The sequence below is a fragment of the Herbaspirillum sp. 1130 genome (assembly GCF_017833835.1).
GTDB lineage: Bacteria > Pseudomonadota > Gammaproteobacteria > Burkholderiales > Burkholderiaceae_D > Herbaspirillum > Herbaspirillum huttiense.
In genome coordinates, this window is record NZ_JAFICQ010000003.1 from 342,637 (window position 1) to 573,322 (window position 230,686).

The 230,686-nt window shown below is 62.6% G+C and carries 201 protein-coding genes, 3 tRNA genes and 1 pseudogene (2 of these 205 running past the window's edge); 119 read left to right on the top strand and 86 right to left on the bottom strand.

Features of this window, described 5'->3' with window-relative positions:
* The 17 genes and pseudogenes from JOD78_RS15135 to folD all read right to left on the bottom strand — a co-directional run.
* Window positions 1–943, bottom strand: the 5' portion of a protein-coding gene (locus tag JOD78_RS15135) for an asparaginase (RefSeq protein ID WP_034337408.1). The gene continues 128 nt to the left of window position 1, outside the view; the window shows 943 of its 1,071 coding nt (coding positions 1–943); the start codon lies at window positions 941–943; the stop codon falls past the left edge of the window.
* 285 nt (window positions 944–1,228) lie between these two features.
* On the bottom strand, window positions 1,229–2,296 hold the full coding sequence (locus JOD78_RS15140) for a GGDEF domain-containing protein (RefSeq protein WP_199725005.1): 1,068 nt from the start codon (window positions 2,294–2,296) through the stop codon (window positions 1,229–1,231).
* Between the two features lie 558 nt (window positions 2,297–2,854).
* Window positions 2,855–3,754 carry a lipid A hydroxylase LpxO gene (gene lpxO / locus JOD78_RS15145; protein WP_034337405.1) on the bottom strand — a complete coding sequence of 300 codons (900 nt, stop codon included), beginning with the start codon at window positions 3,752–3,754 and terminating at the stop codon, window positions 2,855–2,857.
* 398 nt (window positions 3,755–4,152) lie between these two features.
* Complete coding sequence (locus JOD78_RS15150; RefSeq protein ID WP_121038368.1) at window positions 4,153–5,463, bottom strand: D-amino acid dehydrogenase; 1,311 nt, start codon at window positions 5,461–5,463, stop codon at window positions 4,153–4,155.
* A gap of 192 nt (window positions 5,464–5,655) precedes the next feature.
* On the bottom strand, window positions 5,656–6,084 hold the full coding sequence (locus JOD78_RS15155; RefSeq protein ID WP_121038371.1) for a hypothetical protein: 429 nt from the start codon (window positions 6,082–6,084) through the stop codon (window positions 5,656–5,658).
* A 22-nt stretch (window positions 6,085–6,106) separates the two neighbouring features.
* Window positions 6,107–6,526, bottom strand: a complete 420-nt coding sequence (locus JOD78_RS15160) for a DNA polymerase III subunit chi (protein ID WP_121038374.1) — start codon at window positions 6,524–6,526, stop codon at window positions 6,107–6,109.
* Window positions 6,527–6,598: 72 nt separating this feature from the next.
* Window positions 6,599–6,954: pseudogene (locus JOD78_RS15165) on the bottom strand (transposase); the annotation flags it as partial.
* A gap of 109 nt (window positions 6,955–7,063) precedes the next feature.
* Window positions 7,064–7,741 (bottom strand): DUF1028 domain-containing protein, encoded by a 678-nt coding sequence (locus JOD78_RS15170; RefSeq protein WP_121038378.1) that lies wholly within the window; start codon window positions 7,739–7,741, stop codon window positions 7,064–7,066.
* Window positions 7,742–7,754: 13 nt separating this feature from the next.
* Window positions 7,755–8,171: a RidA family protein gene (locus JOD78_RS15175; RefSeq protein WP_121038381.1), complete on the bottom strand. Its 417-nt coding sequence runs from the start codon at window positions 8,169–8,171 to the stop codon at window positions 7,755–7,757.
* A gap of 44 nt (window positions 8,172–8,215) precedes the next feature.
* Complete coding sequence (locus JOD78_RS15180) at window positions 8,216–9,535, bottom strand: NAD(P)/FAD-dependent oxidoreductase (protein ID WP_121038383.1); 1,320 nt, start codon at window positions 9,533–9,535, stop codon at window positions 8,216–8,218.
* Between the two features lie 119 nt (window positions 9,536–9,654).
* Window positions 9,655–10,386, bottom strand: coding sequence for a class II aldolase and adducin N-terminal domain-containing protein (locus JOD78_RS15185; RefSeq protein ID WP_121038386.1), 732 nt, complete (start codon window positions 10,384–10,386; stop codon window positions 9,655–9,657).
* 24 nt (window positions 10,387–10,410) lie between these two features.
* Window positions 10,411–11,241, bottom strand: a complete 831-nt coding sequence (locus JOD78_RS15190) for an ABC transporter substrate-binding protein (RefSeq protein WP_209568565.1) — start codon at window positions 11,239–11,241, stop codon at window positions 10,411–10,413.
* A gap of 42 nt (window positions 11,242–11,283) precedes the next feature.
* Complete coding sequence (locus JOD78_RS15195; protein ID WP_121038392.1) at window positions 11,284–12,156, bottom strand: phytanoyl-CoA dioxygenase family protein; 873 nt, start codon at window positions 12,154–12,156, stop codon at window positions 11,284–11,286.
* A gap of 27 nt (window positions 12,157–12,183) precedes the next feature.
* A complete protein-coding gene (locus JOD78_RS15200) occupies window positions 12,184–13,704 on the bottom strand; it encodes an amino acid ABC transporter permease/ATP-binding protein (protein ID WP_121038395.1) in 1,521 nt (506 codons plus the stop codon).
* A 430-nt stretch (window positions 13,705–14,134) separates the two neighbouring features.
* Complete coding sequence (locus JOD78_RS15205) at window positions 14,135–15,127, bottom strand: LysR family transcriptional regulator (RefSeq protein ID WP_121038398.1); 993 nt, start codon at window positions 15,125–15,127, stop codon at window positions 14,135–14,137.
* 421 nt (window positions 15,128–15,548) lie between these two features.
* The gene (locus JOD78_RS15210; RefSeq protein WP_121038401.1) at window positions 15,549–17,624 is read right to left on the bottom strand and encodes a M3 family metallopeptidase; all 2,076 of its coding nucleotides are present in this window, start codon (window positions 17,622–17,624) and stop codon (window positions 15,549–15,551) included.
* A 69-nt stretch (window positions 17,625–17,693) separates the two neighbouring features.
* Window positions 17,694–18,539: a bifunctional methylenetetrahydrofolate dehydrogenase/methenyltetrahydrofolate cyclohydrolase FolD gene (folD, locus tag JOD78_RS15215; protein ID WP_034336775.1), complete on the bottom strand. Its 846-nt coding sequence runs from the start codon at window positions 18,537–18,539 to the stop codon at window positions 17,694–17,696.
* Between the two features lie 569 nt (window positions 18,540–19,108).
* On the opposite strand from folD, the gene gshA reads away from it, so the two are divergent.
* The 4 genes from gshA (at window position 19,109) to lpdA (ending at window position 27,588) form a co-directional block, all read left to right on the top strand.
* Window positions 19,109–20,704 (top strand): glutamate--cysteine ligase, encoded by a 1,596-nt coding sequence (gshA, locus tag JOD78_RS15220; RefSeq protein ID WP_134134782.1) that lies wholly within the window; start codon window positions 19,109–19,111, stop codon window positions 20,702–20,704.
* Between the two features lie 546 nt (window positions 20,705–21,250).
* Window positions 21,251–23,947 (top strand): pyruvate dehydrogenase (acetyl-transferring), homodimeric type, encoded by a 2,697-nt coding sequence (gene aceE / locus JOD78_RS15225; RefSeq protein ID WP_121038407.1) that lies wholly within the window; start codon window positions 21,251–21,253, stop codon window positions 23,945–23,947.
* Window positions 23,948–24,150: 203 nt separating this feature from the next.
* Complete coding sequence (aceF, locus tag JOD78_RS15230; protein ID WP_209568731.1) at window positions 24,151–25,782, top strand: dihydrolipoyllysine-residue acetyltransferase; 1,632 nt, start codon at window positions 24,151–24,153, stop codon at window positions 25,780–25,782.
* A gap of 30 nt (window positions 25,783–25,812) precedes the next feature.
* Entirely contained in the window at window positions 25,813–27,588 is a 1,776-nt protein-coding gene (gene lpdA, locus JOD78_RS15235; protein WP_134134784.1) for a dihydrolipoyl dehydrogenase, read from the top strand.
* An 89-nt stretch (window positions 27,589–27,677) separates the two neighbouring features.
* Here lpdA and JOD78_RS15240 read toward each other — a convergent pair whose 3' ends face one another.
* Window positions 27,678–29,093, bottom strand: coding sequence for an FAD-binding oxidoreductase (locus tag JOD78_RS15240; protein WP_134134785.1), 1,416 nt, complete (start codon window positions 29,091–29,093; stop codon window positions 27,678–27,680).
* 8 nt (window positions 29,094–29,101) lie between these two features.
* Complete coding sequence (locus JOD78_RS15245; RefSeq protein ID WP_121038416.1) at window positions 29,102–29,788, bottom strand: aspartate/glutamate racemase family protein; 687 nt, start codon at window positions 29,786–29,788, stop codon at window positions 29,102–29,104.
* A gap of 118 nt (window positions 29,789–29,906) precedes the next feature.
* Between JOD78_RS15245 and JOD78_RS15250 the strand changes: the two genes are divergently transcribed.
* From JOD78_RS15250 to JOD78_RS15290, 9 genes are all read left to right on the top strand, one after another.
* A complete protein-coding gene (locus tag JOD78_RS15250; RefSeq protein ID WP_121038419.1) occupies window positions 29,907–30,851 on the top strand; it encodes a LysR substrate-binding domain-containing protein in 945 nt (314 codons plus the stop codon).
* 131 nt (window positions 30,852–30,982) lie between these two features.
* Entirely contained in the window at window positions 30,983–31,924 is a 942-nt protein-coding gene (locus tag JOD78_RS15255; protein ID WP_121038422.1) for a dihydrodipicolinate synthase family protein, read from the top strand.
* Between the two features lie 10 nt (window positions 31,925–31,934).
* Window positions 31,935–32,714: an SDR family oxidoreductase gene (locus tag JOD78_RS15260; protein ID WP_121038425.1), complete on the top strand. Its 780-nt coding sequence runs from the start codon at window positions 31,935–31,937 to the stop codon at window positions 32,712–32,714.
* Between the two features lie 15 nt (window positions 32,715–32,729).
* Window positions 32,730–34,202, top strand: a complete 1,473-nt coding sequence (hydA, locus tag JOD78_RS15265) for a dihydropyrimidinase (RefSeq protein WP_134134787.1) — start codon at window positions 32,730–32,732, stop codon at window positions 34,200–34,202.
* Window positions 34,199–35,158, top strand: a complete 960-nt coding sequence (locus JOD78_RS15270; protein WP_209568563.1) for an N-carbamoyl-D-amino-acid hydrolase — start codon at window positions 34,199–34,201, stop codon at window positions 35,156–35,158. The genes hydA and JOD78_RS15270 overlap by 4 nt, the downstream gene beginning before the upstream one ends.
* Before the next feature lie 38 nt (window positions 35,159–35,196).
* Entirely contained in the window at window positions 35,197–36,069 is an 873-nt protein-coding gene (locus tag JOD78_RS15275) for a transporter substrate-binding domain-containing protein (RefSeq protein ID WP_134134791.1), read from the top strand.
* A 62-nt stretch (window positions 36,070–36,131) separates the two neighbouring features.
* Window positions 36,132–36,881 carry an amino acid ABC transporter ATP-binding protein gene (locus JOD78_RS15280; RefSeq protein ID WP_121038437.1) on the top strand — a complete coding sequence of 250 codons (750 nt, stop codon included), beginning with the start codon at window positions 36,132–36,134 and terminating at the stop codon, window positions 36,879–36,881.
* A gap of 3 nt (window positions 36,882–36,884) precedes the next feature.
* Entirely contained in the window at window positions 36,885–37,556 is a 672-nt protein-coding gene (locus tag JOD78_RS15285) for an amino acid ABC transporter permease (protein ID WP_134134793.1), read from the top strand.
* 12 nt (window positions 37,557–37,568) lie between these two features.
* Window positions 37,569–38,243, top strand: a complete 675-nt coding sequence (locus tag JOD78_RS15290) for an amino acid ABC transporter permease (protein ID WP_121038443.1) — start codon at window positions 37,569–37,571, stop codon at window positions 38,241–38,243.
* 20 nt (window positions 38,244–38,263) lie between these two features.
* On the opposite strand, the gene JOD78_RS15295 is transcribed toward JOD78_RS15290, so the two are convergent.
* Window positions 38,264–39,892, bottom strand: coding sequence for a methyl-accepting chemotaxis protein (locus tag JOD78_RS15295; RefSeq protein WP_121038446.1), 1,629 nt, complete (start codon window positions 39,890–39,892; stop codon window positions 38,264–38,266).
* 703 nt (window positions 39,893–40,595) lie between these two features.
* On the opposite strand from JOD78_RS15295, the gene JOD78_RS15300 reads away from it, so the two are divergent.
* From JOD78_RS15300 to JOD78_RS15395, 20 genes are all read left to right on the top strand, one after another.
* Window positions 40,596–41,381, top strand: coding sequence for an ABC transporter ATP-binding protein (locus JOD78_RS15300; protein WP_121038449.1), 786 nt, complete (start codon window positions 40,596–40,598; stop codon window positions 41,379–41,381).
* Between the two features lie 65 nt (window positions 41,382–41,446).
* Complete coding sequence (locus JOD78_RS15305; RefSeq protein ID WP_209568560.1) at window positions 41,447–42,442, top strand: ABC transporter substrate-binding protein; 996 nt, start codon at window positions 41,447–41,449, stop codon at window positions 42,440–42,442.
* Between the two features lie 2 nt (window positions 42,443–42,444).
* The gene (locus JOD78_RS15310; RefSeq protein ID WP_209568558.1) at window positions 42,445–43,305 is read left to right on the top strand and encodes an ABC transporter permease; all 861 of its coding nucleotides are present in this window, start codon (window positions 42,445–42,447) and stop codon (window positions 43,303–43,305) included.
* 40 nt (window positions 43,306–43,345) lie between these two features.
* Window positions 43,346–44,116: an SDR family oxidoreductase gene (locus JOD78_RS15315; RefSeq protein ID WP_209568556.1), complete on the top strand. Its 771-nt coding sequence runs from the start codon at window positions 43,346–43,348 to the stop codon at window positions 44,114–44,116.
* A gap of 67 nt (window positions 44,117–44,183) precedes the next feature.
* The gene (locus JOD78_RS15320) at window positions 44,184–44,720 is read left to right on the top strand and encodes a cupin domain-containing protein (RefSeq protein ID WP_034340408.1); all 537 of its coding nucleotides are present in this window, start codon (window positions 44,184–44,186) and stop codon (window positions 44,718–44,720) included.
* 17 nt (window positions 44,721–44,737) lie between these two features.
* Window positions 44,738–45,634 carry an alpha/beta hydrolase gene (locus JOD78_RS15325; RefSeq protein WP_209568554.1) on the top strand — a complete coding sequence of 299 codons (897 nt, stop codon included), beginning with the start codon at window positions 44,738–44,740 and terminating at the stop codon, window positions 45,632–45,634.
* Window positions 45,635–45,639: 5 nt separating this feature from the next.
* A complete protein-coding gene (locus JOD78_RS15330; RefSeq protein ID WP_166675535.1) occupies window positions 45,640–46,473 on the top strand; it encodes an IclR family transcriptional regulator in 834 nt (277 codons plus the stop codon).
* Window position 46,474: 1 nt separating this feature from the next.
* Window positions 46,475–47,299 (top strand): SDR family oxidoreductase, encoded by an 825-nt coding sequence (locus JOD78_RS15335; protein WP_039787815.1) that lies wholly within the window; start codon window positions 46,475–46,477, stop codon window positions 47,297–47,299.
* Window positions 47,292–49,013, top strand: coding sequence for a thiamine pyrophosphate-binding protein (locus JOD78_RS15340; RefSeq protein ID WP_134134797.1), 1,722 nt, complete (start codon window positions 47,292–47,294; stop codon window positions 49,011–49,013). The genes JOD78_RS15335 and JOD78_RS15340 overlap by 8 nt, the downstream gene beginning before the upstream one ends.
* Before the next feature lie 10 nt (window positions 49,014–49,023).
* Window positions 49,024–49,824 (top strand): aspartate dehydrogenase, encoded by an 801-nt coding sequence (locus tag JOD78_RS15345; RefSeq protein WP_134134798.1) that lies wholly within the window; start codon window positions 49,024–49,026, stop codon window positions 49,822–49,824.
* Window positions 49,825–49,846: 22 nt separating this feature from the next.
* A complete protein-coding gene (locus tag JOD78_RS15350) occupies window positions 49,847–51,325 on the top strand; it encodes an aldehyde dehydrogenase (RefSeq protein ID WP_039787808.1) in 1,479 nt (492 codons plus the stop codon).
* 19 nt (window positions 51,326–51,344) lie between these two features.
* Window positions 51,345–52,316: a VOC family protein gene (locus JOD78_RS15355; protein ID WP_121038470.1), complete on the top strand. Its 972-nt coding sequence runs from the start codon at window positions 51,345–51,347 to the stop codon at window positions 52,314–52,316.
* A 23-nt stretch (window positions 52,317–52,339) separates the two neighbouring features.
* Window positions 52,340–53,494 carry an FAD-dependent monooxygenase gene (locus JOD78_RS15360; protein WP_209568552.1) on the top strand — a complete coding sequence of 385 codons (1,155 nt, stop codon included), beginning with the start codon at window positions 52,340–52,342 and terminating at the stop codon, window positions 53,492–53,494.
* On the top strand, window positions 53,491–53,841 hold the full coding sequence (locus tag JOD78_RS15365) for a hypothetical protein (protein WP_121038476.1): 351 nt from the start codon (window positions 53,491–53,493) through the stop codon (window positions 53,839–53,841). The genes JOD78_RS15360 and JOD78_RS15365 overlap by 4 nt, the downstream gene beginning before the upstream one ends.
* Window positions 53,841–54,074, top strand: a complete 234-nt coding sequence (locus JOD78_RS15370; protein ID WP_034338512.1) for a recombinase-like helix-turn-helix domain-containing protein — start codon at window positions 53,841–53,843, stop codon at window positions 54,072–54,074. The genes JOD78_RS15365 and JOD78_RS15370 overlap by 1 nt, the downstream gene beginning before the upstream one ends.
* Window positions 54,075–54,108: 34 nt before the next feature.
* Window positions 54,109–55,158, top strand: coding sequence for an aromatic ring-hydroxylating dioxygenase subunit alpha (locus tag JOD78_RS15375; RefSeq protein ID WP_034338505.1), 1,050 nt, complete (start codon window positions 54,109–54,111; stop codon window positions 55,156–55,158).
* Window positions 55,155–55,598: a RidA family protein gene (locus JOD78_RS15380; RefSeq protein ID WP_209568550.1), complete on the top strand. Its 444-nt coding sequence runs from the start codon at window positions 55,155–55,157 to the stop codon at window positions 55,596–55,598. Before JOD78_RS15375 ends, JOD78_RS15380 begins: the two co-directional genes overlap by 4 nt.
* A 38-nt stretch (window positions 55,599–55,636) precedes the next feature.
* Window positions 55,637–56,584: a PDR/VanB family oxidoreductase gene (locus tag JOD78_RS15385; RefSeq protein ID WP_121038482.1), complete on the top strand. Its 948-nt coding sequence runs from the start codon at window positions 55,637–55,639 to the stop codon at window positions 56,582–56,584.
* Between the two features lie 268 nt (window positions 56,585–56,852).
* The gene (locus tag JOD78_RS15390) at window positions 56,853–57,926 is read left to right on the top strand and encodes a porin (RefSeq protein ID WP_121038485.1); all 1,074 of its coding nucleotides are present in this window, start codon (window positions 56,853–56,855) and stop codon (window positions 57,924–57,926) included.
* Window positions 57,927–58,134: 208 nt separating this feature from the next.
* A complete protein-coding gene (locus JOD78_RS15395; RefSeq protein WP_209568547.1) occupies window positions 58,135–59,793 on the top strand; it encodes a methyl-accepting chemotaxis protein in 1,659 nt (552 codons plus the stop codon).
* Here JOD78_RS15395 and JOD78_RS15400 read toward each other — a convergent pair.
* Both JOD78_RS15400 and JOD78_RS15405 read right to left on the bottom strand, forming a co-directional pair.
* Entirely contained in the window at window positions 59,697–61,004 is a 1,308-nt protein-coding gene (locus JOD78_RS15400; protein WP_209568545.1) for an MFS transporter, read from the bottom strand. The genes JOD78_RS15395 and JOD78_RS15400 overlap by 97 nt on opposite strands.
* A gap of 57 nt (window positions 61,005–61,061) precedes the next feature.
* Entirely contained in the window at window positions 61,062–61,868 is an 807-nt protein-coding gene (locus tag JOD78_RS15405; protein ID WP_121038494.1) for a substrate-binding domain-containing protein, read from the bottom strand.
* A gap of 109 nt (window positions 61,869–61,977) precedes the next feature.
* Here JOD78_RS15405 and JOD78_RS15410 point away from each other — a divergent pair, with 109 nt between their 5' ends.
* Window positions 61,978–62,886, top strand: a complete 909-nt coding sequence (locus JOD78_RS15410) for a LysR family transcriptional regulator (RefSeq protein WP_121038496.1) — start codon at window positions 61,978–61,980, stop codon at window positions 62,884–62,886.
* A 742-nt stretch (window positions 62,887–63,628) separates the two neighbouring features.
* Here the strand turns inward: JOD78_RS15410 and JOD78_RS15415 are convergent.
* From JOD78_RS15415 to JOD78_RS15435, 4 genes are all read right to left on the bottom strand, one after another.
* A tRNA-Leu gene (locus tag JOD78_RS15415) sits at window positions 63,629–63,713 on the bottom strand.
* A 78-nt stretch (window positions 63,714–63,791) separates the two neighbouring features.
* On the bottom strand, window positions 63,792–64,232 hold the full coding sequence (locus tag JOD78_RS15420; protein WP_121038499.1) for a surface-adhesin E family protein: 441 nt from the start codon (window positions 64,230–64,232) through the stop codon (window positions 63,792–63,794).
* A gap of 287 nt (window positions 64,233–64,519) precedes the next feature.
* Entirely contained in the window at window positions 64,520–65,599 is a 1,080-nt protein-coding gene (locus tag JOD78_RS15430) for a tartrate dehydrogenase (RefSeq protein WP_134134805.1), read from the bottom strand.
* A 210-nt stretch (window positions 65,600–65,809) separates the two neighbouring features.
* On the bottom strand, window positions 65,810–66,748 hold the full coding sequence (locus tag JOD78_RS15435) for a D-hexose-6-phosphate mutarotase (RefSeq protein WP_209568543.1): 939 nt from the start codon (window positions 66,746–66,748) through the stop codon (window positions 65,810–65,812).
* A 168-nt stretch (window positions 66,749–66,916) separates the two neighbouring features.
* Here JOD78_RS15435 and JOD78_RS15440 point away from each other — a divergent pair, with 168 nt between their 5' ends.
* Window positions 66,917–67,831 carry a LysR family transcriptional regulator gene (locus JOD78_RS15440; protein WP_034332993.1) on the top strand — a complete coding sequence of 305 codons (915 nt, stop codon included), beginning with the start codon at window positions 66,917–66,919 and terminating at the stop codon, window positions 67,829–67,831.
* Between the two features lie 10 nt (window positions 67,832–67,841).
* Here JOD78_RS15440 and JOD78_RS15445 read toward each other — a convergent pair whose 3' ends face one another.
* Window positions 67,842–68,816 carry a LysR family transcriptional regulator gene (locus JOD78_RS15445; protein WP_121038507.1) on the bottom strand — a complete coding sequence of 325 codons (975 nt, stop codon included), beginning with the start codon at window positions 68,814–68,816 and terminating at the stop codon, window positions 67,842–67,844.
* 135 nt (window positions 68,817–68,951) lie between these two features.
* Entirely contained in the window at window positions 68,952–70,019 is a 1,068-nt protein-coding gene (locus JOD78_RS15450; RefSeq protein ID WP_034332988.1) for a substrate-binding domain-containing protein, read from the bottom strand.
* 229 nt (window positions 70,020–70,248) lie between these two features.
* On the opposite strand from JOD78_RS15450, the gene JOD78_RS15455 reads away from it, so the two are divergent.
* The 11 genes from JOD78_RS15455 to JOD78_RS28020 all read left to right on the top strand — a co-directional run bounded on the left by JOD78_RS15455 (window position 70,249) and on the right by JOD78_RS28020 (window position 84,004).
* Window positions 70,249–71,895: an OFA family MFS transporter gene (locus JOD78_RS15455; protein WP_121038509.1), complete on the top strand. Its 1,647-nt coding sequence runs from the start codon at window positions 70,249–70,251 to the stop codon at window positions 71,893–71,895.
* A gap of 486 nt (window positions 71,896–72,381) precedes the next feature.
* Window positions 72,382–72,858 (top strand): formate dehydrogenase subunit gamma, encoded by a 477-nt coding sequence (locus JOD78_RS15460; RefSeq protein WP_008327136.1) that lies wholly within the window; start codon window positions 72,382–72,384, stop codon window positions 72,856–72,858.
* Complete coding sequence (locus tag JOD78_RS15465) at window positions 72,858–74,420, top strand: NADH-quinone oxidoreductase subunit NuoF (protein ID WP_209568729.1); 1,563 nt, start codon at window positions 72,858–72,860, stop codon at window positions 74,418–74,420. Before JOD78_RS15460 ends, JOD78_RS15465 begins: the two co-directional genes overlap by 1 nt.
* Before the next feature lie 53 nt (window positions 74,421–74,473).
* The gene (fdhF, locus tag JOD78_RS15470; protein WP_209568541.1) at window positions 74,474–77,347 is read left to right on the top strand and encodes a formate dehydrogenase subunit alpha; all 2,874 of its coding nucleotides are present in this window, start codon (window positions 74,474–74,476) and stop codon (window positions 77,345–77,347) included.
* A gap of 79 nt (window positions 77,348–77,426) precedes the next feature.
* Window positions 77,427–78,269 carry a formate dehydrogenase accessory sulfurtransferase FdhD gene (gene fdhD, locus JOD78_RS15475; RefSeq protein ID WP_121038518.1) on the top strand — a complete coding sequence of 281 codons (843 nt, stop codon included), beginning with the start codon at window positions 77,427–77,429 and terminating at the stop codon, window positions 78,267–78,269.
* 61 nt (window positions 78,270–78,330) lie between these two features.
* The gene (locus tag JOD78_RS15480) at window positions 78,331–78,558 is read left to right on the top strand and encodes a formate dehydrogenase subunit delta (RefSeq protein WP_034331331.1); all 228 of its coding nucleotides are present in this window, start codon (window positions 78,331–78,333) and stop codon (window positions 78,556–78,558) included.
* Window positions 78,559–78,829: 271 nt separating this feature from the next.
* Complete coding sequence (locus JOD78_RS15485; RefSeq protein WP_209568540.1) at window positions 78,830–79,675, top strand: lysozyme inhibitor LprI family protein; 846 nt, start codon at window positions 78,830–78,832, stop codon at window positions 79,673–79,675.
* 885 nt (window positions 79,676–80,560) lie between these two features.
* Window positions 80,561–81,145, top strand: coding sequence for a hypothetical protein (locus tag JOD78_RS15490; protein WP_209568538.1), 585 nt, complete (start codon window positions 80,561–80,563; stop codon window positions 81,143–81,145).
* Window positions 81,146–81,240: 95 nt separating this feature from the next.
* Window positions 81,241–81,552 carry a hypothetical protein gene (locus JOD78_RS15495; protein ID WP_204725174.1) on the top strand — a complete coding sequence of 104 codons (312 nt, stop codon included), beginning with the start codon at window positions 81,241–81,243 and terminating at the stop codon, window positions 81,550–81,552.
* Between the two features lie 146 nt (window positions 81,553–81,698).
* Window positions 81,699–82,244 carry a hypothetical protein gene (locus tag JOD78_RS15500; protein ID WP_134040131.1) on the top strand — a complete coding sequence of 182 codons (546 nt, stop codon included), beginning with the start codon at window positions 81,699–81,701 and terminating at the stop codon, window positions 82,242–82,244.
* A 200-nt stretch (window positions 82,245–82,444) separates the two neighbouring features.
* Window positions 82,445–84,004 (top strand): methyl-accepting chemotaxis protein, encoded by a 1,560-nt coding sequence (locus tag JOD78_RS28020; RefSeq protein WP_245202151.1) that lies wholly within the window; start codon window positions 82,445–82,447, stop codon window positions 84,002–84,004.
* A gap of 596 nt (window positions 84,005–84,600) precedes the next feature.
* On the opposite strand, the gene JOD78_RS15510 is transcribed toward JOD78_RS28020, so the two are convergent.
* Window positions 84,601–85,101, bottom strand: coding sequence for a flavin reductase (locus JOD78_RS15510; protein WP_121038533.1), 501 nt, complete (start codon window positions 85,099–85,101; stop codon window positions 84,601–84,603).
* A 204-nt stretch (window positions 85,102–85,305) separates the two neighbouring features.
* Here JOD78_RS15510 and JOD78_RS15515 point away from each other — a divergent pair, with 204 nt between their 5' ends.
* Window positions 85,306–86,232, top strand: coding sequence for a LysR family transcriptional regulator (locus JOD78_RS15515; protein ID WP_039788013.1), 927 nt, complete (start codon window positions 85,306–85,308; stop codon window positions 86,230–86,232).
* A 25-nt stretch (window positions 86,233–86,257) separates the two neighbouring features.
* On the top strand, window positions 86,258–86,581 hold the full coding sequence (locus JOD78_RS15520; protein ID WP_134134819.1) for an antibiotic biosynthesis monooxygenase: 324 nt from the start codon (window positions 86,258–86,260) through the stop codon (window positions 86,579–86,581).
* Between the two features lie 3 nt (window positions 86,582–86,584).
* Here JOD78_RS15520 and JOD78_RS15525 read toward each other — a convergent pair whose 3' ends face one another.
* The 7 genes from JOD78_RS15525 to JOD78_RS15555 form a co-directional block, all read right to left on the bottom strand.
* Window positions 86,585–87,397 carry an alpha/beta hydrolase gene (locus tag JOD78_RS15525; RefSeq protein WP_209568536.1) on the bottom strand — a complete coding sequence of 271 codons (813 nt, stop codon included), beginning with the start codon at window positions 87,395–87,397 and terminating at the stop codon, window positions 86,585–86,587.
* Between the two features lie 127 nt (window positions 87,398–87,524).
* The gene (locus JOD78_RS15530) at window positions 87,525–88,085 is read right to left on the bottom strand and encodes a nuclear transport factor 2 family protein (RefSeq protein WP_134134823.1); all 561 of its coding nucleotides are present in this window, start codon (window positions 88,083–88,085) and stop codon (window positions 87,525–87,527) included.
* 114 nt (window positions 88,086–88,199) lie between these two features.
* Window positions 88,200–89,018: an ABC transporter permease gene (locus JOD78_RS15535; RefSeq protein WP_034331325.1), complete on the bottom strand. Its 819-nt coding sequence runs from the start codon at window positions 89,016–89,018 to the stop codon at window positions 88,200–88,202.
* Window positions 89,015–89,812, bottom strand: coding sequence for an ABC transporter ATP-binding protein (locus tag JOD78_RS15540; protein WP_088756766.1), 798 nt, complete (start codon window positions 89,810–89,812; stop codon window positions 89,015–89,017). The genes JOD78_RS15535 and JOD78_RS15540 overlap by 4 nt, the downstream gene beginning before the upstream one ends.
* Window positions 89,813–89,815: 3 nt before the next feature.
* Window positions 89,816–90,775: an ABC transporter substrate-binding protein gene (locus tag JOD78_RS15545; protein ID WP_121038542.1), complete on the bottom strand. Its 960-nt coding sequence runs from the start codon at window positions 90,773–90,775 to the stop codon at window positions 89,816–89,818.
* Window positions 90,776–90,913: 138 nt separating this feature from the next.
* Window positions 90,914–92,101 (bottom strand): acyl-CoA dehydrogenase family protein, encoded by a 1,188-nt coding sequence (locus JOD78_RS15550; protein WP_034332634.1) that lies wholly within the window; start codon window positions 92,099–92,101, stop codon window positions 90,914–90,916.
* A 714-nt stretch (window positions 92,102–92,815) separates the two neighbouring features.
* Complete coding sequence (locus JOD78_RS15555; protein ID WP_209568534.1) at window positions 92,816–94,927, bottom strand: TonB-dependent siderophore receptor; 2,112 nt, start codon at window positions 94,925–94,927, stop codon at window positions 92,816–92,818.
* Between the two features lie 394 nt (window positions 94,928–95,321).
* Between JOD78_RS15555 and JOD78_RS15560 the strand changes: the two genes are divergently transcribed.
* From JOD78_RS15560 to JOD78_RS15610, 11 genes are all read left to right on the top strand, one after another.
* Window positions 95,322–96,449 (top strand): LacI family DNA-binding transcriptional regulator, encoded by a 1,128-nt coding sequence (locus JOD78_RS15560; RefSeq protein ID WP_209568532.1) that lies wholly within the window; start codon window positions 95,322–95,324, stop codon window positions 96,447–96,449.
* A gap of 303 nt (window positions 96,450–96,752) precedes the next feature.
* The gene (locus tag JOD78_RS15565) at window positions 96,753–97,556 is read left to right on the top strand and encodes a transporter substrate-binding domain-containing protein (protein WP_121038551.1); all 804 of its coding nucleotides are present in this window, start codon (window positions 96,753–96,755) and stop codon (window positions 97,554–97,556) included.
* A 126-nt stretch (window positions 97,557–97,682) separates the two neighbouring features.
* Window positions 97,683–98,378: an amino acid ABC transporter permease gene (locus JOD78_RS15570; protein ID WP_121038554.1), complete on the top strand. Its 696-nt coding sequence runs from the start codon at window positions 97,683–97,685 to the stop codon at window positions 98,376–98,378.
* The gene (locus JOD78_RS15575) at window positions 98,378–99,028 is read left to right on the top strand and encodes an amino acid ABC transporter permease (RefSeq protein ID WP_121038556.1); all 651 of its coding nucleotides are present in this window, start codon (window positions 98,378–98,380) and stop codon (window positions 99,026–99,028) included. The genes JOD78_RS15570 and JOD78_RS15575 overlap by 1 nt, the downstream gene beginning before the upstream one ends.
* Complete coding sequence (locus JOD78_RS15580) at window positions 99,015–99,749, top strand: amino acid ABC transporter ATP-binding protein (protein WP_088756750.1); 735 nt, start codon at window positions 99,015–99,017, stop codon at window positions 99,747–99,749. Before JOD78_RS15575 ends, JOD78_RS15580 begins: the two co-directional genes overlap by 14 nt.
* Complete coding sequence (locus JOD78_RS15585; RefSeq protein WP_134134831.1) at window positions 99,746–100,489, top strand: TIM barrel protein; 744 nt, start codon at window positions 99,746–99,748, stop codon at window positions 100,487–100,489. Before JOD78_RS15580 ends, JOD78_RS15585 begins: the two co-directional genes overlap by 4 nt.
* 11 nt (window positions 100,490–100,500) lie before the next feature.
* Window positions 100,501–101,445: a sugar kinase gene (locus JOD78_RS15590; RefSeq protein ID WP_280920996.1), complete on the top strand. Its 945-nt coding sequence runs from the start codon at window positions 100,501–100,503 to the stop codon at window positions 101,443–101,445.
* Window positions 101,446–101,467: 22 nt separating this feature from the next.
* The gene (locus tag JOD78_RS15595) at window positions 101,468–102,427 is read left to right on the top strand and encodes a D-glycerate dehydrogenase (RefSeq protein WP_209568530.1); all 960 of its coding nucleotides are present in this window, start codon (window positions 101,468–101,470) and stop codon (window positions 102,425–102,427) included.
* 219 nt (window positions 102,428–102,646) lie between these two features.
* Window positions 102,647–103,402 (top strand): electron transfer flavoprotein subunit beta/FixA family protein, encoded by a 756-nt coding sequence (locus JOD78_RS15600; RefSeq protein WP_034332360.1) that lies wholly within the window; start codon window positions 102,647–102,649, stop codon window positions 103,400–103,402.
* A gap of 2 nt (window positions 103,403–103,404) precedes the next feature.
* On the top strand, window positions 103,405–104,334 hold the full coding sequence (locus JOD78_RS15605) for an FAD-binding protein (protein WP_121038569.1): 930 nt from the start codon (window positions 103,405–103,407) through the stop codon (window positions 104,332–104,334).
* Window positions 104,335–104,429: 95 nt separating this feature from the next.
* Complete coding sequence (locus JOD78_RS15610) at window positions 104,430–106,214, top strand: acyl-CoA dehydrogenase (RefSeq protein WP_134134837.1); 1,785 nt, start codon at window positions 104,430–104,432, stop codon at window positions 106,212–106,214.
* An 82-nt stretch (window positions 106,215–106,296) separates the two neighbouring features.
* Here the strand turns inward: JOD78_RS15610 and JOD78_RS15615 are convergent, their stop codons facing one another.
* Window positions 106,297–106,725 (bottom strand): NINE protein, encoded by a 429-nt coding sequence (locus JOD78_RS15615; protein WP_134134839.1) that lies wholly within the window; start codon window positions 106,723–106,725, stop codon window positions 106,297–106,299.
* Window positions 106,726–107,039: 314 nt separating this feature from the next.
* Between JOD78_RS15615 and rpsP the strand changes: the two genes are divergently transcribed.
* The 8 genes from rpsP (at window position 107,040) to fumC (ending at window position 113,525) form a co-directional block, all read left to right on the top strand.
* Window positions 107,040–107,294 carry a 30S ribosomal protein S16 gene (gene rpsP / locus JOD78_RS15620; protein WP_008327198.1) on the top strand — a complete coding sequence of 85 codons (255 nt, stop codon included), beginning with the start codon at window positions 107,040–107,042 and terminating at the stop codon, window positions 107,292–107,294.
* Between the two features lie 70 nt (window positions 107,295–107,364).
* Window positions 107,365–107,985, top strand: a complete 621-nt coding sequence (rimM, locus tag JOD78_RS15625; protein ID WP_134134842.1) for a ribosome maturation factor RimM — start codon at window positions 107,365–107,367, stop codon at window positions 107,983–107,985.
* Between the two features lie 84 nt (window positions 107,986–108,069).
* A complete protein-coding gene (gene trmD / locus JOD78_RS15630; protein WP_121038584.1) occupies window positions 108,070–108,825 on the top strand; it encodes a tRNA (guanosine(37)-N1)-methyltransferase TrmD in 756 nt (251 codons plus the stop codon).
* Between the two features lie 181 nt (window positions 108,826–109,006).
* The gene (gene rplS / locus JOD78_RS15635; protein WP_008327243.1) at window positions 109,007–109,390 is read left to right on the top strand and encodes a 50S ribosomal protein L19; all 384 of its coding nucleotides are present in this window, start codon (window positions 109,007–109,009) and stop codon (window positions 109,388–109,390) included.
* Between the two features lie 107 nt (window positions 109,391–109,497).
* A complete protein-coding gene (locus JOD78_RS15640) occupies window positions 109,498–110,169 on the top strand; it encodes a CoA pyrophosphatase (protein WP_121038587.1) in 672 nt (223 codons plus the stop codon).
* Between the two features lie 163 nt (window positions 110,170–110,332).
* Complete coding sequence (locus tag JOD78_RS15645; RefSeq protein WP_121038589.1) at window positions 110,333–111,292, top strand: CobD/CbiB family protein; 960 nt, start codon at window positions 110,333–110,335, stop codon at window positions 111,290–111,292.
* Window positions 111,293–111,600: 308 nt separating this feature from the next.
* Complete coding sequence (locus tag JOD78_RS15650) at window positions 111,601–111,951, top strand: DUF3579 domain-containing protein (RefSeq protein WP_008327247.1); 351 nt, start codon at window positions 111,601–111,603, stop codon at window positions 111,949–111,951.
* Window positions 111,952–112,136: 185 nt separating this feature from the next.
* Window positions 112,137–113,525, top strand: coding sequence for a class II fumarate hydratase (gene fumC, locus JOD78_RS15655; protein ID WP_134134844.1), 1,389 nt, complete (start codon window positions 112,137–112,139; stop codon window positions 113,523–113,525).
* 127 nt (window positions 113,526–113,652) lie between these two features.
* On the opposite strand, the gene JOD78_RS15660 is transcribed toward fumC, so the two are convergent.
* Window positions 113,653–114,237 carry a hypothetical protein gene (locus JOD78_RS15660; protein WP_209568528.1) on the bottom strand — a complete coding sequence of 195 codons (585 nt, stop codon included), beginning with the start codon at window positions 114,235–114,237 and terminating at the stop codon, window positions 113,653–113,655.
* 16 nt (window positions 114,238–114,253) lie between these two features.
* Window positions 114,254–116,347 carry a hypothetical protein gene (locus JOD78_RS15665; protein WP_209568526.1) on the bottom strand — a complete coding sequence of 698 codons (2,094 nt, stop codon included), beginning with the start codon at window positions 116,345–116,347 and terminating at the stop codon, window positions 114,254–114,256.
* A gap of 520 nt (window positions 116,348–116,867) precedes the next feature.
* Here JOD78_RS15665 and JOD78_RS15670 point away from each other — a divergent pair.
* From JOD78_RS15670 to trpS, 3 genes are all read left to right on the top strand, one after another.
* Window positions 116,868–117,212 (top strand): hypothetical protein, encoded by a 345-nt coding sequence (locus JOD78_RS15670; protein WP_034332345.1) that lies wholly within the window; start codon window positions 116,868–116,870, stop codon window positions 117,210–117,212.
* A 48-nt stretch (window positions 117,213–117,260) separates the two neighbouring features.
* Complete coding sequence (locus JOD78_RS15675; RefSeq protein WP_034332343.1) at window positions 117,261–117,818, top strand: glycine zipper family protein; 558 nt, start codon at window positions 117,261–117,263, stop codon at window positions 117,816–117,818.
* 275 nt (window positions 117,819–118,093) lie between these two features.
* Entirely contained in the window at window positions 118,094–119,134 is a 1,041-nt protein-coding gene (gene trpS / locus JOD78_RS15680; RefSeq protein ID WP_121038601.1) for a tryptophan--tRNA ligase, read from the top strand.
* Between the two features lie 89 nt (window positions 119,135–119,223).
* Here trpS and JOD78_RS15685 read toward each other — a convergent pair whose 3' ends face one another.
* The gene (locus JOD78_RS15685; protein WP_034338891.1) at window positions 119,224–120,606 is read right to left on the bottom strand and encodes an ATP-binding protein; all 1,383 of its coding nucleotides are present in this window, start codon (window positions 120,604–120,606) and stop codon (window positions 119,224–119,226) included.
* A complete protein-coding gene (locus JOD78_RS15690; RefSeq protein ID WP_199725008.1) occupies window positions 120,603–121,340 on the bottom strand; it encodes a response regulator in 738 nt (245 codons plus the stop codon). Before JOD78_RS15690 ends, JOD78_RS15685 begins: the two co-directional genes overlap by 4 nt.
* Before the next feature lie 235 nt (window positions 121,341–121,575).
* Here JOD78_RS15690 and JOD78_RS15695 point away from each other — a divergent pair, with 235 nt between their 5' ends.
* The 5 genes from JOD78_RS15695 (at window position 121,576) to JOD78_RS15715 (ending at window position 132,185) form a co-directional block, all read left to right on the top strand.
* Entirely contained in the window at window positions 121,576–122,124 is a 549-nt protein-coding gene (locus JOD78_RS15695; protein WP_039786102.1) for a Spy/CpxP family protein refolding chaperone, read from the top strand.
* A gap of 490 nt (window positions 122,125–122,614) precedes the next feature.
* The gene (locus JOD78_RS15700) at window positions 122,615–124,207 is read left to right on the top strand and encodes an MdtA/MuxA family multidrug efflux RND transporter periplasmic adaptor subunit (protein WP_209568524.1); all 1,593 of its coding nucleotides are present in this window, start codon (window positions 122,615–122,617) and stop codon (window positions 124,205–124,207) included.
* A 15-nt stretch (window positions 124,208–124,222) separates the two neighbouring features.
* Window positions 124,223–127,372: an MdtB/MuxB family multidrug efflux RND transporter permease subunit gene (locus tag JOD78_RS15705; RefSeq protein ID WP_121038613.1), complete on the top strand. Its 3,150-nt coding sequence runs from the start codon at window positions 124,223–124,225 to the stop codon at window positions 127,370–127,372.
* A 12-nt stretch (window positions 127,373–127,384) separates the two neighbouring features.
* Window positions 127,385–130,621 carry an efflux RND transporter permease subunit gene (locus JOD78_RS15710; RefSeq protein ID WP_209568522.1) on the top strand — a complete coding sequence of 1,079 codons (3,237 nt, stop codon included), beginning with the start codon at window positions 127,385–127,387 and terminating at the stop codon, window positions 130,619–130,621.
* Between the two features lie 22 nt (window positions 130,622–130,643).
* Window positions 130,644–132,185: an efflux transporter outer membrane subunit gene (locus tag JOD78_RS15715; protein WP_134134856.1), complete on the top strand. Its 1,542-nt coding sequence runs from the start codon at window positions 130,644–130,646 to the stop codon at window positions 132,183–132,185.
* Window positions 132,186–132,208: 23 nt separating this feature from the next.
* Here the strand turns inward: JOD78_RS15715 and pabB are convergent, their stop codons facing one another.
* Window positions 132,209–134,038 carry an aminodeoxychorismate synthase component I gene (gene pabB / locus JOD78_RS15720; RefSeq protein ID WP_209568519.1) on the bottom strand — a complete coding sequence of 610 codons (1,830 nt, stop codon included), beginning with the start codon at window positions 134,036–134,038 and terminating at the stop codon, window positions 132,209–132,211.
* Window positions 134,039–134,190: 152 nt separating this feature from the next.
* On the opposite strand from pabB, the gene JOD78_RS15725 reads away from it, so the two are divergent.
* From JOD78_RS15725 to JOD78_RS15760, 8 genes are all read left to right on the top strand, one after another.
* Complete coding sequence (locus JOD78_RS15725; protein WP_310841213.1) at window positions 134,191–135,651, top strand: DHA2 family efflux MFS transporter permease subunit; 1,461 nt, start codon at window positions 134,191–134,193, stop codon at window positions 135,649–135,651.
* A 46-nt stretch (window positions 135,652–135,697) separates the two neighbouring features.
* A complete protein-coding gene (locus tag JOD78_RS15730) occupies window positions 135,698–136,588 on the top strand; it encodes a DMT family transporter (protein WP_088756778.1) in 891 nt (296 codons plus the stop codon).
* A 30-nt stretch (window positions 136,589–136,618) separates the two neighbouring features.
* Window positions 136,619–137,605 (top strand): magnesium and cobalt transport protein CorA, encoded by a 987-nt coding sequence (locus JOD78_RS15735; protein WP_121038628.1) that lies wholly within the window; start codon window positions 136,619–136,621, stop codon window positions 137,603–137,605.
* Window positions 137,606–137,880: 275 nt separating this feature from the next.
* Window positions 137,881–139,998, top strand: a complete 2,118-nt coding sequence (locus tag JOD78_RS15740; protein WP_209568517.1) for a TonB-dependent siderophore receptor — start codon at window positions 137,881–137,883, stop codon at window positions 139,996–139,998.
* 11 nt (window positions 139,999–140,009) lie between these two features.
* Window positions 140,010–141,587 (top strand): ABC transporter substrate-binding protein, encoded by a 1,578-nt coding sequence (locus JOD78_RS15745; RefSeq protein WP_245202152.1) that lies wholly within the window; start codon window positions 140,010–140,012, stop codon window positions 141,585–141,587.
* Window positions 141,578–142,558 (top strand): ABC transporter permease, encoded by a 981-nt coding sequence (locus JOD78_RS15750; RefSeq protein WP_134134864.1) that lies wholly within the window; start codon window positions 141,578–141,580, stop codon window positions 142,556–142,558. The genes JOD78_RS15745 and JOD78_RS15750 overlap by 10 nt, the downstream gene beginning before the upstream one ends.
* Window positions 142,555–143,382 (top strand): ABC transporter permease, encoded by an 828-nt coding sequence (locus tag JOD78_RS15755; RefSeq protein WP_121038639.1) that lies wholly within the window; start codon window positions 142,555–142,557, stop codon window positions 143,380–143,382. Before JOD78_RS15750 ends, JOD78_RS15755 begins: the two co-directional genes overlap by 4 nt.
* The gene (locus JOD78_RS15760; protein ID WP_209568515.1) at window positions 143,379–144,851 is read left to right on the top strand and encodes an ATP-binding cassette domain-containing protein; all 1,473 of its coding nucleotides are present in this window, start codon (window positions 143,379–143,381) and stop codon (window positions 144,849–144,851) included. Before JOD78_RS15755 ends, JOD78_RS15760 begins: the two co-directional genes overlap by 4 nt.
* A gap of 57 nt (window positions 144,852–144,908) precedes the next feature.
* Here JOD78_RS15760 and JOD78_RS15765 read toward each other — a convergent pair whose 3' ends face one another.
* The 4 genes from JOD78_RS15765 to JOD78_RS15780 form a co-directional block, all read right to left on the bottom strand.
* The gene (locus tag JOD78_RS15765) at window positions 144,909–145,271 is read right to left on the bottom strand and encodes a hypothetical protein (protein ID WP_209568513.1); all 363 of its coding nucleotides are present in this window, start codon (window positions 145,269–145,271) and stop codon (window positions 144,909–144,911) included.
* Between the two features lie 3 nt (window positions 145,272–145,274).
* On the bottom strand, window positions 145,275–146,834 hold the full coding sequence (locus JOD78_RS15770) for a sensor domain-containing diguanylate cyclase (protein WP_209568511.1): 1,560 nt from the start codon (window positions 146,832–146,834) through the stop codon (window positions 145,275–145,277).
* A gap of 208 nt (window positions 146,835–147,042) precedes the next feature.
* Window positions 147,043–151,068 carry a translocation/assembly module TamB domain-containing protein gene (locus tag JOD78_RS15775; protein ID WP_209568509.1) on the bottom strand — a complete coding sequence of 1,342 codons (4,026 nt, stop codon included), beginning with the start codon at window positions 151,066–151,068 and terminating at the stop codon, window positions 147,043–147,045.
* A gap of 57 nt (window positions 151,069–151,125) precedes the next feature.
* Window positions 151,126–152,901, bottom strand: a complete 1,776-nt coding sequence (locus JOD78_RS15780) for an autotransporter assembly complex family protein (protein WP_209568507.1) — start codon at window positions 152,899–152,901, stop codon at window positions 151,126–151,128.
* Window positions 152,902–153,224: 323 nt separating this feature from the next.
* Here JOD78_RS15780 and JOD78_RS15785 point away from each other — a divergent pair, with 323 nt between their 5' ends.
* The 4 genes from JOD78_RS15785 (at window position 153,225) to JOD78_RS15800 (ending at window position 155,818) form a co-directional block, all read left to right on the top strand.
* Entirely contained in the window at window positions 153,225–154,034 is an 810-nt protein-coding gene (locus JOD78_RS15785; protein ID WP_209568505.1) for a ferredoxin--NADP reductase, read from the top strand.
* A gap of 410 nt (window positions 154,035–154,444) precedes the next feature.
* On the top strand, window positions 154,445–155,110 hold the full coding sequence (locus JOD78_RS15790; RefSeq protein ID WP_039786075.1) for a response regulator transcription factor: 666 nt from the start codon (window positions 154,445–154,447) through the stop codon (window positions 155,108–155,110).
* 109 nt (window positions 155,111–155,219) lie between these two features.
* The gene (locus JOD78_RS15795) at window positions 155,220–155,540 is read left to right on the top strand and encodes a type II toxin-antitoxin system RelE/ParE family toxin (RefSeq protein ID WP_121038656.1); all 321 of its coding nucleotides are present in this window, start codon (window positions 155,220–155,222) and stop codon (window positions 155,538–155,540) included.
* Window positions 155,537–155,818, top strand: coding sequence for a helix-turn-helix transcriptional regulator (locus JOD78_RS15800; protein ID WP_039786071.1), 282 nt, complete (start codon window positions 155,537–155,539; stop codon window positions 155,816–155,818). The genes JOD78_RS15795 and JOD78_RS15800 overlap by 4 nt, the downstream gene beginning before the upstream one ends.
* 62 nt (window positions 155,819–155,880) lie before the next feature.
* Here JOD78_RS15800 and JOD78_RS15805 read toward each other — a convergent pair.
* The 4 genes from JOD78_RS15805 to JOD78_RS15820 form a co-directional block, all read right to left on the bottom strand.
* Window positions 155,881–155,956 (bottom strand) — tRNA-His (locus tag JOD78_RS15805).
* Between the two features lie 137 nt (window positions 155,957–156,093).
* Window positions 156,094–156,987: a glutamate racemase gene (murI, locus tag JOD78_RS15810; RefSeq protein WP_121038662.1), complete on the bottom strand. Its 894-nt coding sequence runs from the start codon at window positions 156,985–156,987 to the stop codon at window positions 156,094–156,096.
* A gap of 43 nt (window positions 156,988–157,030) precedes the next feature.
* Window positions 157,031–158,572, bottom strand: coding sequence for a fumarate hydratase (locus JOD78_RS15815; protein WP_075257626.1), 1,542 nt, complete (start codon window positions 158,570–158,572; stop codon window positions 157,031–157,033).
* A 31-nt stretch (window positions 158,573–158,603) separates the two neighbouring features.
* Window positions 158,604–159,215: a YqhA family protein gene (locus tag JOD78_RS15820; protein ID WP_039786063.1), complete on the bottom strand. Its 612-nt coding sequence runs from the start codon at window positions 159,213–159,215 to the stop codon at window positions 158,604–158,606.
* A gap of 419 nt (window positions 159,216–159,634) precedes the next feature.
* On the opposite strand from JOD78_RS15820, the gene acs reads away from it, so the two are divergent.
* Window positions 159,635–161,617, top strand: coding sequence for an acetate--CoA ligase (gene acs / locus JOD78_RS15825; protein WP_121038665.1), 1,983 nt, complete (start codon window positions 159,635–159,637; stop codon window positions 161,615–161,617).
* Window positions 161,618–161,795: 178 nt separating this feature from the next.
* Window positions 161,796–161,886: transfer RNA gene (locus JOD78_RS15830), tRNA-Ser, on the top strand.
* Between the two features lie 79 nt (window positions 161,887–161,965).
* On the opposite strand, the gene JOD78_RS15835 is transcribed toward JOD78_RS15830, so the two are convergent.
* Window positions 161,966–162,316 (bottom strand): hypothetical protein, encoded by a 351-nt coding sequence (locus tag JOD78_RS15835; protein ID WP_245202154.1) that lies wholly within the window; start codon window positions 162,314–162,316, stop codon window positions 161,966–161,968.
* A 176-nt stretch (window positions 162,317–162,492) separates the two neighbouring features.
* Here JOD78_RS15835 and JOD78_RS15840 point away from each other — a divergent pair, with 176 nt between their 5' ends.
* A complete protein-coding gene (locus JOD78_RS15840) occupies window positions 162,493–164,052 on the top strand; it encodes a sensor domain-containing diguanylate cyclase (RefSeq protein ID WP_209568503.1) in 1,560 nt (519 codons plus the stop codon).
* Window positions 164,053–164,068: 16 nt separating this feature from the next.
* Here JOD78_RS15840 and JOD78_RS15845 read toward each other — a convergent pair whose 3' ends face one another.
* Complete coding sequence (locus JOD78_RS15845) at window positions 164,069–164,314, bottom strand: hypothetical protein (RefSeq protein WP_121038674.1); 246 nt, start codon at window positions 164,312–164,314, stop codon at window positions 164,069–164,071.
* 93 nt (window positions 164,315–164,407) lie between these two features.
* The gene (locus JOD78_RS15850) at window positions 164,408–164,851 is read right to left on the bottom strand and encodes a MarR family transcriptional regulator (RefSeq protein ID WP_121038677.1); all 444 of its coding nucleotides are present in this window, start codon (window positions 164,849–164,851) and stop codon (window positions 164,408–164,410) included.
* Window positions 164,852–165,032: 181 nt separating this feature from the next.
* On the opposite strand from JOD78_RS15850, the gene JOD78_RS15855 reads away from it, so the two are divergent.
* Together JOD78_RS15855 and JOD78_RS15860 are read left to right on the top strand one after the other, a co-directional pair.
* Window positions 165,033–165,578, top strand: coding sequence for a VOC family protein (locus JOD78_RS15855; RefSeq protein WP_209568501.1), 546 nt, complete (start codon window positions 165,033–165,035; stop codon window positions 165,576–165,578).
* Between the two features lie 52 nt (window positions 165,579–165,630).
* Complete coding sequence (locus JOD78_RS15860) at window positions 165,631–167,280, top strand: FAD-dependent oxidoreductase (protein ID WP_209568499.1); 1,650 nt, start codon at window positions 165,631–165,633, stop codon at window positions 167,278–167,280.
* On the opposite strand, the gene JOD78_RS15865 is transcribed toward JOD78_RS15860, so the two are convergent.
* The 5 genes from JOD78_RS15865 to JOD78_RS15885 form a co-directional block, all read right to left on the bottom strand.
* On the bottom strand, window positions 167,250–167,945 hold the full coding sequence (locus JOD78_RS15865; RefSeq protein WP_245202155.1) for a GGDEF domain-containing protein: 696 nt from the start codon (window positions 167,943–167,945) through the stop codon (window positions 167,250–167,252). The genes JOD78_RS15860 and JOD78_RS15865 overlap by 31 nt on opposite strands.
* Window positions 167,929–168,429 (bottom strand): winged helix-turn-helix domain-containing protein, encoded by a 501-nt coding sequence (locus tag JOD78_RS15870; protein WP_034339558.1) that lies wholly within the window; start codon window positions 168,427–168,429, stop codon window positions 167,929–167,931. Before JOD78_RS15870 ends, JOD78_RS15865 begins: the two co-directional genes overlap by 17 nt.
* A 512-nt stretch (window positions 168,430–168,941) precedes the next feature.
* The gene (locus JOD78_RS15875) at window positions 168,942–169,172 is read right to left on the bottom strand and encodes a hypothetical protein (RefSeq protein WP_134134888.1); all 231 of its coding nucleotides are present in this window, start codon (window positions 169,170–169,172) and stop codon (window positions 168,942–168,944) included.
* A 10-nt stretch (window positions 169,173–169,182) separates the two neighbouring features.
* Complete coding sequence (locus tag JOD78_RS15880) at window positions 169,183–169,584, bottom strand: response regulator (protein WP_034339540.1); 402 nt, start codon at window positions 169,582–169,584, stop codon at window positions 169,183–169,185.
* A 171-nt stretch (window positions 169,585–169,755) separates the two neighbouring features.
* A complete protein-coding gene (locus JOD78_RS15885; RefSeq protein WP_121038692.1) occupies window positions 169,756–170,145 on the bottom strand; it encodes a hypothetical protein in 390 nt (129 codons plus the stop codon).
* Window positions 170,146–170,428: 283 nt separating this feature from the next.
* On the opposite strand from JOD78_RS15885, the gene JOD78_RS15890 reads away from it, so the two are divergent.
* Both JOD78_RS15890 and JOD78_RS15895 read left to right on the top strand, forming a co-directional pair.
* Complete coding sequence (locus JOD78_RS15890; protein ID WP_245202156.1) at window positions 170,429–171,673, top strand: alpha/beta hydrolase; 1,245 nt, start codon at window positions 170,429–170,431, stop codon at window positions 171,671–171,673.
* Between the two features lie 164 nt (window positions 171,674–171,837).
* On the top strand, window positions 171,838–173,403 hold the full coding sequence (locus JOD78_RS15895) for a methyl-accepting chemotaxis protein (RefSeq protein ID WP_209568497.1): 1,566 nt from the start codon (window positions 171,838–171,840) through the stop codon (window positions 173,401–173,403).
* Between the two features lie 171 nt (window positions 173,404–173,574).
* Here JOD78_RS15895 and JOD78_RS15900 read toward each other — a convergent pair whose 3' ends face one another.
* Complete coding sequence (locus JOD78_RS15900; RefSeq protein WP_034339550.1) at window positions 173,575–173,802, bottom strand: hypothetical protein; 228 nt, start codon at window positions 173,800–173,802, stop codon at window positions 173,575–173,577.
* Between the two features lie 627 nt (window positions 173,803–174,429).
* Between JOD78_RS15900 and JOD78_RS15905 the strand changes: the two genes are divergently transcribed.
* Window positions 174,430–175,221 carry a transporter substrate-binding domain-containing protein gene (locus JOD78_RS15905; protein ID WP_134134890.1) on the top strand — a complete coding sequence of 264 codons (792 nt, stop codon included), beginning with the start codon at window positions 174,430–174,432 and terminating at the stop codon, window positions 175,219–175,221.
* A gap of 49 nt (window positions 175,222–175,270) precedes the next feature.
* Here the strand turns inward: JOD78_RS15905 and JOD78_RS15910 are convergent, their stop codons facing one another.
* The 5 genes from JOD78_RS15910 to JOD78_RS15930 form a co-directional block, all read right to left on the bottom strand.
* Window positions 175,271–176,068: a transporter substrate-binding domain-containing protein gene (locus JOD78_RS15910; protein WP_034339564.1), complete on the bottom strand. Its 798-nt coding sequence runs from the start codon at window positions 176,066–176,068 to the stop codon at window positions 175,271–175,273.
* Between the two features lie 391 nt (window positions 176,069–176,459).
* Window positions 176,460–177,251: a MetQ/NlpA family ABC transporter substrate-binding protein gene (locus JOD78_RS15915; RefSeq protein ID WP_134134892.1), complete on the bottom strand. Its 792-nt coding sequence runs from the start codon at window positions 177,249–177,251 to the stop codon at window positions 176,460–176,462.
* A gap of 114 nt (window positions 177,252–177,365) precedes the next feature.
* A complete protein-coding gene (locus JOD78_RS15920) occupies window positions 177,366–178,064 on the bottom strand; it encodes a methionine ABC transporter permease (RefSeq protein WP_121038704.1) in 699 nt (232 codons plus the stop codon).
* On the bottom strand, window positions 178,061–179,071 hold the full coding sequence (locus JOD78_RS15925; RefSeq protein WP_209568495.1) for an ATP-binding cassette domain-containing protein: 1,011 nt from the start codon (window positions 179,069–179,071) through the stop codon (window positions 178,061–178,063). Before JOD78_RS15925 ends, JOD78_RS15920 begins: the two co-directional genes overlap by 4 nt.
* A 170-nt stretch (window positions 179,072–179,241) precedes the next feature.
* Window positions 179,242–180,447: an aminotransferase class V-fold PLP-dependent enzyme gene (locus JOD78_RS15930; protein ID WP_209568493.1), complete on the bottom strand. Its 1,206-nt coding sequence runs from the start codon at window positions 180,445–180,447 to the stop codon at window positions 179,242–179,244.
* 302 nt (window positions 180,448–180,749) lie between these two features.
* Between JOD78_RS15930 and JOD78_RS15935 the strand changes: the two genes are divergently transcribed.
* The 11 genes from JOD78_RS15935 to gcvH all read left to right on the top strand — a co-directional run bounded on the left by JOD78_RS15935 (window position 180,750) and on the right by gcvH (window position 191,778).
* Window positions 180,750–181,688, top strand: a complete 939-nt coding sequence (locus JOD78_RS15935) for a LysR family transcriptional regulator (protein WP_134134896.1) — start codon at window positions 180,750–180,752, stop codon at window positions 181,686–181,688.
* A 139-nt stretch (window positions 181,689–181,827) separates the two neighbouring features.
* On the top strand, window positions 181,828–183,300 hold the full coding sequence (locus tag JOD78_RS15940) for an NAD(P)/FAD-dependent oxidoreductase (protein ID WP_209568491.1): 1,473 nt from the start codon (window positions 181,828–181,830) through the stop codon (window positions 183,298–183,300).
* Window positions 183,297–184,271 carry an ABC transporter permease gene (locus tag JOD78_RS15945; RefSeq protein WP_209568489.1) on the top strand — a complete coding sequence of 325 codons (975 nt, stop codon included), beginning with the start codon at window positions 183,297–183,299 and terminating at the stop codon, window positions 184,269–184,271. Before JOD78_RS15940 ends, JOD78_RS15945 begins: the two co-directional genes overlap by 4 nt.
* Entirely contained in the window at window positions 184,268–185,230 is a 963-nt protein-coding gene (locus tag JOD78_RS15950) for an ABC transporter permease (protein ID WP_209568488.1), read from the top strand. Before JOD78_RS15945 ends, JOD78_RS15950 begins: the two co-directional genes overlap by 4 nt.
* On the top strand, window positions 185,227–186,219 hold the full coding sequence (locus tag JOD78_RS15955; RefSeq protein WP_209533412.1) for an ABC transporter ATP-binding protein: 993 nt from the start codon (window positions 185,227–185,229) through the stop codon (window positions 186,217–186,219). The genes JOD78_RS15950 and JOD78_RS15955 overlap by 4 nt, the downstream gene beginning before the upstream one ends.
* Window positions 186,212–187,219 carry an oligopeptide/dipeptide ABC transporter ATP-binding protein gene (locus tag JOD78_RS15960; protein ID WP_121038725.1) on the top strand — a complete coding sequence of 336 codons (1,008 nt, stop codon included), beginning with the start codon at window positions 186,212–186,214 and terminating at the stop codon, window positions 187,217–187,219. The genes JOD78_RS15955 and JOD78_RS15960 overlap by 8 nt, the downstream gene beginning before the upstream one ends.
* A 100-nt stretch (window positions 187,220–187,319) precedes the next feature.
* Window positions 187,320–188,906 carry an ABC transporter substrate-binding protein gene (locus tag JOD78_RS15965; RefSeq protein ID WP_121038728.1) on the top strand — a complete coding sequence of 529 codons (1,587 nt, stop codon included), beginning with the start codon at window positions 187,320–187,322 and terminating at the stop codon, window positions 188,904–188,906.
* Window positions 188,907–188,910: 4 nt separating this feature from the next.
* Window positions 188,911–190,242, top strand: coding sequence for an acyl-CoA thioesterase/bile acid-CoA:amino acid N-acyltransferase family protein (locus tag JOD78_RS15970; protein ID WP_121038731.1), 1,332 nt, complete (start codon window positions 188,911–188,913; stop codon window positions 190,240–190,242).
* Window positions 190,239–190,775 carry a CMD domain protein gene (locus JOD78_RS15975; RefSeq protein WP_121038734.1) on the top strand — a complete coding sequence of 179 codons (537 nt, stop codon included), beginning with the start codon at window positions 190,239–190,241 and terminating at the stop codon, window positions 190,773–190,775. The genes JOD78_RS15970 and JOD78_RS15975 overlap by 4 nt, the downstream gene beginning before the upstream one ends.
* Window positions 190,772–191,377 carry a peroxidase-related enzyme gene (locus JOD78_RS15980; protein WP_121038737.1) on the top strand — a complete coding sequence of 202 codons (606 nt, stop codon included), beginning with the start codon at window positions 190,772–190,774 and terminating at the stop codon, window positions 191,375–191,377. Before JOD78_RS15975 ends, JOD78_RS15980 begins: the two co-directional genes overlap by 4 nt.
* A 23-nt stretch (window positions 191,378–191,400) precedes the next feature.
* Window positions 191,401–191,778 carry a glycine cleavage system protein GcvH gene (gcvH, locus tag JOD78_RS15985; RefSeq protein WP_121038740.1) on the top strand — a complete coding sequence of 126 codons (378 nt, stop codon included), beginning with the start codon at window positions 191,401–191,403 and terminating at the stop codon, window positions 191,776–191,778.
* 14 nt (window positions 191,779–191,792) lie between these two features.
* Here the strand turns inward: gcvH and ssuD are convergent, their stop codons facing one another.
* Both ssuD and gcvA read right to left on the bottom strand, forming a co-directional pair.
* The gene (ssuD, locus tag JOD78_RS15990; protein WP_039787651.1) at window positions 191,793–192,920 is read right to left on the bottom strand and encodes an FMNH2-dependent alkanesulfonate monooxygenase; all 1,128 of its coding nucleotides are present in this window, start codon (window positions 192,918–192,920) and stop codon (window positions 191,793–191,795) included.
* A 1,066-nt stretch (window positions 192,921–193,986) separates the two neighbouring features.
* The gene (gcvA, locus tag JOD78_RS15995; RefSeq protein WP_209568486.1) at window positions 193,987–194,868 is read right to left on the bottom strand and encodes a transcriptional regulator GcvA; all 882 of its coding nucleotides are present in this window, start codon (window positions 194,866–194,868) and stop codon (window positions 193,987–193,989) included.
* 76 nt (window positions 194,869–194,944) lie between these two features.
* Here gcvA and JOD78_RS16000 point away from each other — a divergent pair, with 76 nt between their 5' ends.
* Both JOD78_RS16000 and JOD78_RS16005 read left to right on the top strand, forming a co-directional pair.
* Window positions 194,945–196,096: an MFS transporter gene (locus JOD78_RS16000; RefSeq protein WP_134134911.1), complete on the top strand. Its 1,152-nt coding sequence runs from the start codon at window positions 194,945–194,947 to the stop codon at window positions 196,094–196,096.
* Between the two features lie 121 nt (window positions 196,097–196,217).
* Complete coding sequence (locus JOD78_RS16005) at window positions 196,218–196,373, top strand: hypothetical protein (RefSeq protein ID WP_166675536.1); 156 nt, start codon at window positions 196,218–196,220, stop codon at window positions 196,371–196,373.
* A 12-nt stretch (window positions 196,374–196,385) separates the two neighbouring features.
* Here the strand turns inward: JOD78_RS16005 and epsC are convergent, their stop codons facing one another.
* Complete coding sequence (epsC, locus tag JOD78_RS16010) at window positions 196,386–197,330, bottom strand: serine O-acetyltransferase EpsC (RefSeq protein WP_121038749.1); 945 nt, start codon at window positions 197,328–197,330, stop codon at window positions 196,386–196,388.
* A gap of 450 nt (window positions 197,331–197,780) precedes the next feature.
* Between epsC and JOD78_RS16015 the strand changes: the two genes are divergently transcribed.
* The gene (locus JOD78_RS16015) at window positions 197,781–198,281 is read left to right on the top strand and encodes a spore coat U domain-containing protein (protein WP_204725213.1); all 501 of its coding nucleotides are present in this window, start codon (window positions 197,781–197,783) and stop codon (window positions 198,279–198,281) included.
* Window positions 198,282–198,733: 452 nt separating this feature from the next.
* Window positions 198,734–199,111, top strand: a complete 378-nt coding sequence (locus JOD78_RS16020) for a hypothetical protein (RefSeq protein WP_209568484.1) — start codon at window positions 198,734–198,736, stop codon at window positions 199,109–199,111.
* Window positions 199,112–199,130: 19 nt separating this feature from the next.
* On the opposite strand, the gene JOD78_RS16025 is transcribed toward JOD78_RS16020, so the two are convergent.
* A complete protein-coding gene (locus tag JOD78_RS16025) occupies window positions 199,131–200,846 on the bottom strand; it encodes a chloride channel protein (protein WP_209568482.1) in 1,716 nt (571 codons plus the stop codon).
* A 256-nt stretch (window positions 200,847–201,102) separates the two neighbouring features.
* Between JOD78_RS16025 and JOD78_RS16030 the strand changes: the two genes are divergently transcribed.
* Window positions 201,103–202,107 carry a sulfonate ABC transporter substrate-binding protein gene (locus tag JOD78_RS16030; protein WP_121038761.1) on the top strand — a complete coding sequence of 335 codons (1,005 nt, stop codon included), beginning with the start codon at window positions 201,103–201,105 and terminating at the stop codon, window positions 202,105–202,107.
* 87 nt (window positions 202,108–202,194) lie between these two features.
* Here JOD78_RS16030 and JOD78_RS16035 read toward each other — a convergent pair whose 3' ends face one another.
* From JOD78_RS16035 to JOD78_RS16045, 3 genes are all read right to left on the bottom strand, one after another.
* Complete coding sequence (locus JOD78_RS16035; protein WP_121038764.1) at window positions 202,195–203,907, bottom strand: acid phosphatase; 1,713 nt, start codon at window positions 203,905–203,907, stop codon at window positions 202,195–202,197.
* A gap of 473 nt (window positions 203,908–204,380) precedes the next feature.
* Window positions 204,381–205,097 carry a Pr6Pr family membrane protein gene (locus JOD78_RS16040; protein ID WP_121038768.1) on the bottom strand — a complete coding sequence of 239 codons (717 nt, stop codon included), beginning with the start codon at window positions 205,095–205,097 and terminating at the stop codon, window positions 204,381–204,383.
* A 385-nt stretch (window positions 205,098–205,482) separates the two neighbouring features.
* Window positions 205,483–205,758, bottom strand: a complete 276-nt coding sequence (locus JOD78_RS16045) for a hypothetical protein (RefSeq protein WP_134040135.1) — start codon at window positions 205,756–205,758, stop codon at window positions 205,483–205,485.
* 214 nt (window positions 205,759–205,972) lie between these two features.
* On the opposite strand from JOD78_RS16045, the gene JOD78_RS16050 reads away from it, so the two are divergent.
* Both JOD78_RS16050 and purU read left to right on the top strand, forming a co-directional pair.
* Entirely contained in the window at window positions 205,973–206,494 is a 522-nt protein-coding gene (locus JOD78_RS16050) for a polymer-forming cytoskeletal protein (RefSeq protein WP_039787631.1), read from the top strand.
* Between the two features lie 350 nt (window positions 206,495–206,844).
* Window positions 206,845–207,714, top strand: a complete 870-nt coding sequence (gene purU, locus JOD78_RS16055) for a formyltetrahydrofolate deformylase (RefSeq protein ID WP_121038771.1) — start codon at window positions 206,845–206,847, stop codon at window positions 207,712–207,714.
* Between the two features lie 1,020 nt (window positions 207,715–208,734).
* On the opposite strand, the gene JOD78_RS16060 is transcribed toward purU, so the two are convergent.
* The 6 genes from JOD78_RS16060 to JOD78_RS16085 all read right to left on the bottom strand — a co-directional run bounded on the left by JOD78_RS16060 (window position 208,735) and on the right by JOD78_RS16085 (window position 216,597).
* The gene (locus JOD78_RS16060; protein WP_134134919.1) at window positions 208,735–210,375 is read right to left on the bottom strand and encodes a fatty acid--CoA ligase; all 1,641 of its coding nucleotides are present in this window, start codon (window positions 210,373–210,375) and stop codon (window positions 208,735–208,737) included.
* A gap of 145 nt (window positions 210,376–210,520) precedes the next feature.
* Window positions 210,521–210,811, bottom strand: a complete 291-nt coding sequence (locus tag JOD78_RS16065; RefSeq protein ID WP_134134921.1) for a copper-binding protein — start codon at window positions 210,809–210,811, stop codon at window positions 210,521–210,523.
* 98 nt (window positions 210,812–210,909) lie between these two features.
* Window positions 210,910–212,292: a copper oxidase gene (locus JOD78_RS16070; protein ID WP_134134923.1), complete on the bottom strand. Its 1,383-nt coding sequence runs from the start codon at window positions 212,290–212,292 to the stop codon at window positions 210,910–210,912.
* On the bottom strand, window positions 212,289–213,674 hold the full coding sequence (locus JOD78_RS16075; protein ID WP_204725218.1) for a TolC family protein: 1,386 nt from the start codon (window positions 213,672–213,674) through the stop codon (window positions 212,289–212,291). The genes JOD78_RS16070 and JOD78_RS16075 overlap by 4 nt, the downstream gene beginning before the upstream one ends.
* A gap of 93 nt (window positions 213,675–213,767) precedes the next feature.
* On the bottom strand, window positions 213,768–214,208 hold the full coding sequence (locus JOD78_RS16080; RefSeq protein WP_121038786.1) for a hypothetical protein: 441 nt from the start codon (window positions 214,206–214,208) through the stop codon (window positions 213,768–213,770).
* Window positions 214,209–214,260: 52 nt separating this feature from the next.
* Entirely contained in the window at window positions 214,261–216,597 is a 2,337-nt protein-coding gene (locus JOD78_RS16085; RefSeq protein ID WP_209568480.1) for a heavy metal translocating P-type ATPase, read from the bottom strand.
* Between the two features lie 80 nt (window positions 216,598–216,677).
* Here JOD78_RS16085 and cadR point away from each other — a divergent pair, with 80 nt between their 5' ends.
* Complete coding sequence (gene cadR, locus JOD78_RS16090; RefSeq protein WP_121038792.1) at window positions 216,678–217,130, top strand: Cd(II)/Pb(II)-responsive transcriptional regulator; 453 nt, start codon at window positions 216,678–216,680, stop codon at window positions 217,128–217,130.
* Between the two features lie 9 nt (window positions 217,131–217,139).
* Here cadR and JOD78_RS16095 read toward each other — a convergent pair whose 3' ends face one another.
* The 4 genes from JOD78_RS16095 to JOD78_RS16110 all read right to left on the bottom strand — a co-directional run bounded on the left by JOD78_RS16095 (window position 217,140) and on the right by JOD78_RS16110 (window position 221,827).
* A complete protein-coding gene (locus JOD78_RS16095) occupies window positions 217,140–218,042 on the bottom strand; it encodes an alpha/beta hydrolase (protein WP_121038795.1) in 903 nt (300 codons plus the stop codon).
* Window positions 218,043–218,181: 139 nt separating this feature from the next.
* Complete coding sequence (locus JOD78_RS16100; protein ID WP_209568478.1) at window positions 218,182–219,153, bottom strand: Gfo/Idh/MocA family oxidoreductase; 972 nt, start codon at window positions 219,151–219,153, stop codon at window positions 218,182–218,184.
* A complete protein-coding gene (gene cueR / locus JOD78_RS16105) occupies window positions 219,150–219,572 on the bottom strand; it encodes a Cu(I)-responsive transcriptional regulator (protein ID WP_121038801.1) in 423 nt (140 codons plus the stop codon). The genes JOD78_RS16100 and cueR overlap by 4 nt, the downstream gene beginning before the upstream one ends.
* 2 nt (window positions 219,573–219,574) lie before the next feature.
* On the bottom strand, window positions 219,575–221,827 hold the full coding sequence (locus JOD78_RS16110; RefSeq protein WP_209568476.1) for a heavy metal translocating P-type ATPase: 2,253 nt from the start codon (window positions 221,825–221,827) through the stop codon (window positions 219,575–219,577).
* A gap of 164 nt (window positions 221,828–221,991) precedes the next feature.
* Here JOD78_RS16110 and JOD78_RS16115 point away from each other — a divergent pair, with 164 nt between their 5' ends.
* A complete protein-coding gene (locus JOD78_RS16115) occupies window positions 221,992–222,192 on the top strand; it encodes a heavy-metal-associated domain-containing protein (protein ID WP_034335405.1) in 201 nt (66 codons plus the stop codon).
* Window positions 222,193–222,196: 4 nt separating this feature from the next.
* Here JOD78_RS16115 and JOD78_RS16120 read toward each other — a convergent pair whose 3' ends face one another.
* Genes JOD78_RS16120 through JOD78_RS16130 form a run of 3 tightly spaced genes read right to left on the bottom strand, consistent with a single transcriptional unit; the run spans window position 222,197 to window position 224,878 of the window.
* Window positions 222,197–223,366, bottom strand: coding sequence for a VWA domain-containing protein (locus JOD78_RS16120; RefSeq protein WP_204725224.1), 1,170 nt, complete (start codon window positions 223,364–223,366; stop codon window positions 222,197–222,199).
* Between the two features lie 21 nt (window positions 223,367–223,387).
* On the bottom strand, window positions 223,388–223,975 hold the full coding sequence (locus JOD78_RS16125) for a GNAT family protein (protein ID WP_034335411.1): 588 nt from the start codon (window positions 223,973–223,975) through the stop codon (window positions 223,388–223,390).
* 27 nt (window positions 223,976–224,002) lie between these two features.
* Window positions 224,003–224,878: a MoxR family ATPase gene (locus JOD78_RS16130; protein WP_034335413.1), complete on the bottom strand. Its 876-nt coding sequence runs from the start codon at window positions 224,876–224,878 to the stop codon at window positions 224,003–224,005.
* A gap of 202 nt (window positions 224,879–225,080) precedes the next feature.
* Here JOD78_RS16130 and JOD78_RS16135 point away from each other — a divergent pair, with 202 nt between their 5' ends.
* The 3 genes from JOD78_RS16135 (at window position 225,081) to JOD78_RS16145 (ending at window position 228,382) form a co-directional block, all read left to right on the top strand.
* Window positions 225,081–227,330, top strand: a complete 2,250-nt coding sequence (locus tag JOD78_RS16135) for a site-specific recombinase (RefSeq protein WP_209568474.1) — start codon at window positions 225,081–225,083, stop codon at window positions 227,328–227,330.
* A 364-nt stretch (window positions 227,331–227,694) separates the two neighbouring features.
* Entirely contained in the window at window positions 227,695–228,015 is a 321-nt protein-coding gene (locus JOD78_RS16140; RefSeq protein ID WP_039787601.1) for a cytochrome c, read from the top strand.
* A 13-nt stretch (window positions 228,016–228,028) separates the two neighbouring features.
* A complete protein-coding gene (locus JOD78_RS16145; RefSeq protein ID WP_039787599.1) occupies window positions 228,029–228,382 on the top strand; it encodes a cytochrome c in 354 nt (117 codons plus the stop codon).
* 81 nt (window positions 228,383–228,463) lie between these two features.
* Here the strand turns inward: JOD78_RS16145 and JOD78_RS16150 are convergent, their stop codons facing one another.
* Window positions 228,464–228,895: a DUF1841 family protein gene (locus JOD78_RS16150; protein WP_088754068.1), complete on the bottom strand. Its 432-nt coding sequence runs from the start codon at window positions 228,893–228,895 to the stop codon at window positions 228,464–228,466.
* 214 nt (window positions 228,896–229,109) lie between these two features.
* On the opposite strand from JOD78_RS16150, the gene JOD78_RS16155 reads away from it, so the two are divergent.
* Window positions 229,110–230,351, top strand: coding sequence for a branched-chain amino acid ABC transporter substrate-binding protein (locus JOD78_RS16155; protein ID WP_209568473.1), 1,242 nt, complete (start codon window positions 229,110–229,112; stop codon window positions 230,349–230,351).
* 7 nt (window positions 230,352–230,358) lie between these two features.
* Here the strand turns inward: JOD78_RS16155 and nth are convergent, their stop codons facing one another.
* A protein-coding gene (gene nth, locus JOD78_RS16160; RefSeq protein ID WP_039787592.1) for an endonuclease III crosses the window boundary here: on the bottom strand, window positions 230,359–230,686 show its 3' portion. The gene runs 323 nt beyond the window's last position; only the last 328 of its 651 coding nucleotides appear in the window; the start codon falls outside the window, past its right edge; its stop codon occupies window positions 230,359–230,361.

The following is a 230,686-nucleotide window of genomic DNA, read 5'->3' on the forward strand; positions in this document are numbered from 1 at the left end:
GCTGCTCGCCGTTGCGGATCACCACGCCGCTGCCGGTGCGCGAGGCGCGGATCACCTGCACACCCTTGCTGCGCACTTCCTGCAGCACCGGCACGATCTGTTCGGCCACGCTGCCGTTGCCGGTGCCGTCATGGATGATGGCCTTGGCACCTGCCGCCACGAAGGCGTCATACGCCGTGCGGCTGACGTTGCCGTAGTTGTAGACGATGTCCACGCGCGGCAGGCTGCTGATCTTGTCGATGTCGAACTCGGTCTGCGTGGTGTGCGGACGCGCAGGCAGGCGATAGAAGCTCAGCTTGTTTTCCACCACATAGCCCAGCGGGCCATAGGGCGAGCGGAAGGTCTCGACCTTGAAGGTATTGCTCTTGGTGACGTCGCGGCCGGAATGGATCTCGTCGTTCATCACCACCAGCGTGCCCTTGCCAGCGGCTTCCTTGCTGCCGGCCACCAGCACCGCGTCATACAGGTTCAGCGCACCATCCGCGCCCAGCGCGGTACCGGGCCGCATGGAGCCGACCACCACCACCGGCTTCTCGCTCTTCAATACCAGGTTCAGGAAATAGGCCGTCTCTTCGATGGTGTCGGTGCCGTGGGTGATGACGATGCCGTCCACATCACTCTGCTTCAGCAGTTCCGAAACGCGCTTGCCCAGCTTGATCAGACGCTCGTCATTGAAACTCTCGCTGCCGATCTGGAAGATCTGTTCGCCGCGCACGTTGGCGATCTTGGAAATTTCGGGGACGGCGGCGATGATCTTGTCGACCGGGACCACGGCCGATTGATAGGCGGCGGTATTGACGCTGGAGGCGCCCGCGCCGGCGATGGTGCCGCCGGTGCCGATGACGACCACGTTGGGCTTCTTGTCCTGGGCGTGCGCCGCAAAGGCGCAGGCCAGCGAGAGGATCATGACCGAACCGATTTTCTTGAAGTGTGCCTGCTGCATTGTTATAAGTCTCCTGGTTGACACGATGAGGCCGCGGGCGATCGCCCAATTTTTCTAAGTCTCGGTGCGGCGGATCGCGCGGATGAATTCGCGCACGGGGCGTCGAACGTTGGCGATCATACGAAAGCGCCGCGCTGCTGTCTCATGCTTTTAAAACATGAACGAATGCACGGCATGCATGAGCCCGCCCAATACCCATGCGACTTGCAGGACAGTACATGGAAAATGCGAACGAAAAAAAAAGACCGCTCGCGCGGCCCTGGTACAGGAACGCCCGGCGGTCCGTCAGAAGAATTCCACCGTATCGTTGGTCGTGATGCCCGAACGCAGCACGCCCGAATTCACCAGTTCCTGGTAGTAGCAGATGCGGTTGCGGCCGCTCTTCTTGGCGTGATACAGCGCCTGGTCGGCATGGCCCAGGATCACCACCGGCGTTTCGCGCGCGATGTTGACGAAGCCCAGGCTCACCGTGACCTTGCCGACCTGCGGGAAATCATATTCCTGCACGTTCTGGCGGAAGCGGTCGAAGATCTTGCGCGCATCGGTGAGCGTGGTCGAGCGCAGCAGGATCACGAATTCCTCGCCGCCAAAACGGAAGATGCGGTCATGCGCCCGGAACGAAGCGCGCAGGATGTTGGCCACCAGGATCAGCACTTCATCGCCATACAGGTGGCCGTAGCGGTCATTGACCTGCTTGAAGTGATCGATGTCGACCACCCCCAGCCAGTGGCCCTTGGGTTCGTCATTGCTGTCGTGCCGGCGTTCGTCGCGGTCCACGGAATGGGCTTCGTGCGGCGCGATGGCGAAGGCGTAGCGGGTGAATTGCTCGTCGAAGGTCTTGCGGTTGAACAGGCCGGTGAGCGCGTCGCGTTCGCTGTAATCCAGCAGGCTCTGGTAATTGCAATAGACGTGGAAGATGCCGCGGATCACATCCAGCATGGTCGCTGCAAAGGGCTGCTGGCTGCGGATCTCCAGGCAGGAATTCATCTTCCCATGCAGCCAGACCGGCAGCCACAGTACGTGTTCGCCCTCGGGCGTGGTTTCGTCGAACTCGTTGAGATGATTGCGGATACAGGCCAGCATGGCCGGATAGGCCGACAGCGGTTCCTTGGGATCGTCGCTGGTCAGTTCGGCGATGGTGTGGACCGTGCCATCGCGGATGACCATCTTTTCCTGTACGAAGTATTCATCGCGCAGCGTGAAGATGTCGAGCATGCGGATGGTCTCGACCTCAGTGAGCTGATACAGCGCGGAGATGACGGAGATGGCCAGGCGGGAGTGCTCCCGGTGGGCCGTGATTTCTACCAGATGCTTGAGCAGCGGTTTTTTCATCTCGTCGTCGATGTCCTGCATGAGCCCATTGTTCTATGTATGGTCGGTACTCGGCTGTGCTTGCCCGGCGTCTTCGACAGCGGGCTGGCTGACATGCCATGAAGCCAGTCCGGCCATCGGCAGGAGCGTAGTCAGGAGCAAGGCATGTCGCAGCGGAATGAAGACGATCCCGGTGCAAGATTCACGCCATCAAGCTAGCACGGAAGCACAAGGATTTTACAGGCGGCAAGCATGGGAATGAAGCAGTTTCTGCATGTCACTGCAGAAAATTTGTGCTTTGATTGCCGCGTGGAAACTTTAGATCTCGCGTGACTTTCACTTACGTGGGGCTTGGTGAGTATTGCGTGCGTTCTTGCCAGCCAATCCCGCAGTATCAGGCTGAAGCCCACGCGCATGGCGGAATTGCGGCGATGCGTCATTTTCAGGCAGGCACGTCGTCAGCTTCTCAGCTGCCGAAAATCGATGAGCGGTTTTTGGGGTTTACTTACAAAAAATCGCCGGTCAAGAGCCGGCGATATTTGTTTATATCATTCGTAATAGTGTTCCGGATTTCCGATTGCAGGAGCCCGGTTTGCTGCTTCAGGCATAAATGATCAGCAGCGCCACGGCGATGATCAGAGCGAATTTGGTGATCTTGTAGACGGTCTTGTTCCAGTTCTTGAAGCGGCGGCGATACTGCCCGGCCAGCCAGACGAAGCGGAACAGCTTGTTGACGCGCCCGGTCTGGTCGCCGGTCTCATTGGGCGAGGCAGCGGCGGTCATCATGGTGCGGCCGAGGAAGCCATTGATGGCTTCTGCCCAACGATAGCGCAGCGGACGCTCGACATCGCAGAAGAGGATGATACGGTTCGTCTCGGAGCCGTTCTGTGCCCAGTGGATGAAGGTCTCATCGAACACCACGCTCTGGCCATCGCGCCAGCTGTAACGCTGGCCGTCGACTTCGATGAAGCAGCGGTCGTCGTTGGGCGTGACCAGGCCCAGGTGGTAGCGCAGCGAACCGGCGAAGGGATCGCGGTGCGGATTGAGCGTGCCGCCCGGAGCCAGTTCGGCAAACATGGCGGCCTTCACCGACGGGATGCGCTTGAGGATTTCCACGGTCTTGGGGCAGAACTTCTCGGCCGAGGGATGGCTGGCGTTGTACCACTTCAAATAGAAACGCTTCCAGCCAGCCTTGAAGAAGGAGTTGAAGCCGGCATCGTCATTCTTTTCCGCCGCCTTGATCTTGGCCATCTCGCGCAGGGCCACGGCTTCGTCGCGGATCACTTCCCAGTTCTGGTCGATGAGGGCGAGGTCATCGAACTGCTTCACGGCCGGGTAGGGCACCGCCGGTACGCGCGAAAAGGCGTACATGAACAGGTTGATCGGCGACATGATCGAGGAGTGATCGAAGAACTGCCGCAGGAAGGGCAGGCGCACGCGTCCACGGAAATGGATGAACAGGATGGAAAACAGATAGATGAAGACAATTGCCCACTTCATTGCAGGGTCCTTTGATGTTGCCGGCCTTTTCATATCAAATGAAGGAAAAGGCTGAGACGGATATCCGTCCATATGGGGTCAGGGCCGGGAAGATCAACGACAGCGCTCCGCCAATGGCGGAACGGCTGACAGCAAACCAGGCTGGAAGACGCCGTGATGCTGCAAGATGCGCGATGATGAGCTGAAATCCCGGTGGCTGCGCACGCCCGGCAGGATGCCGGCAACGCAGAGCAAGCGAGGATTCTACACCAAGGGCTCGTCAGAGTTTGTAAGGGCGCTGATTGCCCTATGTGAAGTTTCCTGCAACAAACGCATGCGCTGACCCAGATCAAGCGGGCAAAAAAAAGGACCGGGCAATCCGGTCCTTGCGGGGGCGTGAACTAGAGGCCCTAAAACGCTCAAGCGGCCTGGGTCACCACCTGGCGTGCGCGGTTCCAGCGCGGCAGGCCGGTGAAGGCGAAATCGATTTCCGGCACGTGGCCGGAGACGATCTCGGCGATCGCCCGGCCGGAGCCGCAGCCCATGGTCCAGCCCAGGGTGCCGTGGCCGGTATTGAGGTACAGGTTGGCGAACTTGGTCTTGCCCACGTAGGGGACGTTGGATGGGGTCAGCGGGCGCAGGCCGGTCCAGTAGGTCGGGTTCTCGTAGTCGCAGCCATCCGGGAACAGTTCACGGGTGCGGCGGGTGATGGCTTCGCAGCGGGTGGTGTTGAGTTCGCGGGTGTAGCCGTTCAGTTCGCAGGTGCCGGCCACGCGCAGGCGGTCGCCGAGGCGCGAAACCACCAGCTTGTAGCCGTCGTCGGTGAGCGAGACGGTGGGGGCGGCGTCCGGGTTGGTGATCTGGTAGGTGGCCGAATAGCCCTTGCCTGGGTAGAGCAGCAGGTCGATGCCCAGTGGCTTGACCAGTTGCTGCGAGAAGCTGCCCATGGCGACCACGAAGGTATCGGCCTTCAGGACTTCATGGCGGCCGTCCGGGTTGATGACTTCCACGCCGGTCACGCGGGCGGCAGCGCCTGCGCCTTCGGTGATCAGGCGGGTGATGCTGGTGGAATAGCGGAATTCGACGCCGGCTTCTTCACTCTTCTTGGCCAGGCCGGTGGTGAGCTTGAAGACGTCGCCCGATTCATCGGTGGCGGTGAAGTCGCCGCCGACGATCTTGTTGCGGATCGAAGCCAGGGCCGGTTCGATGCGCACGACTTCATCAGCACCGATGGATTCGCGCGGGCAGCCCAGGTCGCGCATGAGCTTGGCGGCGGGCAGCGAGTCCTGGAATTCCTTTTCTTCGGTGTAGAAGTGCAGGATGCCGCGGGTCAGGTGGTCGTACTGGATGCCGGTTTCGGCGCGCACGGCTTGCAGGGTCTGGCGGCTGTATTCGCACAGGGCGACGATGTTGCGGATGTTCTCGTCGGTGCGGGCGGCGGTGCATTCACGCAGGAAGGCCACGGCCCACTTCCACTGCAGCCATTCGGGACGGAAGCGATAGAGCAGCGGGGCGTCTTCCTTGCCCAGCCATTTGAGCACCTTCATCGGGGCGGCCGGATTGGCCCAGGGTTCAGCATGCGAGACCGAGATCTGGCAGCCGTTGGCGAAGCTGGTTTCCTGCGCCGCGCCGGGCTGGCGGTCGATGACGGTGACGTCGTAGCCCTGCTTCTTCAGGAACCAGGCGGAAGCGGTTCCGATAATGCCTGCGCCCAATACGATCACTTTCATCTCACTCTCCCGGTTTTGCATGAACTTGCTGTGGTTGTTCGGACGTTCGCATTTGCGAATTCAAATGCGAACAATGCAAGCATTGTAAGAAAAGCGTGATTGCCGATGTGATCAATACTGGCTGGAATTTTTATGAATAAAAAGACTGTTGCGATATTTTTATTCAAAAGTAAAAGAATATTCCAGCGAGATTTACATTTTTGAAGATGTGAAGCGCGCCATCTCTTCCGCCACGGCGCGCTCGACCGTTTCGGTGAGCGCATCGCGCAGGCCTTCCCTGACGCGCTGCATCACGATATCGGAAAGATGGTCCAGCGCCAGCGCCATCTGGTCCTGCAGGTGTTGGTGCAGCACAGTATCGACGCGTTCCAGCAGGCTTTGCAGGACGTTTTCGCGGATTTCCTGTTCCCACTGGCGGTATTGTTCGGCGGCCGGGGTCACCGGGGGCAGGGGTGCCATCACCGGGGCCGCCGCTGCGGGCGCCTGGTAATGGGTATTCGCGGGCTGGGTGTGGAAGGCGCCCGGCTGCATGGGGGCGGCGTAATCCGGAGCGGGGGACGCGGCCGGTGCGAGCGGGATGATCTCGGTGAGCAGGGGGATGCTGTTGTCGTCGTGGTTCATGGCGTGAGCGGGCGGGGCGGGCTCAGGCGGCCACGTGGTGCGAGAGGGGATAGCCGCGTTCCTTGTAGAAACGGTAGCGGTCGCGGCCGGCGGCCTTGTCGGCGTCGTCGGCGGAAATGATTTCCAGGAGGCGTTCGAAGCGCGCGAAATGCGCGGGGGTGTCGCTGCCCAGGTTGATGAGGATCTGGTGGTGCGGCAGGTCGGCGCTGTCGTCGGCGGTCAGGATGATGGGCGTCTGCGCGGCCAGCGGGTCGCCGGCCATCACGTGCGGCAGGAAATCCTGCTCGGAAAAGCTCCAGAGCGCCTGGTCCAGCTGCTGCAATTCGGCGCGGTTGGGGGTACGCAGTACCAGGGTGGCACCGGAAGCGCGCGCCTTGCGCACCAGACGGCACACGTAGGCGATCTTTTGCGGGACGTTGCTGTGAAAGTCGATTCGGGTCATCCCGCCAGTATAGTGGGTCGCGGTGCAGCAGGCTATCGGAGTGCCGAAGAAGGCCCCTGTCTGCCGGATTTAGGTACGTCCGAGCGCTTGCGGCCCCCTTTTTTTGACGCGCCGGCCGGATGTTGGTGTGCTCGGGCAATGGTTGAATCGATCAGGACGTGTTCGATTTCCGTTTCATCAGCCATTGCAAGTGCGATTCGCTGCCAGACACCGTTGCGCCTCCAGCGCGAGAAACGCATGTACACGGTATGCCACCGACCGGACTCGACTGGCAGAGCGCGCCAAGGGCCACCTGTGCGAGCGATCCACAGCACCGCTTCGAGAAACCATCGGTTGTCGAGCGCTGTTCGTCCTCGGTCGCCTTCCTCGACCGGCGGGATTGCATCGACCTTCTTCCCTACATTGTCATTTAGCAGTCTTCTAACCATCCCGTTTCGCTCGCACAAAAACACGATGTAAACACATTTCAGCAAATGCAAGCAGACCCTGGTCGCCGCATTTGTTTTGACCGTACGGTAGCCAACGCGGCCAGTGCGTTTATCGATTGTCTCCAGGCACTCCATAGCCAGGCGCATTGGCCGGATCCAGGGCACGGTCGATGTAGTCATTCATCTGCGGGTGATAGGCCTGCCAAAGTGTTGTCAGCTTTCCGATTGGATCGTCGTCTGCCCAGTCCACGCGCAAGTTGACGATGGGCCAGACCAGATCGTCTGCCACGATCAAGGCCGATGAGTGCAGCGGACCTGCCTCTCCGCCGGCATCAAGGCCCGCCTGCATTGCTGCAATCAGGCGATCCGCAAGGTGACCGGGAGCTGACTCGAAAGCCGCTATCATTGCCTCGATCACCGACGGACTCGCCAGCATGTTGCCTGCCGCTACACACTGCTCGCCGGCGACGGCCGCATGCACACCGAGCGTGCGGTTACCGCTGAAGTGGGCCGTGCGGCCCTGATGATCGATGGCGATCAGTTGCCGGAACGGGCTGTAGGCATCGGTAGCGAGCACGTGCTTCAACGCCTCATCCGGGAGGCAGCCCTGCTCCAGCTGATCGAGCGTCAGCGGTCCCAACGCGGGCAACGTGATGTTTTGTGACGAGACCGCGCCGACACCGCTGCGTATCCATGGACAGCGCGCACCCACAGCAATACTGGATGAACTGATGGCGATACCCAGCTGTCCGGTATCGGCGCAGCGGCCGGCAATAGAAAGCGTCATGAAGATGCTCCGTCTAGTTGGGAATGACCGCGATGACATCGATCTCCATCAGCCATTGCGGCTGGCCGAGGGCGACCACCACCAGGCCCGTCGAGATCGGGAATACACCCTTGAGCCACTTGCCAACTTCTTGATAGACGGGTTCACGGTAGCGGGGATCGGTCAGGTAGGTCGTCGTCTTTACGATATGCGACAGATCGCTCCCAGCCTCTTCAAGCAGTTGCTTGACGTTTTTCATGGCTTGCTCTGCTTGCGCACGGGGGTCGCCAAGTCCCACCAGATTGCCCTCAAAGTCGGTCCCGACCTGGCCTCTGACATAAACGGTGTTGCCGGCACGAACTGCCTGGCAAAGATCGTTATCCAGGTTCTGGTTGGGATAGGTTTCGCGCGTATTGAACATGCGAATGCGGGTATGCGTAGGAGTGGTCATGTTGGCTAGGTACTGTCTATCAATGGGCTGATGAAAATCTCGGATCAGGCGACTGCTTGATGGCTTGCAGCGCTGAATTCTTGCGCAGTGCCGTCTTCTTGCGGCGAAGATTTGAGGGCGTGATGCTGCTCATACTGACGCTGTATGGCAATGTGGTCTGCCACATGCTTGGCGTCATGCCACACGCCCCAGATAAAGGCCGAGCCACGGCGGGACAGCCACGGCAGACCGATAAAATAAATGCCGGGCTCTGCACCCACACCTCGCTGGTGCCGGGGCTTGCCATTGGGATGCAGGGTGTCGACCTCCAGCCAACGGTAATCCGTCGCATAGCCGGTAGCCCAGATGATTGACGTCACCCCGGTCTTCTGCAAATCGAGTTCAAGCAAGGGTTCGGTGATGCATGCCGCATCGGCCACACGCTGCCGAGCCTGAGGATCGGGGGGCAAGTCCAGGCCATTGCGGTTGACATAGGCATCGGCCGCATCCAACAGGGAGAAATAGCTGTCGTCACCGCGGTTCAGGTTATCCACCAAATCAGGATTGAAGTTCACTTTGCCGTGTTCAAAGGATGCCGTGTGTCCCACCAGGGTGATGCCACTCTGCGCGAGTTGCCTGAAATCGATAGTGTGACCTCCACGTGCACCACTCACGGTGATGGTGACATGCTCCCGACCGGCTTGCATGGCTTCGGAATCCCACATGCCGAGCACCCCTAGCCACCAGCAGAAATCGCGGTTGCGATAGGAGCGAGGAGGGCGCTCATGCGGTCCGACTGAGAGATACACGTCGCGGCCGGCAGCGTGCAGCTCTTCGGCAATCTGCACTCCGGAGGAACCGGCACCCACCACCAGCACATTGCCTTCGGGTAATTGAGCCGGATTGAAATAGTGCGCGGAATGAATCTGGTACAGCGCCGGATCTGCAGGGGCGATTGACGGCACCACCGGCTTTTGGAAAGGGCCGGTCGCAATGACCACGCGCTTGGCCAGGTAAGTACCTTCCGACGTCTCGACCGTGAAACCGGGACCGCCGGCATTGCGGATGACGCGCTGTACTTCGACGCCGGTATGAATGGGCGCCGATATCTTGTCGGCATACTTTTCAAAGTAATTTACGACCTGATCCTTACTGGCGAAAGCGTCCGGCGGAAGATCAAATTCAAGGCCCGGGAAACGGTCATGCCATGCGGGGCCATTGGCCACCAGAGAGTCCCATCTGCCGGTGCGCCACGCTTCGGCGATACGGTTCTTTTCAAGCACCACATGGGCCACGCCAAGCCGGCCCAGATGCTCACTCATGGCCACACCGGCCTGGCCAGCCCCGACAACGAGCGTGTCAATTTCATGCATTATCTTGGTCATTGCTAATCTTTCGGACAGAATTTTTCACTCCATCGCGGCATCATTGAGCCCAACTTCAATCCAGTTGCCATGTGCAGCGCCGGTCAGAAAACAAGCTTTCACATCGCCGGACGACCAGCTCAATCAGCTAGCGAGGGATCGTCTTTCATCATCAAATATTTCATTTCTTCAAAATGCTGCTGAGAAAAATCCGGTATTTTTTCCCAGCTCCGTGCTGTTTTTTCTGCGACCGCCTCGGACAGAATCTTCAGCGGCTGCCCCGTTGACCATGCCGTTACCAGGATCTGGCAGGCGCGTTCGAGCGTCCATATATCGTCGAACGCTTCACCAATGGTCTTGCCAATCACCATCACGCCATGGTTACCCATCAACAGACGGGTCTTGTCCTGGAGCAGCCCGGCCAATCGGGCTCCTTCTTCGACCGTATCGGCCATCCCTCCGTACATATCATCAACGGCGACGCGGTTGAAATAGCGAGCCGTATTCTGATCAACAGGAGGGATGTGCGGATTTTTCAGCGTGGCCACACTGGTCGTATAGACCGGATGAAGATGCAGCACTGCCCGCGCCTGAGGCAGCTTCTGGTGAATTTGCCCATGAATTGCCCAGGCAGTTGCATCGACATCCGTGCGCTCTCCGCAAGATGGGTCGTCTGTATCCAGCAACAGCAGATCGCTCGCACGGATACGTGAAAAATGCATCCATTTGGGATTCAGCAGGAATTGCTTTCCATCCGCCGACAGTGCCGCACTGAAGTGGTTGGCGACCGCCTCATGCATCCCGAGATGCGCGATGATGCGAAAGGTGGCAGCCAGATCGATGCGCACCTGCTCTTCATGGTTTAACGACATGGTGGTTCGCCTCGCTCAATTCACTCAAGGTTTGGGCATCAGTTCTTGCAGGTCTTTTTCAGCAGGTGCTTCGAACTTGTATTTCTTCAGCAAGGCGGCGTATTCAGGCGATGTCTTGACCTTGTTCAAGGCGTCAACCAGGGCCTTCTTCACTTCGTCGTTGCCTTTTTTCACGCCGAAGCCGTTGAGCACCGGATAAATCAATGTGTCCGAGGAAATGACGATGCGGTCACCCAACTTCTCCACTGCGCCACGTGCCACGGCAGCGTCGGTAATCTGCGCTTCGACGGCGTGCGATAGCAGCGCCTGGGTGGTTTGGGGATCGGTTTGGAATTCGCTGATCTCAATGGGCTTCTTCCCGTTCTTGACGCAATAGTCAGCGGACAGCTTGCGCAATTGCTGCAGCCATGATGTTGCCCCCATGGAGCCTACCTTGCGGCCACAGAAATCCTCTGGCTTCTTGGGCTGATAATCGCTGCCCTTGAGCGCCAGGATCGATTCGCCGCTTTTCAGGTAGGGGATCATGTCGATCACCTTGACACGTTCAGCGGTGATGTACATGGAGGAATTGATGATGTCAAAGCGGTTGCCTTGCAAGCCTGTGATCAGATTCGGGAAGCGGGTATCAATCGTTTCAACTTTGCGTCCCATCACTTTTGCAAGCCCATCGACGAGTTCGATGTCGAATCCGACGGGCTTGTTGTTTTCCATGTATTCATAAGGAAAAAAGGTGACGTCGGATCCCACCGTGATTTTTCCGGGTTGTTGAAAAGCGGCGGCATTCAACGAAGTCAGTGCAATCGCTGCTACGCCCACTGTACGGAAGATAGCCTTGAAAACGGAACGCTGAGTCATGATGGTTATATCCTTGTTGAGATGAGTTGATGCGCTTGATGGTCAGGCCATGGCGTGCTTGGCGGCTTGTTGTTGCACAAAGAACGATGCACCACGAGGTTTCTCGGGCAGACGCAACTGGTTTTCGGTGCAGCGCACGATTCCACTTTCGTTGCCCGATACCAGCAGGCCTGCATGTTCGCTAGGGAGCGGGTTTTCACAAAATGGCAGTGCATCTTCAGCAGCGTAGACGCTGATGAACAGGGTGCGTGGCTGTTCGGTGTTGTTCGGCTTGGAGGCATGCAGCAGGCGGGTATGCATGAAGCACACCGATCCCGATGGGGCATAACAGGCAACAGGCGTCTGGCAATGCGCTTGCACGACGGTATCGTCGACAAAGCCGGTGAACTGGTTGTTTTTCCAGTGGGACCAGAGCGGTCCCTTGTGACTGCCGGGCACCACCAGCAGGGGGCCGTTATCCGGCGTGACGTCACTCACCATCAACAACGCCGTGACCAGGTCATCGTTGCTGTGCGGCGTGAATGGGAAATCCTGATGCCAGTCCACCACCGTCTTGGTATGCGGTAGTTTGGAATTGACTTTGCTGTGGTGGAAGCGGGTACCCGAGCCACCGATCAACTGTGCTGCGATGGCCGCCATGCGCGACTCGAAAGCGATCTTTCGATAGGCAGAAGAAATCTCCGTGGGTGAACTGACACGCCGCAGAGAAGGATGATCAGCCCGGTGATCGTCTTCGATATCGAAGCGGGAACGCCCATCCTGCGTCTTTCCCCATGGCTGTTTTTTCGTCCGGCTTTCCTCCACCCATCGCTCGAAATCGTTGCTCAGCGATGCAACTTCGGTGTCGGACAACACGCCCTCGATCACCAGAAAACCTTGCTGATGATATTGATCGATCTGGTACTGCTCAAGCATTTCAGACTCCCTGATAAATGACAGACGCTAAGCTAAAGAAACATCTTTGAGGAAAGCCTCCACCCGCGCATTGCTTCCTTTTCTGAAGACCTCCGGCGTGTCATCGCACACCACACGGCCTTTTTCCATGAAGACGATGCGATCAGAGACCTTGAACGCAAAATTCATTTCATGCGTCACGATCACCATCGTGATGCCTTCTTTGGAAAGGGCCTCGATGACTTGCAGGACCTCGTTCACTTTTTCCGGGTCCAGTGCCGAGGTCGGTTCATCGAACAACATGATCTGCGGGCGCATCATCAATGCCCGGGCAATGGCCACACGTTGTTGCTGGCCTCCCGATAACTGATGCGGATACTTGAATGCGTGTTCCAACATGCCGACCTTCAGGAGCAGCGCGTAGGCCTGTTCCTTTAGTTCCTCGGTCGGCGCAATTGCGTGATAGCGGGGTGCCAGCAAGAGATTGTTCAGTACCGTCAGATGGGGGAACAGATTGAAGCTCTGAAAGACCATGCCAATATGCCGGCGATGCGCAGTGTTCTCCACCAGCCTTGGCTTGTGAATCCCTTGCCGGAGGAGATGGATGAATGGCTGGCCGTTGATCTTGATATCGCCGTTATCCAGTTTTTCCAATCCGATCAACAGGCGGATGAGCGTTGTCTTCCCCGAGCCAGAAGGCCCGATCACGGAGACCACCTGTCCTGGCGCAATCGACAGGTCAACCGCGCCCAGCACCTCAACATTGTTGTAAGCCTTATGCAATCGGGAAGCTTCCAGGGCGGGGCCTTGCAAATCGCTTTGCTGTCTGAGCCCTTGCACGACCTTGTTCCTGGCCAGCTCAAAGAATGCCGCATCGGGTGTGCGAGCGATCTTGCGTTTGGTGACGTCAAGCAGATGCTCGACTTGTTTCAGGAGGAAATCGAATACCGTGACGATCATCACGTAGTAAATGGCCACCGCAGTCATGGTTTCCATGACCAGGAAATTCTGCGAATACAGTCGTTGACCCACCATCAGAATTTCAGTCAAAGAAATCACTGAAACGAGCGAACTCAGCTTGACGATGGCAATGAATTCATTGGTCAGGGAGGGCAGGGCAACACGGATTGCCTGCGGCACGACAATGCGGCACTGGATGCCAAAGAACCGCAGGCCGAGTGCGACTGCCGCCTCATATTGCCCCTTCGGAATCGATAGCAGACCACCACGGTGAATTTCGGCGATATAGGCAGTCTCGCTCAACACCAGGCCAATCAGGCCGGCCCAAAAGGGATCGTTGAGAACGGCACCACTCGATGGTATCGCCTGGGGCAGGTTATAGATGAAGATCAGCAGCACGAGCAGCGGCAGGCTGCGAAATAACCAGATATAAAAGCGCGCCGGTACGCTGAGAAAACGATTTGAAGATTGCTTGGCCAATGCCAGCACAAAGCCGATGACGACGCTGATGAGCCAGGCACCCATACTCAGCTTGATCACTGTCACTGTCGCGAACCAGAAGTCCTGCTGGCGCAACAGGCTGAACATGTAATTCCAGTCAAATTTCATATTGTTTTTTCAGGACCAGTGGCCACGACAATCAAAGAAAAAAATGACCGAGACGCTAGTGGATCTCGATTGGTGGCCAGTATCTTTCCATGCTTTGAGGTGCGTCAATTAACAAATAGTTATGCGCTGCTTAGGCTCACCCTATACAGATGAACGTGCACAGCGATGTGGAATTTTCGCGCATGAAGGTGCGTCATTTTGGTTGGCAGGGACGCCAATTTAGTGCGCCATTCCCGCTATTGGTGCCACGGATGAACGGCGAAAAGACGCGTTGGAGAGGACGTTGATGAGGACGGAATCCGGCGCTGAAACTATCGCCGTGAGTTGCTGGAGATCCGCCGCCAGTGGGTGCTCACTGGTCGATGGTCGTCATTCAATCAGGGAAAATCTGTGGAAGACGGGAGGAGGGAAGTGAAGGCAGGATGGGTGATCAGGCTACGAAGAAATTCGCCTCTCGTCGATCTTGCTGAGCCGGAGGGGCATTTGCCTCCTCAGGTGGGGCGGCAGGGGGCGTCAGATCCACGCTGTGACAATAGTCCATGAAGAGCCGGGTCGTTGGTGAGGGCTGGCTATTCTTGAGATAGGCCATCACCAGCGTCGATGTGGGCATGTCATCTTCGATGTCGAGCTGCACCAGGCGCTGGCCATCGTAGGTGTTTTCCGTATAGGGCCGTGTCACCAGCAGGGAAAAGCCGAGGCCCTGGCCCACCATACAGCGCACCATCTCGATGGATGGCGAGCTATATGCCACGGTCGGATAGAAACCACGATTCTTGAAAATATCAACGAAGTAGTTGCGACTCGGCACCACATCCAAAAGAATCATTGGCTCATGACTCAATTCTTCCAGGGTAACTGTCGCCTGCTTTGCCAGGCGATGCCCGGCAGGAAGTAATGCGTAAGGCTTGTGTGGCGCATTCAGCGCTTCCTTGTTGATCGAATTGCCCAATTCCAGATCGTAGAGGAACACCAGATCAAATCTTCCGCGGTGCAGCCCTTGCATCAGTTCATGTTGCTCGCCATCCTGAAGCTGTATGGTGATTTGCGGATAGATTTTCTTGAATCCCGAAATCAGTTTCGGCAAGTAGAGGGGCGCGGCCGATTCAAAGCAACCCAGCGCGATAGTTCCCGAGACCAGATTCCATTCAGTCGTTGAATTCTGTTCCAGATCATTGGAAAGCTGCAGCAGTTGCTTCGCCTTTTCATAAACCCTGCGGCCGTTTGGAGTAAGGGACACGCCCTGCGCATGGTGTCGTATGAACAGGGGCTGGTCCAGTATCTCTTCCAGAGACTTGATGGCGACTGAAATGGAGGGCTGAGAAATATGCAGCTTCCTGGCCGCTTCTACGATACTGTCCTCCTCCACCACGGCGACAAAATATTTAATTTGTTTCAGCGTGAAGCGCGAGTTTAGTTGACTCATAGGAGCAGCCCTTTCAGAAAACGGCATTGCATAGTTTTTTCCAAAGCAAGGACTGTACCCGGTGGGTGGCCGGGCTCTGCGTCCAGTTGTGGTGCTCACCAGGGTGGTGCGGCAGGGGAGCGATGCTCAATGCCAAATCGGACTGTGGGTACACCACGCTGGTGCGATTGGGTATCCCGGGTAGCGTATTGAGCTTGTTCGGAGATTGCGCTATGTAATGGGGGGGGCGGGAAGCCTTGGCGCGACGCTTTCTTTCGTCGCTGGAAAAAATGTAAACAGACCCTGGAAAGCTGCCTCGCGCATTTTCGATAATCGTCGTCACTCATCTCTGGGCCGATACAGGTGAGAGAGTCCCACAAACAACAAAGCCCCGGTTTCCACCGAGGCTTTATTTACTTTTACTATATGAAGAACTGGTAACTCAGGCGGCCATGCCGCTATGCCGCAGCAAGGCATCAATGCTCGGCTCCCGCCCCCGGAACGCCTTGAAGGACTCAATGGCCGGACGTGAACCACCCACAGCCAGGATTTCCTGCTGGAAGCGGCGACCGGTTTCCAGCGAGATCACGTTGCCGCTGCCGGCAGCGGCTTCCTCAAACGCACTGTACGCATCCGCCGACAGCACTTCAGCCCACTTGTAGCTGTAGTATCCCGCCGCATATCCGCCTGCGAAGATGTGCGAGAAGGAATGCTGGAAGCGGTTGAACTCCGGCGGGCGGATGACGGCGATACGGTCGCGCACGCTGTCGAGCAACTGCTGCACGGTCTGCTGGCCACCGACCTCATATTCATGGTGGATCAGCATGTCGAACAGCGAGAACTCCACTTGGCGCAGCATCTGCAGGCCGGACTGGAAGTTCTTGGCGGCGATCATCTTGTCATACAGCGCGCGCGGCAGCGGCTCGCCGGTCTCGGCATGCGCAGTCAGCTGCTGCAGCACATCCCATTCCCAGCAGAAGTTTTCCATGAACTGCGAGGGCAGTTCCACCGCATCCCATTCCACGCCGGAAATGCCGGACACGCCCACTTCATCGACCTGCGTCAGCATGTGATGCAGGCCATGGCCGAATTCGTGGAAGAGGGTGATCACTTCATCGTGCGTGAACAGGGCCGGCTTGGTCACGCCATCGACTACCGCGGGTTCGGTGAAATTGCAGACCAGGTAGGCGATCGGGGTTTGCACACCCTGCGCAGTCAGGCGGCGGGCGCGGGCGTCATCCATCCAGGCGCCGCCGCGCTTGCCGGAGCGGGCATACAGGTCCAGGTAGAACTGGCCCACCAGCTGGCCATCACGCTCGATGCGGTAAAACTTCACATCCTTGTGCCACACCGGCGCGGTATCGGGCTTGATCTGCACGCCGAAGAGCTGCTGCGCCACCTGGAAAAGGCCGCCGACCACCTTGGGCTCGGGGAAATATTGCTTCACTTCCTGTTCCGAGAAGGCGTAGCGCTGCTCGCGCAGTTTTTCGGAGGCATAGGTGCTGTCCCAGGCCTTCAGTTCGTCCAGGCCCAGCTTTTCACGGGCGAAGGTCTTCAGTTCTTCGTAGTCCTTCTGGCCGAAGGGGCGGGCGCGCTGGCCCAGGTCTTCCAGAAAGGCGATCACTTCGCCGGGCGACTTGGCCATCTTGGCCACCAGCGACACTTCGGCAAAGTTGGCGTAGCCCAGCAATTGCGCTTCTTCCTTGCGCAGTTGCAGGATCTGGTCGATGTTGCCGCTGTTGTCCCATTCCGGCTTGACGCCCAGTTCGGATGCCTTGGTGGCGTTGGCACGGTAGATCTTCTCGCGCAGCGCGCGATTATCTGCATATTGCAGCACCGGGAAATACGAGGGGAAGTGCAGCGTGAACTTGTAGCCGGGCTTGCCGTCCTTCTCGGCGGCGGCCCGTGCAGCTTGCTTCACATCGGCCGGAAGCCCCGACAATTCGGCCTCGTCCTCGACGAAGAGGGCGAAGTCATTGGTGGCATCCAGCACGTTTTCGGAGAAACGGGTGGTCAGCATGGCCTGCTTTTCCTGGATCTCGGCGAAGCGTTCCTTCTTGTCGTCGGCCAGTTCGGCACCCGACAGGCGGAAGTCGCGCACGGCATTGTCCACCACCTTGCGGCGCGCTGCCGACAGCGAGGCGAAGGCCGGGCTGGCCTGCAGGGCCTTGTACTTCTCGAACAGCGCCAGGTTCTGGCCCAGCGCAGTCCAGAATTCCACCAGGCGCGGCTGGTTCTCGTTGTAGGTGGCGCGCAGGGCCGGGGTGTCCATCACCGAATTGAGGTGGCCGACCACGCTCCAGGCGCGGCCCAGCTTTTCGGTGGCGGACTCCAGCGGCTCGACGAAATTGTCCCAGGTGACTTCGGCCATCGGTGCTTCCAGTTCGGTGACCAGGCGGCTGGCGTCGGCCAGCAGCTTGTCCAGCGCCGGGGTGACGTGCTCCGGCTGGATGGCATCGAACTGGGCATAGCCCGAGAAATCGAGCAGGGGATTGGCGGCGATGTCAGTGGTGGTCATGGGCTCTCGTTTCTCTGAAAACATCCGGCAGCCAGGCTGCCGGAGGGTAATGCGCTAAGGGCGTGCCGATCAGCTGCGTTCGGCGGCTTCAATGGTGTTGACCAGCAACATGGTGATGGTCATCGGACCCACGCCACCCGGCACCGGGGTGATCCAGCCGGCGACTTCCTTCGTATTGGCGAAATCGACGTCGCCGCACAGCTTGCCGTTGTCATCGCGGTTCATGCCGACGTCGATGACGACTGCGCCAGGCTTGACCATGTCGGCGGTGACGATGTTGCGCTTGCCGGTGGCGACCACCAGGATGTCGGCCTGGCGGGTGTGGTGGCCGAGGTCACGGGTCTTGGAGTTACAGATAGTGACGGTGGCACCGGCTTGCAAGAGCAACATCGCCTGCGGCTTGCCGACGATGTTCGATGCACCGACCACCACCGCATTGGCGCCACGCACCGGATAGTCGATCGATTCCAGCATCTTCATGACGCCGTAGGGAGTGCAGGGGCGGAACAGCGGCTGGCCGGTCATGAGCAGGCCGGCGTTGCTGACGTGGAAACCGTCCACGTCCTTTTCCGGGGCGATGGCTTCGATCACCTTGTGGGCGTCGATATGGGCCGGCAGCGGCAGCTGCACCAGGATGCCGTTGATCTTGGGATCGGCGTTGAGGGCGTCGATGCGGGCCAGGAGCTCGGCTTCCGTCATCGAGGCTTCATATTTTTCCAGCACGGAGTGCAGGCCGTTGTCCTGGCAGGCCTTGACCTTGTTGCGCACGTAGACCTGGGAAGCGGGGCTGTCGCCCACCAGGATCACGGCCAGGCCGGGTTGCTTGCCTTGGGCGGTGAGGGCGGCGGCGCGCTGGGCCACTTCGGCGCGCAGTTGTTGGGAGAGCAGGTTTCCGTCGATCAGTTGGGCAGACATGGCAGATAAGGCTTTAGAAAGTGAAGGGCAGGGCTGGGAAGAAGGCGCCCGGTCAGGCCGGGACCACTCGAACTCAAGGCGCAAAGCACCGGAACCCGTGATTATAAAGCCAGGCGGCAGGCCGGACGAAATGCCGGCGCGAGATGGCATATTGCTTGATTGCAAATATTTTTTGCATCAATTTCCTTCATATTGGCATTTGGGGTGGCGCACGACGGGGATTTGCAATTTCGGTTATGCTCCCGCATCCTGAAGCCCCAACTGCTACTAGAACCCATTTCATAAATAGGCGTGAGATGCGTTCTGTCCAGAAAGGGCGCTGGCAAGGCGCGCGACGCGTCGTGTGGCGGTTGCCACACGCAAGGAGCGCAACGCGGCCAGCGCCCTTTCTGGACAGAACCCGCAGGGAGCGGCCCGTTTGGGCGAATTGCTGCGTTACGAATTTGGGTCAAGACGTCCAGTCTTGACCCAAATTCGCGCCTTGCACTTCATCCCAAACGGGACTCGCTCGCACTCACGCCTATTTATGAAATGGGTTCTACATAGCGACAAGAACCAAGGACTACCGCATGACCGATCTCCTCGCCCGCCGCCTGCAACAGCTTTCCCAGCCGCACCATCTTGCGCTGCTGGGCCAGGGCCTGCGCGGCGTGGAACGGGAGACGCTGCGCGTGGACGGCCAGGGTCATCTGGCCCGCACGCCCCATCCGCCGGCGCTGGGTTCGGCCCTGACCAATGACCTGATCACCACCGATTATTCCGAAGCGCTGCTGGAATTCATCACCCCGGCCATGCCCGACATCGCCGATGCCCTGCAGCGCCTGGACGAGATCCACCGCTTTGCCTACACCAAGCTGGACGGCGAATTCCTGTGGAATGCCTCGATGCCCTGCGTGCTGCCGCCGGAAGACGAGATTCCGCTGGCCTGGTACGGCAGCTCGCACATCGGCATGTTGAAGCACGTCTACCGCCGTGGCCTGGCGCTGCGCTATGGCCGCACCATGCAGTGCATCGCCGGTATTCACTACAACTTCTCTTTAAGTGAAGACTTGTGGGAAGTCCTGCGGGACGGCGATGACACCGTCGATCCTTCCCTGTCACGCCGCGATTATCAGTCGGAGCGCTACATTGCCCTGATCCGCAACTTCCGCCGCTACAGCTGGCTGCTGATGTACCTGTTCGGTGCTTCACCGGCGGTGGCGACCAATTTCCTGCGCGGCCGGCCGCATCAGCTGGAGACGTTGTCCGAAGACACGCTCTTCCTGCCCTACGGCACCAGCCTGCGCATGAGCGACCTGGGCTACCAGAACCACGCCCAGGCCAACATCACCCCGCACTACAACAACCTGCCGGCCTACATCCGCAGCCTGGCGCATGCGGTCAGCGAGCCGTATCCGCCGTATGAAGCCATCGGCACCAAGCGCGATGGTGAATGGGTGCAGATCAATACCAACATCCTGCAGATCGAAAACGAGTTCTACTCGTCGATCCGCCCCAAGCGCGTCATCAACAGCGGCGAGCGCCCGGTGCAGGCGCTGTCGGCGCGCGGCGTGCAGTATGTGGAAGTGCGCTGCATGGACATCGATCCCTTCAACCCGCTGGGCATCGGCCTGGAAGCGGCGCGTTTCCTGGATGTGTTCCTGCACTTCCTGGCGCTGGAATCGAGCTGCCTGACCTCGGACGAGGAGGGCGTGGAAAACCGTGCCAACTTCCTGGCCACCGTCAAGGAAGGCCGCCGTCCCGGCTTGAAGCTGCAGTTCAAGGGTGAAAGCCTGCTGCTGACCGACTGGGGCCAGCAACTGCTGGACCGCATGGAACCGGTCGCCGAGCTGCTGGACCGTCATCTCGGCGGCACCCAGCACCGCGACAGTCTGGCCGTGCAGCGCGCCAAGCTGGCCGATCCCGACAGCACCCCCTCGGCGCGCGTACTGCGCGAGATCCGCGAAGCCGGCAATTCCTTCCCGGCTTATACCTTGGCCCACAGCCAGCGCCAGGCCGCCGAACTGATCGCCCGTCCGCTCTCGTCCTCCAGGACGGCTGACTTCGTGGCCATCGCCCAGGCTTCGCTGGATGCCCAGCGCGACATCGAGCGCACCCAGGTCGGCGACTTCGATACCTTCGTGGCCGCCTACCGGGCCAGTACCCTGGGCAATATCGCCATCTGATACCGGACCTTCCGCTTCATTTATGGTGGGCAATCCCTGAACGATATGCAAAATGGCAACGCCTCGTCCCTCGACGAGGCGTTTTTGCTTGTCGGCCGGAAAGGCAGGTCATTGCTGCCTTGGCAATTCTTTCCGTTCACTTTTATGGTGCGAAAAATGCCGTTTGAGGCTCTCCTGGCAGCCTTTGCGGCATTGCAAACAGGGCAAGAAACCCTCGCTCACAGGGGTATATAGTAAAAATACGAGGCCCTGGAAGCCCCTATTCATGCCGCTTTGCAGCATATTTTCGCATTATGAAATTGATTATCGTAATTTGAAAATCAAAAATTCCCTGATAAAATTCGTCGTCCACACGGCTGGAAGACCGTACATTTAAGCCTGTTTCGCCTCCAACGCCTTGCCCCACGGGCCGGGAAGGATTGCAGCACAGGCAACACATGGCGCTTTTCCTGCAACACCTGCCGGCGGCATTGCGTACCGAATGAACCGACCGACCCGCCTGGTCCACCCGACCGGACGGATCTCTCAACAACCAGGAGACATGACATGTCAGCCCAAATCGATCAAGTTCTGGCGCAGGCCGCCAACGATCCAGATGTGATGGAAACCCAGGAGTGGCTTGACGCCCTCGAAGCCGTGATCGAAAAGGAAGGCCCGGACCGCGCCCACTACCTGATGGAACGCATGGTCGATCTGGCGCGCCGCCGTGGTGCCCACATCCCCTTCTCCAGCAACACGGCCTACGTCAACACCATTCCGGCCGACCAGGGCGAGCACTGCCCGGGCAACCTGGAATATGAAGAGCGCCTGCGCTCCTGGATGCGCTGGAACGCCATGGCCATGGTGGTCAAGGCCAACCGCGTGGATGGCGACCTGGGTGGCCACCTGTCTTCCTTCGCGTCGCTGGCCAACATGCTGGGCATCGGCTTCAACCACTTCTGGCACGCCCCGACCGAAGAGCACGGCGGCGACCTGCTGTACATCCAGGGCCACTCCTCGCCCGGCATCTACGCGCGCGCCTTCCTGGAAGGCCGCCTGACCGAAGACCAGCTGATCCACTTCCGCCGCGAAGCCGACGGCCATGGCCTGTCGTCTTACCCGCACCCCAAGCTGATGCCGGAATTCTGGCAGTTCCCGACCGTCTCGATGGGCCTGGGCCCCTTGATGGCGATCTACCAGGCACGCTTCCTGAAGTACCTGCACGCCCGTGGCATCGCCAAGACCGACAACCGCAAGGTCTGGGCCTTCTGTGGCGACGGCGAAATGGACGAACCGGAATCGATGGGTGCCATCGGCATGGCCGGCCGTGAAAAGCTGAACAATCTGGTCATCGTGGTCAACTGCAACCTGCAGCGCCTGGACGGTCCGGTGCGCGGCAATGGCAAGATCATCCAGGAACTGGAGTCCGACTTCCGCGGCGCCGGCTGGAACGTGGTCAAGGTCATCTGGGGCAGCGGCTGGGACGAGCTGCTGGCCAAGGACAAGGACGGCATCCTGCAGAAGGTCATGATGGAAACCGTCGACGGCGAGTACCAGAACTACAAGGCCAAGGACGGCGCCTTCGTGCGCAAGCACTTCTTCGGCAAGCATCCCAAGCTGCTGGAAATGGTCTCCAAGATGTCGGATGACGACATCTGGCGCCTGACCCGTGGCGGCCACGATCCGCACAAGATCTACGCGGCCTTCAAGGTCGCCCAGGAATCCAAGGACCAGCCGACCGTGATCCTGGCCAAGTCCATCAAGGGCTATGGTTTCGGCAAGGCCGGCGAAGCGCGCAACACCGCGCACAACACCAAGAAACTGGACGACGAAGCAATCCGCGCCATGCGCGACCGCTTCCAGCTGCCGATCTCGGACGCCGAACTGCCCAACATCCCGTTCTTCAAGCCGGCTGACGACGCGCCGGAAATGCAGTACCTGCACGAGCGCCGCAAGGCCCTGGGCGGCTACCTGCCGCAGCGCCGTGTCCACGCCGACGAAAAGCTGCCGGTGCCGGAACTGTCGGCCTTCCAGGCCATGCTGGAACCCACGGCCGAAGGCCGTGAGATCTCCACCACCGCCGCCTATTCGCGCGTGCTGACCGCACTGCTGCGCGACCCCAACCTGGGCCCGCGCGTGGTGCCCATCATGGTCGACGAGTCCCGTACCTTCGGTATGGAAGGCCTGTTCCGCCAGATCGGCATCTTCAGCCAGGTCGGCCAGCTGTACGAACCGGTCGACAAGGACCAGGTGATGTACTACCGCGAAGACAAGGCCGGCCAGATCCTGCAGGAAGGCATCAACGAAGCCGGTGGCATGAGCTCGTGGATCGCTGCGGCGACCTCGTACTCGACCAACAACCGCGTGATGATTCCGTTCTACACCTACTACTCCATGTTCGGTCTGCAGCGTATCGGCGACCTGGCATGGGCAGCCGGTGACATGCGTGCGCGCGGCTTCCTGATCGGCGGCACCGCCGGCCGTACCACCCTGAACGGTGAAGGCCTGCAGCACGAAGACGGCCACAGCCACGTGTTCGCTTCGGCGATCCCGAACTGCATCCCCTACGACCCGACCTTCGCCCACGAAGTCGCCGTGATCATCCATGACGGCCTGCGCCGCATGGTGGCCAACCAGGAAGACGTGTTCTACTACATCACCGTGATGAACGAGAACTACGGCCACCCTGGCATCAAGCCGGGCCAGGAAGAGGGCATCATCAAGGGCCTGTACCTGTTGAACGAAGGCGGCAAGGAAAACAAGCTGCGCGTGCAACTGCTGGGTTCGGGCACCATCCTGCGCGAAGTCATCGCTGCGGCCGACCTGCTGCGCGATGACTGGAAGGTCGACGCCGACGTCTGGTCCGCACCGTCCTTCACCCTGCTGGCCCGCGATGGCCAGGATGTGGAGCGCTGGAACATGCTGCACCCGGCCGAGGCCCCGAAGAAGAGCTACTTCGAGCAATCGCTGGAAGGCAGCGAAGGCCCGATCGTGGTCTCCACCGACTACATGCGCACCTACGCCGAGCAGGTCCGTGCCTTCGTGCCGAAGGGCCGTTCCTACAAGGTGCTGGGCACCGACGGCTACGGCCGTTCGGACACCCGCGCCAAGCTGCGTGAGTTCTTCGAAGTGAACCGCTACTTCGTGACCGTGGCCGCCCTGAAGTCGCTGGCCGATGAAGGCAAGATCAAGCCGGAAGTGGTGGCGCAAGCCATCGCCAAATACGGCATCGATCCGAACAAGCCGAACCCGGTGACCCTGTAAGGACTGCCTGACCGACCATCCCCGCCTCAGCCTGCTGATCGCGGGGATGTGTCGTGTCTGGAACTGCCACCCAAGGGGAAGGTCTGCCGCCCGATGATGTGATGGCGCAAGAAGCCAGCGTCGTGCGGCACAGCCAGTACCTTCCCACCTGCGAATACTTCTCCTGGTTCAAGGCCAGGGAACAGAACAACGGAGCGCATCAGATGAGTCAAGTCGAAGTAAAAGTCCCGGACATCGGCGATTTCAAGGAAGTCGAAGTCATTGAGGTGATGGTCAAGGTCGGTGACACGATCAAGGTCGACCAGTCGCTGATCACGGTTGAATCCGACAAGGCCAGCATGGAAATCCCGTCCAGCCAGGCCGGCGTGGTCAAGGAAATCAAGGTCAAGGTCGGTGACAAGGTCGCCGAAGGTTCGCTGCTGGTGATCGTCGAAGGCGAGGGCGCTGCAGCGGCCCCTGCGGCCGCACCGCAAGCCGCCGCCGCTGCGCCGGCCGCCGCGCAGGCTTCCGCACCTGCACCGGCTCCGGCCGCGGCGCCTGCCGCCGCCGGCGGTGGCACTGTCGAGATCGAAGTCCCCGACATCGGCGACTTCAAGGAAGTGGAAGTCATCGAAGTCATGGTCAAGGTCGGCGACACCGTCAAGGCCGAGCAATCCCTGCTGACCGTGGAATCCGACAAGGCCAGCATGGAGATTCCCTCCAGCCACGCCGGCGTCATCAAGGAACTGAAGATCAAGCTGGGTGACAAGGTCGCCAAGGGCAGCATCATCGCCACCATCGAAGCTGCAGGTGGCGCGCCGGCTGCTGCCGCTGCTCCTGCCGCCGCCGCTGCACCTGCAGCCGCGCCAGCCGCTGCCGCCGTGCCCGCCATCGCTACCGCTTCGGCCACCAGCACCGGCGGCAAGGCCCACGCTTCGCCTTCCGTGCGCAAGTTTGCCCGCGAACTGGGCGTGGATCTGTCGCGCGTGCCGGCTACCGGTCCCAAGGGCCGCATCCTGCAATTGGACGTGCAGAACTTCGTCAAGGGCGTCATGGCCGGTTCCACCTCGGTGGCCGCTGCCGCACCGGCGACCAATGGCAGCGGCTCGGGCATGAACCTGTTGCCGTGGCCGTCGCTGGACTTCAGCAAGTTCGGTGAAACCGAACTGCAACCGCTGTCGCGCATCAAGAAGATCAGCGGCCCCAACCTGCATCGCAACTGGGTCATGATTCCCCACGTGACGCAGTTCGACGAAGCCGACGTGACCGAGCTGGAAGAATTCCGCAAGACCTCCAACGACGCCTTCGCCAAGGCCAAGTCGCCGGTCAAGCTGACCATGCTGGCCTTCGTCATCAAGGCCAGCGTCTCGGCCCTGAAGAAATTCCCGGCCTTCAATGCGTCCCTGGACGAGAAGGGCGAGAACCTGATCCTGAAGAAGTACTACAACATCGGCTTCGCCGCCGATACCCCGAATGGCCTGGTGGTTCCGGTCATCAAGAACGCCGACCAGAAGAGCATCGGCCAGATCGCTACCGAAATGGGCGAACTGTCCGCACAAGCCCGCGACGGCAAGTTGAAGCCCGCCGACATGCAAGGCGCGACCTTCACCATCTCCTCGCTGGGTGGCATTGGCGGTACCGCCTTCACGCCCATCATCAATGCGCCGGAAGTGGCCATCCTGGGCTTGTCCAAGTCGATCACCAAGCCGGTGTGGGATGGCAAGCAGTTCGTGCCGCGCCTGATGCTGCCGACCTCGCTGTCCTATGACCACCGCGTCATCGACGGCGCCATGGGCGCGCGCTTCTCGGCTTATCTGGCCGACGTGCTGGGCGATCTGCGCAAGTCGCTCCTCTAAGCCACCACCGAACATTACGGAGTCAGGACAATGAGTCTCTCTGAAGTCAAGGTCCCCGATATCGGGGATTTCAAGGAAGTCGAAGTCATCGAGGTGATGGTCAAGGTCGGCGACACCATCAAGGTGGATCAGTCGCTGATCACCGTCGAATCCGACAAGGCCAGCATGGAAATCCCGTCCAGCCAGGCCGGCGTGGTCAAGGAAGTGAAGGTCAAGGTCGGTGACAAGGTCGCCGAAGGCTCGCTGCTGTTGCTGGTGGAAGCCGCTGGTGAAGCGGCTGCCGCACCGGCACCGGCCGCTGCACCCGCTCCGGCTGCCGCGCCTGCTGCTGCACCCGCCGCACCGGTGGCGGCACCGGCCGCTGCCAGCTTCGGCGGCAGCGCCGACGTGCAGTGCGACGTGATGGTGCTCGGTGGTGGTCCTGGCGGTTACTCGGCTGCCTTCCGCGCGGCCGACCTGGGTCTCAATACCGTCATCGTCGAGCGCGATGCCACCTTGGGTGGCGTCTGCCTCAATGTCGGCTGCATCCCCTCCAAGGCCCTGCTGCACGTGGCGGCCGTGATCGACGAGACCGCCGCCATGGCCTCGCACGGCGTGAGCTTCGGCAAGCCCGAGATCGACATCGACAAGCTGCGCGCCTACAAGGACAAGGTCATCGGCACCATGACCGGTGGCCTGGCCGGCATGGCCAAGGCGCGCAAGGTGCAGGTGGTCCGTGGTGACGGCCAGTTCGCCGGCCCCAACCACATCGAAGTCACCGCCGGGGACGGCAGCAAGAAGGTGGTGCAGTTCAAGCACGCCATCATCGCCGCCGGTTCGTCCGTGGTGAACCTGCCGTTCGTACCGCAGGATCCGCGCATCGTCGATTCGACCGGCGCGCTGGAACTGCGCCAGGTGCCCAAGCGCATGCTGGTCATCGGCGGCGGCATCATCGGCCTGGAAATGGCCACCGTCTATTCCACCCTGGGCGCACGCATCGACGTGGTCGAGATGATGGATGGCCTGATGCAAGGCGCGGACCGCGACATGGTCAAGGTCTGGCAGAAGTTCAACGAGAAGCGCTTCGACAACGTCATGGTCAAGACCAAGACCGTGGCCGTGGAAGCCCTGCCGGAAGGCATCAAGGTCACGTTCGAAGCCGCTGAAGCCGGTGCGACTGCACCCGAGCCGCAACTGTACGACCTGGTGCTGGTGGCCGTGGGCCGCAGCCCGAACGGCAAGAAGCTGTCGGCCGACAAGGCGGGCGTGATCGTCTCCGATCGCGGCTTCATCGCCGTGGACAAGCAGATGCGCACCAACGTGCCGCACATCTTCGCCATCGGCGACCTGGTGGGCCAGCCCATGCTGGCGCACAAGGCGGTGCACGAAGGCCACGTGGCTGCTGAAGCGATTGCCGGCGAGAAGAGCTTCTTCGATGCCAGCGTGATCCCCTCGGTGGCTTATACCGATCCGGAAGTGGCATGGGTCGGCGTGACCGAAGACGAAGCCAAGGCCAAGGGTATCAAGATAGAGAAGGGCCACTTCCCGTGGGCCGCTTCCGGCCGCGCCGTGGCCAATGGCCGTTCGGAAGGTTTCACCAAGCTGCTCTTTGATGCCGAGACCCATCGCATCATCGGTGGCGGCATCGTCGGTACGCACGCAGGCGACATGATCGGCGAAGTGGCGCTGGCCATCGAGATGGGCGCGGATGCCGTCGATATCGGCAAGACCATCCACCCGCACCCGACCCTGGGTGAATCGCTGGGCATGGCCGCTGAAGTCGCAGAAGGGCATTGCACGGACTTGCCGCCGCAGCGCAAGAAGTAAGCGCAGCGTCTTGCATGAACAAAATGGCGGACCCTCGGGTCCGCCATTTTTTTCGTGCATTCACGGTTCAAGCCTGCTTCATTCTCCGGCTAGAGCAACTTGCCCGGATTCATGATCAGGTTGGGATCAAACGCCTGCTTGATGCGCAGCATCAGTTCCATCTCCAGCGGCGACTTGTAGTGCCGCAGTTCGTCGCGCCGCAATTGGCCCACGCCATGTTCGGCGCTGATGCTGCCTTGTTTCTCCGTCACCAGGTCGTGCACCAGCCGGTTGAGCTGCAACGTGGCCTGCCTGACCTCTTCATAAGAAGAGGTCAGCGGGATCATCACATTGAAGTGCAGGTTGCCATCGCCCAGGTGGCCGAAGTTGATGATCTCGGCCTGCAGCCCGCAAGCGGCGATCGCGCGCTCGGCCTGGTCCACGAACCCGGCGATGGCCGAGATCGGCAGGGCGATGTCGTGCTTGATGACCTTGCCCGCCCGTACCTGCGCCTGCGAAATGCCCTCGCGGATTTTCCACAGGGCGGCGGCCTGGGTACCGTTGGAGCAGAGCATGGCGTCAGTGACCAGCGCATCTTCCATGGCTTGCCCGAGCAGCTCCTCCAGCATGGATTGCAAGCCCAGGTCTTCGGTATCGGCCAGTTCGATCAGGGCGTTGTAGCGAGCCGGCTGCGCCAGCGGCGCGCGGGTGTCGGTGACGTGCTGCAGCACCAGCGCCAGCGAGGCGGCCGACATCATCTCGAAAGCCACCAGCCGGTCGCCGCAGCGCGCCCGCGTGCGCGCCAGCAGCTCGGCCAGCTGCGCCAGGCTGTCGCAGCCGACCCAGGCGGTAGCGCGCGCGTGCGGTTGCGAAAACAGTTTCAGTACCGCGCCGGTGATCACGCCCAGCGTACCTTCGGAGCCAATGAACAGGTCGCGCAGGTCGTAGCCGGTGTTGTCCTTGCGCAGGCCGCGCAAGCCATTCCAGATGCGGCCATCGGGCAGGACCACCTCCAGTCCCAGCGCCAGCTCGCGCATGTTGCCAAAGCGCAGTACCGCAATTCCGCCGGCATTGGTGGCCAGGTTGCCGCCGACCGTGCAGCTGCCTTCGGCCCCCAGGCTGAGCGGGAAGTAGCGTCCTGCGGCGCGCGCCGCTTCCTGTGCATGGGCCAGGATCACCCCGGCGTCCACCGTCATGGTGTTGTTGATGGGGTCCACTGCGCGGATGCGGTTCATGCGCGTGGTCGAGAGAATCACCTGGGCGCCGCTGTCGTCGGGTGTAGCGCCGCCACTCATGCCGGTGTTGCCGCCCTGGGTGACGATGGGGGTATGGGTCTGGTGGCACAGGCGCACCACCTCGGCGGTTTGCGCGGTGTCGGCCGGGCGCACCACGACGGCGACGCGGCCTTGCCATTTGTTGAGCCAATCCTTCACGTACGGCGCCTGCTCGTCGGCTGCGGTGACCAGTCCGGCATCCCCCACGATGCTGCGCAGTTGCTCGATCAGTTGCTGGGTATTTTCATTCATATCGGTCCTCAGGCACCATGCCAGTTCATCTTGATGCGGCCGATGGCCATGGCCGCTGCTGCCTGGCTGGGTTCCACCACCGGTATGCCCAGCGCTTCCTGCAAGGCGTCCCGATAGACCGCCATGCCGGCGCAACCCATGACGATCACGTCGGCACCCTGCGTATCGCGCAGGCGCAGGCCCACTTCGCACATGCGGGCCAGCGTGCGGTCGTAGTCGGCCAGATCGGTCACGTTCAGGCCGATGGCCAGTTCGCCCGCCAGCCGTGATTGCACGCCCATCGCGCCATAGGCGCGCAGATGGCGCGGGATCGAGCCCGGCAGGATGGCGATGACGCCGAAGCGCTGGCCCAGTGTCAGGGCCGTCAGCACGCCACTTTCCATGATGCCCAGCACCGGCACGTCCACCGCCTCGCGTACCGCGTGCAGGCCGGGATCGGAATAGCAGGCAATCACGAAAGCCCCCGCATGGGCACGCAAGGAGCGCGCCAGCGCCACCAGCTGCGGGGCCACGTTGTCCACGTCCTGCTGGGTCTGGATGCCGGGCGGCCCCGACGGCAGCGACAGGCATTCGATGGCCGGTCCGCCGGCCATGCGCAGCGGCGTCATGGCCGCATCGATGCCGCGCGTGACGGCGGCCGTACTATTGGGATTGATGACGAACAGGGCAGGGCCGTCGGCCGGGACAAGGGACATGATGGTTTCTCGCAAAACAGGAGTCAGCACAGGCAACGACTCTACCCCAGGCCGACGGGCATGCTCCTTGCTCATTTGTGTGTTCCCCTTAACATGCTGTTATGCGCGATGAGGATCCATGGCACTGAACCTGCGCCAGATCGAGGTGTTCCGCGCGGTCATGACGACCGGCTCCATCAGCGGTGCCTCGCAATTGCTGTTTGTCTCGCAGCCGGCGGTGAGCCGCCTGCTCTCCCACACCGAGCAACGGGTCGGCTTCGCCCTGTTCGAACGCATCAAGGGCCGGCTCTACGCCACGCCCGAGGCCAAGAAGCTGTTCCATGAAGTGGAACATGTGTATCAGGCGGTGCAGCGCGTCAACGAGCTGGCCACCGACCTGTCGGAAAACCGCAGCGGCATTCTCAACATCGTCTCCAGCCCGAGCATCGGGCAGATGCTGATCCCGCAGGCCATCGCGCTGTTCCGCAACCGCCATCCGGAGGTCAAGCTGACCTTCCACTGTCTCAACTATGGCTACCTCAAGGACCGCCTGCTGTCGCGCCAGGCCGACCTGGGCATCATCATCCTGCCGATGGAACACCCCAGCCTGCAGGTCACGCCCCTGTGCAGCAACCGCCTGGTCTGCGTGCTGCCCTACAACCACGAACTGACCCGGCGCGGCACGCTGAGCCTGGCCGATCTGCGGCCATTCCCGCTGATCTCCTACAACCGCGATTCGCCCTTCGGCGGCATCGTCGGACGCTTCTACCAGACCGAGGAAGAGCCCCTGCGCCCCATCATGGAAGTGGGCTCGCCCCAGAACGCCTGTTCGCTGGTGCAGATGGGGGCGGGGGTGGCGCTGGTCGATGAGTTTTCGGTGCGCAGCTGGGCCGGCACCAGCCAGATGGTGGTGCGGCCGGTGGCGCGCGCCCCCATCTTGCGGGCCAACCTGGTGCATGTGCGAACCGAGCCGCTCTCGCAATTGACCCAAGCCTTCATTGCTGAACTGCAGCAGCTGGTGCGGGCGCAGGGATATGGCCTGCCTGATGAAGAAACGAACATATCGGCTGGAACCGGCGATTAACACGACGTTAAGGCAAGCACACAAAAAGGCAAGCGACAAGCGCAGATGACTCCACGACAATCATTTCCAACTTCTCCGGTCCGCCCTCAGGCGGGCCACCGTGTCCACACTCTCTTCATGGAACGTCGCGCATGTCTTCAACTCTTGCCCCTGCTTCCGCGCTGGCCACTGCGCGCGGTGTCTATACCATCTGCCCCACGCCTTTCACTGCCGATGGCGCACTGGACCTGGGCAGCATCGCTACCCTGGTCGAGTTCCAGATCGAAGCCGGCGTCTCGGGCCTGGCCATCCTCGGTTTCTTGGGGGAAGCGCACAAGCTCTCCAATGCAGAGCGCCGCGCGGTGACGTCAACGTTCGTCAAGTGTGCAGCAGGACGGGTGCCGGTCTGGGTCGGCGTGCGCGCCCTGGGCCTGGCCGGTGCCATCGAGCAAGCCACGGAAGCGGCCGAGGCGGGTGCGGCGGCCGTCTTCGCAGCACCCCTGGACATGGCTTCGGATGCGGTGCAGTTCGACTATTACAAGTCGCTGGCTGCAGCCCTGTCCATTCCTGTCGTGATCCATGACTTCCCCGATTCCTTCGGGACCGAGATCAAGGCCGAGGTGATTGCCCGCCTGGGACGTGAGGGCGGCGTCAACTTCATCAAGATGGAAGAACCGCCGGTGGGCCAGAAGATCAGCCGCATCCGCGACCTGGCCGGTGAATCGATGCGCATCTTCGGCGGCCTGGGCGGCGTGTATTTCCTGGAAGAGCTGCAGCGTGGCGCGGTCGGGACCATGACCGGCTTTGCCTTCCCCGAGATCCTGGTGCGCATCTACAACCAGTTCGCCGCCGGTGACCTGGCGGGTGCGGCAGCGACCTTCGACAAGTATTGCCCGCTGATCCGTTACGAGTTCCAGCCCAAGATCGGCCTGTCGCTGCGCAAGTATGTCTATCGCAAGCGCGGCGTCATCAGCAGCGATGCGATCCGTTCGCCGGGCATGCGCATCGATCCCGAGACCGAGCGCGAACTGGAAGCCGTGATCGCCCGCGTGGGCCTGGACCTGGATCAGCGCGGCGCGCTGGCCATCCGCTGAGGAGCCGCCGATGGATCTGGGAATCAGCGGGCGACGCGCCCTGGTATGTGCCTCCAGCAAAGGCCTGGGCCTGGCCTGTGCCATCTCGCTGGCACGCGAGGGCGTGGCCGTGACCATGACCGCACGCGGGGCCGAAGTCCTTGAAGCCGCAGCGCAGCAGGTACGCGCGGCCACCGGGGCCACCGTCACGACGGTGGCCGGCGACATCACCACGCCCGAGGGCCGCGCACTGGCGCTGGCCGCCTGTCCCGCGCCGGACATCCTGGTCACCAACGCCGGCGGTCCCAAGCCGGGCGATTTCCGCGAATGGTCGCGCGAGGACTGGATCGCGGCCATCGATGCCAACATGCTCACCCCCATCGAACTGATCAAGGCCACCGTGGATGGCATGATGCAGCGTGGCTTCGGCCGCATCGTCAACATCACCTCCGGTGCGGTGAAGGCGCCCATCGACATCCTCGGTTTGTCCAACGGCGCGCGCTCCGGCCTGACCGGATTCGTCGCCGGCCTGGCAAGAACGACCGTGGCCCACAACGTGACCATCAACAACCTGCTGCCCGGTCCTTTCGAGACCGAGCGACTGCTGACGACGGCCGCGGCCAGCGCACGCGGCAGCGGCAAGTCGGCCGAAGAGGTGCTGACGGCCCGCCGCGCCGCCAACCCGGCCCGCCGCTTCGGCCAGCCTGCCGAATTCGGCGACGCCTGCGCCTGGCTGTGCAGCGCCCAGGCAGGTTTTGTCACAGGACAAAACCTGCTCATGGATGGCGGTGCCTATCCCGGAACCTTCTGACCTCAAGACTCCCGCATGGACTTCGACCTCACCATCCGCAACGGCCGCATCTCTACCGACCGCGAGACCTTCTTTGCCGATATTGGCGTCAAGGACGGCGTGATCGCGCGCATTGCGCCGCACCTGCCGCCAGGACGCGAGGACATCGATGCCGCCGGACGCTGGGTCCTGCCTGGCGGCATCGACAGCCATTGCCACATCGAGCAGCTCTCCGGCATGGGCATGATGTGTGCCGATGATTTCTATTCGGGCTCGGTCTCGGCGGCTTTTGGCGGTACCACCACCATCATCCCGTTCGCGGCCCAGCATCGCGGCAACCGCATCCCCGACGTGATCGCCGACTATGCGCAGCGTGCCCGCGAAAAGGCGGTGATCGACTATGGCTTCCACCTGATCCTGGCCGACCCCGACGAGCAGGCCCTGCAACACGACCTGCCGCAAGCCATCCGCGATGGCATCACCTCGCTGAAGGTCTACATGACCTACAACGCCCTCAAGCTTGATGACTACCAGTTGCTGGACGTGATGGCGCTGGCCGGCCGCGAAGGGGCGCTGGTGATGATCCATGCCGAGAACCACGACATGATCCGCTGGCTCGCCTCGCGCCTGTTGGACCAGGGCCATACCGCGCCCAAGTTCCACGCAGTGGCCCACGACCCGCTCGCTGAGGCAGAAGCCAGCCAGCGTGCCATTGCGCTGTCGCGCCTGATCGGTGTTCCGGTGTTGATCGTGCACGTGGCCGGGGCCGAAACGGTGCAGACCATCCGCAATGCCAGACTGCTTGGCGCGCAGATCTATGCTGAGAGCTGCCCGCAATATCTGTTCCTCACGGCCGAGGATATCGATCTGCCCGGCGTGGAGGGCGCCAAGTATTGCTGTAGCCCGCCGCCGCGCGATGCCAATGCCCAGGAGGCGGTGTGGGCCGGGCTCAAGGATGGCACGCTGGGCATGTATTCCTCCGACCATGCGCCGTACCGCTTCGACGAGAGCGGCAAGCTGCCGCGCGGTGAAGACACCACCTTCAAGGAAATGGCCAATGGCGTGCCGGGCATCGAGCTGCGTCTGCCGCTGCTGTTCTCCGAGGGCGTGCTCAAAGGCCGCCTCGACATCCACGAATTCGTGCGCCTGACGGCCACCAATCACGCCCACATGTATGGGCTGTCGCACTGCAAGGGCAATATCGCCGAGGGGCTCGATGCCGATCTGGTGATCTGGAACCCGGAACGCGAGACCACCATCACCGCAGCGCTCCTGCACGACAACGTCGGCTATACGCCCTATGAAGGACGGCAGATCAGGGGGTGGCCGGAAGTGGTCACCAGCCGCGGCCGCGTGGTGGTCAGCGAGGGGGAATTGAAAGTGGCGCGCGGCTCGGGCCGCTTCATCGCACGCCACTGTCCGGCACCGGCCAGTATTGCGCAGCGGCCGACGCGCAGCCATCTGCCGGGCTTGCTCGGCCTCAAGGGAAAGGCATGGGAATCGCAATGAGCAACAAGGACAATCGCTTCGGCCTGGCCGTGGCGCAGATGGGGCCCGTGCAACTGGCCGAGGACCGGACCACTGTGGTGCGCCGCCTGCTGGAGATGATGCGCGAGGCCGCAGCCCGTGGCGCGAAGATGGTGGTGTTTCCGGAGTTGGCGCTGACCACGTTCTTCCCGCGTTACTGGATGGAAGACCAGGCCGAGGTCGATGCACGTTTCTTTGAGGCCGAGATGCCGGGCCCGCAGACACGGCCCTTGTTCGAGCTGGCCGCGCAGCTCAGGATCGGTTTCTACCTCGGCTATGGCGAACTGACCCCCGATGGCCATCACTACAACACCGCTATCCTCGTGGATGAAACAGCCCGGATCGTGGCGCGCTATCGCAAGATCCACCTGCCGGGACACAGCGACCACAAGCCCGATGCACCCTTCCAGCATCTGGAAAAGAAGTACTTCGAAGTCGGCAACGATGGCTTTGGCGTCACCGACATGCTGGGCACCCGCATCGGCCAGTGCCTGTGCAATGACCGGCGCTGGCCCGAGACCTATCGCGTCATGAGCCTGCAGAGCGCACGCATCGTCACGCTGGGCTACAACACGCCGTCCTGGAACATCCACTGGAACGAGCCACCCCATTTGCGCATGTTCCACCACCTGCTGTCGCTGCAGGCCAATGCCTACCAGAACGGCTTGTGGGTGGCGGCCGCTGCCAAGTGCGGCTTCGAGGATGGCTTCCACATGATCGGCGGCTCGGCCATCGTCGCGCCTTCCGGCGAGATCGTGGCGCAGGCGCAGGGTGAAGAGGATGAGGTGATCTTCTCCAGTTGCGATCTGCACCTGGGTGAAACTTTCCTGCAGCACGTCTTCAATTTCGCCAAGCACCGCCGTCCGGAACATTACCGCCTCATTGTCGAGCGCACCGGGGCCGGTGCGCCGCTGGCACCGTCCGAGCTGTCTACCTGAATCACTGTCCACCTTCCACCCAATCGAGGAGTGTTGCGATGTTTCCGTTCCTGGTCCTGCCTTCCAAGTCTTCCCTGAAATACTCCCTGCTGGCCGTCCTCTCGGCCAGTGCACTGCTGTCGGCCGGTGCCATGGCTCAGGGTGGCCCGCTGCGCACCGGAGTCGATGCCACCTTTGCGCCGCATGCGATGGTCAAGCTGGGCGGCGGCCTGCAAGGCTTCAACATCGACCTGGGCGAAGAACTGGCACGCCGCCTGGGCCGCAAGATCGAAATCGAAGGCACGGAATTTTCCGGGCTGGTGCCGGGCCTGAATGCCAAAAAATATGACTTCGTGCTGGCCCCCGTCACCGCCACCCCGGAGCGTGCCAAGGCCATGCTCTTCACCGAAGGCTATCTCGATACCGACTACACCTTCGTCATCAAGAAGGGGGCAGCCCCCATCAATGCGCTGGAGGACCTCAAGGGCAAGACCATCTCGGTCAACAAGGGCTCTGCCTATGAACTCTGGGCGCGCGACAACGCCCCCAAGTACGGTTTCAAGTACGACGTCTATGGCAACAATGCCGATGCGGTGCAGGCGGTGCAATCCGGCCGCGCCGATGCCAACCTGGCCGGCAGTACGGTAGCCGCCTGGGCTGCCAAACAGAATCCTGCCGTGCAGACCACTTACACCGTCAAGACCGGTCTGGTGTGGGCGCTGGCCTTCCGCCTGGACGACAAGGCCGGCCGCGATGCTGCCGGCATGGCGCTCAAATGCATGAAGCAGGATGGCACGCTGGGCAAGATCGCGCAGAAGTGGTTCGGCTATACCCCGGCCGCCGATGCCACCGTGGTCAAGGTCGGCGTGGGGCAGGGCGTGCCTGGGCTGGATGGTTACGACCCGACCCCGGTGACGCTCAAGTGCAACTGATGCAACTGATGCCACTGAGCCGACACTTCACGCCGACCGCCTGAACCGAGACAGAAGCCTCCATGAACCTAGCCGCTCCCATCCTAGAAATCGTCGGCCTGCACAAGTCCTATGAAGGCAATACCGTCCTGCGCGGGATCGACCTGCGCGTGCGGCCGGGCCAACTGATCTGCGTGATCGGTCCTTCCGGTTCGGGCAAGAGCACCATGCTGCGTTGCTGCAACCGGCTCGAAGAACCCAGCGCCGGCCAGATCGTGGTGGATGGGCAGGACATCATGCATGCCCGTACCGACCTCAACGCCGTGCGCCAGAAGATCGGCATGGTGTTCCAGCAGTTCAACCTGTATCCGCACATGAGCGTGCTGGGCAATGTGATGCTGGCGCTGAAGAAGGTCCAGAAGCATACGCATGCCGAGGCCGAGCGCCGCGCGCGGCGCGCCTTGGAACAGGTGGGCATGCTGGAGAAGGCATCTGCCTTCCCCGGCCAGCTCTCCGGCGGACAGCAGCAGCGCGTGGGCATTGCCCGGGGCATCGCGCTGGAACCCAAGGTGATGCTCTTCGATGAACCCACCAGCGCGCTCGACCCCGAACTGGTCGGCAGTGTGCTGCAGGTGATGCGGCAGTTGCGCGAGGCTGGCATGACCATGCTGGTGGTCACGCACGAAATGGCCTTTGCCCGGGCGGCGGCCGACCGTGTGGTTTTCATGGACGGTGGCGTGATCGTCGAGGAAGGGCCGCCCGAGCAGATCTTCGGCGATCCGCAGCAGGCTCGCACCAAGGCCTTCGTGGCGCGCTTCGCACAGCACGGCTGAGCCATGGAGCAATTTCTCTTTACCTTCTTCAATGCCGAGGTCGCTGCGCGCTACTGGCCGGACATCCTGCGCGGCATGGGCGTGACGGTGCTGCTGAGCCTGGCGGTGATTGCCTCCGGCCTGCTGCTGGGGCTGTCGCTGGCGGTGCTGCGTGCGACCGGCAAGCGCGGCCTGGTGTGGCTGGTGGTGGCCTTTGCCGATGTGATGCGGGCCTTGCCGCCGCTGATCCTGATCATCGTGCTCTTCTTTGCGTTTCCGTACATCGACCTGGCCATGTCGTCCTTCACCGCGACCTGGCTGGCGCTGACCCTGGTACTGGCGGCCTATGCCGAGGAAAGCATCTGGGCCGGCATCGCCTCCTTGCCGCGCGGCCAGAGCGAAGCGGCGCGCTCGACCGGCCTGTCATGGGGACAGACCATGGTCGCCGTGATCCTGCCGCAGGCACTGCGTATGGCGGTGCCGCCGCTGACCAACCGGGTCATCTCGATTACCAAGAACACGGCACTGGGATCGGTGGTGGCCTTGTCGGAGATTCTCAATACGGCCCAGGCCGCCAGCAGCAATGCCGGCAATCCCACACCCCTGATGCTGGGTGCGGCGGCTTATCTGGTGATCTTCATTCCGGTGGTCTTGTTCGCGCGCTGGCTCGAAACCCGCTGGCGCTGGAAACGATAGGAGAGGACCGTCATGGATGCCTTGCTGCAGAATTTCTTCAACCTGGAGGTCTATCGCCAGGTCCTGCCCTTCCTGCTGGGCGGCTTGTGGACCACGGTGTGGCTGTCGCTGCTGGTCATTCCCATCGGCGTGGCTTCGGGTTTGCTGCTGGCCTTGCTGGCCACGCAGAGCCGCTCGCGCACGGTGCGCATTGCGGTGGCGGTGTATGTGGATTTCTTTCGATCCTTCCCGCCGCTGGTGCTGCTGATCCTGATCTATTTCGGCGCCCCCTTCCTCGGGCTGGAACTGCCCAAGCTGCTGGCCGTGGCGCTGGGCTTCATGTTCAACAATTCCAGCTATTTCGCCGAGGTGCTGCGCGCCGGCATAGAAAGCGTACCGAGCGGCCAGATGGAAGCGGCCCGTTCTACCGGCCTGTCGCGCACTCAGGCGCTGGCCTGTGTGATCGTGCCGCAGGCCGTGCGCAACGCCTTGCCTGACCTGGTCGGCAATGGCATCGAGGTCATCAAGCTGACCACCATTGCCAGCGTAGTGGCACTGCCTGAACTGCTGCGCGTGGCGCGCGATGCGCAATCGCTGGTCTACAACCCTTCGCCCATCGTGCTGGCAGCCTTGCTCTATCTGGCGCTGTTGCTGCCGCTGGTGCGCTGGCTGTCGCGGCTGGAGCACCGCGGCCGCACCTTGCACTGAGGGCGGCCGCAGGCGCTGCATCAAGCTGCGCTGAGCAGACCCATGCGCGGATGAATCGCGGTCTCGCGTGTCGGAGCCACGGCAGGCTGAACCTGTTCCAGCCGGAACACCGACACCGCATCCCGCAGACTGTCAGCCTGTTGCGCCATGGATTGCGCCGCACTGGCCGACTCTTCCACCAGTGCCGCATTCTGCTGCGTCACTTCATCCATCTGCGAGATGGCGATGTTGATCTGGCTGATCCCCGAACTCTGTTCGCTGGAGGCGGCAGTGATCTCGCTCATGAGGTCGTTGACCTGCTGGATCGATTGCACCACTTGATCCATGGTCTGGCCAGCTTCATCGACCAGTTTCTGGCCAGCTTCCACATGTTCCACCGACGACTCGATCAGGCCACGGATTTCCTTGGCCGCCGAGGCGCTGCGCTGGGCCAGCGAGCGCACTTCGCTGGCGACCACCGCGAAGCCGCGTCCCTGCTCACCGGCGCGCGCCGCTTCCACCGCAGCATTCAAGGCCAGGATGTTGGTCTGGAAGGCGATGCCCTCCACGGTGGAAATGATCTCCGTGATCTTGTAGGCACTCTGCGAAATATCCTTCATGGTATCGACCACGCGTTCCACCACTTCGCCTCCCTTCTGCGCGTGCAGCGAGGCCGCGCGCGCCAGCTGGTTGCCCTGGCCGGCGTTCTGGGTGTTCTGCTCGACGGTGGAGGTGATCTCTTCCATGCTGGAGGCGGTCTCTTCCAGCGAAGCCGCCTGCTCTTCGGTACGGCGTGACAGATCCAGATTGCCCACCGCGATCTGGCCGGCGGCAGTGGAAATCGATTCGGCGGATCGCTTGATGCCGTCGACGATGCTGGTGAGCTGCGCACGCATGTTGTCGAGAGAGGCCATCAGACTGTGCTGGTCGCCCTTGGCCAGCGGGATGCTCACCGCCAGGTTGCCCTGGGCGATCTGCGCCGCCAGGGCCTGGGCATCTGCAGGTTCGCCACCCAGCTGGCGCAGGACACTGCGTACGATCAGGAAGGCTGCGCCCAGGGCCAGCAGCACCGAGCCGGCCACCAGGGTCCAGATGGTCGTGGCGATGCGTTGATAGGTCGTTTCGGCATCGGCGGCGGCCTGATCATTGAGATCATCTTCCAGACGGCCCAGCGCATCGAGATTGTCCAGCCACTTGGCCTGCACCGGACGAATCTTCTGAATCAGCAGGCTGGTCAGCTCGCTGCTCTTGTTCTCCTGGGCCAGAGTGACGGCCTGTTTCAGCAGCGGTTCGGTGTCGGCGGCGTTTTGCGCGATCTGATCGAAGAACTCGTGCTCCTTGCGGGTGGTATCGGGCGCGTCAAAGAGCTTGCGCAGCTTGTCACGGGCTTCCTGATAGCTTTTTTCCTGCACCTTGATGCGTTCGATTTCTCCGGCGACCAGCGCCGGGTCCTGGAACAGGGCGATGTTGCGGATGGCCAGGGCACGAATACGTACGCTGTTGTTCATGACGTCCGCCAGACCACCTTGCTGGTTGTTGGCGACGATGTTGCTCAGATTGCTCTTGACCGTGGACAAGCCCCACATGCCGACCAGCGAGATGACGAGCAGCAGGACGATGACGCCGGCAAAACCTAACGCCAGGCGAGTGGATACCTTCAGTTTGTTCATGAAAAAGCCCCTGTGGATGAAATGTGCTGCCGATTGGGTTGCAAAACCCCCCCTTCAGGCCTGCCATGGCTGTTGCCGCCTTGTGCAGGTTTTGTGACTTTTCCCGTATATAAGTGGTGCAAAATGGCTTTTCACCATGTTGGTGCGGTGGCTTTTAGCCAATTGCATGGCTTATTGCCATCACTTCCTTAGCTTTCGAAACGATTGCACGGGTGTTGTAACGCTATTGAGTAAGCTCAGCCAGAAAAGATCCATCAGGATGTGATTATTTTTCTCTGGCACAAGTGCGCTCCGTTCTCCTGTGCGAGGCGATTGCCAGCGCAGAGGGCGTCGCATCGCTACCACAAGAGCCACGACGGTGCGAAGCCTGCACCGTGCGCAGGCGAAGGAGGGAGATTTCGGGGCGAATTTACTGCTTGCCCCGAAATGACGGCGCTCAGATGCTGCCTCCACTGCTGGTACGCGAATTGCTTAATCGTTCAAAACGGTTTCTATATAAATCAGTAGTTCATATATGGAACAAAATAAGTTATTCGGTGCCGAGATATCTGCTATATTGGCGTTGAATATCTCTCATATATAAAGTGCTGTTTCATATATGGAACAATTTGGTGCCCGGCAGGAGGCACCCGTCCACCAGTGACGGCAGCCGGGAAGACTAGCCGGGGCGCACTCGCGCGCTGGGGCAATCAGCAGAGGCAACATGATCGAAATCGAATTCCGCAAGGTCGGCAAGAGCTTTGTCGATCGCCAGACAGCGCAAGCGCGCGCTGCCGTCACCAACGTCAACCTCTCCATCAGGAGTGGCGAAGTGGTCTCCATCATCGGACCCTCGGGCTGTGGCAAGAGCACCCTGCTCAACATGGGGGCCGGGCTGTATCTGCCGAGTGAGGGCGAAGTCTTCGTTGGCGGCGAGAAGGTCATCAAGCCGGTGCGCAAGGTGGCCTTCATGCTGCAGAAAGACCTTCTCATGCCCTGGCGCAATATTCGCGCCAACGTCACCCTGGGTCTGGAGATTGACGGCATGCGCGAGGCCGAGCGTCGCCGCATTGCCGACGAGTTGCTGGCCAAGTGCCACCTCAGGGGTTTTGAGGAGCATTACCCCTATCAGCTTTCCGGCGGCATGCGTCAGCGTGCCGCTCTGGCACGAACGCTGGCGGTGGATCCGCAGGTATTGCTGCTGGACGAGCCTTTCTCGGCGCTGGATGCGCAGACCAAGATGGTGCTGCAGCAGGACCTGGCCAAGATGCTCTATGAAAAGAAGAAGACTGCGCTCTTCATCACCCATGACCTGGTGGAAGCCATCGCCCTGTCGGATCGCCTGCTGGTCATGAGCGAACGTCCCGGCACCATCGTCGAGGAAATCGAGGTCAACCTGCCGTTCCGCGACAACCCGCTGGAGCGCCGCAAGCTGCCCGAGATCGGCCCCTTGCAGGGACGCCTGATGGAACTGCTCAAGGTGGGCAAGGAAACCGCCGAACTCCACTGATTCACGCTGCATCTTCACCCGTCTTCACCCCGTCAACAGAGAGACCTCAAGGGAGAGCCTGAAACATGAAGAACCTGTTTGCATCCGCCACGAGTGCACTTGCCCTGGTCGCTGCCGTCGGCGCGTTCGTCGTCCCGGCGATGGCCCAAGCGGCACCGGAAGAAGTGACCTACCTGCTGCCCGCTCCACCGAATTCACCGGCCTTCGCGCCCTGGGTACTGGCACAGCACAAGGGCTATTACGCCGATGAGAACCTCAAGGTCAGTTTCATCGTCGCCAAGGGCGGCGTCGATGTGGCCAAGCAGATCGGTGCCGGCAATGCCGTCATTGGTGGCGCCATCGGTGATACCCCCATCGTGGTGCGGGCCAATGGCATTCCGGTGAAGGCCATCGCAGTACTGGGGGCGGGTTCGGTCACCATGGTGGCGGCCAATCCGGCTGAGGGCATCAAGACCCTGAAGGATCTGAAGGGCAAGACCGTCACCGTCATGTCCTATACCGATACCACCTATTACGCCTTTCTCGGCAGCCTCAAGACGGCCGGCCTGTCCAAGACCGACGTGCAGATCCAGGCGGCCGGCCCCTCCGGCGTGTGGCAGCTTTATACGTCCGGCAAGTCGCAGGGCTTTGCAGGCGTACCCGACTGGGTGGTCAATGCCACTGATGCCGGCGCAAAACTGGAGTTGCTGGACAACGGTGGCTTCAAGAGCATGGCACAAGCCATTCTGGCCTCCGATGACACCATCAAGAAAAACCCGGAACTGTTGAAGCGGCTGGTGCGTGCCACCCTGCGCGGCATGCAGGACATCATGAAAGATCCGAAGGCCGCAGCCGATGACTACGTCGCCGCGCTGCCCACCTACAAGGGCAAGGAGGTCAGCATCCAGACTACCTTCGAGATGTACAACAAGTATGTCTATGCCAGCCAGAAGACCTTGGGCCAGATTGATCCCTCACGCATGGACGCGGTACAGAAGTTCTACGTCAGCGAAGGCATCGTGAGCAAGGCGACACCGGTCAATGAACTCTTCACCAACCAGTTCGTGGGAGTGGCCAAGTAATCATGAACACCACGACAGCCAAAGACCTGACCATGTCCAGTTCCGAGCCATCCGCAGCCGCTCCTTCCCGTCCGCGCCGCCAGTTCCTGAGCGATAAGGCGCAGACCGTGTGCGGTAGCCTGGTGCTGCTGGTGCTCTTCATCGCCGCCTGGCAATGGGGCCCCGGCATGCTCGGCATGCCGGAATACATCCTTCCCAACTTCATGCAGGTGGTGCGTGAAGGCGTGGTGATGTGGAACAACGCGCAGCTGCTGCAGCACTTCGGCATCACTGCCATGGAAGTCGTGTTCGGTTTCCTCTTCGGGGCCCTGCTGGGGCTGGCAGTAGGGGTGGCGCTGGGCTTGTCGCCGCGTGCCGAGGCGATGCTCTCGCCTTACATCCTGGCACTGCAGATTGCACCCAAGGTGGCGTTTGCGCCGCTGTTCGTGATGTGGCTGGGCTACACCATCTATCCCAAGATCATCGTGGCGGTATTGATCGTGTTCTTCCCCATCATGATCAATGTGCTCTCGGCAATCCGTACCGTCGACCCGGACATGGTCAACCTGGTGCGCACGCTCAACGCCGGCCGCTGGCAGATCTTCCATCTGGTCGAGTTCCGTTCGGCGCTGCCGGCTCTGTTCTCCGGCTTGCGCATCGCCTCCACGCTATCGGTGATCGGCGTGACCGTCGGCGAGCTGGTTGGCGGCAATCAGGGGCTGGGCTATCTGCTGGTCGATGGCGAAGGGCAGGGCAATACAGCTGCCGTGTTCGTCTCCATCGTCGCATTGACGCTTATCGGTGTGGTCACCTACGGGGCCGTGGTGTGGGCCGAACGCAAGGTGCTGCACTACCTGCCCAAGGCCAATACCAGCACCGTCTGATATTGAGCGCGATTTCCCGATCGGTAACAGGAGCATGAACATGTCAGCAACAAGTACGGCGACTCTTCTGCCAGGACGACGCATTCTGGTCACGGGCGCGGCACGCGGCCTCGGCCTGGCGTTCGTCGAGGCCATCGCCGCTGCCGGTGCCAGAGTGGCCATGGCCGATATCCTGCAGGACACGCTGGCAGCATCGGTGTCGACGCTGCAGCAGCGCGGCCTGGCGGTCGAAGGTTTTTCACTGGATCTGGCCGATCCTGCCTCAGTGCAGTCCTGTGCACAGGCTGCCATCGCCTGGATGGGCGGGCTCGATGGCCTGGTCAACAACGCCGCCATTACCAATTCCGGTGGCAAGAGCAGCGAGCAACTGGCGCTGGAAATGTGGGATCGCGTCATGGATGTCAACGTGCGCGGCACCTGGCTCATGACCAATGCCTGCCTGCCGGCACTGCGGACCTCGGGGCGCGGCGCTATCGTCAACCTGTCCTCGGATACGCCGTTGTGGGGGGCGCCGAACCTGCTGGCCTATGTGGCCAGCAAGAGTGCAGTCATCGGCATGACCCGTTCGCTGGCGCGTGAAGTCGGTGCCGACAACATCACCGTCAATGCCGTGGCGCCCGGGCTGACGCTGGTGGAGGCCACTGAGTATGTGCCGCAGGCGCGCCACCAGCATTACCTGGACGGCCGTGCCCTGCAGCGTGATCAGTTGCCCGAGGACGTATGCGGTGCCGTCGTCTTCGCGCTGTCGGATATGGCGCGTTTCTTTACCGGCCAGGTGATGGCCGTCAATGGTGGCTTCGTGATGCATTGAAGCGGCCTGTATGGCAAGTCAACTCCGTGCAACCGGATCAATTCAGGACCAATTCAAGGAGAAAAGCATGACCGATATGTCCGAGCAGGAAAACATGGGCCGCAGCTGGGATCGCCCGGCAGGGGCCAGCTTCGCCGACTGGATGGAATCGCGCGTGGCGCGTCTGTCGACCCGCAAGTACGACTGGAACGCGCTGAAGTTCCAGGCCGACTACGACCCCAAGTACCGCCGCGCACAGATGCGCTACATCGGCACCGGCGGCACCGGCGTGGCGCACGATGCCAACGTGATTCCGTCGGAGCACTTCACCTTCTCGACCATGATCATTCCGGCCGGCCACGAAGGTCCGTCGCACCTGCATGTGGATGTCGAAGAAGTGTTCTTCGTGTTGCGCGGCAAGCTCAAGCTGGTGCTTGAAAAGGACGGTGAACGCTTCGAAACCATCCTCACCGACCGCGACGTTGTTTCGGTACCGCCGGGCGTGTATCGCGAGGAAATCAACATCGGTGACGAAGATGCGCTGATGTGCGTGATGCTGGGGGCCAAGAAGCCTCTCACGCCGACCTATCCGCCCGAACATCCGCTGACCTCGGTCAAGCGCTGATCGTCCCGGGAGCGAGCATGTCCGCCATCTTGCCCGCCGGGTCCGCCACGTCATGCGAGGCGCTGTCCGCGTCGCTGGTACTGCTCGATCGCCATTTCCCCGAGCAGCGCGTGGCGTTGCCCGATGGGCAGGTCAGTTATCGCAGCGCTGGCCGCAGCGACCGCGATCAGGTGGTGGTGCTGCTGCACGGCATCAGCTCCGGCGCGGCATCCTGGCTGCATATGGCATTGGCGCTGGCGAACGACGCCCGCGTGATCGCCTGGAATGCGCCCGGTTATGGCTGCTCCACAGCGCTGCCGATGGCCATGCCCAGGGCCAGCGATTACGCGGCACGCCTGCAGCAGATGCTGGCGGCGCTGGAGATCAGTCAATGCGTGCTGGTCGGTCACTCGCTCGGGGCCTTGATGGCCGCAGCCTATCTGGCTCGAGGTGATGGCCGCGCCACATGCACGCTGCTGGCCGACCCGGCCCTCGGCTATGGCGGGGCAGGGCAGCAAGAACGGTCAGTACAGGTTCGCCAGGAGCGCCTGGGCGCATTGCAGCGGCTCGGTGTGGCTGGCCTGGCCGCGCAGCGTACGCGTCTGCTGTCGACGCAGGCCAGTGACGAACAGCACGCCTGGGTGCGCTGGAACATGCAGCGGCTCGATGTGGCGGGTTATACCCAGGCGGTGCACTTGTTGTGCGGTGACGATATCGCGACTTATTTGCAGGCAGCGCCACGACGGGGGCTGTCGGTGGCCTGCGGCGCAGAAGACATTGTCACCACCCCACAGGCCAGTGAAGGGCTGGCCCGGCAATTTGAAATTCCCTTTCAATTGGTGGACGGCGCCGGCCATGCCTGTTATATCGAGCAGCCGTTGTCCTTTGCCGCGCTGGTGCGCGCGCAATTCACCTCAACCAACCAGAACAGATAATCATCATGAACAAACCAGTGATGCCAGAAGAAGAGTCGCAAGACAAGTACTCCGTCCCCGGCCTGGAACGCGGCCTGCGCCTGCTGTGCGAATTCAGCCGCCAGGACAAGACCCTTTCCGCTCCCGAGCTGGCGCGGCGCCTGGATATTCCACGCTCCACCGTGTTCCGCCTGCTGGCCACGCTGGAACGCATGGGCTTCGTCGAACGGGCCGATGGCGGCCGCGACTATCGCCTGGGCATGTCTGTGCTGCGCCTCGGCTTTGAATACCTGGCCTCGCTGGAACTGACCGAGATCGGCCGTCCGCTGCTGGACCGCCTGCGCGACGAGATCGGCTATTCCTGCAACCTCGTGGTACGCGATGGCCGCTCCATCGTCTATGTCGCCAAGTCGGTCACCCAGACCGCCTTCACCAGTCACGTCAACGTCGGTACCCGTCTGCCGGCGCATGCTACCGTGCTGGGCCGCGTACTGCTGGAAGACCTGACCCTGCCGCAACTGCGCACCCTGTATCCGGAAGAACACCTGGAAGTCTTCTCCAGCAATACGCCCAAGACCGTAGTGGAACTGTTCGACATGGTGCAGGCCGACAAGGAGCGTGGCTTCGTGTTGCAGGAAGGTTTTTTCGAAACCAGCATTTCCACCGTGGCGGCTCCCGTACGCGATCACTCCGGCCATGTTGTGGCCGCCCTGGGTGCCACCATTCCGTCGCCGCATATCGACGCCAGCCAGCTCGATGTGATCGTGTCCCGCGTACGCGAGACCGCTGCCGAACTCTCGCGTCTGCTCGACCATGCACCGGAGCGTGGGGCCAAGGTCGTCAACATGTGGCGAGGCTGAGATGGCGATGACTTCTCTCCAGGGCAAGGTGGCGGTGGTCACCGGCGGTTCCTCCGGGATCGGCTTGGCCACCGTGGAACTCTTGCTGGAAGCGGGTGCAGCGGTGGCCTTCTGTGGTCGCGACGGTGAGCGTCTGCAGCATGCCGAAGCTGCGCTGCGCGAACGTTATCCCGCGGCGCGGTTGTACAGCGCGCCCTGCGACGTACTGGTGCAGGAGCAAGTGCGGGCCTTTGCCGCCTCGGTGGAAAACACGCTGGGCCCGGTTTCCATGCTGGTCAACAATGCTGGTCAGGGTCGCGTCTCGACTTTTGCCGACACCCCTGACGAGGCCTGGAGCGAAGAGCTGCATCTCAAATTCTTTTCGGTGATTTATCCGACGCGTGCCTTCCTGCCGCAACTGCAGGCCATGAGTGCGCAGCATGGCGATGCCGCCATCGTATGCGTCAACTCGCTGCTGGCGACCCAACCTGAGCCGCACATGGTGGCCACATCGGCCGCCCGCGCCGGCGTGCACAACCTGGTACGTTCGCTGGCCACCGAACTGGCCTGCGGGGAGGCCGCCCGCGTGCGCGTCAACGGCATCCTGATCGGACTGGTGGAATCGGGCCAATGGCGCCGCCGCTACGCCGCTCGTGGTCCGGAGCTGCAGGACCAGAGCTGGGCCCGGTGGACCGCTGCGCTGGCCGCAAGAAAACAGATCCAACTCGGCCGTCTCGGCCTTCCCCGGGAAGCTGCGCAGGCGATCGTATTCCTCGCCACGCCGCTTTCCTCGTACACCACAGGCAGCCATATCGATGTTTCAGGAGGACTTTCCCGCCATGCCTAATACCCAACCCAAAGTCACCGTCGGCTGCGCGATCGCGGCTTTCCTCGAACAGTGCGGCGTCAAGGCTGCCTTCGGTGTGATCTCGATCCACAACATGCCCATCCTCGATGCCTTCGGCGAGCGCGGCAAGATCCGTTTCATCCCGGCGCGCGGTGAGGCCGGCGGTGCCAACATGGCCGATGCCTATGCACGTACCACGGGCGGACTGGGCGTCTGCCTGACCTCGACCGGTACTGCCGCCGGCAATGCCGCCGGTGCCATGGTCGAGGCGCTGACCGCCGGCACACCGCTGTTGCATCTGACCGGCCAGATCGAAACGCCTTATCTGGACCAGAGCCTGGCGTACATCCATGAAGCCCCGGACCAGTTGAGCATGCTCAAGGCGATCTCGAAGGCGGCCTTCCGCATCCGCAGCGTCGAGACGGCCATCAGCACCATCAAGCTGGCCGTGCAGACCGCATTGACGCCGCCCATGGGGCCGGTCTCGGTCGAGATTCCCATCGACATCCAGGCGGCCATGATCCCCCGGCCGATCAATCTGCAACCGCTGGCCATTCCGCAAAGCGTACCGTCGGCGCGTGCGCTGGACGAACTGGCCGAGCGGCTGATGAAAGCCAAGCGCCCGCTGCTGTGGCTGGGCGGCGGTGCCCGTCACGCTGGAGCGCAGGTACAGCGTCTGCTGGCATTGGGTTTCGGTGTCGTGACCAGTACCCAGGGGCGAGGCATCGTGCCCGAGGATGATCCGCGCTCGCTGGGTGCCTTCAACCTGCACAAGCCGGTCGAGCAGTTCTACCAGAGTTGCGACGCCATGCTGGTGGTCGGTTCGCGTCTGCGCGGCAACGAAACGCTGAAATACGAACTCAAGCTGCCACGTCCCCTGTACCGGGTCGATGCCGATCCGGCGGCCGAGGGCCGCTGCTATACCAGCGACTATTTCGTCTGCGGAGATTCCGCGTTGGTGCTGGCGGGACTGGCGGATCGCCTGGCGGCACTCAAGGTCGATCCCGATTTCATGGGCGATCTCAAGAAGGCTCGTGACACGGCGGTGCATGGACTGGTCGATGGCCTCGGTCCCTACAGCGCGCTGGTGGAGCAACTGCAGCAGGCCGCCGGTCGCGAATTCAATTGGGTGCGCGACGTGACGGTCTCCAACAGCACCTGGGGCAACCGCCATCTGCGCATCTTCGATCCCCGCGCCGGCGTGCATGCGCTGGGTGGCGGCATCGGCCAGGGATTGGCCATGGGCATCGGTGCGGCCATCGGTGCGGCGGTCACCCAGTCCGGCAAGAAAACCTTCACGCTGGCCGGCGACGGCGGATTCATCCTCAACCTGGGCGAGCTGGCCACGGCCGTGCAGGAACAGGCCGACATGGTGATCGTACTGATGAACGACAAGGGCTATGGCGTCATCAAGAACATTCAGGATGCGCAATACGGCGGCCGTCGCCATTACGTGGACCTGCATACGCCTGATTATGCCGAGCTGTCCTCGGCGCTCAAGTTGCGACACAAACGCGTGGGCGATCTTGCCGAAGTCGCAGCCGGACTGGACGAGGCCTTGTCCTCCCCGGGGCCGTTCCTGCTGGAAATCGACATGCTGGCGATCGGCAGCTTCAAGACCGCTTTTGCCGGCCCGCCGGTCAACGAAAAGGAAAAGGCCGCTGCCGCGGCGGCGGCTGTCGTTGCGGCTGCCGCGACAGCGGCCACGGCCTGAGGAGAAAGGCATGCTGCACGTATCGATGATCGGATGCGGTGCCATTGGCGCAGGCGTCATGGAAATCCTCAAAAGCGATCCCGAGGTGGCGTTCGACATGGTGGTGGTGCCCGAGGCCCACATGGAGCGTGCCCGCAGCACCGTCTCCACGCTGGCACCCGCGGCGCAGGTAGTGTCGCGTCTGGGCGAGGAGCGTCCCGACCTGCTGATCGAATGCGCCGGCCACCAGGCCATCAGCGAACACATCATTCCGGCTCTCGAGCGCGGCATTGCCTGCATGGTGGTGTCCATCGGTGCCTTGTCCGAACCCGGTCTGGTCGACAAGCTGGAAGCCGCCGCCCGTGCCGGGCGCACGCAGGTGCAACTGCTGTCCGGCGCGATCGGTGCCATCGATGCGCTGGCCGCCGCCAAGATCGGCGGTCTGGATGCGGTGATCTACACCGGACGCAAGCCCCCTCAAGCCTGGAAAGACACGCCAGCAGAGTCGGCCTTCAATCTGGACACGTTGCAGGAAGCCACGATGATCTTTGAAGGCAGCGCCCGCGAAGCCGCTCGCCTCTATCCCAAGAATGCCAATGTCGCGGCCACGCTGTCGCTGGCCGGGCTGGGGCTGGACCAGACACAGGTGCGGCTGTATGCCGATCCCGGCGTGAGCGATAACATTCACCACGTGGATGCCAGCGGTGCCTTCGGCGGTTTCGAGCTGACCATGCGCGGCAAGCCGTTGGCCGCCAATCCCAAGACATCGGCGTTGACCGTCTACAGCGTGGTGCGTGCCCTGGGCAATCGCGCCCATGCGCTGTCGATCTGAACCGGGCCAGGAGAAGTTGACCATGTTGAATCTGAATGACATCCAGCCCATCTGCATTGCCGGCCAGTGGCGTCCGGGAGCCGGTGATCGCTATGCCACGCTCTATCCCGCCACCGGCGAAGCGGTGGCCAGCCTGCACGCGGCCAGCGTGGCCGATGTGGAGGAAGCCATCCTTGGTGCCGACCGTGCGTTTCGCACCAGTGGCTGGGCGCAGAAGAAACCGCACGAACGCGCTGCCGTGCTGTTTCGCGTGGCGCAGCTGATCCGCGAGAACGGCGAAGCGCTGGCGCAATTGCAGCGCCTGGATAATGGCAAGCCCATCAGCGAGACACGCAACCTGGTCGCCAGCGCTGCTGCCACCTTCCAGTTCTTTGCTGCTGCCTGCGAGACCCTGGAAGAATCGCTGACCCCCATGCGTGGCGACAACCTGACCATGAGCGTGCATGAGCCCATGGGCGTGGTGGCCGCCATTACGCCATGGAATTCGCCCATCGCCAGCGAAGCGCAGAAGATGGCGCCGGCGCTGGCGGCTGGCAATGCGGTAGTGGTCAAGCCGGCGGAAGTCACGCCGCTGGCCGCGCTGGCGCTGGCACGTTTGTGCATCGAGGCCGGCGTACCCGCAGGCCTCATCAGCGTACTGCCGGGCAAGGGCTCGGTCATCGGGGATGCCATCACGCTGCATCCGCTGGTCAAGCGGGTTTCCTTCACTGGCGGCACCAGCACCGGCAAGCATATCGCCCACATCGCCGCCGACAAGATGATGCCGGTGTCGCTGGAGCTCGGTGGCAAGTCGCCGACCATGGTGTTCGAGGATGCCGACATTGATCATGCTGTCGCCGGCGTGCTCTACGGGATCTTCAGCAGTTCCGGCGAATCCTGCATTGCCGGTTCGCGCCTGTTCGTGGCGCGGTCCTTGCATGAACCGTTCATGGAGCGACTGGCGGCGGGTGCCGCTGCGCTGCGCGTGGGCGATCCGGCGGACGAACGCACCCAGATGGGGCCGCTGATCACCGCCCGTCATCGTGAGGGCATCGAGCGTTACGTCGATATGGGCGTCACCGATGGCGGCCGCATCCGCACCGGTGGCGTGCGTCCCAAGGGCCCCGCCTTCGAGCGTGGCTACTTCTATACGCCGACCATCATCGAGGGAGTGCGCAATGACCAGAGGATCTGTCAGGAAGAGATTTTCGGGCCGGTGCTGGTGGCCATGCCTTTCGACGATGAGGAGGATCTGATCCGGCAGGCCAACGATAGCGTCTACGCCCTGGCCGCCGGCATCTGGACCCGCGACTACAAGCGTGCCTGGCGCGTGGGCCGTGCGGTGCAGGCCGGCAATGTCTGGATCAACACCTACAAGCAGTTCTCGATCTCGACCCCTTTCGGGGGCTGGCGCGACAGCGGCCTGGGCCGCGAGAAGGGACGGCTGGGCATCCTCCAATACATGGAGCAGAAAGCCATGTACTGGGGCCTGAACGAACAGCCGCTGCCCTGGGCCGGCTGAACACGCAATGGAGAATCACATGGACGTTTTGGGTATCGACGAAATCATCTACGGCGCAGACGACCTGCCGACCTGCCGCCGTTTCTTCCTCGACTGGGGCATGGTGCTGGAACAGGAGAGCGCAGCCGAGCTGGTCTTCGTATCGCAGAACGGCTGTCGCGTCATCGTGCGTGACAGCGCCGATCCCGGCCTGCCGCCGGCCATCGAGGCCGGTCCGACCCTGCGCGAAGTGGTGTGGGGCGTGTCCTCGGCGGCGGTGCTGGACAAGTTCGCCAGTCGCATCGGCGGTCTGCCCGGTTTCCTCAACGACGGCCGGCGCGTGGGCTGTACCGATCCCAACGGGCTGGCGGTGCGTTTCCAGGTCTCGGTCAAGCGCGAGGTGGAGCTGCAATGCGCCCGTATGAACACCTGGAACGAGAAGAACCGCATCAACCAGCGCAGCCCCATATACGAGCGCGCTGCGCCCATCGAAGTAGGACACGTGGTGTTCTTCGTCAAGGATGTGAAGGCCTGTGAAAAATTCTATTGCGAGCATTTCGGCTTCGTTCCCTCCGACCGTTATCCGGAACGCGGTGCCTTCCTGCGCTGCGCCGACGTCGGCGGCCATCACGACATCTTCCTGCTGCAACCGCCGGAGGCGCGCGCGGGCCTGAACCACGTGGCCTTCACGGTGCGCGACATCCATGAGGTCTTCGGTGGCGGGATGCACATGTCACGCCAGGGCTGGGACACGCAACTGGGGCCGGGCCGCCATCCGATCTCCTCGGCTTATTTCTGGTACTTCAAGAATCCGGCCGGTGGCCTCATCGAGTATTACGCCGACGAAGACCAGCTCGATGCGCACTGGGAACCACGCGACTTCGAACCCGGACCGACGGTGTTTGCCGAATGGGCCATCGATGGCGGTATCGACGGCAATACGCGGCGCCAGAAGAATGCCCAGGGACCGAGCGGCAAATTCCTCACCGACCGTGCGGCAGCGGACAAGTAAATCATTGACCAAAGGAGATCAACATGTCCTTCAAGATCGGAGTCCTCGGTGCCGGCATCGGCGGCCTCACGGCAGCCATTGCCCTGCAGCGCGCCGGACATGAGGTGGTGGTGTATGAGCAGTCACGCCAGTTCCTGCGCGTGGGTGCAGACATCAACCTGACGCCCAATGCGGTCCGCGCACTGGACGGGTTGGGCATTGGCGAGGCCGTGCGCCGGACCGCGGCACGTCCCACGCATCGCATCAGCCGCACCTGGAATAGCGGCGAGGAAACGTCGCGCTTGACCATGGGCGACACCGCCGAACAGAAATATGGCGCGCCGCAGCTGACCATCCATCGCGCCGATCTGCTGGCAGCGCTGGCCGGGGTGTTCCCGCTGGAGCAGGTGCGCTTTGCCAAGCGTGCTGAAGCAATCCGCGCGGAGGGCGATGGCATTGACCTGCACTTCACCGATGGCAGCACCGATCGCGTCGATGTGCTCATCGGCGGCGACGGTATCCATTCCGCCGTGCGCACAGCCATGTTCGGCGCGGAGAGCCCGCGCTTCACGGGTGTGGTGGCTTTCCGTGCCGTCGTGCCTGCAGCGAAAGTGGCCGGTGTCCCCAACCTGCAGGCCTTCACCAAATGGTGGGGACCGAACCCGGAAAGCCAGATCGTGACCTTCCCGTTGAATCGCGGCGAGGACATCTTCATCTTTGCCACGACCGCCCAGGAGAGCTGGCATCTGGAATCGTGGACCACACCGGGCAACGTGCAGGAACTGCGCGACAGCTATGCGGGCTTCCATCCCGACGCCATGGCGCTGCTGGACGCCTGCGACGAAGTGCTCAAGACCGCGCTTTATGAACGCGATCCGCTGCCGGCCTGGGCCAGGGGCAACATGGCCTTGCTGGGAGATGCCTGTCATCCCATGATGCCCTTCATGGCGCAGGGGGCCGGCATGGCCATCGAAGATGCCGTGGTGCTGGCACGCTGCCTGGCCACCGTGTCCGCCCTCGAAGACGTGGCCGCTGCTCTGCACCGATACGAGCAGTTGCGCATGGAGCGTGCCTCGACCATCCAGATCGGATCGCGCGGCAACAACTGGCTGCGCGCAGGCGGCAATGCCGACTGGGTCTATGGCTACGATGCCTGGCAGGTACCGCTGCAGCCGAAAGTTGCAGCCGTTGCTGCATGAGACAGGGCGTGCCAGTGAAACCGGAAGACCCCGCCGACACCATGCTGCTGACCATCGTCCTGAAGCATGACCAGTCCATGAATCTCGACCGGATTCAGGCCCACATGAAGACGATGGACTGGTGGGAGCGATTTCCTGTTGCCGGAACGCGCGTGGTGTCCTGGACCGTGGCCATGGGCCTGGGCCAGATCGTCACGCTGGCGCTGCCGCCAGCGCTGCTGCCGCAAGTCAATGTCGAGCTTGAACGCTCGGCCTGGGGCGTGTTCCGTACCGAGTGCTACCCCACTTACGATTTTGTTCCCGTGCGCGAGCGCATTCGCGAGCGCGTCAGAAATGGAGGCCAATGATGGTTGCAACTGTTACCGATGTCTATCTCAATCCGCACCAGGCGCGCCGCCGCCCGCCGACCCAGTTCGAAGATCTGCTGGGCGATTCCATCGAGCGCGCCTACGCCGCCGGAATCCACGAATTGAGCGCGCTGGTGGCGCATCTCAATCGTACCGGTCCGAGCTGTCCGTACAACGCCGGTGTCTGGACCGAAGCCAATTATCAGGAAGAGATCGCCCGCCTGGCCGCCTGATGGCGACCGCCAGCCCTTACAGGAGAGTACCCAAATGAGAACTGCTGCCCATGATCCCGTCGATGCCGTCCTGGCTGTCGGCCTGAAAGACCTGTGGTATCCCGTCTGCCCATCCGAGTTCGTGGCTGAGAAGCCGGTTTCGCTGCGCCGCCTGGGCAAGAAATTCGTGTTCTGGCGTGAGCCCTCGGGCAAGCTGCATGCGCTGGAAGATCACTGTCCGCATCGCGGTGCACCGTTGTCCATGGGCATCCCCATGGGAGACCGCATCGCCTGTGGCTATCACGGCGTGCAGGTGCGTTTCGACGGCGTGGTCACCAGCGTGCCCGGCAGCCCCGGTTGCAAGCTGGAGGGTGCCAAGGCTACCCGCCGCTTCCACGTGACTGAAGCGGCCGGTGCCATCTTCCTCTACAACAGCCTGGAGGATGTCGACACGCCACCGCCGCTGCGCCTGCCCGAGGAACTGACCAGCCCCGAGTATTCCAATTTCCTGTGCTACACCGAGTGGAAGGGCGACTATCGCTACGTGCTGGACAACGTGATGGACCCGATGCACGGCACTTTCCTGCACAAGCAGTCGCACTCCATGGCCGAGGGCGACAATACCGCCAGCTTCGGCATCCGCGAGACCGACATCGGCTTCGTCTTCGAAAAGGAAGGCCAGCGTGACGTCAATTTCGACTGGACTGAATGGGGCGATACCGGCCTGCACTGGATGCGCCTGGCCATTCCCTATCCCAAGACCGGCGGTCCCGGTGGCAGCTTCGTCATCATCGGCAGCTACACGCCCGTCGTCGACAACATCGCTGCCGTCTTCCACTGGCGCTGCCGCAAGCTCTCGGGCTGGCAGCGTGATACCTGGCGCTTCCTCTATCGCAACCGCCTGGAAGCGCGCCACTGGAACGTGCTGGAGCAGGACCGGGTGGTGCTGGAACTGATGGAGCCGGATGCCAACCAGCGCGAGATGCTGTACCAGCACGATATGGGCATCGTGCGTCTGCGCCGTCATCTGCGCGGACTGGCCAAGGCCCAGCTGGCGCGCGAGGAGGAACTGGCGGCGGCCAGGGCACCGGTACGCGCGGCATGAGCGACGCCGCCCGTGGGCCCGCCATGCGTCATGTGAAGTGCGCCAGCGTGCCGGAGCCGGACGCTGCGACCTGGTCAAATTGCCTGGTGATCGGCGAGGACATCGTCTTGTCTGGCATGACGGCGCATCCGGCCACGCGGCAGCAGACGCTGGATACCTATCGGCAGACGCTGGTGGTGCTCCGCAAGATCGCCGACCTGGTGAGCGCTGCCGGAGGAACACCGGACAGCATCACCAAGCTGGTGATCTACCTGACCGATATCGCGCACAAGGATGAGGTGGGACGGGCGCGCCGTGACTTCTTCGGCGAACAGGGACCGTATCCCTGCTCCACGCTGGTGGAAGTCAGCGCTCTGGTGTTTCCGGAGCTGACGGTGGAAATCGATGCGTATGCCCGGCTGGGTGTGGATCTGCGGCAGGCTGTGCGCGTGACCGTATGAGCGTGTTTGAACGAATCTGAATTGATGGTGGTGCATTCATGAGCAGTCCTCTTCTTTCCGTCCGTGTGCAGGCCATGCGCTTCGAGGCGCAAGGCGTTGTCAGCGTCGAACTGTGCCTGCCCGACGGCGGCGAGTTGCCGGCTTTCGAGGCCGGTGCGCACATCGACCTGCATCTGGCCAACGGTCTGGTGCGCAGCTATTCGCTGTCGAATTCACCGGCCGAGCGTCATCGCTATGTGGTTGGCGTGCTGCACGACCGTGCCAGTCGCGGCGGATCGCGCTATGTCCACGAACAATTGCGGGTCGGGTCGACGCTTTCCATCTCGGCTCCGCGCAACAATTTTCCGCTGGAGGAAGCGGCACCCCTGTCGGTGCTGATCGCCGGCGGTATCGGCATCACGCCGATCTCCTGCATGTATCACCACCTGCGGGCCCAGGGCAAGGAAGCGGTACTGCACTACTGCGCCCGTTCCCGCAAGGAAGCCGCTTTCACCGCCCAACTGCTGGGGCAGCCGGGCGTGAGCAGCCATTTTGATGACGAGGCCGGTACCGCGCCTGATCTGCGTGCCGTATTGGGGGCTTATCCGAAGGAGTCGCATTTCTATTGCTGCGGACCGACTCCCATGCTCAACGCCTTTGAAAGTCTGTGCGAAGAACTGGGTCTGCCCAACGTGCACATCGAGCGCTTCGCCGCCGAGAAAGTGGCACCCGTCCAACACGGCAGCTATGTCGCCGAACTGGTGCGCAGCAAATCCAGCCTCACGGTGCCGGCCGGCAAATCGTTGCTGGATACCCTGCTCGATGCTGGCATCGCGGTCGACCACAGCTGCCGCGAAGGGGTCTGCGGTGCCTGCGAGACGCGTGTGCTGGAAGGCGAACCGGAGCATCGCGACGGCGTCCTCAGCAAGGCCGAGCGCGCCGCCGGCAAGACCATGATGGTGTGCGTTTCCGGCTGCAAGGGGCAGCGCCTGGTGCTGGATCTTTAGCCACTGCGGCACAGAACCATGCCCGTGCTCCGGCACCGGGCATTTTTTTGAGCCTGGAAAATTTTTGGAACGGTGATCCATAGGTGAAACAAATATCACCGGACCCGGGCCACCCGGCAAGCCTGTGCTGACCGCTGACCATGCAGCGGCGGCCTTGCCGGCAGAAGTCACCTTTCCTGCGCACGGGGCACAGGGGAGCAGTGAGTGAATGCGGCCTGGCCGCGTGTTTGGACTTTATTCGTTGAAGGGGAGTTTGATGAAGAAGTTAATGATGGCCGCAGCGGCCTCCTGTCTGTCGGCAGGAGCCTTTGCGCAGAGCAGCGTGACCATCTACGGCAGTCTCGATGCTGGCGTAGCCTATATCAACAACCTCAATGGCGGCTCGGTATCGCGCCTGGATCAGGGCACGATGCAGCCGGACCGCATCGGCTTTCGCGGGACCGAGGACCTGGGAGGCAACCTGAAGGCCATCTTCCAGCTCGAAGCCGGCTTCTACACCGATAGTGGTGCTACCCCCAATTCGTCCAAGCTGTTCAACCGTTACAGCACCATCGGCCTGTCAGGTGACTTCGGTGCAGTCACCCTGGGCCACATGCCCGACGTCGTGTTCGACTACGTGGGCAAGTTGTCCAACGGCTTCCAGTTGACCAACTGGTATCTGTTCCATCCGGGTAACCTGGACAGCCTGGCCAACACCTACCAGTTCGACAATGCCGTGCGCTATACCTCTCCAACCCTGGGTGGTTTTCAGGGCAGCCTGATGTACGGCTTCGGTGAAGTGGCAGGGGACAGCAGCAATGGCCGCAACGTCAGTGCGGGCGGTACCTACACCAATGGTCCGTTCCGTGCGGCGCTGGCCTATTCGAAGCTGAACAATCGTGCTGCAGGATTTGCCGGTACCTTCCTCACCAGCGTGGGTCTGGGCAATGCGGGGACGGTCTTCAACAGTCTGACTACGACGGCCGGCGGCCTGGGCTACACCATTGGCAACGTGCGTCTGAATACGGCCTACACGCAAGTCAAGCTGGCCCTGCCCAGCGGTGCCACGCCCAAGCAGAAGAACCTGGATCTGGGTGCGGCGTGGCGCTACGCAACGCTCGATACCATCAACTTCGGCTACGGTCTCTCCAAGCTGGAGGGCGCACGCTGGAACACCTTCAGTCTGTCTCATGTGCATGAATTCTCCAAGCGTACCCAATGGTACGTGCAAGCGGCTTACCAGCGTGCCGGTGGCGATGCACGCTTTGCCGTCATGAACGGTACCGGCGCCTCCGGTGCCACCGGAGTCTCCGGTGGGCAGGGCCAACTGGTCACCACCATCGGCATGCACCACTCGTTCTGATGTCCGGAACAGGCTCTCATGCCGAGGGCCGCTTTACCTTCTGTGAATAGTCTGGTCTTGCGTGCGCCCCTCCTGGAGCGGATGGGCGCTTCGTAGTGCCTTGGGCGGAGAAGCAGTTTTCTCCGCCATTTTTTTATCCATACCGGATTGATTGCCGGACGGCACCGCTGCCGCGTCCGCCGGCATTCTTGCGTCGCGGAGAGTCTTCATGCTTGCACACCTCAAACTGGGTACACGTCTTTCGCTGGGCTTCGGCCTGGTGCTGGCGCTGCTGACCGGCATTACGGTCCTGGCCATCGCCAGTCTGTTCACATTGCACCAGGATACGCGCCGCATCGTCGAGGACCGATACCCGCAGGTCCTGCTGGCCAATGACGTGCTCTTGCGCATCAGTGAAAACGCCAGCGCCATGCGCAACCTGCTACTGCTGGACGACCATCAGAAGCTGACCGAGGAGATTGCCCGCATCGCCAAGGGCGAAGCGGCCATCACGGCCACTCTGGACCAGTTGCAGGCGCGCCTGTCCAGCGAGCAAGGCCGCAAATCATTTGCCGACATCCTCGCCTTGCGTAGCAAGTATCACGAGGGACAGCAGCGCTTCCTGCAACTGGCTTCCACCGGTGCCACCATGGATGCCACCGAATTTCTGCTGACCACCCTGCGCCAGGATCAGGAGAACACCATCGCGCGGCTGAAGGGCTACATCGCCGTTGGTACGCGAATGATGGAGCGCAGCGGTGAAGAAGCCGCCGCGCAGTATCACCAGAAGACACGCATCATGCTGGCCATCGCCCTGCTGGCAGTGGCATCCGGCGGTGCGTGCGCGTGGTGGATCACGCGTTCCATCACCCGCCCGGTGCGGCATGCGGTCGGGGTGGCGCAGCAGGTGGCCCATGGCAACCTCGACAGTCGTATCGAGCAGGGGGGGCGGGACGAGCTCGGCCAGTTGCTGGAGGCGTTGCGCCAGATGAATGGCAGTCTCACCGGCATCGTGGGCGAGGTACGAAGGGGGGCCGAGACCATTGCCACTGCATCCTCCGAGATCGCCGGCGGCAATCTCGATCTCTCTTCGCGTACCGAGCAGCAGGCAGGTTCGCTGGAGCAGACCGCCGCCGCGATGGAAGAACTCACCTCCACCGTGCGCCAGACCGCGGACAACGCCAAGGCGGCCAACCAGCTCGCAGCCGAAGCCGCGACAGTGGCTGCGCGCAGCGGTGCGGTGGTGCAGGAGGTGGTGGCAACCATGGCGGGTATCAGCCAAGCCTCGAGCCGCATTGTCGACATCATCGGCGTGATCGATGGCATCGCCTTCCAGACCAACATCCTTGCCTTGAACGCAGCGGTGGAAGCGGCACGCGCCGGTGAACAAGGTCGGGGGTTTGCGGTGGTCGCCTCGGAGGTGCGTTCGTTGGCCCAGCGTTCCGCCGGCGCCGCCAGGGAAATCAAGGCGCTCATCGATGATTCGGTGGCGCAGGTGGATGCCGGTGGACGTCTGGTGGAGCAGGCCGGCTCGACGATGGAAAACGTGGTGATCAGCGTGCAGCGCGTTTCGCACATCGTCGGGGAGATCAGTGACGCTACCCAAGAACAGCGTACCGGCATCGAACAGGTCAATCAGGCCATCGTGCACATGGATGAGACGACGCAGCAGAATGCCGCACTCGTGGAACAGGCGGCTGCGGCTGCGCAGTCCTTGCAGCAGCAGTCGCAGCGGCTGCGCGAACTGGTGGGCGTGTTCCGGCTGCCGCTGCTGCCACCGGAAGAGGCCGCTCAGGCAGTGGAGCTTGCGGATGCCGTTGCCGGTTTGCCCCGATACAGCACCAGCGTCGCGATCAGCCCGCAGACCGCCGCAAAGCTCATCCAGTAACCAGGGGCGGCCTTGTCGCCGGTCGAATCGATCAGCCAGGTCGAGACCAGCGGCGTGAAGCCGCCGAAGATCGCGGTAGCCAGGCTGTAGGCCAGCGAGAAGCCGACCGTGCGCACGTGCGCCGGCATCACTTCAGTCAGCGCCACCACTGCCGCGCCGTTGTAGCTGGCATAGAGGAAGGACAGCCACAGCTCGGTGATCAGCAGGTTCTTGAAACTGATGTCGGCGACCAGCCAGGACATCATCGGATACGCCGTCAGCAAGGTCAGCAGCGTGAAGGCCACCAGCACCGGACGACGGCCCACGCGATCCGACAGTGCGCCCATGACGGGCAGCCAGCAGAAGTTGGACAAGCCCACGCAGAAGGTCACGATGAGACTGTCGGAGGCCGACAGCTTGAGCACGGTCTTGCCGAAGGTCGGCGTGTAGACCGTGATCAGATAGAACGACACGGTCGTCATCACCACCATCATCATGCCGGCCACCACGATCTTCCAGTTCTGGGCGATCGAGGCCATGATTTCCGCAAAACCCGGATGGTGCTTGCGGGCCATGAATTCTTCCGTTTCCTGCAGCGAGCGGCGGATGATGAAGATGGCCGGCACGATCATGCAGCCGATGAAGAAGGGGATGCGCCAGCCCCATTCGCTGATCTGCACCGGCGACAGCCACTGGCTGACCAGATAGCCGATCAAGGCGGACGCCATGATGGCCGCCTGCTGGCTGGCCGACTGCCAGCTCACGTAAAAGCCCTTGTTGCCGGGCGTGGCCATCTCGGCCAGATAGACCGACACGCCGCCCAGCTCCACCCCCGCCGAGAAGCCCTGCAGCAATCGTCCCGTCAGCACCAGGATCGGTGCCGCGATGCCGATGGTGGCATAGCCGGGCACGAAGGCGATCAGCAAGGTGCCGATGGCCATGATGGCCAGCGTCACGATCAAGCCCTGGCGACGGCCTACCCGATCGATGTAGCTGCCCAGGATGATGGCGCCCAGGGGGCGCATCAGGAAGCCCGCACCGAAGGTGCCGAAGGTCAGGATCAGCGAGACGAATTCGTTGTCCGACGGGAAGAAGGTCCTGGAGATGTAGCTGGCATAGAAGCCATACAGGAAGAAGTCGAACATCTCCAGGAAGTTGCCGCTGGTCACCCGCAGGACGGTGGACAGCTTGGAGTGCTTGGCGGTGCTGCTTGTTTTGGTTGTTGTGTTCATGTCGGTCTCTCTCTTTCTCTCTTTGAGGCAGTACTTGGACGCCTTCCTTCACATTCTTCAGCGAGGCGCGGGGTCCAGACCGGATGCCTTGATGGCGTCGATGGCTTCGGGCGAGGCCAGGAAGTCCAGCAGTTCCCTGGCGGCCTTGGGCTGGTGGGTGCCGACCACGACGCCACCGGAGAAGGGGGTGATCTGCTGGGCGCTCTCGGGGATCGGTCCGATGATGTCGATACCCTTGACCGGCTTCAGCTCGGAGATTTGCTGCAGGCCCACTTCGGCATCGCCGCGGGCGATCACTTCACCGACCGGTTCGGCCGGAATCATGCGGCCCTTGTAGGCCATCTGCTGGTCGATGCCCAGGCGCTTGAAGAGCTTGGTGGAGAGGAACACGCCGCTGGCGCTGTCGGAGTAGACCACCGAATGGGCGGTCAGCAGGGTGCGCTTGAAGGCGTCGATGCTGGAGATGTCAGGCTTGGGGGCACCGGCCTTGACGGCCAGGCCGATGCGCGAGAGGGCCAGCAGCTTGTGCTCGGACTTGGAAACCTTGCCTTCGGCCACCAGCTTGTCCAGCGAGTCGCCGACCATGATGACCACGTCGATCTGTTCGCCGCGTTGCAGGCGATTGGGAATGGCTTGCGGGGTTTCTCCCATGGATGGGCCCCAGCCGGAGATGAGTTTGTGGCCGGTCTTCTTTTCGAAGGCGGGGGCCAGTGCCTTGTAGGCGGCGGCAAAGCCACCCGAGCTGACCACGTGCAGGTCGGCGGCAGAGGCCAGCGAAGTGACGGCACCCAGCGCCAGGGCCAGGACACTGCGCTGCAAGCGGGAGGTGCGCACACTGCGTGCGGTGGAGTTGGAACGGATCATGCGGATCTCCTGATGACGATGTATTTCGTCGTGGTGAGGGATGAAACCCGGCAGTTTGCGTAGAATCCGTTGAAAAGTTAATTGCAATTATTCTGGGGATTGATAAAAAATGCGCATCAATATCGAGACCGCCGAATTGCAGGCCTTTCTCGCCGTCGCGCGCCAGTCAAGCTTTCGGGCGGCGGCTGAGGGACTGTTCATCACGGCACCGGCACTGAGCCGCCGCATCGAGAACCTGGAGCAGGCCTTGCAGGAAAGACTGTTCGATCGCACCACGCGGCGGGTCTCGCTCACGCCTGCCGGTGAATTGTTCCTGGTGCACGCCCAGGCCGTGATGGATGAACTGGAGCTGGCCGTCAGGAGCGTGGAGCAGGGCATGGCGCATCGGCGCGAACACGTGACGGTGGCCTGCGTGCCCTCGGTGGCCAACAATTTGCTGCCGCTGGTATTGAAACCGTACGCGCGCACGCATCCCAATGTGCGGGTGCGCATCATCGACGAAAATGCGGCGGAGGTGCTGGAGAGCGTGCGCAAGGGCGAGGCCGATTTCGGCGTGAACTTCATCGGCGCGCAGGAAGCCGAGATCGATTTCCAGGAATTGACGCGCGAACGTTATCTGGCGGTGATGCCGGCCCATCATCCGCTGGCTGCGCAGAGCAGCTTGCACTGGAAGTCCCTGGCGGGGGAGAAGCTGGTGTCGGTCTCCTCCAGCAGCGGCAACCGCAGCCTGATCGACAATGCCTTCTCGCGGGTACCGCAGCGGCCGGTGATCCAGTATGAGACCAATCACGTGGCCGGGGCCATCAGCCTTGTCGCGGCCGGGCTTGGGGTGGCCTTGCTGCCGGAGCTGGCCATTCGCAATGCGCCCTACAAGGGCATTGTGGCGCGGCCGGTGACCAGTCCGGTCTTGAGCCGGGCGATGGGCTTGATTACCTTGAAGGGACGAGTCCTGAAACCGGCGGCCGCGACGCTGGCGCAAGCCTTGCGCGAGGCGATGGCGAGCAAGCCGCGTAAATGATTTTCTGGTACACAGGGCTGCCTAAATTTTGTGCGGTTTATTGGGAGGGCAGGCGGGGACGGCACTTGCGTGGGGTGAAAATGGCTTATCCACAAGTTTATGCACATAAAACGGGGATAAGTTTCCAGCGTTGGCGCGGTTTCTGGCGGGGTTGCGCAAATTGTTTGCAAAACCGTTGGCCATAAAAAAGGCCCTCGCAAGCGAGGGCCTTTTTGTTTGTATTCTTTGCAATCCGGACCTGCGGTTGATGCTGTTGTCCGTGACTCGCTGCCTGTCGAAAAACGGGGTGGCGGCATGCGCTGGAGGGCGCAGTTGCGGCGGTCTTTTTTCGAAGAGGGGGCGATTATATAGCCGTGGGCGGAAAAATGATACTGCTTGCTGCAGAAAATTATTTTCGCTCCCGAGAGGGCGGGCCTTCCCGGACAAATGGATAGCCAGCCGGACTGGTACAGGATCCATCCTTGGCCCTGCTGGCAGGCGATCTCGCGATACATGAAGAATGAAGTCCTTGACGAACGGCGCAGGTCAACGGAAATCATCCATGGACAGACAGCGGTAGCGACGGCGAGCCAGTCTTCGGAGAAATCATTCTCGAGTTGCGCACCAAAAAACTTTTACGTCTTCCGGGGCCAGGAAGAACGCTGATGCCAGGTCCCTGGACGGACTTGAACAACAAAAAGCCCGCAGTGTCATCGGACACTGCGGGCTTTCAAACATCTCGGTACTGCATCAAACAATTCTGTGGTGCCGGGAGCCGGAATCGAACCGGCACGCCTTGCGGCGCGGGATTTTGAGTCCCGTGCGTCTACCTATTCCGCCATCCCGGCGACGCGAGCCAGCGATTATTACCGATTTCGCTCCGCCGGGCAAGCCCTGAAGGTCCCGCCGCATCGCCGATGTGAAAATTATTTACCGCACACCGCCTCAATCGCCCGTTCCCCCGTCGAACCAGGTATCGGATCCTGCAGCTTCACGTCCGAATAAGCCAGCTGCGGTGCCAGCAGCAACTGGCCCTTGCCATCGGCCTGCGCATACATCTTGCGGCTGCCAAAGCCGAGCTGGCGCGCCGTGCAGTCAAAGTAGGCGGTCGAGATCTCCGACAGGTAATACGTCTTGCTGCCCTGGCCCATCAGCAGCTGCGGACGGTTCCAGTTCAGCAGGATCTGCGCCTGCCGCACGCTGCGCGTGTTGACGATGCTGCCCTTGTCGATGAAGAAGCTGCCGATGTTGTTCTCCCCCAGCGGCATCCACTCGGCATGCGCCGGCAGGCAGGCCGCAGCCAGTGCCGTCGCCAGCAGAAGGGACAGGCGTGGAGCGGAGAGGAAAGAAGAAAAGCGTGGATCCATGTGGGGCAGGGCGTCGCGTCAGGTCAGCATCATGGCCAGCATGGCGACATCGTCCTCCAGCAACAGCACCAGCGTGATGCTCCAGAAGAGCAGCTCCGCCAGCAAGCGGTGTCCTGTCATGCGCAGGCTTGCAGCCATGTCCAACTCATCGATCGCGAAAAATGAAAGTGCGGCCATCCTAACATGCCCTTTACGATTGAACATGGTCCCACCGCATGAAATGCCCCACGAAAAAATGGCCCGCACCAGGCGAGCCACTTGTTGCTGCAATGAAGACCGGTCAGCGATCAGATCGCTGCAGCAATCGCCTTGCCCACTTCCGTCGTATTGCTCTTGCCGCCCAGGTCCGGCGTGGTCGGTCCATTGACCAGCACCTCCTCGATGGCCGCCAGCATGGCGTCGTGCGCCTGGCGATACTTGCCTTCTCCATTGCCCAGGAAGTCCAGCATCATCGCACCGGACCAGATCGTGGCCACCGGGTTGGCGATGTTCTTGCCGAAGATGTCCGGCGCCGAACCGTGCACCGGTTCGAACAGCGACGGCAGCTCGCGCGTCGGATTGATGTTGGCCGAGGGCGCAATGCCGATGGTGCCGGCGCAGGCCGGGCCGAGGTCGGAGAGGATGTCGCCGAACAGGTTGGACGCCACCACCACATCGAAGCGGTCCGGGTTCAGCACGAAGTGCGCGGTCAGGATGTCGATGTGGTACTTGTCGCGGCGCACGTCCGGATACTTGGCGCCCATGGCTTCCACGCGCTCATCCCAGTAAGGCATGGTGATGGCGATGCCGTTGGACTTGGTGGCCGAGGTCAGGTGCTTCTTGGGACGGCTCTGCGCCAGGTCGAAAGCGAACTTCAGGATGCGGTCGGTGCCTTTGCGGCTGAACACCGATTCCTGGATCACGGTCTCGCGCTCGGTACCTTCAAACATGCGGCCGCCGATGGCAGAGTACTCGCCTTCGGTGTTCTCGCGCACCACGTAGAAATCGATGTCGCCCGGCTTGCGGTTGGCCAGCGGGCAGGGCACGCCAGGCATCAGGCGCACCGGACGCAGGTTGACGTAGAGGTCGAAATCGCGGCGGAATTTCAGCAGCGAACCCCACAGCGAGACGTGATCGGGCACCGTGGCCGGCCAGCCGACCGCGCCGAAGAAGATGGCTTCAAAACCCTTCAACTGATCGAACCAGTCATCCGGCATCATCTTGCCGTGCTGCGCGTAATAACCGCAGTGCGCCCAGTCGAAATGGCTGAACTCGATGTCGATGCCGAACTTCCTGGCAGCGGCCTCGACCGCGCGCAGGCCTTCGGGCATCACTTCCTGGCCGATGCCGTCACCGGCGATGACGGCGATCTTGTGGGTCTTGCTCATCGTTGCTGCTCCTCTGGAGAAAGGGGAAACCGGCATGCCGGGTCTGTAAAGTGCAGCCATCATAAATCGCTTCCCGCGCCAGATCATCCACGAACTGGTGATTTTATAAAACACGATTCGTGAACAGTGCCGAAAACGTCAGCCATGAAAAAAGGCAGTGCCGTCATGACAGCACTGCCTTTTTCGGGTGAGTCTGCTGCGAGGGCCGCGTCAGCCGCCCAGCGTCTCGCCCCAGAGGGTCACGCCCATGGTGTGCTCGGCGCCCGGTTCCAGTTCCACCAGATCGTCCATCACGTTGGCGGTCTCGATGCACAGCATGCGCTGCCAGGCATCATCGGCAAACTGCGACAGGCGGCGCGCCTTGCTCACCCACGGGTTCCAGACCACGGCCGAGGTCGAGCCGCTGGCCTCGATGTGGATGCGGCGGTTCCAGCCCTCGTCGCGGATGGCCAGGTGCGGCGGCAGGTCCAGGTAGATGCGGTCGGTCTCGCTGCTGACCACCAGCGGACGCTTCTGCTCGCGCTCGGCCCAGCCTTCCAGCGTTTCGATATAGCGCTGGCCTTCGAGGCCATCGACCGTCACGTTGTGGATGCTGCTGACCGCAAAGTAGCTGTGCAGCGCTTGCGTGAGGGCGATGTGCTGTTCGCTGCCATTGCGGGTGGTGAGTTTCAGGTGCAGGCGGTCATCCAGCAGGATCTCCAGTCGCAGTTCGATGCCCGGCGGCAGGTGGCGCAGGGCCGGCGATTCGGTCGACGGCGGGATGGCCAGGACCAGGCGCACGGTATCGCCTTCGATGGCGTTTTCCATCAGCAGCCAGGGAATGCCGCGCACCAGGCCGTGCGCCGGCAGGCGGCCACCAGCGTGCAGCGCTTGTACTTGCGGCGGGTTGCGCATGAGGTCGCCGAACCACGGCCAGCACACCGGGATGCCGCCACGTATCGAATTGCCGGCTTCGAAGGCGGCTTCTTCGCTCATCCAGATCACCGGTTCCTGGCCGTGTACCTGGTAGCGCAGCACCTGCGCGCCTTGCTCGGCGATCAGCAGTTCGGCGCGCTCGGTCTGCACGCGCAGGCAATGCAGCTGATTGACTTCGATGCGCTGGATATGAGGGAGATCGGGCGGGACTTCCTGTTCGTCGATGAGGCTCATGCTGCTACTCCAAGAGAATTCGTTGCGATTGCGCAAGACTGCCACATTTCGGGCGCTTGCGGGAAATTGGCCGCTGGGGCAGGCGATGCGCTGCGTCTCGCGAGGTTGGGGGAGGAGGGCGGTCCGGGACTATAATCCACAGATCGTGGACTCCAATGCCTACATATCGTGAACAATTCTCCCCTGCTCGAAGACCTGCGCCTGTTCTGCGTGGTAGCCCGCCACAGCAACTTTGCGGAATCGGCACGTGAAGTGGGTGCCTCGCCGGCCTACATCAGCAAGCGCATCGCCCTGCTGGAACAGGCGCTGGGCGTGCGCCTGTTCCATCGCACCACGCGCAGCGTGGTCATGACCGAGGACGGCGGCAATGTCCACGAATGGGCGCGCAAGATCCTCGACGATGTCGAGCAGATGATGGAAACGGTCAGCAGCGCCAAGCGCGTGCCGCGCGGGTTGTTGAAGATCAGTACCAGTTTCGGCCTGGGGCGCAAGGTGGTGTCGCCGCTGCTGTCGCGCTTTGCCAGCGAACATCCGGAACTGAAGATACAGCTGGAGCTGGTGGACCGGCAGATCGATCTGGTCAACGAGGGCATCGACCTCGATATCCGGGTGGGCGCGGGGCATGAGCCGCACCTGTTCTCCAAGCGCATCCTGCCCAGCCAGCGCGTGCTGTGCGCCAGTCCGGCGTATCTGAAGAAGCATGGCGCGCCCGCCGACCTGGCTGCGCTGCGCCAGCACCAGTGCCTGGTGATCCGCGAGCGCAACCAGTCCTTCGGGATCTGGCGCATGATGGGCCCCAAGGGACAGGAGACGGTGAAGGTGTCCGGTGGACTCGCCTCCAACCACGGCGAGATCATCCACCAGTGGGCGGTGGATGGGCACGGCATCATCCTGCGTTCGATCTGGGATGTGGCCGACAGCCTCAAGCGCGGGCGCTTGGTGCGGGTGCTGCCGCAGTATTTCCAGGAGGCCGACCTGTGTGCGGTCTATCCGGTGCAGTTGAAGAATTCGGCCAAGGTGCGGGAATGCGTGCGCTTCCTGCAGAAGCATCTGGATGTCACGGCATCGTCGGCGACGGTGTAGCCGAGCGGTTTCAACGTCCGTCGAATCGCTGCCGCACGATGCGCTCCAGCACCTGTGCCACCAGCGCCACCGAGGCATCTTCCGCGTGACGGCGATGCTGCAGCAAGCGCAGCGGCGGGGCCTCCAGCGGCAACGGCGGGCGCAGACAGGTCAGTGCCACCGGATGCGCAGCGGTAGCGGCCGGCACGCAATGCATGGGCATGACCGCGATCAGGTCCGAGCCCTGCAACAGTGCCGGAGCCATCAGGAAATTCGGGATCACCATGCCCACGCGACGACGCAGGCCCTGCATGGCGATCTGCTCGTCGATCATGCGGTTGAGCGTGTCGTGGCAGGTGATCTGCAGATGCGGATACGAGAGCCAGCGCGACAAGGTCAGCGCATGCGCTGCCGGATGATCGCGCCGCATCACGGCCACGCAGCGCTCCTGCAGCACTTCACGTCCGCGCAGCTGGCCGGTCGGCCTGGTTGCACCCAGGACCAGATCGGTCTGCCCGCGTTCCAGACGGGCGGCGGCATCGGCATCGCCCAGCCAGGTCTGGAATTCCAGATCCAGTGACGGCAGCTCGGCAGCCAGTTCCAGATACAGCGCATGCGCTACCACCTGCGCCGGATAGTCCGGCATGAGAATGCGCACGCGTTGCGCAGCTGCGGCTTGCAATGGGGCGTGCTGCGCCGGGCTGGCCGTCTGCGCCTGCGCATCGCCGGCCAGCAGCTGGCGCACCGACTCACGCAGCGCCTGTGCCGTGGCCGTCAGCCGCATCTGCGTGCCGCCATCTTCCAGCAGCGGATCACGCAGCAACTGACGGCATCGTTCCAGCGCACTGGCCGCAGCCGGCAGGGGCAGGCCCACACGCGCCGCGGCACGCGCCAGATGGACTTCATCGAGAACGGCATCGAGCAGGCGCAGCAGACGCGCATCCATGCCCGCCAGTGCAGGCAAGGCAGGAGACAGGGCGGGGGAATGGCTTGCAGCGGAATTCATGGCGCAGGGAGGCGTGGCAGCGAAAAGAGAAGCGCCTGCTGCCAGGACGGCAGCAGGCCAGGGGCGCGAGTGTAGCCGCTTCGCCCCACGCCCACAAGCGGCGCTTGGTGCAGTGTGGCCTCGGGCCGGACCCGGTCAGCCGAAGGCTTCCTTGATGGTCTGGATCTTGCCCATGTCGTTGGCGTCATAGCCGGCCAGGTTGTTGACCACCTTGCGGAAGCTGTCCGATTGCAGGATATCGATCACCGAGCGGATCAGCGGATCCTGCAAGGACGCCGCCGGCAGCGCGAAGAAGTAGCGCTCGCGCACCAGCGGGATGAAGCCCAGGCCGAAACGATGCGCCGCCGTCTGCACGCCGAAGCCGACATCGGCCATGCCGCTGGCGATGAAGGCGGCCACCGCCGAGTGCGTGAACTCGGTGTTCTCGAAACCGTTGATCTTCTTGTGGGGGATGCCGGCACCATTGAGCATCAGTTCCAGCAGCATGCGCGTGCCCGATCCGGCTTCGCGGTTGACGAAACGCAGGTCGGTGCGGGTGAGGTCGGCCAGGCCGCGCAAGCCCTTGGGATTGTCCGGCTCGACGAACAGGCCCTGGTTGCGGATGGCCAGGTGGATCAGGCAATCGCTGCGCTTGTTGAGCCACTTGGCATAGGTGGCGATGGCCGGTTTCTCGAATTCGCCCAGCGGCACATGGAAGCCTGCCAGATCGCATTCCTGACGCGACAGCGCCGCCACCGCATCGGTGCTGTGGCGGTAGCGTACCTCCACCGGCAGGCGGCCTTCATTGATCTTGTTGAGCAGCGCCGCCACCGCAAAGCCGTGACTGGCGTTCAGGCGCACCTTCTCGGATTTGCCTTCCACCGTCTTGCCCAGCTCCACCTCCAGCTCCGAGGCCAGGCTGTCGAGGGTAGGGGAGAGACGCGCCGTCACCAGGCGATCGGCCCACAACAGCTTGCTGGCGAAATCGGTCAATGTGGTGCCGCGGCCACGCCCGCTTTCAATGAGGGCGTTGCCGAACAGGCGCTCGGCCTCGCGCAGCAGGCCCCAGGCGTGGCGATAGGAATAGCGCGTCAATTGCGCGGCACGCGCAATCGAGCCGCTCTGCTGGATCGCGGTGAGCAGGGTCAACAAGTTGGCCGTGTCCAGCGCCGCCTCGTTGTCGTAGGCGATTTCCCAGTGAGGTTTGATGTGGACTTTGAACATTTATGTGAAAGAAAGCATATTGAAACGGCCGTTTATCGGTGATAATTTCGCGTCACTCTGCATAAATGATAGAAAATATATGCGGTGTTGTACATAAATAAATAAACGAAAAGAGAAGGATATCGCCGCAAAGATGGGTCGGTGTCACGATCCGCCCCTACCGGCTTTGCGATGCAGTCCTTCCTTCGATTTGCCCACATCACACACTCATAAAATATTCGGAGGAATAATGGCTTTCGATTTCCTGAACAAGGAACACACGGTCGCCAAGCCTGGCTTCAATCGCTGGCTGGTACCGCCAGCAGCGCTCGCAATCCACCTGTGCATCGGCATGGCCTACGGTTTCTCCGTGTTCTGGCTGCCGCTGTCCAAGGCCCTGGGCGTGACCGCGCCCATCGCTTGCGGTGCCGATATCGGCTTCTTCGCGCAAGTCTTCTCGTCCACCTGTGACTGGAAGATTTCCATGCTGGGCTGGATGTACACGATGTTCTTCGTCCTGCTGGGCATCTCCGCTGCGCTGTGGGGCGGCTGGCTGGAACACGCCGGTCCCCGCAAGGCCGGTGTGGTGGCTGCCATCTGCTGGTGCGGCGGCCTGCTGATCTCGGCCCTGGGCGTAAAGACGCACCAGATCTGGCTGATGTGGCTGGGCTCCGGCGTCATCGGTGGCGTCGGTCTCGGCCTGGGCTACATCTCGCCGGTGTCGACCCTGATCAAGTGGTTCCCTGACCGTCGCGGCATGGCCACCGGTATGGCCATCATGGGCTTCGGCGGTGGTGCCCTGGTCGGCACCCCGCTGGCCGATGCGCTGATGAAGAAGTTTGCCTCCCCCACCTCCGTGGGCGTGTGGGAAACCTTCGTGGTCATGGCCGTGATCTATTTCGTCTTCATGATGGCCGGTGCATTCGGCTACCGCGTGCCGCCCACCGGCTGGAAGCCGGCTGGCTGGACCCCGCCGGTGGCCAAGTCCTCGGCGACCATGATCACCCAGAACCACGTGCACGTCTCCAAGGTCTGGGGCATTCCCCAGTTCTGGCTGGTGTGGCTGGTGCTCTGCCTGAACGTGTCGGCCGGTATCGGCGTCATCGGCATCGCTTCGCCGATGCTGCAGGAAGTCTTCGGCGGCAAGCTCTTGGGCGTGGACATCGGTTTCAATGACCTGTCGGTCGAGCAGAAGGCCGGTATCGCGGCACTGGCTGCCGGCTTCACCGGTCTGATCTCGCTGTTCAACATCGGTGGCCGTTTCGCCTGGGCTTCGTGCTCGGACTTCTTCGGCCGCAAGATGACCTATGCCATCTTCTTCGTGCTGGGCTTCGTGCTGTACGTGAGCCTGCCGTGGTCGGCCAAGGCCGGCAACATCCCGCTGTTCGTCGGCGCAGTCTGCATCATCCTGTCGATGTATGGCGGCGGCTTTGCCACCGTCCCTGCTTACCTGGCCGACCTGTTCGGCACCCAGATGGTGGGCGCCATCCACGGCCGCCTGCTGACCGCGTGGGCGACCGCCGGCATCCTGGGCCCGGTGGTGGTGAACTACATGCGTGAGTACCAGCTGTCCCTGGGCATGCCCAAGAACGAGGTCTACAACACCACCATGTACATCCTGGCCGGCATGCTTGTGCTGGGCCTGATCTGCAACCTGCTGATCCGCCCGGTCGCTGCCAAGCACTTCATGACGCCGGAAGAACTGGCCCGTGAAAAGCAGCTGGCCCACGAAAAGTCGGCCGCCGATGCAGCCGTCACCGCCGGTTCGGGCGACATGTCGCAGATCGGCAGCGGCGGCAACCCGGTCGTCATCGGCCTGGCCTGGGCGGCTGTCGGCATTCCGCTGATCTGGGGTATCACCCTGGTGCTGCAGAAGTCGGCCGTGCTGTTCCGCTGATTAAGCAATACCTCGACGACGATGTGATTTCTGGTTACGTAGTCGTGTGAATTTGTAGTCAAGTCATTGTTACATCCGCAGGCCGGCTCCACCCGGCCTGCACGCAGGACCGCAGCGGCGAAAGCCGCTGACACAAGCTGCCATGGCCCCGTGAACCAGGGCAGCTTGTGTCAGCGACTATCAAAAAACAGGAGCATGGCCCGTCCCGGCAAGGGCAGGCCAGCATCCGCAGTGTTCACACCAACCCATCAAGGCAGGGCGAACATGCAACAACGGAGACCAGCTGGTTCATCTCGCACGGCCGTGCGCACCCTTCACCAGGGCAGCGTCATGCCGCCGCATTGTTCTCCCCATCCTTTGATCTGCTTTCCACAGGCTGCTCCTCCCTAGGCGCAGCTCTTTCCTTTCATTCGTCATTTGCGCGGTCCACAGAAGATCCTCCGGGAGAAGGACAAGGACCGCATCGAAGCAACACAGGAGGCAACAATGAAGAGGCAACAGGTTTTCGACGTGGCGGCGGTGCGCGGCATCATCGCCGAGCGCAAGGACATGGCCGGTGCCATGCTCCCCATCCTGCACGGCATTCAGGACAAGGTCGGCTACATCCCGGCCGATGCGGTCCCGATGATTGCGGGCGAGCTGAACGTCTCGCGCGCCGAGGTGCATGGCGTGATTTCGTTCTATCACTTCTTCCGCCAGGAACCGGCCGGCCGCCACGTGGTGCAGGTGTGCCGTGCCGAGGCCTGCCAGGCGCGCGGAAGCGAAGCGTTGGCTGAACATGCGCAGAACGTGCTGGGCTGCGGTTTCCATGAAACCAGCGCCGATGGCCAGTTCACGCTGGAACCGGTGTATTGCCTGGGCCAGTGCGCCATCGGTCCCAACCTCACCCTCGACGACGAGCTGCACGCCCGCGTCGATGCCGACAAATTCAAGCGCCTGATCCAGGCCAAGCGGGAGGCATGATGAGTACCCATGAACCCGTGACCATCTATGTTCCGCGCGACTCGACCGCGCTGGCCCTCGGGGCCAACGAAGTCGCCGCCGCCATCGCTGCCGAAGCGCAAAAGCGCGGCCAGTCCATCAAGCTGGTGCGCAACGGTTCGCGCGGCATGTTCTGGCTGGAGCCGCTGGTGGAAGTGGCCACCGCAGCCGGCCGCGTGGCCTACGGGCCTGTGTCGCCGGAGGATGTCAGCTGCCTCTTCGATGCAGGGCTGCTCGCCGGAGGCCAGCACACGCTGCATCTGGGCCTGACTGAAGAAATCGGCTTCCTCAAGAATCAGGAACGCCTGACTTTCGCGCGGGTCGGCATCATCGATCCGCTTTCGCTGGAGGATTATCTGGCCCATGAAGGTTATGCCGGATTGAAGAATGCGCTGGCCAAAACACCGGAGGCCATCGTCCAGCAGATGATCGATTCGGGTTTGCGTGGCCGGGGCGGTGCCGCCTTCCCGACCGGCATCAAGTGGCAGACGGTGCTGCGCGCACCGGCCGCGCAGAAGTACGTGGTCTGCAATGCCGATGAGGGCGACTCGGGTACCTTCTCGGATCGCATGATCATGGAAGACGATCCCTTCACGCTGATCGAAGGCATGACCATTGCCGCCGTCGCGGTGGGCGCGACCGAGGGCTACATCTATGTGCGCTCCGAATATCCGCATGCGATTGCGACGATGAACGAGGCCATCGCCATCGCCACCGCGCGCGGCTACCTGGGCGATGACATTCTGGGTTCCGGCAAATCCTTCCGGCTGGAAGTGCGCAAGGGCGCCGGAGCCTACATCTGCGGCGAAGAAACCGCCATGCTGGAAAGCCTGGAAGGCAAGCGCGGCGTGGTGCGCGCCAAGCCGCCACTGCCGGCCATCGAGGGCCTGTTCGGCAAGCCGACCGTCATCAACAACCTCATCTCGCTGGCCTCGGTGCCGGTGATCCTGGCGCGTGGTGCGGACTTCTACAAGAACTATGGCGTAGGCCGCTCGCACGGCACGCTGCCCTTCCAGCTGGCCGGCAACATCAAACAGGGTGGCCTGGTGGAGAAAGCGTTCGGTCTCACGCTGCGCCAGTTGCTGGAAGACTTCGGCGGCGGGAGTGCCTCGGGCCGTCCGATCCGCGCGGTGCAGATGGGCGGACCGCTGGGCGCGTACCTGCCGCCCTCGCAATTCGATACTCCGCTCGACTATGAAGCTTTCGCCGCGATCGGCGCGATGATCGGGCATGGCGGGCTGGTGGCGTTTGACGACAGTGTCGATATGGCCAAACAGGCTCGCTACGCCATGCAATTCTGTGCCGTCGAATCCTGCGGCAAGTGCACGCCTTGCCGCATCGGCTCCACACGCGGCGTGGAAGTGATCGACAAGATCATCGCCAACGAGGAGCGGCCGCAGCAGATCCATCTGTTGAAGAGCCTGTGCGACACCATGGTCAATGGTTCGCTCTGCGCCATGGGCGGCATGACGCCGTTCCCGGTGCTGTCGGCCCTGAACCATTTCCCCGAAGACTTCGGCGCGCCCGGCGAACAGGCAGCCTGATCCCATCAGCGATTTAGCGCATCAGCGCATCAGCGAATGCAAGGAGTTGCACCATGAATCAGCTCAACGAAACGGATTACGGCACCCCCGCACGTGCCTCGGAAAACCTGGTCACGCTGGAGATCGACGGCGTGGCCGTGACGGTCCCGGCCGGCACCTCGGTCATGCGCGCCTCGGTCGAGGCCGGCATCAACGTGCCCAAGCTGTGCGCCACCGACAGCCTGGAACCGTTCGGTTCCTGCCGCCTGTGCCTGGTGGAAATCGAAAAGGATGGCCGCAAGATGAAAGGCTATCCGGCCTCCTGCACCACGCCCTGCGAACCGGGCATGAAGGTGCAGACGCAGACCCCCAAGCTGGCCGAGATCCGGCGTGGCGTGATGGAACTCTACATCTCGGATCACCCGCTGGATTGCCTGACCTGTCCCACCAACGGCAACTGCGAACTGCAGGACATGGCCGGCGTGGTCGGCCTGCGCGAAGTGCGCTATGGCTACGAGGGCGAGAACCATACCACCATGAAGAAGGATGAATCCAATCCCTACTTCACCTATGACCCTTCCAAGTGCATCGTCTGCAACCGCTGCGTGCGCGCCTGCGAAGAAACGCAGGGGACCTTTGCGTTGACCATCAACGGCCGTGGTTTCGAGTCGCGCGTATCGGCGGGGCAGATGGAAGCCTTCATGGAATCCGAATGCGTCTCCTGCGGTGCCTGCGTGGAGGCCTGCCCGACCGCGACGCTGACGGAAAAGACCGTCATCATGCTGGGCCAGGCCGAGCACAGCAAGGTCACCACCTGCGCCTATTGCGGCGTGGGTTGTTCCTTCAAGGCCGAGATGAAGGGCAATGAAGTGGTGCGCATGGTGCCGTACAAGGATGGCAAGGCGAATCAAGGCCACTCCTGCGTCAAGGGCCGCTTCGCCTGGGGCTATGCGACCCACAAGGACCGCATCCTGAATCCCATGATCCGCAAGAGCATCAACGATCCCTGGCGCGAAGTGTCGTGGGAGGAAGCGCTGTCGTATGCGGCCAGCGAGTTCCGCCGCATCCAGGCCAAGCATGGCAAGGATTCCATCGGCGGCATTACCTCTTCCCGCTGCACCAACGAAGAAACCTACCTGGTCCAGAAACTGGTGCGCGCCGCCTTCGGCAACAACAACGTCGATACCTGCGCCCGTGTCTGCCACTCGCCGACCGGGTATGGCCTGAAGCAGACCCTCGGTGAATCGGCCGGGACGCAGACCTTCGAATCGGTGATGAAGTCGGACGTCATCCTCATCATGGGAGCCAATCCGGCGGCGGGACACCCGGTGTTCGCGTCGCAGATCAAGCGCCGTGTGCGCCAGGGCGCCAAGCTGATCGTCATCGACCCGCGCACCACCGAGATGGTCAAGTCGCCGCACCTGAAGGCCGACTATCACCTGAAGCTGCGCCCCGGCACCAACACCGCCATCATCACGGCGCTGGCTCATGTGATCCTTTCGGAAGGCCTGCAGAACGAGTCCTACATCCAGGAACGCTGCGACCTGCAGTCGTACCAGGACTGGAAGCAATTCGTCCTGCGCGAAGACAATTCCCCCGAAGCCATGGCCGCCATCACCGGCGTGCCCGCCGAGATCATCCGTGGCGCGGCGCGCCTCTATGCCACCGGCGGCAATGCCGCGATCTACTACGGACTGGGCGTGACCGAACATGCGCAAGGTTCGACCACCGTGATGGGCATCGCCAACCTGGCCATGTGCACCGGCAACGTCGGCCGCGAAGGCGTGGGCGTGAACCCGCTGCGCGGGCAGAACAATGTGCAGGGCTCCTGCGACATGGGTTCCTTCCCGCACGAATTGCCGGGCTATCGCCACATTTCAGATTCCACCGTGCGCGGCCAGTTCGAACAGGCCTGGGGCGTGACGCTCAATCCGGAGCCGGGCCTGCGCATTCCCAACATGTTCGATGCGGCCCTCGATGGCAGCTTCAAGGGCCTGTATTGCGAAGGGGAAGACATCGTCCAGTCGGACCCGAATACGCAGCACGTCGCGGCGGCCTTGCAGGCCATGGAATGCATCGTGGTGCAGGACCTGTTCCTGAACGAAACGGCCAAGTATGCGCATGTCTTCCTGCCCGGTTCGTCCTTCCTGGAAAAGGATGGCACCTTCACCAACGCCGAGCGCCGCATCTCGCGCGTGCGCAAGGTGATGCCGCCCAAGGCCGGCAAGTCCGACTGGGAAGTCACGGTGGCGCTGGCCGAAGCGCTGGGTTACCCGATGCCGTACAATCACCCCTCGGAAATCATGGACGAGATCGCCGCCCTGACCCCCAGCTTCCACGGCGTGAGCTACGACAAGCTGGAGAAACTCGGCAGCATCCAGTGGCCCTGCAACGAGGCAGCGCCGGAAGGCACGCCCATCATGCACGTAGGCAGCTTCATCCGTGGCAAGGGCAAGTTCATCAACACGCAGTATTTCGCCACCGACGAGAAGGTGACGCAGCGTTACCCGCTGATCCTGACCACCGGCCGCATCCTGTCGCAGTACAACGTGGGCGCGCAGACGCGCCGCACCGAGAACTCGCAATGGCATAGCGAAGACCGGCTGGAAATCCACCCGCACGATGCCGAGGACCGTGGCATCCGCGAGGGTGACTGGGTCGGCGTGGAGTCGCGTGCAGGCCAGACCGTGCTGCGCGCGACGGTGACCGAAAAGGTACAGCCGGGGGTGGTCTATACCACCTTCCACTTCCCCGAATCGGGTGCCAACGTCATCACCACTGACAACTCCGACTGGGCTACCAACTGCCCCGAGTACAAGGTGACGGCGGTGCAGGTGATGCCGGTGACGCAGCCCTCGCAATGGCAGCAGCATTACGAGCGCTTCAACCGTGCGCAGCTCGATCTGCTCAAGGGCGAGGTGCCGGCGGAACCCCTGGTGACGAAGTAAGCGGCGCGGGCCTGACGGGCCCGTGCCGGCGTGATTTCCGCAGACACGAGCCCAACCCATCCGCATCCAGCAGGACAGCATGAACACACGCAACAGCAGCAGCCCCGTCATCGACGACACCACCGGCGACTACGCCACCTTCGCCCGCGTGCAGGTAGATCGCTGGCGCGATGGCCAGCGCGAGACGGTAGAGGATGTCGTCGCCGAGGAAGTGCCCATTGCCCTCGAATACAACGGCATCTCGCATGCCGTGATGATGGCCACGCCCGCCGACCTGGAAGATTTCGCACTGGGCTTCTCGCTCACCGAAGGCATTCTGGCCGCCCCGGGCGAGCTGTATGAATGCGAGATCGTCCCCGGCTGCGAAGGTGTGCAGGTACAGATGCGCATCGCCACCGAGCGCTTCGTGGCGCTCAAGGAGAAGCGCCGCAACCTCACCGGGCGCACCGGCTGCGGCCTGTGTGGTGCGGAGACGCTGGAGCAGGCGGTGCGGCATCCGCAGGCAGTGCGCGGTGGCGCGGTGTTTTCGGTGGAGCAGGTGCATGCTGCTTTTGAGCAGATGCAGGCCGGGCAGCACTTGCAGCAGGCCACCGGTGCCACGCATGCGGCCGCGTGGATGGATGCGTCGGGCCGCATCGTGCTGGTCCGCGAAGATGTGGGCCGCCACAATGCGCTGGACAAGCTTATCGGCGCGCTGGCCGAAGAGGAGGCCGATTTTGCGCAGGGCGCGGCCATCATCACCAGCCGCGCCAGTTACGAGATGGTGCAGAAGGCGGCCACGGTCGGCATCGGTTTCATCGCTGCCGTGTCAGCCCCGACCGCCTTGGCGATCCGGCTGGCCGAAGAGACGGATGTGACGCTGCTGGGCTTCGTGCGCAAGCAGGGCCACGTGGTATATGCGCGGCCGCATCGTTTGCGGTGAGCTGGTGGCGCGGATGAAGAGTTGACGGACAATCGATGAACAGAGCAGGAGGAGACGCACCATGAATATCGAACACCTGGTCAAGATGGCCAACCAGATCGGCAGTTTCTTTTCCACCATGCCGGACCGCGACCAGGCCATTGCCGACCTGGCTTCGCACCTCAAACGTTTCTGGGAGCCGCGCATGCGCAAGGCCTTCCTGGAGCATATCGAGAAGACGCAAGGGGAGGGACTCGATCCCATCGTGCTGGAGGCAGTGAACCGGCATATGCAGCAGTTGGCGGTGTAGGACAGCTGTCTTCTTGTGATTCAGGTGAAAACCGCTCAGTTTGCTGAGCGGTTTTTTTATTTGGCGAGAGCAGGGGGACACTCATGGCCGGACGCCGGGAATCGCTTCTGTTGGGTGAATTCCACAAGTGTAAATTCATCAGCCGTTTGTCAGGCAAGGCAGGCAGCATCCGCCTGATCCTGCATGGGATGCATCGTTGTTGGCAAGATTCTCCCATGCTGTCAGGAATACTGATGTATTCGCCCACTTGTTTCCAGGAGAGATCCGAGTAATGAAGTTATTTCTTGCCTTGCCGATACTCGTCGTCACGTCACTGTCTTCCACAGCCTATGCGATCAACTGTCAGCGTGCTTCGAGTGACGTTGAGCATCTTATTTGCAGCAATCCGGCCATCGTTCGCGCAGATGCGGACATGAACCGCGCCTATGCCGCCATCTTGAAGGCAGCTCCTGATGCTGAGATCCACGACATGCTGGTCGCCAGCCAGAAACGTTGGATCGCGGCGCGGGAGGCAGCGTTTGGGGATCTCGATCGCGCTACCAATGGCCAGACCGGTGAGACCTATCCGAAGGATATGCAGCGCAAGATGGTATTGAAGGCGATCAGGGGGCGCACAGATCAACTCAAGCGGCGCTCAGATCATGAGCCGGGGCAGTTTCACTTTATTCAGGCGGCACTGGATCAGCGGCGTTATGCAAGCCAATTTCCCCGAGGGGATTTCACTGGCTTTGCCACCGAGTGCTTCTTCTATCCGCGTAATCAGAATGGCTCTGGCGATAACTATGGCTATGCCTGCCTGGGCACAATCCAATACCAGAACAAGGAACGGATTTGTAGCGAGACAAGTGAGTGGGCAACCTACCGCGTGTACACCACCAGGACGGTGGCGACACTTGTCGCGGGTATCCCCAAGATCGTAGCCAGCTGCAAGGATGAGACGTGTTCGGGGCAGGGTGGGGAAACAGCCTCAGGAGCACAAGCCGAGGCGGCGGGCGGCGGTATCGTGTTGGATCCGCCGCTGCCCAAGCTGGATGCTGAGGTAAGTGGATCGCCTGCCGACGATCATGATTCGTGGATTAATCCTTGCCTCACCGACAAGAAGTTTTCGTTGATGTAATTCGACCGTCAGCGAACACACACCACAACGGAGATCAGCATGGGAGGCAGTGCGGCCATTGCGCCGTCACTGCCTGGAATGCGCACGGCCCTCGCCAGGGCGGTACGCGGCGGTATCACGCGCAAGGTGGGCTCATCACTTCAATGGGTTTTTGTGATCCTCAGTGAAGATGAATAATTTTTGACTTGTTTTTTTAGTAGTTAATACTCGCTTTTGTAAATCGAGTCTTTCTGTGCTGGCCGCCGGCATCTGCCTGCATTGTCTTTCTCGCACTGATTTGATCATCAAGCGCTGACGATCTCCCTCCTTTTCCTTCCCGCCGCCTCCTCGGCGCAGGCACTACGCCTGGCATATTACGTGTTGATACCAGTCCTGATGGGGCTTCATGCGGTTGTATTCACCTTTGCGGCCGATTGGTTCAAATTAAATTAATTAACCCGAAATCGCCTATTTGTTTCATCGATTCAGTGGCATGGCGTCAGTTATTCGTCAGCCTTTCGTCATTGATGGTCTATATGATCTGATCCGTCCTTACAAAACTTAACGCCATCAAAGATAAAAAGCTCGCTTTTTTGAAGAAGTGAATTCGCAAAAATATGAATCAGAAAAAATTAAGAAAAAATTGGCGTCGCTTTGTCTCGCTCATTCCTGGCGAAATCCATCCGGTGAGTCCGGTGAAGCTTGCTTTTGATTGCATCGCTGATCCCAAGGCATCGAGAGCGAATGCACTTTGTGGGCTGGTCCGTATGTATCGAATGATCTGAGCCATTTGGCCAGAGCTGCCCTGAGACAGGTTGATTGGGAGTGCCAGGCACCGTGACGACGTGTTGATGAAGTGGACTCGTCCCTTGCTTGGATACGCTCCGGCGACTTCCCGCTCATGTCATGCAGTCTCAACTCGTGCCGATTGCTTATCCAGGTGCAAATGAGGTGAGCAGCCTGCCGCTGCAAAGACCGCAGACGCCCGGATGCTGCAGGAGGCCTTTTAAAAAACAATTTCAGAATGGTGAATGGATGAAACGTAGCTACATGCAAGCATTGCTTGCCGGCTTGGTGTTGATGATGTCGGGCTGTGCCACCATTGCCCCCGAACGTAATGCTGCGGAGGAGCTGATGGGAAAAGATGTCGCGGAGGCTTACCAGGTGTTTGGTACGCCTTGGTCGATAGATATCGATACCAACAAGTGGAAGATCAGCAAGTTGTATGGGCAGAAGCATGTCACGTTCCGTCTGATCAAAAGCAATCCGTACACCAGAGAAGAGCTGGCTGGCTCTTACATGGATGCAACCAGAAACCCTCCTACGATCGTGTACCAGTATGAAACCAAGACCTATCAGGACGTTTGCGTTGTTCAGTTCTGGGCCGACAAGGAAACCGACATCATCTTCTATTATGACGTTCAAGGAACTTGCGGATGGCGGGGATGGGGCTTTGGGCAAACAGGCATATTGCACCGCATGGGTATGTGACGGGCACGTGCAAGGCAGTTGTATTTTTACGGCGCTTGTCAGGTCTGCCCGGACAAGCGCATCGCCACGGCGTCTTTCAATGAACGGAGAATGAAATGAAATTTTTGAAATGCTTGATGATCCTGTCGATGTTCAGCGTGGCCGGATGCGACACGATTGCCGAAAAAACGAACATCTTGAGCGATGAAAAAATCAAGTCGCAGGCCGCCGGCAATCTCGGTTATTCCCCTTCTGATCTCACCATCATTTCGCGGCGCACGGACGGTACCAATACCTTTGTGAACGTCGTGACCAACGACAGAAAGGAATTCAATTGCATCATCAATGGCGGCAATCTGCTTACCATGGGCATGTCCAACCCGGCGGCCTGCACGCCGAAAGGCCAAGCTTCAAAGGCTTCGCGTTGAACATGGGTTTCGCTGCTGTGGCAGGAAACTTCATGGAGAAAAATGGGGGCGACCCATGTTCAACAACCTCCCTCGCAGCGACGTCATTCTTGCACGTCGGATGACTCATTACACACAACAGAATCAATACCAATTGGATCTTGGCGATGAATGATATGAAATCCCTTTTTTACAGCGCATTGAGCTTCACGCTGCTCACCTTGTTCAGTTTGTCTGCACAGGCTGAGACGAAGGACTTTGGCGATTGGTCAGTAAGTATTTCGCCCTCCGGTTTTCCTTATGCCGCGACGACAAATTCAGCAGGAGATCTCTTGATCAAGACGTGCAATATCAGCTCAGGCACATGCAGTTGGTTGCAGGCCTCGAAAATAGCTTGCGAAGAGGGAAGCACTGCCGTTGCTCTGATCAACTCTCCGACCGGAGCGGCTGTCAACAAGATGGTCTGTGAGGGCGCGTATGCGAGCGACAGGCAGACCCTCTATAACTACAGTCTGGAAAAACCCGATGAGTTTGATGGCATCGTTGCCAAATCGAGCGGCCTTGTCGGGATTGCGCATCCCTTGGCATCTGGCCAGTTTGAGGTCAGCCGGTTTTCCCTGAACGGCGCACGGCAGGCTGTCGAATTTCTGATGAATCTGGCCGTAGAGATGACCAAGAGAAGAAAATCGTCCTTGTCGCGCGAACGACTTTAAGAAGACGTGTCGGGCGGGCTGCCATCAGCAGGCACGAGCCCGATTGACAGCATTTCCTGGTGCAATCCATATCACCAGTCTCACCACGCCGTCTCGGCATATGGCCAGCCTTGGTCGCAGCGGCACTTCGGCCATTGCGGGCAAGTGCAAGCGGACGAGGGGCTGGGATTGCAGTGAGCTGCGGGCCCATTTTCAAGAAAATGAATAACTTTCCATCCTCAAAGAAAATCTCCATCAACAGGTATATCTACTTTGTTGCAACCATCCTCGCTTTGACGTTGGGAGGCGCTGCTGCTTTCAGTACCTACAAGATCTTTGATGCGACCGAGAAACTCAAGTTTGTCATCGACCATGATGTACGACTCGCCCGCGCCGCAGAACGATGGAGCTTGCTGGTGCAGCAGAATGTGGCAAGAGCGTTTGTTCGCGCCAATGTTGAGTTGGGCGGATACAAAGCAAGCTTTGAGAGCGATTTTCAAAAGACCTCGAAGATCATCGGCGACACGCAACAGGAAGTCGCCGCATTGATCACTGACAGGAATATTCGAGAGGCCTTCGATACTGCTGTGGAGGTCAGGAAGAAAGTGGTGGCGATCACCGACAACATCGCCAAAGTCAAAAGCAATGGCACCGCAGAAGAGATACACAACTATATCCAGCAGCAATACGAACCTCAGGTGCGCTCCTATCTCGGCACGCTGGCCACCCTGGCCAGAGTGGCCAGCGATCATGCCGATCTGAAGATTGCGGAGCTGGAGCGTTCGAATCGCAAGATTGTTGCCGGCATCTCGGTTGTCATCCTGATGGCAATGCTTACCGCAGCGTTGGCCACCGTCATGTTGAAGAACCTGATTGCCAAACCACTGAAAAATGCCATAGACAACTCACGGGCCATCAGCCGCGGGGATCTGACGGTGATCATCGGCGAGGAGACCACTTCCGAGTTTTCGGCCTTGTCCGATGCGTTGATCGCGATGCAGTCATCGATCAAAGATATCGTGTCCGAGATCCAGAAGACGACCAATCAGGTCAACCATACATCAGGTGAAATCGTCGACGGCAACGTCAATCTTTCCAGTCGGACGGAAAAGCAGGCGATCTCGATCGAAGAGACAGTATCGACGATGGCGCATCTGACCGACACGGTCAAGAGAAATGCAGACAGCGTGCAAGAGGTCAATCAATTGGCGTTCCAGGCCTCCGGGATCGCCAGCGCCGGAGGCAAAGCGGTCAGCGAGGTGGTCTCTACCATGAATGCGATCAACGAATCCTCTCTCAGGATTGTTGACATCATCAGTGTCATTGATGGCATCGCATTCCAGACCAATATCCTGGCATTGAATGCTGCAGTGGAGGCCGCACGGGCCGGTGAGCAAGGCCGGGGATTCGCCGTGGTCGCTTCCGAAGTCCGCTCGCTGGCACAACGCTCGGCCTCTGCGGCGAAAGAGATCAAATCCTTGATTGACGACTCGGTCGCCACGGTGAGCTGTGGCAGCAAGCTGGTGGAGCACGCAGGCGTGACCATGAGCGAGGTCGTCTCAAGTGTGCAGCGGGTAGCCGATATCCTCGGCGAGGTGGGCAGCGCGATCCGCGAGCAAAGCGCCGGCATTGTCGAAATCGGTCAGGCCATCAACGTGATTGATGATGGCATACAGAAAAATGCAGCGTTGGTTGAACGCTCAGCGGCCTCTGCAAGCTCTTTGCGTGACCAGGCGTCAACGCTCTCGGGCTTGGTTCACCGTTTTGTCTGCGTGACATAAGACTAAGACGCTGGTCTGACCCGAGCTCACTCCGGGCCGCGGCTTTGTGCAAATTGAGCAGGTTCGGTATTTGCTGCGGAACCCCGTACTGCGCGGGGCATCCCGGAAGAGGTCACTCGCTATTGCGCGTTGTTGAGTGTATGCATCATCGTGCGGTGTCCGATACGCGCATGCTTTCCATTGCGTTGGTTTATCAGGATTTGAGACCATTGAAGGAGATCGCTTGTGAATGGCAGTGAGAAGACGAATCCCGGCGGCCGAAAGATGAGCGCTGTGCCACGCATCCTGGCCGGTGCGGCAGGAGTCGTGTTGTTGGGCGCGTATGCTTTATCCGCGTACGTAATGTACGGAATGAATCGTGTATATTTTCACGATCCCCATTGGCCTCGTATCGGCTGGGCTGACGTGCTCTGGCTCGTTATCGCTATATATTTTTTGCTTGTTGGTCTTGTCGGACGGTGGCGCTTGCTGCGCCGGTAAAGCCGACATGTGCAGCAGTTGGCGTTGTCGGGCTGTTGCCTTCCCGTGATTTCGATGAAACCGCTCAGTTTGCTGAGCGGTTTTTTTCGTGATAGACCGGGCTGCCATCATTCCCCTCACGCCGCCAACGCCACCTCCGCCGCAATCCGGTGAAAGCGCCGTCCAAAATAAGCCAGCCCATCAGCTTGTGACGCCGCCAGGCGAATATGCCGGATCTCCACGAACAGCACGCTGTGCGTGCCCGCCTGTTGCTGCAATACGATGTCTCCTTCCAGCACCGCCAGCGCATCGGGCAGCACCGGCTGGCCGTAGTCGCCGGTCTCCCAGCCGACCTGCGCCATGCGCTCCTCGGCCGCCAGCCCGGTCATGCCGGCGATCATGCGCGCCACCTCTTCATGATGTCCCGCCAGGATGTTGATGCACAAGCGTCCGTTGCCCACCAGGATAGGATGGGCAGCGCTCTTGACGTTGATGCACACCAGCACCGTGGCCGGTTCGTCGGAGACCGAACTGACGGCGCTCACCGTCATGGCGGCGCGTCCTGCAGGACCATCGGTGGTGATGATGTTGACCGCAGCCGAGAGACGCGCCATGGCGTCGCGAAAATCTTGCTTCATGGTAGGTCCGTCCAAAAAAGAGATGACATCCGGCACAAGGCTTCGTATCCTTTGCGCCATCAGCAAGGTCGTCTGCGGCGCCGTCAGGCGGATGTCGATCAGCAGGTGAGAGGGAGAACGCATCGCCGATGAAGGCCTGCGTCCTGGGATGAACAATAGACCCTGCACAAATGACGGGTCAAATGATTGTCTGGAATGTTCCGCATGAAGCAAATGAATATCGGCGCAGTCGACTTGAACCTGCTCAAGACCTTCATCGTCATCTGGGAGCTGCGCAGCCTGACCGCTGCCGCCGACCGCCTGCACCTGACCCAGCCCGCCGTGAGCCACGCCCTGCGCCGCTTGCGCGAAATGTTCGATGATCCGCTCTTCGTGCGCAGTACCAGTGCCATGGTGCCCACCGAAACCGCGATCCGCCTGCATGAACCCATCTCGCGCGCCCTGGGCATCATCCACGAAGCCTTGCATACCCACGCCAGCTTCGATCCGGCCACGGCCACGCGGACCTTCCACCTGGTCATGTCGGACATGTCCTGCAGCCACGTGCTGCCGTTGCTGATGGAAGAGCTGGCCCATGCTGCCCCGCACGTCTCCATCGAAGTCCAGCAGATGGCCATGGAAAATCTGGGTGCCGCCATGCGCAACGGCGACATCGACCTGGCCTTCGGCTATCTGCCGGGCCTGCCCGAGGATTGCCAGAGCCAGCTGGTGCTCAATGACGACTACGTCTGCATGCTGCGCAAGACCCATCCCCAGGCCAGCGAACCGCTGACCATGGAAAGCCTCCTGCAGCTGCGCTACGTCTACGCCAACACCAATACCACCGGCCACCAGCTGGCCGAGGACGTGCTGCGCAACGCCGGCGTGAAGCGCGATTTCGCGCTGCGCATGCCGCATTTCACGGTGGCCCCGCAGATCGTGCGCGATACCGACCTGGCGCTGTTCCTGCCGCGCAGCATCGCCGAGCGCCACAACGTCGATGAGGCCTGCGTGCTGCTGGACCTGCCACTGGAAATGCCGCGCATCCCGGTGAGCATCTACACCCATACGCGTTTCTCGGCGGACTCGGGCATCCAGTGGCTGCGCAGCCTGCTCATCGAGATGTTCGGACGCGAAGCCGAGAACGCCTGATCCTTCCCCGTACTGGAGTCACATCATGAGCATTGCCGTCACCGGAGAGGTTCCCTACTACGCCGTCATCTTCACATCCCTGCGTACCGAGGGCGATCACGGCTATGGCGAGATGGCCGAGGCCATGGTGGAGGCGGCCTCGCGCCAGCCCGGTTTCCTGGGGCTGGAGTCGGCGCGCGAAGAGGTGGGCATCACCGTGTCTTACTGGGCGAGCCTGGAGGCCATCGCCGCGTGGAAGCGCGACCTCGACCACCAGCTGGCCCAGCGACTGGGACGGCAGCAATGGTACGAGGCCTACAAGACACGGATCTGCAAGGTTGAGCGCGATTACGCCTTCACCCGCGATTGAAACTCAGCAACTGCGCTGCAGGAAATCCATCACCGCTTCAGCAAAGGGGCCTGGCATCTGGTCCGGCATGGGGACCATGCCGTCTTCCAGCGTCCGCCACTGGCTGCCGGCAATGGCCTGGGCGATGCGTTCGCTGTAGGGCGCCGCATGCGGATCGCGTCCCGCCCGCAACACCAGCGTGGGTGCGCGTACCAGGCCGATGCGATCTTCCATGGGATAGTTGCGGACCACGATATGGCCATGCGAGGCCATCGGTCCGGCCTTGAGGGCATCCACCATGAAGCGCGTGAGCAGGTCGGTATCGCCTTGCGGATAGAAGGGCTGGCGGCGCTGCCACAGTTCCTGCAGGTGCGCGCCATCGGTGCGGACCTCCACATCGTCCACCGTACGCTTGCCCGCGTGCGCGCTACGCCGTGCTGCGTCGTTGTAGGGACAGGAAGACAGCACCAGCGCCGCCACCCGCTCAGGAGCCGACGCAGCGATTTCCATGGCCGTGACTGCGCCGGTATGGTGGCCGACCACGGCGGCCTTGCGGATGCCCAACTGGTCCATCACTTCCAGCGCCAGGCTGGCCCAGCGCTCGATGCTGTGCTCCGCCGGTGGCGGCTTGCAGGAATCGCCAAAGCCGAGCGTATCGATGGCGATGGGGCGGTAGCGCTGCGCCAGCAGGGGCAGCACATCGCGGAATTCGTCCCAGGAACGCGGGGTCTGGTGCAGCAGCAGTACGGGCAAACCTTCGCCCATGCTGGCCACGTGCAGGGGGCCGGCGCTGGTGGGGATGAACTGGCGCACGAGGGCGGGAAGGGCAGGGGACATGGGAATGGCTCTCCGGCACGGTGAAGAGGCCGCAGCCTCTTCCCGGTCATCTCATCAACAACGAACAGCAGCGTGAAACGCCAAACGATATAAATGATTTGTATCGTTTGAAGAATGCAGCGCTTCGTTACTTCATCAGCACCGAATAGGTCGGCACATTGTTGGCCCAGCCTGAAGCCAGCGGCGCCACAAACACGTTTTCGGTACGGGTGCGTGCGATCTTCCACACGCCATCGACCTTCTTGAACAGGTTGTTGAGTCGGCTGGAGCGCAGCAGCGATGAGCCATCGCCGAAGATCCACGGCTGGCAGTGCACCCACTGGCCATCGGCGTGCGTGCAGTCGGCATTGACGTGGATCTGTTCCGAGGTCAGGTAGTGCACGTTCAGGAGCAGTTCCGGATCCTTCTTCTGGCCCCAGAAAGCCTGGAAGTGCTTGCGGATCGCTTCCTTGCCGACGGCCTGGCCGAACTGGCCCTCGTAGTAGGAGCCGACACCTTCCCAGATGGCGTCTTCGGCATAGAGCTCGAGGATCTTCTCGATGCGTTCGGCGTCATCGGCCACCGGCTCGGGGCAGGGCGTGTCGCACAGGAACATGTAGCGTGCCTGGATGCGGCGGATGTCGGCCTCGGCTTCGAGGATGTCGAGGCGGCGTTTGAGTTGCTGGATTTCCTGGGTGAAGTCGGTCATGGTGCGTGGTCTCTCGTGATCTTGATCTTGTATGGATGGGAAAAGCCAACCCTGCATACAAGCGCAGGGTTGGCAGCGGCGATCAGTGCATCGCCGCCAGGAGGGGCTTGGGGCTTACAGGTAGCGCGCCAGCAGCTTGCGGGTGGCGATGCGCAGTACGCGGTCGAACAGGTAGCCCAGCAGGCCCAGCGCGATGATGCCCACGAACACCCACTCGGTCCGGCTGAAGTTGCGCGCCGTCCAGATCAGGGCGCCGAGGCCTTCGCGGGCCGAGACGATTTCCGCCGAGACCACCGTCAGGAAGGAATTGCCCATCGCGATGCGGGCACCGGTGACCATGAAGGGCACGGTCGAGGGCAGGATCACGGTGGTCAGGATCTTCCATTGCCCGGCACCCAGCGAGGCCGCCGCACGCAGGCGCAGCGGGTTCACCGCCTGCACGCCGGCGATGGTGTTGAGCGTGACGATGAACACCGTGGTGTAGAAGATCAGCGCGATCTTCGACAGCTCGCCGGGGCCAAGCCAGATCACGGCGAGGGTGACGAAGGCGATTGGTGGAATGAAGCGGAAGAACTCGATGTAGGGATCGAGCAATTGCCGCACCAGGTCAAAGCGGCCCATGAAGATGCCCAGCGGTACGCCGATGGCTACGCCCGCACCCCAGCCGGCCAGGATGCGTCCGGAGGAGGCCAGCACCGACTGCTGCAGGGTGCCGTCACTGATCAGTTCCAGTGCGGCGGCCCAGGTCATCGATACCGAGGGCAGGAACAGCGGCGAGGTGGTCATCGAGACCAGTTGCCACAACACCAGGCCGCCGACGATGGCGACCACCGAGATCAGGAACGGACGGGCTGCTTTCATGCGACGACCCAGGCTGGATGGCATGGCCGACTCTTGTGCCGTCGGGGAGGCTGTCTGTGTGAGCTGGGTCATTGTACGGATTCCTCTTCAATCAAACCTTGTGCGCGCAGCACGCGCGTGACTTCTGCACCGATGTCGTCGCGGATGCGGGCATACAGTGCCATGCAGGCCGGGTCGGCCGGATCGCGCGGATGCGGCAGGTCGACTTCTTCGATGGTCTTGATGTGGGCACGCGGACCTGCCGTCATGGTGACCACGCGGTCGGCCAGGAGGATGGCTTCCCAGATGTCGTGGGTGACGAAGACGATGGTACAGCCGGTGCTTTTCCAGATGCGGTCCAGCTCGCTTTGCAGCACCTCGCGGGTCTGCGCATCGAGGGCGCCGAAGGGCTCGTCCATCAGCACCACTGACGGTTCATTGACCAGCACCCGGGCAATCTGCGCACGCTGGCGCATGCCGCCGGAGAGCTCGGCCGGGAACTTGTCGATGGCGTGCTTCAGGCCGACCAGCGAGACATAGCGTTCGGCGGCGGAGCGGCGTTCAGCGGCCGGGATGCCGCGCAGCTTGAGACCGTACTCGACGTTCTCGCGCACCGACAGCCACGGGAACAGCGCCTCGGACGACTGGAACACGACGCCGCGATCCAGCCCCGGTCCCTTGACGCGCTTGCCGGCCACGCTGATCTCGCCGGCCACATCCTGGAAGCCCGCAATCGCATTGAGCAGGGTGGACTTGCCGCACCCCGAGGGGCCCAGCAGGCAAATGAATTCTCCTGCGCGGATATCGAGGTCGATGCCTGCCATGATCTCGTTCTTGCCGATGGTCAGGCCGACGCGCTTGATGGAAACTGAAGATCCATGTCCCATGGCTTACCCCTTGTAGAAACCGCGTTGCAGGATCTTGCTCATGTCCACCGGTGCCTTGATGGCCTGCTTGGAGAGCAGGAATTCGCCGATGGCATTGGCGGTCTTGAGATCGGTGTCGGTGAAGTCGCGCACGATCGGTTCCATGTCCTTGAGCGAATTGAGCGTCTGCGGCACCGGGATGCGGGTGATGGCCTGCACCGATTGCGCCGCGCGCGGCGGATCCTTGCGGGTGATCTCGGAGGCTTCGGCCAGGGCCTTGAGGATGTTGCCGGCCACTTCCTTGTTGGCGGCCAGCCAGTTGGCATTGGCCGAGAGCCACAGGGTGCTGGTGTAGCCGACGTCGCCGGCGGTCATGAGGATGTGGCCGCCTTGCTGCACGCCCAGCGTGGGCCACGGTTCCCAGACGAAGTAGGCATCGATGTCGCCGCGCGCCAGCAGGGCCGGCAGTTCCGGCGGACCGGAGCGCACCATCTCGACCTTGGCGGCGTCGATGTTGAGGGTCTTGAGGGTCAGGCCGGTGACGTATTCCGAGACCGAGCCGGCGACGATGCCGAATTTCTTGATCTTGTCGGCCGAAGTGATGGCCTTGCGTGCCACCAGCTTGACGTAGGTTTTGGATTGATAGGTCACGGCCAGCGGACGCAGCTCGGCGCGCGAGAGGCGCACGATGTGCGTGGGTTCGCCGGCACAGCCCAGTTGCACCTGGTTGGCCACCAGCGCGTTGAGCGCCTCGCCGCCGTCGGTGTAGGACTGCACGGTGACGTTGGGGGCGCCGTATTTGGCGAACAGTTTTTCGTTGGCGGCGACGTAGAAGGCCGTGAAGACGGGATCAGCGCCGACGCCGATGATGACGGGCGCGCCCTGGGCCAGGGCTGGCAGGGCAGGCGCAGCGCCTGCAGCGAGCATGGAGGCGGCGCCGAGCAGCAGCTTGCGGCGTTGTGGCGAAACGGTGGAGTGGGTCACGGGCTGGGTCCTCTTTGTAAAGTTGGTGAAACGCCAGTGGAGATGGCAGGCACGGCAGTAACAAAGGCAAAACACGGGGAGCGCTTGCGCCTGCAGCGCAGGCATGAGCGCAGGCAATTTTTCAGGAGGGGAGGCGCATCAGCGCTTGATTCCCAGCTTTGCAAAAAGCGCGCCAGCGCTTTCGTAATTCAACTCCGACAGCGCCGCGTGCTGCGTGACCACCATCGCATCGCGCACGATGCGCTGCAGGCGATGGGTGCGCTGGATGGCGGCCATGCCCGCGGCCTGGTAGGCGTCGTTGACGACTTCCATCGAGACCCGTGCGGCATAGGTGGCCGAGAGCTTGAGCATCATGTCGATCTCTTCGGTGACGGGATTGCCCGCCACGATTTGCTCCCAGGCTTGTTCGCAGGCGTCGTAGAAGAACATGCGGGCACTGCGCCACTTGGCTTCGGAGACGCCGAGCTTGATCTTGTAGTACGCGCGGTCGGCCAGGCGCAGCGCACCCGGCATGATCTTGGCGCCACCGGCCATGTCGGTGACGATATCGAGCGCGGCCCGGGCCAGGCCGATGTTGACGGCAGCGTGCACTTCGGCCTGGTAGGCCAGGGCCGGATAGCGATACAGCGGCTCATCGATGAGGCCGGCCGCGCCCCGGGCACAGGTCCATTCATGGGCCACGAACTTGTCCTTGAGACGGGTATCGTGGCTGCCGGTCCCTTGCATGCCGACCACGTTCCAGTTGTCGATGATCTCGATTTCAGAAGCCGGCATCACGGCCATGAGCGCGGGCTTTGGTGTGCCGTCGTCGGGGCCGCTGCTGTCCTTGATGCCCACGCCGATCCAGTCTGCGCCCTTGCAGCCGCTGGCGAAGTGCCAGCGTCCGGTGATTTCCCATCCACCGGGGACGGCCTTGGCTTCCTGCAGCGGATAGAGGCCGCCGGCATAGACCTGGTCGGGGCCGCTTGCGTAGATCTTGCGCTGGGTTTCGATGGGCAGGGCGGCGAGATAGGTGTTGGCCGAACCGAAGGCGGCCACCCAGCCGGCCGAGCCATCGGCCTTGGAGATGCGTTCGACCATGGCCAGGAAGGGCGCCGGGGCCAGGGCTTCGCCACCGAACTTGCGCGGTGTGCCGCTGCGGAAGATGCCGGCCTTCTTCATGGTGGCCACGAGGTCGCGCGGCACGTGGCCGAGCTGATCGAACTCGTCGCGGCGTGCGGTCACTTCCGCAATGAGCGTATCCATTTCGGGAGAGTCCGCATGCGGTGGGGCAGCGGTGACGATTTTTTTCTGGACGGGATAAACATCGAGCGTGATCGAATTCATGGCACACCACTTTGATTGAAAGGAGGTAGCTGAGTGTCGTCCTGGGTCAAATCAGGGTCAAATTCTATTTAGGAATTGGCCGAATGAATATTAGTAATAATGATTAGGCTGCTCCGGGATGGCACGCAGGCTTGTGCATGGTGCACCCGCATGATGCGCGAAACCCGCACGGGGAGGGCGTTTGGCGCGATCCTGCACCAAACGCGAGAGCGTGGATGCCCTGCTTGGAGAAGTATTTGCAGTATTGATGCGGCTAATCGGCGGTGCGGATTTGCCTGCGGTGGAAGGGACTGACTACCATGGGGGCCGAGATTGAAAGGAAACACTGTTCAGTTTCGTCATAGGCTCCTTCTGGCCTTCATTTCGGGCGGACTTCTTCGGGAGTCCGCCACTTTTCTTTTGCTTTTTCTTTTCCTCTTTCCCTGCAGTCCTTGCGGTGAGGGGATGTCTTCTTTTTTTCTATTGCGTGTTGATTCAATGTGCCGGTGCGGCGTAACGCCTAACGCCAATGCGCATCGGCACAGCCGTGCTGCGCGATGGTCTGCAATTGATCTTGTATGGATTCGCATGGAAGAATGTCAGTGGGCATTCCCCATACATGAATGATTGCATCGCAGCTCGCCGCGAATGAGCCATTCATGTCGAATCATTGGATAAAAAAATCGGCCGCATGAAAGCGGCCGATCTTGAATCACGAGAAGGCGGGACAGGAGATCAGTAACGATACCCCAGCGTCAGCAAGATGGTCCGGTCATCCCCCAAGGCCACCGCCCGCGCCAGACCGCCCGCGTAGTAGTGCGTATTGAAGATGTTCTTGACGTTGAGCGCAGCGCGCCAGCGTTCGGCGTTGTAGGCCACGCCGGTATCGGCCAGCACGTAGCCCGGCAGGGTATAGCCGTTGGTACGCATCATGCTCTGGCCGTGCACGCCGCCGTTCCACTCCCATCCGGCCAGTTGGCCCTTGAAGCGATAGCGGGCGCTGGTGGTGAAGTTGTGGCGCGGGACGTTGTCCAGCCACTGGCCCACGGTGGTGCTGCGCTGGCCGCCGTCGTCGGTCACGATGGCCGCCGTATAGGAGTAGCCCGCGTTGAGGCTCAGGCCATTGCGCAAGTCGGAGGTCACGCTGATCTCGCCGCCCTGCGAACGCTGTTCACCCACGGCAATGTTGAAGCCGGTGTTGTTGGGATCGCTCACCAGCACGTTGCGGCGGCGCAGGTCGAACACGGCTACGTTGAGACTGGTGCGGCCTTCGTCGAGGTCGAACTTCACGCCGGCTTCCCATTGCTTGCCGGTCTCGGGCTTGAAGGTGCCGCCGCTCACATCGGTGCCGCTGTTCGGATAGAACGAGGTCGCGTAACTGATGTAGGGACGTACACCACGCAGCAACTCATACATCAATGCAGCCGAGCCGGTCGTGGCGCTGGCCGGAGTGTCGGTATGCGCGCCGGTGCGCAGATTGGTCGAGTAGGTCGAGACGTTGTCGTAGCGCAGGCCGGTCAGCAATTGCCAGCGTTCGCCGAAACGGATGTTGTCGCGTGCATACAAGCCGGTATCGCGGATGCTGGTCGAGGTATAGGTATTGGGTGTGGCCGGGCAATTCAGTCGCGCACCATACACCGGGTTGTAGACGTTGAGCGCCGCCACCGTGCAGGTGTAGGAGAGCGTGTCTTCGCGCGAATTGAGATAGTCCGTACCCAGCGTGATCTCGTGCTTGCCGAAGCCGGTGTTGAAGCTGCGCTGGACATTGGTGTCGATGCTGAAGGTCTGGCCTTCATAGGTCTGGTCGGTACCGGTGCGCGTGAGGCTGCGGCCGGTGCTCGACAGGACGTTGTTGGCCACCAGTTGCCCGCTCATCTCGAACTGCTGGTAACGCACGTTGTTGTTGAGGGTCCAGCCGTCATCGAAGCGGTGCGTCAGCGCATAGCCGACGCGGGTTTCATTGGCCGCATACGGACGCGCGCCCGGCTCGCCGATGAACAGGCTGCGCGGCAGCGCGCCGTTGACGTTGCTGTTGATCGAGCCCGACAGCGGCAGACCTTGCTGGCGCACGTAGCTGCGTTCCTGGTAGCTGGTCAGGATGGTGAAGTCGGTACGCGCACCCAGGTCCAGCGACAGCGAGGGCGCGATGTAGCGGTTCTTGAACCACACGTTGTCGGTGGCGTCGTTCGAATTGGAAATGAGACCGTTGATGCGGAAAGCCTGCTTGCCGTTTTCCGACAGCGATTTGTTCATGTCCACGGTGGTCTGGTAGAAGTCGTGGCTGCCCACGGTGACGTCGACGTTGGCGAAGTCATTGCCTTGCGGACGCTTGCTGACCATGTTGACCAGCCCGCCCGGCAGCACCAGGCCATACAGCAGCGAGCCCGGTCCCTTGAGCACTTCCACCTGCTGCAGTCCGAACAGCTGCTCGGCCACGCGCGAGCTGGCGGTGGTGCGCAGGCCATCCAGATACAGCGAATCGGAGGCGACCTGGCCACGGATGATCAGGTCATCCCAGCCGCGCCGGCCATATTGCTGCGCCACCACGCCGGGCACGTTCTCCAGCGCATCGGCCAGAGAGACGGCCTGCTGGCTGTCCAGCATGGCGCGCGTGACCACCGACACCGATTGCGGGGTTTGCGACAGCGGCGTATCGGATTTGTTGACCTGGCTTTGGGTGGCCTTGAACCTGGTGTCGTTGACGCCATCGGCGACCACATCGACGGTGGGCAATTGGGTTGATGCCGCACTGTTGTCCGTGCTGGCAGTCTGCGCCAGGACGGAAGAAGCGGGCAATACGGAAAAAGCGAGCAGGACGGCGAGAGCGCCGGGGGAGAGCGAGGGCATGAATCAGACAATAATGAGAATAATTACTATTCATGATATCGCATTCTTGTGCTTGGCAACAAATATTTACTGATCGTTTGCATCTTGTCGCCTGGCGCGCGTACAGGGTGTTTGGCGCGTCGCATCAATCAGGAGCCGGGCTTCAGACCTTGAACGGCGGGAATGAAGCAATCGCCCGAAAGCCCCCGTCTCATGCGCTGATCCATTCATATTGCCGTGCGAGAACGTGAGCGCGCCGTTCATGGCATCTGCTCAAATTTTTCATCTGAAATAAGTTTGACCCGCCCGGATCCCGCTGCTATCTTGGAACCGGTTCCAAAAGATTCATATAAATGAGCAGCCCGGAGCCTTCAGACAAATCAACCGACGCAGTTCAACGATTTGGCGGGCAATAGTGAGACAACACACCAAGACCGGCACCGACCGGGTCACCATCGCGCAGGTTGCGCGGGAGGCCGGGGTGTCGAAGACCAGCGTATCGCGTTACCTGGGCGGCGAATTCGACGCGCTCTCGGCACCGCTGCGCGACCAGATCAGCAAGACCATCGAGCGCCTGGGCTATCAGCCCAGCCAGATGGCGCGCGGGCTCAAGGGTGGCCGTACGCGGCTCATCGGCATGCTGGTGGCGGACATTCTCAATCCCTATTCGGTGGCCGTGCTGCATGGTGCGGAAGCGGCCTGCCAGAAGCATGGCTACACGCTCATGCTGTGTAACACCGGCAATGACGAGGCGCGCGAGAAGCAGTCGCTGGCCGCCCTGCATTCCTACAGCGTGGAAGGCCTGCTGTTCAACACCCAGGGCCGCAACGTGACGCCGCTGCGCGAGCTGGGGCAGGCGGCCTTTCCGGTGGTGCTGCTGGACCGGCACGTGGAAGGCTGCGACTTCGACCTGGTCGGCCTCGATAACGTCAAGGCCGCGCAACTGGCCACGCATCACCTGTTGGCGCAGGGTTATACGGATATTGCACTGGTGGTGCAGCCGCTGTTCGGCGTGAGTTCGCGGCAGGGGCGGCAGGCGGGATTTTTGCAGGCGATGGCGCAACGTCCAGATTGCCATGGCGAGACGCTGGAAGTGGATGTGGACCAACCCGGCCATGTGGCCACGGTCGTGCGCGAATATTTCCTGCGCCGGGCGGCCGCCGGCAGCTCGGGGCGAGTGGCCCTGCTGGCCGGCAACGGCATGGTCTCGCTGCAGATCGCGCTGGCCTTGCAGAGCATGTCGCTGCGCTTTCCGGATGACGTGGGCCTGCTGTGTTTCGATGAACTGGCATGGTCGCCGCTGGTGGGCAGCGGCATCAGCACCATCGAACAACCGACCTATGACATCGGCTTTACGGCCATCGAACGCTTGCTGGTCCGCATCCACGGCGAGCGCTCGGTGCGCATGGAAATGCTGCTCGATCCCCGCCTCATCTGCCGCGGTTCGACCGCCAGTGTGGACGGCCATCCGCAGCGCGCGCTGGTGAGCGGCATCGTGAGCAAGCTCCGGCCCGCGCCGCTGGCGCAAACAAGCGGCAGTTAAATCCAGCGCTGGAACCGGTACCAAGTTGCAGGCCTTTGATCGTGGCACTGCGCACTACTGGTAAGACCTTGTAACAGGACTGCAGAGCTGTTCAGTAAAGATGGCGCTCGTATTTCAGCAGCACGCAACCGTATTACGGCCTTCCGGCCGCATCACAGACCTGCAAGCGGGAAGCACAAGCAGGCAGCAACAAAGAGGGGCAAGCGAGTCCCTGCGGCCGCGCACCAGCGGGCAGCGGGATTCGGTGCCTGTCGCACTCAACGGACTGCCGTCCACACGGCATTGATTGATCAGGAGACCAGGATGAGCATCAAGAACATTTTCAACGCAAAATTCGTCGCACTGACGCTGGCCGCTGCCTGCGCAGTGGCAACCGCCGCCAGCGCCAGCGCGCAGAGCATCGCCGAGCTGACCAAGAAAGGCAAGATCACCATCGGTGTGGTCAGCGGCACACCGCCCTTCGGTTCGGTCGATGCCAAGGGCGTGCCCATCGGTTATGACGTCGATGTGGCCAACCTGATCGGCAAGTATCTCGGCCTGCCGGTGGAGATCGTGCCGCTGGTGCCGCCGGCCCGTATCCCGGCGCTGGAATCGGGCAAGGTCGACATGCTGGCCGCCACCCTGGCTCCCACGCCTGAACGTGCGAAGTCGGTGCTGTTCACGATTCCCTACAGCGGTTTCGAACTCTCCATCGTCGGTCCGGTGGGCAGCAACTTCAAGAAGCTCGATGACCTGGTCAAGAAGAAAGTGGGCGTCTCGCGCGGCTCCACCAACGACACCGCACTGACCCGCCTGGCGCCTCCGGGCACGGTGCTGGTGCGTTTCGAGGATGACTCCACGGTGACCCAGGCGCTGCTGTCGAACCAGGTCGATGCCATCTCCATTCCCAATACCATGGCCAATGAAATCGTCAAGAGCCGTGGCCAGGGCAAGATCGAAGTCAAGTTCCCGTACTCGGTGCAACCCAATTCGATGACCGTGCGCAAGGGCTCGTATGAGCTGCAGCAGTGGCTCAACAACTTCATCTACTACGTCAAGCTCAACGGCGAACTCGATGCCATCTCGCGCAAGTGGGCCGGCCCGCTGCCCAACCTGCCGGTGTTCTGATTCCGTCCTGCGGAATCTGTCTTGCAGAAGCGGCTGCGCAGCCATGAACTGCGCAGCCTGAGAAGAACAGATCACGCGCCGTTCAGGGGATGAGCGGACGGCGCGGGGTTGTCGGAGGAGCACACGATGCATTACGATTTTCAGTTCGCGTTCATCTTCCAGCACCTGGATCAGTTGCTGGTCGGCGCACTGCTCACCATACGGTTGAGCGCGCTGTCGATGATCTGCGGTTTGGCCGTCGGCATTTTCGGCGCCATCATTTCCATTCATGGCAGCGCACCGGCGCGGCTGGCGGTTACCTCCTACGTGGAGCTGATCCGCAGTACGCCGTTCCTGGTACAGCTGTTCATCATCTTCTTCGGTCTGCCTTCCATCGGCGTACAGGTCAATGCCAACATCGCCGCGCTGGTGGCCATGACGGTCAACCTCGGGGCCTACTCCACCGAGATCGTGCGGGCCGGCATGATGGCCATCCACCCTTCGCAGATCGAGGCGGCGCAGGCGCTGGCCATGACGCGCGGGCAGGTGATCCGGCATGTGGTGCTGACACCCGCGCTGGAAAAAGTCTATCCGGCACTGGCCAGCCAGTTCACGCTGATGATGCTGGCCTCCAGCATCGTCTCGGCCATCTCGGCTGAGGAGCTGACGGCCACGGCCAACCTGCTCGATGCCGAGACCTTCCGCAGCTTCGAGATCTACCTGGTGGTGATGGTGCTCTACATCCTGCTGGCATTGCTGTTCCGCCTGGCCTTCTGGCTGATCGGACTGGTGGTCTTCAAACGCCGTCGCCGCCTGGGCGTGGCTCGTCCGAGGAGGATGTGATGCTCGCTGAATTTTCCTTCGATAATTTCATGTTCCTGCTGGAGGCGGCGCGCTGGACGCTGCTGCTCTCGGCACTGGCCTTCATCGGCGGCGGCATCGCCGGCTTCATCGTGGCCCTGATGCGTACCTCGCACCTGGCCCCGCTGCGGCTGCTCTCGGCGGTGTACATCCAGATCATCCAGGGCACGCCGGTGCTGATCATCCTGTTCCTGTCCTTCTACGGACTGGCGATCTTCGGCTACAAGCTCCCGCCCATGGTGGCCGCCACCATCGCCATGACGATCTATTCCAGCGCCTATCTGGGCGAGATCTGGCGCGGCTGCATCGAGGCCGTACCGGTGCCGCAGTGGGAAGCGTCAACTGCCCTGGCCATGACGCGCTGGCAGCAGCTGCGCTACGTGATCCTGCCGCAGGCGGTGCGTATTTCGCTGCCGCCGACCGTGGGCTTCCTGGTGCAGATCGTCAAGAACACCTCGATCGCCTCCATCATCGGCCTGGTGGAACTGGCGCAGGCCGGCAAGCTGGTCAGCAATGCGACCTTCCAGCCTTTCCTGGTCTTCCCCATCGTGGCCGGTATCTACTTCGTTTTCTGTTATCCGCTGTCCCGTTTCGCTTTTGCCCTGGAGAGGAAATACCATGCCCATCGTTGAGATTGACAACATCACCAAACGCTTCGGCAGCAACCAGGTGTTAAACGGCATTTCGCTGTCGGTCGAGCGCGGCCAGGTGGTGGCCATCATCGGCCGTTCGGGCTCCGGCAAGAGCACCATGCTCCGCTGCATCAACGGGCTGGAGACCATCGATGGCGGCAGCATCACCGTGGCCGGCCACAAGCTGACCAACAAGCACGAACACCTCATCGAATTGCGCAAGGATGTGGGCATGGTGTTCCAGCATTACAATCTCTTTCCGCACCTGACCGTGGAGGAGAACATCATGCTGTCACCCCGCATCGTCAAGAAGACCGCCACCGACACTGCCCGCGAGACGGCCATCAAGGTCTTGAAGCAGGTCGGCCTGGATCACAAGCGCGACGCCTATCCCGAGCAGCTCTCCGGCGGCCAGCAGCAACGCGTGGCCATTGCCCGCTCGCTGGCCATGGAGCCGCAGGTGATGCTGTTCGATGAAGTGACCTCGGCGCTGGACCCGGAACTGACCGCCGAAGTGCTGAAGGTCATGGAAGAGCTGGCACGCGGTGGCATGACCATGCTGCTGGTGACGCACGAGATGGAGTTCGCGCGCCGGGTGGCGGACCTCACCGTCTTCATGCACCAGGGCAAGGTGTGGGAAGCGCGGCCTTCGGAGGAATTCTTCGCCGATCCGCAGACCCCGGAAGCCAGGCAGTTCATCGGCGCAGGGGCGCTCAAGTGAGTCCGGTCCTGGTCGCCGCCTCGGCCTATGGGGCGGACCTGGTGCGGCGGGTCGGCCATGCCGACCTGGTCCCGATGGTGGCGGCGGCCGGGGCGGCTGGCCTTGAAATACGGCGTGAGCTCTTCGATGGCCCGCAGGACCTGCCGGCCTTGCGCGCCTTGCTGGAGCAGCACAAGCTGTTCTCGGTGTATTCCGCGCCGTTGGAATTGTTCCGTGCCGACGGGCGATTTGATCGTGAGCAGATCGGCCAAGCAATGAATGAGGCCGAGGAGATCGGAGCACGTTTCCTGAAGGTATCGCTCGGCCATTTCTCGGTAGCCAGTGATCTGCAATCGCTGCTGCGCTTCCTCTCGCATTCCCCCATCGAAGTCCTGTTGGAGAACGACCAGACCCCGCAGGGCGGGCGGCTGGAGCCCATCGTCAGCTTCCTGGCGCTGTGCACCGGCAATGGCTATGCCTTCGGCATGACCTTCGACATGGGCAACTGGCACTGGCAGGGCGTCGATCCCGAGACCGCCGCACGCTCGCTGGCACCGCATGTGCGCTACGTGCACTGCAAGGGCGTGCAGGAGGACAAGGGCAAGCTCAAGGCCGTGCCGCTGCAGGCGCAGGATACGCACTGGCCGGCCATGCTGGCGCATTTCCCCACGGGCATCCTGCGGGCCATCGAATTCCCGCTGGTGGGCACGGATCTGGAAGAAACGACGCGCCGCCACGTGGCGATGCTGGCGGCCGTCTGAGGACAAGCACAATGACGATGCAACTGGATGTGGTGACCTGGGGCGAAGCCCTGGCCTTGCTGGTGGCCGATGAAGTCGGCCCGTTTGAAGAAGTGGAAAAATACACGCGCCGCCTCGCCGGTGCCGAGACCAATGTGGCCATCGGCCTGGCGCGCCTGGGTTTGAAGGTGGGCTGGGCCAGCCGGGTGGGTAATGATGCCTTCGGCCGCTTCATTCGCAAGCGGGTGGCGCAGGAAGGCGTGGAGGTCAGCCGCGTGCTGACCGACATGGAATTCCGCACGGCCATCCAGTTGAAGGCCAAGGCAGTCGATGGAGCAGACCCCGCCATCGAGTATTACCGCAAGGGATCGGCCGCCAGCCATCTGTCGCTGGAGGATTTCGATCCGGCGTATTTCGGGGCGGCGCGGCACCTGCACGCCACCGGCATCGCGCCGGCCTTGTCGCCCACGACGATGGCCTTCGCCCATCACGCCATGGAGTTCATGCGGGCGCAGGGCAAGACGATTTCCTTCGACCCCAACCTGCGGCCGATGCTGTGGCCCTCGCGCGAAGTCATGGCGCAGCAGTTGAATGCGCTGGCCTTCAAGGCGGACTGGGTGCTGCCGGGATTGTCGGAAGGGACGCTCCTGACCGGATATGAAGATCCGCGCGCCATTGCCGGCTTCTACCTGGAGCGCGGTGTGAAGATGGTGGTCATCAAGCTGGGCGCGGAGGGCGCTTACTGGCGCAACAGTGAAGGCGAGGGCAGGGTGGCTGGCGTGCCGGTGAAGGAAGTGGTCGATACCGTCGGCGCCGGGGACGGCTTCGCAGTGGGTGTCATCAGCGGCATGCTGGAAGGCTTGCCGGTACCCGAGGCCGTCATGCGCGGCAACCGCATCGGCGCGTTCGCCATCCAGGTGGTAGGCGACATGGAAGGCTTGCCCACCCGGGCCGAGCTGGAGGCGGCCTCGGCCTGATTTGACTCTCACAGGAATCGCCATGAAGCCGCACGTAGTCGTCTACAAAAAATTGCCCGAGCACCTGCTGCAGCGCCTGCAGGCAGAATGCGACGTAACGCTCTTCGACCGTATTACGCAAGATAACCGCGCCGATTTCCTCGCGGCACTGAAGACCGCCCACGGCATGATCGGTGCCAGCTTGCCCATCACCAACGACATGCTGGAGGGCGCGCCGCAACTCAGGATCGCCTCCACCATCTCGGTGGGCGTGGACAATTTCGACCTGGATTATTTTCGCCGGCGCGGGCTGATGCTGGCGCATACGCCCGGCGTGCTCACCGAAGCCACTGCCGATACCATCTTTGCCCTGATCCTCTCCACTGCGCGCCGCGTGGTGGAGCTGGCCGAATACGTCAAGGCCGGTCGCTGGAAGGGCAGCATCGGCGAGGCCCAGTTCGGCGTGAACGTGCACGGCAAGACGCTGGGCCTGATCGGCATGGGCCGCATCGGCTCTGCGGTGGCGCGGCGGGCGCATCATGGTTTCGGCATGCCCATCCTGTATCACAACCGCCGCCCCGATCCCGAGGCCGAGCGCGAACTCGATGCGCGCTACGTCAGCCAGGATGAGTTGCTGGCCCAGGCGGACTTCGTCTGCGTCATGCTGCCCCTGAATGCCGATACCGAACGCCTGATCGGCGCACGCGAATTCGCGCTCATGAAGCGTAGCGCCATCTTCATCAATGCCTCGCGCGGGCGCATCGTCGATGAGGCGGCGCTGATTGAGGCCCTGCAGGACAAGACCATTTATGGTGCCGGCCTGGATGTGTTCGAAGTCGAGCCGCTGCCCGCCGAATCGCCCCTGCTGCAACTCCCCAACGTGGTGGCCTTGCCCCACATCGGTTCGGCCACCCATGAAACCCGGCTGGCCATGGCCGAGCTGGCCGTCTCCAACCTGCTGGCCGGCCTGCGCGGCGAACCGGTACCCCACCTGGCGGTCTGAACAGCGCGGTGTTGCCTGCGGGCAGGCCGCGCTTCAATTCCGCTGCATGAAGTTTTTTCAGCTTCTCTTCATTTCCTCTTCCGCTCACGTGAATCTTTGGTGTATGCTGCGAACATTAAAAAGAACGATCGTGCTAAAAACCGGTAGGCACCCCGTTTTGCTTTTATAATCCTGCGGAAGTTTACGTTTACGTCAATTCCTTTTTGCAAGGGCCATGCGATGAAAGTATTAGTACCAGTCAAGCGCGTCGTGGATTACAACGTCAAGGTGCGCGTCAAGAGCGACGGCAGCGGCGTCGATATCGCCAACGTCAAGATGTCGATGAACCCGTTTGACGAAATCGCGGTGGAAGAAGCCGTGCGCCTGAAAGAAGGCGGCAAGGTCACCGAAGTGATCGCCGTCTCCGCCGGCGTGACCCAGTGCCAGGAAACCCTGCGCACCGCCATGGCCATTGGTGCCGATCGCGGCATCCTGGCCGAAGTGGCGGCCGATGTCGAACTGCAACCGCTGGCCGTGGCCAAGATCCTCAAGGCCCTGGCCGAGAAGGAACAGCCGCAGCTGATCATCCTGGGCAAGCAGGCCATCGACGATGACTGCAACCAGACCGGCCAGATGCTGGCAGCGCTCTTGGGCTGGCCGCAAGCCACCTTCGCTTCCAAGGTCGTGCTGGAAGAGGGCAAGGTCACCGTGACCCGTGAAGTGGACGGCGGCCTGGAAACCCTGGCCCTGACCCTGCCGGCCATCATCACCACCGACCTGCGCCTGAACGAGCCGCGTTACGTCACGCTGCCCAACATCATGAAGGCCAAGAAGAAGCAGCTCGATACCGTCAAGCCCGACGAGCTGGGCGTGGACGTGGCCCCGCGCGTGAAGACCCTGAAGGTCACCGAGCCTGCCAAGCGCAGCGCCGGCGTGAAGGTGCCGGATGTCGCGACCCTGGTCGCCAAACTGAAAAATGAAGCCAAGGTGATCTGATCATGACCGCACTCGTTATTGCTGAACACGACAACGCCAGCCTCAAGGGCAGCACTCTCAACACCATCACCGCGGCAGCGCAAGCCGGTGGCGATGTCCACGTCCTGGTCGCAGGTGCCAATGCCAAGGCCGCCGCTGACGCTGCCGCCCAAGTGGCAGGCGTCGTCAAGGTGCTGCTGGCCGATGCCCCGCAATTCGCCGACGGCCTGGCCGAGAACGTGGCCGAGCAAGTCCTGGCCATCGCCAAGGATTACAGCCACATCCTGGCGCCCGCCACCGCCTACGGCAAGAACATCCTGCCGCGCGTGGCCGCCAAGCTGGACGTGGGCCAGATTTCCGACATCACCAAGGTGGAGTCGGCCGATACCTTCGAACGTCCGATCTACGCCGGCAACGCCATTGCCACCGTGCAGTCGATCGACCCGATCAAGGTCATCACCGTGCGCACCACCGGTTTCGATCCGGCCGCGCAGGGTGGTTCGGCGGCCGTGGAAAGCATCCCGGCCGTGGCCGATTCGGGCAAGTCCAGCTTCGTGGGCCGTGAAGTGGCCAAGTCGGATCGTCCGGAACTGACCGCTGCCAAGATCATCGTCTCCGGTGGCCGTGGCATGGGTTCGGCGGAAAGCTTCAAGATCCTGGAACCGCTGGCCGACAAGCTCAACGCCGCCATGGGCGCCTCCCGCGCTGCGGTCGACGCAGGCTATGTGCCCAACGACTGGCAGGTCGGCCAGACCGGCAAGATCGTCGCGCCCCAGCTTTATATCGCTGTCGGTATCTCCGGCGCGATCCAGCACCTGGCTGGCATGAAGGACTCCAAGGTCATCGTCGCCATCAACAAGGACGAGGAAGCGCCGATCTTCTCGGTGGCCGATTACGGCCTGGTGGGTGACCTCTTCGAGGTCGTCCCCGAGCTGGTCAAGCAGCTTGGCTGATCTGTCCTGAACCGTAGTATTCGCCCCGGCTCCGGCCGGGGTGTTTTCGTGCAAGCAAGGAACGCCGGCAGAGCGTTCCGCATTGGAGGTTGGAGATGAGTTACACCGCGCCCGTGAAGGATATGTTGTTCGTCATGAACGAACTGGCCGGTCTGGCAGCCGTGAATGCGCTGCCGGGCTGCGAGGATGCCACGCCGGAAACGGCCGAGGCCATTCTCGAAGAAAACGCCCGTTTCTGCAGTGAAGTGATCGCCCCGCTGAACCATTCTGCCGACAAGGCCCCCAGCAGCTGGGCCGACGGCAAGGTCACCACCAGCCCCGGATTCAAGGAAGCCTTCCGCCAGTTTGGTGAAGCCGGCTGGCAAGGCGTGCAGCATCCCGTGGAGTTCGGCGGACAAGGCCTGCCCAAGCTGCTGGCCACGCCCTGCATCGAGATGCTGAATTCGGCCAATCTCTCCTTCGCGCTGTGCCCGCTGTTGACCGATGGCACCATCGAAGCGCTGATGACGGCCGGCACCCAGCAGCAGAAGGAAACCTTCATCGCCAACTTCATCTCCGGCAAGTGGACCGGCACCATGAACCTGACCGAGCCGCAGGCCGGCTCCGACCTGGCACTGGTGCGTACCCGCGCCGTGCCGGAGGGGGACGGGACCTACAAGCTCTTCGGGACCAAGATCTTCATCACCTATGGCGAGCACGACATGGCCGAGAACATCGTCCATCTGGTGCTGGCCCGCACGCCCAATGCGCCCGAAGGCGTGAAGGGCATTTCGCTGTTCATCGTGCCCAAGTTCCTGGTCAATGCCGACGGTTCGCTGGGCGCGCGCAATGACGTGCACTGCGTTTCCATCGAACACAAGCTGGGCATCAAGGCCAGCCCGACCGCCGTGCTGCAGTTCGGTGACCATGGCGGCGCCATCGGTACCCTGGTCGGCGAAGAGAATCGCGGCCTGGAATACATGTTCATCATGATGAATGCGGCGCGCTTTGCCGTGGGCATCCAGGGGCTGTCGGTGTCGGAGCGTGCCTATCAGAAAGCCGTGTCCTATGCCCGCGACCGCATCCAGTCGCGCGACCTGGCCGGCTCGCCCGGTCCGGTGGCAATCATCCACCAGCCCGATGTGCGCCGCATGCTGATGTCCATGCGCGCCCAGATCGAGGCGGCGCGGGCCTTGTCCTATGTGGCCGCGGCCACGTCGGATGCGGCGCACTTCAGCGATGACGAAGCCACCCGCAAATCCAACCAGGCCTTCTACGAATACCTGGTGCCCATCGTCAAGGGCTGGATCACCGAGATGTCCATCGATGTGACCTCCACCGGCGTGCAGGTACATGGCGGCATGGGCTTCATCGAGGAAACCGGCGCGGCCCAGCATTACCGCGATGCGCGCATCCTGCCGATCTACGAAGGCACGACCGCCATCCAGGCCAATGACCTGGTGGGCCGCAAGACCGTGCGTGACGGCGGCGCTGTTGCCAAGGGCATCATCGCCCAGGTGCGCCAGACCGCGGCCGAACTGCAGGGCGATGCGCAACTGCAGCCCATCGCGGCGCGCCTGGCCGAAGCCGCCGATGCGCTGGAACAGGTGGTCGGGTATGTGGTGGCCAACGTCAAGAGCGATATCAAGGCGGTCTTCGCGGGCAGCGTCCCGTATCTGAAGATGGCCGGCGTGGTGCTGGGTGGCTGGCAGATGGCGCGTGCAGCGGCCATCGCGGCGGGCAAGCTGAAATCCGGCGAGGGCGACGGCAAGTTCTACGAAGCCAAGCTGGCGACCGCGCGTTTCTATGCCGAGCAGATCCTGCCGCAGGCGCTGGCCTATCGCACGGCCATCGTCGATGGCGGTGCAGCGGTGATGGCGCTGGCCGAAGAGCAGTTCTGATCCCGGCTTCAAACAAAAGCCCGGAACATCGTAGACGATGTTCCGGGCTTGTTCATTGGGATCGTGAGGGCAGGGCAGCAGCTCAGCCGAAGGCCCCGCCAGTGAAGAGCAGGTCGAAGCTGCGCGCCAGCAGGGCGATCACCCCCATGGCACCCAATCCCACGGTCAGGACCAGGATCAGTGCCAAGATCCAGTGCGATTCAGAACGCTTGCCGCTGCCGGCGTTGTAGCGCGCATCCCACTTGTCGTCCGGCGTGAGGCCGAGCACCAGCGCTTCCAGGCAGGCAATCAGCGCCGACAGCACGAAGGGCAGTCCGGTGAAGAGCTTGGGCGCGTCCGGCCGTGCTGCCATCAAGGCCAGCGACAGCGGAATGGCCAGGATATGCAGCCAGCCGAAGCGATCACGGCCGCCGTGGAGATAGAAACGGTGCAGGCCGATGCTGCCGAAAGCGGTGGCCAGGAAAGTCGTCAGGGTCTTGTTCTTGTGGCGGGGTGCGGAAGGCAAGGGCATGCTGCGCGTCTCTTTATTCTGTTGTAAGCCGCCAGAGATGACGCTGGCGGCCGTGTTGTGGTCAGGTCTGGCAGCAGTATAGCCGAGCCCCTGGCGCAGGGTGATTTCCGTCAGGACAAGCTGCGATGCGGCAGTCCTCGCTGGAGGTGGGGCAAAAGTGATGCCAAAAGACATCACTTTTGCCGTGTTTTGGGGAGTTTGCAGGGCGTTGTGCGTTGGTCTATGGCACAAAAGCGCCAAGCAACTTGCCCGGGTGTGCGGAAGTCCGTTATAATCTGCGGCTTTTCCGTGTCCGTATTCTTACTGGAACCATTATGGTCGTTATTCGTTTAGCTCGTGGCGGCGCCAAGAAGCGCCCCTTCTACAACATCGTTGCAACCGACTCGCGCAATCGTCGCGATGGCCGTTTCATCGAGCGCATCGGCTTCTACAATCCGGTCGCTTCCGGCAAGGAAGAAACCGTGCGTATCGCTGCTGACCGTCTGGCTCACTGGCAAGGCGTTGGCGCACAACTGTCGCCGACCGTTGCTCGCCTGGTCGCTGAAGCCGGTTCCAAGGCTGCTGCTTAATACAGGTTTTCCTGTCTGATTCCGCGCCGGTTCTGCTGGCGCATGGATGAAGAACAGGTCTGGTGTACTCATGACTCATCCAGCCCAAGCGGGGTTCTCCGCACCCGACGATCTCGTGACCGTCGGCCATGTGACCGGAGCCTACGGAATCCAGGGCTGGATTCGCGTGCGTCCTTATTCTTCCGAGGCAGATGCCTTGTTGAATGCCAAGACCTGGTGGCTGGAGAAATCCGGCCAGCCCAAGCAGGATGTCGATGTCATGCAGTCCAAGGGGCACAGCGGCGATGTCGTTGCGCGCCTGACCGGGGTAGCGGACCGCAATGCGGCCGAAGCGATGAAGGGAACGGTGGTCTCCATCTCCCGCAAGCACTTCCCGGCGCTGGATGACAATGAATTCTACTGGGTCGATCTGATCGGCTCGGCAGTGGAAAATCTCCAGGGTGAAGCCTTGGGCGTGGTGTCCGACATGATGGACAACGGCGCCCATCCCATTCTGGTGGTGAAGGCCCCGGTGCAGGAAACTGCGCCCGAGCCGCAACCGCAACCCGCTGCCGACGCAAAGCCGAAGAAGGGTGCCAAGGAGAAATCCGCGGCGGCGCCCGAACTGCTGATTCCGTTTGTCGACCAGTTCGTCAAGACGGTGCAGCAGAGCGAAAAAAAGATCATCGTCGACTGGGACAAGGATTACTGACCTTCAAGGTCAGTTTTTTCTTTTCCGGCTCGCTGATGTGAGCAGATTCAAACGATTCAAAAGAACCCAGGAAATGGAGGCGTGATGCAGTTTGATGTCGTCACTCTGTTTCCCGAGATGTTCGCCGCGCTGACGCAGTCCGGCATTACCCGCAGGGCGCTGGAGCAGCAGCGTTGGGGCTTGCAGTTGTGGAATCCGCGTGAATTCACCACTGACAATCACCGCACCGTGGATGACCGCCCCTATGGCGGTGGCCCCGGCATGGTGATGCTGGCCAAGCCGCTGCAGGCTGCCATCGAGGCGGCGCAGCAGCGGCAGCAAGCGCTGGGTCTGGCCCGGCCGCGTGTGATCTATTTGTCACCGCAGGGCGCACCGCTGACGCATGAGCGCGTGGTGCGGCTGTCGCAGGACAGCGGGGCGGTGCTGCTGTGCGGACGCTATGAAGCAATTGACCAGCGTCTGCTCGACAAGTGCGTGGACGAGGAAATCAGCATCGGGGACTTCGTCCTCTCCGGCGGTGAATTGCCGGCGATGGCGCTGATGGATGCAGTGATCCGGCTCTTGCCGGGTGCGCTCAACGACAGCGCCTCGGCAGTGGAAGACAGTTTCGTCAACGGATTGCTGGACTCGCCCCATTACACGCGTCCGGAAGTCTATGAAGGTGAACCGGTGCCGTCCATCCTCCTGGGTGGGCACCATGCCGAGATCCAGAAATGGCGCCGGCAGCGGGCACTGGAAGCCACGCAGAGCAAGCGTCCTGACCTCATCGTCAGGGCCCGCGAGCAGGGCTTGCTGAGCAAGGCCGATGAAAAGTTTCTGGGCAGTTTGCCGCAGCAGTAAGCCGGCACGCGAGCAGATCGCCCGAGTGAAGTTTTAGCAGCAAATGCAGTACCGCAGGCCCGGCAACGGACCTGCACCGTGCGGTGGCCGATGTCACCGTGTTTGAAACCCCATCCTCTACCGGGCTTTACAATCCGCCCTCGTGGCAATGGCGCCGGCAAGATGGTTACAGGAGCAAAAAATGGATCTGATCCAGCAACTCGAGCAAGAAGAGATCGCGCGTCTCGCCAAGAACATTCCCGACTTCGCCCCCGGCGACACCGTGATTGTCAACGTGAACGTGGTTGAAGGTACCCGCAAGCGCGCTCAGGCTTACGAAGGCGTCGTTATCGCCCGCCGTAACCGTGGTCTGAACTCCAACTTCATCGTCCGCAAGATTTCTTCGGGCGAAGGCGTTGAGCGTACCTTCCAGCTGTACTCGCCGCTGATCGCCTCGATTGAAGTCAAGCGTCGTGGTGACGTGCGTCGTGCCAAGCTGTACTACCTGCGCGAACGTTCGGGCAAGTCGGCACGTATCAAGGAAAAGCTGCCCAGCCGTGCGGCAAAGGCTGCTGCTGCCGAGTAATCGGTCGCCTGTTGATGCGTCAGGAAAAGGGGTGTCTCGCGACGCCCCTTTTTCGTTTCTGACACCCGATTGAAGTCCTGACAACCTCACGATCAAGCGAGCACAACGTGGCCAGTTTCGATCCCGTCAATCTGCCTGTAGATGCCGTCGCCGGCGAAACTGCGCTGGAGGCCGCGCGCCTGAATGCCGACTGGCTGCGCCAACGCTTCGCCGACCCGCCGCGCTGGGAGCCCGAGCACAGCGGCGACCAGATGGCGCGCCTGGCCGAGTCCAAAGGACGCTTCCGGCTCGCTTCGGTGCTGATCCCGATCGTGCTGCGCGAGGAGGGGATGACGGTGCTCTTCACTCAGCGCACAGCTGACCTGAAGGACCACGCAGGACAGATCAGTTTCCCCGGTGGCCGCCGCGAAGACTATGACGGCTCGGCCATCGAGACCGCCCTGCGTGAGACCGAAGAGGAAATCGGCCTGGCGCGCCAGCACATCGAAGTCATCGGCTCGCTGCCCGATTACTTCACCGGCACCGGTTATCGGGTCACGCCCGTGGCCGGACTGATACAGCCGCCTTTCGAGGCCGTGGGCGACCCGCGCGAAGTGGCCGAGATCTTCGAAGTGCCACTGGCTTTCCTCATGGATGGATTGAACCATCAGCGCCGCTCGGTCGAGTTGCCGGCACCGGTAGGCCGGCGCAGTTTCTACACCATGCCCTATGACCGTTACTTCATCTGGGGCGCGACTGCGGGCATGCTGCGCAACCTGTACCACTTCCTGCGCAGCTAGTGGCAGCATTTGTCGCCTCGCAGATACGCAATGTCGCTTTTAATGTTCAAATAAGTAAAAATCCGTGACATCACGCTCTTGATTGTGATCAACGAATCAATTGTTTGATTCCCCTCTTGCACTGCGCTATCGTACGGGCTACAGAGACACCTAAGGCAGCTTGATGACATTTCTTTCCATTCTCTTTGCGCTGTTAATCGAACAACTCAAACCACTGCGCGCAGACAATCCGGTATACGCGTCGATCAAGTCTTTCGCGGCCACCATTGAAGGCTGGTTCAACGCCGGGCACGCTCATCATGGCCGCCTGGGCTGGGTGGTGATGGTGGGGGCGCTGACGGTGCCGGTGGCGCTGATCTATTGGCTGCTGCTGCATGTGAGCCTGGTGGCGGCCTTTGCCTGGAACGTGCTGGTGGTCTATATGACCCTGGGCTTCCGCCATTACAGCCATTACTTCACCTCCATCCAGCTGGCCCTGAACACGGGCGACGAAATGACCGCCCGCACCCTGCTGGCCGAATGGACCAAGCAGGACACCACGGCGATGGATGTGAGCGAAATTTCACGCATCGCCTCCGAGCGCGCACTCATCACCACGCATCGTCACGTTTTTGGCGTGTTCTTCTGGTTCCTGATGCCGGTCGGCCCGGCGCTGGCGGTGATGTACCGTGTGGCTGAATACCTCTCGCGCGCCTGGAACGAGCCGGATCACATGAAATATGAAGCTTTCGGCCGCTTTGCCGCCCAGGCCTTCTACTGGATCGACTGGATTCCGGCGCGCCTGACGGCCGCTGCCTTCGCCGTGGTCGGGAACTTCGAGGATGCCATCTATGCCTGGCGCAACTTCGCCAGCCGCTGGGACGACGAAGCCGCCGGCATCATCCTGGCCGCCGGTGGCGGCGCCATGGGCGTGCGTTTCGGTACCGAGAAGGAAGCGGCCGCCGGCATCATCCTGCCGGCCGATGCTGCCACGGTCGATTCCATGCCGGAAGAAACCGACGGCCTGCCCGGCGATACCCCCTCGCCGCGCACCCTGCAGAGCACCGTGGGCCTGGTCTGGCGCGCCTTGCTGCTGTGGATGTTCCTGTTGTTGCTGCTGTCTGTGGCAGTGTGGATGGGCTAGGCGACACTGGTCATTCAAGAAGCGGGCTCAGGCCCGCTTTGTTTTTGGGAACGCGATTGCCGCCAACCCGGTATACTTCCGACTTCACTTCAGAAGGCCGCCACGTGCAGGAATGCATGGTTTGCCCGCAGGGCATGAGCGGCACGCAGTAGCCGGGGGAGACCGGTAGAAGCCAAGTCTTCTATAAGATATAATACTCAGTACCGCAGGCACCCAGGCAGTGGATCGCCGAGGCACCGCGGACTCCAGGGCTCCGGTCCCACCAGGACAAGGGCATTCGGTTGCAAGCGCTTTAGAAGAATGCATGTATGGCTGATCCCATCAAACCCGCAAACGCACCGGCCAAAGAATTCATCATCCTGGGCAAGACCTCGGATGGCCGGCAGTTCCGCCCCAGCGACTGGGCGGAGCGCCTGTGCGGCGTGATGTCGTGCTTCCGTCCCGAAGGCAGTGGCGGTCGCAATGCACACCTGAAATATTCTCCCTACGTGCTGCCCACCCACATCGATGGCGTGCGCTCGGTGGTGGTCAACGAAGCCCTGCGCGAGCTGGAGCCGCTGGCCTATCACTTCGTGGTCAACTTCGCCAAGGACAACGACCTGCAAGTGGTCGAGGCCTGTGTGCTGCCGGATCCGCCCAAGGACAACAAGGCCGGCTGATTGCCTGCCGCGCATTGCCGTACCCTCGCCAGCTTCACGCCGCGGCTTCCTGCGGGCGGTCCCGCCAGCCGTTACACTAGACGTCATCTTGTCGGTCTCGTCGGTGACTCAGCCTTCAGCTTGCGCCAGAGTCTCACGGGATCATCGGGCCGCCTGCGGCCCTCTCATCACGGAGAACCAGCATCATGAACCACCGCATGGAGCGCGATACCTTTGGCCTGATCGAAGTCCCTGCCGATCGCCTGTGGGGCGCGCAGACCGAACGTTCGCTGCACCACTTCCACATTTCCACCGAGCGCATGCCGGCCGAGCTGATCGTGGCGCTGGCCGCCGTCAAGCGTGCCTGTGCCGCCGTCAACCGCGACCTGGGCAAGCTGGACGGCAAGAAGGCCGACGCCATCATCGCGGCGGCCGATGAGGTCATCGCCGGCAAGCATCCGCTGGAGTTTCCGCTGTCGGTCTGGCAGACCGGTTCCGGCACCCAGAGCAACATGAACATGAACGAGGTGCTGGCCAACCGCGCTTCCGAACTGCTGGGCGGCGTGCGCGGCGAGGATCGCCTGATCCACCCGAATGACGACGTCAACCGCGGCCAGTCCTCCAACGACATCTTCCCGACGGCCATGCACGTGGCGGCCTGCATGGCGGTGGCCACGCACCTGATTCCCTCGCTGCACACCCTGCGCGCCACGCTGGCGGACAAGTCCGCGCAGTTTGCCGACATCGTCAAGATCGGCCGCACCCACCTGCAGGACGCCACGCCGCTGACGCTGGGCCAGGAGTTCTCGGGCTACGTGGCCCAGCTGGATCATGCCGAGTCGGCCATCATCGCCACCCTCAATGCCATCTCCGAGCTGGCCGCTGGCGGCACGGCGGTCGGCACTGGTTTGAACGCACATCCCGAATTCGGCGAGCGCGTGGCGGCCGAGCTGGCCAAGTACTTCGGTTTCCCCTTCAAGACCGCGCCCAACAAGTTTGCAGCGCTGGCCGGGCACGATGCCCTGGTGGCCGCGCACGGCGGACTCAAGACCCTGGCGGCAGCCATGATGAAGATCGCCAACGACGTTCGCTGGCTGGCTTCCGGTCCGCGTTCGGGGCTGGGCGAGATCACCATTCCCGAGAATGAGCCGGGCAGTTCCATCATGCCAGGCAAGGTCAATCCGACCCAATGCGAAGCCATGACCATGCTGTGCGCACAGGTGTTCGGCAATGATGTGGCGCTCAACATTGGCGGTGCCAGCGGCAATTTCGAGCTCAATGTGTTCAAGCCGGTGATCATTCACAACTTCCTGCAGAGCGTTCGTTTGCTGGGCGACGGCATGGCCAGCTTCGAGGAGCACTGCGCGCGCGGCATCGAAGCCAACCACAGCCGCATCGGCGATCTGATGGAAAAGTCGCTCATGCTGGTGACGGCCCTGGCCCCGCACATTGGTTACGACAAGGCTGCCAAGATCGCCAAGCAGGCGCATCACGACGGCACTACCCTGAAGCAGGCGGCGCTGGCGCTCGGTTATGTGACGGAAGAACAGTTTGCCGAGTGGATCAAGCCTGAGCAGATGACGCGGCCGGGTTGAGCGTGAGATGGTTAGTTGGTTGCAGGAGCGTTGGAGGCTTTAAGTTACCCAGGGCTACGACCATAAACGGCCTTGAAAAAGGCCGTTTTCTTTCAGGTCTTGCTTCCATGCGACGGTGCTTGCTTATTCAAAAGCCAAAGCACGCATCTTCACCGACCGGCTTGCCTTGCCGGATTTCGTATTCGCACGTGGGTTGTTGTGCTGCATCGGTAGTCACCCGCGTTACGGACCGTCTGATGTTATCAGCGGATTGCGTGTCAATCGCCTGATCGATGAGTTGATCATGCAGACGTATCTGGCATTCTTGGTAGGTGTAGCGATTGATGATCTGTTTGCTGGCGCTGTCGTAGAGGACTTCGACCAGAAGCCGGGTTTGCGTATCCAGCATGAGGGGTGCATGATTTCCGAGGAAGCAGATGCTTGTCTTGGTAATGCCGTAGTAAGCGATGGAAGGGATTCTTCCCCGCGCATCCAGCGTCAATGCAAGGATCTGAACATCTCCCCAGTTGGTTTGCGCCACGGAGAATGAAGGTCGATGGGCTCCTGGAGGGGGAAGAGTGATTTCCCGAAGTATTGCTCCGATCTTGATGTTCGCCTTTTTGATGCGTCCGCTTGCGGGGACCGTCTTGACGAGCGCTATCTTCTTCTTTTCGATGTCTGTGGCGACAGTAGCGCAGGGCACGAAAAAAGCGAGAAAAATGGAGAATGTCATCCTTTTCATTTTTTTCTCACTTCAGTAGCAATTTGCTGATCAAGCGGAATTTGTCCAGCCGATCCTCTCTGCTAAGGGGCGGATACTCAGGCAGATCTCTCCGTCCGGGGCCGCGATTGATCACTCTTCCCACCTCGTCAACCACTGCCTCCGACTCGCCTTTTCTGGCAGATCGCCTTACGTCGTTGGTGCGCCAGTACCAGCACGAGGCCGTAAACGAAAGGTAAGAGTCGGAACTCAGAATTTCGGGGGCACTGGCCACATCGACTGTCCTGATGTATCGATTCAGATAAAGGTTGAACGCCTTGTAATTGATTTCAGATGTGATTTGAACAAAGCCTCTGCCCTTGTAGCGGGAGGCACTGCTGGCATACTTTGACGGGAGTTCCGTCATCAGTCGCATCCCCGCTGATTCGTGAACGCCTTGCGCCAGGTAATGAGCCTGCTCCAGACGATCCGTTACGCCCCATTGCAGCATCGTTTTGTTGAGGTTGATGCGATGTGTCTTGAAGGTCTCCTGATCGGTATTGGGCATGATCCGCATAAGTTCAGCTTCACTCAGCCACATGCATTTTGCGAGTTGTTCGATGAATCGCAGGGGATGTGCATGCCAGACACGTTTGGAATCAGGAAGACCCGCTACATCTTCCCAGAAGGCAATACGTTCGATGTGCTTCGTCAGCGCGGCAAATTGATCCATGGTGAGTTTTTGAGCTCCGAACTCATCTGTGGTTACCCGCTGGAATCGAACCGGAATGTCCGTCTTGCTCCATTCTGTCGGATGACTGGCGATCAGGCCGCTGATTTTTTCTTCGTTTTTGCCAGCGATCCTATTGATGCCAACCGACGAATCAGTTTCTGATGTCGATGGTTTTGTCAGAGCTAGTAGACCTTCATCATCAATTACGCCGTCCAAACTGTTTTGAGCGGCTGTCTCTGCAAAGGCCTGGAAGCCCGCCCAGTCTGCGTCACTGGTGAACTTGATGTCATCCGCTTTAGTCCAGTACCGCCTGTCCTTGTCTGGCACATAAAGCGGGATCCAGAATGTTCCTCGATACTCCCGCTTGATAAACTCTTCATCCTTCAGCCATGGAGCCATCCATGGCACCACCACCGTTCCGGCCGGCAAGATGTGCTCGTTTTTAAGGGGGTTGTTGGCGAACGCGATCAGGCTGTCGGTTTTGGGGAGGAACTGCTTTACGATACGTTTTTTGCCTTTTTGGTGCAAAGACGATGATTCGACCATTTCCTCCGCGATCTGATCTTCGCTGACCCAATAGTGTTCACTTTTCATCCGTATTTTGTAATAACCCCCCTCCGGCTGATGCGGCGCGACTTCAAGAGGCATGGAGGTATCTACAGCAAACATCTGTTCGGTCAGCAAGTCATTCAGAACGGATTGCGCCTGCGTGAGCAGACATTTTCCCCATATGGTCTTGTTCACGTTCTTGAGGAATGCGTTGTCGCCAAAGAAAATTTCAAAGTGGAAGCCTTTGGATGGCGTGGTCAGGTTGTCGGGAATGCTCCCGCAATAACCAAGGATGTCGCCTCTGCGGACGCGTGCCGAGCCGATGCCGGAAATGACTGCGCCATTCGCGGTTGGCTCGATGACCTCTTCGCGGGCTGGTTCGATGACCGGGCGTTTCTTCTTGTCAAACACGGGCTGCCCGTCTTTTACCAGCGGCCGGGCCGGGATGATTTTCCGGATGAAATTCAGACCAGGAAGTTGGCCCGTTTTGAGTTCTTGGAATGCACGTAAATGCATATAGAGGGAATAAAAGACCAAGCTGCTCGTTCCCAAGACTGTTTGGCCGAGTTCCGCTTCATGCTTTAACAGCACAAAACTCCGCGAATAGGTCGATTGATTAAAAAACGCATCTGAGGTGTCGTTCGCATCGTAACGATAGGCGACCAGTTCACCGTCTGCGATTGCCCGTATCGGCGCATTTCTGTCGGTGGGGTGGATATGGAGGCCGCCGTGCCAGAATCGGTTCTTGCCAATCAGGTAGGGACCGCTGAGAATTCCGCTGTTGTTAAAAAGAGTGTCAGGTACGACTCGTTGCTCGTTGCCAGCGACATACGGCAGTTCAATGGGGTAGGTGATGATCATGGTGTTGAATTGGGCGAAGCTGAGGAGTAGGTAGGCGGCAGGGGGCAGGCGCGTGCCACATGCTGCAGCTGGCGGCTCACATCATCATGGGACACCACGAAGCGGACGAGCCGAATTTGCGATACTAGAAGGCAAAACGTCAGTTCAGGCTGGTCGGAGGCGAAGAAAGCCGTGTGAACGGAATTTTTTCGATCTGGTGGAAGCCATAGTGATGGCAGCGAGGCAGAGGAAGCGGAAAAACGACGACAAGCTCTCCTGCATGTTTTGCCTTGGCTATTTCGAACTTGCAAAGCCTTTTCAACCCCGTGTATATCTCTGTTGATTAGGGTTACGAATTGAAACATCTCAAGATTTCACCGCAGCCCCGGCGTATATTGCTTTCCTGCGCCAGATGCGTCTGCAAGCCGCACCAGGCAAGGATTACAGGCTGATACGGCTGCGTGGGGAACGCGGCCTTGATGCCATCCGGCAAGCATTCCAGACCTTCCAACTATTCTGAGACACCCCCGAGGGCAACAACATGAAAAAACTAGCGGCAATTGGCGTCTGTGGCGTGCTGGCGGTAGCCGGCCTCGTCGCCAGCGCTTCGGCCTATGCGCACGGGCGCTTCTATGGTGGCGTGGTGATCGGTGGACCAGTGTGGGTGCCGCCCCCGGTCTACTATCCGCCGCCGGTGTATTACCCGCCGCCGGTCTACGTGGAGCGGGCCCCCGCACCGGTCTACGTGGAGCCGCAGCGCCAGGACTACTGGTACTACTGCGCCGAGTCCAAGTCCTACTATCCCTACGTCCAGAACTGCCCCAGCCCCTGGATGAAGGTCGTGCCCAATACGCCGGGCGTGCCGGGCAGTACGCCGCCGCAATAAGCCTTGCCTAAGCTACGTAATTCGTCGATCCCCGATAAAGGAAACATCGTGAAACCCCTCTACAAGACCGCCGCGACCGTGACCGCCGTCGGCGCCATGCTGGCGCTGGGTGGCTGCGTGAGCGTGCCGACCGGCCCGTCGGTGATGGCCATGCCCGGCAAGGACAAGACCTACGAACAGTTCCGCGCCGACCAGCAGCAATGCCAGCAATACGCCCAGGACGCCATCGGCGGCCAGGCCGCGCAGACCCAGAACAATGCCGCCAACAGCGCCGCAGTCGGCACCGCCGTGGGTGCCGTGGCCGGTGCCCTCATCGGCGCGGCCTCGGGCAATGCCGGTGCGGGCGCGGCCATCGGCGCCGGCGGCGGCTTGCTCGTAGGTAGTGCCGCTGGCAGCAACGCGGCCGCCGGAGGCAATTACTCGATGCAGCAGCGCTACGACATGACCTATACCCAGTGCATGTACAGCAAGGGCAACCAGGTGCAGCAGCCAGTGCAGACCACCACCGTCTATACCTATCGCCCGCGCTACTACGCACCGCCGCCGCCCCCGGGGTATTACGGCCCGCCGCCGGTGTATTACGGTCCGCCACCGGGTGCGTATTGAACCCGCGCACAAGCCGAGCCCAGCGCCTGAACCGCCTCCTTGCAGGCGGTTTTTTCTTATGCAACGCAACATGGCGCGCTGCCGGTGCTATACTCGCCGCCATGCTTTTCCGAAAAGATCAACTTGCGAAAACCCAGCATTGGTGGCGCGCCTGAACGAGGCGGCCCGTTTTCACACAGCTTGACCATGTGACCATGATGCCGCCGGTTCCGGCGGCATTGTTTCTTCAGCTTCGGGACCGGCGGCATTCCAGAGATTAACGATCAGGAATGACCATGTCTTCGAACGCCACGAGCTCCACCCCCACCACCAGCAGCCTGCCCGTCGTCCTCACCGGCGATCGTCCTACCGGTCCACTGCACCTGGGCCACTACATCGGCTCGCTCAAGTCGCGCGTGGCGCTGCAGGAAAGCTCGCGCCAGTTCCTGCTGCTGGCCGATACCCAGGCCATGACCGACAACGTCGGCCGCCACCAGAAAGTCACCGACAACGTGCTCGAAGTGGCGCTGGACTATCTGGCCGTGGGCATCGATCCCGAGAAGTCGACCATCTTCATCCAGTCCCAGGTGCGTGAGCTCTACGAGCTGTCGATGGTGCTGCTGAACCTGGTGACGGTCTCGCGCCTGGAACGCAACCCCACCATCAAGGAAGAGATCCGCCTGCGCGGCTTCGAGCGCGACATCCCGGCCGGCTTCCTGACTTATCCGGTCAGCCAGGCCGCCGACATCACCGCCTTCAAGGGCCAACTGGTGCCGGTGGGCAGCGATCAGTTGCCCATGATCGAGCAGACCAATGAACTGGTGCGCAAATTCAACGCCACCGTGGACCGCGAAGTGCTGGTCGAGTGCAAGGAAGTGCTCTCCGAAACCGGCCGCCTGCCCGGCATCGACGGCAAGGCCAAGATGAGCAAGTCGCTGGGCAACTCCATCGCCCTAGGCGCGACCCCGGCCGAGATCAAGCAGGCCGTGCACCGCATGTACACCGACCCCAACCACCTGCGCGTGGATGATCCGGGCCAGGTCGAGGGCAATGTGGTCTTCACCTTCCTGGACGCCTTCGACCCGGACCGCGATGCCGTGGCCGAACTGAAGGCCCACTACACCCGCGGCGGCCTGGGCGACAGTGTAGTCAAGCGTCGCCTGGAAGGGATCCTGCAGGAGATGCTCGAACCCATCCGCACCCGTCGCGAAGAATTCGCCAAGGATCGCGGCGAAGTGCTGGCCATCTTGAAGCGCGGCACCGAACGCGCCAGCGCCGTGGCCGCGCAGACCATGTCGGAAGTCAATGCCGCCCTGGGCCTGAACTACTTCGGGTGACCCGGCTCGGCGCTTTTTGGCCGATAAATGAAAACCGCCGCATCCCAACAGGGTTTGCGGCGGTTTTTTACATGCCTGGGTGAAGTTTTTTACCGATTTTTGGTCGGCGTCATCGGCGGCAATTCCAGCAGCACTTCCAGTCCGCCTTCGGCCAGGTTGCGCAGGCGCAGCTGGCCGTGATGGTTCTCGGCGATATTGAGCGCGATGGTCAGCCCCAGCCCGGTACCGCCGGTATCGCGCGAGCGCGAGGCCTCCAGGCGATAGAAGGGTTCGAACACCGCCTCCAGTTCGGACTCCGGAATGCCCGGCCCCTGGTCGCGGATGCGGATGGCGATCTTCTGCTGTTCCAGCGCGATGGACACCCGCGCCGACTTGCCGTACTTGCAGGCATTGTCGATCAGGTTGGTCAGGCAGCGCCGCAGTGCGCCCGGCTGGGCCAGCACGAAGGCGCGGGTGCTGCCTTGCAGGGCCACATCCTGGCCGGCATCGGCGGCGTCGGCACAGACGCTGTCGAGCAGGGAATCGATATCCAGCGCCTGGATCTTCTCGGAGGAATCCATGCTGCGTGCCAGGTCCAGTCCTTCCCGCACCATGCCGTGCATCACGCCCAGGTCGTCGATGAGCTTCTGCTGCAGCGGGGCATCGGTGACCTTCTCCAGCCGCAGCCGCATGCGCGTCAACGGTGTCTGCAGGTCATGCGTGATGGCCGCCAGCATGTGGGTACGATGCTGGATCTGGCGGCGGATGCGCGCCTGCATGGCATTGAAGGCGTGGGCCGCCTGGCGGATCTCGGTCGGTCCCGTCTCGGGCAGCGGTGCATGGTCGATGTCGCTGCCCAGGCGCGAAGCGGCTTGCGCCAGCTGGCGGATCGGGCGCGTGGCCATGCGCGCCACCAGCCAGGCCAGCATGGCGATCAGGACCAGGAACAGCAGAATGTATTGCAGCCCGAACAGCCCGGCCGGCCCGCCCGGCCCACGCCCGCGCAGGGCAGGGGGCTCGCCCGGCTGGTGCAGGCGCAGGCGCATGAGCGCCTGGTCATGCAGGCTGATGTAGATGACGCGGCAGGTATCGCGGCGCGGTCCTCGTCCGTCGTCGGCACGCAGGGGCGGGCACTCGCTCTCGCGCTGCACGGCAATCTTGCGGTCCTCGCCCAGGCGTGCCTGCAGCATCTCTATCAGCGGGCTGGTGCTGGCATTGGGCCCGATGGCGTCATTCATGTCCTCCACCATGCGTGCCTCGAAACCGAAGTTGGTGGCGGCCTGCAGGACGATGGGGCGCTGCGCCGGCGGGATGTCGTCCACCGCCTGCACGATCTGTTCGACGCGGTCGGCCAGGTGCTGGAAGCGCAGCTCGCGCAAGGTATTGCGGCGCTCGTTGCCAGCCAGCCAGTTGGTGGCGAATACCGCCACCACGATCCCGCCCAGAAGCAGGAAGAAGATGCGGTTGCCGATGGAGCCAATGAAATTCTTCATGCCGTCCGGCCTGCGCCTTCGGCTGTCACGGTCGTGGCCAGCACGTAGCCCTCGTTGCGCACGGTCTTGATGATGGTCGGCGTGCGCGCGTCATCGCCCAGCTTCTGGCGCAGGCGGCTGATCTGGATATCCACCGAACGGTCGAAGGGATCGGATTCACGGCCTTGCGTGAGTTCCAGCAACTGGTCGCGATTGAGCACGCGGTTGGGATGGTCGAGGAACACCTTCAGCAACCGGAACTCGGCCCCCGACAAGGCCACCACCACGCCATCCTTGTTGACCAGGTGGCGTGCGGTGAGGTCCAGCGTCCAGCCGGCAAAGCGCATGGTGGCCACATCCGGCTGCGCCATGTTGGGCGGCAGTGCCTGCGTGCGGCGCAGGACGCTGCGGATGCGGGCAAACAGTTCGCGCGGCTCGAAAGGCTTGGCCAGGTAATCATCGGCCCCCATTTCCAGTCCAAGGATGCGGTCCAGCGGCTCGCCGCGTGCAGTCAGCATGATGACCGGCACCGAGGAGGTGGCGCGCAGGTTGCGGCAGAGGGTGAGGCCGTCCTCGCCCGGCAGGGTCAGGTCCAGCACGATCAGGTCTACCCGCGATTCTTCCAGCACGCGGCGCATTTCGCTGCCATTGGTGGCGGTGAGGGTGCGCAGGCCGTTGCTGTCCAGGTATTCGGCCAGCAGGGTGCGGATGTCGCGGTCGTCGTCGACGACGAGGATGTGAGTATTTGTATCCATGGATCGCATTATGCCGAACTTGTCCGTGCGTGCAGGGCGGATTTGTATCGGGTCTTTACAAGGGGCGGGGCAGAAATAAAACGATACCTGGGCAGCTCCCGTATATACAAAGCGATACAAATGACGCCACAGCGGACAAACCGTTGATACACGCCGCCGGTTTAATGGGAACCATGCCAAGGCAGCACGTCGCTGCCGAACGCATCAGAGCACCATCCCCTGAAAGGAGCAAGCCATGTTGACAATGAAAAACCGTATCCTGGCCGGCATCGCCGCCGTGAGCATCAGCGCCGTGACCCTGTCGGCCTTCGCCCAGATGCCCCCGGGCGGCCCGGACGGCCCCCGCGGCCATGCCCCGAGCCCGGAACAGATCGCCAAGTTCGAGCAGATGCGCGCCAAGCACCAGGCCGAGCTGCACGACAAGCTCAAGATCACGGCCTCGCAGGAAGCCGCCTGGAAGCTCTTCCTTGACAAGACCAAGCCGGCCCCCTTCGACCAGGCCGGCCGTCCCAACAAGGATGAATGGGCCAAGCTGTCCACCCCGGAACGCCTGGACAAGCAGCTGGACATGATGCGCAAGCGTGAGGCCTTCGCCGAGCAACGCATCGCCGCCACCAAGGACTTCTACGCCACCCTGTCGCCGGAACAGCAGAAGATCTTTGATGCCGAACACGCCAAGATGGAACGCCATCGCTGGGAAAAGATGGAGCACATGCGCCATGGCGACCGCAAGGGCCCCCCGCGTGACGGCAAGCCGGCACCGGACGCCCCGCCGGCCAAGTAATCCCGGCCAGGCAGGACTTGCCGCTGCGCCGCAGGTGGGCGGATGCCTGGTGGCGGCGCAGCGGGCAGTCCCACCCTTGCAGCCTTGCGTCTCCCCGCAAGGCTGTTCTTGTTGGTAGCCCGTGCAAGCCGGGCAATAGCTGGGTACACTGCGTGCCAGCCCGGACGCGGGGGGCTGTCCGACAATGTTGCACGGCTGTCAGGCTGGTCGGAGAGAATGACGGCGGGCGGCCTTGCTCCGGCAGGAGGGGCCGCCTTCCCTTGTGCTTTCAGCTGGCGTTTTGCCTGTCCTGAAAGACAGAAAAATGTACAGAATCCTGCACAGATTCCTGTGCAGAACGTTGTACAGAAAAAAGAGCAGAAGGCAGTACAGAAATCTGTACTGAAAGAAATACATAAAAAAGCGCAGATAAATGCCGGCGGGCTGCCATGGTGGCGGCCCCGCTGACGTGATTACTTGATGACGTGATCGGTTCACTGGTTTTCCTGACATGACAAATACTCCCAATTCCAAGCAGCCGTCTCCCTCCAACGCATCGTCTCGCGGCAGCATCCTGCGCCGCTGGTGGTTCTGGGTCCTGGTGGCGGCGCTGGCGGCCGGTGGCGGCTACAAGTGGTGGTCCAAGAAGAAGGCCGATCAGGAGCAGATGGCTGCCATGGGCGGCCCGGGCGGACGCCCCGGCGCAGGCGGCCCCGGTGGACCGGGCGCGCGCCGTCCCGGCGGTCCCGGCGCCTTCGCCGGCCAGACCATGCCGGTCGGCGTGGCCAAGGCCCAAGTGCAGAACGTCGATGTCTTCCTCAATGGCCTGGGGGCCGTGACCCCGACCGCCACGGCCACCGTGCGGGCCCGCGTGGATGGCCAGCTGATGAAGCTGCATTACAAGGAAGGCCAGGTGGTCAAGGCCGGCGACCTGCTGGCCGAGATCGATCCGCGCTCGCTGCAGGCCGCGCTGACCCAGGCTGAAGGGCAACTGGCGCGCGACCGCGCCTTGCTGGCCTCGGCCCGCCTGGATCTGAAGCGTTACCAGACCCTGCTGTCGCAGGACTCGATTGCCAGCCAGCAGGTCGATACCCAGGCCGCGCTGGTCAAGCAATACGAAGGAACAGTCAAGGCCGATGAGGGCAGCGTCGCCAGCGCCCGCCTGCAACTGTCGTTCACCCGCGTGACCGCGCCGATCAGCGGCCGCCTCGGTCTGCGCCAGGCCGATGTGGGCAACAACGTCACCACCAGCGATACCAACGGGCTGGTCATCATCACGCAACTGCAGCCGATCACGGCCATCTTCAGCATCCCCGAAGACAATATCCCCAAGGTCTTGCAGCAACTGCAGAGCGGCCGCAAGCTGCCGGCCCAGGCCTGGGACCGCGAGCAAAAGAAGAAACTGGCCGACGGCGTGCTGCTGACCATCGACAACGTGGTGGATTCGACTACCGGCACCGTCAAGCTCAAGGCCCAGTTCCCCAATACCGATTACGCGCTCTTCCCCAGCCAGTTCGTCAACATCCGCCTGCAGCTCAAGACCGAGGAGGGGGCCATCGTGATCCCGACGGCGGCCATCCAGCGCGGGTCGAAGGGCCTGTTCGTGTATGTGGTCAAGGAAGACAACACCGTCACCGTGCGTCCGGTCAAGACCGGTCCGGTGCAGGATGACCAGACCGTCATCACCGATGGCATCGCTGCCGGTGAAACCGTGGTCATCGATGGGATCGACCGCCTGCGCGAAGGCGCCAAGGTGGAAGCGGTGGCCCGCGGCGGCGCGGATGATCCGGCCAACAAGCTGACCACCGAGAATCCGGAACGCCGCCATGGCAAGCGCGGCCAGGGTGGCCAGGGCGGTGAGGCAGGACAGGGCGGGCAGGGCGGTCAAGCCAACCTGAGTCCGGAAGAACGCCAGAAACGCTGGGCCGAAATCAACAAGCGCATCGACGCCGGTGAATTCGGCGAAGAGATCAAGAAGCTGCCCGAAGACCAGCGCCGCCAGAAGATGATGGAGCTGCGCCGCCAGCGTGAAGCGGCTGCCGGTGGCGGCAACGGCAACAGCGCCCCCGCCAGCAACGCAGGCAACGCCAACGGCACCAAGTAAGCACAAGGCTCACGCATGAATCCCTCGCGCCAGTTCATCCTGCGGCCGGTCGCCACATCCTTGCTGATGCTGGCGATCCTGCTGGTGGGCATCGTGGCCTACCGGCTCCTGCCGCTGTCGGCCCTGCCCGAAGTCGATTACCCGACCATCCAGGTGGTCACGCTCTATCCCGGTGCCAGTCCGGACGTGATGACCTCCTCGGTCACCGCGCCGCTGGAACGCCAGTTCGGCCAGATGCCGGGCTTGAAGCAGATGTCTTCCACCAGCTCCGGCGGGGCTTCGGTGATCACGCTTCAATTCAATCTGGATCTGAGCCTGGACGTGGCCGAGCAGGAAGTGCAGGCCGCCATCAACGCCGGCAGCAACCTGCTGCCCTCGGACCTGCCGATGCCGCCGGTCTACAGCAAGGTCAATCCGGCTGATACGCCCATCATCACGCTGGCGGTCACCTCCAAGACCATTCCCTTGCCCAAGGTGCAGGACCTGATCGATACCCGCCTGGCGCAAAAGATTTCGCAATTGTCCGGCGTCGGTCTGGTGAGCCTGTCGGGTGGCCAGCGTCCGGCCGTGCGCATGCAGTTGAATCCGCGTGCGGTTGCCGCCCTCGGTCTCAACCTGGATGACGTGCGCACCGCCATTGGCAACGCCAACGTCAACCAGGCCAAGGGCAGTTTCGACGGCCCCACGCGCGCCTCCACCATCGATGCCAACGATCAGCTCCGTTCGGCCGATGAATACCGCAATCTCATCATCGCCTACAAGAACGGTGCGCCCATCCGCGTCTCGGATGTGGCCGATGTGATCGATGGTGCAGAAAACGTCCGCCTCGGCGCCTGGGCCAACCAGCAGCCGGCGGTGATCGTGAACATCCAGCGCCAGCCGGGTGCCAACGTGATCGCCGTGGTCGACAGCATCAAGAAGATCCTGCCGCAGCTGCAGGCCAGCCTGCCGGGTGCCATCGATGTCCACATCCTGACCGACCGCACCACCACCATCCGCGCTTCGGTGGAAGATGTGAAGTTCGAACTGCTGCTCTCGGTGGCGCTGGTGGTGATGGTGATCTTCGTCTTCCTGCGCAATGTGCCGGCCACCATCATTCCCAGCGTGGCAGTGCCGCTGTCGCTGGTGGGTACCTTTGCGGTGATGTACCTGGCGGGCTTTTCGATCAACAACCTCACGCTCATGGCGCTGACCATTGCCACCGGCTTCGTGGTCGATGATGCCATCGTGATGATCGAGAACATCTCGCGCTACATCGAAGAGGGCATGAAGCCCATGCAGGCCGCCTTGAAGGGCGCGGAGCAGATCGGCTTCACCATCATCTCGCTGACCTTCTCGCTGATCGCGGTGCTGATCCCGCTGCTCTTCATGGGCGATGTGGTCGGCCGCCTGTTCCACGAATTCGCGGTCACGCTGGCGGTCTCCATCCTGATCTCGGCCGTGGTCTCGCTGACCCTCACGCCGATGATGTGCGCGCGCCTGCTGCGCCACCAGCCGGAAGAACAACAGGGCTGGTTCTATCACAAGAGCCAGGCCTTCTTCGACCGCATCATCGCGCGCTATGGCGTGATGCTGGAATGGGTGCTGGAACGCCAGAAACTGACGCTCCTGGTCGCCGTCGCCACCCTGGGCCTGACCGTGCTGCTGTACGTGTTCGTGCCCAAGGGCTTCTTCCCGCTGCAGGATACGGGCGTGATCCAGGGCATCTCGGAGGCCACGCAATCGATCTCCTTCGGTGCCATGGGCGAGAAGCAGCAGCAACTGGCCAAGGTGGTGCTGGAAGATCCGGCGGTGGAAAGCCTGTCCTCCTTCATCGGTGTGGATGGCACCAACGCCACGCTCAACAGCGGCCGCATGCTCATCAACCTGAAGCCGCATGAGGAGCGCGATGTCTCGGCTTCGGACGTGATCCGCCGCCTGCAACCCAAGCTCACGCAGGCGGTGCCAGGCGTGACGCTCTACATGCAGCCGGTACAGGACCTGACCATCGAGGACAGCGTCTCGCGCACGCAGTACCAGTTCACGCTGGAAGATGCTGATCCGGGCACGCTGAGTACCTGGGTGCCCAAGCTGATCGCACGTCTGCAGCAGGTACCGCAACTGGCCGACGTCGCCACCAACCTGCAGGACCAGGGCCTGCAGGCCTACATCGAGATCGACCGCAATGCCGCTTCACGCCTGGGCATCACCACGGCCGCCATCGACAATGCGCTCTACAACGCCTTCGGCCAGCGCCTGATTTCCACCATCTACACGCAATCGAACCTGTATCGCGTGGTGATGGAGGTCAAGCCGGAATTCCAGCGCGGCCCCGAGGCACTGGACAGCATCTTCCTGGTCACCTCGGCCGGCGGCAAGGTCCCGCTGTCCTCGATTGCCACCGTCACCGAACGCACGGCCCCGCTGGTGGTGAACCACATCGGCCAGTTCCCGGCGGCCACCGTCTCCTTCAACCTCGCCAAGGGCGCATCGCTGGGCGAGGCGGTCAAGGCCATCAAGGCGGCCGAAGACGAGATCGGCATGCCCGACTCCACCATCACCAACTTCCAGGGCGCGGCACTCGCCTTCCAGGCCTCGCTGTCCAATACGCTGTGGCTGATCCTGGCGGCCATCATCACCATGTACATCGTGCTGGGCGTGCTCTATGAGAGCTACATCCATCCCATCACCATCCTCTCCACTTTGCCCTCGGCGGGCGTGGGCGCGCTGCTTTCGCTGATGATCTCGGGGACCGATCTCGGCATCATCGGCATCATTGGCATCATCCTGCTGATCGGCATCGTCAAGAAGAACGCCATCATGATGATCGACTTCGCGCTGGAAGCCGAACGGCACCAGGGCAAGAGTCCGCGCGAGGCGATCTACCAGGCTTGCCTGCTGCGCTTCCGTCCCATCCTGATGACGACCATGGCCGCGCTCCTCGGTGCGCTGCCGCTGATGCTGGGCACCGGTGTCGGTTCCGAGCTGCGCCAGCCGCTGGGCATCACCATGGTCGGCGGCCTGCTGGTATCGCAGGTGCTGACCTTGTTCACCACACCGGTGATCTATCTCGGCTTCGACAGCCTGGGTCGCCGTCTGCGTGCGCGCTTCGGCCAGCGCGCGCCGGGCCATGGCGGCGAGGATGATGATGACGGCAAGCCGGCCACGCTGCCGCCGGCGGTGTAAGCGGATGCGCGCATGAATATCTCGCTTCCCTTCATCAAGCGTCCCATCGCGACCACGCTCCTGACCATCGGCATTGCGCTGGCGGGCATGGTGGCCTTTCGCCTGCTGCCGGTCTCGCCGCTGCCGCAGGTGGATTACCCGACCATCTCGATCTCGGCCTCGCTGCCGGGGGCCAGTCCGGAGACCATGGCGGCGACCGTCGCTACCCCGCTGGAACGCGCCATGGGCGCGATTGCGGGCGTGACCGAGATGACCTCGACCAGCTCGCAGAACTCGACCCGCATCACCCTGCAGTTCGACCTGAACCGCGACATCGACGGTGCCGCCCGTGACGTGCAGGCCGCGCTCAATGCCGCGCGCAACCTGCTGCCTACCGGTATGCCGAGCAATCCGACCTATCGCAAGGTCAACCCGGCCGATGCGCCCATCCTGATCCTGGCCATGACCTCCGACACCATGACCCAGGGCCAGATGTATGACGCTGCCGACAGCATCGTGGCGCAGAAACTGTCGCAGGTGCGCGGGGTGGGGCAGGTGAGCGTGGGCGGCAGTTCGCAGCCGGCGGTGCGCATCGAGCTCAATCCGACGGCGCTCAACAAATACGGCATCGGCAGCGCCGACGTGCGCACGGCCGTGGCCGCCACCAATGCCAATCGCCCCAAGGGTTTGCTGGAGGATGACGGCCGCAACTGGCAGATCTACGCCAACGACCAGGCCAAGACCGCCGCCGAATATGCGCCGCTGATCGTCTCCTACCGCAACGGCACGCCGGTGCGGGTGCAGGATGTGGCCGAGGTGCGCGACTCGGTGGCCGATGTGCGCAATGCCGGTTCTTCCAACGGCAAGCCTTCGGTGCTCATCATCATCAACCGCCAGCCCGGCGCCAACATCATCGAGACGGTCGACAACGTGCGCGCCTTGCTGCCGCAGCTGCAGGCCTCGATCCCCTCGGCCATCGACATGAAGGTGGTGCTGGACCGCACCCCGACCATCCGCGCCTCGCTCAAGGAAACCGAGTTCACCCTGATGCTGTCGGTGGCGCTGGTGATCATGGTGGTGTTCCTGTTCCTGCGCAATGCGCGGGCCACGCTGATCCCGGCGGTGGCCGTGCCCGTCTCGCTGATCGGGACCTTCGGCATCATGTACCTGGCCGGATTCAGCCTCGACAATCTTTCGCTCATGGCGCTGACCATTGCCACCGGCTTCGTCGTCGATGATGCCATCGTGGTGCTGGAAAACATTTCGCGCCACATCGAAGCCGGCATGAAGCCTTACAAGGCGGCCTTGCTGGGCGCGCGCGAGGTGGGCTTCACGGTGCTGTCGATGAGCATTTCGCTGATCGCCGTCTTCATTCCCATCCTGATGATGGAGGGCATCGTCGGGCGGCTCTTCCGCGAATTCGCCATCACCTTGTCGGTGGCCATCCTGGTCTCGCTGGTGGTGTCGCTGACGACCACGCCCATGATGTGTGCGCAGCTGCTGCGCCATGATCCTGAGGGCGATGCAGCGCGCCGCGAGCGCCGCCACCCGTGGCTGCAGAAGATTGCCGACCAGAGTGCGGCCATCTTCGAGGACATGCTGCTGGCCTACGAACGCACGCTGGCCTGGGCGCTGCGCGCTGCGCCGCTGATGATGCTGATCCTGCTGGGCACGATTGCATTGAACGTTTACTTGTACAAGGCGATTCCCAAGGGCTTCTTCCCGCAGCAGGATACCGGCCGCCTGGTCGGCGGCATCCGGGGCGACCAGGCCATTTCCTTCCAGGCCATGCGCACCAAGCTCAACGAGTTCATCGACATCGTCAAGGCCGATCCGGCCGTCTCCGATGTGGTGGCCTTCACCGGCGGACAACGGCGCAACGGCGGCTTCATGTACGTGACGCTCAAACCGCTCTCTGAACGAAAAGACAGTGCCGACAAGATCGTGGCGCGTCTGCGTATCAAGACCGCCAAGGTGGCCGGTGCGCGGGTGTTCCTGGTGCCGGTGCAGGACATCCGCATCGGCGCGCGGCAGAGCGATTCGCAGTATGAGTATTCACTCAAGTCGGACGATGTGGGCCTCTTGCGCATCTGGGAGCCCAAGATCCGCCTGGCGCTGTCCAACCTGAAGGAGCTGGAAGACATCAGCACCGACCAGCAGGACAACGGCCTGCAGACCACGCTGACCATCGACCGCGAGACCGCCATGCGTGCGGGGGTCACGCCGCAGCTGATCGATTCCACCCTGTCGGACCTGTTCGGCCAGCGCCAGATCTCCACGATCTACAGCGGCATGAACCAGTACCACGTGGTGATGGAAGCGGCCCCGCAATACTGGCAGAGTCCGGAAACCCTGCGCGATACCTATGTCAGCCTGGCCGGCTCGTCCAATCTCTCGCCGACCACCTCCAGCCTCTCGACACCGCCGGCGCTGTCGGCGGCCGGCAAGTTGAATGCCAATACGGGGCTGGCGCAAACCATCTCGACGGCGGCGTCGACACAGATCCCGCTGGCGGCCTTCGCGCGCTTCGAGCCCACCACCACGGCGCTGTCGGTCAGCCATGAGGGCCAGTTCGTGGCCTCCACGCTGTCCTTCAACCTGGCCGAGGGCGTGTCGCTGTCGCAGGCCACCGCCGCCATCGACCGCGCCATGGCGCAACTGGGCGTGCCGACCAGCGTGCTGGGCACCTTCGCGGGCACGGCCAATGCCTTCCAGGCCTCCACCTCCAGCCAGCCCATCCTGATCCTCACGGCCTTGCTGGCGGTGTACATCGTGCTGGGCATCCTGTACGAGAGCCTGATCCATCCCATCACCATCATCTCCACGCTGCCCTCGGCGGGGGTGGGCGCGCTGCTGGCGCTGATGGTGACCGGCACCGACTTCAGCCTCATTGCCCTGATCGGCGTGATCCTGCTGATCGGCATCGTCAAGAAGAACGCCATCATGATGGTGGACTTCGCCATCGATGCCGAACGCAACCGCGGCATGTCGCCGCGCGATGCCATCTTCGAGGCCTGCAAGCTGCGCTTCCGTCCCATCATGATGACCACCATGGCAGCGTTGCTGGGTGCGATTCCGCTGGCCATCGGCCACGGCGATGGTGCGGAGTTGCGCCAGCCGCTGGGCATCTCGATCGTGGGCGGGCTGGTGGTGAGCCAGCTGCTCACGCTCTACACGACCCCGGTGGTGTACCTGTACATGGAACGCCTGAGCGCCTGGAGCCGCCGCCGCTTCGGCCGCAAGAACAAGACAGAAACCTCGGCGGCCTGAGGCTGCCGCCATGGAGAAACGCATGACGCATCAAGACCTGTTCAAACTCAAGCCCCTGCTGACCGTGCTGGCGGCCAGCTTCGCGCTGGCGGCCTGCTCGGTCGGGCCCGACTACGTGCGCCCGCAGATGGACATCGGCCCCGCCGTCTTCAAGGAAGGCCAGAACTGGAAGCCGGCCCAGCCACGCGACCTCGCTGCCGACGGCAAGTGGTGGGAAATGTTCGGCGATCCGCAATTGAATGCGCTGGCCGAGCAGGTCGACATCTCCAACCAGAACCTGGCGCTGGCCGAAGCCAATTTCCGCAACGCCGTGGCGCTGGTGCAAAGCTCGCGCTCGGCCTATTCGCCGACGCTGGCGGCTTCGGCCGGTGCGTCGCGCGGACGCTCGGGTTCGGCGGGTTCGTCTTCCAGCACGTCCACTTCGTCGAATTCATCGTCCGGCAGTTCCAGTTCGGGCAGCGTGCGCAATTCCTACACCTTCTCGCTGACGGCCTCGTGGGAAGCCGACATCTGGGGCAAGGTGCGGCGCGATGTGGAATCCAGCCAGGCCAGCGCCCAGGCCAGCGCGGCCGATCTGGCCGGTGCGCGCCTGTCAGCGCAGGCACAGCTGGCGCAGAACTATCTGCAACTGCGCGTGCTGGACGCCCAGCAGCAATTGCTGGAAGACACGGTGCAGGCCTACCAGCGTTCGCTGCAGGTCACGCAGAACCAGTATGCCGCCGGGCTGGTGGCCAAGTCCGATGTGATCCAGGCGCAGACGCAACTGAAATCGGCGCAGGCCTCCGCGCTGGACAACGGCGTCACGCGAGCACAAGTGGAGCATGCCATCGCGCTGCTGGTGGGCAAGACGCCCGCTGAATTCTCGCTGCCGCGCGCACCGCTCACGGCCGTGGCCCCGCCGGTGCCGCAGGGCGTGCCGTCGATGCTGCTGGAGCGCCGTCCCGATGTGGCCGCCGCCGAGCGCCGCGTGGCCTCGGCCAATGCCAAGATCGGCGTGGCCAAGGCGGCGTATTTTCCCAGCCTGACCTTGTCGGCCTCGGGTGGGTATCAAAGCTCGACCTTCGCCGACTGGTTCACGCTGCCGGGACGCGTCTGGTCGCTCGGTCCGCAACTGGCGCAAACGATTTTCGATGGCGGTGCGCGCGCAGCGGCCACCGACCAGGCCATTGCCACCTATGACGGCACGGTCGCCACCTACAAGCAGACGGTGCTGACCGCCTTCCAGGATGTGGAAGACAACCTGGCCGCGCTGCGCATCCTGGAGCAGGAAGCGGCGGTGCAAGGCGAAGCGCTGCAGGCCGCACGCCAGGCCGTCACGCTGGTGACCAATCAGTACAAGGCGGGGACGGTGAGCTACGTCAACGTCATCACGGCACAGGCCACCGCGCTGTCGGCCGAGCTGACTTCATTGAGCATCCTCAACCGCCGCATGGCCGCCAGCGTGCTGCTGGCCAAGGCGCTGGGCGGGGGCTGGGACGGGCATAGCCTGGATGACCTCGGCCCGCTGCAACAGCAGGTGGCCGACAAGGCCAAGGGATTGAAGGACAACGCAGCGCTGCGTTGAGTTGAATTGGGTGTGTAGTCGGGTCAGGCGGTGACCAGCACCGCTGGCACGGCACCGCGCAAGGCGTTGCAGACCACGATTTCCTCTGCGGCCAGCAGGTCGGCGCGGGTGATGACCGCTTCCACCGCATCCCATTGCGGGTCGTCCAGCAGCACGCGCCGCATCACGCCCGGCAGGACGCCGCAAGCCAGCGGCGGCGTGCACCAGCGGCCGCCGATCCTGACGAAGACATTGCTGCGGCCGCCTTCGGTCAGTTCATCCCGTTCATTGAAGAAGAGCTGGTCAAAGCCGCCCCGTCGTTCGGCCTCTTGCCAGGCGGCGTCGTAGCGGGCGCGCTGGCTGCTCTTGTGACGCAGGAAAAGGTCGCTGCTGTCGGTGGCGGTGTCGGCCAGGAAGACCTTGACCGGCGCGGTCAGCGGGTTCAGGGGCGCATGCTGGATCGTGATGCCGCCCTGGGCATCCAGCGCCAGCCGCAGCCGATAGGACGTTTGGTCAGAAAGTTCAGCACAGGCCGCATCGAGCCGCAGTGCAATCGCCGTCGTATCGCAGGGATAGCCCAGCTGTGAAGCAGAATTCTTCAGGCGCGCCAGATGCAGCGCCAGATGGCGGCAGCCAGCGCGCGTGGCGTGGATGGTTTCAAACAAGCTGACGCTTTGTGCCAATTCGGTAAGGAAGCCTGACTTCAACTGGCATTCTGCAAATTCGGACGCAGCCTCGCTGTCGTAGACGATGCCTGCACCAACCCCCATCACACCCTGGCGCACACCGTCCTGGGCTGCCTGCAATTCCAGCGTGCGGATCGGTACCGAGAGGCAGAAGTCACCGATGGCCGGACCCTCCGCACGCGGCGGCGCGAACCAGCCGATGGCACCGGTATAGAGTCCGCGCGGCGCGGTCTCCAGTTCATCGATGATCTGCATGGTGCGGCGTTTGGGCGCACCGGTGATCGAGCCGCAAGGGTAGAGCGCAGCCATCGTGTCGGCCAACGTGGCGTTTTCGCGCAGGCGGGCGCGGATGGTCGAAGTCATCTGCAGCACCTGCCCGTAGCGGCGCACGTCGAACAGATGCGGTACCTGCACCGAGCCCGGCACTGCGACGCGGCCCAGGTCATTGCGCAGCAGGTCGACGATCATGAGGTTTTCTGCACGGTTCTTTTCATCGTTGGCCAAGGCCAGGGCACGTTGGGCATTGAGCGTGTCCGCACCTTCCTGTTCGGCCGGTACGGCGCGCGCGGTGCCTTTCATGGGCTTGGCCTTGAGCGTACCTTGCTGATGGGCGACGAACAATTCCGGCGAACACGAGAGCACCATGCCGCCCGCGCCATCGCGCACCAGTGCGCCATACGGCACCGGCTGGCGCGCACGCAGGCGACGGTACAGGGTGATGGGATCACCCAGCACATCGAAGTGCAGGCGATAGGTGTAGTTGACCTGGTAGGTATCACCGGCCGCGATGTACTCGCGGATACGGTCGATGGCTGCAGTGAAGGCGGCCTCATCGACGTTGCTGCGCAGACGTGTAATGCCCGCGTTGCCAGATTGCACTTGCGCAGACAGCCATGCATCCACTTCGGCGGCCGACAAATGCGCGCAATGCGCAAACAAGAGCACGCGCGCCAAAGGGCCAGAGAGCGCACGATGCGGCAAGCCCTGCAGCGCCGCGCCCAGTTCATAGCTCCACAAGGCCACGGCGTGCTGCCCCTTGGACAAGGCCGCCTGCATCGCTCCCAGCATCGCCGGGAAGCCCGCCGCATCCGCGCAGGCCAGCGTGCGCACATGCCCGGTGTAGAGGCGCGAGCGCGGTTCGGCCGGGCTGGCCTGGTGGTCGTCGAGGAGGGCGAAGCAATCGTTCATGAAGGGCAGTGCAAACAGAAGGGCAGGGAAGGCCGCCGGGGCAGGGATGCCTTGGGGCAAGCCCTCGCGGCGCGCCGGTGGGGCGCGGTCGGCAGCATGATAGCGTAAAAGGTATACTTGAAGGCTTGCCGGGCGGCACGCAACGTCGGTCAATTGCCGGTCAATCGCGCTGCACGCCGCCTTCGCACTTTTACTCATCACCCTTGACGATGCCCATACCCCGCACCTTCATCATTCCCCTGATCGTCGCCTGTGCGCTGTTCATGGAACAGATGGATTCCACCGTCATCTCGACTTCCCTGCCAGCGCTGGCGCTGGACATGAAGGTCGATCCGATTTCGCTCAAGCTGGCGCTGACCTCCTACCTGGTCTCGCTGGCGGTCTTCATTCCGATCTCTGGCTGGATGGCCGACCGCTTCGGCTCGCTCACCATCTTCCGCACGGCCATCTGCGTGTTCATGCTGGGCTCCATTCTCTGCGGGGCGTCTTCGACCTTGCCGCAATTCGTCGCCGCGCGTTTCCTGCAGGGCATAGGCGGGGCCATGATGGTGCCGGTCGGAAGGCTGGTGATCCTGCGCAGCGTGGAGAAGGTCAACCTGGTCAAGGCGCTGTCCTATCTCACCATTCCGGCCCTGTTCGGCCCGGTGCTGGGGCCGCCGCTGGGCGGCTTCATCACCACCTATTTCCATTGGCGCTGGATCTTCTTCATCAACATTCCCATCAGCATCCTGGGTCTGTACCTGGCCACGCGCTTCATTCCGGATCTGAAGGCGGAACAGGTTTCACGGCTGGACATCGTCGGCTTCATCCTCTCGGCGCTGGGCTGCTCGCTACTGATGATGGGGCTGGCGACGTCCGGCCGTCACCTGGTCTCGGGGGATATCTCGCTGGCCTGCGTGGTAGCGGGTGTGCTGTTCCTGTGCGCCTACGTATGGCACGCGCGCCGCGCCACGGCACCGCTGATCGACCTGGCGCTGCTGAAGATCCCCACGCTGCGGGCCGGCGTCTTCGGCGGCTCGCTGTATCGCGTGGGCATCGGTGCCATTCCCTTCCTGCTGCCGCTGATGCTGCAGCTGGGCTTTGGCTATACGCCTTTCCATTCCGGCCTGCTGACCTGCGCTTCGGCTGCGGGCGCGATGTTCATGAAGACCATCGCCGCGCGCTTCCTGCGCCGCTACGGATTCCGCAGGGTGCTGCTGGTCAATGGCGCGCTGGGCGTGCTGGGCTTGTGGGCGCTGGCCACCTTCACGCCGCAGACGCCTTATCTGGTGATGCTCATCATCCTGCTGGTCGGCGGCTGCTTCCGCTCGCTGCAGTTCACCAGCCTCAATGCGATTTCCTATGCCGATGTCGACAAGGTCCGCCTGAGCCAGGCCACCAGCATGGCCAGCGTGGCGCAGCAGTTGTCGATCGGCATGGGCGTGGTGCTGGCCGGTTTTGCGCTGCAGATGTCCAACGAGATCCAGGGCCATGCCACGCTGGTGGCGCAGGATTTCTGGCCGGCCTTTCTGGTGGTGGGGGCGGTGTCTGCGCTGGCCTTGCTGATGCTGCGCCAGCTGCCACCCAACGCCGGGGCCGAGATGGCCGGGCAGCAAGAAAACAAGCCGGCCTGATGCAGCGTCATCAGGCCCACGCATAACGAGGAGAACCATGCAGCCCATGACGTACAAGTCCCTGTGGTTTCCGCTGGGTGCGGTCCTGATCTGGGCCGGCAATACCGTCATCAGCAAGATGTCTGCGGGCGTGATTGCGCCGGAGGATATTTCCTTCTATCGCTGGGTGCTGGCGGCGCTGCTGATGTCGCCTTTCCTGGCGCGGCCGACCTGGGCGGCGCGCGCGCAGATTCGTCCTCATCTGGGCAAGATCCTTGTGCTGGCCTTGCTGGGCATGGTGCTGTTCCAGAGCCTGGCGTATTTCGCGGCGGCTACGGCGTCGGCCACCAGCATGGGCATCATCGCTTCGCTCATGCCGCTGCTCACGCTGGTACTGAGCATCAAGCTGCTCTCTGAACCACCGACGGTCGGCACCCTGGCTGGCGGCATCCTCTCGCTCTTCGGACTGGCCGTGCTGATCGGGCGCGGCCATCCGCTGGCGCTGTTCGACCAGGGCGTGGTCACGGGCGACCTGCTGATGCTGCTGGCCACCATCGCCTACGGTCTTTATGGCGTCATGCTGCGCCGCTGGGCGCTGCCGCTGCGCACCTGGCAACTGCTGTACATGCAGGTGTTGATGGCGGTGGTGCTGCTCTTTCCCGGCTATGTGCTGGGCCATCATTCGCCGCTCACGCGCGAGAACCTGCCGATCCTGCTCTATGCGGGCATTGCCGCCTCCATCCTGTCGCAGTTCCTGTGGATGCGCGGGGTGCAGTATCTGGGGGCGAGCCGCTGTGCCATTTTCGTGAACCTGATGCCGGTCTTCACTGTCATCATTGCGGTGGTGGCGCTGGGCGAGCAATTGCACGGCTATCACGCCATCGGTGGGCTCATCACGCTGGCCGGCGTGATCATGGCCCAGGTCTTCAAGCAGCGACTGCGCTGGCGCACCGGCTGATCTCATAAAAAACAGGAACAGGAAAGAGACATGATCGATCCCGCCATGATCGTCAACTGCACGGTCTACAAGAAGGGCAAGAAGCTGCGCGACATCAGCCTCGATGAAATCAGCGACGTGCTCGAAGAAGAGGGCACCTTCGTCTGGCTGGGCTTGCTGGAGCCCAATGTTGAGCTGATGAACAAGATCAAGGAAGAATTCTGCCTGCACGAACTGGCCGTGGAAGATGCCTACGCCGCGCACCAGCGGCCCAAGATCGAGGAATACGGTGACACCCTCTTCGTGGTGCTGCACACGGCCCAGCTGGCCGGCGGCGAAGTGCTGTTCGGCGAGACCCACATCCTGACCGGCCCGCGCTTCGTGGTCACGGTGCGCCATGGTGCCTCGCGCAGCTATGCCAAGGTGCGCGAGCACTGCGAGATGCTGCCCGAGCGGCTGGTGCGCGGCCCCAGTTTCGTGCTGTATTCCATCATGGACTTCGTGGTCGACAACTATCGTCCCATCATGGACGACCTCGAAACCAAGTTCAGCCAGTACGAGGAACAGCTCTTCAATCCCGGTGCGCTCAGCGGCAAGGCCTACCTGCAGGAGCTGTACCAGCTGAAGCGCCAGCTGATCCGCCTGCGCTCGGCGGCCACGCCGCTGCTGGACGTGTGTACCCAGCTGCTGCGCTTCCATGAAGGGCTCATCACCAAGGAAGGCAAGGCCTACTTCCGCGACATCTACGATCACGTGGTGCGCTTCATCGATACCGGCGACCGCCTGCGTGAAATGGTGGAGTCGGCCGTGCAGATCAACCTGGCCCAGGTCACCATCCACCAGAACGAGATCGTGCAGACCCTGGCCGGCTGGGGTGCCATCCTGGCCATCCCGACCATGATCTTCAGCCTCTACGGCATGAACTTCGCGCACATGCCGGGGCTGTCCTGGCAATGGAGCTTCCCGCTGGTGCTGGGCGGCATCATCACCGCCTGCACGCTGCTGTGGCGGCGTTTGCGCAAGGCGGGCTGGCTGTAGCGCGCTTTTTTTGAAACCTGTGTAAAGACCTTCGGTGGGTGCGACAATATGTCGCACCCACCGGCTCGTTTGCGTCGCTAGACTGTGCAAGGCGTCTTCTGCAGGCCACATTTCGTCCCCCGATACCGGACTCGCATCCTGAATGCGATTCATTCTTCTTGATAATTGCAACAAAGTTGCATTAGAATCCCGCCCTGACCGCGCACGACGGTCACTCCATCGCGGTCAGGCAGCCACGCACCCAGCCGCAGCATAACGACATCACAAGGGAAAAGATGAAAATGACCGCACTGCGGGCGGCCGTGCTGGGCGCGCTCGCCATGGGCCAGAGCCAGCAACTGGCCTGGAGCGCCGATAACGACGCCAGCGCCGACAAGGGCCTGGGGCAGGTAGTGGTCACCGGCGCCGGTGAACGCCAGCAATACCGCCAGAGCGCCACCTCCAGCGCCACTCGCACCGAGACCCCGCTGCAGGAACTGCCGCAGTCGGTGCAGGTGGTCTCGCGCCAACTGATGGATGACCTGGCCGCCACGCGCCTGGATGATGTGCTGCTTTACGTGAGCGGCGTGGCCAAGCAGAACAACTTCGGCGGGCTGTGGGACAACTACTCGATCCGTGGATTTTCCGGCAGCGAGAATGGCGGCATGAACATTCTCTGGAATGGCTTCGCCTCCAATCGCGGCTACGCGCCCCCGCGCGATACCGCCAACGTCGAGAGCATCGATTTCCTCAAGGGACCGGCCGCAGCGCTGTATGGCAACAGCGAGCCGGGCGGCACCATCAACGTGGTCACCAAGAAGCCGCAGTTCAAGGCTGCGAATTCGCTGGATCTGTCGGTGGACAGCCGCGGCGGCTACCGCAGCGCGGTCGACTCCACCGGCGCGCTCAACAGCGAAGTGGCATACCGGCTCAATGCGGCCTTCGAGCACAAGAACAGCTTCCGCGACAACGTCAGCAGCGACCGCGAATTCCTGGCACCGGCCTTTACCTGGGTGCTCAGCGACCGGACCATCCTGAACTATGAAGGCGAATACCTGCGCCAGAAGGCCCCGCTGGATCGCGGCATCGTGGCCGTCAATGGCAATCTGGGCGTGCTGCCGGTCTCGCGCTTCCTGGGCGAGCCGCGCGATGGCGACATCAAGATGCAGAACACCAACCACCTGCTGACGCTGGAGCATCGCCTGGACGACAACTGGCATCTGCGCACCGGCGTGTTCCACAAGGATGGCACGCTGGATGGCTACTCCACCGAAGCCTCGGCCCTGCAGGCCGACAACGCCACCCTGCGCCGCCAGCGCCGCTACCGCGATTACAGCTGGCACGACACGTCGCTGCAGGCAGAACTGGGCGGCAAGCTGCAGACCGGGGGCATGCAGCATGAAGTGCTGGTGGGCACGGAAGTGGACTGGCTCACGCTGGACCAGCGCATGCTGCGCGTGAACCCGACCGCTGCCGCGCCCTACGCGCTCAACATCTACAACCCGGTCTATGGCCAGCCGCAGCCCACACCCGCGCCCAACACCGATACCAGCGAACGCCAGATCAGCACCGCCCTCTATCTGCAGGATCAGGTGAGTCTCGGCGATCGCTGGAAATTGCTGGCCGGCCTGCGTGCCGACGGCTTCCGCTCCACGCTCAACAACCTGCGCACCGGTACCACCACCCGCCAGGACAAGACCGCCTATTCCCCGCGCCTGGGCCTGACCTATCTGTTCACGCCTGCGTGGTCAGCTTACGTCAGCGCCAGCAAATCCTTCCGTCCCAACAGCGGCAGCGATGTCAGCGGCAACGCCTTCAGTCCCGAGACTTCGCGCGCCGCCGAAATCGGCCTGAAGTTCCAGAGTGAAGACCAGCGTAGCGGCGCGACGCTGGCCGTGTTTGACATCACCAAGCAGAACGTGCTGACCACCGACCCGGCCAATCCGTCCTTCTCGATTGCCGCCGGCGAAGTGCGCAGCAAGGGCGTGGAGCTGGATGCGAACGCACGCCTGGGCCACCACTGGCGCCTGACCGGCAACCTGGCCTATACCGACGCTTACGTCAGCAAGGACAACACCCTGACGGTGGGGTCGCGGCTGATCAACGTGCCGCGTGTATCGGGAAGTGTACTGGCGGTGTTTGAAGATGCGTCCGCAAGTGGCTCGCCCTACGGTATCGGTGGTGGCCTGAACTACGTGGGCAACCGTACCGGTGACCAGGCCGGCAGTTTCAAGCTGCCCGCCTACGTGACCGCGCGTGCCCTGGCTTACTGGCAGTTCACGCCCAAGATGAAGCTGTCGCTGGACGTGAACAATCTCTTCAACAAGCGGTATTACAGCAGCTCCTACAGCAACGTATGGATCATGCCGGGCGATGAGCGTACCGCTACGCTGGCGCTCAACGTCAAGTTCTGAAGGAGCGCCACTTGGCTTGTTCACCCCCCGCGCCGCGCCGGCGCGCCTTGCTGGCGCTGCTGGCAGCGAGTCCGTGGCCGCTGGCATGGGCGCATGGCGATGAGGCCGGGCCCCATTCCCACGCCATCACGCAAACCGGCAGCGATGTCCTGACCGTGGTCGGTCCGTGGGAACTGACCGGGCTCGACCCTTCGCGCTCCGGCTACATGTTCGCCCGCATGGAGGTGCTGCAGACCCTGCTGGAAGTCGATGATGCCGGCCAGTTGCGGCCGGGACTGGCCACGGGCTGGCAGGTCAGTGCCGATGGCCTGCAATGGCGCTTTGCCCTGCCACGTGCACGGCGCTACCACGATGGCAGCGACGTCACGCCCGCCAGTATCCTGGCCTGTCTGCAGCGCGCCGCTGTCCGGCCAGGTGTACTGCAACTGGCAGGGATCACCGGGATGGCTGTACAGCAAAGTGAACTGGTACTGTCCCTGCGCCGGCCCTTTGGTCCGCTGCCTTATCTGCTCACGCATTACTCCACGCAGATCCTGGCCCCGGCCAGTTTCGATGCGCAGGGCAATGTGGTGGCCATTCTCGGTACGGGGCCGTTCCGCATCAAGTCCATCAGTCTGCCGCAGCAGTTCGATGTCGAACGGGCGGAGGCCGCGCCGGGCAGGGCGGTGCAGCGGGCCCGCTACATCAGCGTCTCGCGTGCGGAAACGCGCACGCTGCTGGTCCAGAGCGGGCAGGCCGACCTGGCCTTCTCGCTGGATCCGCCCAGCATCCGCGCCTTGCAGGACAGTCCGCGTGCCGTGCTGCTCTCGGCCATGCTGCCGCGTACCACCCTCCTGAAGCTCAATGCCGGTCATCCCTTCCTGGCCGATGTACGCGTGCGCCGCGCCATTGCCCTGTGCATCGAGCGCGAGGGCATCGCACGTGCCTTGCTGCGCGATGCCGACCTCGGGGCCACGCAACTGCTGCCGCCTTCGCTGGCACGCTGGCATGACACTCGCCTGCCGCCCCTGCACACCGATCTGAAGCAGGCCCGCCGCCTGCTGGAAGAGGCCGGCTGGCGTCTCGGTGCCGACGGTACGCGCTGGAGGGACGGCCAGAAGTTGCAATTGACGTTGACCACCTTTGTGGACCGTCCCGAGTTGCCGCTGATCGCCACCGCCTTGCAGGAAGAGATGCGCCAGATCGGCATCGCCGTGCGCGTGACCATCGGCAATTCCAGCGACATTCCCGCCGGCCATCGCAGCGGCCAATTGCAGATGGCGCTGGCCGCTCGCAATTACGGCAACCTGCCTGACCCGGTAGCCAGTCTCCTGCAGGACTTCGGCCCGCAGGGCGGTGACTGGGGTGCCATGGGCTGGCACAACCAGGAAGTGCCGGCCCTGCTGGCCAAACTGGCCGCCACCCCGGCCGGTGAGGCCGACAGCGGCCGCGCCGAACGCGCGCGCATCGTGGCGGTACTGCAGGAGCAGTTGCCGGTGATCCCGGTGGTCTGGTATCGCCAGACCTGCGCCGTCAGCCGCCGCCTGCGCGGTGCCAGCATCGATCCCTTTGAACGCAGTTACCGCATCGCTTCCCTGCAATGGACCTGACCCGCCTCCTGACCTTACCCCCGGCCACGCGCCGGCAACTGGCCAGCGCCCTGGGCCAGCGCTTGCTGCAAGCGGCGCTGGTGGCGCTGCTGGTCGGCACGCTGTGCTTCTTCATGACGCGCCTGCTGCCCGGCGACATGGCCTATCGCATCGCCGCCGGCCGCTATGGCTACGACATGGTGACCACCGAAGCGGCCCTGGCCGTGCGCGCCGAACTGGGCCTTGATCAGCCCTGGTTCATGGCCTTGAGCGAGTGGTGGAGCCGCCTGCTGCATCTGGACCTGGGCGTGTCGCAAGTGACGGCACTGCCGGTGCTGGTGGAAATCACGCATCAGCTGGGCCCGACGCTGCGTCTGTCTTTCCTGGCGATGGTGCTGTCGCTGCTGATCGGTCCGACCATGGGTGTGCTGGCGGGACTGCATCCCGGTGGCTGGCTGGACCGCGCCACGCTGGCGGTGTCGGTGTTGTTGCGGGCCTTGCCGTCCTTCCTGCTGGGACTGGTGCTGGTGTTGCTGTTCTCGGTGCAATTGGGCGCCTTGCCGGCGGCCGGGCACACCGACCACGGCGGCATCCTGCTGCCGGCACTGACGCTGGCCCTGGGGCTGGCGGCGGTGTCCTGCCGGGTGGCGCGCGATGCCATGGTGCAGGTGCGGGGCTCCGAGTATTTCGCCTTCGCGCTGACCAAGGGCCTCACTCCCGCGCAGGCATTGTTGCGCCATGGCGTGCGCAATGTCGCTGCGCCGGTCACGGCCTATCTGGGCGTGCAGCTGGTGATGCTGGTCGAAGGTGTGGTGCTGGTGGAAACCATCTTCGCCTGGCCGGGCATCGGCCACGCGCTGGTGCATGCCATTTTCGGACGCGATGTGCCGATGATCCAGGGCACGGCGCTGGTGCTGGGCCTGCTCTTCGTTCTTTTCAACGCGCTGGTGGATGCCGCCTGCGCCTTCATCGATCCGCGTCGCCGACCATGAGCCTGTCTTCCGACTATTTGCTTGAACCCGAGGCGCGGCGCTGGAGCACCGCGCAGATCGCAGGCGTACTGCTGCTGGTGCTGATCGTGCTGTTCGCGTGGCTGGGACCCTTGCTGATCGATGCCGATCCGGCGCGCCAGCAACTGGCGCGCTTTTTGGAAGCACCCAGCCTGGCCCATCCGCTGGGCTATGACCAGCTCGGCCGCGACATGCTGGCGCGACTGGTGCACGGCACCCGGCTGTCGCTGTCGCTGGCGGTGGTTAGTGTGCTGTCGGCAGCCATTCCCGGTGTGCTCATCGGTTTGCTGGCGGCCTGGTGCGGCGGCTGGATCGAGCGCGTGCTGGCGGCCTTCGCGGACGCCGTGCTGGCCTTGCCGGGCCTGCTGCTGGTGCTGTTGCTGGCGGCGTTTGCGCCGGGCGGGTTCTGGCCGCTCTATGTCGGCATTTCGCTGGCCTTGTGGGTGGAGTATTTCCGCGTGGTGCGTGCGGCCAGCCGCATCCTGCTGGCCAGCCCGCAGGTGGAAGCCTCGCGCCTGCTGGGCTTCGGTCCCGGCTACATCGTGCGGCGCCACCTGCTGCCGGCGCTGCTGCCACGCCTGTTCACGCTGATGCGCTTCGGGCTGGCGGGGGCGGTGCTGGCGATGTCGGCACTGGGTTTCGTCGGCGTCGGCTTGCAGCCGCCCACGCCGGAACTGGGCGTGATGATGATCGAACTGCTGCCGTATTACCGCGAGGCGCCGTGGCTGCTGGGTGCGCCGGTAGGGGTACTGTTCCTCACCTTGCTGGGTTTGCTGTTGTTGTCACCACAGAAGGGACAGGCATGAACACACTTTCCCCGGATGCGGCTTTGCGGGTGCAGGACCTGTCCGTCTGGCACGGCCAGAGCGCGCTGGTGCAGGGCATCGATTTTTCCATTGCGCGCGGCGGGGTGATGACCCTGCTGGGCGAGAGCGGTTCGGGCAAGTCGCTGCTGGCCCAGGCCATCATGGGCAATCTGCCGGGCAGCCTGCGCTGCAGCGGGCAGATCGAGATCGATGGCCAGCGTAGTGATGCGGCCGATAGCGCCGTGCGCCAGCGCGGCTGGGGTCGGCGCATTGCGCTCTTGCCGCAGGAACCCTGGCTGGCGCTGGACCCGACCATGACGGTCGCGCGCCAGGTGGCCGAAACCTATGAACTGGTCAGCCATCCCGCCGCCGATAGCCAGGACGACAGCCTGCGCGCCGCACGCAAAGAAGCGCGCACCCTGGCCGGGCAGGCACTGGCCAGCCTGGGGCTGCAGGACGCGGCCGACAAGTATCCCTTCATGATCTCGGGCGGCATGGCCCAGCGTGTAGCCTTCCTGGCCACGCACGCGGCGGGCGCGCCGCTGCTGATCATCGATGAGCCGACCAAGGGGCTGGATGCGGACCGGCGCGGCGAGGTGCTGGCCTTGCTGCAGGCGGCGCAGCAGCAGGGCATGAGCCTGCTGTGCATCACTCATGATGTATGGCTGGCGCGCGCGCTGGGCGGTGAACTGGCGGTGATGCTCAACGGATGCCTGGTGGAACGCGGTCCGGCCGACGCGCTGCTGGCCCGGCCACAGCATGCCTATACGCGCCGCCTGCTGGCGGCGGATCCGGCCTGCTGGACGCCACCGGTAGCAACTGGGGCGAGCGCCGGCCCTTCATCACCGGTGATCGTCGAGGTCAGCAAGGTGGCCAAGCGCTTCGGCCAGCAGGCGCTGTTCAGCGATGTCAGTGCCCGTATCCATGCCGGCGAAATCGTCGCCATCAGCGGACCCAGCGGGGCCGGCAAAACCACCTTCGGCAACATCGTGCTGGGCCTGTTGTCGCCGGATGCGGGGCAGGTCACGCGCGCCCCCGGCCTGGCGCTTACCGCCTTCCAGAAGATCTATCAGGATCCGGCGGCAGCGTTCGCGCCCGCCGTCACGCTGCGTCAGTCACTGCGCGATCTGGTGCGCCTGCACGGCCTCGACTGGCAGCGCCTGGAAGCGCTGCTGGCGCGCATGCGTGTCTCGCCCGCGCTGCTGGAGCGTCTGCCGCGCCAGGTGTCGGGCGGCGAGCTGCAGCGCATCGCGCTGGCGCGCGTGCTGTTGATGCAGCCGGCGCTTATCTTTGCGGATGAACCGACCTCGCGTCTGGATCCGCTGACCCAGCAGGAAGTCATTGCCTTGCTGGTGGAAGAAGCCAGGCAGGCGGGCAGTGCCGTGCTGCTGGTGACGCACGATGCCGATATCGTGCGTTGCGTGGCGGATCGCCGCTTGCACCTGGGGCCGGCGGCGCAGCCTGCCTGAGTGGCGCAATACAGTCTGAGCCGGGCGTAATACAGCGGGGCGCTGACCGCCGGCCGCTCAGGCGCTGTCTTCGTCGCGGCCTTCCGGGTGCAGTGATCCGGAGGCCATCTGGCCGCTCAACAGCACGCTCTTCCACTTGCCCTGTGCCGAGGTCGCGCCCTCGGGCAGAAGCATGTAGGACAGGCTCTGCAAGCCGCAATACTGTTCCAGATAATCGCGCGCATGCGCCATGCGCGCACGCAGCTGGGTGATGCTGTCCTTGCCGCCGGGCTGCATGGGCAGAAATTCAAACACCACCTCCGGATGCAGGAATTCGGTCAGGTGCCGGATCACCTGTTCGGCATCGGATGCTTCGGTGATGAATTCGTGATGGGCCGGACTGGCTTCATCACGCAACTGGTAGCGGATCAGGCAGCGCATCGTTCACCTCAGGCCAGGATAGTCGGAGATCACGGACAGGCGGGGATAGTCATGCTGGATGGCGCGGTCGCGGCCTTGTTCCTTGGCGCGATAGAGGGCGGCGTCGGCGGTGTCGATCAGTTCGCGTGCATCGACCTGCGCACCCTTGCCGCTGGCCAGGCTGGCGGCGCCCACGCTGATGGTGACATGGCCGACCGAGCTGCCTTCGTGCGGGATGTTCAGGGCGCGCACGGCCTGAACCAGGCGGCTGGAAATGGCGCTGGCACTGGCGGCATTGCAATTGGGCAGGATCAGCGCGAATTCCTCGCCGCCGTAGCGCGCCACAATGTCGCCCTGGCGGCGCGCCACGCTGTTGAGGGCGGCGGCCACCTGCTTGAGACAGATGTCGCCCGCAGCGTGGCCGTAGGTATCGTTGTAGCGTTTGAAGTGGTCCACATCCACCATGATCAGCGAGAGCGATTCGCCGGAGCGGTTCAGGCGCGCCAGTTCGGCCGTCAGGGCGGCATCGAAGTAGCGGCGGTTGAAGACGTCGGTCAGGCCATCCTTCTGCGACTGCGCTTCCAGGGTGCGATACAGGCGTTCCAGTTCGGTCCGCGCGGAGATGGCTTCCAGTTCCGCATTCTCGCGTCCGGCCACTTGTGCCACCAGACGGTTGCCGCCATAGGCGATGATGATGAGCAACAGCATCACGGCGATGCCGCGGATCCACACACGCCGCGTCCAGTCTTCCAGCACGTCGTCCTTGGCCAGCGCCACCGCCACGAACAAGGGATACAGGCTGCAATGCTGGAAGCTGGTCAGGCGCACGATGTCGTCGCGCGGCGAGCGCAACTCGAAGCTGCCTTGTTCGGCCTTGCTCAGGTAATTGGTGACCAGCCTGGACTTGGAGATGTCCAGCCCGATCGAATAGCTCAGCAGCGGCTGGCGGTAGATCACGGTACCTTCCTTGAGTCCGAACAGGATGGCGCCATCGCGGCCGATGGCGAACTGTTCGTAATAGCGCTGGAAGTGGGAAAGATCGACATCGGCCACCACCACCCCGGCAAAGCTGCCGTCTGCATGGTTGATGCGGCGGCTCATGGTCACGATCCACTGGCCGTTGGTACGGCTGCGCATGGGCTTGCCAATGTAGGCCTGGTCGGTGCGCAGGCGCTGGTGATGCAGGAAATAATCATCCTGGATGTAGCGGTGTTCCAGGGTGGCTTGCGAGGTGCCGATGGCCAGACCCGCTTCGTCATACACCATCAGGCCGGCCAGTTGCGGCACGGCGGCCACCGAGGCCACCATGAATTCGTGGGTGCGGCGACGGCCGGCCACGCCGGGGCCGTCATATTCCATGTGCTCCTGGATGCCCAGCAGCACCACGTCGATTTCCTTGAAGGATTGGTCGGCATGCTGGGTCAGGGCCAGCGCCATGTTGGATGCATTGCGAATGGCCTCGTCGGTGGCCACTTCATAGGCTCGCCAGGCCGACCAGGCCTCCAGTACCACGATGATGAGACAGACCACGACCACGAACAGCTTGGCCGTCTTGGATGCGCGCTGAATTCTTTGTTCTGGCATGTTGTCGCTTTCCCCCGGAAACGGCGTTTCCCCCCCCCGGCACCTTTCTTGCCCGATTGCATTGTTGTTGAAGCTGTTGGGCACGTCTATCAGGGATGTCCTGAACTTGTACGGAGATTAACAGATTCCCCCCTCGCAAGGGCAAGCGTCCCCGTGCTGCACGTGCGGCAGCGGGGCCCCTGTTGCCCGCTGCCGTGGTGTGCCCGCCTCAGTCGTAACGGCGGCTGAAGAGGATGTTCAGGCCATTGATGGTGCCGGCGCGCGCCACTACCGACCAGCGCCGCGAGATCTGCCAGGTGGCCTTGGCCACGCTGGCGGCCCCCTGCAGGCTCTGCTCGTAGCCCAGCGTGATCTTCTCGGTGATGGCCTTGCCCAGGTTGACCACTTGTTCGTCCGTCAGTCCCGATTCGCTGGAGCCGATGCTGAACTGGTCCAGTCCGATATCCTTGGCGATGCGCTTGCCGCCCATGTTGCCCACCAGCGCCAGCGCCTGGCTGCTGGCGGTACGCTGGCCGATGCTGGAGCTGTCGGTGCCGTGGCCGAACATCATCCAGGACAGTTTTTCGTCATCCGGCACATTGGGTTCGGACACCAGCTGCACGCGCGGCTGGTTGGCATTGCCGGTCACCGAGACCCCGGCTTCGACATCCTGGTTGCGGCGCATGGCCAGGATGTTGATGTTGGGATTGGCGATCGGCCCCTGGAAGTTGATGATGCCACGCTCGATATTGAGTTTTGTGCCAAAAGCTTCATAACTGCCCTCGGCCACGTTGATGGTGCCCGTGGCGCGCAGCGGCGAGAGCGGTTCGCTGCGAACATTCATATCGCCCCGCAAGCGCAGGTCTGCGCCGCTGCCGCGGAAGCGGAAGTCGTTGCCCAGGTCGACCGCCAGGTTGATGACCGGGGCGAACTTGCTGGCCGGTTTTTCGGTGGCCGCTTCCAGTTTCTGTTGCGAGGAGGCTGCCGCACCGACGCGGTTCTTGCCGCTGCGGCTGACGATGACCACGTCATCGCCCAGCTTGGGGGCGCTGCTCTTGGGCAGGTCGAACAGGGCACGGTCCACGGTGAACTTGCCATCCACCCGCAACTGTTCGTTGACGTTGCTGATCTTGCCTTCGCCGGAGAGCATCAGCTGGCGGTCCGGGCTGGCGAACAGTTCCAGATGGTCGGCGGTGAGGGTGGCGTTGAGGTCGGGATTGTCGGCCCCCAGCTGGATCTTGCCGCCGGCGCGCAGGGTGCCGCGTCCGCCATGGAATTCGATCTGGCGCAGTTCGATCACGTTGCTGTCCATGACGATGCGCACGATGCCATCCTTGAGCTGGATGCCCTGGTCGAATTCGGTCACGGCCAGGTTGTCGCCATTGATGGCCCCGGACAGACGCGGCTGCGCCAGCGTGCCGCCGGCATTGAGGCTGGCGGCCAGCTTGCCGTTGAGGCTCACTTGCGGACCGATCAGGTCGCCTACGCGCTTGAGTTCCGGTACATCGAGACTGGCCTTCAGGTTGAGCGGCGATTCGGGGGCCAGCGCCAGCAGCGACTCTACCCGGCGCAGGCCGATATCTCCGCCGAGGTCCAGCGTGCCGATGCGGGCGGCGTTGACGCGGCCGGTCACGTTCATGCGCTCGCCCTGGAACTGGCTGCGCAGCTGCAGTTCGGACAGGCCCATGGCCGCTTCGCCGACGCTGGTGGTCACCCGCACATCGCCTGACTTGCGCGCGATCTGCAGATAGCCGCTGGCGGTCTCGGCCAGGCTGAAGTCCCAGTCGCTGTCCAGCACCAGGTCGGTCTTGACCGGTGGCGGCGTGCCGGTGAACTGCTGTACCAGTTCCAGCACCCGGCCCACATCCAGCGCGCGTACCTGTCCGGCGGAAGCCAGACGGCCCTGGCGGTAGGACAGGCGCTTGAGATCCAGCGCGGTACGGTCGATCTCGATGCGGGTGCTGCCGGCCTCGATGCCCTCGGCCGAGGCGTCCAGCGTGAGCGGGCTGGTCATGGCGATGCGCGGCAAGCCCTGGTTGCTGAACTGGTCGAGACTGCCGGCCCAGCCATAGTTGCCACGGGTCTTTTCAGTGACTTTCCCGTGCGCGGCCAGGTTCAGGTCCAGCACCTGATCAGCCAGCTTGCCCTTGGCTTGCAGGGCCAGCGTGTGGCTGGCGTAGGTACCATCGAGCTTGAGCGACAGGCGCGCCAGTTCGGCTTGCGGGCCGCTGTAGCCATCGCCTTCCAGGCTCAGGGCCAGGCGGTTGTCGGGCGAAGCCACGCCGGCAGCCAGGTTGCTGTGCAACTCGCTCTGGCCGGACAGGTGATGCAGCTTGTGCGGGCCGAAGGCCAGTTGCTCGGCCTGGAAACTGGCCAGCAGGTTGGGGCGTTCGCGCGTACCGCTGAGGATGCCGTCCACCCGCAACAGCCCGCCCAGGCCATAACCCAGGCGCGCCAGTTGCGGCGCATCGACCTTGAGCTTGAGCTTGTCGCGGGCGGTGCCGAAGCTGCCGTCCAGATCCAGCGTATTGCCGGCGATCTGTACATTGGCGCGGCTGGGCAAGAGGCGCATGCCGGCCAGGTTGATGTCGCCCTGGCCGCTCATGGGCAGGGCGTCGTAGGTGCTGTCATGGATGCGGAAGCCCAGCTTGAGCTTCAGCTCAGGCGAGAGTGCACCGGCGGCATTGAAATCCATGTTGATGCGCGCCGGCACCGGTTTGGAAGCCGCTGCTGCGGTACGTTTGCGACCCTTGCCCGCACTTGCGGGCGGCGGCGTCACTGCCTGCAGCACGGCGGTCGGATCGAAGTCCACCAGGCGGCCCTTGAAGGCGTACTCCATGGCAGCGGCGGTCTGCAGCGTGCCGGAGGTTTCCAGGCGCGACTTGCCGGCCGTCAGCGAGGCCTCGCGCAGTTGCACGCGATCTTGGCCGATCACGCTGTCCACATGCAGCTTCAGCGTGCTGTCCTGCAGGGTCAGCAGGACTTGCTGCGCGTCGGGAGCGAGCGTGAGGTCGACCGGACCGGACAGCCGGGTCGGGCGCACCTGGCGATGCAGCTGGTTCAGGTCCAGATCGCTCACGCGCAGCTTGAACTGTCCGGACAGCGGTTCCTGCTTGCCGGGCTCGCTGCTGCCGGGCCGGAACTGGCCGCTGCCTTCGATGCGCCCTTGCTGCGGCAGACGGATCTCCAGCCGTGACAGGGTTTGTTGCTGCAGGTCCAGTTTCAGGTCGGCGCTGGCCGAGAGCAGCGGCAGGCGTTGCTGGTCCAGACTGCCGGGACGGGCGTTGTCGATCTCGACGCGGCCGGCGACTTGCAGCGGTGCGTCGGCAGCCAGGCCGGCGGGCGGCGCGAGGTCGGCGCGCAGGTTCAGGTCGGCGGCTGGTGCGGCGGCGTTGAAGGCTTGCGGATTGAGGTGTTGCAGGTCCACCTTGGCGCGCTTGAGCGGCACGCTGGCAAAGGGCGTGGCGACGATGTCGGCCTGGCCCTTGAGCTTGTCGCCGCCGGCGGTGAGCGCGATGCCCAGTTCCTGCAGCGAGCCAGACAGTTGCGCCGCCAGCTGGTATTGCTCCTTGCTTTCGCCATATTGGTAGGCACCGGCCAGTTCCAGCCCGCCGCCGATGGCGAAGGGCTGCTTGCCGTTCAGGTGCAGCAGGGCGGTGGCGTCACCGAAAGGCGTGGTGAGGCTGTCCAGCACCAGCGTGTGCTGCACGCCGTCGGAGTTGCCGTGCAATTTCAGTTTGGAGAGTTCGGTGGTGGAGGTGCCCTGGGTCAGGCTGAGACTGGCCAGACTGATCTCGCGGATGTCCAGTGCCAGCGGGATCTCCAGCGAGCCCGGCATGCTGCTCGGTTCTGACGGCGAGGGTTGCTGGTTCAGGCGCACCTTGCCGACGCGCAGGTAATCGATACTGAATCTGCGTTGCAGCAGCGCCAGATGCCAGCGCGCATCCACGCTGTCGATGTCGAGGATGCGCTTCTCATCCTGGTAATGCAGATCGCGCAGACGCAGACCGTCGGCCACGGTACCGCCCAGCAATTGGCCGGAGAGTTTGCCGTCGAACGTCTTGACGGCGGTATTCCAGAGCAGGCGGGCACCGCTCTCGGTATGGGTGGCATACAGGGCGGCACCGGCGGCGGCCAGCACCAGCAGGGCCACGGTGCCACCGCTCCACGCGGCGATACGGCGGCCGCGGCTGGCGCGACGGCGCGGTGGCGGTGCGGAGGGGGCTTGCTGCGGATCGTGTTGCGGTTCGCTCATGCTGGTGGGTGATTCGAATTCAGTTCATCGGGAGGCGGCGCGGATGCTGCCCGGGCGCTAGAAGGCGATGCCCAGCGAAATGTGCGGCCGGATCTGGCGCTTCTGGATGCCATAGGCCAGGTCCAGATTGAGCGTGCCGACCGGGCTGCGCCAGCGCGCACCGGTGCCGACCCCGTGATAGAAGGTCTTGTTGTTCCAGTTGTCGGCCGCGGCACCGACGTCGTAGAACACCGCCGCGCCCCAGTTCTCGCTGAACCAGCGCTGGTATTCCGAGCTGCCCACGGCCAGGTACTTGGTCGGGTAGACGGTGCCGTTCTGCTCGTTGCCGATGCTCTGGTAGCTGTAGCCGCGCACCGAGTCATTGCCGCCGGTACGGAACAGCAGCGAGGGCGGCACCGCGCCGGCACTGCCTGCGGTGAAGACCCCGCCCAGCTCGGCGCGCAGCACCACGATGTCGCGCTTGCCGACCGGGAGGAACTGCTTGAAACGCCCATACAGCCGCGAGAAGCTCTGGTCGGTCAGCAAGCCCTTGAGCGCGAAGCCGGCTTCCAGCGTCAGCAGATTGCCTTTACGCGGGAAGATCGGATCATCCACATTGCGGCGCGACCACGCGAAGCCCGGCACCAGCGCACGGTGCTTGCCGGGCGTGACGATGGTGTTGGCGGGCAGGGTGCTGCCATCTTCCTGGCTCAGCTCGTCGCGATAGTAGGTGAGCGAGTAGGTGGTGTCGTAGTTCTCGCTGTTGCGGGCCCGCTTGAAACCGACCTGCTGGCTGCGCAGGTCGATGCCTTCGAGCTTGGTACGGTCGTAAGAAGTGTTGATGCTGTTGACGAAGGCCTTGTCATCCGGCGGCATGGCCAGCGACAGCACGCCGTACTGGCGCTTCTGCTCCAGACGCAGCTGGCTGTCGAAAACGTAGGCCTTGTTGAACACGTTGTAGTGCGAATAGCGGCCTTCGACCTGGGCACCGGTATCGGTGCTGTAGCCGACACCGGCACGGACGCGCTGGGTCGGGAATTCGGTGACCTGCACCTTCACCGGCGTTTGTTCGGGGTGCTCGGGATCGTCATCGATGGCCACGATGGCATTGGAAAAATACGGCGTGTTCTGGATCTGCCGCTGCAGGGCCAGCAGACGATTGACGTCATAGGGCTCGCCCACGGTGAGCGGATTGACGTTGCGGATGATGCTTTCCGGATAGCGCCGCGTGCCGGTGATCTGCAAGGGGCCCAGCGTGAACGCCGGGCCGCTGTCATAGCGCACGGCCAGGTCGGCCTGGTGTTCGTCCGGATCGACACGCGCCTCGGAGCTGGCGATGCGGGCGGCGGCGTATTTCTTTTGCTGCAGCTTTTCCAGGCCGGCGTTCTTGGCACGGTTCCAGTCTTCCTGGCGGAAGGGCTGGCCCACGGGCAGCGACCAATCCTCGCGCAGGCGGGCCACGGTCGCCTGATCGTCGCGGGCGGCCACGCCGGTGACGCTGACCTCGGCCGAACTGATCTCGGTGCGCGGACCGGGGTCGACGCTGATAGTGATGCGGCGTACGGCCTGCTTGCCTTCGGCACCGGCCTCGGTCTGCGCGCTGACCTTGGTGACCGGCGTGAAATAACCCTCGGTGGAGGTCAGTTCGCGCACCTGGTCGCCGGCGGTATCCATCATGAACTTGAGCTGTTCATCACTGATGTCGTCGCGGTCCTGGTAGCGTGAAATATCCAGGAAATCCTTCAGCAGCGACTGCACCGGCTTGGGCGCGTCGATCTGTACCTTGTAGGCGGCATGGGCGGTGTCGGCGGCGCAAAATAAAAAGGCGATGGCCAGGCTGCGGGTCCAAGTCATTGATTCACTGCATCATCGGTTGTCGGTTGAGGCGGCCAGCCTGACGCGCCGTGGGGCAAGTCGGGTAGGATGAGGGCTGGCGGCGCACGCCACTCAGGCCTGACCCGCGCGCGGCGCGGATAGTTCCTGGCCGGTGCAGGCGGCGAAAGCTTCATGTCCGGGTCGTCCCGCGTGTCTCTCGTGACACTGGTTCGTTGCCCCGCCGCTTGCGGTCGTGCCGGAGCAAGGGCTGGATGGCCCTCGCTCCTGTTCATCCCGCTATTGTAATGCCCCGGCAGTGGTTGCCGCGCGGGCAATCTGGCAGCACATCGAAGGAGAATGCAGTGAGCAGCAGTGTCAGTGTGAGTATTGATGCGTATTCGGAAAAGGCGACCTGTGAGCGCCTGATATGGGTACATCGCTGGACCGACAAGCTGTTGAGCTTCCGCACCACGCGCCCGGCCGGCTATCGTTTCACGGCAGGCCAGTTCGCGCGCCTGGGACTGGAGATCGACGGCGAGGTGGTCTCGCGTGCCTATTCCATCACCTCGGCGGAAGGGGACGACTATCTGGAGTACTACGCCATCATCGTCCCTGAAGGAAAATTCACATCGCGCCTGAACCAGCTCCAGCGAGGCGATGCCGTCTGGGTCGAGAAGCTCAGTTATGGCTTCATGACGGCCGACCGTTTCGTTGATGGCCGGCAGGTGTGGATGCTGGCCACCGGTACCGGGCTGGGGCCTTATGTCGCTATCCTGCAGCAGCCGGAGGTATGGCAGCGGTTCAGCGATCTGGTGGTGGTGCACGGGGTGCGCCAGCGCGAGGAACTGGCCTACGCCGAGACCTTCGCCCGCCTGCAGCAACAGGCCCGTGCGCAAGGGTGGCCGGCGCGCCTGCAGCTGCTGCGCTGCGTGACGCGTGATCCCGCTCTGCCGGACGAGCCGGGCTGGCTGGCCGGACGCATCACTACCCTGCTCAAGGACGGCCAGCTGGAGCAGGCCAGCGGACTGACCCTCGCACCAGAACACAGCCGCGTGATGGCCTGCGGCAATCCGGACATGGTCACCGAGGTGCGTGAGCTGCTGCGCGAGCGCGGCATGACGCCCTTGCGGCGCACCGGGGGCGGACAGTTCGTGACCGAGGATTATTGGTGAGATTGTGCTGTGACAGGTGAAGCAACTGAAGCGAGTGAGACAGGTGAGACATCGAAGAAGAGGGTGCGTGAAAACGCAGGTGGACTTCAAACGATGTCGAGCCTTTCAATAAATATCTTTTAGATATCTCCGCTATAAGCCGTAGATAGAATAGTTTCTATTGACACGTCGAATTTATTCGATTTTTTGTGGGAATAACGCAGTTTCCTTTCTATTTTCTCCAGATTTTCTCTATCTCCTAGGAGTGGAATTTTTCGCGATGCCGTTGCGGCATCGCCCTGGGCGGGGGAGTCGACATCGATGCAGACAAATCGAGGGCCGCAAGTCGAGGCGAACCAGGGGAGGATGAGCGAGGGCAATGATGTCGCGGCGTCGCCACCTGTCAGTCAATTGAACCATTTGGGGGTAGCATGAATTTGAAGAAAGTCCTGCACGTTGCCATTGCCGATGATCATCCCATCGTGCTGGGAGCGCTTCGGGGTGAGCTGGCGCGTTTGCCGGAAATCCGCATCGACCTGGAGGTTGAGAATGGCGAGGCGCTGATCAGTGCGCTGAAGCGTTCGCCGTGCGAAATCGTCATTACCGACTTCGCCATGCCGGCCGATGACAGCGACGAGTCGGATGGTTTTGCGCTGGTCAAGCGCTTGAAGACCGAGCATCCGTCGACCAAGGTGATTGTCTACACCGCGATGAACAATGGTGCGGTGATCCGCCGCTTGTATCGCATGGGCGTATTTGCCGTCATCAACAAGCGCGAGAAGACCGACGAGCTGATCAATGCCTGCCTGGCCACGCAGAGCAGCAAGCAGCTGTATTTTCCGGTCTCGCTGCGTGGCGAGCTGGAGATGAGCTGGGCGCAGGGTGAAGGTTTCGGCCTGGTGCGCGAATTGACCCAGAGCGAACTGGAAGTAGTGCGCCTGTTCGTGGAAGGCCAGTCTCTGGGTGAAATCTGCGTGCGCCTGTCGCGTACGCCCAGCACCATCAGTACCCACAAGAACAATGCCATGCGCAAGCTGGGCCTGAGTACGGATGCTGAGCTGATCAAGTATGCGTATTCGACGGGGATGATCAACTAGGGCACTGCTTGGTCCGGCCGCAAGATGTCGGAGGTTTTGCAGAAACCACTCATCATTCATTGGTCGCGGATGATGCGTCAAAATATATCAAAAAAGAGATAAAATAAGAATGTGGCATCTCGATTTATTGCCGCAAGCTCATGCGGAGCTGCTTGGGCTGCCTGCCGACCTGCAGGCACGCTTTCTCCGCATCGCAGAAATGTTGGAGCGATTTGGCCCGCATGCGGTCGGTATGCCTCATGTGCGTCCCATCGAGGGCAAGCTATGGGAAATGCGCTTGACTGGGCGTGACGGGATTGCAAGGGCGCTTTATGTGAGCGTTTCGCAGCGCAGGCTTGTGGTGCTGCATGTCTTTGTGAAAAAGACTCAAAAGACTGATCGGCATGCCATCGAGACCGCATTGACCAGAATGAAGAGGATGGAAAAATGACTGACCTGGCTACCCTGAAGAAGCATTTGCTCTCCAATGCTGCGGTCCGCGAGGAATACGATCTGCTGGCAGGCGAATTTGCCTTGGCGCAGGAGTTGATCGCGGCGCGTGTGCGGGCCGGCCTTAGCCAGCAGGAACTGGCGGAAAAGATGCAGACGTCGCAGTCGGCGATCGCGCGTTTGGAAAGCGGCCGCAGCATGCCATCCATGCGAACCTTGGCGCGCTATGCAGCGGCTACCGGAAGCAGGGCTGTGGTCCGGCTCGAAGTTCCCACGTAAAGGCAGCGGACTCTGAAAACAAAAAGCCCGGTCACCAGGACCGGGCTTTTTGCATGAATCTTTGGGGTGGCTGATGGGACTCGAACCCACGACGACAGGAATCACAATCCTGGACTCTACCAACTGAGCTACAGCCACCGTCGACTGTCAGACAGACTTGCGTCCGTCATCAAGTAAGCAAAAGATTATACAAACACTTGCAGGGAATGGCAACATATTTCAATGCAAATTGGCAATTGCCCTGAAATTTCTTTCCGCAACCCTACCCATCCGCGTCAGCCGCCCGTTTGCGGCTGCAAGGCCTGCACCGGCGGATCAAGCTTGAGCAGTCCCCGGAAAGCCTGTTCCAGCGTCGAGCGGCTGGCCGTGGTGAAGCCGGCCAGCGAACCGGTCGCTGCTTGCGCTTCCAGGCCTTCGGTGGCCAGCAGGCGTTGCAACTGCCGGGTCACGGCCTGGCCGGTATCGATGATGTCGGGAACGCCGCCCGCCAGGCGCTGGCAGACGCTTTCGATGGCTGGTCGCACGAAGGGGTAGTGGGTGCAGCCCAGTACCAGCGTATCGGCCCCTTGTTCCAGCAGCGGACCCAGGTAGCGCTCCAGCAATTGCACCGTGGCCGGCGAATACAGTTCGCCTTTCTCGATCAGGTCCACCAGCCCCACGCAAGCCTGGGGCAGGTAGCGCACCTGATACCGGGCTTCCATCTGCTGCTGCAGCAAGGCAAAGCGCTGGCTGGCCAGGGTGCTGCGGGTGGCCAGGACGCCGACGGTGCCGCTGCGGGTTTGCTGCGCGGCCGGCTTGAGGCCGGGTTCGATGCCTACCACGACCAGTTGTGGCCAGCGCGCGCGTATCGCCTGGATGGCCGCCGCCGTAGCCGTGTTGCAGGCCACCACCAGGGCCTTGATTCCCTGCTCCAGCAAGAAGGACGCGATGGTCAGCGAGCGCTCCACGATCTGTGCCTCGGTCTTGTCACCATAGGGTGCATAGCCGGAGTCGGCGAAGTAGATCAGCTGTTCACGGGGCAGGGTGGAATGAATGTGCCGCAGCACCGACAAGCCGCCGATGCCGGAATCGAAAATGCCGACCGCAGCGTTGGCTGCGGCCGGCATCGGGCTACTGCTGTCGGACCCGGCGGCAGAAGGCGCACTGACCTGCTTGACGGCTTCATTCATGGTGCTGCGCGCGCTCCTGCAACGGGCTCGGCCTGGTATCGAATCAGGCCGTGGTGACGGGAATCTTGGACAGGGACACGCTCTGGGCGATCTTTTCCTTCCATTCGGCCGGCCCGGTGTTGTGCACCGAGATGCCGTTGGCGTCCACGGCCACCGTCACCGGCATGTCCTTGACGTCGAACTCGTAGATCGCTTCCATGCCCAGGTCGGCAAAGCCCAGCACCTTGGCCGACTTGATCGCCTTGGACACCAGGTAGGCCGAACCACCCACGGCCATCAGGTAGGCCGACTTGTGCTTCTTGATCGCCTCGATGGCGGCCGGGCCGCGCTCGGACTTGCCGATCATGGAGATCAGGCCGGTCTGCTCCAGCATCATGTCGGTGAACTTGTCCATGCGGGTGGCGGTGGTCGGGCCAGCCGGACCCACCACTTCGTCGCGCACCGGATCGACCGGGCCGACGTAGTAGATCACGCGATTGGTGAAGTCCACCGGCAGCTTCTCGCCCTTGGCCAGCATGTCCTGGATGCGCTTGTGGGCGGCATCGCGGCCGGTCAGCATCTTGCCGTTCAAGAGCAGGGTCTGGCCCGGCTTCCAGGAGGCGACTTCTTCCTTGGTCAGGGTGTCCAGGTTGACGCGCTTGGACTTCTCGGTGTCGGCCACCCAGTGCACTTCCGGCCAATCCGACAGCGACGGCGGTTCCATGTAGGCCGGGCCCGAACCATCCAGCACGAAGTGGCCGTGACGGGTCGCGGCACAGTTGGGGATCATCGCCACGGGCTTGGAAGCCGCGTGGGTCGGGTGCATCATGATCTTCACATCCAGCACGGTGGTCAGGCCGCCCAGGCCCTGTGCGCCGATGCCCAGTGCATTAACCTTCTCATAGAGCTCGATCCGCAGCTCTTCGGTCTTGTTCTGCGGGCCGCGCTTCAGGAGCTCGTACATGTCGATGTCTTCCATCAGCACTTCCTTGGCCATCAGCATGGCCTTCTCGGCCGTGCCGCCGATACCGATGCCCAGCATGCCCGGCGGGCACCAGCCGGCGCCCATGGTCGGGACCGTCTTGAGGACCCAGTCCACCAGGTTGTCGGAGGGGTTGAGCATGACGAACTTGGTCTTGTTCTCGGAGCCACCGCCCTTGGCGGCAATCTGCACGTCCACGGTGTTGCCGGGCACCAGTTCCATGTGGATCACGGCCGGGGTGTTGTCCTTGGTGTTCTTGCGCTCGAATTGCGGGTCGGCCACGATGGAGGCGCGCAGCACGTTGTCCGGGTGCGAGTAGCCACGGCGCACGCCTTCGTTGACGGCGTCGGCAATCGAGCCCGAGAAGCCCTCGAAGCGCACGCCCATGCCGATCTTCAGGAACACGTTGACGATGCCGGTGTCCTGGCAGATCGGGCGCTTGCCCTCGGCGCACATGCGCGAGTTGGTCAGGATCTGGGCGATCGCATCCTTGGCGGCCGGGCTCTGCTCGGTCTCGTAGGCGCGCGCCAGATGCTGGATGTAATCGGCCGGATGGTAGTAGCTGATGTACTGCAGCGCGGCGGCGACGGATTCGATGAGATCGTCTTGCTTGATGATGGTCATGGCTGGTTCTCTCGGTTTGGATGAGGCAAAGTCAGTGCGGCTTGTCGGAGGGTTCGGAAGGATGCACCATCAGCCGGTCGCAATACGCGATGGCCATGGCCGACAAGAGGAAGGCGATATGGATGCCGGTCTGGGCGATGAGCGTCTTGGCGTCATACAGATTGGCATTGATGAAGGTTTTGAGGAGGTGGATCGACGAGATCCCGATGATGGCCGTGGCCAGCTTGACCTTCAGGACAGAAGCGTTCACATGCGAGAGCCACTCGGGCTGGTCCGGATGGCCTTCCAGGTTCATGCGCGAGACGAAGGTTTCATATCCGCCCACGATCACCATGATCAGCAGGTTGGAAATCATCACCACGTCGATCAAGGCCAATACCACCAGCATGATGGTTTGTTCATTGAGCTTCTCGGGGCGGGTGGCGCCGGGAATGGCGACCGCATCCAGAATGTGGTCCAGCGAACTGGCGCTGCCCATGGCCGCGCCGATCAGGTCCACCAGCTCGACCCAGAAGTGATACACGTAGACGCACTGCGCCAGGATCAGGCCCAGGTAGAGCGGCAGCTGCAGCCAGCGGCTCATGAAAATCAGGTTGGGCAGGATGCCGATCTTGCGGGGAGGCTGGGGCGACGAGTTTTTCATGGGTGTCCGTGCTACGCGTGATTCTGGCTGAGGATGACGATATCCGGTGCGCCGCTGCTGCTGCGTTTGCGTTCACTGTCCGGCTCCGGATTTGGGGCCGTATTCTACACGCCCTTGGCCCATTTCCGGGGCCTGCCCTGCATCCCGCGTGCGCAGTGCCTGCGGGAAACATCGACCTGTGCCAGAATGCCAATATGTTGTCTTGAACACCAGAGAACATCGCAGCGATATGAAGGTCTGCGTCCATGGAGCCAGCCGGGTGCGGTCCTGCCCGGGTTGGCGCAAGGGGGCAGCCATCGCTGTCCCAGCCCTGATGCAAGCGGCCTCCCGCCCGACAGGGGCGCTGCTTGTGTAAGGACTGAGTAAGTGAAACGGCCTATGTTTTGCGGAAAGCAAAAACAAACCTACTGGAGACTACCGTGGCAGACATCGAGACATTCAAGCAAGAGAACCGCGTATTCGCACCCCCGGCCGAGCTGGCCCGTCACGCCGCCATTTCGGGCATGGACGCCTACCAGGCCCTGAACGCCGAATTCGAGAAAGACTACGAAGGCACCTGGGCCAAGCTGGCCAAGGACAACCTCAACTGGCACAAGCCCTTCACCCAGACCCTGGATGAATCCAACGCCCCGTTCTACAAGTGGTTCGCCGATGGCCAGGTGAACGTCTCGTACAACTGCCTGGACGTCAACCTGGAAAACGGCAATGCCGACAAGACCGCCGTCATCTTCGAAGCCGACGACGGCAAGGTGACCCGCGTGTCCTATCGCGAACTGCACCAGAAGGTCTGCCAGTTCGCCAATGGCCTCAAATCGCTGGGCATCAAGAAGGGCGACCGCGTGGTCATCTACATGCCCATGTCGGTCGAAGGTGTGGCGGCCATGCAGGCCTGTGCCCGTATCGGCGCGACACACTCGGTGGTCTTCGGCGGCTTCTCCGCCAAATCCCTGCACGAGCGGGTGATCGATGCCGGTGCCGTGGCCGTGCTGACCGCCGACTACCAGGTGCGCGGCGGCAAGCAGCTGCCGTTGAAATCGATCGTCGACGAAGCCCTGGCCATGGGCGGCTGCGATACCCTGAAGCACGTGGTGGTCTACAAGCGCGCCGGTGCCGAGATCAACTGGGTCGAAGGCCGTGACCTGTGGCTCTCCGACGTGGTCGCGAACCAGCCCGACACCTGCGAGCCGGAATGGGTGGATGCCGAGCATCCGCTGTTCATCCTCTACACATCAGGTTCCACCGGCAAGCCCAAGGGCGTGCAGCATTCGTCGGCGGGCTACCTGCTGTGGGCCGTGCTGACCATGAAGTGGACCTTCGACATCAAGCCCGACGATGTCTACTGGTGCACCGCCGACATCGGCTGGATCACCGGCCACACCTACATCGCCTACGGCCCGCTGGCCGTGGGGGCGACCCAGATCGTCTTCGAAGGCGTGCCGACCTATCCGAACGCCGGTCGCTTCTGGGACATGGTGGCGCGCCACAAGGCCACCATCTTCTACACTGCGCCGACGGCGATCCGTTCGCTGATCAAGGCGGCCGATGCGGATGAGAAGGTTCATCCCAAGCAATACGACCTGTCTTCGCTGCGCATCCTCGGTTCGGTGGGCGAGCCCATCAATCCGGAAGCCTGGATGTGGTACTACAAGAACGTTGGCCGCGAGAACTGCCCCATCGTCGATACCTTCTGGCAGACCGAGACCGGCGGCCACATGATTTCGCCGCTGCCGGGTGCCACGCCCCAGGTGCCGGGTTCGTGCACGCTGCCGCTGCCGGGCATCACGGCGGCCATCGTCGACGAGACCGGCAACGACATCCCCAACGGCAATGGCGGCATCCTGGTGGTCAAGCGTCCGTGGCCGTCGATGATCCGCACCATCTGGAATGATCCGGAACGCTTCAAGAAGAGTTACTTCCCGGAAGAACTGGGTGGCAACATCTACCTCGCCGGCGACGGCGCGGTGCGCAACAAGGAGACCGGCTACTTCACCATCACCGGCCGTATCGATGATGTGCTCAACGTGTCGGGTCACCGCATGGGCACCATGGAAATCGAATCGGCGCTGGTGGCCAACAGCATCGTGGCTGAAGCGGCCGTGGTGGGCAAGCCGGATGAAACCACCGGCGAATCGATCTGCGCCTTCGTGGTGTTGAAACGTCCGCGCCCGACCGGTGAAGAAGCCAAGCAGATCGCCAAGGAATTGCGCGACTGGGTGGCCAAGGAAATCGGCCCCATCGCCAAGCCCAAGGAAATCCGCTTCGGCGACAACCTGCCCAAGACGCGCTCCGGCAAGATCATGCGTCGTTTGTTGCGCGTGCTGGCCAAGGGCGAGGCGATCACCCAGGACGTTTCCACGCTGGAAAATCCGGCCATCCTGGATCAGCTGAAAGAAGCGCAGTAAGCCTGAAGCCGCCGCAGCAAGGCGGTGACAGGCTAGCCGGCAGGGCGGGGCGTTGTCGTATGGATGCCGGGTCCTGCTGGTTTTTTCATGGTCTTTTTGAAAAAGATGCAGAAAAGACTTGGCTTCGGCGAGAAGCTTGCTATAATGCATGGCTTCGCTGAACGCGAACCCGAATCTAGGAGAGGTGGATGAGTGGTTTAAGTCGCACGCCTGGAAAGCGTGTATAGGTTCATAGCCTATCGGGGGTTCGAATCCCCCCCTCTCCGCCACAATGAAAAACCCGCTGATACGTCAGCGGGTTTTTTTATGTCCCGGCGTGATGCCTGGTTCATTCGTGCTCGTCGCGGGTCAGTGCATCATCCCCCCTGCACCCGCACCAGCCTCATCGCGCAACGCCAGTTCTTCCCGCTCCTCGATGAAGAGCAGGAATTCCATATGATTGCGCGCATGCACCCACGCCGCCAGCGTGCGGTCGCTGTGTACTTGCAAGGCGTGGATGTGACTGGCGATCAACGCACCCAGATGTTGACGGATCTCGAACGATTCCGCCCCCGCCGCGTGCATGCCCACCAGGCAATTGCGGGTGGCATTGCGGATGAGGTCACCGACGATCAGATTGGCCCCGGCCATCTCGGCCAGTTTCCTGACGATCAATACATATCTGCCAGCGATATCCTCTGCAAAACTGTTTAGCATCATTTCTCCTCTGCCCAGACCTTACCGCGCTTTGTTGACGCAACACCATCGGGATAATCCTGATCCGCCTTCTCATCAAGCGGGAGACGGCCCGTCTCTTCTCAGGCAATCTCTGATGGCGAGGCCTGCCGGTGCGAACAATAATGGCACCACGAGACGTCACCGTTCAGGGGAGAACCATGCAAGCGTGTCCGATCAAGGTGGCGTCCAGAGCGGCCAAGGGCTTCGTGGCCGCCGTCTGCATCATCATCCTCATTCTGGAAGCCTGGACCAGCTGGCATGAACACACGGCCGAGATGGAGGAATCCTTCCGCTCCACCGCCAACATGGCGCTGGCGCTGTCCCAGCACGCCGACCAGGCGCTGGACGAGGTCGACATCGTCCTCAAGGCCGTGATGGAGCAGGTACCGGGCAAGCCGCTCGCCGTGGCCGGCAATGAGCGGCTGCACAACTTTCTGGTGCGAACCGTCGGCGAGGTGCCGCAACTGGCAGGCCTGTTCATCTATGACGAAAAAGGGAAGTGGCTGGCCTCCTCGCAGCCGGTCCTGGAAACGCGCTTCAACAACAGCGACCGTGATTATTTCCGTCACCATCAGGCCAATCGCCTCGATTCTCCCTTCATCGGCAAGCCCATCCGCAGCAAGTCCACCGGCCACTGGGTGCTCACCATGAGCCGCCGCATCAACAAGCCCGATGGCTCGTTCGGCGGCGTCGTCCTGGCCACGCTGGACATCCAGTTCTTCGAGCGCTTCTATCAGAAGTTCGATATCGGCCAGCAAGGCGTCGTGCTGTTCGGTGCCAACGACGCCACCATTCTCTATCGCCGGCCGCTGCGCCCGGACTCCATGGGCAAGTCACTCGCGCAATCCCCCCTGATCCAGCAATACGTCAAGCTGCAGGACCAGGGAGTGGTCGAGCTGCGCTCAACGCAGGATGGGGTTCTGCGCATCAACGGCTTCAAGCATCTCAGCAATTACCCGCTCTTCGTCATCGTCGGCCTATCGAAGGAGGAGATCCTGCAGAGCTGGACACGGCACATCATGGTGCGTGCACTGGGCATTGCCTTGCTGCTGTTCGCCATCTGGTACGGCGGCAACAAGATGGTCGCGCAGGTAGCGCTCAGGGAGCGCGCGCAAGCCGAAGCAGTGCGGGCACAAGCCGAGCTGGAAACCATGTTCGAATTGCTGCAGAAACAGTCGCGCCGTGACGGTCTGACCGGTGCCATCAATCGCCGTCATTTCGATGAATTGCTGGAGGTGGAAGCGGCGCGTTTCGCGCGCGTGGGCGGGGCGTTCTCACTGCTCATGATCGATGTCGATCACTTCAAGCAATACAACGATCACTATGGCCACGTGGTGGGCGATGTCTGCCTGCGCAACATCGCAGCGGCCATCTCCGGGGCGGCACAGCGCGAGATTGATACGGTGGCGCGTTACGGTGGCGAAGAATTTTCCGTACTGCTGCCGGAATGCGGCAGCGCCGGTGCCATCGTGGTAGCGGAACGAATTGTTGCGGCCGTCAGGGCCATGGGCATTTCGCACGCGACCAGCGACAAGGGCCGGGTCACGGTCAGCATCGGCATCACATCCATCACGTCTGCGGAGGGCTTCTCCTATCAACCGCGCGAACTGATCGAAAACGCCGACAAGGCGCTCTACCAAGCCAAGGACACAGGGCGTGACCGGGCAGTCTTCCGCGAATTCATCGGCCGGAAACCGATGCTGGCCTGGTCGGCCTAGTCAGGAAAGCCGGGCCTTATTCCGGCTTCTGCTCCTGCCGCTCATCGTCGGCGGCATTCGGGCTTTTCTCCACCAGCACGCCGCCCCGTCCCATGCGCTGGATGCCGGCCGGGGCGTTCAGTGGCGGCTGTCCACCTAGCGTACCTTCATGGCCCTCGGGCTCTTTCTCGAAATGGGTCTGCGTGGCCCCTTCCTTGGGGCGTCGTGGCTGGTTCTCGTCACGTTCAATGTCATGCCGGTCAGTATGGTCAGGCTGGTTCATGATGGTCTCCTTGAAATCACAAGGTAGACCGTTCGCTTGCATCGCGTTATCGGAGTCCCCAGCACAATGGCGTCAGCCAGGCACCGACAAGCCTCAATCGGCGTCGTCCATCACGCGCAAGGCGCGTTTCCGGATCTTTTCCATGGCGCGCATCAAGGCCTCGCGTTCGCTGCAGCTCAGCGCTTGCAGGAGATGGGCTTCGCGCTCTTCCACCATCGGCACGATCTTGCGGTACAGCTTGCGCCCTTGGGCCGTGGGCTTGACGATGCGCGCGCGAGCGTCATCCGCGCTGGGCTGCCGCAGCACCAGGCCATCCTGTTCCATGCGCGCCAGCGCGCGGCTGACCTGCATCTTGTCCAGTGAAGTATGGGGCACCAGATCACTGGCCTGCATCTGGCCCTCTTCGGCCAGGGCCGCCAGGATGCGCCATTCGTCGCGGCTCAGGCCGAAGCGATCGGCATAGACCTCTGCCACCGAACGGCTCACCGCCTCGGCCAGCTGGGCCAGTTGATAGGGGAAAAAATCTTGCAGTTTCATTCCGACATGGTAACAGACGTTACCAAGTCGACACGGCAGCGGCACGCTTGATCCACATCAATGACCCTGCACGCGAGGACCTTCCTGCCCCTGCCGCACGTTGACCCTGATCGAGCCTCGTCAATATAGTAACAACCGTTACTAATTCAAACACAAAGACGAAGCCCTCAAGGAGACTGCCATGAAGATCGATCGCATCCATCACGTTGCCTACCGCTGCAAGGACGCCAGAGAAACCGTGCTCTGGTACCAGAAATATCTGAACATGGATTTCATCCTGGCCATCGCCGAAGACCAGGTACCCTCGACCAAGGCCCCCGATCCCTACATGCACATCTTCCTCGATGCCGGGCAGGGCAATGTGCTGGCCTTCTTCGAGATCCCGAATTCACCGCCCATGGGGCGCGACTCCAATACCCCGGCCTGGGTGCAGCACATTGCCTTCAAGGTGGACAGCGAGGCCACCCTCAGGGAGGTCATGCAGCGTCTGCAGGCCGATGGCATCGAGGTGGTGGGCATCACCGATCACACCATCTTCAAATCCATCTATTTCTTCGATCCCAGCGGCCACCGCGTCGAACTTGCTGCCGATTGCGCCAGTCCGCAGCAGCTGCAGCGGCTGGACGAAGTCAAATGGGACATGCTGGACGAATGGTCACGCACCCGCCGCGCACCGAAACATGCCGCCTGGATGCATGTGCAGGAATTCACGGCAGCCGGTCACTGATCCGATAAAAAATTGACAGCGCCATCCCCCCCGATGATCCCAAGGAGACACCATGCAAAGCACCTACACCTATCCCCGTTTCGCCTATCAAGCCTCGGATGAGCAGCGCAGCGGCCAGCCGCAGCGCCACCCGGTGGTCATCATCGGTGCCGGTCCCATCGGCCTGACTGCCGCCCTGGAGTGCGCCGCGCGCGGCCTGCCCGCCGTCGTGCTGGATGACAATGACACCGTGAGCATCGGTTCGCGTGCGGTCTGCTATGCCAAGCGTCCGCTGGAGATCTGGGATCGTCTGGGCGTGGCGCAGCGCATGGTGGACAAGGGCGTGGGCTGGCAGCTGGGCAAGGTATTTTTTGAAGATCGCCAGGTCTATCAGTTCGACCTGCTGCCCGAGGCCGGCCACAGGATGCCGGCCATGATCAACCTGCAGCAATACTATCTGGAAGAGTATCTGGTAGAAGCCTGCGCGGCGCATCCGCTCATCGACCTGCGCTGGAAGCATGCGCTGGTGGCCCTGAAGCAGGATGATGACGGTGCCACCCTGACCGTGGAAACACCCGACGGCAGCTTCACCATGCAGGCCGACTGGATCATCGCCTGCGACGGAGCCAACAGCGATACGCGCAAGATGGTCGGTGCGCAGTTCACCGGCCAGTTCTTCCAGGACCGCTTCCTCATCGCCGATGTCATCATGAAGGCGGACTTCCCGACCGAGCGCTGGTTCTGGTTCGATCCGCCTTTCCATCGCGGCCAGAGCGTGTTGCTGCACAAGCAGTGCGACAACGTCTGGCGCATCGATTTCCAGCTCGGCTGGGACGCCGATCCCGAGGAAGAAAAGAAGCCCGAAAACGTCATCCCGCGTATTCAGGCGATGCTGGGGCCAGAGGTGGAATTCGAGCTGGAATGGGTTTCCGTCTACCAGTTCGCCTGCCGCCGCATCGACAACATGCGCTACCAGCGCGTGCTCTTTGCCGGTGACGCTGCGCATCAGGTATCTCCCTTCGGGGCGCGCGGTGCCAATACCGGCGTGCAGGACATCGACAACCTGATCTGGAAACTCAAGCTGGTCATCGATGGCCAGGCCCCGGTCAGCTTCATCGACAGCTATCACGAAGAGCGCGCTTTCGCGGCCGACGACAACCTGCGCCAGTCCACCCGCTCCACCGATTTCATCACACCCAAGAGCCGTGCCAGCCGCGTGCTGCGCGATGCCGTCCTGACGCTGGCCGAGCACGAACCGTTCGCCCGCACGCTGGTCAACAGCGGCCGCCTGTCCACGCCGACACCTTATGTGAGTTCGTCCCTGAACACCCCCGACAGCGTGCCGTTCGGCGAGCGCATGGTCCCCGGCACGCCCTGCGCGGATGCGCCGGTGCGGCAGGGGAGCCGGCCCGGATGGCTGCTCAGTCAGCTGGGCGAAGGCTTCACGGTGCTGGTATTCGGTGCGGGAGATTTCCCCGTCAGTCTGCAGGCAGCGGGTCTGGAGATTCCGGTCAAGACCATCGGTCCCGCCGGTTCCGGGGCCCTGCTGGAGGATGTGCAGGGACTGGCCGCGCAGCGCTATGCTGCGCACGAAGGATGCGCTTACCTGATCCGGCCGGACCAGCACGTGGCGGCCCGCTGGTCGCGCTTCGACCCGCTGCAGATCGCTGCCGCCGTCAACCGCTGCGTCGGTCACTGCATGGTGCAGGCCGCCTGCGCCTGACGGGCGCGCTTGAGGTGATACATGCCCTGGTCGGCACAGGCCAGCAGGGCATCCATCGACTTGCCGTCATCGGGATAGCGTGCATGGCCCAGGCTCGCGCTCACCGTCAGCATCGTATGGCCGATCTGGAAGGGGGCAGCGAGCGCCTGGGTGAGCTTGTCGCGGATGATGCGGATGTCGCCGCTGGCGACGATGTCGGTGAGCACCACGAATTCATCACCGCCAATGCGGGCGATGGTATCCGCATGCCGCAGGCTCGCCCCCAGTCGTTCGCCGATCTGCAGCAACAGCAGATCACCGGCGGCGTGGCCGTGGCGATCGTTGACCAGCTTGAAACCATCCAGATCCAGGAACAGCAACGCGAAGCTGCCCTGTGCGCGCTCGGCGCGGGCGATCGCAGCGGCGATGCGTTGCTCCAGCAGGCTGCGGTTGGGCAGGCCGGTGAGGCCGTCGTAGAGCGCCTGCTGGCGCAGGCCGTCATTGGCGGCGCGGGCTTCGCGCAATTGCCGGTGCAGCTCGCGGCAACGGCCGCGCGCGGATGCCAGCAATGCGCCCAGCGTGCCCGCCAGGCCCAGTGAGGCGACGGCACCGAGGCCATCCAGTGAAGCGCCGGTCCAGACCCGCTGGACCAGCCTGAACCATTCGCCGTTATCCATCCCAAACATAAAAGACCGCGCTTTCTTTCATTGCCACGCAGATGAACCCTCTGCCATAGATGTTCCGGATCTCGAAACGGGCATGCGCCAATTGCCCCAGCTTCTTCCGGAGGCGATAGATGATGGTGTCGATGCGATGCGGATCGATGATCTCGGCCGTGATGTTGAGCGCATGCATCAGGTGTTCCACGCTGACCGGGAAGTGCGGGCTGAGGAACAGCGTCGTCAGGACCGCGCATTCCCGCTCGCTCAGCGCCACCCGTTCGTTGTGCGGACTGACCAGCGTGCCGCGGCGGCGATACAGGGTCCAGGCTTCTGCACTGCCTGCGGTCGGCGCATGGAGGATGCGCAGGCGTCGCAGGAAGGAGCGGATGGTCGCCAGCAGCAGGCCTTGCCGGATCGGTTTGTGCAGGATGTAATCGGCACCGTCGTGCAGGGCTTTCTCCTGCGCATCCTCGCTGAGCTGTTCGCCGATGACGACGATGCCGAGCATCGGAAACTTCTGCCGCAGATCGGCCACCAGCGGAAGCAAGCTGATGGTGAACCGGTGCGTCTCGATGATCAGGACAGCAGGCTTTTTTTTTGAATCTCGCCTTCCAGTTCCGACAAGGCCGCCACCGCCCGTACCGGCAAGCCGCTGGCATGCAAGGCCTTGAGCACAACGCCGGCTCCCTCGCCTGGATGCTCTACGATTAACACTGCCACGTCGTTCACATCCCCAAAATGAAACAACCCTGATAGTCCGCTCTTAACGGATGAGTATCATTATTGGTTACGTTATACCTGCTTTTGTGTAGCGGGAGTTTCACAGAAAATCTCGATTTTGTTATCAATTTGAAAGGCGCGGCGCGATCATTCCGCGCCTTGTGGCCGACCGCAAAAATGCGCCCATTGGCGTTTGCAGGCGAAAAAAAACGGCAACCCGCAGGTTGCCGTTCTTATGTTGCAAGCTGCCGGGAAGGTGGCAGCCAGGCGACAGGCGTGCTGTCGAAACACACGCAAGGCTCAGTAGATGTCCAATCCGAAATACTGTGCCACGTCGCCTTCGGTCCAGTCCTTGATGACATCGCGCTCCAGCAGCACGCGATATTCTGAACGCTGCAGGCCGTCGTTCTGCTGGACGATGCGGCTCTCCAGCGTATAGATGGTCTGGTGGATGCGGGTGGTCATCGAGGCATGTTTGATGATGCTGCCCGCTTGCGGTTCTTGTTGTTCGTCATTGGCAGGGATATCCATCAGCGTCCTCTCATTTCATCTGTGCGCGCCGCGCCAGGATCTTTTCGATCTTTTCCTTGAGCGTGGTGGCGTTGAAGGGTTTGACGATATAGCCATCCGCACCTTCCTGGGCTGCCGTGACGATGTTTTCCTTCTTGGCTTCGGCCGTGATCATCAGCACCGGCAGATGCGCCAGAGAAGGGGTGGAGCGGATCTTCTTGAGCAGGGTCAGGCCATCCATGACCGGCATGTTCCAGTCGGTCAGGACGAAGGTGATGTTGGAGGCGCCGGATTCCAGAATCTTCAGGGCCGTGGAGCCGTCATCGGCTTCCACGATCTTGGTGTATTCGAGTTCCTTGAGCAGGCCGCTGACGATGCGGCGCATCGTCGAAAAATCATCGACGACGAGAAAGTGTTGGTCTGTATCAGCCATGGTGAAAGCTACCTTGAGGGAAAGGTGGGGTGCGCAACAAACAGCAAATCGCGTGCCGGTGCTCCATTGAATGGCAGCGCCGACGGAACCGGCCGGCGCTACCGTTCAATGGAGCACCCGGGCCGGCCGGAGCGATTGCCGCGCAGCGCGCGGTCGTGGAGGATCAGCGGATCAGTTGCTCAGTGCCCACTTGCCTGCGCTGTTCTTGCAGTAACGCAATTTCAGCGGTTCGGTGCCACGCTTGCTGGTGACCACCAGGTCCACATTGGCGCAGGGCGGGGTGCTTTGCTCGAAGGCCGGGGTGATCTTGGCCGTGGTGGAGGGCTTGGGACCATCGGTCCACTGCGAGGTCTTGCCGCTCACGCCGGCGTCCAGGGACGCGGTGATGGCGGCATACAGGGAATTGATCTGTTCTTTCTTCAGATCGGCCACGGCCGTGTTGGAGAAGAAGTCCAGATTGGCCTGCGCGTGTGCCTGATGGCTCAGGACCGCGGCGCAGATCAGGCCAGCGTGGGCGGCCAGCTTCAGGAAGCGGAAGCGGGAGAGGGTACGCTTGTTCATGGCTTGCTCGTTTCTCAATATCGGGGGGTAAGTGGCGTCATCCGCCATCGGGGGGAATGGCGGCGACGTTCCAGCCACTGTTTATACCAGAAGTCACGGTGCGCCCAAACTTGTGCTTGCACGGTAAAGGTCCCGCTTTTCCTGCTTTGCGCTACGATGCGGCTCGTCATAATGCGCCAGACTGATGTCGTTACGTACACGATGCTTGCGCCGCAATTGCTCCGTGCACAGGCCATGCAAACGATTGCAGTGATTCATTTCCAATACAAGAAAAGGGGAAGCGATGAAGTCATGTCTGATGCGTGCCGGCCTGGTCCTGGGCGCACTGAGCGCCATGTTGTCCATCCTGCCAGTTGCGGCATCGGCCCAGGCCCCCGCCACCCCGGCGGTGCAGGCGGTGGCCTCCGGCGTTCGCTATCAGCTGATCGGCCGCTGGGATGTTGACAAGCTCAACACCATTTTGCAAAAGGATACGCTCGCATTCTCCGGTGTCCCCGTCAATTACTCCCCCGCACGCAATGCCGTGCGGCTCTATCGCATCACGTATCCTTCCGTGATTCCGGAGCGCGGCAACCAGCCTATCCTGGCCTCGGGCTTGCTGGCGTTGCCGGATACGCCTGCCCAATCCTATTCGCTGGTGTCCTATCAGCATGGCACCGTGTATGAAAGGCAGCAGGTGCCGTCCTTCCCCGAACAATCGCCCGAAACGCAGTTGATGATTGCCCAGTTCGCCGGGCAGGGCTATGCGCTCATCGGTGCCGATTATTTCGGCATGGGCATCTCCAGCGAGCCGGAAGGCTACATGGTCAAGGGCAGCCACCAGCAAGCCACCTATGACATGCTGCTGGCCGCGCGCAGCGTGCTGGCCAGCATGGGGGTGCGCGAGGACAAGCTGTTTCTCTCCGGGTGGTCGCAGGGTGGTTTCGTGACCATGGCCTTCCTTGAAAAACTGGAAGCGGCCGGCGTCAAGGTCGATGCGGCCACCACCGCCAGTGCGCCGCTGGACGTGTTCGCGCTGCTCGAAGGATTTCTCACTTTTCCACGCCCCAATGATGCGGCCTGGCTCAACAGCATCGTCATTCTGTCAGCCTTTGCCTTCGAAAATTATTACGGTGTGCCCGGGTTGGCGCGCTCGGTGCTCACTGATGCGGCCTACCCGGTCGCCAAGAATGCCTACGATCGGCAGCCCTTCAATGTGGCCGACATTCCGACCGACCTGCACAAGCTGATGCGGCCGGAATATTTTGACCCGCAGTATTTCGCCCGGTCCGCCTATGGCCGCCTGATCGCGACCACCCAGGCCTATCGCTGGGTGATCCGTTCCGACGTGCGCAATTACTATGGCGAAACGGATGAGGCCATCACCCCCGGCGTGGGCCGTATGGCCATGACCTATGCACAGGCCATGGGTTCGGGGAACACGCGGGTACAGGCGGTCTCCACCGGACCGACTACGCATCGCGGCACCTTTGCCACCGCAGTGCCAGCGTGGAAGCGCTGGTTCGATGAGAAGGTGGCGGGCCGGTAGCGCACCGCCTGAGGAGGTGGTGGCGCAGGCCGGATGGAAGGACGCAAGGGCCGAGCAGACCTGTCTCTGCCCCTCTGTTCCGCCCTGAGGTGGGAGCTCGGGAGGATTATCATTCCGGCACCGGTACCCCCGCCGGCCTCGACTCTTCTTACTCCACAATCCACATGAATCCTCTCCGCCGTCTCCGCCTTGGCCCCCGCCTGGCTGCGGGCTTTGCCGCCCTCCTGCTGTTGCTGGTGATCATCACCTTCATCGGCATCACTCGCATTTCTTCGCTGGACACTACCTCGTCCCAACTGAGCGGTGACATTTATCCCAAGGTCAATGCGGCCCAGAAGATGCAGTACCTGATGATGAATATCGCCCGTTCGGCGCGCAACATCATCATCCTGGACGATGATGCGCAGATGGCCAGCAACAAGCAGTCCATCGACAAGGACCTAGCGGAATTCCAGAAGGCGCTCGAATTTGTCCGCACCCACGTGGTGACCGACGAGGGCCGCCGTCTTGCTGCCCAGGCCGATGAGCAAAGCAAGGCGTATTTCGCTTTCACGGGCGATGTGGTGGCCCTTGGTCTGAAAAACCAGAACATCGAAGGACAGCGCCTGCTGTTCGGTCCGCGCTACAAGACCCAGGGTGATCTGCTGGCCACGCTGCAGCAACTGGTGACCCTGTTCGAGGGACAGATGCGTTCGGCCACCGAGGCCGCCCATGCGACTTACGTTACTTCTGCAACTATCCTCGGCGTCTCGGCGGCGGTGGCGATTCTGCTGGGCCTGATCGCTGCACTGGCCATCAGCCGCTCCATCACCGTACCGATGGCCGATGCCGTCGATGCGGCTCGCAAGGTCGCCAATGGCGACCTGACCAAGACCATCACCGACAGCGCACCGGATGAAACCGGCGACCTGCTCGGTGCGTTGCGCGAGATGAATACGTCACTGGTCGACATCGTTTCGAACGTGCGCACCGGTGCCGATACCATCGCCACCGCGTCGCAGGAAATCGCTGCCGGTAACCAGGACCTGTCGGCACGCACCGAACACCAGGCCAGTTCGCTGGAAGAAACCGCCTCTTCGATGGAGGAGTTGACCTCCACCGTACAGCAAAACAGTGCGAATGCCCGCCAGGCCGCGGAGATGGCACAGGCCGCTTCCAACGTCGCCGGGCAGGGTGGTGCCATCGTCGGCGACGTGGTCAGCACCATGGATGCCATCGATGCCTCCGCCCGCAAGATCGTGGACATCATCGGCGTGATCGACGGCATTGCCTTCCAGACCAACATCCTGGCGCTCAACGCCGCGGTGGAAGCGGCACGTGCAGGCGAGCAGGGACGCGGCTTTGCCGTGGTCGCTACCGAAGTGCGCAGCCTGGCCCAGCGTTCGGCGGCGGCCGCCAAGGAGATCAAGGTCCTCATCGGCGACTCTGTGGAGAAGGTCGACTCGGGTGCGCAACTGGTCAAGAAGGCCGGCCAGACCATGGATGAGATCGTGCAGAGCGTGGCCCAGGTCAATACCATCATCGGCCAGATCAGCGCCGCTGGTGAAGAGCAGCGCGCCGGCATCGAGCAGGTACACCAGGCCGTGGCGCAGATGGATGAGGTTACCCAGCAGAATGCGGCGCTGGTCGAGGAGGCGGCCGCCGCTTCACGCTCCATGCAGGGACAGGCCGCCGAACTGGCCGAGAAAGTGGCCGTCTTCCGCTTGCCACAGCAGGCAAGGGGTGCGTAGGGATAAGTCGCCGGGACGGCTCAGGCCGCCTAAGCCCCAGGAAAGCTGTCCAGATATCGGGCAGCTTTTTTTATGGGTGAAGGACGCCGATCACGCGCCATCGCCCGAAACGGCATGAGGAAAGGAATGGGGAAGAAAGCCGCAACCGGAACCGGTTGCGGCCAGGATGCATCAGTTGTCGGGCAGTTCGCCCTTGGCGGCCAGGTCGATGGCGCGCACGATGGCGACGGCTTTTTCGATCACTTCCGCCTGGCTGGAGACGCGCATGCTCTTCTTGAGGTGATGGATGTGATCGCGGGTCTTGCGGCTCACCGGGACGTTGAGGAAGCCATCCGGTTCGGTCAGGAACTGCGGCGGAACTACCACGACGGGCTCGATGGTCTTGGAACGCTTGGGCATGGGTATCTCCCTTGTGATTGGTCTGGAATGACGTTGGTAGAGTGCCTGCGGCAATATAACTTTGATCGTAAAGACAGAAGAACTTATTTCTTCGATTTTACGATTTTTATCTGGCCGCTCTTATCAGGCGGGAATACTGAGGCTGATCTTTGGCGGGATCGCAACAGCGACGATGCCCCCGCTTTTTATTCCTGCTTGGAGATCGTGTCAAGCGAATTTCTAAAGGTTTTCCCTTGTGGACAGGTTTCGCAATGCTTAGATTTTGTACCGCTATCATTCCTGCAGCGGATGGGCTTGTGTTCCGGCTTTCGCTCGGGGGACGCGCATTGGGGGGCGTGCAGACCTCGCATGCTTGTTTTCGGAAACCTTATAACTTGATGCAGTACGCTGACTGATATCCGGAGCGATATCAAAGTTCCGGGGCAGAGTCCGGTCATGGAAATGATTTACACCAGCCCCCGGCGGCTGGCATGCTCCTTGCAGAGTCCGGATGGCATGCTGGCGGTCCTGCTCCTGAGCAACGGCCCCGGAATGCGCGCACAGTCAATCGCGTGATTTTCTAAGTGTTTGTACGCTGCCCCGTTTTTGCACGCCACGTCCGACATCCACGACAACAAGGGAACCCTCATGAAGTTCGTCAAGACCATCCTCGCCCTGGCCGCTCTGGCCACCCTCACCGGTACCGCCTGTGCCGACAACCTGGCTGACATCCAGAAAGCCGGTGTGGTCAAGATCGGTGTGCCGCAGGACTTTGCGCCCTATGGCTCGGTCACGTCCGACCTGCAGCTGCAGGGCCTGGACATCGATGTGGCCAAGCTGGTGGCCAAGGGGCTGGGCGTGAAGGCCGAGCTGGTGCCGGTACCGATCTCCAGCCGCATGGCTTTCCTGCAGACGCACAAGATCGATCTCATCATTTCCACGCTGGGCAAGAATGCCGAGCGCGAAAAGGTGATCGATTTCTCGCAGGGCTATGCGCCCTACAACAACAGCGTCTTCGGCGTGGCCGCGATCAAGGTTGCCGGCCCGGCCGACCTGGCCAACCAGACTGTCGGGGTCGCCCGCTCCACCTTCGAGGACCTGATGCTGACCGACAGCGTGCCCAAGAGCACGGTCATCAAGCGCTATGAAGACAACAACGGGCTGATCTCGGCCTATGTCTCGGGCCAGGTGCAGATCGTTGGTACGGGCGACTTCGTGGCCTATGCGCTGGCGGAGAAGACCCCCAACAACAAGCCGCTGCTGAAGTACATCATCAATGTCTCGACCTGCTATGTGGGCATGAACAAGGGAGAGCCGGCGCTCATGGCCAAGGTCAACGAAGCGTTGACCGCCTCCAAGAAGAGCGGGGAGCTCAACGGCATCGTCAAGAAGTGGCTCAACGTGCCGCTGCCGGAGAAGATGGCGACCACTTACCAGTAAGCAGTCATCCCTCAGTGAACGGCCCGCATCGAAGTGCGGGCCGTTTTGCTTACTGGAAGGTAGTGGCCATTTTGGCGGGCAAGGGGACGTTCAGCCATTTCTGCACGATGGCATTGAGTTCGCCGCTTTTCTTGGCTGCCGTGAGGACCTCATTGACCTTGCCGAGCAGGGCGGCTTCGCCCTTGTTGAGTCCGACGCTGCAGCTCGATTCATTGATGATGTACTTGAGCACGGGCTTGTTGCCCGGTGCCTTCTCCGCCAGTGCATAGGCGACGAAATCGCCCGTGCCGACCAGTTGCACCTGGCCGGAGACATAGGCCGAGATCATGGCATTGTTGTCCTCGTAGCGTTTGATGGTGGCGCTCTTCGGGGCGGTATCGGTGAGCTGCAGATCCTGGAAGGTGCCACGTGCCACGCCCACGGTCTTGCCTGCCAGATCGGCCGGACCGCTTACCTGTACCGAGGCCACCCCAAAGACGCTGTTGTTGTAGGGCGCATAGGATTGCGAGAAATCGATCACCTTTTCGCGCTCGGCGTTCTTGCCGAGGGTGGAGATGACCAGATCCGCCTTGTGCGTCTGCAGGTAGGCGATGCGGTTGGCGCTGGCCACCGGCACCAGCTGCACCTTGACGCCCATCTTCTGCGCGATCAGCTTGGCTACGTCGATATCCAGCCCTTGCAGCTGCAGGTCGGAGGTCACCGAACCGAAGGGGGCGAAGTCCTGCGGCACGGCGATGCGCACCGTGCCCGCCTTCTGGATATCGGCCAGTGCATCCGCCTGCGCGACTTGGGTGGACAGGCCCAGCAGGGCCAGCGAGACGGCGAGCACCGGTTTGGCAAATTTCATGTGATCCCTTTCGTTGAATGGACTGTATCGTGCCGGGCGGGTTTGCAATGACCATGCCAGCAGGCGTGCGGCTACTGAGCAACTGAAGTTGGTTGAGCGTGCACGCTGGCCGCATCGATGCGGGCGATGCTGATCCGGCATGGCGTCATGCCGATTGGGACTGGCTGATGGCGGGGCGGGGAGGGGCGATCTTGGGGCGGGGGTTCACCAAGTTTGCGCTTGTCCCGCTGCTCGATAATTCGGGATGGTTGGACGAAAAAAAGCCACGGATCACTCCGTGGCTTGCAGTAAAACACACCGGCCTGCCGCTATGCACGCTTCTGCGGTGCTCCCGGCTCTGCGGGACACACCGGCGGTGTGACAGGGAGACGGTGCAGTCTGCCCGAGTGCATCAGAAGGCCGGAACGACTGCGCCCTTGTACTTCTCTTCGATGAACTTCTTCACGTCCGGGGTATTCAAGGCGGCGGCCAGCTTCTTGATGGCGGCGCTGTCCTTGTTGTCTTCACGCGCCACCAGCAGGTTGGCATAGGGCGAGTTCGCATCTTCGATGAACAGCGAATCCTTGACCGGGTTCAGCTTGGCTTCCAGCGCATAGTTGGTGTTGATCAGGGCGACGTCGACCTGGTTCAGCACGCGCGGCAGGGTAGCCGCTTCCAGGGCGCGGAACTTCAGCTTCTTGGGGTTTTCCACGATGTCCTTCTGGGTCGAGGAAATGTTGGAGCTGTCCTTGAGCTTGATCAGGCCATTGCGGGCCAGCAGCAGCAGGGCACGGCCCGAGTTGGACGGATCATTGGGGATGGCGATGGTGGCACCGTCAGGAATGTCGGCGACCTTCTTGAACTTCTGCGAGTAGGCGGCGAAGGGCTCGACGTGGACCTTGGCTACCGGCACTTCGATGTCGTTCTTGTGGCTCTTCTTGAACTGGTCCAGGTAGGGCTGGTGCAGGAAGAAGTTGCCATCGACCTGCTTCTCGTTGGTCTGTGCGGCTGGCTGGATGTAATCGGTGAAGACCTTGACCTGCAGTTCAATGCCTTCCTTGGCCAGGGCCGGCTTGATGTGTTCCAGGATCTCGGCATGCGGCACGGGTGTGGCGGCAATCACCAGCTTGTCGGCGGCGTGGGCGCCCACGCTGAAGGCCAGGGCGGCACCGGCCACCAGTTGAGGGATCAGTTTGCGGATCATGGTTCTCTCCATTCTTTTGTAATGACTATCGATTGAACGTCGGTTGACGTGGTGTGGGAGCTTCCCTCGTGGGGAGCGCACCCGGAAAAACATGGACTGCCGTTTCTTGCTGCCTTACTTGCGGGTGAAGCGCAGCACCAGGCGGTCGCCAAAGAACTGCAGCAACTGCACCAGCACTACCAAGATGGCCACCGTGACCACCATCACTTCGGTCTGGAAGCGCTGGTAGCCATAGCGAATGGCCAGGTCGCCCAGGCCGCCGCCACCGATCACGCCCGACATCGCGGCATACGACATCAGGGTGATCGCGGTGATGGTCACCGCCGCCAGCAGGCCCGGCAGGGCTTCGGGCAAGAGCGCGCCAAAAATGATCTGGCGACGCCGTGCCCCCATGGCGGTACAGGCTTCGAGAATGCCGCGGTCGATTTCGCGCAGCACGCTTTCTGTCAGGCGGGCAAAGAAGGGGGCCGTACCGATCACCAGCGGCGGAATGGCGCCGGTCACGCCCAGCGAGGTTCCGACCAGCCACAGCGTGAAGGGGATCAGCAGGATCAGCAAAATCAGGAAGGGTACCGAGCGCAGCACGTTGACCACCAGCGACAGCACCCAGTACAGCCCACGTTGTTCCAGCAACTGGCCGCGGTTGGTCAGGAACAGCAGGATGCCCAGCGGCAGTCCCAGCAAGACCGTGAAGAACAGCGAGCCGCCGGTCATGGCCAGGGTTTCCACGGTGGCGTCGCCGACCTCGCTCCAGTCGATGACCGACAGGTCGATCTGGCCCACCAGGGCAGACAGGGAAGACAGCGCGCTCATGCCAGCACCTCATGATCGATACCGGAATCGCGCAAGCGCGCCAGGACTTCTCCGACAGCCTCATCACCGCCCGAGAATTCCACCAGCAATTGTCCATAGGGCGTGTCCTTGATGCGCGAGACGGTGCCGCGCACGATGGTGGCCAGCGCGGTGGTTGCCGCCGTCAGTTGCGACAGGATGGGTTGTGCCGCCACTTCACCGGCATAGGTCAGACGCACCAGCGCGCCATCGGGGCGGCGCTGGTAGAGCGTGTCGCTGGCATCCCAGGCGTGGCTTTCGGCCAGCAGCGAACGCGTCACGGCGTGCTGCGGACGCAGGAAGATGTCGACCACGCGGCCCTGTTCGGCCAGCGCGCCCTGGTCCAGCACGGCGACACGGTCGCAGATGCTGCGGATGACTTCCATCTCGTGCGTGATCAGCACGATGGTCAGGCCGAGCTTGCGGTTGATATCCAGCAGCAGGCGCAGGATGGACTGGGTAGTCTCGGGATCCAGCGCCGAGGTCGCTTCGTCGCACAGCAGCAGGCGCGGCGAATTGGCCAGCGCGCGGGCGATGCCCACGCGCTGTTTCTGGCCACCGGACAATTGCGCCGGATACTGGTCGCGGTGCGCGTCCAGCCCCACCAGCTCCAGCAGTTCAGTCACGCGCGCGGCGCGCTGCTCGCGCGTATAGCGGCCGGCAATCTTGAGGGGCCAGTCGATGTTCTGTGCCACCGTCTTGGCATTGAGCAAATTGAAATGCTGGAAGATCATCCCCACGCGCTGGCGCAGGCCCAGCAGGGCTTCATGGCCCAGGCCGGTGATGTCTTCGCCGTCGATGATGACGCGCCCGCTGTCGGGGCGTTCGAGGACGTTGAGGGTGCGGATCAGGGTACTCTTGCCGGCGCCGGAGCGGCCGATGATGCCGAAGATCTCTCCCTGGGCGATATCCAGGTTGATGTCCTGCAGCGCGATGATGTCGCGCTGGCCGGCACGGTAAGTCTTGTGGAGTTGCTCGATGCGAATCACGTTGGTCAGTTCTAAGGAAACGGCCCCGAGTCTAACCGGGCGTGACCCACGTGAGAACTTATAAAAAGTTCTTAGCTTATGAGAGAAAAAGCTAGTTGAAACCTAACAAGCGGGAATGATGGAGACGGCGCGCATCTTGTCTGAAAACTAAGCTCGCCGCTCCATCCGTCTTAATGCGCCGCCAGCAGTTCCGCCTCGACCTCATGCGCCAGCACCTGCCGCACGGTGGCCACGACGTAATCGATCTCGGCCTCGGTCGTGCCGCGCCCCAGCGAAAAACGCACGGCATTGCGTGCCACGTCGGGCGAACGACCGATGGCCAGCAGCACGAAGGAGGGCGCCGCAGCCGCCGAATTACAGGCCGAACCGGCCGACACCGCGATGCCCAGCAACTGGCTGCCCAGCGTGCCGTAGCGTGTGGGCGGGAAGCTCACGTTGAGGTTGTGCGGCACGCGCGCCTCGGCGCTGCCATTCAACTGCACGCCCGGCAGGTCGGCCAGGCCGGACCAGAGGCGGTCACGCAGGGCGCGGATGCGGCGTCCTTCTTCTTCCAGCAAGTCACCGGCCAGTGCAAAGGCTTCGCCCATGCCCACGATCTGGTGCGTGGCCAGGGTACCGGAGCGCATGCCGTTCTCATGGCCGCCGCCGTCGATCTGGGCTTCCAGCTTCAGGGCCGGATTGTGGCGGACATACAGCGCGCCTACGCCCTTGGGGCCATAGACCTTGTGCGCCGAGAAGGACATCAGGTCCACCTTCAGCTGCTGCAGGTCGATGGCGATCTTGCCGGCTGCCTGTACCGCATCGACGTGAAAGACCACACCGTGCTCGGCACACACTTTACCCAGCTCGGCAATGGGCTGTATCACGCCGATCTCGTTGTTGACATACATCACCGAGGCCAGCAGCGTGTCCGGCCGCAACGCCGCACGGAACTGGGCCGGCGTGATGAGGCCATCGGCACCGGGCTGCAGGTAGGTGACCTCGAAGCCGGACTTTTCCAGCGTATGCATGGTGTCCAGCACGGCCTTGTGCTCGGTGGCCACCGTGATGAGGTGCTTGCCGCGCCCCTGGGCGCGCAGCGCGTGGGCACAGCCTTTCAGGGCCAGGTTGTTGGATTCGGTCGCGCCCGAGGTCCAGATGATTTCATCGGGACGGGCACCGACCAGGCCGGCCACCTGGGCACGCGCCTTGTCCACCGCGCGCCGCGCTTCCCAGCCAAAGGGATGGGAGCTGCTGGCCGCATTGCCGAATTTTTCGGTGAGGAAGTCGCACATGACACGCGCCACGTGCGGATCGACCGGCGTGGTAGCGCCGTAGTCCAAGTAGATGGGGAAGCGAAGATCGGCCGGCGGGCGACAGGGAGCAGGGGCGTTCATGACGGTGTTCCGGAGAGTCCAGAGGGTTCCAGTTGAGCAGGGTGGCCAGGGGCCTGGTCATACAGTAACGCCGCAGCCGTTATTTGGAAAACGACTTTGCGCTTATTTGTATATACGAAATTCGAAAATTGCCCGCAGGCATTCCATTTGGCCAGGCCGCAAGGCAGGAGGGCAGCGGGATTCCCGGTCACATGCCACCTCCTGCATTTGCTTATACAAAATTATTATACTGAAATAGAATACAAGCAAACCTATAATTCGAAAATCATATGCAAGGACCTTGATCAAGGAATGCGATTTCGATGGATCTGAATCAGCTGGAGGCATTTGCGGCCGTAATGACCCTGGGGAGCGTGACCGGTGCCGGCCGCAGCCTGGGCCGTTCGCAGCCCGCCGTCAGCAAGGCCATCGGCGAACTGGAGGCCGAGCTGGGCTACGCCCTGTTCGACCGCAACGGTCCGCGCGTCACGCCCACGGCCAAGGCCTTCCTGCTCTATGAGGAAGTGGAGCGCTCACTGGTGGGCCTGCGCAGCATCCGCGAACGGGCGCAGGAAATCGCCCGTGAAGAAGTCCATCCGGTCCATCTGGTCGCCACCCCCGCGCTGGCCTCCACCATCGCCCCGGCGGCCCTGCAATTGCTGGCCGCCGACAAGGAGCGCGCCTTCCCCGAACACGTCCACCTGCGCAGCGCGTCAGCCGAGCAGGTCGTGCATGCGGTCCTGCATCGTACCGTCAGCCTGGGGCTGACCTCGTTACCGGTGGCCCATCGCGGGCTGGACCTGCACTGGATCGGCGAAGCGCCTTGCGTGGCGGTAGTGCGCGCCGACCATCCGCTGGCGGGCAAGGACAAGCTCACCCGCGCCGCGCTGCGCGGCCAGCGCGTGATCACCATGTCCAACCGCTATCGCCTGCGCCAGCGCGTGGAACTGGCGCTGGGCGAGGACAGCCAGCTCGACGTCGCCATCGATACCAACACCTCCTTCAACGCCATCATGGCTGCCCGCGCCGGGCTGGGGGTGGCGCTGGTGGAACCGGCCACGGCCTACGGCATGCCCATCGAGGGCATGGTGGTCAAGCGCCTGGCGGTGGAGATTCCGTTTTACTTTGGCGTGGTCACGCCCTATGGCAAGCCGGTCGAGGGCGTCACGCAACGCCTGATCGATGCCGTGGAGATGGCCGCCCGCAGCACCTTGCAGGGCTTCGTCAAGCGCGATGCCAGCCTGCATGACGAATTGTTGTAAATGATTTCGCAGCACGCAGTACCGTAGTAAAACCCAAGCAAGCAGCGTCAACCGGGAAGGGCGTTGCATCACAAAACCCGAATCGAGACGATCGCTGGCCTGTGCCGGCGACGTCTCTTCATGCTTTTGACGAGGCGCTATGCACGACACCGAACCGACTCTGATCTCCGTTGCTCCCCCGCAAGGACTGGCCGCCCTGGAGGCGCGCGTACGCCAGGACCTGCAATGGCTGGCGCTGCCCGGCAAGTCCTGGACCCCGGCCACCCTGCGCGACGGCGTGCCGGTGATCGACGTGGCCATCATCGGTGGCGGCCAGGCCGGCATGGCCGCTTCGGTGGCGCTGTCGCACCTGGGCATTCCCAATGTGATCTATGACCAGTCGCCCAAGGACTTCGAAGGCCCCTGGGCCACCACTGCTCGCATGGAAACCCTGCGTTCCCCCAAGACCCTGACCGGCCCGGCGCTGGGCTTCCCGGCGCTGACCTTCCGCGCCTGGTTCGAGGCCCAGTTCGGGCTGGAGGCGTGGGAAGCGCTGGACAAGATCCCGCGCCTGCAATGGATGGATTACCTGCGCTGGTTCCGCCGCGTCATGCAGCTCGATATCCGCAACGAACACCGCGTGCTGGCCGTGCAGCCGCGCGCCGACGGCATCGTGGCGCTACAGCTGCAATCGCCTGCCGGTACCTCGACCGTGCTGGCGCGCCGCGTGGTGGTGGCCACCGGCCGCGATGGCCTGGGGGGCGCCAGCGTACCGCCGCTGGCCGCGCAGCTGCCGCGCGAACGCTGGGCGCATTCCTCGGACGTCTACGACTATGCCAGCCTGAAGGGCAAGCGCGTGGGCGTGGTTGGCGGTGGTTCGTCGGCCATGGACAGCGCCGCCACGGCGCTGGAAGAGGGCGCGGCGCGGGTCGACCTGCTGATCCGCCGCAAGGAACTGCCGCGCATCAACAAGGGCAAGGGCGCGGGCAATCCGGGCCTGGTCAACGGCCATCTGCATCTGCCCGATGCCTGGAAATGGCGCATCCGCCATTACGTCAACGTGCAGCAGGTGCCGCCGCCTTCGGGCAGCACCCGCCGCGTCTCGCGTTTTGCCAATGCCCGCTTCCTGCTGGGCACGGCGATTCAATCCGTTGAGGTCAAGCCGGATGGGGCGCTGCTGCTGCAGACCAACCGTGGTCCGCTGGAACTGGATTTCCTGTTCTTCTCCACCGGTTTCAAGATCGACTGGAGCCTGCGCAGCGAGTTCAAGGACATCGCCCCGCACGTCCTCAACTGGAGCGACCGTTACACCCCGCCTGCCGGTGAGGAAGACCAGGAGCTGGCCGACTCGCCCTACCTGGGTCCGGTGTTCGAGTTCCAGCAGAAGACGCCGGGCAGCCTGCCGGGGCTGGAGCGTGTGCACTGCTTCTGCTATCCGGCCGCTGCCAGCCATGGCACGGTCTCCGGCGACATCCCGGCCATCAGTGATGGAGCCTACCGCCTGGCGCAGGGCATTGCCGCGCTGATGTACAGCGAGGACATCGACTACCACTACCGCAACATCCAGGCCTATGAAGAACCGGAACTGGAAGGCGACGAGTGGACCGAATCCCCGTGGGAGCTGCCCGCATGAGTGGGGCCATCGCAAAGAGCGTGCTGCAGGCGCTGATGATGGTGCTGTTGATGACGGTGATCGTCTTCTTCGGCCTGCACATGATCGGCAACCCGGTCGATATTCTGATCGGCCAGGACGTGGACCAGGTGGACCGCCTGCGCATCATCAAGGAACTGGGACTGGACCAGCCGGTGTGGCGCCAGTACCTGGCCTTCCTCAATGGCGCGCTGCACGGCAACCTGGGCAACAGTTTCGTCTACAACACCCCGGCCATCCTGCTGATCTTCCAGCGCCTGCCGGCCACGCTGGAACTGGCCGTGGCCGCATTGCTGCTGGCCCTGGTCGTGGGCGTGCCGCTGGGGCTGTTCGCAGGCATGAAGCCGGATCATCCGTTCTCGCGCCTGGTGATGACCACCAGCATTTTCGGTTTCTCGCTCCCGACCTTCTGGATCGGCCTGATGCTGATCATGGCCTTCTCGGTCACGCTGGGCTGGCTGCCTTCGGGCGGACGCGGGCAGACCGCCGAACTGTTCGGCGTGCAATGGTCGTGGCTCACCGCCGATGGCTGGCGGCACATGATCCTTCCGGCCATCAATCTCTCGCTGTTCAAGATCTCGCTGGTGATTCGCCTCACCCGCGCCAATGTGCGTGAGGTACTGCCGATGGACTACGTGAAGTTTGCGCGTGCCAAGGGCTTGTCGCCGGCACGCGTGGTACTGATGTACGTGCTGCGCAATACGCTCATTCCGCTGGTCACCGTGGTCGGGCTGGAGTTCGGCTCCACCATTGCCTTTGCGGTCGTAACAGAAAGCATCTTTGCCTGGCCGGGCGCGGGCAAGCTGATCCTGGACAGCATCAATGCATTGGATCGTCCGGTCATCGTGGCTTACCTGATGGTGATCGTCTGCATGTTCGTCACCATCAACCTGGTGGTGGATGTGCTCTACAAATTGCTGGATCCGCGCGTGCGGGTGGAGGCCCGGGCATGAGCGCGCCGCAGACCGAAGTGACCATGACGCAAGAACAGGTGCGCGCCCGCGTAGCCGAACTGTCGGCCTTCCAGGCTCCGCGCCGCGAGTCTCCGTGGCGGCGCGTGATGCGCCACTTCGTGGCCTCGCGTTCGGCCATGCTGGGGCTGGTGATCGTGCTGCTGCTCATCGTCGCTGCCATTGCTGCACCCTGGATCACGCCGCAGAATCCCTATGACCTGATGCAGCTGGATGTGCTCGATGCGCGCCTGCATCCGGGTACGCCCAATGGCGCCGGCACCTTTACGTATTGGCTCGGCACCGATGGCCAGGGCCGCGACCTGGTCTCGGCCATTCTTTACGGCCTGCGCATCAGCGTGGGCATCGGTGTCGGCTCGGCCCTGATCGCGGGCGTGATCGGCACGCTCATCGGCTTGCTGGCCGCGTATGCGGGCGGCAAGGTCGATACGCTGCTCATGCGCTTTGCCGACCTGGTGCTGTCCTTCCCCTCGATCCTGGTGGCGATGCTGATCCTGGCATACGTGGGCAAGGGCATCTTCAACGTGATGGCCACGCTGGTGGTACTGGAGTGGGCGTATTACGCGCGCACTGCGCGCGGCCAGGCGCTGGTGGAACGGCGCAAGGAATACGTGGAAGCCGCAAGAGGCCTGAACCTGTCGTCCTGGCGCATCATGGTGCGCCACATCCTGCCCAACTGCCTGCCGCCGCTGATCGTCATCGGTACCCTGCAGGTGGCACGCGCCATCACCCTGGAAGCGACGCTGTCCTTCCTCGGCCTGGGTGTGCCGATTACCGAACCCTCGCTGGGCCTGCTCATCTCCAATGGTTACCAATACATGCTCTCGGGCGAATACTGGATCAGCTTCTATCCCGGCATCACGCTGCTGGTGGTGATCGTAGCCATCAACCTGGTCGGCGACCGCCTGCGCGACATCCTCAATCCACGGTGGCAGAAATGAGCGCGCTCACACTTGAAGTGCGCAACCTGCGCACGCATTTCTTCACGCCCGAAGGCGTGCTGCCGGCGGTCGATGACGTCTCGCTGTCGGTCGGCCGTGGCCGCATTCTGGGTCTCGTGGGCGAATCTGGATCGGGCAAGAGCGTGACCGGATTTTCCATCCTCGGCATGGTCGATGCGCCGGGCCGCATCGTCGGTGGCGAGATCCTGTTCCAGGGCCGCGACCTGGTCAGCATGGACAAGACCTCCTTGCGCGAACTGCAGGGCAACCGCATCGCCATGATCTTCCAGGACCCGATGATGACCCTGAACCCGGTCCTGAAGGTGGAAGCGCAGATGGTCGATGCCGTGCTGGCGCACAGCAAGCTCAGCCGCCAGCAGGCGCGCGAACTGGCGCGCGATACGCTGGGCATGATGGGGATCGCCAGTCCGGAAGAGCGGCTGCAGGCCTATCCGCATCAACTCTCGGGCGGCATGCGCCAGCGCGTGGCCATTGCCATCGCGATGCTGCACAAGCCCGACCTCATCATCGCCGATGAACCGACCACGGCACTGGATGTGACCATCCAGGCGCAGATCCTGTCGGAAGTGCAGAAGCTGGCGCGCCAGCATGGTACGGCGCTGATCTGGATCACGCACGATCTGTCGGTGGTGGCCGGACTGGCCGATGAAGTGGCGGTGATGTATGCCGGGCGCATCGTCGAGCAGGGCAGTGTGGATGCGGTGCTCGATGCGCCGCTGCACCCCTACACGCAAGGCCTGATCGGCAGCCTGCCCAGCAACAACCGGCGCGGTGCACGGCTGCGCCAGATTCCCGGGATGACGCCCAACTTGCTGCACTTGCCGCCGACCTGCGCCTTTGCTGCACGCTGCGAGCGCCTTTCCCAGCAGTGCCTGGTGGCCCCGGCGATCAGCGAACCGCTGCCGGCGCACCGGGTGCGCTGCTATCACCCGACCCCGAGCACACAGAGCAACGAGCACCATGGATAAGGCCGTCATTCCCCTGATCGAAACCCGTGCCGTCAGCCGTCGCTTCGGCGAGCGCCGCCAGGGCTGGCTGGAACGCCAGTTGCAGGCGCGCGGCTGGAGCCGCCCGCCGGCCGTCACCCATGCGCTGGACCAGGTGGACCTGAAGGTCTTGCCGGGTGAAGTGGTGGGGCTGGTCGGTGAATCCGGCTGCGGCAAGTCCACGCTGGGCCGGGTGGCCTGCGGCCTGCTCGATCCTTCCGATGGCCAGGTGCTGGTCAACGGCCGCGACCGCGCCAGCCTCAGCAGCAAGGAAGAAGCCGAGGCCCGGCTGCAGGTGCAAATGATTTTCCAGAATCCCTATGCCAGCCTGAATCCGCGTTTGCGCATTGATCAGATCGTGGGCGAAGCGGCGCAAGTGAACGGAAAGGTCGAGGGCGACCTCGATGCCTATGTCTGCCAGCAGTTGCTGCGCGCCGGTCTTGATCCGGCCCTGCGCGACCGTTATCCGCACCAGTTCTCCGGCGGCCAGCGCCAGCGCATCGGCATTGCGCGCGCGCTCGCGGTGCAGCCGCAGATGCTGGTGTGCGACGAGGCCGTGGCGGCGCTGGATGTGTCGATCCAGGCGCAGATCCTCAATCTCTTCATGGATCTGCGCGAGCAACTGGGCCTGACCTATCTTTTCATCAGCCATGACCTGGGCGTGGTGGAGCACGTGTCGGACCGCGTGGTCATCATGTACCTGGGCCGGGTGGTGGAGAGTGCGCCGGTGGGCGAATTGTTCGGCCAGCCCAATCACCCCTATACGCAGGCGCTGCTGGCCGAGGTGCCCCGCATGGGCGCGCGCAAGAAGGAATTCACCGCCATCAAGGGCGAGATCCCCAGTCCGCTGAACCCGCCGACCGGCTGCCACTTCAACCCGCGCTGCCCGCATGCCACGCAGCGCTGCCGTGAAGAGCAGCCCTTGTTGCGCGAGATCGCACCGGGGCACCTGAGTGCCTGCCATCTCAATGATGGCCGCTGAGATGATATGAAACGATAGAAACGACAGAAACGAAGAACCGAGCAGTCAAGAACTTGGCACCCCCGCAGTGCTTCCACCCTGACCACAGAGGAACCCGACCATGAAGAAAACTCTCCTGACCCGCCTGCTGGCCGTCGCCCTGACCGGTGCCGCGCTGGCTGCCGCTGCCGATGCCGCGCATGCGCAGAACCTCAACATCGCCTTTGCCGATCCGCTTTCGTCGCTGGATCCGCAACTGAACAACCACGCCGGCGACCGTTCGGTGGACCTGCATTTCTGGGACCTGCTGGTCCAGAACGATTACAACAAGCTGGTCCCCGGCCTGGCCGTGAGCTGGAAGAACATCGACCCCAAGACCTGGGAATTCAAGCTGCGCCCCAACGTCAAGTGGCAGGACGGCAAGCCCTTCACCGCTGACGATGTGATCTTCTCCTACCAGCGCGCCCGTGCCGTACCGGGCAGCGTGGCCACCTTCGCCGGCTACTTGCGCACGGTGGAATCGGTCACCGCCAAGGATCCGCTGACCCTGGTCATCAAGACCAACATCCCCAACCCGGACCTGCCGCTGAACCTGGCCTCGGTGCACATCGTCAGCAAGCACGTGGGCGAAAAGTCCACCACCGAGAACTACAACAGCGGTGCGGCCGTGGTCGGTACCGGTCCCTACAAGTTCGTCTCCTACACCCCGGGCGACCGCGTGGTGATGCAGCGTAACGATGACTACTGGAACGGCAAGGCCGTGTGGGAAAAGGTCAACTACCGCTACATCAACAATGGCGCGGCCCGTACTGCCGCACTGCTGTCGGGCGACGTCGACGTGATCGACAAGGTGTCGGTGTCCGACCTGGCCAAGCTGAAGCAGTCGCCCAACGTCAAGGTCTACCCCTACAACGGCCTGCGCGTGCTGCTGATCCAGCCGAGTTTCCATGAAGGCCCCAGCCCCTTCATCACCGACAACAACGGCAAGCAGTTGGAGAAGAATCCGCTGCTGGACGTGCGCGTGCGCCGCGCCATGTCGCTGGCCATCAACCGCAAGGCCCTGATCGACCGCATCCTGCAGGGTGCGGCCACCGAAGCCAACCAGTGGATGCCGGCCGATACCTTCGGCTACAACCCCGAGATCAAGAACATTCCCTTCGACGCTGCTCAAGCCAAGAAGCTGCTGGCCGAAGCCGGTTTTCCGGAAGGTTTCAAGCTGACCATCCACGTGCCCAACGATCGCTATCCGCAAGCACCGGAAACCCTGCAAGCCGTGGCGCAGTTCTGGACCCGCATCGGCATCAAGACCCAGGTCGAAGTGCTGCCGTGGGCCTCCTATTCCTCGCGTGCCAACAAGAACGAGTTCGCCGTCTCGGTGCTGGCGTGGGGTAATGGCACGGGTGAAGCCAGCTATGCGCTGGTCAACGTGCTGGGCACGGTCGATCCCAAGAAGGGCATCGGCGCCTCCAACTGGAACCACTACAGCAGCCCGGCCGTGGACAAGGCCCTGGCCGATTCGACCGCTGAATTCGATGCGGCCAAGCGCGAAGCCATCCTGCGCGGCGCTGCCAAGACCGTCTCGGATGACGTGGGCGTGATCCCGCTGTACCACTACCAGAACATCTGGGCTGCCAAGAAGGGCCTGAAGGTCACTCCGATCAGCAGCGACCGCACGACGGCCATGATGGTGACCCAGGACAAGAAGTAAGGACATGCCCAACTTCTCCATCGAGGTCAGCCCGGCTGACGACCTGATCGACGTACCCCGCCGCATCATCGTGCGGGGTGCGCATCCGGGCGAGCCGGTGCGGATCTCTTCCTCCACCCTGCGCAACGGCGCGGAGTGGCGCAGTACGGCGTGCTACATCGCCGATGCCTATGGCCACGTCGACGTGAGCATGAATCCGGCCATCGATGGCGATTACTACGGCATCGATCCCATGGGTTTGCTGTGGTCGCAGAAGCCGGTGCAAGCCGGCCGCCGCGACAACTTCCACGCCGATGTCATGGCACCGCTGGTGACTACGCTGACCGTTTCCTCACTGGACCAGCCGGGCCTGGCCCCGTGCGCGCCGGCCAGTACCGAACTGGTACAGCGGCTGGCCGCTGCCGGGGTGACCCGGCGCGAGGTGCGGGAAGAGGGGCTGGTCGGTACGCTGTTCCTGCCGGCCACGCCGGGACCGCATCCGGCGGTGATGATCCTCAATGGTTCCGGTGGCGGCATCAACGAACCGCGTGCGGCGCTGTTTGCCTCGCGCGGGGTGGCCGCGTTTGCGCTGGCGTATTTCAAGGCGCCGGGCCTGTCGGATTACATTTCCAATACACCGCTGGAGTATTTCGAGCGCGGACTGGACTGGCTGCGTGCCGAGGTAAAGCCGCTGCACGATTTCGTCGCCATCAGTGGCCAGTCGCGCGGTGGCGAGCTGGTGCTGCTGCTGGGGGCGACCTTTCCGCAGAAGGTGTCGGCGGTGCTGGCCTATGTGCCCAGTGCGCTGGTACACAGCGGCCAGAATGCGGCCGATCCTGCCGTGGGCCGCGAAGGCCCGACCTGGCTGCTGCGCGGCCAGCCCTTGCCGCATCAATGGCAGGACAACCGCAGCGCCAGCTGGGTACCGTTTGACGAAGGCCCGGCACCGCATCGCCATGAACTGGCCATGCTGACTGCCTTGCAGGACGAGGAAGCGGTGGCGCGCGCCCGTATTCCGGTGGAGAAGATCGCCGGACCGGTGCTGTTGCTGTCGGCCACCGATGACGGCTCCTGGCCTTCCAGCCTGTATTGCGCGATGGTCAAGGACAAGCTGGCGGAAGTGTCGCACCCGTGGCCGGTGGTATGGCGCAACTATGCGCATGCCGGCCATTCGATCCTGTTCCCCTTCGTCCCGACCACGCAGACCACGTATGCGCATCCGGTGTCGGGGCGCATCAGTACCGGTGGCGGCGAACCCGCCGCCAATGCCCGCGCCGATCTCGACGCCTGGCAGCAGGCGCAGCACTTCCTGCGCGACGCGCTGGCCAGGCATTCATCCACAAAGGAAAACGCATGAGTACCCCCGTCTACGACATCAGCAAGGATGTCATCGACCAGCTGGCCGGCCTGGCCGCTGGCAGCCCCCTGCACGGCCTGCGCCATCAGCGCGACAAGGTGGCCGTGGCTTCGCAGGGCAGCTATGACACGCTGTTCGACCCGGCCCTGGAAGGCATCGGCCTGGATGAGCGCCTGCTGGTGGCGCTCTACGCTTGCCGCCTGGCTGGCGCATCCGATCTGGCCGCGCATTACCGCGCGCGTGCAGAAGCGGTACCGGCCGATGCTGCGCAACTGGCGGCGGCTGACAGCGGTGAGCCCGAGCAATTACCGGAGGGTCGTCTGCGCGCCATGCTGGTCTTCACGCGCGCGCTGACGCAGCGCCCGGTGGAAGGCGACAAGGCTGCGATCGAAAAGCTGCCGGCCGCGGGCATCAGCACGCCGGCGGTGGTGGCACTGTCGCAGCTGATCGCTTTCGTGTCCTATCAATTGCGCGTGGTCGCGGGTCTGAAGGCCATGCGTGCTGCGGCGGTCCAACAAGGAGAATCGGCATGAGCGAGATCATCAAGGCCAACGGTTTTACCAATGAGTCCCTGGAATGGGATGCCTGGCTGGACGTGATCCAGCTGGACGCGGCCAGCGAAGACCAGGTCAAGGTGCTGGAAGAAAGCCATCCCAAGGCCAAGACGTCGGACTACTACCTGTTCCTGGCGCACCAGCCCGATATCCTGCGCCAGCGTTCGGCGGCCTTCAACGCCATCATGTATGCGCCGGGTGGGCTCTCGCGTGCGGAGCGCGAATTGGGTTCGCTGGTGGTTTCGCGCATCAATGGCTGCGTGTATTGCGCTTCCGTTCATGCGCAGCGTTTCGAGCAGCTGGCCAAGCGTAACGATACGGTGCGCCAGGTGTTCGATACGCCTTACGGTGCCGGTGTGGATGCGCGCGAGCAGGCCATTGCCAAGTTCTCGGCCGAGCTGACCGAGACGCCGGGCGAGATCGGGGCGGCGCAGATCAAGGCCCTCTATGACGTGGGCTTGAGTGAACTGGAAGTGCTGGACCTGATTCACTCGGTGGCCATCTTTGCCTGGGCCAATCGCTTGATGCTCAATCTGGGCGAGCCGGTGTTTGCCGATGGCAGCCAGGCTGAGGCCAAGTAAATTATTTCCATGAGGAGACAGTGATGCACATTCCGGATCATCTGGTCTATGCCGAGACCCATGAGTGGGTCAAGCTTGAAGACGATGGCACGCTGACCATCGGTATTACCGATTTCGGCCAGGAGCAGTTGGGGCCGCTGGTGTATGTCGATATGCCGGCCGTGGGCAAGGTGTTGGCGAAGGGGGCCGAGTCGGGCATCGTCGAATCCAACAAGACGGCGTCGGATTTGCATGCGCCCGTTGATGGCGAGGTCATCGCCATCAACTCGCTGCTGGTAGAGTCGCCTGACGCCATCAATGGTGAGCCGTATGAGCAATGGATCTTCAAGCTCAAGCCGGCCGCGCCATTTTCGGCGGAGGGTTTTCTTGATGCGGCGGGTTACATCAAGCTGATTTCCTGAGGCGCTTTTTGCGTTCAGGAAGCCGATGCGGCGGCGCGGATATCGAAGGCGCCGCCGGTTTGGGCACGGTCACGCAAGGTGACCGCGTTCTTGCCCAGCAGGGGGAAGACCAGTTCGGCAAAGCGTATCGCTTCTTCCAGGTGCGGGTAGCCGGAGAGGACGAAGGTGTCCACGCCCAGGTCCGCATATTCCTGCAGGCGTTCGGCGACGGTGGCCGCATCGCCAACCAGCGAGGTGCCGGCACCGCCGCGCACCAGTCCCACGCCGGCCCACAGGTTGGGGGCGATTTCCAGTTTGTCGCGGCGGCCGCCGTGCAGGGCGGCCATTCTTTGTTGTCCTACTGAATCCATCTTGGCGTAGTTCTGCTGGGCGCGGGCAATGTCTTCGTCGGTGAGTTTGCTGATGAGGCGTTCGGCGTCGGCCCAGGCTTCGGCCGTGGTTTCGCGCACGATGGCATGCAGACGCACGCCGAATCTGACGGTGCGGCCTTGCTTGGCGGCGCGTTCGCGTACGTCTTCGATCTTCTGTTTGACGGCGGCGGGTGGCTCGCCCCAGGTCAGGTAGGCGTCCACATGCTTGGCGGCGAGGTCGTGCGCAGCAGGGGAGGAGCCGCCGAAATACAGTGGGGGGTAGGGCTGCTGTATCGCCGGATGGAACAGCTGGCCGTTGCGGATGCGGAAGTGCTTGCCTTCGTAGTTGACGGTCTCGCCCTGCAGCAGCTTGCGCCAGATGGTGAGGTATTCGTCAGCAGCTTCGTAGCGTTCGTCGTGCTTAAGGAAGACGCCGTCGGCTTCCAGTTCCGTGGCATCTCCTCCGGGCACCACGTTGAGCAGGAGGCGGCCGTTCAGGGCCTGGTCCAGCGTCGCTGCCTGTCTCGCCGACGGGCCCGGGCCGCCCAGAGACGTCCTCAGTGCCACCAGCAGCTTGATGCGCTGAGTCACCGGGACCAGGCTGGCCGCCACTACCCATGGGTCCAGGCAGGACGCTCCCGTCGGGATCAGCAATCCATCGTATCCCAGCGCTTCACTGGTCACCGCTATCTGGCGCATGTAGTCCAGCGTGGGGGCTCGGCCGAAATCGGATTTGCCCAGGTAACGTGTGTCGCCCGACGTAGGGAGAAACCAGAAGAGTTCTAATGACATGCCAGAGTTTCCTTTTGCATTTTTCGCTTTGGCGTTATTAGAGCGCTCTGTTCTCTTTGTGGCTAAGAATGTTTTCTTCTTTGCTTAGTTGGTTTTTGGTTTTGTTTTCTTGGCTGGGTGCTTTTCTGGTTTTTTTGTATGGGGTAGTCTGCACGGAAATCTTTCCTGCGCTCTAGCTTAATTCTTATCTTTCTCCGGTCGGAAGGACGCGCCGGGAGCGGCCCGGCAGCCGCTCACTTTTCTTGTCTCGCCAAGAAAAGTAAGCAAAAGAAGGCGACCCCAAAGAGCCAGCCCTCCTTCGGAGGGTCCCCGCCGCAGCAGAGCGAAAAGTGGGAAGGATAGAGTCGCTTCGCTCCCACTATCCTTCTGATCCACTTTTCGCTCCGCTGCGGCGGCTGGCTCTATGGGGACAACACCCCCACGGGCTCGCCTTCGGCCTCGCCGCGTCTCCAACTCGTCTTCGGCTTTGGGTTGGCTCGCCTGCGGCATCGACCTTTTGTTCGTTTCCACTCCCGCTCTGGTTTTTGGGTTTTTCCTTTTTTGTTCTTTTTTTTTGTTTCTTTGTTTCTTTGTCTTTTTGTTTTTTTGGTTTTTGTTTAAATAATTTCCGTCCGTTCGTCCTGAGTAGTCGCGCAGCGACGTATCGAAGGCTAAAGAACGCCAAGGCAAAGCCGGAGGCGAGTAGGAGGGGGTGCGAGGCCGAAGGCGAGCCGTCTCAGTCGTCCGCATCTGCGCCGCCGCTTCAGTACCCAATAAAACGGATCAGAAAAATAACCGGAGCGAAGCGACTTTATTTTTCCCGTTTTATTGGGTACTGAAGCGGGGACCCTCCGAAGGAGGGCGGCGGAGTTGCGGTCGCCTTCTTTTGCTTACTTTTCTTGGCGAGACAAGAAAAGTGAGCGGCTGCCGGGCCGCTCCCGGCGCGTTCTTCCGACCGGAGAGGGAAAATAATTAAGCTAGAGCGCAGGACAGAATTCCGTGCAGACTACGCCAAACCTAACAACCAGAAAAGCACCCAGCCAAGACAGGACAAAACAAGACAACACAAAACCAAATCAACCACCGATCAAACCCCGCGATATTCCCCAAGCCATTTGGCAAACAATTGCGCCTCAGCTCCTGCCTGCAAGCTGATCCCGAGGTAGTAGGGTGCGAGGTTCAAGCGCAGATCAGGAAAGGGGCAAACCAGCCGCCCCGAGCGCAGATCGTTATCCGCAAGTGATACAGGCGACAAGGCCACCCCCAGCCCATCCATGACCGCCTGCAGTACAAAATGCACGTGATCGAAATGCAGCATTGCCTGGGAACGTGAGCGTTTCAGGCCGGCCAGCTTGCGCCAGTCCTCCCAGTCATTGCGCCGACTGCGCGACACCAGCACCGTATGCCGCGCCAACTGCGACACGTCCTCCAGCGGCATGGATTGCAGCAGCGCAGGAGAAGCCACCAGCACCAGCTCATCCTCCATGAACCGCTGCACCTTCAGGGTCTCAGGCCAATTGGTCTCTCCCCGCCGGATCGCGATATCAAACGAAGAGCCCGCCTTGCCCACGGTCGCCGTACTGGTCACCACCTGGGGCGCAATCCCCGGATACCGCTCCACGAAATCGGACAGATGCGGAATCAGCCAGCGCACCGCAAAGGAAGGCCGCACATTGATGACCACCGTGCGCGTAGGCGCATCCCGCATCACCCGCCGCGCCGCATTGGCGAGAATATCGAGCGCCGGACTGGCCTCCTCGAAGAACTGCCGCCCACGCTCGGTCAGCAACACCTGCCGCGTACGCCGCTCGAACAAGGGCATGCCCAGATAGTCTTCCAGGTTCTTGATCTGGCGACTGACCGCGCCATGTGTGACATTGAGCTCCTGCGCCGCAAGCGTGAAACTCTGGTGACGGGCCGCTGCCAGAAAGGCGCGGATGGCATTGAGCGGAAGAGTGAGATCGGCCATGCGTCAAATATTATCACGCATGCCCGGAATTAATATCGTTTGTCAGCCCACCCCACGCGGCGCATCATCGGCCTCCATGACCACGCCAGACCACCGCCAGGCCGATATCGATTCGCGCCACGCCGCCATGTCGCTCTCGGCCGCCTTGCCCTGCGATATCGTCCTCTACCTGCTGCTCCCCATGTACGCCGCCCAGTTCCACGTCAGCCTCGCCGAGGCCGGCGTGCTGCTCGCGGCCAACCGGCTGGTGCGCATCGCCGGCTATCGCTGGGTCGCCAGCTTCTACGCACAACGCGGCGATCGCCCCACCTGCACCCTGGCTGTCTGCGCCGCCATCCTCTGCGCCCTCGGCTATACGGTCGCCAGCGGCTTCTGGGCCCTGCTGCCACTGCGCCTGCTGTGGGGTATGGCCTTCGCCGGACTCAACCTCTCCACCCAGGCCATGTCCACCGCCAACCCCCAAGGCGCAGCCCGCCGCTCCGGCCGCTCGCGCGGCGTCATCGCCATCGGTCCCATGCTCTGGCTGCCTGCCGCCGCACTGCTGGCCCCCCACATCGGGCCGCGCATGGTGTTCGCCCTGGTGGCGGCCACCGCACTGCTGGGCCTGCTGGCCGCACGCCGCCTGCCTCAGCACGCCTACGCACCGCCCCAGCCACGCCGCTGGAAACTGCCCAATGCCCTGGACTGGTGGTCCTTCCTCGAAGGACTCACCCTGGATGGCCTCTTCATCGTCGGCCTGGCCTACATGAGCAAGCAATCCTTCGGCGCTGATGGCGAACTGGTCGCGGGGGTATTGATGGCGCTGCGCTACGCGGGGGAAATCGTCCTGAGCCCTCTGGGCGGATGGCTGGCCGAGCGCTTCGGTGCGGTCAAGGTACTGGTGACGCTGTCACTGGCCACCTGCGTGGCGCTGGTCGGTTTCGGCGGGGGATTGCTGTGGCTGTTCGCCGGGCTGATCGTGATCCTGCGCGCCCTGCAACTGCCGCTGCTGGCCCCCATCGTCGCAGCCCGCACGCCACCGGCGCAGCGTGTGCATGCGCTGGCTGGACGTGCGATCTGGCGCGATATCGGCGCAGGCATGGGGCCGATGCTGGCCGGCCTGCTGCTGCCGGTGATGTCATCCCTGTGGCTCTACAGCCTCGCGGCCTCGGCCCTGGCGCTGGCAGCCATCGCCTGCGGACGCCAGCCGGTACCCGTGCCGCCAGCGTCCCTCTCCGGTCAGCCCTGAGCAGGGCGGGGCGCGCTTTATGCGGTGAACAGATATCGATCTGCCCATTGCTTCGTTCACAGCAGCACGCAGCTTGACTAGCATGGCCCTGATCCCTTCCTTGCCGGACTCAGGAGCCTCCATGAACGATCACCACATCTACCAGGAACTCGGCCACTTCGCGACTGAACCGCTGCTGCCCGCCGAAGGCCGTGCCATCGGCGCTGCCTTCGTCATTGGCCTGTCCGTGCTGGGTGCGCTGTACCTCCTGCAACACTGGCTGGGCGCAGCTGGTTGAACGAGCGGCTGGTCAGGGCTGGCGGCAGTCGCTCAGCATCTCCGCCTGCGAGATGTTGCTGCCCGCCGGCACGCTGTGCGTGAGCCACACGTTGCCGCCAATGACCGACCCTCGCCCGATGGTGATGCGGCCCAGCAGCGTCGCGCCCGCATAGACCACCACGTCATCCTCGACGATGGGATGGCGTGCAATCCCCTTGACCAATGAACCGTCCGGCTCCTGCGGAAAACGCTTGGCACCCAGCGTCACGGCCTGGTACAGGCGTACGTTGCGGCCAATGATGGTGGTCTCGCCGATCACCACCCCGGTGCCGTGATCGATGAAGAAACTCGGCCCGATCTGCGCCGCCGGATGGATGTCGATGCCGGTGGCCGAATGCGCGATGTCGGCAATCAGCCGCGCCAGCAGCGGTGCTCCCAGCTGATGCAAGGCGTGCGCCAGACGATGATAGATGATCGCCGTGGTGCCCGGATAACACAGCAAAATCTCCGAAATGCTCGACGCCGCCGGGTCGCCGTGATACGCCGCCTGGATGTCGCTGACCAGGATATCGCGCACGCCCGGCAACTGGTGCGCGAAGTCGCGCGTGATGGCCGTGGCACGTTCCCGCAGCAGACCATCCTCTTCCACATCGCTGCTGAAATACAGACTGCGCCGCACCTGCTCGCGCAGAATGGACAACGCAGCATTCAACTGGCTTCCAACGAAATAATCGATGGTCTCATCGGATAAATCGGTGTGCCCGTAATGCGTGGGGAACAAGGCGGCCTGCAGATGCTGCAACAGCTTCTGCATGGCTTCCCGCGAGGGGAGTTCGCGGATCTCGCCGCGGTAGCGGATCTTGTTGGTGACTTCGCGCGAGGTACGCAGGCCGGCGACCACGGCGGACAAGCCCAGGCCTGCAGACTCAACCGAGTCAGACAATGCGTTCAGTTCGGGGATGTAATCAGGTTCCATGCCCGCATGCTATCAAAAATGCGCGCGGGGTGCCGGACAGGGCAGGGAAGCCATCGAAGAGAAAAACCAGGCGGGGAAACACGGGAAGAGAGATTCGCGGTGCCCAGTTCTATCTGAAAAGTGGCACCGCTGTTGAATCTGCTCTGGTCATGGACTTTACCCGCGAATTAAGGTTCCTGCAAAGTATCATTGCGCATATCCTCATGCGCATTTGATCTGCCGCAAATCCGCACCACGCTTGCCTGGCCAGCCGACGCCGTGAGACTTGATGAATATCTCACGACATGATGCATTTATATCATTCAGGAAAATCCTGACGCAAAAGCGCGTCACCTCAGGAAGCTCCCGATATTGGGTGGAACAACAAAAACTTAAAGTCTCGTCATACCAGCTGCAGCAAGAAGTCCGAGCGAGGGGCGAGGACCAGGCAGCCAAACCAGGAGAGACTCGATGTTCCACGCCAAGAAAAACCGCTTCGTTGCCGCCACCGTCGCCGCTGTCGTGCTGGCCTCCAGCGCACCGGCCTCGTTTGCCGCCACCGCAAGCGGTACGCTGACCATCAGCGCTTCGGTCGTGGCCTCCTGCACCGTGGTCGGTTCGGCCATCGCCTTCGGCGCCTACAGCCAGAGCCTGGTGAACCAGTCCGGCACCATCACCGTCCTGTGCACCAACGGTACTGCCTACAACGTCGGTCTTGACGCCGGTACTGGAACCGGTTCCACCGTCAGCAGCCGCAAGATGAGCGCGGCCGGCGGCGGTACCCTGAACTACGCGCTGTACCGCGATTCGGCCCGCAGCAACAACTGGGGCTCGACCATCGGCACCGACACCGTCACCGGGACCGGCTCCGGCCTGACCCAGACGCTGACCGTCTACGGCCAGATTCCTGCCGCCCAGACCCCGTTGGCGGGCGCTTATTCGGACACCGTGACCGTCACGCTGACCTACTGATGTTGCGCCACATGCGGCAGCAGGCCAGATTCCCTGCGCCCATCGTGGCTTTTAGGGCCTGTTCACATTCAATCTGTGAGTGCGAGAGGTCGCCAAGCGTTGTCTGCCTAGGCGCGGCGACGCGCCGTGGTGGTGCCACGGCAAGGAGCTGCAACAACGGCAGGCGACGCTTGGCGGCCTCTCCCGGAGGGTTGCCTCCAGAAGGCGCGCTGGCCGCGTTGCACGTCAGGGCTGGTGGCACCACCACCAGCCCTGACGCGCGCCTTGCCAGCCCGCCTTCTGGGGGCAACGCATCTCACAGATTGGATGTGAACAGGCCCTAGTACCTCGATTACCGGGAAGCCCTGAGGGGGGCTTACTTTTGGGCGTACTTCCGCAAGGAGGTGCGCCCTTTTTTTGTTTGTGATGCAATACGGGCTCGATCCGACAGATCCAACAAGGGAGGCCTTTCCATGCGCGCACCGCGGTTTTCATCGTTCCACCTTGCGCTTCTTTCTCTGCTGTCCAGTCTGCTGCTGTCCGCCGCAGCGGCCCGTGCGCAAGTCCCGGTGCAGGTGCCGGCCGCCGTCCCGGTGCCGGCCAGTACTGCTGTCCCTTCGCCGGTGGCCAGCGACATCACCCGCAGTTGCGCGGCGGGCAGCGGCTGCGTGCTGACCTGCCTGAACATGGCGGCCGAAACGGTCATGACCGAGACCGCCACGCGTGCGGTCCGCATCATCTCGCTGGCCAACGGCAACAGCGAATTCCGCATGGACAACGGCAATGCCGGTATCAACGTGATCCTGGTCTCGCATGACAACCTGATGTGCAAGCTCAGCGGTGGCGTCTGAGCTGCAGTCAGACGAGGCTTCAGCTTCCCAGCAATTTTTCCCGTACTGATTCTTCCTCGGCATGGCTGGCACTGGCACGTGCCAGATCTGACAAGGACAGCACGCCGACCAGCTGTCGGCGTTCCGGTCCATTCACCACCGGCAGGCGCGCCACCCCTTGTCGCGCCATCGCTCCGGCAGCCGCGCGCGCACTCAGATGGGGCAGCAGGTAGCCGGCCTCGGCTTGCATCAGGGTGCCGCAGCCTGCGGCCGGATCGGCGGCCTGCAGGCGGCTCAGCGCAACCATGCCGAGCAGGCGGCCATGCGCCGTCACCGGATAGTAGCGATGCACACGCTCTGCCGCGCGGCACCGCGCCAGCGCTTCACCGGCCGGCAGCGCCGCTTCCAGCGCCTGCGGGGCGGACATCAGGTCTTCCACATGCACCCGTTCCAGCGGATCGACACCATATTCGCGATGCACATGCAGGCCGCGCCGTGCGATCTTCTCGGTCATGATGGAGCGCTTCATCGACAACACGTTGACGCCATAGGCAACGGCCGTGGTGGCAATCAGCGGTAGCAGCGCATTGCCCGCGTGGGTCAGGCCGAAGGCGAAGACGATGGCCGTCAGCGGCGCACCGAGCACGCTGCCCAGCACACCGGCCATGCAGACCAGCGGCCATAGTCCCGGCGAGCCGCCCGGCAGCCACGGTGCGAGCACCAGGCCCAGACCGGCCCCCATCATCAGCAGCGGTGCCAGCACCCCGCCCGAGGTCCCCGACCCCAGCGCCAGCAGCCAGATTACCGCCTTCACCAGCAGCAGCGCCAGGGTCGCCGACACCAGCATGTGCTGGTTCAGCAGGTCGGCGATGACGTCGTAGCCCACGCCCAATGCGCGTGGTTGCAACAACCCGCCGAGCCCGACGGCGATGCCGCCCAGCGCCGGCCACCACATCCAGTGCAGCGGCAAGCGATGGAAGCCGTCCTCAATGCGATACAGGGCCAGCGTCAGCAGCGCCGCCAGCACACCGCTGGCCAGGCCGGCGGCGAGGCAGGACAACAGGGCGATCGGCGCGGCCGGTGCCACTTCCAGCGGAAACAGCACGCCACCTTCCATCAGCCACGGCCGCAGGAAGCCTGCGATGGCGCAGGCCAGCGCGACCGGCAGCAGACTGCGCGGGCGCAGTTCGAACAGCAGCAGTTCCACCGCCAGCAGCAGAGCGGCCAGGGGCGTGCCGAAGATGGCCGTCATGCCGGCACAGGCTCCCGCGACCAGCAGGGTCTTGCGCTCGGCCGCAGTCAGGTGCAGCCACTGCGCCAGCAGGGAGCCGAGCGAGCCGCCGGTCATGATGATCGGCCCTTCGGCACCGAACGGACCGCCGCTGCCGATGACGATGCCCGATGACAGCGGTTTCAGCAACGCGACCTTGGGCGACATGCGGCTCTTGCCGAAGAGGATGGCCTCGATCGCTTCCGGAATGCCGTGGCCCCGGATCTTGTCGCTGCCGTAGCGCGCCATGAGTCCGACGGTGAGACCACCGATCACCGGCAGCAGGGCCGCCATCCAGCCCAGTGTATGCGCGGCAGGCGAACTGGCCTCGAAGGACAGGCGCTGGAAGTAGAACAGGTTGGTGAAGAGCGCAATGAGCTTGAGCAGCAGCCAGGCCGCGCCCGTGGACAGCGCGCCGATGGCCGCCCCGATGGCGCATAGCAGGGGCAGCCGCCGGTCGGCGGTGTAGTCGCGTTTGTGTTTCATTGAATGGCGAATTTGAGAGGTAGTGGTGACGACCTCATCGTGGAGAAGAAGTCGCATGGATAAATGGATAGGGAATAAATATATCACAACGTGATATAAAATATTCGACCAGGAAGAGGCCGGGTGTTGCATGCACGGCGCGACTTATCCGCTTTTCTTCTATGCACAGGAGGAATGATTCGTTCGCAGCATGAGGAGGGCTCGCTACCCTGTGAGCCAGGAAATATCGACCTCAACCATGAATGATGGAGTCCCCATGCCGCAGTACGAAGACAAACGCCAACGCGCCCTCGCCACCGTGGAATTGAACAGCAAGCGCCGCCGCCTCATCGGTGCCGGACTGGCCCTGGGTGCGGCCGGTGCGGCTGCGGCGTTCAGTCCGCGCCTGGCACACGCGGCCACGCGCCAGTTGCGTGTGGGTTATCAGAAAGGGGCGCTGAGCATCATTCGCGCCCATGGCACGCTGGAGCAGCGGCTGGCATCGCTGGGGGCGACCGTGAAGTGGGTGGAATTCAGTGCCGGCCCGGTGCAGCTGGAAGCGCTGGGGGCGGGCTCGATCGATTTCGGCGACGTCGGCGAAGCGCCGCCCATCTTTTCGCAGGCGGCCGGCACGCCGCTGGTCTACGTGGGCGCGACGGTGCCGCGTCCTTATGTGGAAGCAATCCTGGTCAAGGATGACAGCCTGCAGAAACCGGCGCAGCTCAAGGGCAAGCGCATCGCCCTGAACAAGGGTTCCAACGTGCATTACTTCCTGGTCAAGCTGCTGGAAAAGCATGGCCTGCAATACGGCGACGTGACCCCGGTCTGGCTGGCACCGGCCGATGCGCGCGCTGCGTTTGAACGCGGCTCGGTCGATGCCTGGGCGATCTGGGAGCCCTATCTGGCGGCCGCCCAGCAGACCCTGAAGGCGCGCATCCTGGCCGACGCCGACGGGGTGGTCAAGAATCGTGCCTATTATTTTTCGACCCGTGATTATGCGCGGGACAATGCCGACCTCATCCGCATCGCGCTGGAAGAGCTGGCCAAGGTAGATGAGTTCGCCAAGACGCGCCCCGATGACTACGCCAGCGAACTGGCCGGCATCCTGGGGCTGCCCAAGGGCGTTCTGGACGTGGTGGTGCGCCGCTACAACTACGGTACGCTGCCGATCACGCACGCCATTCTCGACGAGCAGCAGCAGATCGCCGATACCTTCCTCGATCTCAAGCTGATCCCGAAGAAGATCAACCTGCGCGAGACGGCACCACCCTGGCTGGCGTAAACCATCCGCGCACGGTTCGTCACACCATGAACAAGGCCGCCGCAGGAAAACCCTGCGGCGGCCTTGTCGTTCTCGCGTAGCGGTTGATCAGGCCTTGAACTGCAAGGCGTTGGTCAGGTCGCCCATGGGCTGCTGGCCGCGCGCGATCATGGCGTCGTCACGTTCCTTGAGGCCATTGAGCTTTTCCAGGCCGAAGGTGCGGGTGATGAGGCGCAGGATGGAGGCGGTGTCATAGACGGTGTGATCTACCGTCCCCTTGCGGGCGAAGGGCGAGATCACCAGCGCGGGCACGCGCGTGCCCGGCCCCCAGCGGTCGCCCTTGGGCGGGGCCACGTGATCCCACCAGCCGCCGTTCTCATCGAAGGTGATTACCACCACCATGTTCTTCCACTGCGGGCTGGCCTGCAGGCTCTTGACGATGTGGGCGATGTGGCGGTCACCCGAGGCGATGTCGGCGTAACCGGCGTGCAGGTTGAGGTTGCCCTGCGGCTTGTAGAAGGTCACCGGCGGCAGGCGGCCCGCCTCGACATCGGCCAGGAAGCGGTTGGTGCGCGACTCGTCGCCCAGGCCGCCATCCCGCAGGCGCTTGTTGCGCTCGGCCGGATTTTCCGGACCCAGGTTCTTGAAGTAGTTGAAGGGCTGGTGGTGATACTGGAAATTGGGAATCTTGGGGATGCCCTTGGAATCCTTGAACTCATCCAGCGTGGCCTGCCATGCACCCGCATACCAGGCCCAGTCGATGCCCTTCTTGTTGAGCTTGTCGCCGATGTGTTCATGCGTCTGCGGCACCAGCACGCTGGGCTGGTTGGGTTCGGCGTAGGCCGGATTGTTGCGGTCGCGGCTCCAGGTCGGCCAGTACGGCGGGGCCATGGTGTTGACGGCGTAGCCGTCCGGCGTCAGTGCGCTGGGGCCGAACTTCGGCGGACCTTGCAGGGCGCTGGCCGGGCTGCCTTCGGCCGGCACCAGTTCCGGCGAGAGCGGATCATTGTTTTTGGTCTTGGCCACTTGCGTGCGTGAGACCGAGCTCATCACGTTCGGATAGTAGGGCGCAGTGGCGCAGATCAGGTACTGGTGGTTCAGGAAGGAGCCGCCGAAGGCCCCTTGGAAGAAGTTGTCGCACAGCACGAATTCGCGCGCCACGTCCCACAGGCGCAGGTTGTAGCGGGTGTCCGCATAGTGGCCCATGGTCAGGCCACCGGAATCGGCCCAGGCCACGAAGCCATCGTTCTTGCCGCCGTTGATCTGCATCTGGTTCTGGTAGAACACGTGCCACAGGTCGCGCGTGACCAGGCTCAGCGGCAGCGCTTCGCCTTGCGGGCCCTTGAGCGCATAGGGTGCATTGGGCAAGCTGGTCTGGTATTGCTTGCCGCCGGCATAGTTGACGCCTTCCACGCTCTGGTCCTGGATCAGCACGCCGTTCCAGGCGGGCGGCAATTCCTTGAGCAGGCTGCCGTCGCGGTCACGCTGCTGGTAGTCCGAGGGCTTGAGCGAAGAGAGCGGCTTTTCCAGGCCGGGGAAATCGGCGAAGAGATTGTTGAAGCTGCGGTTCTCGGCGTAGATCACCACGATGGTCTTGACGTTCTCGCGCAGGGCGCGGTCCAGCGCGGCGGACTCGGCCGGGTTGCCGCTGGGGTAGGGCACCGGTCCCTGGCCTTCGGTGGCGCAGGCGGCCAGGGTGGTGCCGGCACCGAGGGCCGCCATGCTGCCCAGGAAGCGGCGGCGGCCGGGTTGTTGCGGGATAGGGGGCGTTTCGCTGGACGCAGGCTGGCTGCCGGCGATGTCGTCGTCGTGCTTGCTCATGGATGAATTTCCTGTCGGATATTGTTGTGGGGTTTGGCGCGTTGCGGGGGCAGCATAGCGCGACCGTATGACAAGGATGTGTCTTTTCCATCATGCTGGCAATCAAGAAAGTGACAAAACCGGCACCAAGAGACAGTGAAAGTTTGAGTAAAAGAAACGCTAGGATGGTGCTCATGCGTGGCGAAGGCCATAAAATGCGTCGACCGCACCGGTTGGGGCCACGCATCTCGCGGCCCGGCGACCGGGTCAGGTGAGTCCGGCAGGCCAGGGGATGGCCGGTTCGGCGCTCATGTCAAGGCGGTCTTGTTTGACGAGGGAATCATGGTGCTCAAAACTTTCCAATACCTGCTCATCGGTGCGGGCTTCAGTGCGTGCATGGTGTTCATGCTGGCGCTCGCCATCACGGAGCCGCTGACCTAGTGGCCTGGCGGCAGGGCCGGACGCGCAGTCCGGCCGCCCATCATCAGTACGTCCTATTTGCCTTGCAGCACCGGTTTTCCTGACCGGTTGACGGCGATGAACAAGGCCATCAACCCGACGAACGCGCCGAACAGCAGGGTGGCGTTCAGGATCACGCGCGGATAGCCGAGCGCGTTGACGTCGATGAAGGGGTAGGGATAGAAGCCCGACAGTGCCCCTCGCCACAGCGTCACCATCAGATACCCCAACGGGTAGACCAGCCACAGCAGTGCCTTCTTCAGCGAGGCCTGGAATACCGGCACGAAAAAAATCCAGTACACGATCGCCAGCAGCGGCACCACCGTATGCAGGCTCTCATTGACCAGCGCGCGAAAGCCGGTAGGCGTCCACAAATGGCGCAGCAGCAGGTTGTAGGCGATGCCGACGAAGGCCAGGTACGTGACCACGGCCGAGATCACGGTGGGCTGCCGGAAGAAGCGGCTCATGGGCGATCTCAGCGAGAGCGCCAGCGAGGTAAAGCACAGCGCGCTCATGAGGATGGTGAGGTTGGTCAGGTACATGGTCAGCCGGTCCAGGCCATCCAGGATGCCGCCGCCGCGTGCCAGCAGGCGGTTGATGGTGATGTCGGTCTGTGCCACGAAGGCGAACCAGCTGATCACGGCGATCAGGCCGGCGACCGTGCGGGCTGCAGCCGAGTGGCGGCGCGCCGGGAAGAGATGTGCGCCAAAGGAATCCAGCGATTCCGGCGAGGGGATCCTGTCGTTGCTCATGGTGTGGTCTGCGGGAGGAGAGAGGGCTGCTGCCGCCGGACGGGTGGAGCTCCGGCGGCAACCGGCAATGGCTCCATCATAAATCGGGCGGGCATGGTTGTGCTTGCCGCATGACATTCATTTTCAACGCTTACATCAAGACACATCGCCGATGCCCTTTGCGAGGGGCCTGTCGCATTCATGGTTGCGAGAACGCATGGCGGATGCGGCAGGCTCCTTCTTCGGGATGAAGCTGGCTCATCCATGCGGTGAATTGTGCTCATCAATGCGCTCAGTGGGGGAAGAGTGTGGCCTTGAAAGGTGGGGGAAATTGACCGGTTGAATTTCTAAGTTTTTTCTCTGTTGCAGCCGATCGATGTGGCCGCACCAAAATGGGAGAGGTTCTCTACAAGCCATATCCGGAGCGGACTTTGCGGAAGAGGGTGTCGCCTTGTGGCGACGCATGCTCTCTAACAACTGTTACATTTTTTTTAGTTACAAGGCGCTTCAAAATATAAATAATTTGCCCTGTATTCGCTGTGTATTCACTGCAGAAAAACGGTGCTTCCGGCGATGCATTCACTGTTACAAATTTGCGGTGAACTTTGCAAAAGGCATCCTGCCGAATCGCACAGGTTTCCTCCCGGACAACGCTTGGATGCTTCGCGTTCGGGCAGTCCATTCCCCTCTCATGGACCTCGGGAGGAGCCGCTTCCGTCGACCTTGTCGACGTTCCGACGCGCCGCTCGTGTTGCCGGTCTTTCCGATGATCGTGCAGGGCGGCCTGGCACCGCGCAGGCGGTGCGCGTCATGACGCTGTCGTGCGCACCTTGGCGCAGGCTTATTTTTCGCGCGTAGATTTTTACGCATCAGGCACTACCATTTCAGGAGATCACATGCTTCGCTCGGAATCCCTCTTCGGCAAACGCGAAACCAGTTCGACCAATTCCCCGTTCAGCAGTGCGGGCAACGTCTCTTCTACTACAGGCGGCAATGTGACCAGCGTGAACAAACCTACCCAATATCCTTCTTCCGTCTCCAATACTGCGCCTGCGGCGACCGAGGAGAGCGGCAGCAAGCTGACCGTCGGCCCCAACATCAAGGTCAAGGGCGAGATCGAGGACTGCGACACGCTCGTCGTCGAAGGCAAGGTGCAAGCCACGATCAACTGCCGTGTGGTGCAGATTGCCGAGCGTGGTGCCTTCAAGGGTTCTGCCGAAATCGACCTGGCCGAGATCCGTGGCGAGTTCGATGGTGATCTCACCGTGCGCCAGAAGCTGGTGATCTATTCCAGCGGCAAGGTGACCGGCAAGATTCGTTACGGCAAGCTGGTGATCGAAGAGGGTGGCCAGTTGGCCGGCGATCTGCAGGTGGGCGGCGGTCACGAGCAGAAGGATCTGTTGCAGAAGACCGCATGAGCTCCCCTGCGGGTGGTGCCGAAGTCGCAGTCTCGCGCGCCATCCGGTGAGGAGGCCTCTTGAGGCCGGGCCAGTGGTGTGTCTTGCTGGTCTCGTTTCTTTTTGGAAATAATTTTCGGGGCGAGGCGCGATTTGTTGTCAAATCGTGCCGATCTGCCGTGATTTTTGTCGGAATGACCTCGCTTTGACGCGTCCGGCGTGCGTTTGCGCGTGCCGGATTTGTCCGCATGGCCCGGCCGTGCGACAATAGCGCCTTTCGTCCTTTTGCCCGAAAGCCGGGCCGGTAGCGTCCCTGCGTGGGGCTGCCGACGGGACGCTGGCGCTTCTCGGTTTCATTCCTCAGTTCACTCATGGCTCACCCGGAATACATTCTTACCTTGTCCTGCCTGGACCAGCGCGGCATCGTGCATCGCGTCTCGGGCTTCCTGGCCGATCACGGCTGCAACATCATCGATTCGGCGCAGTTTGGCGATGCGCAGTCCAAGCTGTTCTTCATGCGCGTGCATTTTTCTTCGGAAGATGCCGGGGTGTCGGATGCGGCCTTGCGTGCGGATTTCGGCGTGCTGGGCGATTCGCTGCAGATGAACTGGCAGTTGCATGATGCGGGCAAGAAGCCGCGTGTGATGCTGATGGTGTCCAAGATCGGTCACTGTCTCAACGATCTGCTGTTCCGCTACAAGAGCGGTTTGCTGCCGGTGGAGATTCCGGCGATTGTCTCCAACCATACTGATTTCTATCAGCTGGCTGCGAGCTACAACATTCCTTTCCATCATCTGCCGCTGGCTACCGGCTCTTCCATCGAGACCAAGCGGGCCCAGGAGCAGCGGATCATGGAAATCGTCGATGCCAACCAGATCGATCTGGTGGTGTTGGCGCGTTACATGCAGATCCTCTCGCCTGAGATGTGCGAGGCCTTGCGCGGACGGGCGATCAATATTCACCACTCCTTCCTGCCTAGCTTCAAGGGCGCCAAGCCTTACTATCAAGCGCATGATCGTGGCGTCAAGTTGATCGGGGCAACCGCGCACTTTGTTACCGGCGACTTGGATGAAGGTCCGATCATCGAGCAAGGCGTCGAACGCGTCGATCACTCCATGGGGCCGGATACCCTCACCGCCATCGGACGCGATATCGAATGCGTCGTGCTGGCGCGCGCTGTCAAATGGTTTACCGAGCATCGTATCTTGCTCAATGGACATAAGACCGTGATCTTCAACTGATCCGCTGCTTGTCTTCGCCTTGGACGCCGTCCGGCCTTTGGTCGGGCGGCGTTTTTGGTTTTGTTTTTGGTTTTGGTTTTGTTGTCTTGGCTGAGTGCTTTTCTGGTTGTGCGGTTTGGGGCAGTCTGCACGGGATTTCTTCCTGCGCTCTAGCTTAATTCTTATCTTTCTCCGGTCGGAAGGACGCGCCGGGAGCGGCCCGGCAGCCGCTCACTTTTCTTGTCTCGCCAAGAAAAGTAAGCAAAAGAAGGCGACCCCAAAGAGCCAGCCCTCCTTCGGAGGGTCCCCGCCGCAGCAGAGCGAAAAGTGGGAAGGATAGAGTCGCTTCGCTCCGACTATCCTTCTGATCCACTTTTCGCTCTGCTGCGGCGGCTGGCTCTATGGGGACGGCACCCCCCACGGGCTCGCCTGCGGCCTCGCCACATCTCCGACTCGCCTTCGGCTTTGGGTTGGTTCGCCTGCGGCATCGACCTTTTGATCGTTCCCATTCCCGCTCTGGGTTTTGGGTTTTTCCTTTTTTGTTCTTTTTTTTGTTTCTTTGTTTTTTTGTTTTTTTGGTTTTTGTTTAAATAATTTCCGTCCGTTCGTCCTGAGTAGTCGCGCAGCGACGTATCGAAGGCTAAAGAACCCCAAGGCAAAGCCGAAGGCGAGTCGGAGGGGGGGCGATGCCGAAGGCGAGCCGTTTCGGCCGTCCGCATCTGCGCCGCCGCTTCAGAGCCCAACAAAACGGATCAGAAAAATAGTCGGAGCGAAGCGACTCTATTTTTCCCGTTTTGTTGGGCTCTGAAGCGGGGACCCTCCGAAGGAGGGCGGCGGAGTTGCGGTCGCCTTCTTTTGCTTACTTTTCTTGGCGAGACAAGAAAAGTGAGCGGCTGCCGGGCCGCCCCCGGCGCGTTCTCCCGACCGGAGAGAGAAAATAATTAAGCTAGAGCGCAGGAAAGATTTCCGTGCAGACTACCCCATACCAAAAACCCAGAAAAGCACTCAGCCAAGACAAAACAAACCAAAAACCAAGAAGGATCACCCCCCAACCGGATACTGCTCCCGCATCACCCGCTTGTTGAGCTTCCCGACGCTGGTGCGAGCCAATTCAGGAACAAACCGCACCCGATCCGGCACGCCATAACGAGAGATGGTCCCAGCCTCGGCAGCAGCCATTACATGCTGCCGGATATCCTCTTCAGAAACCGCAGCCACATCCTTCTTCAGGACGACCAGCGCAACCGGCCGCTCCCCCCATTTACCGTCCTGCACCCCGATGACGGCCGTCTCAGCCACGGCAGGGTGTCGCGCGATGATGTCTTCGATCTGCAGCGAAGAGACCCACTCGCCCCCGGTCTTGATGACATCCTTGATCCGATCCGTGACCTGCAGATAGCCTTCGGCATCGAGATGCCCGATATCCTGGGTATGCAACCACCCCCCACGCCACAATTCTTCAGAGGCTTCCGCCTGATGCAGATACCCCTGCGTCAGCCAGGGCGCGCGTACCACCACTTCACCGGTGCTCTTGCCATCCCGCGGACAATCATTCATATCGCCATCCACCGTGCGCAAGGCCACCAGCGGCACCGGCCGCCCGGTCTTCACGCGCAGGACGGCTTCACGCTCGCTGCCCAGGTCCTCGGTCGGCACCTGCGCCAGCGTCAATATCGGACAAGTCTCCGACATCCCGTAACCAGTAAAGACATCAATCCCCCGATCCCGCGCCATGCGCGCCAGACTGCCCGTCATCGCCGAACCACCAATGATCATCTTCCACCCTGACAGATCCACTTCCCGCGCCTGCTCGGAGGTCAACACCATCTGCAAAATGGTCGGCACGCAATGCGAGAAGGTCACCTTCTCCTCACGGATCAGCTTGCAGATCGTGTCCGGCACATAGCGCCCCGGATACACCTGCTTGACCCCCGCCATCGTCGCCACATAAGGCAGCCCCCAGGCATGCACATGGAACATCGGCGTCAACGGCATGTAGACATCATCCCGATGCAAACGCCCCTGCTGCGGCGCCAGCGCCAGTCCGGCCGTGGTGCCCAGCGTATGCAGGACCAGTTGCCGATGGCTGAAATACACGCCCTTGGGCAAGCCCGTGGTGCCGGTGGTGTAGAAGGTCGTCGCGCGCGCGTTCTCGTCAAAATCCGGGAAGTCATACTGCGCAGCCGCCTGCGCCAGCAACGCTTCGTATTCGCCCGCGAAGCCCGGCCCCTGCGGGCAGGGACTGCCATCGTCGGTCAACAGCACGCAGCGCGTGAGGGTGTTCAACTCACCACGGATCTGCTTCAACACCGGCATGAAATCCGAATTCACCAGCAAGACATCAGCCTGCGCATGATTGAGCGTGTAGGCAATCTGCTCCGGCGACAACCGTACATTCACCGTCTGCAACACGCAGCCCATCATCGGCACCGCAAAGAAACACTCCAGATAACGATTGCTGTCCCAGTCCATCACCGCCACCGTATTGCCGGCCTGCACGCCCATTTCCTTGAGCGCATTGGCCAGCCGCTGCACGCGCTCGTAAAAACCGGCATAGGTCAGCCGGCGCGCACCGTAAATGATTTCCTGCTCGGGGGCGGTGGCCAGGGCGCTGTGCAGCAACTGCTTGATCAGGAGCGGATAGCCATAGGCCGACGGGGTTTGCTCGATCGTTTGGGGCATGCCGGAGTCTCCTCTGTTGTGCGGCAGCAGGGCCGCCTCTTATGGATGGGATGGATGAAACGAACTCCGATGATACCGCCAAGTCTCCCGCAGGATGGTCGCCGGGACGACGAAATTGTGGGTCGTCCCGGCACTCCTTGAGTGGTCAGCGCTTTTCTTCCAGCGAGGTCACGGTCAGCACACCATCGACCCGGTCGGCGGTGAAGCTGATCTTCTCGCCTTCGCGTGCCCGCGCCAGGATCTCGGGATCGGCCTTGAACACCATCGTCATGCCGCCCATCTGCAGATTGGGAATCTCCGCATGGCGGATGGTGAGCTTGCCCGTGCTGGTGTCGACCCTGCGGATTTCGCCATCCACTTTGGGTGCATCACCCTGTGCGTGTGCCGCCAGCGCGGTAAAACAAAGGGCCGTGGTGAGGAGGAGGGAGCGCAACATGGTCTTTCCTTTCGTGAAGTCGTCAGCGACGCAAGGTCGCTGATCCAAAAACAATGATGTAAAAATATGATGATAGAGGTGATCAATAAGTCATTTTTTCAATGATGTCCTTGATGCCCTCCCGGCTTGATGACCTCCAGCGTGGCTGGCGCAGCCGGGCCCGAAGGCGCGGCCCGCCGGGTCTCGGGCATCTCGCCCTGCCATTCCCGCGCCACCGTGCCGGCCGGTGCGCGATACCAGCCCGGATCCCGGTAATCATCCCGCGCCAGGTTGCGCCGGACTTTCACGGTGCTGAACATGCCACCCATCTCGATGGGGCCATACGGTCCGCGTCCGGTCATCATCGGCAGGGTGTTGTCGGGCAGGGGCATCTCCATCTCGCCCATCGATCCCCCCTTGTCACCCATGGCCATGTAGTCGGGAATGAGACGGCTGATCTTGCTGACGACCTTGGACTGGTCCACCCCGATCATGGTCGGCAGGTCATGGCCCATGGCGTTCATGGTGTGATGCGCCTTGTGGCAATGCAGGGCCCAGTCGCCTTCTTCGGTGGCATCGAACTCGATGGCCCGCATCTGGCCCACCGCAATGTCGGTGGTGACCTCGGGCCAGCGCGCCGCCGGCGGCACCCAGCCGCCATCGGTGCCGGTCACGCTGAACTCGTGGCCGTGCAGGTGCAGCGGGTGATTGGTCATGGTGAGATTGCCCACGCGGATGCGCACGCGGTCGTTCTGCCGCACCACCAGCGGGTCGATGCCGGGGAAGGCCCGGCTGTTCCAGGTCCACAGGTTGAAGTCCAGCATGGTGCTGACCTTGGGCACCGAGGCGCCCGGCGCGATGTCGTAGGCATTCATCAGGAACACGAAATCCCGATCTACCCGCATGACGCCAGGATCCTTGGGATGCGTCACCCAGAACCCCATCATGCCCATGGCCATCTGTACCATCTCGTCGGCATGCGGGTGATACATGAAGGTGCCGGCGCGTTTGGCGGTGAACTCATACACATAGGTCTTGCCCGGCGGGATGGCCGCTTGCGTCAGGCCCGAGACGCCATCCATGCCATTGGGCAGGCGCTGTCCGTGCCAGTGCACCGAGGTCGCTTCGGGCAGCTTGTTGGTCACGAAGATGCGCACCCGGTCTCCTTCCACCACCTCGATGGTCGGGCCGGGGCTCTGGCCGTTGTAGCCCCACAGCCTGGCCTTCATGCCGGGCGCGATCTCGCGCTCCACGGCTTCAGCGATCAGGTGGAATTCCTTGATGCCGTGCTTCATGCGCCAGGGCAAGGTCCAGCCATTGAGCGTGACCACCGGCTGGTAAGGGCGGCCAGTGGCGGGTTGCAGCGGGGGCTGCGTGGCGGCGCTGGTTTGCAGCGGGGCTTCAGGCAGACCGGCGGCACCGGCTCGGCTGACGGCACCGGCAGTTACGGCGAGCGCCGCGCCTTGCAGGAAGTGGCGGCGCGCTTTGTCGTTCGGGTTCATGGTTGCTTTCCTGGTTGGGGACGGCCGCCCAGCGCCTGTTGCAGGCTGGCGTCGGCGATCCAGAAATCACGCTGGGCATCGATGGCGGCATTGACCGTGGCCGCCTGTTCGCGCGCATCCGCGAGCAAGGCGAAGACGCTGATGAGCATGCCGTTGTAGCGCAGCAGATTTTCTTCGGCGATGCGCTGGCGCAGCGGCACCAGTTCATCCTGGTAGCGCCGGGCCAGCGCATAGGCATCCTGCCGCTCACGCCAGGCCAGGCGTGCCTGGGCGCGTGCATCGAGAAGAGCCGCAGCCAGCTTGTGCGCACCCTGCAGGTAGATGGCCTCGGCCTTGGCCGTGCGCGCCTCGCCCCAGTCGAAGAGCGGAATCTCCAACGAGATCTCGTAGCCGTTCTCATTGGGCTTGCCGCTCTCGGTGGTGCGTACCGCGCCCAGGTCCAGCACGTTGATCAACCGGGTGGCGCGTGTCAGTCCCAGCGAAGCTTGCAGGCCCTCCAGTTCGGTGCGGGCGGCCTGGACGTCGAGGCGCTGCTGCAGGGCTTGCTGCTCGATGTCATCGACCGCCTCCAGCTGCCTGGGCAGGGGCGGCAATTGCGCCGGTAGCGCGAAATCCGGTGGCAGCCCCAGCAGGCGGGCCAGCGTTTCCTTGTGCTGCGCCGCTTGCCGGCGCGCCTGCTGCAGGCTGGCTTGCGCCTGGCCATAGAAGAACTGCTCGCGCGCACCATCGAGCTGGCTGATATTGCCCAGCCGCGCCATCTGCGCCGCCAGTTCATGCGCAGCTTCGGCCGCATCGGCCACCTGCTCCTGATACTGCAAGCCCTGCTGCGCGGCCACCGCCTGGTAGTAGGCCTGGCGCGTCTGCGCTGCCAGCGTCAGCACGCGCGCGGCCAGCGACAGGCGCACCTGCTCGAAGCGCCGCTGTTCGATGCGCGCCGCCGCCGGCAGGGTGATGAGGCGCATCAGGCCCAGTGACAGGCTGCGCTCGATCTTGAGATCGTCGCCCGCATGGGTGCGCTTGAAAGAGAAACCGGGATTGGGCAGGCGGCCGGCTTGCACCAGGTCGGCCTCAGCCACGCCCAGTCCGGCGAAATCGGCCTGCAGATCAGGATTGTGGAGGAGGGCGATCTGCACCGCATCGTCGGCACTGGCCAGTCGCGCTGCGCCGCTTGCAGGATCGTGCAGCAAGGCGCGTACGCGCTCGCTGCTGGCCTGGGTCTGTTGCGGGCTGCGGTTCCAGGCCGGGGTGTGGCCCAGGCGCTGCTGGCTGGTCTGCTCGACCTGGCCGAAACCGCCATCCGGCGACAGCTGCGCACAGCCGGCCAGCAAGGCACAGGCGGCCACGGCAGCGGCCCGCCAGGGACGTGAAACTTGGGGAATCATGGAATCCTCGTCTGATGATGATCGTCACGCCACGCGCGCACTGACGTCAGCGCGCACGAGGCTCAGGCGCACGCGAAGGTGCGCAGGGCAGGATCAGGCGAGGGCAGGGGGACGGTCGGGGTTTTCCGGCAGATAGCCGACGAAGCCGGAAGCCGGCAGCGCAATGAATTCGCGCGAGGGAAGATCAGGCGCAGGCGGTGCGCTCAAGGCCAGCGGCAACAGGCCACCGACGGTGCAGGCGGCGCAGAAGCTGCAGGAGGAATGCGTGTGATGTTGCTGATGGGGCGTGTCGGTGGCGTCAGCAGAGGTGAGCTGTGTTGCCGCGCCATGATCGGCGTGATGGCCTTGATGGGCCTGCTGGTCATGATGCTGATGCTGCTCATGCTGCATCTGAGGCGCTTGCACTGCGGGCGCATGATGCTGTACCGCCTGCTGCTGCGTCGGCGCGCAGGCCTGCAGCACGGCGGCGAAGCCCTGGACGGGAATCGCCAGCGCCAGCAGCCAGAGCAGGAGGAGTTTTGCGCGCAGCATCATGGGCGGCAGTATAGACCGGGGCCATCCCTGCGATCAACCTGTACGGCCGGCTTCAGGCCGCAGCCTTGCGCTGGCGCAAGCCGCGCACCAGGCGCAGGCCGTTGAAGACCACGATCAGGCTGGCCCCCATGTCGGCAAACACCGCCATCCACAGTGAACTCATGCCCACCAGCGCCAGCGCCAGGAACACCGCCTTGATACCCAGCGCAATGCTGATGTTCTGCACCAGGACCGTGTGGGCCTTGCGGCTCAGGCGAATGAAATCGGGGATCTTGCGCAGGTCGTCATCCATCAGGGCCACGTCGGCCGTCTCAAGCGCGGTGTCAGTACCGGCCGCGCCCATGGCGAAACCGATGTCGGCCCGCGCCAGCGCCGGGGCATCGTTGATGCCGTCGCCGACCATGCCCACCCCGCGCACGCCATGGCGCGCACTGAGTGCTTCGATGGCCTTGAGCTTGTCTTCCGGCAGCTGGTCCCCGCGCGCATCGGCAATGCCGGTCTGGCTGGCAATGGCCTGTGCGGTATGGCTGTTGTCGCCGGTCAGCATGATGACTTCCACGCCCAGCGCACGCAGCTCGGCCACCGCTTCCTTGCTGCTGGGGCGCACCGTGTCGGCCACCGCCACCAGCAACTGCGGCTGGCCGTCACGGCACAGCACGGTGGTGGTCTTGCCCTGCTTCTCGAAGGCTTGCAGGCGCGCCTCCAGCTCCGGGCTGCACTGGCCCAGCTCGTGCACCAGGCGGTGGTTGCCCAGGTGCAGCAGTTGTCCGCCGATGCGCCCCTGCACGCCGCGTCCGGCCAGGGCGGCAAAGTCGCTCACCTCCAAGGTGACGATGTCTTCCTGAAGCGCAATGGCGCGCGAGACCGGGTGGTCCGAGCGCGATGCCAGCGAGACCGCCAGTTGCAGCAGCGCCTGTTGATCCGCCCCGGCCTGCAGCGAGACCACATCGGTCACGGCGGGCTTGCCGAAGGTAATCGTGCCGGTCTTGTCCAGCGCCAGCGCGCGCAATTGGCGGCCCTGCTCCAGATAGACGCCGCCCTTGACCAGGATGCCATGCCGCGCCGCCGAGGCCAGTCCGCTGACGATGGTCACCGGCGTGGAGATCACCAGCGCGCAAGGGCAGGCGATCACCAGCAGGACCAGGGCCTTGTACAGCCACGGCTGGAAGGGGGCACCCATCAGCAGCGGCGGCAGCACGGCCACCAGTACCGCCATCAGCACCACCGCCGGGATGTAGTAGCGCGCGAAGTTGTCCACGAAGCGCTGGGTCGGGGCGCGCTGGCCCTGCGCCTGCTGCACGCTCTTGACGATGCGCGCCAGGGTCGAGTCGCCTTGCACGGCTGTCACGCGCATCTCGAAAGCACCCTGTTCATTGATGGTGCCGGCAAAGACCGGGTCACCGGGCCGCTTCTGTACCGGTATGCTTTCCCCGGTGATGGGGGCCTGGTTGATGCTGGTGCTGCCTGACAGTACCAGGCCATCCAGCGGTACACGTTCCCCGGGGGCGACCCGTACAGTTTCATCCACTGTCACGGTACGAGCCGGTACAGTTGACCAGACACCGTCCGCGCCACGCCGGGTCGCCATGTCGGGCGTCATGGCCATCAGTCCGGCGATGGCGTTGCGGGCGCGGTCCAGCGACAGGGCTTCGATCATCTCGGCCAGGGTGAACAGCACGATCACCACTGCCGCTTCCGGCCACTGGCCGATGACCGCCGCGCCGATCACGGCCAGCGACATCAGGAAGTTCATGTTCAGCGAGAAGTTGCGCAGCGCAATCCAGCCCTTCTTGAGCGTGCCCAGGCCGCCCAGCAGGATGGCGGCAAGCGCCAGCGCAATCACCGGCAGGGAGCGCTCATCACCGCTGGTCCAGGCCAGCACCTCGGCCCCCAGTGCGGCTACGCCCGCCAGCCCCAGCAGCGCCCAGCGGCGCGCCGGGATGCGGTAGGCAGCGGCCTGGTCGGGGGCATCGCGGCCGGCGTCGGCATCCAGTGAATCGGACTTCACGGCCGGCAGCATGTCCAGCGCCTTCAAGGTCTCCACCAGCGGCGCGATGGAGGGCAGTTGGTGCTGCACCGTCAGCTCGCGCTGGATCAGGTTGAATTCCAGCGTGCCCACGCCCGTCATCTGCGAGAGCCGTTCGCGGATCAGCTTTTCTTCGGTCGGGCAATCCATCTTCTGGATGAAGAAGACGGCTTCCTCGGTCTTGCCCTCCAGGTGCGCTGCGGGGACCGGGGCAGGGGCCGCTTCATTGCTGGCGCAGGCATGGCCGGAACAGCAGCCGTGTGCTTGCTGCGCGTGGGTATGGGCATGACCATGGTCGTGCTCATGCTCATGCGCGTGGTCGTGCGAATGGTCGTGATCGTGCTTGTGGGAATGTCCAGCCATCGAGGCCTCCTTGTGCAGCCAACAGGTTTCAGGGGTATATTAAAAACCCTGAAGTAACTACAAGGTCAAGCGAGGATCCCATGGATACGTTGAAGATCGGCGAACTGGCTGCCCAGGCAGATTGCCCGGTAGAAACCATTCGCTATTACGAGAAGGAAGAGTTGCTGCCCGAGCCCACACGATCGCAGTCGAATTACCGGCTCTATGGCGCGCGCCATGTGGAGCGGTTGCAATTCATCCGCCATTGCCGTTCGCTGGACATGACGCTCGATGAAGTGCGCGAACTGCTGCGCCTGCGCGACGCACCCGAGCAGAATTGCGGCGAAGTCAATGCGCTGCTGGACAAGCATATCGGCCACGTGGCCCAGCGCATCCTGCAGTTGCAGGCCCTGCAGGAGCAATTGCACCAGCTGCGCGCCCAGTGCGAGGTGGAACAGCCGGCGCGCGACTGCGGCATCCTGCAAGGATTGGCCAGCCTGCCCGACGACATGAAGCCGGCCAATCTTGGCAGCCATGGGGGCGGCTGCCACTGAAGTCCACGTTCAGGCCGGGCGCGCCAGCCAGGCCAGCACTTCCTCGACGACTTCTTCCGGTTTTTCGCGCTGGGGGAAATGCCCGGCCCCCGGGATGAGCACGCGGCGGTAGGCGGCCCCGAAGTAGGGCTCGCGGTCTTCCGAGGTCGAGGGATGATTGGCACCATCCTCGGTGCCATGCAGCACCAGCGTGGGCACCATGATGCGCGGTGTGTCCTGCAATTTGGCCTCCAGCGCCGCATAGGCGGGATCGCCCTCGGCAAAGCCCCAGCGGTGCCGGTAGGAATGCACGCAGATCTCGGCCCAGTCGGGATTGTCGAAGGAGGCGGCGGTATTGGCGAATTCGCTCTCGGCAAATTTCCAGGAAGGTGACCAGGTATTCCACATGAAGCGCGCGAAGCCACGGCGGTCCTCGCGCAATTCGGTTTCGCCGCGCGGGGTGGCGAAGAACCAGTGGTACCAGTAATTGCGCGATTGCTGCAGCGACAGCCGCTGCCCCGGCGTATTGGTGCCCCAGCCCACCGAGAGGGCGATGCAATGGGCGATGCGTTCGGGGGTCTGCGAAGCGGCGATGTAAGCGGCCCGTGCACCCCAGTCGTGGCCGATGACGGAGTAGCGCGCCAGGCCCAGGGCATCGGCAAAGGCCATCAGGTCGCTGCCCAGCGCGGCCAGCTGGCCGCTGCGGGGTGTCGATTCCGAGAGGAAACGGGTCGGGCCGTAGCCGCGCAGGTAGGGGCGGATCACGCGGTAGCCGGCCGCCCGCAGCGGACCGAGGAAGGCGTCCCAGGTGCGCACGTCGTCCGGCCAGCCATGCAGCAGTATCACGGCGGGGGCCTCTGGCGGGCCACTGGTTTCAAAGCCGATGCGCAGTGTGTCGGTCTCGATGAACGTCAGGTGATTGCTCTGTGGCATGTCGGACGGCCCCCCCGTGATTTTGATGTTGTTGGTACTAGCTGGATAACGTAATTTTTAGTGATATATGAAGGGTAATTATCATCTCAAGTCGGGATGCGTGCCGCGAGCCATGCATTTTTCATGCAGGTGAAGGATTTCACCGATTTTCCAGGATCGCTTCCATCATCCACGCCGTCTGCGCAGCGCTGTCGCCACAGGATGGGTGAGGCGCACCTCCGCTCAAGTGCCGTTGCAGGTTGGCCACGTGGTGTTGCTGGATATGTTCCGGATTGGGGATGGCCAGCTCGATGCGTTCGGTCGGCGTAGTCAGCACCAGCGGCCGTTCCTCGAAGATGGAAAATTCCAGCTTGCCCGCACTGCCCGTAATCTCCACCCGGTCCGCCCGTTCAAAGCTGCCGAAGTGCCAGCTGCCGCTGCCGGTGATGCCACTGTGATAGCGCCAGCTGGCCGCCACCGCATCCCGGGCGCTGTAGATCCCTTGCTGGTTGGCGCTGGCCCCGGCTACCTGCGCCACGTCGCCGAAGAAGTGCGAGAACAGGTTCAAGCCATGGCTGGCGAGATCATCGAAGTAGCCGCCCGGTGCGATGCGGGCATCGGTACGCCAGCGGTAGCGCCCCTGCAGGTCATCCGGATGCGGGGTGCGCGCCAGCTGCCAGTGCACGTGGCGCGGCGTGCCGATGCGGCCCTCCTGCAGCCATTGGCGCAACTGCTCGAAACGCGGCAGCGAGCGCCGGTAATAGGCCACGAACAGCGGTTGTTGCGCCGCCTCGAAGGCCTCGAGCATCTGCAGGCATTCGGCATGGCTGGGGGCCATCGGCTTCTCGACGCAGCAGGGTTTGCCTGCGGCAGCGACCTTCAAGGCATAGTGCAGGTGCGTATCGGGCGGGGTGGCGACGTAGACGGCATCGATGCCGGGATCGCCGATGAGCGCATCGGCATCGTCGAACCAGCGCGGCACCCCGTGGCGCTGCGCGTAGTCGGCGGCCCGGGCGGCGTCGCGGCGCATGACGGCGGCCAGTTCGAAACCGGGCGTGCTGCGATAGGCCGGGCCGCTTTTCTTTTCGGTGACGGCACCGCAGCCGATGATGCCCCAGCGCAGTACGCTCATGCCTGTGACTCCGCATGGGCGCAGCAGTCCGGCTGCGCGCCGAGGGCATCGAGAATGGGGCAGTCGGGGCGATGGTCGCCATGGCAGTCCTGCACCAGGCGTTCCAGCGTGCCCTTCATGGTCTGCAGTTCGCGGATGCGCTGCTCCAGTTCGCCGATATGGGTCTGGGCCAGCTGCTTGACCTTGCGGCTGGAGCGCGACTGGTCCAGCCACAGCCCGATCAGGTCGCTCACCTGGGGCATGGAAAACCCCAGTTGCCGCGCCTGGCGGATGAAGCGCAGCAGGTGCACGTCGCGCTCGGCATAGACGCGGTAGCCGGCATCGGTGCGGCCGGCCTTGGGGATCAGGCCCGTTTCTTCATAATGGCGAATCATCTTGGCCGAGACACCCGAGGCAGTAGCGGCTTCTCCGATATTCATGTTCACTTCTCCATTTTTGCGGGGCCATGCGGACGCCAGCGGCGCAGCAGCAGGGCATTGCTGACCACGCTCACGCTGGAAAACGCCATCGCCGCCCCGGCCAGCATTGGGTTGAGCAGGCCCAGCGCGGCCAGCGGAATCCCGACCAGGTTGTAGATGAACGCCCAGAACAGGTTCTGGCGAATCTTGCCGTAAGTGCGGCGCGAGATGTCGATGGCGTCTGCCGCCAGGCCGGGATCGCCATGCATCAGCGTGATGCCGGCAGCCTGCATGGCCACGTCGGTGCCCGTGGACATGGCGATGCCCACATCGGCGGCAGCCAGCGCAGGGGCATCGTTGACGCCATCGCCGACCATGGCCACGACATGCGCGCCGTTTTCGCGCAGGGCAGCGACGGCTTCGGCCTTGTCGCCGGGCAGCACTTCGGCGCGCACATCCTGGATGCCCAGTGTGGCGGCCACTTGTTGTGCGGCTCCCCGGTTGTCGCCACTGAGCATGGCGGTGCGGATACCCAAGGCATGCAGGGTGGCGATGGCTTGCTGCGCGCCGGGCTTGATCTCGTCGCCGAAGGCCAGCAGGCCCAGGATGCGCACATGGCCTGCCTCACGTTCGGCCAGCCACGACAGGGTACGGCCCTGTGCCTGCAACTGGTCGGCACGCGCTTGCAGGGCCGGGGCGCTGGCTTGCAATTGCTGCATCCAGCGGCTGCTGCCCAGGCAGAGTGCGCGGCCATCGACATGGCCTTCGATGCCCAGCCCGGCCACGCTGCGGACCTGGTCGGCTTGCGGGATCGAGATGTCGGTGTGTGCCGCAGCTGCCTCCAGCACGGCCCGCGCCAGCGGGTGTTCGCTGCGGGCTTGCAGGGCGGCGGCCAGGGCCAGCAAGGCATTGTCCTGTTCCTCTCCGGTGGCGTCAGCGGCGTGCAGTTCAGTCAGGCGCGGACGGCCCACGGTGAGCGTGCCGGTCTTGTCGAAAGCGATCACGTCGACCCGATGCGCGATCTCCAGCGCCTGCGCATCCTTGATGAGGATGCCGTGGCGTGCGGCCACCCCGGTGCCGGCCATGATGGCCGTGGGGGTGGCCAGGCCCAGTGCGCAAGGGCAGGCGATCACCATCACCGCCACCGCATTGAGCAGGGCCTGTTGCCAGTCGCCTGCCGCCAGGCCCCAGCCGAGGAAGGTGAGGGCCGACAGCAGCAGCACCGCAGGCACGAAGACCGCGCTGACCTTGTCCACCAGGCGCTGGATCGGCGCCTTGGCCGCCTGCGCCTGTTCCACCATGCGCACGATGCGCGCCAGCATGGTTTCGGCACCGATGGCGGTGGCTTCGAAGACCAGCACCCCTTCCGCATTGATGGCACCGGCGGCCAGATGGTCGCCGGCTTGCCTAGCTTGCGGGCGGCTCTCGCCGGTCAGCAGGGCTTCATCCAGATGGCTGCGGCCCTCCTTGACGATGCCATCGACCGGGACCCGCTCGCCGGGACGCAGCACCACCAGATCTCCCACGCGCACCTGGGCCAGCGGCACGTCGACGTCTTGTCCGTCGCGGCGCACGCGGGCACGGTCGGGACGCAGCGCATTGAGGGCGGCGATGGCGTCGGCCGTCTGGCGCTTGGCGCGGCCTTCCAGCCATTTGCCCAGCAGGACCAGGGTGATGACCACGGCCGAGCTTTCAAAGTAGAGATGCGGCATGGCCATGGCGTGATCGCCCATGTCCGGCATGCTCAGCCATTGCCAGACCGATAGCCCGTAAGCTGCACTGGTGCCCAGCGCCACCAGCAGATCCATGTTGCCCGAACGCGCGCGCAGCGCGCCCCATCCGGCGTGATAGAAACGCCAGCCCAGCCAGAACTGCACGGGCGTGGCCAGCAGCCATTGCCACAGCGGGGGCAGGCTCCAGCCGATGCCCAGCGGGGCCAGCAGCATGGGCAGCAAGAGCGGCAGCGACAGCGCGGCCGAGACGGCCACCGGCCACCAGCTGGGCAGCTGTTTCTTGGTGCTGGCCGGCGCGGCGGTTTCTTCAGGGATGTGCTGGTGCGCCTGATAGCCGGCCTTTTCAATGGCGGCAATCAGGGCAGCCGGGGCCACGGGTAGGGCCGTGGCGATGCTGGCGCGTTCGGTGGCAAGGTTGACGCTGACTTCGGTCACGCCAGGGATTTTCTTGAGCGCCTTTTCCACGCGCATCACGCAGGAGGCACAGCTCATGCCTTCGATCTCGAGGCTGATCTCGGCGGCAGCAGGGGAGGAAGAGGGCATGGCAACGACTCCGGAAGGATGGATCAAGGCCTGCATCATCATCCTTCCCATGATGGCAAGGTCAAGCCTGATTGTCGCATGGATGCACAAAGCTGCGCTTGACCTTGCCGTGGTGGGAAGGTTTAAGCTTCCATCATTGACTTCATTTCATGAAAGGAAACGCCATGAGCACCACCTTCACCGTCAACGACATGACCTGCAACCACTGTGCAGGCGTCATCACCAAGGCTGTCAAAGAGGTGGATGCCAATGCCAAGGTCGACATTGCAGTGGCCGACAAGCGCGTGGTCATCGACAGCAGCCTGCCGGCGCAGCAGTTTGCCGAGGCCATCGAGGAAGCGGGCTATACCCCGGTAGCAGCCTGAGCAGCTACTTGCTGAGCAATCGCATCGCTCCCTCCAGCCCATCCATGGTCAGCGGGAACATGCGGTTGTTCATGAGCTGGCGGATCAGTGCGATTGATTGCCGGTATTGCCACAGGCCTTCCGGCTCGGGATTGAGCCAGACGAAATGCGGGAAGGTACTGGTAAAGCGCTGCAGCCACTCGGCACCCGCCTCCGCATTGTTGTATTCCACCGAACCGCCCGGCTGCACGATTTCGTAAGGACTCATGGTGGCATCGCCCACGAAGATGAGCTTGGTGTCCGGCGTATATTTGCGCAGCACATCCCAGGTCGGGAAACGCTCGGCGTGGCGGCGGCGGTTGTTCTTCCACAGGTAGTCATACACGCAGTTGTGGAAGTAGAAGAACTCCATGTTCTTGAACTCGGTCCGTGCCGCCGAGAACAATTCTTCGGTGCGTGCGATGTGGTCATCCATCGAGCCGCCCACATCGAAGAGCATCAGCACCTTGATCTTGTTCTTGCGCTCGGGCTGCATGCGGATGTCGAGGTAGCCGGCGTTGCTGGCGGTGGCGCGGATGGTGTCGTCCAGCGCCAGTTCTTCGTCCAGTCCTTCACGCGCAAAGCGGCGCAGGCGGCGCAGCGCCACCTTGATGTTGCGGGTGCCCAGTTCGCGTTCGCCGTCGTAGTCCTTGTATTCGCGTTCTTCCCACACCTTCACCGCGCTGCGCTGGCCACCCTTGCCGCCGATGCGGATGCCCTCGGGGTTGAAGCCGCCGTGGCCGAAGGGAGAAACCCCGCCGGTACCGATCCACTTGCTGCCGCCTTCGTGGCGTTCCTTTTGTTCTTCCAGCAGTTGCTTGAGGCGATCCATCAGCTTGTCGTAACCGAACTTCTCGATGGCGGCCTTCTGCTCGGGCGTGAGGTCGCGCTGCAATTGCTTGACCAGCCATTCCAGCGGAATCTCCGGCCGCTTCTCGAAGATCGTTTCTATGCCCTTGAAATAGGCCCCGAAGGCGCGGTCGAACTTGTCGAAGTGCGCCTCGTCCTTCACCAGCGTGAGGCGCGAGAGAAAGTAGAACTCATCCAGCGAGGGCGAAATGACCTGCTTGTCCATCGCCTCCAGCAGGGTCAGGAATTCCTTGATCGAGGCCGGCACGCCGGCCTGTTTCACGGTGTAGAAGAAATCGATGAGCATGAATGCAATCCCGCAGCGGCCTCAGCGGCCCAGCTTGAACTGGAGATGGCGGCGCACCGTCGGCCATTCCGATTCGATGATGGAAAACACCACCGTGTCGCGATAGGAGCCATCGGGCATGCGCTGGTGATTGCGCAGGATGCCGTCCTGCTTGGCTCCCAGCCGCGCAATGGCCGCACGCGACTGCTGGTTCATCCAGTGGGTGCGGAACTCCACGGCGATACAGTGCATGTCTTCGAAGGCGTGCGTGAGCAACATCAGCTTGCACTCGGTATTGATGCCGGTGCGCTGGGCACTGGCGGCATACCAGGTGGAGCCGATCTCCACGCGCCGGTTGGCCACATCGGCATTCATGTAGGTGGTCATGCCGCACAGCGCACCGGTGTCATTGCGGCGGATCACGAAGGGCAGCATGCTGCCCTGCTGCTGCAGGTGCAGGCGGCGTTCGATCTCGGCGCGCATGTTTTCCGGCTTGGGGATGGCGGTGTACCAGAGCTTCCACAGCTTGCCGTCCGACACGGCGGCAATGAGCGCATCGTGGTGCTCGGGATGCAGCGGCTCGACGGTGGCGAACTGGCCCTTCAAGGTGATCGGCGAGAGAAATTGCATGGCGGCTCCCGGTGGTTGGCGGCAGGTTCAGCGGTTGTTGCGCGACATGAAGACCAGCCGCTCGAACAGGTGCACATCCTGCTCGTTCTTGAGCAGCGCGCCATGCAGGGGCGGGACCACGGCCTTGTTGTCCTGGCTGTGCAGGGCTTCGGGCGGGATGTCCTCGGCCATGAGCAGCTTGAGCCAGTCGATCAGTTCCGAGGTCGAGGGCTTCTTCTTTATGCCCGGTACCTCGCGCACCTGGTAGAAAGCGTCCAATGCCCGCGCCAGCAGGTCGCGCTTGATGTGCGGGAAGTGCACGTCAACGATCTGCTGCATGGTCTCCTTGTCGGGGAACTTGATGTAGTGGAAGAAGCAGCGGCGCAGGAAGGCGTCCGGCAATTCCTTCTCGTTGTTGGAGGTGATGACCACCAGCGGCCGGTGTCTGGCGCGCACCAGTTCGCGCGTCTCATAGACGTAGAACTCCATGCGGTCGATTTCGCGCAGCAGGTCGTTGGGGAATTCGATGTCGGCCTTGTCGATCTCGTCGATCAGCAGCACCACCGGCTCCTCGGCCGTGAAGGCCTGCCACAGCACACCCTTGACGATGTAGTTGTGGATGTCCTTGACGCGCTCGTCGCCCAGCTGCGAATCGCGCAGGCGCGAGACCGCATCGTATTCGTAGAGGCCCTGCTGGGCCTTGGTGGTGGACTTGATATGCCACTGCAGCAGCGGGCGGCCCAGGGCGGCGGCCACTTCCTCGGCCAGCATGGTCTTGCCGGTGCCGGGCTCGCCCTTGATCAGCAGCGGACGCTGCAAGGTGAGCGCGGCATTGACCGCCAGCTTGAGGTCGTCGGTGGCAACGTAGTTGTCGCTGCCGGTGAATTTGCCTGGATGGGATGAAGCGGCGGAATGATCTGGCATGGATGCTGTCCTTGTCAGGTTGCTGTGGTTGGATTGCCGGGAAGATGCGGCATTGCAGCAGCCGCGCCGGACATTTCATCGAGTATAAGGGAAAAGCCGGCCAAATCCGGCGCACCTGCGCCGGCTTGAATTCTGCTCAATCGTTCCTATATCAAGGGCTACGCATGCAACAAACTGACAGCGCCCCAGGCGCTCACTGCCCATGAAATTTCTTTTCTTCAAGATGCTGGTGGTGTGGAGACGAATGCATCACGGCATGCAGGCGCGTTACATGGACCGGCATGATGTCGGCCGGCAGCTGGAAGTCCTGATGCGCCGCATCGACCCGGCTGCCAGCTGGCACGAGCGGGCCAACTGGATGATCGACGTGGCTGAATGGCTGCGCCATCGCCCGGCGGTGTCGCTGCTGGACCGCCAGGCCTGGCACCAGGTGCGTCGCCAGCGGCTGGCCATCATGCTGGACTGGCTGGACCAGCACCGCGACGTGCGGCGCGCGGTCCAGAACGCGCTGCAGAAGACCCTGCGCGAAGCCACCGGCCCCGAACTTTTCTCCACCACTGGCCTGCCGCACGAACCTGGCTTCTTCGGCGAACTGAGCGAACGCCTGGCCCGGCTGATCCTGCCGCGCCACCTTTCGCCCACTGACCTCTCTTCGCTGTTCACGGCCATGTTCCCCGATCCGGACGACGCAGCCTGGCTGCTGGAGCTGGACAATGAACTGCTGCAGCGGCTGTGGAAGCTGATGGCCGATGATGGCATCTCCCACATGTACTGGCAGCAGATCGAGGAAGCCATCACCTATCTGACCACTACGGTGGTGGCCGATGGCATCAGCCCGGCCTTCCGCCAGCGGCTGGAACCCAAGATGCCCATGCGCGCCACGCCCTTCCTGGCGCTGCGGCGCGAGATGGAAGCCTGGCTGCGCGCCCAGCCGGGCGACCTCGGCGCCTTGCGCAGCGTGCGCATGCTGGTCGCGGTGTGCCATGCGCAGACCGACCGCATCTATGCGCACCTGGATGAATACGGCGTCTCGGTGAGCCTGGTGTATCGCGTCGAACGCATGCGCGCGCACTTGCAGCGCATCGGGCGGCTCATCGATGTGCGTTCCGGCGTGCCTGGTCCGGTCATCAGCCCGGCCGTGCCCGGCATGGTGGCGCGGCCGGCGGCGCTGGCCGGAGCCGGACGCATGCAGCTGCTGCTGTGCGACCTGATCTCCGCCCACCATCACCGCGATTCGGTACGCGGCCTGATGCGGCGCAGTTTTGCCCTGCTGGCGCGCAAGATGGTCGAGCGCAATGCCGATCACCGGGAGCAGGCCATCGCCCGCGACGGTGCCGGTTATCGCCGGGTGATGCGGGCCGGTCTGGTGGGCGGTGCGGTCATCGCCGCCACGGCGCTGGTCAAGCAGAGCCTGTCGACGCTGGGCGTGGTGCACTTCGTCGATGGCGCGCTGGCTTCATTGAATTACGCCGCCAGTTTCCTGCTCATTGCCGCGCTGGGCGGCGTGCTGGCCACGCGCCAGCCGGCCGTGACCGCACCGGCCCTGGCCTCGCGCATGGGGGACCTGGATGCGGAGGGCATGCGTGACCTGATCGCCGAATCCGGCCAGCTGCTGCGTTCGCAGTCGGCGGGTATCTTTGGCAATCTGCTGGCGGTGATTCCGGTCACCGCCGCGCTGTGTGCCCTGGGCTGGTTCGCGCTGGGCAGCCAGCCGATGCCGGCCAGCGAGGCGCGCCAGGCCATCGCCGCGCTCTCGCTGGTAGGCCCCACACCCCTGTATGCCGCGCTGACCGGCGTATTGTTGTGGCTGGCCAGTCTCGCGGCCGGGTTTGCCGACAACTGGTTCGCTCTGCGCCGGGTGCGGGAAGTGGTGTCCAACCATCGCCGCCTGGTGCACGGTCTCGGCGCCATGCGCGCCCAGCGCTGCGCCGCCTGGCTGGAGCGCAACGTGGCCACCATTGCCGGTAGCCTCTCGCTGGCCGTGCTGCTGGGGCTGGCACCGGTGGTGGTGGCCTTCTTCAGCCTGCCGCTGGATATCCGCCATGTGACCTTGGCTGCTGGTACGCTCACCGCCGCAGTCTTCAGCCTCGGCTGGGAAATCCTGATGACGCCCGCCTTCTGGCTGGCTGCCGGCGGTGTGGCTGCGACGGCCCTGTTGTCGGTGGCGGTGGCCTTCGCCTGCGCACTGGCGCTGGCGCTGCGCTCGCGCGACTTGCCGCGCCGCGCCCGCAATATCGCCATGCGGGCGGTGTTGCGCCGTTTCGTCGTCCGGCCCTTGTTCTTCATTCTTCCGCAAAAAACGGATGCGGCAGTGCAGGATGACGCCGGAGAAGACGAGGACGACGACGATGACGGCCAGGGCGGCGCGCGCCAGGACAACCGGCAACCGCGCCTGGCTTCACTTGAGCCTGGGCAAGATATGCACGTCCAGGCTACGCGGCATGTCGCCTAGCGTTGGCATCAGCCAGATGCCATAGCGGTAATATTGCAGTGCATATAATGCGTCGATCGCCCGCCCGGCCTTGCCTGGCGGGCGATTGCGTCTGTCGGGGAGGGTTTGTGCGCAGGGATGACGCTGCCGGTTTTATTGGTTAGAATCGAAAGCGTTTTTTGCGCAAGGCAGGGGGAGTGGAGAGACAAGCTTGAGCCGAAACACCGGTTGAGCCATAGCAGAAGAGCCAAACCTGCAATACCAGGGCAATCGAACAAGCACGATAAAGTTTGCCGCTGGCAGCAAAAGATGCGTTTCGTCGGGTGTCCGCCGCGCCGAGGTTGAGGCGGGGCGGATGGGAAGTCCAATCACTTACCCTGCTCACATGAAAAAACACCTCGTGTTTCTTGCCTTGGCTGGCGTGCTCGGCAGCGCGTCCGCGGCCGACATCGTCGGCAATGCCAAGGCCGCTGAAAACAAAGTCTCCATGTGCATTGGTTGCCATGGCATCCCCGGCTACAAAGCCAGCTATCCCGAGGTCTACCAGGTGCCGATGCTGGGCGGGCAGTCCGCCAAGTACATCGAGAACGCGCTGCGCGCCTACCAGAAGGGGGAGCGCAAGCATCCTTCGATGATGGGCGTGGCCGCCAGCCTGTCGGACCAGGACATCGCCGACCTGGCCGCCTACTATTCGCAGCAGAAGTAAGGGGAACCACGAGATGAAGAAGAACCTGATTGCCCTGTCGCTGCTGGGTGCTACAGCCCTGCTGTCGCAAGCTGCCAGCGCTGCTGATGTAGCCAATGGCCGTGCGCTGGTGGAGAAGTACAACTGCGCCTCCTGCCACGGCAAGGACTACAACTCGCCCATCGATCCGGGCTATCCGAAGCTGGCCGGCCAGCATGCGGACTACCTCAAGCATGCCCTGACGGCCTACCGCCGGGGCGACACCGCCATGAATGGCCGCAACAACGCCATCATGTCCGGCCAGGCCAAGCCGCTCACGGATCGCGACATCAACGATATCGCGGCTTATCTGCACAGCCTGCCGGGGAGCCTTGTGGTGCGCAAGTAAGCTGCGTCTGTTGGTTGCGTATGAAAGAAAGCCACGCCGCAAGAGAGTTGCGGTGTGGCTTTTTGTTGTGCGCGTGAAGGCTTATCCCTGCGCCCGCCGCTTGATATTCTCGATATAAGCCGCCCCATCCGGCGGCAAGCCATTGCGCTGGGCGTTCCAGATCATCTCGCCCAGGGCTTCCATGATTTCATGATGGGCATCGTGTTCCGAGCCGCGGCGCTGGGCCAGCAGCTGGAAGGCGCCACGGATGCCGGGGGGCTGGTCGATGGAGATCTGTTCCGTGATCGACAGGTGCATCGACAGGTGCAGGAAGGGATTGCTCTGGCCGCGTTCGATCGAATAGTCGGCCGCGAGTGCTTCGTCCACGTCGCGCAGGGCATCGTGGTATTCCGGATGCTGCAGGATCCAGTCGCGGGCGATGGCTTCCAGGGGCGTCAGGACCTGGTTGCCCTGGTGCTTGCGGTAGGCTTCGCAGAAAAAGCGGCGGACATCGTGCTGGGACGGCGTGAACATGGCGGTGCATCAATCGGGGATAAAGCGCTATTCTACGCTGGTCTGCCGCCCGCTTCAGGAGGCCGGCCAAGGCCTGCGGCACGACAGGTCCAGATGAAGTAATATTCTTTCCCTACGACAAGCATCTGAATAATCCATCCAATGCAGTACCCGGCCGCATCGCCTTGGCGCGATGGGGGGAAACGCAAGGCCGGGCAGCGAGAAGGAAGCATGCATGCTTTTTGGCGGAAGCCTGATCCGGCCTGTGCGCCGTCCACGGACATGGACGCGGCCCTTGCTCTGTATCGCGCTGGCCCTGCTGGGCTGCTGCGCGCAGGCCGCGCTGGCGGCTCCTTCGGCGTCGGCCAAGGCGAGCATGGCCAGCGACGAGCAGCCGGCCGACGAATCCATCCTGGCCATCGGCTTTGCCGGCCCCTTGAGCGGCCCCTCCATGGGGGTGGGCCGCAGCATGCGCAACGGCGTGCAACTGGCGCTGGATGAGGCCAACCGGCGCGGTGTGGTCATCGCCGGCAAGCATTACCGGCTCAAGCTGGTATCCCAGGATGACAGGGCGGACCCCGGTACGGCGGAGTATGTAGCGCGCTACCTGGTCGGCCAGCGCGTCATCGGTGTGGTTGGCCACTGGACCAGCGGCACCAGTCTGGCAGCGGCCCCGGTCTACCATGCCGCCGGCGTGATCCAGGTGACTCCCTCGGCGATGAGCCGCAAGCTCACGGCCCTGTCCTATCCGCGCATCTTCCGCACCATTCCCAACAATGAGAGCATCGGACGCTGGTCCGCGCGTTACGCGGTCGACAAGCTGGGGCTGCGCTCCGTGGTGACCATTGACGATCGCACGCCCTTCGGCGAGGGCCTGGCCGAGCAGTTCGCCCGCGAGGTGCAGGCGCAGGGCGGCAAGGTGCTGGCGCGCTACAACGTCAGCGACAAGACCTCCGATTTCAACGCCCCGCTGATGCAGGCGCGCAGCCTCAAGCCGGACCTGATCTTCTTCGGTGGACTGGACTGGCAGGCCGGCGTGCTGGCCAAGTCCATCCGCCGGTTGAAGCTGGAAGCGCGCCTGATGGCCTCGGCCGGGACCTTGGGTTTGCCCTTCCTGATGCGTGCCGGACCCGATGCCAATGGCGCGCTGGTCCTTGAACCCGGCCCGCCACAGGACAAGATGCCCGGCTGGCGGCAGTTCCGCCAGCGCTACAGCGAAGCTTTCGATTCCGACATCGACCTCTATGCGGTTTTCGCTTATGAAGCGGCGCAGTCCATCCTGCTGGGCCTGCGCCAGGCCGGCAGCACCGATCCAGATGCGGTGGCCCGTGCCATGCACCGCTTGCGCTTCGAGGGCGTGAGCGGACCGGTGGCCTTCAACGAGGAAGGCGACCTGCTCAACCCGACTTTTACCCTGTATGAAGTTCAGGACCAGCGCTGGGTGCCGGTCACCCGTCTGCACGGGCTTCCACGCTAGAGCGCTCTCAGACGCCCTTGGCCGGAAGTGGCGTTTTCTGCTTGAATTCGCAGAGATCGGCGATCAGGCAGTTCCAGCATTGCGGCTTGCGCGCGATGCAGGTGTAGCGCCCATGCAGGATCAGCCAGTGATGCGCATCCTGGCGGAATTCCGGGGCGACGAACTTGATGAGCTTGCGCTCGACTTCGTCCACATCCTTGCCCGGCGCGATGCCGGTGCGGTTGGAGACGCGGAAGATGTGCGTATCCACCGCGATGGTGGGATGGCCGAAGGCCGTGTTGAGGACCACGTTGGCGGTCTTGCGGCCGACTCCCGGCAAGGCTTCCAGCGCTTCG

Coding starts and splice junctions, on each gene's coding strand:
- JOD78_RS15140 (WP_199725005.1), bottom strand. CDS start 2,296: ATGCAGGACATCGACGACGAGATGAAAAAACCGCTGCTCAAGCATCTG.
- lpxO (WP_034337405.1), bottom strand. CDS start 3,754: ATGAAGTGGGCAATTGTCTTCATCTATCTGTTTTCCATCCTGTTCATC.
- JOD78_RS15150 (WP_121038368.1), bottom strand. CDS start 5,463: ATGAAAGTGATCGTATTGGGCGCAGGCATTATCGGAACCGCTTCCGCC.
- JOD78_RS15155 (WP_121038371.1), bottom strand. CDS start 6,084: ATGAACCACGACGACAACAGCATCCCCCTGCTCACCGAGATCATCCCG.
- JOD78_RS15160 (WP_121038374.1), bottom strand. CDS start 6,526: ATGACCCGAATCGACTTTCACAGCAACGTCCCGCAAAAGATCGCCTAC.
- JOD78_RS15170 (WP_121038378.1), bottom strand. CDS start 7,741: ATGACGCTTTCTATTGCCGGCCGCTGCGCCGATACCGGACAGCTGGGT.
- JOD78_RS15175 (WP_121038381.1), bottom strand. CDS start 8,171: ATGACCACTCCTACGCATACCCGCATTCGCATGTTCAATACGCGCGAA.
- JOD78_RS15180 (WP_121038383.1), bottom strand. CDS start 9,535: ATGACCAAGATAATGCATGAAATTGACACGCTCGTTGTCGGGGCTGGC.
- JOD78_RS15185 (WP_121038386.1), bottom strand. CDS start 10,386: ATGTCGTTAAACCATGAAGAGCAGGTGCGCATCGATCTGGCTGCCACC.
- JOD78_RS15190 (WP_209568565.1), bottom strand. CDS start 11,241: ATGACTCAGCGTTCCGTTTTCAAGGCTATCTTCCGTACAGTGGGCGTA.
- JOD78_RS15195 (WP_121038392.1), bottom strand. CDS start 12,156: ATGCTTGAGCAGTACCAGATCGATCAATATCATCAGCAAGGTTTTCTG.
- JOD78_RS15200 (WP_121038395.1), bottom strand. CDS start 13,704: ATGAAATTTGACTGGAATTACATGTTCAGCCTGTTGCGCCAGCAGGAC.
- JOD78_RS15205 (WP_121038398.1), bottom strand. CDS start 15,127: ATGAGTCAACTAAACTCGCGCTTCACGCTGAAACAAATTAAATATTTT.
- JOD78_RS15210 (WP_121038401.1), bottom strand. CDS start 17,624: ATGACCACCACTGACATCGCCGCCAATCCCCTGCTCGATTTCTCGGGC.
- folD (WP_034336775.1), bottom strand. CDS start 18,539: ATGTCTGCCCAACTGATCGACGGAAACCTGCTCTCCCAACAACTGCGC.
- gshA (WP_134134782.1), top strand. CDS start 19,109: ATGACCGATCTCCTCGCCCGCCGCCTGCAACAGCTTTCCCAGCCGCAC.
- aceE (WP_121038407.1), top strand. CDS start 21,251: ATGTCAGCCCAAATCGATCAAGTTCTGGCGCAGGCCGCCAACGATCCA.
- aceF (WP_209568731.1), top strand. CDS start 24,151: ATGAGTCAAGTCGAAGTAAAAGTCCCGGACATCGGCGATTTCAAGGAA.
- lpdA (WP_134134784.1), top strand. CDS start 25,813: ATGAGTCTCTCTGAAGTCAAGGTCCCCGATATCGGGGATTTCAAGGAA.
- JOD78_RS15240 (WP_134134785.1), bottom strand. CDS start 29,093: ATGAATGAAAATACCCAGCAACTGATCGAGCAACTGCGCAGCATCGTG.
- JOD78_RS15245 (WP_121038416.1), bottom strand. CDS start 29,788: ATGTCCCTTGTCCCGGCCGACGGCCCTGCCCTGTTCGTCATCAATCCC.
- JOD78_RS15250 (WP_121038419.1), top strand. CDS start 29,907: ATGGCACTGAACCTGCGCCAGATCGAGGTGTTCCGCGCGGTCATGACG.
- JOD78_RS15255 (WP_121038422.1), top strand. CDS start 30,983: ATGTCTTCAACTCTTGCCCCTGCTTCCGCGCTGGCCACTGCGCGCGGT.
- JOD78_RS15260 (WP_121038425.1), top strand. CDS start 31,935: ATGGATCTGGGAATCAGCGGGCGACGCGCCCTGGTATGTGCCTCCAGC.
- hydA (WP_134134787.1), top strand. CDS start 32,730: ATGGACTTCGACCTCACCATCCGCAACGGCCGCATCTCTACCGACCGC.
- JOD78_RS15270 (WP_209568563.1), top strand. CDS start 34,199: ATGAGCAACAAGGACAATCGCTTCGGCCTGGCCGTGGCGCAGATGGGG.
- JOD78_RS15275 (WP_134134791.1), top strand. CDS start 35,197: ATGTTTCCGTTCCTGGTCCTGCCTTCCAAGTCTTCCCTGAAATACTCC.
- JOD78_RS15280 (WP_121038437.1), top strand. CDS start 36,132: ATGAACCTAGCCGCTCCCATCCTAGAAATCGTCGGCCTGCACAAGTCC.
- JOD78_RS15285 (WP_134134793.1), top strand. CDS start 36,885: ATGGAGCAATTTCTCTTTACCTTCTTCAATGCCGAGGTCGCTGCGCGC.
- JOD78_RS15290 (WP_121038443.1), top strand. CDS start 37,569: ATGGATGCCTTGCTGCAGAATTTCTTCAACCTGGAGGTCTATCGCCAG.
- JOD78_RS15295 (WP_121038446.1), bottom strand. CDS start 39,892: ATGAACAAACTGAAGGTATCCACTCGCCTGGCGTTAGGTTTTGCCGGC.
- JOD78_RS15300 (WP_121038449.1), top strand. CDS start 40,596: ATGATCGAAATCGAATTCCGCAAGGTCGGCAAGAGCTTTGTCGATCGC.
- JOD78_RS15305 (WP_209568560.1), top strand. CDS start 41,447: ATGAAGAACCTGTTTGCATCCGCCACGAGTGCACTTGCCCTGGTCGCT.
- JOD78_RS15310 (WP_209568558.1), top strand. CDS start 42,445: ATGAACACCACGACAGCCAAAGACCTGACCATGTCCAGTTCCGAGCCA.
- JOD78_RS15315 (WP_209568556.1), top strand. CDS start 43,346: ATGTCAGCAACAAGTACGGCGACTCTTCTGCCAGGACGACGCATTCTG.
- JOD78_RS15320 (WP_034340408.1), top strand. CDS start 44,184: ATGACCGATATGTCCGAGCAGGAAAACATGGGCCGCAGCTGGGATCGC.
- JOD78_RS15325 (WP_209568554.1), top strand. CDS start 44,738: ATGTCCGCCATCTTGCCCGCCGGGTCCGCCACGTCATGCGAGGCGCTG.
- JOD78_RS15330 (WP_166675535.1), top strand. CDS start 45,640: ATGAACAAACCAGTGATGCCAGAAGAAGAGTCGCAAGACAAGTACTCC.
- JOD78_RS15335 (WP_039787815.1), top strand. CDS start 46,475: ATGGCGATGACTTCTCTCCAGGGCAAGGTGGCGGTGGTCACCGGCGGT.
- JOD78_RS15340 (WP_134134797.1), top strand. CDS start 47,292: ATGCCTAATACCCAACCCAAAGTCACCGTCGGCTGCGCGATCGCGGCT.
- JOD78_RS15345 (WP_134134798.1), top strand. CDS start 49,024: ATGCTGCACGTATCGATGATCGGATGCGGTGCCATTGGCGCAGGCGTC.
- JOD78_RS15350 (WP_039787808.1), top strand. CDS start 49,847: ATGTTGAATCTGAATGACATCCAGCCCATCTGCATTGCCGGCCAGTGG.
- JOD78_RS15355 (WP_121038470.1), top strand. CDS start 51,345: ATGGACGTTTTGGGTATCGACGAAATCATCTACGGCGCAGACGACCTG.
- JOD78_RS15360 (WP_209568552.1), top strand. CDS start 52,340: ATGTCCTTCAAGATCGGAGTCCTCGGTGCCGGCATCGGCGGCCTCACG.
- JOD78_RS15365 (WP_121038476.1), top strand. CDS start 53,491: ATGAGACAGGGCGTGCCAGTGAAACCGGAAGACCCCGCCGACACCATG.
- JOD78_RS15370 (WP_034338512.1), top strand. CDS start 53,841: ATGGTTGCAACTGTTACCGATGTCTATCTCAATCCGCACCAGGCGCGC.
- JOD78_RS15375 (WP_034338505.1), top strand. CDS start 54,109: ATGAGAACTGCTGCCCATGATCCCGTCGATGCCGTCCTGGCTGTCGGC.
- JOD78_RS15380 (WP_209568550.1), top strand. CDS start 55,155: ATGAGCGACGCCGCCCGTGGGCCCGCCATGCGTCATGTGAAGTGCGCC.
- JOD78_RS15385 (WP_121038482.1), top strand. CDS start 55,637: ATGAGCAGTCCTCTTCTTTCCGTCCGTGTGCAGGCCATGCGCTTCGAG.
- JOD78_RS15390 (WP_121038485.1), top strand. CDS start 56,853: ATGATGGCCGCAGCGGCCTCCTGTCTGTCGGCAGGAGCCTTTGCGCAG.
- JOD78_RS15395 (WP_209568547.1), top strand. CDS start 58,135: ATGCTTGCACACCTCAAACTGGGTACACGTCTTTCGCTGGGCTTCGGC.
- JOD78_RS15400 (WP_209568545.1), bottom strand. CDS start 61,004: ATGAACACAACAACCAAAACAAGCAGCACCGCCAAGCACTCCAAGCTG.
- JOD78_RS15405 (WP_121038494.1), bottom strand. CDS start 61,868: ATGATCCGTTCCAACTCCACCGCACGCAGTGTGCGCACCTCCCGCTTG.
- JOD78_RS15410 (WP_121038496.1), top strand. CDS start 61,978: ATGCGCATCAATATCGAGACCGCCGAATTGCAGGCCTTTCTCGCCGTC.
- JOD78_RS15420 (WP_121038499.1), bottom strand. CDS start 64,232: ATGGATCCACGCTTTTCTTCTTTCCTCTCCGCTCCACGCCTGTCCCTT.
- JOD78_RS15430 (WP_134134805.1), bottom strand. CDS start 65,599: ATGAGCAAGACCCACAAGATCGCCGTCATCGCCGGTGACGGCATCGGC.
- JOD78_RS15435 (WP_209568543.1), bottom strand. CDS start 66,748: ATGAGCCTCATCGACGAACAGGAAGTCCCGCCCGATCTCCCTCATATC.
- JOD78_RS15445 (WP_121038507.1), bottom strand. CDS start 68,816: ATGAATTCCGCTGCAAGCCATTCCCCCGCCCTGTCTCCTGCCTTGCCT.
- JOD78_RS15450 (WP_034332988.1), bottom strand. CDS start 70,019: ATGTTCAAAGTCCACATCAAACCTCACTGGGAAATCGCCTACGACAAC.
- JOD78_RS15455 (WP_121038509.1), top strand. CDS start 70,249: ATGGCTTTCGATTTCCTGAACAAGGAACACACGGTCGCCAAGCCTGGC.
- JOD78_RS15460 (WP_008327136.1), top strand. CDS start 72,382: ATGAAGAGGCAACAGGTTTTCGACGTGGCGGCGGTGCGCGGCATCATC.
- JOD78_RS15465 (WP_209568729.1), top strand. CDS start 72,858: ATGAGTACCCATGAACCCGTGACCATCTATGTTCCGCGCGACTCGACC.
- fdhF (WP_209568541.1), top strand. CDS start 74,474: ATGAATCAGCTCAACGAAACGGATTACGGCACCCCCGCACGTGCCTCG.
- fdhD (WP_121038518.1), top strand. CDS start 77,427: ATGAACACACGCAACAGCAGCAGCCCCGTCATCGACGACACCACCGGC.
- JOD78_RS15480 (WP_034331331.1), top strand. CDS start 78,331: ATGAATATCGAACACCTGGTCAAGATGGCCAACCAGATCGGCAGTTTC.
- JOD78_RS15485 (WP_209568540.1), top strand. CDS start 78,830: ATGAAGTTATTTCTTGCCTTGCCGATACTCGTCGTCACGTCACTGTCT.
- JOD78_RS15490 (WP_209568538.1), top strand. CDS start 80,561: ATGCAGTCTCAACTCGTGCCGATTGCTTATCCAGGTGCAAATGAGGTG.
- JOD78_RS15495 (WP_204725174.1), top strand. CDS start 81,241: ATGAAATTTTTGAAATGCTTGATGATCCTGTCGATGTTCAGCGTGGCC.
- JOD78_RS15500 (WP_134040131.1), top strand. CDS start 81,699: ATGAATGATATGAAATCCCTTTTTTACAGCGCATTGAGCTTCACGCTG.
- JOD78_RS28020 (WP_245202151.1), top strand. CDS start 82,445: ATGAATAACTTTCCATCCTCAAAGAAAATCTCCATCAACAGGTATATC.
- JOD78_RS15510 (WP_121038533.1), bottom strand. CDS start 85,101: ATGAAGCAAGATTTTCGCGACGCCATGGCGCGTCTCTCGGCTGCGGTC.
- JOD78_RS15515 (WP_039788013.1), top strand. CDS start 85,306: ATGAAGCAAATGAATATCGGCGCAGTCGACTTGAACCTGCTCAAGACC.
- JOD78_RS15520 (WP_134134819.1), top strand. CDS start 86,258: ATGAGCATTGCCGTCACCGGAGAGGTTCCCTACTACGCCGTCATCTTC.
- JOD78_RS15525 (WP_209568536.1), bottom strand. CDS start 87,397: ATGTCCCCTGCCCTTCCCGCCCTCGTGCGCCAGTTCATCCCCACCAGC.
- JOD78_RS15530 (WP_134134823.1), bottom strand. CDS start 88,085: ATGACCGACTTCACCCAGGAAATCCAGCAACTCAAACGCCGCCTCGAC.
- JOD78_RS15535 (WP_034331325.1), bottom strand. CDS start 89,018: ATGACCCAGCTCACACAGACAGCCTCCCCGACGGCACAAGAGTCGGCC.
- JOD78_RS15540 (WP_088756766.1), bottom strand. CDS start 89,812: ATGGGACATGGATCTTCAGTTTCCATCAAGCGCGTCGGCCTGACCATC.
- JOD78_RS15550 (WP_034332634.1), bottom strand. CDS start 92,101: ATGAATTCGATCACGCTCGATGTTTATCCCGTCCAGAAAAAAATCGTC.
- JOD78_RS15555 (WP_209568534.1), bottom strand. CDS start 94,927: ATGCCCTCGCTCTCCCCCGGCGCTCTCGCCGTCCTGCTCGCTTTTTCC.
- JOD78_RS15565 (WP_121038551.1), top strand. CDS start 96,753: ATGAGCATCAAGAACATTTTCAACGCAAAATTCGTCGCACTGACGCTG.
- JOD78_RS15570 (WP_121038554.1), top strand. CDS start 97,683: ATGCATTACGATTTTCAGTTCGCGTTCATCTTCCAGCACCTGGATCAG.
- JOD78_RS15575 (WP_121038556.1), top strand. CDS start 98,378: ATGCTCGCTGAATTTTCCTTCGATAATTTCATGTTCCTGCTGGAGGCG.
- JOD78_RS15580 (WP_088756750.1), top strand. CDS start 99,015: ATGCCCATCGTTGAGATTGACAACATCACCAAACGCTTCGGCAGCAAC.
- JOD78_RS15590 (WP_280920996.1), top strand. CDS start 100,501: ATGACGATGCAACTGGATGTGGTGACCTGGGGCGAAGCCCTGGCCTTG.
- JOD78_RS15595 (WP_209568530.1), top strand. CDS start 101,468: ATGAAGCCGCACGTAGTCGTCTACAAAAAATTGCCCGAGCACCTGCTG.
- JOD78_RS15600 (WP_034332360.1), top strand. CDS start 102,647: ATGAAAGTATTAGTACCAGTCAAGCGCGTCGTGGATTACAACGTCAAG.
- JOD78_RS15605 (WP_121038569.1), top strand. CDS start 103,405: ATGACCGCACTCGTTATTGCTGAACACGACAACGCCAGCCTCAAGGGC.
- JOD78_RS15610 (WP_134134837.1), top strand. CDS start 104,430: ATGAGTTACACCGCGCCCGTGAAGGATATGTTGTTCGTCATGAACGAA.
- JOD78_RS15615 (WP_134134839.1), bottom strand. CDS start 106,725: ATGCCCTTGCCTTCCGCACCCCGCCACAAGAACAAGACCCTGACGACT.
- rpsP (WP_008327198.1), top strand. CDS start 107,040: ATGGTCGTTATTCGTTTAGCTCGTGGCGGCGCCAAGAAGCGCCCCTTC.
- rimM (WP_134134842.1), top strand. CDS start 107,365: ATGACTCATCCAGCCCAAGCGGGGTTCTCCGCACCCGACGATCTCGTG.
- trmD (WP_121038584.1), top strand. CDS start 108,070: ATGCAGTTTGATGTCGTCACTCTGTTTCCCGAGATGTTCGCCGCGCTG.
- rplS (WP_008327243.1), top strand. CDS start 109,007: ATGGATCTGATCCAGCAACTCGAGCAAGAAGAGATCGCGCGTCTCGCC.
- JOD78_RS15645 (WP_121038589.1), top strand. CDS start 110,333: ATGACATTTCTTTCCATTCTCTTTGCGCTGTTAATCGAACAACTCAAA.
- JOD78_RS15650 (WP_008327247.1), top strand. CDS start 111,601: ATGGCTGATCCCATCAAACCCGCAAACGCACCGGCCAAAGAATTCATC.
- fumC (WP_134134844.1), top strand. CDS start 112,137: ATGAACCACCGCATGGAGCGCGATACCTTTGGCCTGATCGAAGTCCCT.
- JOD78_RS15660 (WP_209568528.1), bottom strand. CDS start 114,237: ATGACATTCTCCATTTTTCTCGCTTTTTTCGTGCCCTGCGCTACTGTC.
- JOD78_RS15665 (WP_209568526.1), bottom strand. CDS start 116,347: ATGATCATCACCTACCCCATTGAACTGCCGTATGTCGCTGGCAACGAG.
- JOD78_RS15670 (WP_034332345.1), top strand. CDS start 116,868: ATGAAAAAACTAGCGGCAATTGGCGTCTGTGGCGTGCTGGCGGTAGCC.
- trpS (WP_121038601.1), top strand. CDS start 118,094: ATGTCTTCGAACGCCACGAGCTCCACCCCCACCACCAGCAGCCTGCCC.
- JOD78_RS15685 (WP_034338891.1), bottom strand. CDS start 120,606: ATGAAGAATTTCATTGGCTCCATCGGCAACCGCATCTTCTTCCTGCTT.
- JOD78_RS15690 (WP_199725008.1), bottom strand. CDS start 121,340: ATGGATACAAATACTCACATCCTCGTCGTCGACGACGACCGCGACATC.
- JOD78_RS15695 (WP_039786102.1), top strand. CDS start 121,576: ATGTTGACAATGAAAAACCGTATCCTGGCCGGCATCGCCGCCGTGAGC.
- JOD78_RS15700 (WP_209568524.1), top strand. CDS start 122,615: ATGACAAATACTCCCAATTCCAAGCAGCCGTCTCCCTCCAACGCATCG.
- JOD78_RS15705 (WP_121038613.1), top strand. CDS start 124,223: ATGAATCCCTCGCGCCAGTTCATCCTGCGGCCGGTCGCCACATCCTTG.
- JOD78_RS15710 (WP_209568522.1), top strand. CDS start 127,385: ATGAATATCTCGCTTCCCTTCATCAAGCGTCCCATCGCGACCACGCTC.
- JOD78_RS15715 (WP_134134856.1), top strand. CDS start 130,644: ATGACGCATCAAGACCTGTTCAAACTCAAGCCCCTGCTGACCGTGCTG.
- pabB (WP_209568519.1), bottom strand. CDS start 134,038: ATGAACGATTGCTTCGCCCTCCTCGACGACCACCAGGCCAGCCCGGCC.
- JOD78_RS15730 (WP_088756778.1), top strand. CDS start 135,698: ATGACGTACAAGTCCCTGTGGTTTCCGCTGGGTGCGGTCCTGATCTGG.
- JOD78_RS15735 (WP_121038628.1), top strand. CDS start 136,619: ATGATCGATCCCGCCATGATCGTCAACTGCACGGTCTACAAGAAGGGC.
- JOD78_RS15740 (WP_209568517.1), top strand. CDS start 137,881: ATGAAAATGACCGCACTGCGGGCGGCCGTGCTGGGCGCGCTCGCCATG.
- JOD78_RS15750 (WP_134134864.1), top strand. CDS start 141,578: ATGGACCTGACCCGCCTCCTGACCTTACCCCCGGCCACGCGCCGGCAA.
- JOD78_RS15755 (WP_121038639.1), top strand. CDS start 142,555: ATGAGCCTGTCTTCCGACTATTTGCTTGAACCCGAGGCGCGGCGCTGG.
- JOD78_RS15760 (WP_209568515.1), top strand. CDS start 143,379: ATGAACACACTTTCCCCGGATGCGGCTTTGCGGGTGCAGGACCTGTCC.
- JOD78_RS15765 (WP_209568513.1), bottom strand. CDS start 145,271: ATGCGCTGCCTGATCCGCTACCAGTTGCGTGATGAAGCCAGTCCGGCC.
- JOD78_RS15770 (WP_209568511.1), bottom strand. CDS start 146,834: ATGCCAGAACAAAGAATTCAGCGCGCATCCAAGACGGCCAAGCTGTTC.
- JOD78_RS15775 (WP_209568509.1), bottom strand. CDS start 151,068: ATGAGCGAACCGCAACACGATCCGCAGCAAGCCCCCTCCGCACCGCCA.
- JOD78_RS15780 (WP_209568507.1), bottom strand. CDS start 152,901: ATGACTTGGACCCGCAGCCTGGCCATCGCCTTTTTATTTTGCGCCGCC.
- JOD78_RS15790 (WP_039786075.1), top strand. CDS start 154,445: ATGAATTTGAAGAAAGTCCTGCACGTTGCCATTGCCGATGATCATCCC.
- JOD78_RS15795 (WP_121038656.1), top strand. CDS start 155,220: ATGTGGCATCTCGATTTATTGCCGCAAGCTCATGCGGAGCTGCTTGGG.
- JOD78_RS15800 (WP_039786071.1), top strand. CDS start 155,537: ATGACTGACCTGGCTACCCTGAAGAAGCATTTGCTCTCCAATGCTGCG.
- murI (WP_121038662.1), bottom strand. CDS start 156,987: ATGAATGAAGCCGTCAAGCAGGTCAGTGCGCCTTCTGCCGCCGGGTCC.
- JOD78_RS15815 (WP_075257626.1), bottom strand. CDS start 158,572: ATGACCATCATCAAGCAAGACGATCTCATCGAATCCGTCGCCGCCGCG.
- JOD78_RS15820 (WP_039786063.1), bottom strand. CDS start 159,215: ATGAAAAACTCGTCGCCCCAGCCTCCCCGCAAGATCGGCATCCTGCCC.
- JOD78_RS15835 (WP_245202154.1), bottom strand. CDS start 162,316: ATGATGCTAAACAGTTTTGCAGAGGATATCGCTGGCAGATATGTATTG.
- JOD78_RS15840 (WP_209568503.1), top strand. CDS start 162,493: ATGCAAGCGTGTCCGATCAAGGTGGCGTCCAGAGCGGCCAAGGGCTTC.
- JOD78_RS15845 (WP_121038674.1), bottom strand. CDS start 164,314: ATGAACCAGCCTGACCATACTGACCGGCATGACATTGAACGTGACGAG.
- JOD78_RS15850 (WP_121038677.1), bottom strand. CDS start 164,851: ATGAAACTGCAAGATTTTTTCCCCTATCAACTGGCCCAGCTGGCCGAG.
- JOD78_RS15855 (WP_209568501.1), top strand. CDS start 165,033: ATGAAGATCGATCGCATCCATCACGTTGCCTACCGCTGCAAGGACGCC.
- JOD78_RS15860 (WP_209568499.1), top strand. CDS start 165,631: ATGCAAAGCACCTACACCTATCCCCGTTTCGCCTATCAAGCCTCGGAT.
- JOD78_RS15865 (WP_245202155.1), bottom strand. CDS start 167,945: ATGTTTGGGATGGATAACGGCGAATGGTTCAGGCTGGTCCAGCGGGTC.
- JOD78_RS15870 (WP_034339558.1), bottom strand. CDS start 168,429: ATGCTCGGCATCGTCGTCATCGGCGAACAGCTCAGCGAGGATGCGCAG.
- JOD78_RS15875 (WP_134134888.1), bottom strand. CDS start 169,172: ATGGATATCCCTGCCAATGACGAACAACAAGAACCGCAAGCGGGCAGC.
- JOD78_RS15880 (WP_034339540.1), bottom strand. CDS start 169,584: ATGGCTGATACAGACCAACACTTTCTCGTCGTCGATGATTTTTCGACG.
- JOD78_RS15885 (WP_121038692.1), bottom strand. CDS start 170,145: ATGAACAAGCGTACCCTCTCCCGCTTCCGCTTCCTGAAGCTGGCCGCC.
- JOD78_RS15890 (WP_245202156.1), top strand. CDS start 170,429: ATGAAGTCATGTCTGATGCGTGCCGGCCTGGTCCTGGGCGCACTGAGC.
- JOD78_RS15895 (WP_209568497.1), top strand. CDS start 171,838: ATGAATCCTCTCCGCCGTCTCCGCCTTGGCCCCCGCCTGGCTGCGGGC.
- JOD78_RS15900 (WP_034339550.1), bottom strand. CDS start 173,802: ATGCCCAAGCGTTCCAAGACCATCGAGCCCGTCGTGGTAGTTCCGCCG.
- JOD78_RS15905 (WP_134134890.1), top strand. CDS start 174,430: ATGAAGTTCGTCAAGACCATCCTCGCCCTGGCCGCTCTGGCCACCCTC.
- JOD78_RS15910 (WP_034339564.1), bottom strand. CDS start 176,068: ATGAAATTTGCCAAACCGGTGCTCGCCGTCTCGCTGGCCCTGCTGGGC.
- JOD78_RS15915 (WP_134134892.1), bottom strand. CDS start 177,251: ATGATCCGCAAACTGATCCCTCAACTGGTGGCCGGTGCCGCCCTGGCC.
- JOD78_RS15920 (WP_121038704.1), bottom strand. CDS start 178,064: ATGAGCGCGCTGTCTTCCCTGTCTGCCCTGGTGGGCCAGATCGACCTG.
- JOD78_RS15930 (WP_209568493.1), bottom strand. CDS start 180,447: ATGAACGCCCCTGCTCCCTGTCGCCCGCCGGCCGATCTTCGCTTCCCC.
- JOD78_RS15935 (WP_134134896.1), top strand. CDS start 180,750: ATGGATCTGAATCAGCTGGAGGCATTTGCGGCCGTAATGACCCTGGGG.
- JOD78_RS15940 (WP_209568491.1), top strand. CDS start 181,828: ATGCACGACACCGAACCGACTCTGATCTCCGTTGCTCCCCCGCAAGGA.
- JOD78_RS15945 (WP_209568489.1), top strand. CDS start 183,297: ATGAGTGGGGCCATCGCAAAGAGCGTGCTGCAGGCGCTGATGATGGTG.
- JOD78_RS15950 (WP_209568488.1), top strand. CDS start 184,268: ATGAGCGCGCCGCAGACCGAAGTGACCATGACGCAAGAACAGGTGCGC.
- JOD78_RS15955 (WP_209533412.1), top strand. CDS start 185,227: ATGAGCGCGCTCACACTTGAAGTGCGCAACCTGCGCACGCATTTCTTC.
- JOD78_RS15960 (WP_121038725.1), top strand. CDS start 186,212: ATGGATAAGGCCGTCATTCCCCTGATCGAAACCCGTGCCGTCAGCCGT.
- JOD78_RS15965 (WP_121038728.1), top strand. CDS start 187,320: ATGAAGAAAACTCTCCTGACCCGCCTGCTGGCCGTCGCCCTGACCGGT.
- JOD78_RS15970 (WP_121038731.1), top strand. CDS start 188,911: ATGCCCAACTTCTCCATCGAGGTCAGCCCGGCTGACGACCTGATCGAC.
- JOD78_RS15975 (WP_121038734.1), top strand. CDS start 190,239: ATGAGTACCCCCGTCTACGACATCAGCAAGGATGTCATCGACCAGCTG.
- JOD78_RS15980 (WP_121038737.1), top strand. CDS start 190,772: ATGAGCGAGATCATCAAGGCCAACGGTTTTACCAATGAGTCCCTGGAA.
- gcvH (WP_121038740.1), top strand. CDS start 191,401: ATGCACATTCCGGATCATCTGGTCTATGCCGAGACCCATGAGTGGGTC.
- ssuD (WP_039787651.1), bottom strand. CDS start 192,920: ATGTCATTAGAACTCTTCTGGTTTCTCCCTACGTCGGGCGACACACGT.
- gcvA (WP_209568486.1), bottom strand. CDS start 194,868: ATGGCCGATCTCACTCTTCCGCTCAATGCCATCCGCGCCTTTCTGGCA.
- JOD78_RS16000 (WP_134134911.1), top strand. CDS start 194,945: ATGACCACGCCAGACCACCGCCAGGCCGATATCGATTCGCGCCACGCC.
- JOD78_RS16005 (WP_166675536.1), top strand. CDS start 196,218: ATGAACGATCACCACATCTACCAGGAACTCGGCCACTTCGCGACTGAA.
- epsC (WP_121038749.1), bottom strand. CDS start 197,330: ATGGAACCTGATTACATCCCCGAACTGAACGCATTGTCTGACTCGGTT.
- JOD78_RS16015 (WP_204725213.1), top strand. CDS start 197,781: ATGTTCCACGCCAAGAAAAACCGCTTCGTTGCCGCCACCGTCGCCGCT.
- JOD78_RS16020 (WP_209568484.1), top strand. CDS start 198,734: ATGCGCGCACCGCGGTTTTCATCGTTCCACCTTGCGCTTCTTTCTCTG.
- JOD78_RS16025 (WP_209568482.1), bottom strand. CDS start 200,846: ATGAAACACAAACGCGACTACACCGCCGACCGGCGGCTGCCCCTGCTA.
- JOD78_RS16030 (WP_121038761.1), top strand. CDS start 201,103: ATGCCGCAGTACGAAGACAAACGCCAACGCGCCCTCGCCACCGTGGAA.
- JOD78_RS16035 (WP_121038764.1), bottom strand. CDS start 203,907: ATGAGCAAGCACGACGACGACATCGCCGGCAGCCAGCCTGCGTCCAGC.
- JOD78_RS16040 (WP_121038768.1), bottom strand. CDS start 205,097: ATGAGCAACGACAGGATCCCCTCGCCGGAATCGCTGGATTCCTTTGGC.
- JOD78_RS16045 (WP_134040135.1), bottom strand. CDS start 205,758: ATGGACTGCCCGAACGCGAAGCATCCAAGCGTTGTCCGGGAGGAAACC.
- JOD78_RS16050 (WP_039787631.1), top strand. CDS start 205,973: ATGCTTCGCTCGGAATCCCTCTTCGGCAAACGCGAAACCAGTTCGACC.
- purU (WP_121038771.1), top strand. CDS start 206,845: ATGGCTCACCCGGAATACATTCTTACCTTGTCCTGCCTGGACCAGCGC.
- JOD78_RS16060 (WP_134134919.1), bottom strand. CDS start 210,375: ATGCCCCAAACGATCGAGCAAACCCCGTCGGCCTATGGCTATCCGCTC.
- JOD78_RS16065 (WP_134134921.1), bottom strand. CDS start 210,811: ATGTTGCGCTCCCTCCTCCTCACCACGGCCCTTTGTTTTACCGCGCTG.
- JOD78_RS16070 (WP_134134923.1), bottom strand. CDS start 212,292: ATGAACCCGAACGACAAAGCGCGCCGCCACTTCCTGCAAGGCGCGGCG.
- JOD78_RS16075 (WP_204725218.1), bottom strand. CDS start 213,674: ATGATTCCCCAAGTTTCACGTCCCTGGCGGGCCGCTGCCGTGGCCGCC.
- JOD78_RS16080 (WP_121038786.1), bottom strand. CDS start 214,208: ATGATGCTGCGCGCAAAACTCCTCCTGCTCTGGCTGCTGGCGCTGGCG.
- JOD78_RS16085 (WP_209568480.1), bottom strand. CDS start 216,597: ATGGCTGGACATTCCCACAAGCACGATCACGACCATTCGCACGACCAC.
- cadR (WP_121038792.1), top strand. CDS start 216,678: ATGGATACGTTGAAGATCGGCGAACTGGCTGCCCAGGCAGATTGCCCG.
- JOD78_RS16095 (WP_121038795.1), bottom strand. CDS start 218,042: ATGCCACAGAGCAATCACCTGACGTTCATCGAGACCGACACACTGCGC.
- JOD78_RS16100 (WP_209568478.1), bottom strand. CDS start 219,153: ATGAGCGTACTGCGCTGGGGCATCATCGGCTGCGGTGCCGTCACCGAA.
- cueR (WP_121038801.1), bottom strand. CDS start 219,572: ATGAATATCGGAGAAGCCGCTACTGCCTCGGGTGTCTCGGCCAAGATG.
- JOD78_RS16110 (WP_209568476.1), bottom strand. CDS start 221,827: ATGCCCTCTTCCTCCCCTGCTGCCGCCGAGATCAGCCTCGAGATCGAA.
- JOD78_RS16115 (WP_034335405.1), top strand. CDS start 221,992: ATGAGCACCACCTTCACCGTCAACGACATGACCTGCAACCACTGTGCA.
- JOD78_RS16120 (WP_204725224.1), bottom strand. CDS start 223,366: ATGCTCATCGATTTCTTCTACACCGTGAAACAGGCCGGCGTGCCGGCC.
- JOD78_RS16125 (WP_034335411.1), bottom strand. CDS start 223,975: ATGCAATTTCTCTCGCCGATCACCTTGAAGGGCCAGTTCGCCACCGTC.
- JOD78_RS16130 (WP_034335413.1), bottom strand. CDS start 224,878: ATGCCAGATCATTCCGCCGCTTCATCCCATCCAGGCAAATTCACCGGC.
- JOD78_RS16135 (WP_209568474.1), top strand. CDS start 225,081: ATGAAATTTCTTTTCTTCAAGATGCTGGTGGTGTGGAGACGAATGCAT.
- JOD78_RS16140 (WP_039787601.1), top strand. CDS start 227,695: ATGAAAAAACACCTCGTGTTTCTTGCCTTGGCTGGCGTGCTCGGCAGC.
- JOD78_RS16145 (WP_039787599.1), top strand. CDS start 228,029: ATGAAGAAGAACCTGATTGCCCTGTCGCTGCTGGGTGCTACAGCCCTG.
- JOD78_RS16150 (WP_088754068.1), bottom strand. CDS start 228,895: ATGTTCACGCCGTCCCAGCACGATGTCCGCCGCTTTTTCTGCGAAGCC.
- JOD78_RS16155 (WP_209568473.1), top strand. CDS start 229,110: ATGCTTTTTGGCGGAAGCCTGATCCGGCCTGTGCGCCGTCCACGGACA.